The 185,471-nt window shown below is 38.9% G+C and carries 184 protein-coding genes, 1 pseudogene and 1 riboswitch (1 of these 186 cut by a window edge); of the genes and pseudogenes, 62 read left to right on the top strand and 123 right to left on the bottom strand.

Translation table 11 applies throughout. From position 1 onward, the window contains the following. From M028_RS33740 to M028_RS0125940, 7 genes are all read left to right on the top strand, one after another. Nucleotides 1–496, top strand: a 496-nt coding sequence (locus M028_RS33740; RefSeq protein ID WP_231510896.1) for a hypothetical protein, incomplete at its 5' end; no start/stop codon positions are given. Nucleotides 497–556: 60 nt separating this feature from the next. Beyond that, entirely contained in the window at nt 557–760 is a 204-nt protein-coding gene (locus tag M028_RS33735; RefSeq protein WP_026576455.1) for a hypothetical protein, read from the top strand. 12 nt (nt 761–772) lie between these two features. Further along, on the top strand, nt 773–958 hold the full coding sequence (locus tag M028_RS33730; RefSeq protein WP_231510895.1) for a hypothetical protein: 186 nt from the start codon (nt 773–775) through the stop codon (nt 956–958). A gap of 411 nt (nt 959–1,369) precedes the next feature. Further along, nucleotides 1,370–2,728 carry an arsenic transporter gene (locus tag M028_RS0125955; RefSeq protein ID WP_155925801.1) on the top strand — a complete coding sequence of 453 codons (1,359 nt, stop codon included), beginning with the start codon at nt 1,370–1,372 and terminating at the stop codon, nt 2,726–2,728. A gap of 369 nt (nt 2,729–3,097) precedes the next feature. Beyond that, nucleotides 3,098–3,820, top strand: a complete 723-nt coding sequence (locus M028_RS0125950) for an amino acid ABC transporter ATP-binding protein (RefSeq protein ID WP_026576453.1) — start codon at nt 3,098–3,100, stop codon at nt 3,818–3,820. A gap of 21 nt (nt 3,821–3,841) precedes the next feature. Further along, the gene (locus M028_RS0125945) at nt 3,842–4,621 is read left to right on the top strand and encodes an ABC transporter substrate-binding protein (protein ID WP_026576452.1); all 780 of its coding nucleotides are present in this window, start codon (nt 3,842–3,844) and stop codon (nt 4,619–4,621) included. 61 nt (nt 4,622–4,682) lie between these two features. Further along, nucleotides 4,683–5,330: an amino acid ABC transporter permease gene (locus M028_RS0125940; RefSeq protein ID WP_026576451.1), complete on the top strand. Its 648-nt coding sequence runs from the start codon at nt 4,683–4,685 to the stop codon at nt 5,328–5,330. A gap of 50 nt (nt 5,331–5,380) precedes the next feature. Here the strand turns inward: M028_RS0125940 and M028_RS31100 are convergent, their stop codons facing one another. Further along, a complete protein-coding gene (locus tag M028_RS31100; protein ID WP_051591248.1) occupies nt 5,381–7,207 on the bottom strand; it encodes an LTA synthase family protein in 1,827 nt (608 codons plus the stop codon). 187 nt (nt 7,208–7,394) lie between these two features. Here M028_RS31100 and M028_RS0125930 point away from each other — a divergent pair, with 187 nt between their 5' ends. Continuing rightward, entirely contained in the window at nt 7,395–8,780 is a 1,386-nt protein-coding gene (locus tag M028_RS0125930) for a glycosyltransferase family 2 protein (RefSeq protein WP_026576450.1), read from the top strand. A gap of 687 nt (nt 8,781–9,467) precedes the next feature. On the opposite strand, the gene M028_RS0125925 is transcribed toward M028_RS0125930, so the two are convergent. Continuing rightward, on the bottom strand, nt 9,468–10,814 hold the full coding sequence (locus M028_RS0125925; RefSeq protein ID WP_026576449.1) for a D-serine ammonia-lyase: 1,347 nt from the start codon (nt 10,812–10,814) through the stop codon (nt 9,468–9,470). A 106-nt stretch (nt 10,815–10,920) separates the two neighbouring features. Further along, complete coding sequence (gene hemQ / locus M028_RS0125920) at nt 10,921–11,664, bottom strand: hydrogen peroxide-dependent heme synthase (RefSeq protein ID WP_026576448.1); 744 nt, start codon at nt 11,662–11,664, stop codon at nt 10,921–10,923. A gap of 284 nt (nt 11,665–11,948) precedes the next feature. Between hemQ and M028_RS0125915 the strand changes: the two genes are divergently transcribed. From M028_RS0125915 to M028_RS0125895, 5 genes are all read left to right on the top strand, one after another. Further along, entirely contained in the window at nt 11,949–12,668 is a 720-nt protein-coding gene (locus M028_RS0125915; RefSeq protein ID WP_026576447.1) for a YebC/PmpR family DNA-binding transcriptional regulator, read from the top strand. A gap of 159 nt (nt 12,669–12,827) precedes the next feature. After that, the gene (map, locus tag M028_RS0125910) at nt 12,828–13,568 is read left to right on the top strand and encodes a type I methionyl aminopeptidase (protein WP_026576446.1); all 741 of its coding nucleotides are present in this window, start codon (nt 12,828–12,830) and stop codon (nt 13,566–13,568) included. 146 nt (nt 13,569–13,714) lie between these two features. After that, nucleotides 13,715–14,524, top strand: a complete 810-nt coding sequence (locus M028_RS0125905) for an EcsC family protein (RefSeq protein WP_026576445.1) — start codon at nt 13,715–13,717, stop codon at nt 14,522–14,524. Nucleotides 14,525–14,641: 117 nt separating this feature from the next. Next, on the top strand, nt 14,642–15,274 hold the full coding sequence (locus tag M028_RS31705; RefSeq protein ID WP_051591247.1) for a TetR/AcrR family transcriptional regulator: 633 nt from the start codon (nt 14,642–14,644) through the stop codon (nt 15,272–15,274). A 69-nt stretch (nt 15,275–15,343) separates the two neighbouring features. Next, entirely contained in the window at nt 15,344–17,563 is a 2,220-nt protein-coding gene (locus M028_RS0125895; RefSeq protein ID WP_026576444.1) for an MMPL family transporter, read from the top strand. Nucleotides 17,564–17,678: 115 nt separating this feature from the next. On the opposite strand, the gene M028_RS0125890 is transcribed toward M028_RS0125895, so the two are convergent. The 8 genes from M028_RS0125890 to M028_RS0125855 form a co-directional block, all read right to left on the bottom strand. Continuing rightward, the gene (locus M028_RS0125890; RefSeq protein ID WP_026576443.1) at nt 17,679–17,939 is read right to left on the bottom strand and encodes a hypothetical protein; all 261 of its coding nucleotides are present in this window, start codon (nt 17,937–17,939) and stop codon (nt 17,679–17,681) included. Between the two features lie 154 nt (nt 17,940–18,093). Then, on the bottom strand, nt 18,094–18,963 hold the full coding sequence (locus tag M028_RS0125885; protein WP_026576442.1) for a COX15/CtaA family protein: 870 nt from the start codon (nt 18,961–18,963) through the stop codon (nt 18,094–18,096). A 93-nt stretch (nt 18,964–19,056) separates the two neighbouring features. Then, nucleotides 19,057–19,374 (bottom strand): cytochrome o ubiquinol oxidase subunit IV, encoded by a 318-nt coding sequence (gene cyoD, locus M028_RS0125880; RefSeq protein ID WP_026576441.1) that lies wholly within the window; start codon nt 19,372–19,374, stop codon nt 19,057–19,059. A gap of 1 nt (nt 19,375) precedes the next feature. Next, nucleotides 19,376–19,981 carry a cytochrome o ubiquinol oxidase subunit III gene (cyoC, locus tag M028_RS0125875; RefSeq protein ID WP_026576440.1) on the bottom strand — a complete coding sequence of 202 codons (606 nt, stop codon included), beginning with the start codon at nt 19,979–19,981 and terminating at the stop codon, nt 19,376–19,378. 12 nt (nt 19,982–19,993) lie between these two features. Next, entirely contained in the window at nt 19,994–21,979 is a 1,986-nt protein-coding gene (locus M028_RS0125870; protein ID WP_026576439.1) for a cbb3-type cytochrome c oxidase subunit I, read from the bottom strand. A 21-nt stretch (nt 21,980–22,000) separates the two neighbouring features. Next, complete coding sequence (gene qoxA, locus M028_RS31090; protein WP_231510894.1) at nt 22,001–22,927, bottom strand: cytochrome aa3 quinol oxidase subunit II; 927 nt, start codon at nt 22,925–22,927, stop codon at nt 22,001–22,003. 283 nt (nt 22,928–23,210) lie between these two features. After that, on the bottom strand, nt 23,211–23,636 hold the full coding sequence (locus tag M028_RS0125860; protein WP_026576438.1) for a YndM family protein: 426 nt from the start codon (nt 23,634–23,636) through the stop codon (nt 23,211–23,213). A gap of 163 nt (nt 23,637–23,799) precedes the next feature. Continuing rightward, nucleotides 23,800–24,144, bottom strand: a complete 345-nt coding sequence (locus M028_RS0125855) for a hypothetical protein (protein ID WP_026576437.1) — start codon at nt 24,142–24,144, stop codon at nt 23,800–23,802. Nucleotides 24,145–24,365: 221 nt separating this feature from the next. On the opposite strand from M028_RS0125855, the gene M028_RS0125850 reads away from it, so the two are divergent. Further along, nucleotides 24,366–25,310, top strand: coding sequence for an LCP family protein (locus M028_RS0125850; protein WP_081810893.1), 945 nt, complete (start codon nt 24,366–24,368; stop codon nt 25,308–25,310). 157 nt (nt 25,311–25,467) lie between these two features. After that, the gene (locus M028_RS0125845; protein ID WP_026576435.1) at nt 25,468–26,265 is read left to right on the top strand and encodes a hypothetical protein; all 798 of its coding nucleotides are present in this window, start codon (nt 25,468–25,470) and stop codon (nt 26,263–26,265) included. 101 nt (nt 26,266–26,366) lie between these two features. Here M028_RS0125845 and M028_RS0125840 read toward each other — a convergent pair whose 3' ends face one another. Continuing rightward, nucleotides 26,367–27,521, bottom strand: a complete 1,155-nt coding sequence (locus tag M028_RS0125840; RefSeq protein WP_026576434.1) for an MFS transporter — start codon at nt 27,519–27,521, stop codon at nt 26,367–26,369. Between the two features lie 419 nt (nt 27,522–27,940). On the opposite strand from M028_RS0125840, the gene M028_RS0125835 reads away from it, so the two are divergent. Continuing rightward, nucleotides 27,941–28,564 (top strand): LysE family translocator, encoded by a 624-nt coding sequence (locus tag M028_RS0125835; protein WP_197031475.1) that lies wholly within the window; start codon nt 27,941–27,943, stop codon nt 28,562–28,564. Nucleotides 28,565–28,604: 40 nt separating this feature from the next. Here the strand turns inward: M028_RS0125835 and M028_RS31085 are convergent, their stop codons facing one another. Next, entirely contained in the window at nt 28,605–29,090 is a 486-nt protein-coding gene (locus M028_RS31085) for a CotY/CotZ family spore coat protein (RefSeq protein ID WP_051591246.1), read from the bottom strand. A 131-nt stretch (nt 29,091–29,221) separates the two neighbouring features. Next, entirely contained in the window at nt 29,222–29,773 is a 552-nt protein-coding gene (locus M028_RS0125825) for a pyridoxamine 5'-phosphate oxidase family protein (protein WP_026576432.1), read from the bottom strand. Between the two features lie 110 nt (nt 29,774–29,883). On the opposite strand from M028_RS0125825, the gene pdxR reads away from it, so the two are divergent. Both pdxR and M028_RS31080 read left to right on the top strand, forming a co-directional pair. Then, nucleotides 29,884–31,293 (top strand): MocR-like pyridoxine biosynthesis transcription factor PdxR, encoded by a 1,410-nt coding sequence (gene pdxR, locus M028_RS0125820; RefSeq protein ID WP_035424707.1) that lies wholly within the window; start codon nt 29,884–29,886, stop codon nt 31,291–31,293. A gap of 105 nt (nt 31,294–31,398) precedes the next feature. After that, nucleotides 31,399–31,581, top strand: a complete 183-nt coding sequence (locus M028_RS31080) for a hypothetical protein (protein WP_035424705.1) — start codon at nt 31,399–31,401, stop codon at nt 31,579–31,581. 26 nt (nt 31,582–31,607) lie between these two features. Here the strand turns inward: M028_RS31080 and M028_RS0125810 are convergent, their stop codons facing one another. Then, nucleotides 31,608–32,921, bottom strand: coding sequence for a nucleobase:cation symporter-2 family protein (locus M028_RS0125810; RefSeq protein ID WP_026576430.1), 1,314 nt, complete (start codon nt 32,919–32,921; stop codon nt 31,608–31,610). Beyond that, nucleotides 32,921–33,514 carry a xanthine phosphoribosyltransferase gene (locus M028_RS0125805; RefSeq protein WP_026576429.1) on the bottom strand — a complete coding sequence of 198 codons (594 nt, stop codon included), beginning with the start codon at nt 33,512–33,514 and terminating at the stop codon, nt 32,921–32,923. The genes M028_RS0125810 and M028_RS0125805 overlap by 1 nt, the downstream gene beginning before the upstream one ends. 120 nt (nt 33,515–33,634) lie before the next feature. After that, a riboswitch (purine riboswitch) is annotated at nt 33,635–33,736 on the bottom strand. Between the two features lie 203 nt (nt 33,737–33,939). Here M028_RS0125805 and M028_RS0125800 point away from each other — a divergent pair. Next, nucleotides 33,940–34,938 (top strand): NAD(P)H-dependent flavin oxidoreductase, encoded by a 999-nt coding sequence (locus M028_RS0125800; RefSeq protein WP_026576428.1) that lies wholly within the window; start codon nt 33,940–33,942, stop codon nt 34,936–34,938. A gap of 35 nt (nt 34,939–34,973) precedes the next feature. Here the strand turns inward: M028_RS0125800 and M028_RS0125795 are convergent, their stop codons facing one another. Continuing rightward, complete coding sequence (locus tag M028_RS0125795) at nt 34,974–35,252, bottom strand: hypothetical protein (protein WP_026576427.1); 279 nt, start codon at nt 35,250–35,252, stop codon at nt 34,974–34,976. 338 nt (nt 35,253–35,590) lie between these two features. On the opposite strand from M028_RS0125795, the gene M028_RS0125790 reads away from it, so the two are divergent. Then, on the top strand, nt 35,591–36,781 hold the full coding sequence (locus M028_RS0125790; protein ID WP_026576426.1) for a glycine C-acetyltransferase: 1,191 nt from the start codon (nt 35,591–35,593) through the stop codon (nt 36,779–36,781). A 42-nt stretch (nt 36,782–36,823) separates the two neighbouring features. Further along, entirely contained in the window at nt 36,824–37,786 is a 963-nt protein-coding gene (locus tag M028_RS0125785) for an L-threonine 3-dehydrogenase (protein ID WP_026576425.1), read from the top strand. A gap of 28 nt (nt 37,787–37,814) precedes the next feature. On the opposite strand, the gene selD is transcribed toward M028_RS0125785, so the two are convergent. Continuing rightward, a complete protein-coding gene (gene selD, locus M028_RS0125780) occupies nt 37,815–38,867 on the bottom strand; it encodes a selenide, water dikinase SelD (RefSeq protein ID WP_081810891.1) in 1,053 nt (350 codons plus the stop codon). A 133-nt stretch (nt 38,868–39,000) separates the two neighbouring features. On the opposite strand from selD, the gene M028_RS33995 reads away from it, so the two are divergent. Continuing rightward, nucleotides 39,001–39,240, top strand: coding sequence for an Rdx family protein (locus M028_RS33995; protein ID WP_419180536.1), 240 nt, complete (start codon nt 39,001–39,003; stop codon nt 39,238–39,240). A gap of 92 nt (nt 39,241–39,332) precedes the next feature. On the opposite strand, the gene M028_RS0125770 is transcribed toward M028_RS33995, so the two are convergent. Then, entirely contained in the window at nt 39,333–39,722 is a 390-nt protein-coding gene (locus tag M028_RS0125770; protein WP_026576422.1) for an Hsp20/alpha crystallin family protein, read from the bottom strand. A gap of 98 nt (nt 39,723–39,820) precedes the next feature. Here M028_RS0125770 and selA point away from each other — a divergent pair, with 98 nt between their 5' ends. Continuing rightward, nucleotides 39,821–41,236 (top strand): L-seryl-tRNA(Sec) selenium transferase, encoded by a 1,416-nt coding sequence (gene selA, locus M028_RS0125765; protein WP_026576421.1) that lies wholly within the window; start codon nt 39,821–39,823, stop codon nt 41,234–41,236. A gap of 20 nt (nt 41,237–41,256) precedes the next feature. Here selA and M028_RS0125760 read toward each other — a convergent pair whose 3' ends face one another. Beyond that, complete coding sequence (locus tag M028_RS0125760) at nt 41,257–41,397, bottom strand: small acid-soluble spore protein P (protein WP_026576420.1); 141 nt, start codon at nt 41,395–41,397, stop codon at nt 41,257–41,259. 115 nt (nt 41,398–41,512) lie between these two features. Between M028_RS0125760 and M028_RS0125755 the strand changes: the two genes are divergently transcribed. Next, nucleotides 41,513–41,776: a hypothetical protein gene (locus tag M028_RS0125755; protein WP_026576419.1), complete on the top strand. Its 264-nt coding sequence runs from the start codon at nt 41,513–41,515 to the stop codon at nt 41,774–41,776. 39 nt (nt 41,777–41,815) lie between these two features. On the opposite strand, the gene sspO is transcribed toward M028_RS0125755, so the two are convergent. Then, nucleotides 41,816–41,965: a small acid-soluble spore protein O gene (gene sspO / locus M028_RS0125750; RefSeq protein WP_026576418.1), complete on the bottom strand. Its 150-nt coding sequence runs from the start codon at nt 41,963–41,965 to the stop codon at nt 41,816–41,818. A gap of 320 nt (nt 41,966–42,285) precedes the next feature. Between sspO and acnA the strand changes: the two genes are divergently transcribed. From acnA to M028_RS0125695, 11 genes are all read left to right on the top strand, one after another. Continuing rightward, the gene (gene acnA, locus M028_RS0125745; RefSeq protein ID WP_026576417.1) at nt 42,286–44,994 is read left to right on the top strand and encodes an aconitate hydratase AcnA; all 2,709 of its coding nucleotides are present in this window, start codon (nt 42,286–42,288) and stop codon (nt 44,992–44,994) included. A 322-nt stretch (nt 44,995–45,316) separates the two neighbouring features. Then, a complete protein-coding gene (abc-f, locus tag M028_RS0125740; protein WP_035424699.1) occupies nt 45,317–47,029 on the top strand; it encodes a ribosomal protection-like ABC-F family protein in 1,713 nt (570 codons plus the stop codon). Nucleotides 47,030–47,164: 135 nt separating this feature from the next. Further along, on the top strand, nt 47,165–48,211 hold the full coding sequence (gene mtnA, locus M028_RS0125735; protein ID WP_026576415.1) for an S-methyl-5-thioribose-1-phosphate isomerase: 1,047 nt from the start codon (nt 47,165–47,167) through the stop codon (nt 48,209–48,211). A gap of 24 nt (nt 48,212–48,235) precedes the next feature. After that, nucleotides 48,236–49,030, top strand: coding sequence for a class II aldolase/adducin family protein (locus tag M028_RS0125730; protein WP_026576414.1), 795 nt, complete (start codon nt 48,236–48,238; stop codon nt 49,028–49,030). Nucleotides 49,031–49,164: 134 nt separating this feature from the next. Continuing rightward, entirely contained in the window at nt 49,165–49,698 is a 534-nt protein-coding gene (locus M028_RS0125725; protein WP_026576413.1) for a redoxin domain-containing protein, read from the top strand. A gap of 130 nt (nt 49,699–49,828) precedes the next feature. Continuing rightward, nucleotides 49,829–49,960 carry an FbpB family small basic protein gene (locus M028_RS0125720; RefSeq protein WP_026576412.1) on the top strand — a complete coding sequence of 44 codons (132 nt, stop codon included), beginning with the start codon at nt 49,829–49,831 and terminating at the stop codon, nt 49,958–49,960. 66 nt (nt 49,961–50,026) lie between these two features. Further along, nucleotides 50,027–50,170 (top strand): acid-soluble spore protein N, encoded by a 144-nt coding sequence (locus M028_RS0125715; protein WP_026576411.1) that lies wholly within the window; start codon nt 50,027–50,029, stop codon nt 50,168–50,170. A gap of 127 nt (nt 50,171–50,297) precedes the next feature. Further along, the gene (gene tlp, locus M028_RS0125710; protein ID WP_026576410.1) at nt 50,298–50,519 is read left to right on the top strand and encodes a small acid-soluble spore protein Tlp; all 222 of its coding nucleotides are present in this window, start codon (nt 50,298–50,300) and stop codon (nt 50,517–50,519) included. A gap of 118 nt (nt 50,520–50,637) precedes the next feature. Beyond that, on the top strand, nt 50,638–52,923 hold the full coding sequence (locus M028_RS0125705) for an AAA family ATPase (protein ID WP_051591259.1): 2,286 nt from the start codon (nt 50,638–50,640) through the stop codon (nt 52,921–52,923). Nucleotides 52,924–52,938: 15 nt separating this feature from the next. Further along, nucleotides 52,939–53,367 carry an acyl-CoA thioesterase gene (locus M028_RS0125700; protein WP_035424694.1) on the top strand — a complete coding sequence of 143 codons (429 nt, stop codon included), beginning with the start codon at nt 52,939–52,941 and terminating at the stop codon, nt 53,365–53,367. Nucleotides 53,368–53,389: 22 nt separating this feature from the next. Next, nucleotides 53,390–53,683 carry a hypothetical protein gene (locus M028_RS0125695; protein ID WP_026576407.1) on the top strand — a complete coding sequence of 98 codons (294 nt, stop codon included), beginning with the start codon at nt 53,390–53,392 and terminating at the stop codon, nt 53,681–53,683. 20 nt (nt 53,684–53,703) lie between these two features. On the opposite strand, the gene M028_RS0125690 is transcribed toward M028_RS0125695, so the two are convergent. From M028_RS0125690 to plsY, 4 genes are all read right to left on the bottom strand, one after another. After that, nucleotides 53,704–54,012, bottom strand: a complete 309-nt coding sequence (locus M028_RS0125690) for a HesB/YadR/YfhF family protein (RefSeq protein ID WP_026576406.1) — start codon at nt 54,010–54,012, stop codon at nt 53,704–53,706. 94 nt (nt 54,013–54,106) lie between these two features. Further along, complete coding sequence (locus tag M028_RS0125685; protein WP_026576405.1) at nt 54,107–55,252, bottom strand: CapA family protein; 1,146 nt, start codon at nt 55,250–55,252, stop codon at nt 54,107–54,109. 441 nt (nt 55,253–55,693) lie between these two features. Further along, entirely contained in the window at nt 55,694–55,870 is a 177-nt protein-coding gene (locus tag M028_RS33120; protein WP_155925795.1) for a hypothetical protein, read from the bottom strand. A 115-nt stretch (nt 55,871–55,985) separates the two neighbouring features. Further along, entirely contained in the window at nt 55,986–56,588 is a 603-nt protein-coding gene (gene plsY, locus M028_RS0125665) for a glycerol-3-phosphate 1-O-acyltransferase PlsY (RefSeq protein WP_026576404.1), read from the bottom strand. A gap of 189 nt (nt 56,589–56,777) precedes the next feature. Between plsY and M028_RS0125660 the strand changes: the two genes are divergently transcribed. The 8 genes from M028_RS0125660 (at nt 56,778) to M028_RS0125625 (ending at nt 69,168) form a co-directional block, all read left to right on the top strand. Then, nucleotides 56,778–58,517 carry a glycosyl hydrolase family 18 protein gene (locus tag M028_RS0125660; protein ID WP_026576403.1) on the top strand — a complete coding sequence of 580 codons (1,740 nt, stop codon included), beginning with the start codon at nt 56,778–56,780 and terminating at the stop codon, nt 58,515–58,517. Nucleotides 58,518–58,824: 307 nt separating this feature from the next. Beyond that, nucleotides 58,825–59,703, top strand: coding sequence for a sensor histidine kinase (locus M028_RS0125655; protein ID WP_026576402.1), 879 nt, complete (start codon nt 58,825–58,827; stop codon nt 59,701–59,703). A gap of 68 nt (nt 59,704–59,771) precedes the next feature. Continuing rightward, on the top strand, nt 59,772–60,185 hold the full coding sequence (locus tag M028_RS0125650; RefSeq protein WP_026576401.1) for a CoA-binding protein: 414 nt from the start codon (nt 59,772–59,774) through the stop codon (nt 60,183–60,185). Nucleotides 60,186–60,487: 302 nt separating this feature from the next. Continuing rightward, nucleotides 60,488–62,476, top strand: coding sequence for a DNA topoisomerase IV subunit B (gene parE, locus M028_RS0125645; RefSeq protein ID WP_026576400.1), 1,989 nt, complete (start codon nt 60,488–60,490; stop codon nt 62,474–62,476). Next, nucleotides 62,463–64,901 (top strand): DNA topoisomerase IV subunit A, encoded by a 2,439-nt coding sequence (gene parC, locus M028_RS0125640; RefSeq protein WP_026576399.1) that lies wholly within the window; start codon nt 62,463–62,465, stop codon nt 64,899–64,901. Before parE ends, parC begins: the two co-directional genes overlap by 14 nt. A 195-nt stretch (nt 64,902–65,096) precedes the next feature. Further along, nucleotides 65,097–65,549, top strand: coding sequence for a MarR family winged helix-turn-helix transcriptional regulator (locus tag M028_RS0125635; protein WP_026576398.1), 453 nt, complete (start codon nt 65,097–65,099; stop codon nt 65,547–65,549). Nucleotides 65,550–65,569: 20 nt separating this feature from the next. Then, nucleotides 65,570–67,297 carry an ABC transporter ATP-binding protein gene (locus tag M028_RS0125630; protein ID WP_026576397.1) on the top strand — a complete coding sequence of 576 codons (1,728 nt, stop codon included), beginning with the start codon at nt 65,570–65,572 and terminating at the stop codon, nt 67,295–67,297. After that, complete coding sequence (locus M028_RS0125625; RefSeq protein ID WP_026576396.1) at nt 67,294–69,168, top strand: ABC transporter ATP-binding protein; 1,875 nt, start codon at nt 67,294–67,296, stop codon at nt 69,166–69,168. The genes M028_RS0125630 and M028_RS0125625 overlap by 4 nt, the downstream gene beginning before the upstream one ends. A gap of 228 nt (nt 69,169–69,396) precedes the next feature. Here M028_RS0125625 and xerS read toward each other — a convergent pair whose 3' ends face one another. From xerS to M028_RS0125605, 5 genes are all read right to left on the bottom strand, one after another. After that, entirely contained in the window at nt 69,397–70,476 is a 1,080-nt protein-coding gene (xerS, locus tag M028_RS0125620) for a tyrosine recombinase XerS (RefSeq protein ID WP_026576395.1), read from the bottom strand. A gap of 99 nt (nt 70,477–70,575) precedes the next feature. Beyond that, a complete protein-coding gene (locus M028_RS33115) occupies nt 70,576–70,746 on the bottom strand; it encodes a hypothetical protein (RefSeq protein ID WP_155925793.1) in 171 nt (56 codons plus the stop codon). Continuing rightward, nucleotides 70,737–71,663, bottom strand: a complete 927-nt coding sequence (locus M028_RS0125610) for an NAD(P)/FAD-dependent oxidoreductase (protein WP_026576394.1) — start codon at nt 71,661–71,663, stop codon at nt 70,737–70,739. The genes M028_RS33115 and M028_RS0125610 overlap by 10 nt, the downstream gene beginning before the upstream one ends. Nucleotides 71,664–71,930: 267 nt before the next feature. Continuing rightward, entirely contained in the window at nt 71,931–72,077 is a 147-nt protein-coding gene (locus M028_RS34120; RefSeq protein WP_197031474.1) for a hypothetical protein, read from the bottom strand. Between the two features lie 25 nt (nt 72,078–72,102). Continuing rightward, nucleotides 72,103–72,495, bottom strand: a complete 393-nt coding sequence (locus M028_RS0125605; protein WP_231510891.1) for a helix-turn-helix transcriptional regulator — start codon at nt 72,493–72,495, stop codon at nt 72,103–72,105. Between the two features lie 246 nt (nt 72,496–72,741). Between M028_RS0125605 and M028_RS31075 the strand changes: the two are divergent. The 4 genes and pseudogenes from M028_RS31075 to M028_RS0125585 all read left to right on the top strand — a co-directional run bounded on the left by M028_RS31075 (nt 72,742) and on the right by M028_RS0125585 (nt 77,238). Continuing rightward, nucleotides 72,742–73,433: pseudogene (locus tag M028_RS31075) on the top strand (response regulator). Continuing rightward, nucleotides 73,430–74,434, top strand: coding sequence for a sensor histidine kinase (locus M028_RS0125595; protein WP_026576392.1), 1,005 nt, complete (start codon nt 73,430–73,432; stop codon nt 74,432–74,434). The pseudogene M028_RS31075 and the gene M028_RS0125595 overlap by 4 nt, the downstream one beginning before the upstream one ends. A 103-nt stretch (nt 74,435–74,537) precedes the next feature. Then, a complete protein-coding gene (locus M028_RS0125590) occupies nt 74,538–75,302 on the top strand; it encodes an ABC transporter ATP-binding protein (RefSeq protein ID WP_026576391.1) in 765 nt (254 codons plus the stop codon). Beyond that, nucleotides 75,292–77,238, top strand: coding sequence for an FtsX-like permease family protein (locus tag M028_RS0125585; RefSeq protein WP_026576390.1), 1,947 nt, complete (start codon nt 75,292–75,294; stop codon nt 77,236–77,238). The genes M028_RS0125590 and M028_RS0125585 overlap by 11 nt, the downstream gene beginning before the upstream one ends. Before the next feature lie 170 nt (nt 77,239–77,408). On the opposite strand, the gene M028_RS0125580 is transcribed toward M028_RS0125585, so the two are convergent. From M028_RS0125580 to M028_RS0125560, 5 genes are all read right to left on the bottom strand, one after another. Continuing rightward, nucleotides 77,409–78,248 carry a YitT family protein gene (locus M028_RS0125580; protein ID WP_026576389.1) on the bottom strand — a complete coding sequence of 280 codons (840 nt, stop codon included), beginning with the start codon at nt 78,246–78,248 and terminating at the stop codon, nt 77,409–77,411. A gap of 318 nt (nt 78,249–78,566) precedes the next feature. Next, a complete protein-coding gene (locus M028_RS31070; RefSeq protein ID WP_051591245.1) occupies nt 78,567–78,890 on the bottom strand; it encodes a hypothetical protein in 324 nt (107 codons plus the stop codon). A 177-nt stretch (nt 78,891–79,067) separates the two neighbouring features. After that, complete coding sequence (locus tag M028_RS0125570; RefSeq protein WP_026576388.1) at nt 79,068–80,513, bottom strand: spore germination protein; 1,446 nt, start codon at nt 80,511–80,513, stop codon at nt 79,068–79,070. Nucleotides 80,514–80,769: 256 nt separating this feature from the next. Further along, nucleotides 80,770–81,177: a GNAT family N-acetyltransferase gene (locus tag M028_RS31065; protein ID WP_051591244.1), complete on the bottom strand. Its 408-nt coding sequence runs from the start codon at nt 81,175–81,177 to the stop codon at nt 80,770–80,772. A 318-nt stretch (nt 81,178–81,495) separates the two neighbouring features. Next, nucleotides 81,496–81,819, bottom strand: coding sequence for a hypothetical protein (locus M028_RS0125560; RefSeq protein ID WP_026576387.1), 324 nt, complete (start codon nt 81,817–81,819; stop codon nt 81,496–81,498). Nucleotides 81,820–82,160: 341 nt separating this feature from the next. On the opposite strand from M028_RS0125560, the gene M028_RS31060 reads away from it, so the two are divergent. Further along, nucleotides 82,161–83,540 carry a UDP-N-acetylmuramoyl-tripeptide--D-alanyl-D-alanine ligase gene (locus M028_RS31060; RefSeq protein WP_051591243.1) on the top strand — a complete coding sequence of 460 codons (1,380 nt, stop codon included), beginning with the start codon at nt 82,161–82,163 and terminating at the stop codon, nt 83,538–83,540. Nucleotides 83,541–83,722: 182 nt separating this feature from the next. Here the strand turns inward: M028_RS31060 and M028_RS0125550 are convergent, their stop codons facing one another. The 4 genes from M028_RS0125550 to M028_RS0125535 form a co-directional block, all read right to left on the bottom strand. Next, complete coding sequence (locus M028_RS0125550) at nt 83,723–84,775, bottom strand: YheC/YheD family endospore coat-associated protein (RefSeq protein ID WP_026576386.1); 1,053 nt, start codon at nt 84,773–84,775, stop codon at nt 83,723–83,725. A gap of 143 nt (nt 84,776–84,918) precedes the next feature. Further along, nucleotides 84,919–86,160, bottom strand: a complete 1,242-nt coding sequence (locus tag M028_RS0125545; protein ID WP_026576385.1) for an ATP-grasp domain-containing protein — start codon at nt 86,158–86,160, stop codon at nt 84,919–84,921. Nucleotides 86,161–86,522: 362 nt separating this feature from the next. Beyond that, nucleotides 86,523–87,017 carry an aminodeoxychorismate lyase gene (locus tag M028_RS0125540; protein WP_026576384.1) on the bottom strand — a complete coding sequence of 165 codons (495 nt, stop codon included), beginning with the start codon at nt 87,015–87,017 and terminating at the stop codon, nt 86,523–86,525. Then, nucleotides 87,007–87,390, bottom strand: coding sequence for a hypothetical protein (locus M028_RS0125535; protein ID WP_331280339.1), 384 nt, complete (start codon nt 87,388–87,390; stop codon nt 87,007–87,009). The genes M028_RS0125540 and M028_RS0125535 overlap by 11 nt, the downstream gene beginning before the upstream one ends. 188 nt (nt 87,391–87,578) lie before the next feature. On the opposite strand from M028_RS0125535, the gene M028_RS0125530 reads away from it, so the two are divergent. Further along, the gene (locus M028_RS0125530; RefSeq protein WP_035424689.1) at nt 87,579–87,869 is read left to right on the top strand and encodes a ferritin-like domain-containing protein; all 291 of its coding nucleotides are present in this window, start codon (nt 87,579–87,581) and stop codon (nt 87,867–87,869) included. 19 nt (nt 87,870–87,888) lie between these two features. Further along, on the top strand, nt 87,889–88,281 hold the full coding sequence (locus tag M028_RS0125525; RefSeq protein ID WP_051591242.1) for a spore coat protein: 393 nt from the start codon (nt 87,889–87,891) through the stop codon (nt 88,279–88,281). A 29-nt stretch (nt 88,282–88,310) separates the two neighbouring features. On the opposite strand, the gene M028_RS33110 is transcribed toward M028_RS0125525, so the two are convergent. The 9 genes from M028_RS33110 to M028_RS0125480 form a co-directional block, all read right to left on the bottom strand. After that, nucleotides 88,311–88,460 (bottom strand): hypothetical protein, encoded by a 150-nt coding sequence (locus tag M028_RS33110; protein WP_155925791.1) that lies wholly within the window; start codon nt 88,458–88,460, stop codon nt 88,311–88,313. A gap of 73 nt (nt 88,461–88,533) precedes the next feature. Beyond that, on the bottom strand, nt 88,534–90,129 hold the full coding sequence (locus M028_RS0125515) for an amidohydrolase (protein WP_026576380.1): 1,596 nt from the start codon (nt 90,127–90,129) through the stop codon (nt 88,534–88,536). Nucleotides 90,130–90,250: 121 nt separating this feature from the next. Beyond that, nucleotides 90,251–91,615, bottom strand: a complete 1,365-nt coding sequence (locus tag M028_RS0125510; RefSeq protein ID WP_026576379.1) for a sigma-54 interaction domain-containing protein — start codon at nt 91,613–91,615, stop codon at nt 90,251–90,253. A 134-nt stretch (nt 91,616–91,749) separates the two neighbouring features. Then, nucleotides 91,750–92,931, bottom strand: a complete 1,182-nt coding sequence (locus M028_RS0125505; RefSeq protein WP_026576378.1) for a M20 metallopeptidase family protein — start codon at nt 92,929–92,931, stop codon at nt 91,750–91,752. A 71-nt stretch (nt 92,932–93,002) separates the two neighbouring features. Then, complete coding sequence (locus tag M028_RS0125500; protein WP_026576377.1) at nt 93,003–94,637, bottom strand: ABC transporter substrate-binding protein; 1,635 nt, start codon at nt 94,635–94,637, stop codon at nt 93,003–93,005. Between the two features lie 84 nt (nt 94,638–94,721). After that, nucleotides 94,722–95,642 carry an oligopeptide ABC transporter permease gene (opp4C, locus tag M028_RS0125495; protein ID WP_155925807.1) on the bottom strand — a complete coding sequence of 307 codons (921 nt, stop codon included), beginning with the start codon at nt 95,640–95,642 and terminating at the stop codon, nt 94,722–94,724. A gap of 30 nt (nt 95,643–95,672) precedes the next feature. Further along, nucleotides 95,673–96,623, bottom strand: coding sequence for an ABC transporter permease (locus tag M028_RS0125490; protein WP_026576375.1), 951 nt, complete (start codon nt 96,621–96,623; stop codon nt 95,673–95,675). A 23-nt stretch (nt 96,624–96,646) separates the two neighbouring features. Further along, a complete protein-coding gene (locus M028_RS0125485) occupies nt 96,647–97,627 on the bottom strand; it encodes an ABC transporter ATP-binding protein (RefSeq protein WP_026576374.1) in 981 nt (326 codons plus the stop codon). Nucleotides 97,628–97,646: 19 nt separating this feature from the next. After that, complete coding sequence (locus M028_RS0125480; RefSeq protein ID WP_026576373.1) at nt 97,647–98,636, bottom strand: ABC transporter ATP-binding protein; 990 nt, start codon at nt 98,634–98,636, stop codon at nt 97,647–97,649. A gap of 315 nt (nt 98,637–98,951) precedes the next feature. Between M028_RS0125480 and M028_RS0125475 the strand changes: the two genes are divergently transcribed. Genes M028_RS0125475 through M028_RS0125465 form a run of 3 tightly spaced genes read left to right on the top strand, consistent with a single transcriptional unit; the run spans nt 98,952 to nt 102,461 of the window. Further along, nucleotides 98,952–99,716: a response regulator transcription factor gene (locus M028_RS0125475; protein WP_026576372.1), complete on the top strand. Its 765-nt coding sequence runs from the start codon at nt 98,952–98,954 to the stop codon at nt 99,714–99,716. Further along, entirely contained in the window at nt 99,713–101,473 is a 1,761-nt protein-coding gene (locus M028_RS0125470) for a sensor histidine kinase (RefSeq protein WP_026576371.1), read from the top strand. The genes M028_RS0125475 and M028_RS0125470 overlap by 4 nt, the downstream gene beginning before the upstream one ends. Before the next feature lie 46 nt (nt 101,474–101,519). Continuing rightward, the gene (locus tag M028_RS0125465) at nt 101,520–102,461 is read left to right on the top strand and encodes an AEC family transporter (protein ID WP_026576370.1); all 942 of its coding nucleotides are present in this window, start codon (nt 101,520–101,522) and stop codon (nt 102,459–102,461) included. A gap of 56 nt (nt 102,462–102,517) precedes the next feature. On the opposite strand, the gene pruA is transcribed toward M028_RS0125465, so the two are convergent. The 3 genes from pruA to pepF form a co-directional block, all read right to left on the bottom strand. Continuing rightward, on the bottom strand, nt 102,518–104,149 hold the full coding sequence (pruA, locus tag M028_RS0125460; RefSeq protein ID WP_026576369.1) for an L-glutamate gamma-semialdehyde dehydrogenase: 1,632 nt from the start codon (nt 104,147–104,149) through the stop codon (nt 102,518–102,520). Nucleotides 104,150–104,529: 380 nt separating this feature from the next. After that, nucleotides 104,530–105,105, bottom strand: a complete 576-nt coding sequence (locus tag M028_RS0125455) for a GNAT family N-acetyltransferase (protein ID WP_026576368.1) — start codon at nt 105,103–105,105, stop codon at nt 104,530–104,532. Nucleotides 105,106–105,225: 120 nt separating this feature from the next. Then, nucleotides 105,226–107,013 (bottom strand): oligoendopeptidase F, encoded by a 1,788-nt coding sequence (gene pepF / locus M028_RS0125450; RefSeq protein ID WP_026576367.1) that lies wholly within the window; start codon nt 107,011–107,013, stop codon nt 105,226–105,228. A gap of 166 nt (nt 107,014–107,179) precedes the next feature. Between pepF and M028_RS0125445 the strand changes: the two genes are divergently transcribed. After that, a complete protein-coding gene (locus M028_RS0125445) occupies nt 107,180–108,334 on the top strand; it encodes a glycoside hydrolase family 18 protein (protein ID WP_026576366.1) in 1,155 nt (384 codons plus the stop codon). A 42-nt stretch (nt 108,335–108,376) separates the two neighbouring features. Here M028_RS0125445 and M028_RS0125440 read toward each other — a convergent pair whose 3' ends face one another. From M028_RS0125440 to M028_RS0125420, 5 genes are all read right to left on the bottom strand, one after another. Continuing rightward, nucleotides 108,377–109,171 carry an alpha/beta fold hydrolase gene (locus tag M028_RS0125440; RefSeq protein ID WP_331280338.1) on the bottom strand — a complete coding sequence of 265 codons (795 nt, stop codon included), beginning with the start codon at nt 109,169–109,171 and terminating at the stop codon, nt 108,377–108,379. A gap of 24 nt (nt 109,172–109,195) precedes the next feature. After that, nucleotides 109,196–109,618: an OsmC family protein gene (locus M028_RS0125435; protein ID WP_026576364.1), complete on the bottom strand. Its 423-nt coding sequence runs from the start codon at nt 109,616–109,618 to the stop codon at nt 109,196–109,198. A gap of 144 nt (nt 109,619–109,762) precedes the next feature. Further along, nucleotides 109,763–110,542: a DODA-type extradiol aromatic ring-opening family dioxygenase gene (locus tag M028_RS0125430; RefSeq protein ID WP_026576363.1), complete on the bottom strand. Its 780-nt coding sequence runs from the start codon at nt 110,540–110,542 to the stop codon at nt 109,763–109,765. A 51-nt stretch (nt 110,543–110,593) separates the two neighbouring features. Beyond that, nucleotides 110,594–111,016: a DoxX family protein gene (locus tag M028_RS0125425; RefSeq protein WP_026576362.1), complete on the bottom strand. Its 423-nt coding sequence runs from the start codon at nt 111,014–111,016 to the stop codon at nt 110,594–110,596. 44 nt (nt 111,017–111,060) lie between these two features. Further along, nucleotides 111,061–111,705 (bottom strand): alpha/beta hydrolase, encoded by a 645-nt coding sequence (locus M028_RS0125420; protein ID WP_026576361.1) that lies wholly within the window; start codon nt 111,703–111,705, stop codon nt 111,061–111,063. Between the two features lie 241 nt (nt 111,706–111,946). Here M028_RS0125420 and M028_RS0125415 point away from each other — a divergent pair, with 241 nt between their 5' ends. Continuing rightward, on the top strand, nt 111,947–112,486 hold the full coding sequence (locus tag M028_RS0125415; RefSeq protein ID WP_026576360.1) for a helix-turn-helix domain-containing protein: 540 nt from the start codon (nt 111,947–111,949) through the stop codon (nt 112,484–112,486). A gap of 33 nt (nt 112,487–112,519) precedes the next feature. Here M028_RS0125415 and M028_RS0125410 read toward each other — a convergent pair whose 3' ends face one another. From M028_RS0125410 to M028_RS0125400, 3 genes are all read right to left on the bottom strand, one after another. Continuing rightward, nucleotides 112,520–113,101 carry a TetR/AcrR family transcriptional regulator gene (locus tag M028_RS0125410; RefSeq protein WP_026576359.1) on the bottom strand — a complete coding sequence of 194 codons (582 nt, stop codon included), beginning with the start codon at nt 113,099–113,101 and terminating at the stop codon, nt 112,520–112,522. A gap of 128 nt (nt 113,102–113,229) precedes the next feature. Further along, on the bottom strand, nt 113,230–114,171 hold the full coding sequence (gene speB, locus M028_RS0125405; RefSeq protein ID WP_026576358.1) for an agmatinase: 942 nt from the start codon (nt 114,169–114,171) through the stop codon (nt 113,230–113,232). A gap of 117 nt (nt 114,172–114,288) precedes the next feature. Then, nucleotides 114,289–114,480, bottom strand: coding sequence for a hypothetical protein (locus M028_RS0125400; protein WP_026576357.1), 192 nt, complete (start codon nt 114,478–114,480; stop codon nt 114,289–114,291). Nucleotides 114,481–114,562: 82 nt separating this feature from the next. Here M028_RS0125400 and M028_RS0125395 point away from each other — a divergent pair, with 82 nt between their 5' ends. Continuing rightward, complete coding sequence (locus M028_RS0125395; RefSeq protein WP_026576356.1) at nt 114,563–115,933, top strand: aldehyde dehydrogenase; 1,371 nt, start codon at nt 114,563–114,565, stop codon at nt 115,931–115,933. Nucleotides 115,934–115,954: 21 nt separating this feature from the next. Here M028_RS0125395 and M028_RS0125390 read toward each other — a convergent pair whose 3' ends face one another. Beyond that, complete coding sequence (locus M028_RS0125390) at nt 115,955–116,251, bottom strand: 4a-hydroxytetrahydrobiopterin dehydratase (RefSeq protein WP_026576355.1); 297 nt, start codon at nt 116,249–116,251, stop codon at nt 115,955–115,957. Nucleotides 116,252–116,314: 63 nt separating this feature from the next. Beyond that, nucleotides 116,315–116,563, bottom strand: coding sequence for a hypothetical protein (locus M028_RS0125385; RefSeq protein WP_026576354.1), 249 nt, complete (start codon nt 116,561–116,563; stop codon nt 116,315–116,317). Between the two features lie 243 nt (nt 116,564–116,806). Between M028_RS0125385 and M028_RS0125380 the strand changes: the two genes are divergently transcribed. After that, the gene (locus M028_RS0125380; protein WP_026576353.1) at nt 116,807–118,096 is read left to right on the top strand and encodes an NCS2 family permease; all 1,290 of its coding nucleotides are present in this window, start codon (nt 116,807–116,809) and stop codon (nt 118,094–118,096) included. A 35-nt stretch (nt 118,097–118,131) separates the two neighbouring features. On the opposite strand, the gene M028_RS0125375 is transcribed toward M028_RS0125380, so the two are convergent. Continuing rightward, nucleotides 118,132–118,401 (bottom strand): DUF1292 domain-containing protein, encoded by a 270-nt coding sequence (locus tag M028_RS0125375; RefSeq protein ID WP_026576352.1) that lies wholly within the window; start codon nt 118,399–118,401, stop codon nt 118,132–118,134. Between the two features lie 202 nt (nt 118,402–118,603). Here M028_RS0125375 and M028_RS0125370 point away from each other — a divergent pair, with 202 nt between their 5' ends. The 3 genes from M028_RS0125370 to M028_RS0125360 all read left to right on the top strand — a co-directional run bounded on the left by M028_RS0125370 (nt 118,604) and on the right by M028_RS0125360 (nt 121,798). Further along, nucleotides 118,604–119,449, top strand: a complete 846-nt coding sequence (locus tag M028_RS0125370; RefSeq protein ID WP_026576351.1) for a class I SAM-dependent methyltransferase — start codon at nt 118,604–118,606, stop codon at nt 119,447–119,449. Between the two features lie 223 nt (nt 119,450–119,672). After that, a complete protein-coding gene (locus M028_RS0125365) occupies nt 119,673–120,554 on the top strand; it encodes a LysR family transcriptional regulator (RefSeq protein ID WP_026576350.1) in 882 nt (293 codons plus the stop codon). Between the two features lie 17 nt (nt 120,555–120,571). Beyond that, nucleotides 120,572–121,798, top strand: a complete 1,227-nt coding sequence (locus M028_RS0125360; RefSeq protein ID WP_026576349.1) for an MFS transporter — start codon at nt 120,572–120,574, stop codon at nt 121,796–121,798. Between the two features lie 33 nt (nt 121,799–121,831). Here the strand turns inward: M028_RS0125360 and M028_RS0125355 are convergent, their stop codons facing one another. The 28 genes from M028_RS0125355 to M028_RS0125220 form a co-directional block, all read right to left on the bottom strand. Continuing rightward, on the bottom strand, nt 121,832–124,111 hold the full coding sequence (locus M028_RS0125355; RefSeq protein ID WP_026576348.1) for an ATP-dependent DNA helicase: 2,280 nt from the start codon (nt 124,109–124,111) through the stop codon (nt 121,832–121,834). Between the two features lie 239 nt (nt 124,112–124,350). Beyond that, nucleotides 124,351–125,592, bottom strand: coding sequence for a glutamate-5-semialdehyde dehydrogenase (locus M028_RS0125350; protein WP_026576347.1), 1,242 nt, complete (start codon nt 125,590–125,592; stop codon nt 124,351–124,353). After that, nucleotides 125,589–126,713, bottom strand: a complete 1,125-nt coding sequence (proB, locus tag M028_RS0125345; protein ID WP_026576346.1) for a glutamate 5-kinase — start codon at nt 126,711–126,713, stop codon at nt 125,589–125,591. The genes M028_RS0125350 and proB overlap by 4 nt, the downstream gene beginning before the upstream one ends. A 325-nt stretch (nt 126,714–127,038) precedes the next feature. After that, nucleotides 127,039–128,340 carry an FAD-dependent monooxygenase gene (locus M028_RS0125340; RefSeq protein WP_026576345.1) on the bottom strand — a complete coding sequence of 434 codons (1,302 nt, stop codon included), beginning with the start codon at nt 128,338–128,340 and terminating at the stop codon, nt 127,039–127,041. Between the two features lie 149 nt (nt 128,341–128,489). Next, complete coding sequence (locus tag M028_RS0125335; protein WP_026576344.1) at nt 128,490–128,690, bottom strand: helix-turn-helix domain-containing protein; 201 nt, start codon at nt 128,688–128,690, stop codon at nt 128,490–128,492. 97 nt (nt 128,691–128,787) lie between these two features. Further along, entirely contained in the window at nt 128,788–129,435 is a 648-nt protein-coding gene (gene deoC, locus M028_RS0125330; protein ID WP_035424786.1) for a deoxyribose-phosphate aldolase, read from the bottom strand. 174 nt (nt 129,436–129,609) lie between these two features. Continuing rightward, nucleotides 129,610–129,873: a EutN/CcmL family microcompartment protein gene (locus M028_RS0125325; protein ID WP_026576342.1), complete on the bottom strand. Its 264-nt coding sequence runs from the start codon at nt 129,871–129,873 to the stop codon at nt 129,610–129,612. Then, nucleotides 129,873–130,148: a BMC domain-containing protein gene (locus tag M028_RS0125320; RefSeq protein ID WP_026576341.1), complete on the bottom strand. Its 276-nt coding sequence runs from the start codon at nt 130,146–130,148 to the stop codon at nt 129,873–129,875. Before M028_RS0125320 ends, M028_RS0125325 begins: the two co-directional genes overlap by 1 nt. Before the next feature lie 3 nt (nt 130,149–130,151). Further along, entirely contained in the window at nt 130,152–130,436 is a 285-nt protein-coding gene (locus M028_RS0125315; protein ID WP_026576340.1) for a EutN/CcmL family microcompartment protein, read from the bottom strand. 15 nt (nt 130,437–130,451) lie between these two features. Further along, the gene (gene rpiB / locus M028_RS0125310; RefSeq protein ID WP_026576339.1) at nt 130,452–130,907 is read right to left on the bottom strand and encodes a ribose 5-phosphate isomerase B; all 456 of its coding nucleotides are present in this window, start codon (nt 130,905–130,907) and stop codon (nt 130,452–130,454) included. Then, nucleotides 130,904–131,731, bottom strand: coding sequence for a triose-phosphate isomerase (tpiA, locus tag M028_RS0125305; protein WP_081810887.1), 828 nt, complete (start codon nt 131,729–131,731; stop codon nt 130,904–130,906). Before tpiA ends, rpiB begins: the two co-directional genes overlap by 4 nt. An 11-nt stretch (nt 131,732–131,742) precedes the next feature. Further along, nucleotides 131,743–132,021, bottom strand: coding sequence for a BMC domain-containing protein (locus M028_RS0125300; RefSeq protein ID WP_026576337.1), 279 nt, complete (start codon nt 132,019–132,021; stop codon nt 131,743–131,745). 98 nt (nt 132,022–132,119) lie between these two features. Further along, complete coding sequence (locus M028_RS0125295) at nt 132,120–133,538, bottom strand: aldehyde dehydrogenase family protein (RefSeq protein WP_026576336.1); 1,419 nt, start codon at nt 133,536–133,538, stop codon at nt 132,120–132,122. Between the two features lie 2 nt (nt 133,539–133,540). Beyond that, nucleotides 133,541–133,840: a EutN/CcmL family microcompartment protein gene (locus tag M028_RS0125290; protein ID WP_026576335.1), complete on the bottom strand. Its 300-nt coding sequence runs from the start codon at nt 133,838–133,840 to the stop codon at nt 133,541–133,543. Nucleotides 133,841–133,854: 14 nt separating this feature from the next. Next, nucleotides 133,855–134,568 carry a hypothetical protein gene (locus M028_RS0125285; protein ID WP_026576334.1) on the bottom strand — a complete coding sequence of 238 codons (714 nt, stop codon included), beginning with the start codon at nt 134,566–134,568 and terminating at the stop codon, nt 133,855–133,857. After that, nucleotides 134,546–135,223, bottom strand: a complete 678-nt coding sequence (pduL, locus tag M028_RS31055) for a phosphate propanoyltransferase (protein ID WP_081810886.1) — start codon at nt 135,221–135,223, stop codon at nt 134,546–134,548. The genes M028_RS0125285 and pduL (M028_RS31055) overlap by 23 nt, the downstream gene beginning before the upstream one ends. Further along, nucleotides 135,204–136,178: a sugar-binding transcriptional regulator gene (locus M028_RS0125275; protein ID WP_026576333.1), complete on the bottom strand. Its 975-nt coding sequence runs from the start codon at nt 136,176–136,178 to the stop codon at nt 135,204–135,206. The genes pduL (M028_RS31055) and M028_RS0125275 overlap by 20 nt, the downstream gene beginning before the upstream one ends. A 267-nt stretch (nt 136,179–136,445) precedes the next feature. Continuing rightward, nucleotides 136,446–137,801 carry an aspartate aminotransferase family protein gene (locus tag M028_RS0125270; protein WP_026576332.1) on the bottom strand — a complete coding sequence of 452 codons (1,356 nt, stop codon included), beginning with the start codon at nt 137,799–137,801 and terminating at the stop codon, nt 136,446–136,448. 103 nt (nt 137,802–137,904) lie between these two features. Next, a complete protein-coding gene (locus M028_RS0125265; RefSeq protein WP_026576331.1) occupies nt 137,905–139,365 on the bottom strand; it encodes a CoA-acylating methylmalonate-semialdehyde dehydrogenase in 1,461 nt (486 codons plus the stop codon). 167 nt (nt 139,366–139,532) lie between these two features. Beyond that, nucleotides 139,533–141,146, bottom strand: a complete 1,614-nt coding sequence (locus tag M028_RS0125260; protein WP_026576330.1) for a PucR family transcriptional regulator — start codon at nt 141,144–141,146, stop codon at nt 139,533–139,535. 61 nt (nt 141,147–141,207) lie between these two features. Next, nucleotides 141,208–141,420, bottom strand: coding sequence for a hypothetical protein (locus M028_RS0125255; RefSeq protein WP_026576329.1), 213 nt, complete (start codon nt 141,418–141,420; stop codon nt 141,208–141,210). Nucleotides 141,421–141,530: 110 nt separating this feature from the next. Continuing rightward, on the bottom strand, nt 141,531–142,946 hold the full coding sequence (gene hydA / locus M028_RS0125250) for a dihydropyrimidinase (protein WP_026576328.1): 1,416 nt from the start codon (nt 142,944–142,946) through the stop codon (nt 141,531–141,533). A 13-nt stretch (nt 142,947–142,959) separates the two neighbouring features. Then, nucleotides 142,960–144,243: an NAD-dependent dihydropyrimidine dehydrogenase subunit PreA gene (gene preA / locus M028_RS0125245; protein ID WP_026576327.1), complete on the bottom strand. Its 1,284-nt coding sequence runs from the start codon at nt 144,241–144,243 to the stop codon at nt 142,960–142,962. 39 nt (nt 144,244–144,282) lie between these two features. Beyond that, nucleotides 144,283–145,632, bottom strand: coding sequence for an NAD(P)-dependent oxidoreductase (locus tag M028_RS0125240; RefSeq protein ID WP_035424779.1), 1,350 nt, complete (start codon nt 145,630–145,632; stop codon nt 144,283–144,285). A 499-nt stretch (nt 145,633–146,131) separates the two neighbouring features. Further along, on the bottom strand, nt 146,132–148,378 hold the full coding sequence (locus M028_RS0125235) for an AAA domain-containing protein (protein WP_026576325.1): 2,247 nt from the start codon (nt 148,376–148,378) through the stop codon (nt 146,132–146,134). Nucleotides 148,379–148,399: 21 nt separating this feature from the next. Beyond that, nucleotides 148,400–148,939, bottom strand: a complete 540-nt coding sequence (locus M028_RS0125230; RefSeq protein WP_026576324.1) for a chromate transporter — start codon at nt 148,937–148,939, stop codon at nt 148,400–148,402. Nucleotides 148,940–148,950: 11 nt separating this feature from the next. Beyond that, nucleotides 148,951–149,559: a chromate transporter gene (locus M028_RS31050; protein ID WP_035424775.1), complete on the bottom strand. Its 609-nt coding sequence runs from the start codon at nt 149,557–149,559 to the stop codon at nt 148,951–148,953. 144 nt (nt 149,560–149,703) lie between these two features. Further along, a complete protein-coding gene (locus M028_RS0125220) occupies nt 149,704–150,216 on the bottom strand; it encodes a YbaK/EbsC family protein (protein ID WP_026576323.1) in 513 nt (170 codons plus the stop codon). 268 nt (nt 150,217–150,484) lie between these two features. Here M028_RS0125220 and M028_RS0125215 point away from each other — a divergent pair, with 268 nt between their 5' ends. Next, nucleotides 150,485–150,784: a hypothetical protein gene (locus M028_RS0125215; protein ID WP_026576322.1), complete on the top strand. Its 300-nt coding sequence runs from the start codon at nt 150,485–150,487 to the stop codon at nt 150,782–150,784. 41 nt (nt 150,785–150,825) lie between these two features. Here the strand turns inward: M028_RS0125215 and M028_RS0125210 are convergent, their stop codons facing one another. From M028_RS0125210 to M028_RS0125200, 3 genes are all read right to left on the bottom strand, one after another. Beyond that, nucleotides 150,826–151,593 carry a cobalamin-binding protein gene (locus M028_RS0125210; RefSeq protein WP_026576321.1) on the bottom strand — a complete coding sequence of 256 codons (768 nt, stop codon included), beginning with the start codon at nt 151,591–151,593 and terminating at the stop codon, nt 150,826–150,828. 48 nt (nt 151,594–151,641) lie between these two features. Further along, nucleotides 151,642–152,097, bottom strand: coding sequence for a hypothetical protein (locus tag M028_RS0125205; RefSeq protein WP_026576320.1), 456 nt, complete (start codon nt 152,095–152,097; stop codon nt 151,642–151,644). A 124-nt stretch (nt 152,098–152,221) separates the two neighbouring features. After that, complete coding sequence (locus M028_RS0125200) at nt 152,222–153,748, bottom strand: DHA2 family efflux MFS transporter permease subunit (RefSeq protein WP_026576319.1); 1,527 nt, start codon at nt 153,746–153,748, stop codon at nt 152,222–152,224. A 188-nt stretch (nt 153,749–153,936) separates the two neighbouring features. On the opposite strand from M028_RS0125200, the gene M028_RS0125195 reads away from it, so the two are divergent. Further along, the gene (locus tag M028_RS0125195) at nt 153,937–154,827 is read left to right on the top strand and encodes a TetR/AcrR family transcriptional regulator (protein ID WP_026576318.1); all 891 of its coding nucleotides are present in this window, start codon (nt 153,937–153,939) and stop codon (nt 154,825–154,827) included. A 118-nt stretch (nt 154,828–154,945) separates the two neighbouring features. On the opposite strand, the gene M028_RS0125190 is transcribed toward M028_RS0125195, so the two are convergent. From M028_RS0125190 to M028_RS0125040, 30 genes are all read right to left on the bottom strand, one after another. Beyond that, complete coding sequence (locus tag M028_RS0125190) at nt 154,946–155,428, bottom strand: PaaI family thioesterase (protein ID WP_026576317.1); 483 nt, start codon at nt 155,426–155,428, stop codon at nt 154,946–154,948. 132 nt (nt 155,429–155,560) lie between these two features. Beyond that, nucleotides 155,561–157,186: an ATP-binding protein gene (locus M028_RS0125185; protein ID WP_026576316.1), complete on the bottom strand. Its 1,626-nt coding sequence runs from the start codon at nt 157,184–157,186 to the stop codon at nt 155,561–155,563. A 180-nt stretch (nt 157,187–157,366) separates the two neighbouring features. Next, nucleotides 157,367–158,713: a (R)-1-hydroxy-2-aminoethylphosphonate ammonia-lyase gene (gene pbfA, locus M028_RS0125175; protein ID WP_026576315.1), complete on the bottom strand. Its 1,347-nt coding sequence runs from the start codon at nt 158,711–158,713 to the stop codon at nt 157,367–157,369. 61 nt (nt 158,714–158,774) lie between these two features. Then, complete coding sequence (locus M028_RS0125170) at nt 158,775–159,047, bottom strand: EutN/CcmL family microcompartment protein (RefSeq protein WP_026576314.1); 273 nt, start codon at nt 159,045–159,047, stop codon at nt 158,775–158,777. A 6-nt stretch (nt 159,048–159,053) separates the two neighbouring features. After that, nucleotides 159,054–159,881 (bottom strand): hypothetical protein, encoded by an 828-nt coding sequence (locus M028_RS0125165; RefSeq protein WP_331280337.1) that lies wholly within the window; start codon nt 159,879–159,881, stop codon nt 159,054–159,056. Beyond that, entirely contained in the window at nt 159,878–160,660 is a 783-nt protein-coding gene (gene pduL / locus M028_RS0125160; protein WP_026576312.1) for a phosphate propanoyltransferase, read from the bottom strand. Before pduL (M028_RS0125160) ends, M028_RS0125165 begins: the two co-directional genes overlap by 4 nt. A 3-nt stretch (nt 160,661–160,663) precedes the next feature. Further along, on the bottom strand, nt 160,664–160,945 hold the full coding sequence (locus tag M028_RS0125155) for a BMC domain-containing protein (protein ID WP_026576311.1): 282 nt from the start codon (nt 160,943–160,945) through the stop codon (nt 160,664–160,666). A 13-nt stretch (nt 160,946–160,958) separates the two neighbouring features. Then, nucleotides 160,959–162,434, bottom strand: coding sequence for an aldehyde dehydrogenase family protein (locus M028_RS0125150; RefSeq protein ID WP_035424680.1), 1,476 nt, complete (start codon nt 162,432–162,434; stop codon nt 160,959–160,961). After that, nucleotides 162,434–162,943, bottom strand: a complete 510-nt coding sequence (locus M028_RS0125145; protein ID WP_026576309.1) for a BMC domain-containing protein — start codon at nt 162,941–162,943, stop codon at nt 162,434–162,436. The genes M028_RS0125150 and M028_RS0125145 overlap by 1 nt, the downstream gene beginning before the upstream one ends. Before the next feature lie 73 nt (nt 162,944–163,016). After that, complete coding sequence (gene phnX / locus M028_RS0125140) at nt 163,017–163,829, bottom strand: phosphonoacetaldehyde hydrolase (protein ID WP_269320957.1); 813 nt, start codon at nt 163,827–163,829, stop codon at nt 163,017–163,019. Between the two features lie 156 nt (nt 163,830–163,985). Further along, nucleotides 163,986–165,182, bottom strand: coding sequence for a saccharopine dehydrogenase family protein (locus tag M028_RS0125135; protein WP_026576307.1), 1,197 nt, complete (start codon nt 165,180–165,182; stop codon nt 163,986–163,988). 204 nt (nt 165,183–165,386) lie between these two features. Then, complete coding sequence (locus M028_RS0125130) at nt 165,387–165,905, bottom strand: MgtC/SapB family protein (RefSeq protein ID WP_026576306.1); 519 nt, start codon at nt 165,903–165,905, stop codon at nt 165,387–165,389. Nucleotides 165,906–165,963: 58 nt separating this feature from the next. After that, nucleotides 165,964–166,755, bottom strand: coding sequence for a DeoR/GlpR family DNA-binding transcription regulator (locus tag M028_RS0125125; RefSeq protein WP_026576305.1), 792 nt, complete (start codon nt 166,753–166,755; stop codon nt 165,964–165,966). 126 nt (nt 166,756–166,881) lie between these two features. Continuing rightward, on the bottom strand, nt 166,882–168,015 hold the full coding sequence (phnW, locus tag M028_RS0125120; protein ID WP_026576304.1) for a 2-aminoethylphosphonate--pyruvate transaminase: 1,134 nt from the start codon (nt 168,013–168,015) through the stop codon (nt 166,882–166,884). 42 nt (nt 168,016–168,057) lie between these two features. After that, nucleotides 168,058–169,392 (bottom strand): MFS transporter, encoded by a 1,335-nt coding sequence (locus tag M028_RS31045; RefSeq protein ID WP_051591241.1) that lies wholly within the window; start codon nt 169,390–169,392, stop codon nt 168,058–168,060. 192 nt (nt 169,393–169,584) lie between these two features. Next, nucleotides 169,585–171,366, bottom strand: a complete 1,782-nt coding sequence (locus tag M028_RS0125110; RefSeq protein WP_035424765.1) for a putative 2-aminoethylphosphonate ABC transporter permease subunit — start codon at nt 171,364–171,366, stop codon at nt 169,585–169,587. 79 nt (nt 171,367–171,445) lie between these two features. Beyond that, a complete protein-coding gene (locus M028_RS0125105; RefSeq protein ID WP_026576302.1) occupies nt 171,446–172,444 on the bottom strand; it encodes an ATP-binding cassette domain-containing protein in 999 nt (332 codons plus the stop codon). Nucleotides 172,445–172,567: 123 nt separating this feature from the next. Then, entirely contained in the window at nt 172,568–173,617 is a 1,050-nt protein-coding gene (locus M028_RS0125100; protein ID WP_026576301.1) for a putative 2-aminoethylphosphonate ABC transporter substrate-binding protein, read from the bottom strand. 483 nt (nt 173,618–174,100) lie between these two features. Continuing rightward, complete coding sequence (locus M028_RS0125095) at nt 174,101–174,856, bottom strand: SDR family oxidoreductase (protein WP_026576300.1); 756 nt, start codon at nt 174,854–174,856, stop codon at nt 174,101–174,103. A gap of 60 nt (nt 174,857–174,916) precedes the next feature. Next, complete coding sequence (locus M028_RS0125090) at nt 174,917–175,885, bottom strand: sugar phosphate isomerase/epimerase family protein (RefSeq protein ID WP_026576299.1); 969 nt, start codon at nt 175,883–175,885, stop codon at nt 174,917–174,919. A gap of 39 nt (nt 175,886–175,924) precedes the next feature. Next, nucleotides 175,925–176,947 (bottom strand): Gfo/Idh/MocA family protein, encoded by a 1,023-nt coding sequence (locus M028_RS0125085; RefSeq protein ID WP_026576298.1) that lies wholly within the window; start codon nt 176,945–176,947, stop codon nt 175,925–175,927. 10 nt (nt 176,948–176,957) lie between these two features. Further along, nucleotides 176,958–178,004: a Gfo/Idh/MocA family protein gene (locus M028_RS0125080; RefSeq protein WP_026576297.1), complete on the bottom strand. Its 1,047-nt coding sequence runs from the start codon at nt 178,002–178,004 to the stop codon at nt 176,958–176,960. Between the two features lie 19 nt (nt 178,005–178,023). Next, nucleotides 178,024–178,746 (bottom strand): ThuA domain-containing protein, encoded by a 723-nt coding sequence (locus M028_RS0125075; protein WP_026576296.1) that lies wholly within the window; start codon nt 178,744–178,746, stop codon nt 178,024–178,026. A 20-nt stretch (nt 178,747–178,766) separates the two neighbouring features. Continuing rightward, entirely contained in the window at nt 178,767–179,594 is an 828-nt protein-coding gene (locus M028_RS0125070; protein ID WP_026576295.1) for a carbohydrate ABC transporter permease, read from the bottom strand. A 44-nt stretch (nt 179,595–179,638) separates the two neighbouring features. Continuing rightward, nucleotides 179,639–180,913, bottom strand: coding sequence for a carbohydrate ABC transporter permease (locus M028_RS0125065; protein WP_026576294.1), 1,275 nt, complete (start codon nt 180,911–180,913; stop codon nt 179,639–179,641). 149 nt (nt 180,914–181,062) lie between these two features. After that, on the bottom strand, nt 181,063–182,379 hold the full coding sequence (locus M028_RS0125060; RefSeq protein WP_026576293.1) for an ABC transporter substrate-binding protein: 1,317 nt from the start codon (nt 182,377–182,379) through the stop codon (nt 181,063–181,065). Nucleotides 182,380–182,389: 10 nt separating this feature from the next. After that, entirely contained in the window at nt 182,390–183,403 is a 1,014-nt protein-coding gene (locus M028_RS0125055; RefSeq protein ID WP_026576292.1) for a LacI family DNA-binding transcriptional regulator, read from the bottom strand. Between the two features lie 251 nt (nt 183,404–183,654). Continuing rightward, on the bottom strand, nt 183,655–184,653 hold the full coding sequence (locus tag M028_RS0125050; RefSeq protein WP_026576291.1) for a histidinol phosphate phosphatase domain-containing protein: 999 nt from the start codon (nt 184,651–184,653) through the stop codon (nt 183,655–183,657). Next, nucleotides 184,643–185,446 (bottom strand): DeoR/GlpR family DNA-binding transcription regulator, encoded by an 804-nt coding sequence (locus M028_RS0125045; protein WP_026576290.1) that lies wholly within the window; start codon nt 185,444–185,446, stop codon nt 184,643–184,645. Before M028_RS0125045 ends, M028_RS0125050 begins: the two co-directional genes overlap by 11 nt. After that, on the bottom strand, nt 185,443–185,471 hold the end of the coding sequence (locus M028_RS0125040) for an ABC transporter ATP-binding protein (protein WP_026576289.1). It continues 976 nt past the right edge of the window; 29 of the gene's 1,005 nt are visible here — the last part of the coding sequence; the start codon falls outside the window, past its right edge; the stop codon is at nt 185,443–185,445. The genes M028_RS0125045 and M028_RS0125040 overlap by 4 nt, the downstream gene beginning before the upstream one ends.

Raw genomic sequence — 185,471 nt, 5'->3', positions numbered from 1 at the left:
AGCGGTTCCAGTGGTAGTTCGGGAAGCAGCGGTTCCAGTGGTAGTTCCGGAAGCAGCGGTTCCAGTGGTAGTTCGGGAAGCAGCGGTTCCAGTGGAAGTAGCGGAAGCAGCGGTTCCAGTGGAAGTAGCGGAAGCAGCGGTTCCAGTGGTAGTTCCGGAAGCAGCGGTTCCAGCGGTAGTTCCGGAAGCAGCGGTTCCAGTGGTAGTTCGGGAAGCAGCGGTTCCAGCGGTAGTCACGGCAGTAGCGGCTCTAGCGGTAGTAGTGGAAGCAGCGGATCTAGTGGCAGTCATGGAAGTAGTGGATGTAGCTGCGGTAGTTCTGGTTCATGTGGTTCGTGCGGCAGCAGCGGATCCGGTGGCAGTCATGGAAGTATTGGATGTAGCTGCGGTAGTTCTGGTTCAAGCGGTAGTAGCGGCAGTAGCGGATCCAGCGGCAGTTCCGGTAGTAGCGGTAGCAGCGGTTCCAGTGGAAGCAAAGGAAGTCGTGGACCATTAGGAAAACGTCACCGTTCAGGTTCCTCAGGAAGCAGCGGCAGTTCCGGAAGCAGGGGTAGCAGTGGATCACGTGGAAGTTCCGGAAGTTCGGGAAGTAAAGGAAGCCACGGCTCTAGCGGTAGTTCGGGAAGTAGCGGTTCCAGCGGCAGTTCCGGCAGCTGGGGCAGTAGCGGATCAAGTGGACGAAAAAGCTCAAGCGGAAAAAAAGGCAGTTCAAATGGAGACAAAGGTTCTAAAGGTAACCGCCGCAAGCATACCAGTATAAGCAGCGGGTCAAGTGGCAGTAAGGGGAAGCATGAATCTGCCGGAAGTAAAGGCTCAAACACCAACCCAGGAGGCCATACATCTAGCGGAAGTAATGGCAGCACGGGCAACTGTTCCTGTGAAGATAATAATCATGGTTCAAGTGGTAGCACGGGTGACCATGATTCTGAGAAAAAGTCGAAATATCGGGGAAGTATAGGTAACAGCCAAAATAGAAGAGTATTCCGAGGGAGTCTTGGTTCGCTAGAAAAAAAAAGTAAAAAACGATAATTAAATAGGATTATAGAACAAATTGGAACCTTATCGTTTCAATGATCCAGAAAATTTAATTAAAAATTGTACCGGTACATTCAACTGTACCGGTTTTTTTATTTTTACTAAAAGTCTGGGCCGAGGCACGTCAAAACCTTTCCGTGCCTAACGGATAAAAAGTGGGTAAAAATCTAGAAAATATTTGTAGGGTTTTTGCTGAATTATCAATAATTCGAGATATTCGTTTAGTTCAAGCCTCCAAAATTTACGTATGATAAATCAAAGGACAAGGGGTGAACGAAACGCAAAATAGATAGGTTTTATCAGAAGTTTGACATCAAGGGAGTGAAAAATTTACATGTATTCGTTGTCGACGGTAATCATCACCATCTTATCATTTATCCTTACCATGGTTTTGATATTTCTCCGTCCTAAAAACATGAACGAGGCAATCCCTGCATCAATCGGAGCCATTATAGTTTTCCTTAGCGGAAGTGTTTCGCCCGGGGATTTACTGGATATTAGTTCAAAAGTAACAGGAGCAGCCATAACCATCATCGCTACAATTGTCATGGCCATAGTGCTTGAAAGTTTCGGATTTTTCAAGTGGACTGCTGCTCTCATGTTAAAAGTTTCAAAGGGATCGGGAATTCGACTATTTTGGTATACGTTGTTGCTTTGCTTTTTAATGACTCTATTCTTTAATAATGATGGAAGTATTTTAATTACTACACCTATTTTAATTTTAATTTTAAAAAATCTTGGTTTAAAGAGTCGTCAAAAAATTCCATACCTTCTAAGTGGCGCCTTAATTGCAACCGCCTCCAGTGCACCGATCGGTGTTAGTAATATCGTAAACCTGATTGCCCTAAAAATTATCGGTATGGACCTTTATTTACAAACGGAGATGATGTTTGTACCAGGGGTGATCGGTCTACTCTTTTTAGCCTATTTATTGTATTTAGTCTTTAAAAAAGATATACCAAAAGAAATTCGCTTCCATTCCTATTCGATTCCACTCCAGAAAAACCGCCGCTACCATCCACTCCAAAAAAGTAATGACAGTTTATTTCAACAACAAAAGAAACTCATGATTTATATGCTGTTATTTGTGTTTTTGGTTCGAATTAGTTTATTTGTTGCTTCCTTCATGGGAATATCCGTATCATTAGTTGCCGTTTTAGGTTCGTTAGTTTTATTAATTTGGCGATGGATTTATCTTAAGATTAATCCCAAAGATGTAGCCGGCAAGATTCCATGGCATATCTTAATCTTTGCCTTCAGTATGTATGTGATCATATTTGGTCTCCATAATATTGGTCTAACGGATTACTTACTCGCACATTTAAAGCCAATTGTGAATGATAGCCTGTTCCATGCGAGTATTACCATGGGGATTATTACTGCAGTGTTATCGAACATATTTAATAACCATCCTGCGTTAATGGTTGCTACTTTAACCTTAACAGAAATGGGACTAGACCCACTCTTATTAAAAACCGTATACTTATCTAATATTATTGGCAGTGATATTGGTTCCCTCATTCTGCCAATCGGTACTTTAGCTACGTTAATATGGATGCATATTTTAAAGAAAAATCATATCCCAATTGCATGGAAGGATTACATGAAAGTCACCTTAATCGTGATTCCACTTACCATGATTTTTACCCTCATTTCTTTATACCTCTGGCTTTTACTAGTATTTGTAAATTAAATAATTCCAGGATCCTTCATTGATGGATCCTTTTTTTGTTAAGGAATTAAATCATCAAGGATATATTATTGGAGAAATTTTTAATCTTCTTTATACAAAATGTATAAATTTTAAGAAAAAAACTATACTCCTTGTCTAATAGATGCACTTTTTTTCTTTTGATATAATATTTGAAGAGAATGAAAATTCTGAATGTTAATCTAGAATGAATTCACACACAATTTAAAATAATACTATACTAGGAAAAATTGTGTGATTTAAGGTAATAATACTTTTGTAGTTTTATAGGAAGGCCTTAAAGGATTGCTATTCCTTAAATCGCAATTCCAAGTAAACCTTAAAATTTATATACACCAAAAGGAGGTAGACATGATACAAGTTAAAAACCTTGTAAAAGCATTCGGCTCTAATACTGTGTTGGATGGAATTGATTTAACCGTAGAAGAAAGAGAAGTTGTTGTCTTAATTGGTGCCAGTGGTTCAGGTAAAAGTACACTCCTTCGATGCCTTAATTTCCTTGAATTGTATGACCAAGGGGAGATCACCCTGCTTGGAAAAAGGGTTGTTCCAAATGAGACAAATTTGAATAATATCCGGGCAGAAGTAGGGATGGTATTTCAACATTTTAACCTTTTTCCGCATAAGAACGTTCTGGAAAATATTATGGAAGCCCCTTTATTTGTAAAGAAAGTGGACAAGCAGCAAGCAAAAGAAAAAGCTCTTGTTTTGCTCGAAAAAGTAGGTTTAAAGGACAAAGCTCAAGCATATCCAAGGAATTTATCAGGAGGGCAAAAACAAAGAGTAGCTATAGCCCGTGCTTTAGCAATGGAACCTCGTATTATGCTCTTTGATGAGCCGACATCAGCGTTGGATCCCGAACTTGTCGGTGAAGTTCTTCAAGTCATGAAGCAACTCGCTAAAGAAGGGATGACGATGATTGTAGTGACCCATGAAATGGGCTTTGCTCGTGAGGTTGCCGACCGAGTTGTATTTATGGGAAATGGCAAAATTCTAGAAGAAGGTCCACCAAATGAATTCTTTCTTAATCCAAAGCATGAAAAAGCTAAACAGTTTTTAAATAGTATTTTATAAAAAATAATGAGGAGGATTATCATGAAAAAGAAATGGGGAATGGGTCTATTTATCGGAGTTATTATTGCTGCTTTCATGCTCTCAGCCTGCAGTAATAAAACAAGTACTGACTCAACAAAGAAAAAAGAATTCCATTACGCGATGAGTGGATTGTACAAACCTTTTAATTTCAAAGAAAATGGCAAATTACAAGGCTTCGATGTAGAAATCGGACAAGCGCTTGCTAAGAAAATGGGAATGAAACCTGTTCCTGTCACAAATCCTTGGGAAACCCTCATACAGGGACTGCAAGCAAAAAAATATGACGCAATTATTGGCAGTATGACAGTAACAGACGAAAGAAAAAAATCAGTTGATTTTACTGACACGTATTATCGTTCAGGAGCACAAATGTTTGTATCTGAAAATAACAATAGCATTCATTCAGATTCTGATTTAAAAGGAAAGAAGATTGGTGTTGTCAAAGCAAGTACCTATAAGGACCTGGCATTAACCTATACCGATAAAAAGAATGTTGTAGAATATGACAGTGATATTACTGCGCTTATGGATCTACCGACAGGCAGATTAGATGCGGTGATTACCGATCAAATGGTTGGCTTTCCAATTATCAAAGCAGGTTCAATTAAAATAAAAGATATTGGAGAACCGTTAACTCATGATGACCAAGCCATTGCTGTACGCAAAGAAGATAAGGAATTAAAGGAAAAACTTAATAAGGCTTTAAAGGAAATCATAAAAGATGGAACCTATGAAAAAATTAGCGATAAATGGTTTGGACGTAATATCTTAGGAGAATAAGAGCAGTGTAAGGGTGTGGATTGAATCGCACCCTTTTCAATAAGATAGGAAGGTGATTATTATTTTTGATATTTTTTTAAACACCTTTGATGTTTTTCCAAAAGCAGCCTTTCTAACCTTGAGGTTAACCATTACATCGTTATTAATTGGAAGTATCATCGGACTAATTTTTGCATTTTTTAGAATATCTACAAATAAATGGTTAAATAAATTTGCAACTCTATATATCGGATTAATTCGAGGAACTCCTTTAATTGTACAAATTGCTATCCTATATTTCGGAATTGCTTCGGTTGTTACACTTTCGCAATTTTGGGCTGGGGCCTTAGCGTTAGCCATTCATAACGGGGCCTATATTGCTGAAATATTTCGAGGTGCCATTCAATCTGTTGATAGCGGTCAAATGGAAGCAGGACGTTCTCTAGGCATGAGTTATCCCCTTACCATGAGGAGGATTATTTTACCGCAAGCATTTAAATTTTCCATCCCGCCGCTTGGAAATCAATTTATCATTGGGTTAAAAGATTCTTCTTTAGTAGCCTATGTGGGAATGTCGGATTTATGGGGTTCTGGGTTAAGTGAAGCAGCAGCCAATTACCAACAGCTGCAAACATATATAGTTGTTGGATTTTACTATTTGGTCCTAGTTTTAATTTTTACCTTCCTATTAAGAAAAATGGAGAATCGTATGAGTCTAGATATCAAATAGAATGCAAAAAAGGACGGAGGGGGAAGTCTCTGTCCTTTTTTGTTCTCAAGTCATTTCAGTTTTGGCAGTGATTTAACATATTGATCTGAGAGTTTCATGTATTCGATGATCTTTTTTTCTTCCTCTATGGCACGATTCGGTGCCGTCCTTTCTTTTCGTCCGTTCATACTTAAAATTTTCCCCTGATCATTGGTTTTACCAGGAGAAAAACGATAAGACTGGTTCACAAATGTTCCCGTCGGGGCATAAAAGCGAATTCCGATTTGATTCTTACTTGCATTAAGCAAATCATTTCCAAAAACAATTTGTTTACTAATATTGAGGCCCAAAAGATTCGCAACGGTTGGATAAATATCTACCAGACCACCAACAGTAGGAATCTTCTTCGCTTTTTCCACTGATGGAACCTTCACAATTAAAGGAATATTTAAATGGTCTAAAACAGAATCATATTTTCTCCCGAAAATTTGCTGAACTAATTGTTTATCCTGTTCACTTTTCATTTGCAGTCCTTGATGGTCACCATAAATGACGATTACGGAGTCCTTATAAAGACCTTCTCGCTTCAAATCCTCGACAAATTTTCCGAAAGCATAATCCGCATAGCTAACCGATTTAATATAGGAGCCTACGAAGGAATTGTCATATTCCTTTGGTAATTGAACCGTATCGGGCTGTTTCGAATCAGGAAGCTTAAAGGGAAAATGACTGGATAATGCGATAATATTTGCGTAAAATTTTTCTCCATTTCGATTGAATCCCGCTAATTTTTCGATGACTTTTTTGTACATAACTTCATCTGACACACCATAAGAAATGATATCGTCTGTACCAAAATACTTTTTGTCGTAAAATTCATTGAAACCTAATGACTGATAGAGCTGATTTCGATTCCAAAAAGAAACACTATTGGCATGAAAGGTAGCGGTATGGTAGCCATTTCTCTCAAGCATTTTAGGAAGACTTGGCACTGCTTTTCCTTCAATTGCAGTAGACATCGGCACATCTCCTAAAGGATAGATCGATGTATTGGTAATAAATTCGGCATCTGATGTATTACCTTTTCCCACTTGGGAGTAAAAATGCGGAAAATAATAGGAGCTCTTTACTAGCTTATTTAAATTAGGAGTTACCTCCTTGCCATTTATTTTTAAGTTAATAAAAAAGTTTTGTACCGATTCTAATTGAACAATAATTAGATTTTTATCCTTTGCAATCCCATGAAGTCTCCTAGTACCAGTATCCGACCTATGCCAATTATTTTGTAAAGATTCTGCGCTTATGTCTTTATTTGAAAAAATAGAATGGATTTCACTTGCCGCCTCGGAAAATTGATAGCCCATAATTCCTAATTTTTCATATTTACTTAATTCATTTAAGATTTTAGATGAAGAAAATAGGCTTGTACCGGTAAAAAATAATAAAAAGGCAATGGTTAACCCGAAAAGTTTTGGCCCTAGTTGTAATTGACTAAATGGTAAAATACGCTTAAGTTTTGGCCAAAAACAAAGCAAAATAAAATCGAAAAATAACCATATATATTGGAGTTTGAATAGTGCAACAATACTGTCAGAAATTTCTCCAACCTGATCAATCTCTCCTAAAGATTTATACGTAAAAATGGTGTTATAGTAATCAAAATAGAGTAGGGTAGTTAAGCAAAGTACTGAATAGCCAAAGTTCAGGATCAAAAGCAAAATACTTGAAACCCTGTTTCGAATAGAAGACACTGTAATAATAAATAAGGACAAAAAAGCCATTTCTGTTAAAAAACCAACAATATTTAGCTCATCCATAATCGAATACTTTACATAAAGTGATTTTAATAATAACGATAAAAACACAAATAGTCCGAGTTGAGAAGTTCTTTCTTTCATCCTGCACCTGCCAGTATCATTTTTAATTGTTCCTTTTCTATCCTTGCCAAAATCATATACCGGATATAACCCCAGAATCGAAAAACCAGTTTTAGTTTTAAAACCTTCCGTTTTAAAAGCGCTCTTTATGGATACCCTTATTGAAAAGGGGTAACAGACACACACCCCATTAAAGCTGAGGTGTACTATGTTTATCATTTTAGTGGCAATTTGTTTAGTGCTGACGGTTGGATATGGTGTTTTTACACATGGCTGGAGTCAAGCTTCGGAGTTCGGGATTTACCTTTTTTTATTAGCCGTGCAGGCCATATCTCTATTTTTTGTCGGCTATCAAACCTTTATGAGTTATGCAGGACTTCGAAAATTTAAAAAGACGGTCATCAAGGAGCCTAAAAATAGCTTTGCAGTCCTTGTTGCAGCACACAATGAAGAAAATGTAATCAGCCAAATTTGTGAGAATTTAAAGAATTTAAACTATCCGAAAGACTTATATGATGTATATGTTATTTGTGATAATTGCTCAGACGGCACAGCATCTGCGGTCCGTGCTACAGGTGTGAAGGCGATGGAAAGACATGATCTGACTCGCAAGGGAAAAGGCTTTGGGCTTGAGTGGATGTTCGAACGCTTATGGGAGATTGAAGAGGACGGAACCTCCTATGATGCAGTGGTCATGTTTGATGCCGATAACCTGGTCGGAAGGGATTTTTTACAGATTATTAACTCCAAGCTGATGGAAGGACATGATGTCGTTCAAGCCTACTTGGATTCTAAAAATCCTGAAGACACATGGGTAACTAAATCCTATTCATTTGCGTACTGGTCAACGAATCGAATTTATCAATTGGTCAGGGAGAATTTAGGTTTGACTGCCCAATTAGGCGGGACAGGAGTTACGGTTACCACCAAAGTTTTAAAAGAGATTGGCTGGGGGGCCACTTCCTTAACAGAAGATCTTGAATTTACGCAAAGATATATTTTAAAAACAGGAAAAAGAGTCGCTTGGGCTCACGATGCAAAACTATATGATGAAAAGCCGCTTGGCTTTAAGCAATCATTTAGACAGAGAATCCGCTGGATGCAGGGACATTTTGACTGTATGACAAGATATACACTCCCATTACTAATCGAAGGGTTAAAAAAACGAAAGTTCATGCTTATTGATTCTGCAATCTACTTAGTGATGCCTTCCCGCTCTATTTTGGCATTAATCTTGATAATTGCCGGTTTTCTTTCGTATACAGGGGTATATGAGGTTGATGGCTTTTTAGGAGATGTTGTCGATAAGTCGATCATCTTTGATGGGTGGATTTACGGGACCTTTATTGCGGCCTATTTATCCTTGCCAATCCTTGCAATGATTTTAGAGAAAAAAGGGAAAAAACTTCACTGGTTTTTTGTTTCCTATATTTTTGGACTCTCCTGGATTCCTGTTACGATTTTAGGGTTTCTAAAAAAGAATCAGAGAGAATGGAACCATACCGTTCATACTCGTGCTGTAGCCATCGAGGAATTAGAGTTAGAACCGGAAGAAGAAACAGAAACAGCCTATCAAGCATCACCGACAAAATGATAAAAAACATTGGGTATGGATACTCAAGGGTTCCGTTAAGGGGTGCATCCTGATTAAAAGGCACAAGAATTGACGTATGAATTGGCATACGTCTTTTTCTTTATTTATCAAGGTTTCTACGAAATTTCATTAACATTGACATAGCAATAATGGACAATAAGTATTGTACCATTAAAAAATAAGGTCAAAACTTCTGTCATTTGCAGCACCGTTTATAGGTTGGGGGATTAGGTTAAGCACCCATCAGATAAATAGACGGAACAATTTCGCTTAATTAGAAATATTGATAAAAAAAGCTTTAAATAGAGGAAGATTTTTCGTCTATTTACTCGAAAAACTTGAAAATGGGGGATTTTTCTTTGCTTAATCGGAAAATCTTCCCTTATTTACTCCGAAATGAGCTCCATTCTACATTTAACAGAAAAATCTTCGCTTATGTTTTACTTTTGCTAGTTACTAGATTAGGACGAGACATCTTTTTTAAAAAGGAGTGGGTTTTACCCAAAAATTTAAGGGAACCTCAATCGGATACATTCCGATAACGTTTTTGTATTCCTAATAAATAAACTCGCCAACTATGGCGAGTTTAACTATTTAATTTACCAATCGAATGTAGTTTCTGTACGTTTTTTAAGAAAAGCACCTCAAAACGAAACCCTATAGTATGGTAGCCTAATTTTTTAAAAATTAATTTTTAGACGATCGTTCAAGCCCTTTTTGATAGTAAACCTCAAGCATTTCTTGCGGTACCATACTTCCGCCAGTTGCCCATACAATATGGGATGCATTTTTCATCTTATCCTTTAAATTGTGTTTCGTGAGATAAGCAGAACCTTTTTTAAATAATTGGATCGGACCCGCCATACCTGCTAATGCGGAAGGTTCTAAGTAAATTTCTTCTTGGTCCACTAATTCTTTTAAAAGCTGGTAAAGCTGCTCATCACTGATGGTATAACAGCCACTTAAAAAAGGCTCCATGGTTTTCCCAACAAAACCGGAGGGCCTGCCAACAGCCAACCCATCGGCATCTGTACAATTATCAATCCCTATATCCTGAACAGAAATTTTATCGTGAAGTTCGGTTACCAACCCAAGCAACATACAAGGGGAGTGTGTGGGCTCGGCAAAGAAACAATGGACATGATCCCCAAACAATTGTTTTAATCCAAAGGCTACACCGCCAGGGCCGCCACCAACACCGCATGGCAGGTAAACAAATAGCGGATGATTTTCATCTACCCTTACCGCTAAATCCTCTAGTTGTTTTTTTAAACGAGAGGCAGCAACAGCATATCCTAAAAATAAATCATGGGAATTTTCATCATCGATGAAATAACAGTTCGGATCAGATTCTGCCTGAAATCTTCCTTCTTCAACTGCTTTACTATAATCTGCCTCATATTCAATTACGTTAACATTTTTGCTGCGCAGAAGTTCTTTTTTCCATTGTTTCGCATCGGCTGACATATGAACCGTAACATGAAATCCTAGTTTTGCGCTAATAATGCCAATACTAAGACCTAAATTTCCGGTTGAGCCAACTGCGATGGAAAAACCTGAGAAAAAGGTGCGAAACTGATCACTGTCAATGATAGAATAGTCATCCTCTAGTTTTAATAATCCATGCTCAATTGCCAATTTCTCCGCATGCTTTAAAACCTCATAAATTCCACCTCGTGCTTTAATCGATCCGGAAATTGGAAGGTGGCTGTCACATTTTAACCATAATTCTCCTTCAATCGATTCCTGGTTGGCTTGTTCTAGGTATTGTTTCATCGAAGGAATCTTCACTAAAGAAGACTCAATAATACCATCTGTTGCGTTCGTTTCAGGGAAAACCTTTGCAATGTATGGTGCAAATCGTTTTAATCTTTCCTCTGCATCACGAATATCATCCTTGGTTAACAGGGCTTTTTCAATCCCTTTTTTACCGGTTTCAAGATGAGGATTGACCCAAAAAACTTCATCCAATGCTATTAAATTTTGTAGCAGTGGATGTTGAGCGATTAGTGTTTTTTTGTCAAGGTTATTCATAAAATTTACCTCCACTTGTATTTCTGGGATAAATTTAGTTTAACACATCAGAAATAGATAACTGGCTAGAAAAGAGAAAAAAAGAGGGCGGGTAACCGTCTTTTTCCTATATTTGAAAGAATTGATTGATTTGATCTTGTCTTAAAAGATTACCGATATAGAAGGAACCGAAAATCCCGTAAACAGCGCTGACCTCATCAAATCTTGTTTCATAGATTAATTTTTTAAATTGTAGGGCATCATCACAAAATAGGGAAACGCCCCATTCATAGTCATCAAGTCCAACGGAACCTGTTACTATCCGTTTCACTTGCTCCGAATACGGTTTTCCTGTATCAATATGTTCAAACATTAACCGTTTCCGTTCCTCCATAGGAAGCATAAACCAGTTCGTTTTTTCACCGCGAAGTTTACTCATTGGATAAAAGCAAATATATTCTGTTTTTGGGATTGAAGGATAAAGTTTTGCCCTCATATCAGGATCTTCAAATGGATTAGCCGCCATATGCGAGTAACTGCTTTTTTCGATAACGGAAACATAGGAATAAGCAGGTTTGGTGTAATCTGAGAGCAATGTTTTATTAAATTCTGTTTTCACTTCAATTATTTCTTTCATTGTAGGACGGAGAATCATAAACATTAGGTCGGCCTTTTGTCCTGCAACCGTATAAACAGTATGGCTGCCTTGTTTATTTTCCTCGACCAATTCCCATTTACTTAAAAGAACCTTAAATTCACTTAATGCCTGTTCGCGCTGTGCTTCAGTTGCAGCCTTCCATTTTGGCCAATCAATATTCCGGAAATCATGTAAACTATACCAACCCTCAATGGTTTTCATTGCTTGATTCATTATTATCACTCCAAAATAGGTTTCAATCTCTCTAATACAAATGATAATCATTTTCATTGTATTTTGATGTGATTTAAATCACATTTTAAAAAGCTTGTTGTGCAATGCGTTTCATTATGAGAAGAAAATGGTATAACCCTATAAAAATTTATCTATTTTTTAGTCATTTATTGATTTTTGGCGGGAGGATATTCTGTAGACACTTAACAAATTGCCCATTTTACGATAATATTATTTAGTGAATTATTTCAGTTGATTCAATGTTGAAAGAGAGTTGGAAGACGATGGGACGTAAGTGGAATAATATTAAAGAAAAGAAAGCGTCTAAAGATGCAAATACAAGCCGTATTTATGCGAAGTTTGGCCGTGAAATTTATGTAGCTGCAAGACAGGGCGAACCAGATCCTGAATCCAATACAGCATTAAAAGTTGTACTCGAACGCGCGAAAACATACAGTGTACCAAAACATATTATTGACCGTGCGATTGAAAAAGCAAAGGGTGGTTCAGAGGAAAGCTATGACGAGCTTCGGTATGAAGGATTTGGACCAAATGGTTCTATGGTTATTGTTGATGCGTTAACAAATAACGTAAACCGTACTGCTTCTGACGTGCGTGCTGCTTTCGGAAAAAACGGCGGTAATATGGGAGTAAGTGGTTCTGTTGCCTATATGTTTGATGCCACAGCTGTTTTCGGAATTGAAGGGAAGACAGAGGAAGAAGTCCTTGAAATCTTGATGGAAGCCGATGTGGATGTTCGTGACATTATTGAAGAAGAGGAACAGGTCATTGTTTATGCTGAGCCTGACCAATTCCATGCTGTTCAAGAAGCATTCAAAAATGCCGGCATTACGGAATTTACAGTTGCTGAATTAACCATGCTTGCACAAAATGAAATTACCCTTCCTGAAGATGGACAAGCAAAATTCGAAAAGATGATTGATGCACTTGAAGATTTAGAAGATGTAAGACAAGTGTACCACAACGTTGATTTAGGTGAATAATTGGTCATGCAGCCCTTTTTAGCTAAATTGGGCTGCTTTTAATTGCCGCTAATCGAAAGCCCGCCCATTCGCGACTAGGACTTGGATTTTTAAAAGACTACGGGTAAAATTTATTACATAAAAGATTTTATGACAAAATATTAAGAATGGGGATTTACCATGATTGTAAAAACAGAAGAAGATATTAATGGCATAAAAGAAATCGGCCGAATTTGTGCGGCTATTCGAGATGAGTTAGTCCAAAAAACCAAACCAGGTATCACGACAAAAGAGTTAGACGAAATTGCCGGCGGACTTTTTGAAAAAGAAGGTGCCATTTCTGCACCAAAAGGAGAATATGATTTTCCGGGCTATACTTGTATTAGTGTGAATGAAGAAGTAGCCCATGGTATACCGGGAAATCGAGTGATTCAAGAGGGGGACCTCGTCAATATTGATGTTTCAGGTTCCAAAAACGGTTATTTCGCCGATACAGGCATCTCGATTGTGGTAGGAGAAGGTGATCCTGTGCTAAAAAGAATCTGTGAAGTGGCACAAGAAGCTTTTGAAGCTGGGCTTAAAAAAGCAAAGCCGGGTTCGAAAATAAATGGTATGGGGAAAGTAGTCTATCAGACGGCTAGAAAACAAGGATTCACCGTGATCAAAAACCTTACGGGCCATGGAATTGGACGGACCATTCATGAGAAGCCTGAATATATTTTTAATTATTATGAACCGTCAGAGAGTGGCTTGTTACGTGAAGGAATGGTTATTGCGTTTGAACCATTTATCTCTACACATGAAGAGGAAGTGCTCGAAAAGGGTGACGGCTGGACCTATATAACCGAACAAAGCCGCGTTGCCCAATATGAACACACCCTAATTATTACCAAAGACGGTCCGATTATTGTCACAAAATAAATCAGCAAAGGTCTCAGAAAGAGGCCTTTTTTGCTTACCAAAAACCCCATTTGAAACCATTTTCAATTTTTTCCGTATGTAATAGAAATTTCTCATGGGAAAAATAGAGCAAGATGATTTTTAATTAAAAATAGGTGGTTAAAGAAATGGAGTCAAAAGAGGAATTACTAAAAGAACTATCACTAATTGAAAAATGGGAGAAAGACCAGAACGGTTTGTGGTTTTGGGAACGGATTGGACGTCTGCCATTTAAGCTGTTAGATAAGATTACACCTCAATTTATTCACAATAAGATCGGTTTATTGCTTGAGGAAATTGGGGCTTACATCCAAACTGGTGGAAGATATTTAATTAATGAAAAAAGGTTATTCACCATGGTTCAAAACGAAACAAATCAGCCCATTGAAAAGGTTACAGATATTCAAGATTTGCCATTAAAAACAATGGATAAAATTAGCCATGAACTAAGCGGGCGAAGAAAGAATCTGGCCGCACTCCAAGGAGCAAGCACAGGAATTGGGGGAATATTCACCCTGGCCATTGATATACCGGCTATATTGGCGATTTCCTTAAAAACTTTACAAGAAATTGCGATTCTCCACGGCTATGACCCAAACGAAAAAAATGAACGAATTTTTATGATTAAATGTCTGCAATTTTCATCAGCCGATGTTGTAGGGAAACGTGCGATCCTAAATGAACTGGCAAACTTTTATCAAAGAGATAAAAAATCAGATGAGATGATGTCCCAATTACAAGGCTGGAGAGAGGTTGTCTATACATACCGGGACAATTTTGGATGGAAAAAATTATTTCAAATGGTACCGGTAGCCGGAATGATTTTCGGCGCCTTCACTAACCGGTCTATGATTAGCGATCTTTCCGAGGCAGGGATGATGCTTTATCGGAAAAGAAAAATTTTAGAAAGATTAGAAAAAACTCAGGTTCCTTATTAAACCTGAGTTTTTCGTATTTTTCTTTTTCATCTGGAACTTTACTGTACTATTTATTGAATTCAATTTATAATATGATATAACTGATCAGTTGATAAGTAAGAAGGGCTGAAACATTCAATGGCTATTACACCAAATAAGCAATCTGAGATTTCTGCACTAGAAACGAAGCAGAATATAATCAACTTATCCCAAAAATTATTTATGACCTATGGCTATCGTTCCGTCTCCACTAGACAAATTGCCCAATCATGCGGAATTACCCAGCCAGCTTTATATCATCATTTTCGAAATAAGCAAGAAATTTATATCGAAGTGGTTAGAGCAATAATGAACCGCACCAAATTCAAAATGGAGAATATTAAAAAGCACTATACGTCTTTTCGAGAACGAGTGCATCAGATTGCCTTTTACATGCTCATGAATCACCAAGAGGATTTATCACAAATGTTTCATGACATCAAACACGAAATGAATGATGAGACACAACTACTTATTCGTAAGTGGTGGTTAGAAAGTTATTTCAATCCGATTGTTGAGATCATTGTGGAAGCGGAAAATGAAAAACAAACGAAGGACCTTTCAAAACTTGAAAGCAATCCAACAGAAATGTCCTATTTCATTTTAGATATCCTTAAATCCTTATTACAATTTTCCAACCTTAAAAACTTGGATGATGAAGAGAGAATGAAAGAGTCTGAGCGAAAAGCCAAATTAATTGTAAGTATCATTTTAGATGGAATAGGGAGTTAGGCTAGCAGGCCTTCTCTTTTTTTGCTATCTACTTATCAACTGATAAGGTGATGAAGGGAGACGAGAATTATGAAGAAAAATTGGTTAATGCGTTGGGGTGAGCTAGTTAGCGGGAAAAAAGGGCGATGGATTACCATCCTTATTTGGGTATTCGCCATAATTCTATTGAATATCACTTTACCCCAGGCAAATTCACAAAAGAATGAACGAGCGGATCTCTTTTTAGAGAAAGTTGACTCTCAAAAAGCAAAGGAAATCATTGAAAAGAATTTTGGAAATAAGACTGGAACTCCTGCACTGTTGACCTGGTATAAAAAGAATCAGTTATCGGATGAAGATCTAGCATCCATACAAACACTAACCAAAAAGCTTGTTGTTGATAACCCGATTGAAGGGACGGAGGTGCCACCGTTTTATCAAATGGCGCTGCCTGTAATAAAACAACAAGTATCCAAGGATGGAACGACCTTCGTGTTACCGGTAATATTTGATCAAGACCTTGAGACTGCAGAGATACAAAATCGATTGGATAAACTGAAACAAATTTCAGAACCTATTTTCTCATCTAATCCTTTTACGAAAAAAATCAGTGATGAAAACTCTTTACTTGTAAGAGTTACAGGTCCTGCTGGAATATCAGTAGATGCCACTAAACTATTCAGCCAAGGGGATCTCTCTTTACTTTTTGGTACCGTTTTACTTGTCCTGGTTTTTCTTCTGATTATTTATCGTTCCCCGATTTTGGCTCTCATCCCATTAATTAGTGTTGGGATGGCCTATATGGTGATCAGCCCGATTCTTGGTTTGTTAGGGAAGGAAGGAGTGATCGACTTTGATTCTCAAGCTATCTCGATTATGACGGTATTACTATTTGGGGCTGGTACCGATTATTGCTTATTCTTAATTGCCCAATTTCGAAACAGTTTAAAAACAGAGGAAAGCAAATTCCGTTCTATCAAACATGCATTTACTAGATCATCTGGTGCGATTATCATGAGTGGACTGACTGTTGTGATCTCTCTTCTTGTTTTATTAGGGGCAAACTACGGATCCATCCACCGTTTTGCGATTCCGTTCAGTTTGGCGATTCTTATCATGATGTGTGCGAGTTTAACACTTATTCCTGCGTTTCTAAGTATTTTAGGAAGAGCCTCCTTTTATCCATTTATCCCACGTACAGAAGAAATGGATAAAAAATTGGCAGAGAAGAGAGGGAAGGTATATCGGGATCGCAAAAAAGAAAAACGGTTAGGAAATATCATCGGTAGAATGGTTAGTCAAAACCCTTGGAAAGTGTTTATTACAACGTTTACGATTTTGGGGATCTTGGCCATTTATTCTTTAAAAATTGACTATACGTATGACACTCTTTCATCGTTTCCAAAAAATATGCCGTCTCGCGAGGGCTTTGAAATCCTTTCTGAACACTTTAGTGCAGGTGATTTGGCACCTACCCAAGTCATCGTAAAAGGAATTGAAGATGAAAACAGCGTAAAAGAAAAATTGGAAGGATTACCGTACATTGCGAAGGTATCAGATCCAGAGAGAAGTAAAAGGGATCCAAGCTTGGTCAAATATGATGTGGAATTAATAGATAATCCCTATTCCAACAAGGCAATGGAATCCATCCCAAAACTTAAAAAGGAACTAAAGGAAATTTTAAAAAGTGGTGGTGCGAAGAGCAAGATTTATATAAGCGGGCAAACGGCCGAACAATACGATACGAAAGAGACAACGAAAGCCGATTCCTCCTTGATTATTCCGATTGTCCTTGTGATGATTGCCGTTTTACTATTATTCTATCTTCGTTCTATTATCGCCACAATTTATCTAATCGGAACGGTGCTCTTATCCTATTATAGTGCATTAGGTTTAGGATGGATTATCTTGCACTATGGGTTCAACGTGAATGAAATCCAAGGATTCATCCCTTTATATGCTTTTGTATTTATTGTTGCACTTGGAGAGGACTATAATATTTTTATGATTTCAAGCATTTGGAGAAAAAGCAATGAAATGTCCCTAGTAAATGCAGTTCGGGAAGGGGTCGCTGAAACGGGGGGAATCATTACCTCAGCTGGTTTAATTTTAGCAGGCACATTTGCCATCTTAACGACACTTCCGATTCAAATACTTGTCCATTTTGGAACGATTACAGCCATTGGTGTACTTCTGGATACATTTATAATCAGACCATTTTTGGTTCCTGCCATTACATCGATTTTAGGAAAATGGGCGTTTTGGCCGGTAAAGAAGAAAATGGGTGAGGTTGAAAAATTACAGGGATGATAAATTTCAGTCGAAACTAGTGATTCTTCTTAAATGTAGAAAATGTGAACCTCTTCTTTTTTAAACAATATCAGGCGCAATTTTATTCAAAAATTACGCCTGATATTTTTATTTTTTAATGAAATGTTCTTTTTGGAACAAAATATAGTTTAGTTTCTTTATTACGAATCTCCGCTTCTGTTACTTCATCCATTAAGCTTAGACACATACCAAATAATAAGGTAATAATAGAAGCAATGACGACACCAACACCTGTTGCAGTATAAAAGTATCCTCCATTGGCAGCGCTTACAAAAAAACTAGAAATAAAAATGAGTACACCAGTACCGATTCCAAACATGGATGCTTTAAAAATTTTTAAGTATTTATACTCCATGATCATCACTCCCTTACTGAATATTCTATCAATTGTCACAAATTTGTCAAACTTTTTTTAAAAATAATTTTAGTAGTGCAAATTACTTGATTTTTAAAATAGATAAGAAATAGAGCAATAAAAAAATCCTAAACGAATCATTTAGGATTTTTGCCTATCCATTTTGAAAGCAGATGATACTTTGGATTCCAACTAATAGTGATAGAATGGAAACATGTAGAAGGACCGCTCCCAAACTTAAATGGGTATAAATTAAAAGTGCACCACTTAAACCTTGCAAAAGAATGAATAAAAAATTAATTTGACTAAAGCGATAAATATCTGGACGATCTTGACGATATTTTTTTGAAAGGTGAATGATCCCGAAAAAGAGAATGATTAGACCAAGGGCAAATGAACGATGAATGATATCAACCCAAAAAGCATTTCCAACATCCCCGTAGCGTTCGGTCGGAATCGGAAAACCACGGAAGGCTTCACCTGAACCTGTTTTGGCAACATAACCCCCGAAATAAATAGCCGCATAAAGAAAGATAAAAGTAAACCAAGAAAAAACGGAAAATGAAGCGGGCATTTTTTTCAAGGAAGGAATTTTCTTTTCCTCCAAATAAATCACATAGGCAATATTGATTAATGCTGAAAATGATATAAGTGCAATTCCCAAATGCGCTGCCAGCAAAAGAGGGGAAAGTGAGATCATCACTGTTAAAGCACCAAGCGTTGATTCCCCAAGGATACCTAAAATCGCAAAGAGTACCAGCGTTTTCACTTTTCGCGATTTATAGCGAATCCAAGCCATAGCTGAAACAACAAATAATAACAGGCTCGCAAGCCCCACAACGATACGATGGGTGTATTCAATGACGGAGTGATAATCAGAAAAATCGGGATATAACTTACCATTACACAAAGGGTATCCGCTCCCGCATCCCATTGCGGAATTTGTCATCGTGTCGATAAATCCAATAATATTTACTAGAAAAAGTGTTGCCGCTGCAATGATAGAAAGCCAAAAATATTTCATCTTAGAGCACCTCCTATGTAAGAAACCATTTCTTTTCTGTCTATTAAGATATAGTGCCCAGCGGTCTCTAAAATCGCTGGGCACTTAGTAACATTAATGAACTTGAGAGTTGAATGACATAATCCAAACCGATCCCGCAACAATTGTTGCTACAAAAATAATCCCAAGGATTAATGCCATCACATTGTACCTCGGTCCTTCACCATCACGAATATGCATGAAGAAGAATAATTGAAGGACAAACTGTAAAACAGCCGCCAGCAATATGCTGAACATAAGCGCCGATTTTGCAATCATATGATTTAAAACAAGAACAAGAGGGATGATCGTCAATATTATCGAAAGAATGAAACCTGTCACATATGCTTTGATGGAACCAGTGTGTTCGTGTTCGTGTCCATGTGCTGACATGTTACATCACCCCCATTAAATAAACGACAGTAAAGATAAAGATCCAGACAGCATCTAAGAAGTGCCAATAAAGACTGACAATGGAAACTTTTCGTTTTGTAACTTCAGTAATTCCTTTTTTCTTAATTTGAACAATAATTCCAAGGATCCAAAGGATACCGAAAGAAACGTGAACCCCGTGTGTACCAACTAAACAAAAGAAGGAAGTAAGGAAGGCGCTGCTTTGAAGAGTCGCACCTTCATGAACCATATTTACAAATTCGTTGATTTCAAGACCTACGAATACAGCACCGAGAGCAATTGTTACAATTAACCAATTTATAAGGCCTTTTTTATTGCCTTTATGCATGGCGAGTACTGCCAAACCACTTGTAAATGAACTAATTAAAAGAATGAAAGTCTCAATGATAAAACCTGGTACATCAAATTCTTTTGCTGTGAACCCACCGTTTGTATGAGTGTGCAGGACCGCATACGCTGCAAAGAAGGTTGCAAATAATAGACAGTCAGTTACAAGGAATATCCAGAATCCTAAAACCTTTAATCCTTCTTGGTCAACATGACCATGATCATGGTCAGAAACATGAGCTGAAGCGCTATGTTGCATGTTTTTAACCTCCTAGTTTGCAGTTCGCTGAACTGAAATGTTTTTTCTTAATGCTTTCTCAGTTCGTTCGATTTCTTCTACAGGAATATAATAATCCGTGTCATATTGGAATGAACGAGTAAATAATGTTATGGCAACACCAATTAATCCGATGACACCCATCCAAATCCAATCAAACGTAAATCCAAAACCGGCAATAAAGAAGAAGCATGACATAATGAAAGGAATACCTGTATTTTTTGGCATATGAATCGGTTCATATTTTACCGGTTCAGGTTTATATCCTTCTTTTTTCATTTCTTCTTTTTGATACCACCAAGCATCTTTGCCATTTGCTTTTGGTAAAATCGCAAAGTTATAAACTGGAGGAGGGGATGGAATTGACCATTCTAATGTACGGCCATCCCAAGCATCACCAGTTACATCGCGTTCACCGTGTTTAATGCTGTAAAGAATTTGCCAAACTTGGAAGACGAAACCGATACCCATAAAGAATGCACCGACCGTTGAAATTAAGTTAAGCGGTGCCCAACCCATGTCCCAACCTGCTGATTGGTTATACGTATAAATACGGCGAGTCATACCCATGAATCCAAGTGCGTACTGTGGCATAAAGCATACATAGAAACCAATTTGCCACAACCAGAATCCCCATTTTCCTAAACGTTCGTTTAACTTGAAGCCGAATAGTTTTGGCCACCAATAATATAGACCTGCAAGGTAACCGAATACTACACCACCGATTAATACTTGGTGGAAGTGGGCGATCAGGAAGTAACTGTTATGGTATTGATAGTCTGCTGGCGCCGCTGCAAGCATAACACCTGTTGCACCACCAACAAGGAAACATGGTACGAATGCATAGAACCAAAGCATAGGCTGTGATAAGCGTACGCGGCCGCGGTACATCGTAAACAGCCAGTTAAAGATCTTAACACCTGTCGGGATTGCGATAATCATCGTACATATTGCAAAAACAATATTTACGTCCGCACCGGCACCCATTGTAAAGAAATGGTGCACCCAAGTGTAATAAGAAACTATAGAAATGGCAATCATAGAAAATACCATTGAACCATAACCAAAAATACGTTTTTTCGAGAATGTAGCAACAATCTCAGAGAACACACCGAAGGCAGGTAATACAACAATATAAACTTCTGGGTGACCCCACATCCAGATCAAGTTTACCCATAACATAGGGTTACCGCCGGCAGTCATTGTAAAGAAGTGTCCGCCAAGTAAGCGGTCAACCGTCAACATGATTAAAGTAACAGTTAAAATAGGGAATACACCTAAAATGGCAATTGATGACGCTAAAACAGACCATGAAAATAATGGCATATCTTTTAAGCGCATAGATGGTGTCCGCATTTTTAAGATCGTTACAACAAAGTTAATACCTGTTGCCAAACTACCTATACCTGAAATTTGAATTCCCCAAATCCAAAAGTTTTGACCAGGACCCGGGCTAAAATCGTTTTCAGATAAAGGCGGGTAGGATAGCCATCCGGCACTCGCTGAACCACCGATTACAAAGGAGATATTAAAGAGCATCGCTCCGATAAAGAATAACCAGAAGCTTACAGCATTCAACATTGGATACGCAACATCGCGCGCACCAATTTGCAATGGAACAACCATGTTAAATAATCCGAACATAAATGGCATCGCCATAAATAAAATCATAATTGTTCCATGTGTTGTAAAAATTTCATTATAGTGTTCAGATTCTAAGAAATGCATATCAGGAAAAGCAAGTTGAATACGCATTAAAATCGCATCGACCCCACCGCGGAAAAGCATAAGTAAAGCGGAAAGGAGATACATAATACCAATTTTTTTATGGTCAACGGTTGTAATCCATTCTCTCCATATCCATCCCCATTTTTTGAAGTATGTGAGAGAAAATACAATCCCAATCATGGCTAGAACAATCGAAACATCGGCACCATAAATCATAGGATCGCCGGTGACAAAAAAATGCGAGTTATCCATTGATAATTTCCTCCTGTTTGTTTATTTTCCCATATCCATTCCAGGCATTGACTTCATTTCAGCACTATCACTCATGTTCATGTGATTCTTATGATTATAGTAAATACCACCATTTTTGTTCACAATGTCTTGGAATAATCCATTAGGATATGCTGAAAAGCTTAACTCTTTTTCAGTACTTGGCTTGGACAATTTTTCATAACCAGCTTTTGTTAAGACAGGAGAGCTTTTCTTAATACTTTCTGCCCATTTATCAAAATTAGCTTGACTTACTGATTTCACTCTAAATTGCATATGTGCAAATCCCTTACCGGTAAAGTTTGCACCGGAACCAAAGTATTCTCCGACTTTATTCGCCTGTAGCCATAAGCCCATTGACATTCCCGGCATCGTATATTCTTGACCGCCTAATTGAGGAATCCAGAACGAGTTCATCGGTGCATCAGAAGTTAAAACAAATTGTACCGGAACACCAGCAGGAATCTCAGCGTAATTTACGGTGGCAATTTTTTTATCTGGATAAGTAAACATCCACTTCCAATCCAGTGAAGTTACTTGTACAACCAATGGTTTTACATCCTTCACTGGGGGTTTTGTTAAATTAATTGTTGTTTTCGCAGTAAAAACACCAAGAATCGCAACGATGACAACCGGAATTCCCCACCATACGATCTCTAAAATTTTACTGTCTGCCCATTCTGGTTGATATGGTGCTTTGTTGTCCGGACGGTCTCGATACTTAACCGCAATATAAACAAAAATACCTAAAACAGGAATAATAACAACTGCACATAAAATAACCGAAATGATAATTAAATCTAGTTCTTGTTGGGCAACCGGACCTTTTGGGTTTAGAACAATAAATTTACTTTTATCACACCCAGCCAAAAGTACCATACCCAAGAATGCTAAAATAGAATATTTAGCAAATTGGTTCCATTTACTCAATGTAAGTACCCCTTTCATTCGATTTGTTTTTTATTTATTCACGAGGATTATGTTAAAAAGCTATACAAATATACCAAAATTAATTTCATTTGAGTAGAGATTTTTTTATGTTTCACATATTTGTCACAGAAAGTTCATTTTTGGAATCAAGATATTTCCTTTCATGTAAATAGTTATTTCAATCCCCAGTTTATTTCCATCCTTAGAGCAAAAAAAGGCCTCCCCAAATTAATTAGGAAGACCTTCTTTTAATCATTCTGTTTTTAAAAATTTAAGTGAAATTTCACTTTTTCTTTAACGGCTCTTGCTCCTCGGACATTTCCATACCGTATGCTAGCCGGTCAGGTACCGCATTCTTTTTGGGGCTACTTTCCTGCCTAGGACTATGCAACATTCGGTGAACGAAAAACTCCCCAACTGTTATTATGATTGCTGAAATAATACTTCCCCAAGCAATTTGCATATAATTGTCAAGAAGTACACTTCCAAAAATCCAAACCACCATATAGGACAGGATAAAATCTCCAATAAGGGCATTCTTATTTCCGATTCGCGAAAGTAACATCCTATCCCCAAGATAAGAAACAATTGTCATTAACACACTGAACCAAATAATATCCACCCAAGTCGCATTAAAAAAAAGATCTAATGCTACCGCATAAGCAACCAGACAAGTAACAAATTTTACGATTAATGCCATTGTATTCATTTTTCTTCTACCTCCTCAACTACCATTTTAGACAATTTTAAAAAATCCATTCATCCGCTTATAAAATTGATTCAATTGGAATTTTGTTTAATCTGAAAGAACTAGTGAACTAATAAGAAAAGGCTACCGTGTCGGCAGCCTTTTCTATAGAGGGAGTTTACCCTCATTCACCATAATTTTGACTATAATCCCAATATTTTAATGTTTCGGTATGGTCAGTGGGTATCTCTTTTTTGACTTTTCCATTTTCATCCTTGTACACTTCATATTCCTGATAGGTCTCCACGAAATATCCATCTACTTTTTCAACCTTTTCAAGTTTTTCTACTAAATCAGGGCCCTCATCAGAAGGGGCGGCCGTTACAGGCTTTGCTATTTTTTGTTTACTCGCCGTTGCTGTATAGGAGTAATTTTTATTGATAAATGAAAAGGGCGAATCCAGATAGGCGGCAAAAACTAACAAGAATAACAGGGCTAACAATGACGTGGTTTGAGTGAAAGATTTCATGCTCCCGGCTCCTTTACCAATTACATCTTCATAACCCATTTTATGCATGTCCGCACGACATATGATTAAATTAAATTCGGAATTTCGCCCCCGCTTTTTTTGCCAGTATTTAAAACGTAATCATTTATTTACCATTTTGTAATTTAATTATTCCTATGAATCACTTAAAATATTAAGGGTATTGAATTTGTGAACTTGGTATAGACAACCGGAGGTACGAGATGGAAAAAGTACGTAGAAAAAGGAAAGTTAGATGGAAAAGAGTATTTGGGCTTCTTTTTATATTGATGATAATATTTACAACGGCTTATTCAATTTATCAATATAAGCGAGGACTTTCGATTGCAGAGGCAGGAAGTTACTTAGGTAATAAAAAACAAACAACTGATACATTCAAAGGGAAAGAAGTAAAGTTTGGGAAAATCAATGTTCTTCTTTTAGGCAGCGACTCACGTGGTGAAAAGCATTCACGTACAGATTCCATTATGATCGCCCATTATGATCAAAATTCTCATCAAGCGAAATTGATTTCCATTATGAGAGATACATACGTTGATATACCCGGTCACGGAATGCAAAAGATCAATGCGGCTTATGCCTTTGGTGGTCCGGAGCTGTTAAGACAAACCATTGAAGAAAATTTCCATATTGATGTGAACTATTATGCAATGGTGGATTTTAAAGGTTTTTCCAAAGTGGTGGATGTCATTGCACCAGATGGGATTGAAGTAGATGTTCCGCATAAAATGTCTTCCGGAATTGGGATGACGTTAAACCCTGGAAAGCAAACGCTACACGGGGACAAGTTATTAGGTTATGTTCGGTTTAGACATGATAATCTAAGTGATTTTGGCCGTGTCGAGCGGCAACAGGAGGTTCTAACTAAACTGGAGGATCAGGCATTAAGTATGGGGAGTGTTATCAAGATTCCGAAGCTATTAGGTGTAATTAATCCGTATATTGAAACCAATCTGGATTCATCCACGTTATTTTCTTTGGGGAAGGACGTAATTACGAATCGCTCCTCAAATTTAAAAACACTGCGGGTTCCAATTGATGGCTCCTTCACTAACGAACGATTTGATGATGTAGGAGAGGTCCTAAGTATTAATTTGGATCAAAATATAGCAGAAATTGATAAATTCCTTACCTCAACAAGCAGCTAATCGAGTTTTCGATTAGCTTTTTTTGTTCAAAAAAACCTAGTGAAATCGCCGTTTCAGTTGGATGGACAACTCCGTAAACTATATTAATACCACGAATTGAAAGGAAATTCAGCACTATAAAAGGGGAATTTTTTGTATTAAAGGCAGGTGAAAGGAATTGTATTTGGTTGGTTTTTATTCTCCAAAAGCAAAATCAGGTGTTACGGGATTGTCATTATCGATTTATCATTGGCTTAAAACAAACACTAGTCTTTCCGCAGCATTTATTTCTTACGGGACTTTGGAAAAAGAAGAAATTTCATCGGAGTTGATCCATGAATTCTCAAAATTATCTCTGGCAGAAAAAAAACGAAAAATTAAACAGATGAAAAAGGAATTTGATATTATCATATACGATGCATCCAGTCAGCTATCAGAAGGAGTATTAAGCCTATTACCGATTGTTGACCGCTTATTCGTTGTTGGCGAAGAACATCGGGATTTCGCGGTAAAACTTCAGCAAATCATCGAATTTGATAAAATTTTTAATAAGCACGTAAAAAATTTTATAACACATCTAAAAGGAAATAAAACCTTTATCATTCGCGAAAATAAGGAAAACCATGTGATCGGCTTTAATTATTCAAGTAAAGAAACAAATGAAATTGGTCAAATGATCTATACAGATTATGTCACTCATTATCTAAATAAAAACCTGATTGAAAAAAATGAACGGGTATACAGTAAAATTAAACAAATTCCTAAGGATGAATTGGCTATCGGCTTATATCAATTAGGGATTGATTTTGAAAAAGCTTTATTATTCCATGCCTTTATTCATTTACGAGAAGAATTAGGGCAGGATTACAATGATGCTCTAGACACTTTGTTTCCACGATTAATTCATTCCTCGTTTGAAGAACTTCTAGACAAGTTCCGAAGTGAATTATTTTTATTTTCACAATTTAAACTTTAGCCAATCTCCACTAAGTAGATCCTTGGAGAACTTTTTTTCCCGCTTAAAACAGATCATATTGGATTCCGGCGCAATAATCATTGCGCCGGAAGAAAGTGGTCTCAATGCTCTTGTACCATTTTAGCAACAGGGCGATAAATCTGAAAAAGAATCAATGCGAGGACTGATAAGACTGCCCCGGAGATGTAGGGCAAACCAATCGTGATCGAAAATAGCCATCCACCTAGTGGCGGCCCAATGATTCTTCCTAATGAATCAAAAGAAGAAAGTAAACCAGTCGAGCTTCCATGTCCTGCTGTTGAAGTTTTCGTAAGCAAAGCAGAGACACTTGGACGAATGACGCCATTACCAATTCCAAATATCGTTAAATAGATGGCCGCAGTTAGAAAACTATCTACAAGCAGGATGAGACCAAAACCAATTGCTGAAACAAGAATACCACCTTGAATAACCACCCTTTCTCCATATTTCTTCGTTAGCCGGCCAACCAATCCACCTTGGATAATAGCGCTGGCAAACCCCATGATCATAAATACGTAACCAAGTTCTACTGTATCCATACCCGCTTTTTTGGCAGCAAAATAGGCAAAGGTTGCTTCTAAACCAGAAAGAGATAAAGAAATCAATAATTGCATGACGAAAAGAATCGATGTTGGACCGTTAAAAGCCTCTAGCAATGATGGTCTTTTTGCGACCGATTTCTTTTCTGAAGACTCTTTTAATAATAAAAACACAAGGATTAAGGTAATAAAGGAGGAGGCACTTGCCAGCAAAAATGGTAATCCTAAGCTTATTTTTGAAAAAATCCCACCAACGGCTGGACCAAAAACAAAGCCCAAACCTGTAGCCGCTCCAATGATTCCCATTCCTTTCCCGCGATTTTCTTCCGTTGTGATATCAGCTACATAGGCCATAGCGGTTGGCATATTAGCTGATGAAAGTATCCCACCGAGAATTCTTGCAGCAAACAGCATCCATAACTGTGTTGATAAGCCTTGAATTAAAAAAGAAATCCCAAGACCCGCGATTCCAATTATCATTACGGGTTTTCGGCCAATCCGATCAGAAACCCGTCCCCAGATAGGAGCAAATATTAACTGCATAAAAGAATAAACAGCCATTAAAAGGCCCAGCTCTGTTGGCGAGGCTCCGATTTGTTCCGCGTAAAAAGGCAGGACAGGAATGATAATCCCAAAGCCAATCATCACGAGAAACATGACAAAAAATAAAATCGGTAAAGCATTTTTGTTTTGCAAAGAATCAACTCATTTCTATAAAAAATAGCAATTAATTTCTATTAATAGGATAAAGGAATGCACGTTTATAAGCAATTTATTCCATGCACACCATCAAGGTATCATAGATCCCATATATAGAGAAAAATCAGTTTTATGTTTTCCTCATAATTTTATGAAAATTTGTTATGATTACCTTAAAAAATGAATAGGGGGATGATAAGCAATTAGTTAGAACGGAAATTTGATGGCGGCAAATTAGTAAGAAAGGCAAACCAGCCAAAGGGCACAAATTGAAAACCTAGCTAGAGTAAATCTTAGTAATCGCAAGGTTTTAGCAAGTTGCTAGCATGTTCTAGCGATTAAATAGCAATATAAATAGTGCGTGTTTTTAAAGTAAAAAACACGTCGATAAGGAAGCGGAAAAAGAGGAGAGAAACATGATTCATAATTTTTATCTATTTATTATAATGTGCATTGTATTAATTATCTTGCCCGGTCCTGATACAGCCATTACCACAAAAAATACCCTTACTATCGGGAAAGTTGGAGGGCTAAGGACAGTATATGGCACATGCTGTGCTCTAATGATTCATACAACAGCAGCAGTAGTAGGTTTATCTGCAATAATCGTAAAATCAGCTATGGTCTTTTCACTTTTTAAATTTGTGGGTGCGCTCTACTTGTTTTACCTTGGAGTGAAAACGTTGTGGTCTTTAAAATATAAAAAGACAAATGAAATTCTTACGAAAAATACTTATCAAGGCCACTCTTGTTTTAAACAGGGATTTCTAACCAACCTGTTAAATCCTAAAGTAGCTGTATTTTTCTTAACCTTTTTACCACAGTTTGTAGATGGCAGCAGCCAAACATTCCTTCCGTTTCTTTTGATGGGAATCACCTATACCGTTTTAACCGTCATCTGGTTTTTATTTTATATTTCTTTAATTAATCAAATAAGTGCTTTCATTAAAAAGCCTTCCGTCAACAAAGTGATGGAGGGAGTTACAGGACTCGTATTAATTGTTTTCGGTTTAAAATTGGCACTGGAAAAAGCAAACTAAAGAGCAGCGGAGTTTTCCGCTGCTTTTCTTATACACGCTCTTATAAGCAAACAGCTGGTAGGCATTGGATTGCTTGAAAGCCTGAAAGATCCACATTTACACAAACGCCTGTTGCCTTTAAATCATCGATATTTTCACAATTTATTTGGGAACAGGGGGAACAAATAGGCTTACCTTTGGAGTTACACTTTTGATGATTTTTAAATTTTAATAGCTCCAATACGGCACAATCATCTTTGATATCAATAATCCGAAAAACGAAGGTAATAAAACAGACAAATGTTTCGTTTTTTGAATTTTTATCCAGGCAAGTAGACACTCCTTCCACCTTAAAGGGGTCACAGTCACAATAAAGAATAAATGGAATGGTATTTTTGCTATAATGATTGCCTAACTCTCCAAGTGGAGCTAAGCAGGATGTTTGGCATGACTTGCCTTTTTTCTTTTTTGCTTTTCTTTGTGCTTCAAGGATTTTTTCTAGTGTCTTTTTAATACACCTGTTTTCCTCGTAACAACTGTCTTCCATAAATAATCGCTCCTTCTTGTTAAAAAAGTACATGCTATATCATATGGAAGTTCGTCCTATTCGGAATAGGTCAATCACCATTAAATCAGTTTTCAATAAGAAAAACAGACTACCAAGGCAGTCTGTTTTTCTTATTTTGTCGATTCATGATGTTGGGTTTTGCCGTTATAAAATAATTTTTCAAGCTGGATCGGGTTTTCTTTTGCACTTAGCTCCAGAGCTTTTATCTTATATACAGAAGTTTTGCTGCCAAGCGAAGATCTGTATTTTTCTACGTGTGAACTTGAAAGTGCTTGTTCGTAATATCCCGGAACATATTTATCGAGCATTTTCTGCATGGCCTTGACCGCTTCGTCCAGATCTACAACTAATTCTGCTTCTCCAAAAACCATTACACTCATATAGGCAGTATCTGTCTTAGCAGGTACAGGGTGGGTTAGGGTGCCAAGGTTCGCACTCACCGAAAAACAAGCCTTGGCATTTTCCTCCATAATATTTACTTTTCTCCCTTCAGCTGCTCCGTGAAAATAAATCGACCCACCCAGCCAAACAAAATTAAGCGGGATTACATAAGGGGTGTTACCGTCTGCCAAACCTAAAAAACCGGTTTTCTCCTGTTCTAAAAAAAGATCGATTTTTTCTTGATCCTTGCATTCTAAAGCCCTTTGTCTCATTGGAATCATATTCTTTTCTCCTCACTATATTTTAGTGTTATACTCATTTTAAAAATGAATTGCCCTTGTTAAAAGAGACAGTATTACATAAATTTATAGGGACAGATGCGGAGGAAGATGTGGATATCATTCCCTTTATCAAAAAAGAAGACGTCAATCCAATGTATTTACAGCTCTATCAATATTTTCGCGAACAAATTGAAACAGGACAATTACCCGCAGGAACCAAACTGCCATCTATTCGGCAGCTTTCGCATACAACCAATATTAGTAAAAATACAGTCGAAATGGCGTATCAACAGCTTGTTGCGGAGGGGTATGTTGAAGGGAAAGAAAAAAAAGGGTTATTTGTTTTACAATTGGACGATTTTCATTTTAATGATAGACACAGTAAAACTCAGCCACTGCTGGAAAGTGTAAATGCGACCCAAAAAGAAAAAATTCAGATTGATTTCCAATATGGCGATATTGATTTGGAACATTTTCCGCATAAGACATGGAAAAAATGTTTAGTCGATGCATTGGAAAATCCTAGTCAAGAAGTTTTTTCTTATGGTAATAAAAAAGGGCATCTTGGACTGCGAAGTGAAATCGCGCATTATCTCTATCAAGCGCGAGGAGTAAAATGTTCCTCGGATCAGGTCATTCTCACTGCAGGGACGCAAACAGCCATTCAATTGTTATGTCAGCTTCTTTCGTTAAGAAATAACAGGGTAGCCATGGAGAATCCAGGATATGATGGGGTTCGGCGTGTTTTTGAAAGTCAAAATTGTCCTATCACCCCCATCTCGCTTGAAGAGGATGGGATCAAGATGGAAGAGTTGGAGAATAGTGCTGCCCTTTGTGCCTATGTGACCCCATCCCATCAGTTTCCATTGGGAATGGTGCTGCCCATTCAAAAACGAATTAAACTGTTGCAATGGGCAGAGAAAAATTCCAGTTATGTTATAGAAGATGATTATGATGGAGAATTTCGTTACCAAGGCCAGCCAATTCCGTCCTTAAAATCACTGGATACGAACGGGAACGTCATTTATCTTGGAACCTTTTCAAAGGCTTTTCTTCCTGCAGCTCGAATCAGTTATCTTGTGTTGCCAGAAAAATTACTGGAACGATTCCAAACTGACTATTCTTTTTACAATCAATCCGTTTCTCCCTTGATTCAGGAAGCACTTTATCGATTTATGAGAGATGGCTATTTTAGCCGACATATTCGAAAAATGAGGAAAATCTATCACTCGAAGCAAAAAGTGCTGTTAGCGGCTATCGATGAATACTTAGGAGAAAATGTCAAGGTGATTGGCCAAAAGGCGGGCCTGCATTTGCTGCTTGAATTTTACAATCTGGATACTAGGAAACTGGTGCAGCAGTCAGAAAAACTGGGAGTGCGGATTTACTTGACACAACAGTATTGGCATCAGACCGTACCTATCTCCAATCAGCCAATCATGATCGGGTATGGGGGATTATCTGAGGTAGGCATACAAGCTGGTATACAAAAATTGGCTGTTGCATTAAAGAATTGTTAAATCTCATGTCCGTGACAATATTCTACTAATATAGTGAAGAGTTTAACCAAGGCACCTGCTTGTACATATACTATTTTATATGGACAGGGGGGAGGTGCGGTTCAATTGGACATCAATAAAGACGGCATTAATATCGGAACTATTTCAGGTGGAATTGTTAATTTTGGCGGAGCAGTGATCATTTCCCCGATCTCCGTTACAAGGACAACCTCCGGTTCAGAGGAAGGAAGTTCTGCCAACCAACAAACAGCGACTGAGATTCTAAATTTAATAAGGACGATGCTTTAAAATTAGCATCGTCCTTATTTTTTAGTTTAGGAAGCTTTTACTTCGACACTCTGCGTAATAGCTTGTTTCTGCTTTGCTGGTTTAATAATATTGAACACAATATTTAAGAAAATAGCTGTTAAGCTTCCAGCAACAATTCCGCTGTTCGTAAGAATTTTTACACCATCCGGAAGATGTTTAAATAAATCAGGTACCGCCGTTACGCCTAATCCCATCCCGACTGAACAAGCGATAATCAGTAGGTTTTCTTGAGAAGTAAAATCAATTTTACTAAGCATCTTAATCCCAGAAGCAATCACCATACCAAACATGGCAATCATCGCACCGCCAAGAACAGATGTTGGAATAACGGTTGTTAACGCAGCGACTTTTGGTACAAAACCAAGAAATACAAGGATTCCAGCCATTGTGTAGATCACACTTTTGCTTTTTACACCTGAAAATTGAACAAGTCCCACGTTTTGTGAATATGTCGTATAGGGAAAAGAATTAAATAGAGCTCCAAGGATACTTGCGAGACCTTCCGCACGATACCCTTTCACTAAATCTTTTTCCGATAATTTTCTCCCAGTAATATCACTTAAAGCAAAGTATACACCTGATGACTCGATTAAGCTGACAATGGCTACCAAAGTCATGGTAATAATCGGTGCCAATTCAAAAGAAGGAGCTGCAAAGTGTAATGGGCTTACCATATGGAACCATGAAGCCTCACCAACAGATGCGAAGTTTACTTTCCCCATTAGTGCAGCGGCAATGGTACCGGCAATTAATCCCAACAAAATCGAAATCGAACGAATAAATCCTTTAGAGAAACGGTAAAGCAAGATAATAAACAATAAAGTCCCAAATGCAAGAGCAAGATTTGTTTGAGAACCAAAATCAGGACTGCCTTGTCCGCCGGCAACATTATTCATCGCAACCGGAATTAGTGTTAGGCCAATAATTGTAACTACCGACCCAGTTACAATAGGAGGGAAGAAACGAATCAATTTTCCGAAAAAACTGGCAATGAGAATGACAATTAAACCGGAAATCAAAATCGAACCGTAGATGGCAGATAGACCATATTGACTGCCAATCGCAATAATTGGTCCAACAGCGGTAAATGTACAACCAAGCACGATTGGAAGACCAATCCCGAAAAAGCGATTCTGCCACACCTGCAATAACGTTGCAATCCCGCTTGTAAGAATATCAAGCGATACGAGATATGCTAATTGTTTACCTGAAAAATGAAGGGCGCTGCCGATGATCAGAGGAACAATTACAGCTCCGGCATACATTGCCAATACATGTTGAATTCCTAAAGAGGCAACTTTAAAAGGATTTTGTTTCATTAGACTAACTCCTCCACTTTTTCATTTACAAATGTTACTTCTCCGTTTGATAGTTTGGCGATTCTTGCCAATGATTCAACCCTAAAACCAAGTTCCTTTAATTTTTCAGCACCAGGCTGGAAGGACTTTTCGATGACAATACCAATGCCAGCCACCTTGGCATTTGTCATTTCAACTAAATTGACTAATCCAAGTGCAGCCTCACCGTTTGCAATGAAGTCATCGATTATAAGGATTCGGTCTTCCTCGGATATATATTTTTTTGAAATGGAGATATCGTTAGATTCTTGTTTCGTAAAGGAATACACTCTTGTTGTCAGCATGGCTTCGAACAATGTTAAAGATTTGCTTTTTTTAGCAAAGATCACAGGAACATTCATATGCAATCCAGCCATTACAGCAGGAGCAATTCCTGAAGTTTCAATTGTCACAATTTTTGTTATTCCCTCATTGGCAAAAAGAGACGCAAATTCCTTGCCAATTTCGTTCATTAATTGGGGATCAATTTGATGATTCAAAAAGGAATCAACCTTTAAAACATTTTCATTAAGGGCATTCCCATCCGCTTTAATTCTTTCTTCCAATAATTTCATCGGTTAAACCTCCTAATAATAAAAGCCCAAAGGTCCGCTCACATCAAAATTGAGTGAGGCAATGACCTTTGGGCTTGAATTCCAAGAGGAAACAAGAGGTGCGCGATTCAGATAGAAAAGCGCGTTTCATTGCCCACTCATAGTCAGATTGTTTACGGCAATCCGGTAGAAACTTGCAGGCCATATTCCTGCGATTATATGAGTGAAACGGTTATAAATTTATTCACATTATAACCATGCCAAAAAGCTAAAATCAATCTTTTTTTGATAAAAAACGAATAATATTTTATTTTTAAAAAATATCGTTCGTGTTTGAAAACGTTTTTTTTAATTCTTAGGTAATGATTGAATATTCATTCATTTCCAGCTACTATATAAAGTGAGAAGGTTATTCTGAAAATTCCAAATTGAAAAGAGGGGTTAAAATGAACAAATCCATACCAGAAAAATGGTGGACTCAATTGCGCTTACCGATTATCTCTGCACCGATGTTCCTCGTATCTGGCCCTGATTTAGTCAAAAATTGCTGTTTGAATGGGATCATTGGTTCATTTCCAGCACCAAATGCACGGCCGATTGAAGTACTTGACCAATGGATGGGGCAATTAACCGCGGAATTAAAAGCGGCGAAAACGCAGGCTCCTGGCCGAAAAATAGCACCATGGGCGATGAACATGGTTGTACATAGCTCATATGAGAGACTGCTGGAGGAACTTGAATTAATTAAAAAACATCAGCCTCAGTTGGTTATCACCTCACTAGGCAGTCCGAAGATGGTCGTTGATATCGTTCATGAATATGGCGGTCTTGTTTTTTCAGATGTAAGTGATGTGAAATTTGCGAAAAAAGCAGCGGAAGCAGGAGTTGACGGACTGATTTTAGTGGCAAGCGGGGCAGGCGGGCATGCCGGTCAAATCAATGGCTTTGCTTTTGTAGATATAGTGCGCTCCTTTTGGGATGGAATCATCGTACTTGCCGGTGCGATTTCGACCGGAAAGGGAATACTAGCAGCACAGGCGGCGGGAGCAGACCTTGCCTATATGGGTACAAGATTCATTGTAGCAAAAGAAAGTATGGCCCGTGATGAATACCGAGAGATGCTAGTCGAAGCTACGCAAGAAGATATCATTTTGACAGACGCTTTTTCGGGGGTAAAGGCAAATATGTTAATTCCAAGCATTGTAAAAGCGGGACTTGATCCGGCTAAACTTGCGAAAAAAGAAAAAGTTGATTTTAATCATATGCAGCAGGAACCAAATGTCAAAGCATGGCGCGATATCTGGTCCGCAGGACATGGCGTCGGAGCAATTGATAAAATCGAAACGGCTGGAGAAATTATTGAACGGTTAGAAGTAGAATACCAAGATGCTCTTCAAAAGGTGAATAAAGCAGTTGAAAAATTATCCTTTCAAAAAGTGAAATAAATACGGGAAGAACCTATCCGAGCGGGTAGGTTCTTTTATTTTTTCTTTTTGACCATTTTTACGATCTTGTACCCTGGTTTTACTTTGACTTTTTTCGTTTCCGTATTTGTTTTTACCTGATACATGGTAAATTTTTTGGGCTGATTCTCTAAAAGGTCAATCTTTTTTACCGTTTCTTTACGGAAATGCTTATGTATTTTTTTTATTTGCTTATCCCGTTTTTCACCATAAAAAAAATCATACGTAAAAATGAATAAATAGATAAATACCCCACCAACAAGGATGGTATAGAGGATAGAAGAGAGAACTGGCACAAAAAACACCCTTTCTGTTACGTTCATTTGAGTAAGTTTATTATATCGTTTTTTCTATCCAATAAAATTATTTTTATATAATGAAAATTCAAAGGATTCCATTCAAATATTCTTCAAGCAAATATCCTGTTTTTGAAATGGTTACCCTATAGGAGTAAATAAAAAAATTTTTAAAAATTTGTCCTCTAGGTATGAACATTTCTAAAAAAGTATGATACAGTAATTAACAAGAATGCTTTTATACAGGCAATTAAGCTTGATTAATATGTCCGTGTCCAGTGGACAATTGTGCTTAGGATAACGACAAATAACCGTTGAGTTGATGAGGAGGTATAAAAATGTCCAGTCATATTTTGGAACATTTTTTAAATGAAAATCTTGAAGATTTAAAGGGAAAAGGTCTATACAATGTTATTGACCCTTTAGAAAGTCCAAATGGTCCTGTCATTACGATTAATGGGAAAGAGCTTGTGAATCTTTCTTCTAATAATTATTTAGGTTTAGCAACTGATGAGCGTTTGAAACAAGCTGCAAAAGAAGCAATCGAACAGTACGGTGTCGGAGCCGGTGCCGTCCGTACCATTAATGGTACGCTCAAGCTTCATGTAGAACTAGAGGAAAAATTAGCAGAATTTAAACATACAGAAGCAGCGATTGCCTATCAGTCTGGTTTTAACTGTAATATGGCAGCGATTTCAGCGGTTATGGATAAAAATGATGCGATTCTTTCAGACGAATTGAACCACGCCTCCATTATCGACGGCTGTCGGTTATCCAAAGCGAAAATTATCCGCTTTAACCACTCCGATATGGAAGATTTGCGGGCGAGAGCAAAAGAAGCAAAGGAATCAGGCCTTTACAATAAAATAATGGTCATTACAGATGGCGTATTCTCAATGGACGGTGATGTCGCTCTATTACCGGAAATCATAAAAATTGCTGAAGAATTTGATCTCATTACGTATGTCGATGATGCCCATGGATCAGGAGTACTTGGTGAGGGCGCCGGGACTGTAAAGCATTTCGGATTATCAGATAAAATTGATTTCCAAATCGGTACACTTTCAAAAGCAATTGGGGTAGTTGGCGGATATGTTGCTGGAAAGAAAAATTTAATCGACTGGTTAAAGGTTCGCAGCCGTCCATTCCTTTTTTCAACTTCCCTAACCCCTGCAGATGTTGCAGCGAGTAAAAAATCGATTGAAATTTTAATGGAAAGCACCGAGTTGAATCAAAAACTTTGGGAGAATGGAAATTACCTAAAAAAAGGCTTGAAGGCATTAGGGTTTAATATCGGTAACAGTGAAACACCAATCACTCCATGTATTATTGGGGACGAATCTTTAACGCAAGCATTTAGTAAACGTTTAAATGAAGAAGGCGTATATGCAAAAGCGATTGTATTCCCAACTGTACCACAGGGAACAGGCCGTGTTCGTAACATGCCAACTGCTGCCCATACCAAAGAAATGCTTGATAAAGCCATCTCCATTTATGAAAAAGTCGGTAAAGAAATGGGTGTCATTTAATTCTTCAAATTACATCATTGTGAAGAGGACGGGGGATTATCTATGAAAAAAATATTAATCACAGGAGCTTTGGGGCAAATTGGGTCAGAATTAACCACAAGGCTTAGAGAAATTTACGGGGTAGACAATGTAATTGCCACGGATATCAAAAAGAGCGACAACGTTAATTTCGAAAGTGGCCCCTTCGAAATTTTAGATGTAACGGACGGAAAACGGATGGTTGAAATTGCGAAAAAATATAATGTTGATACCATCATGCATTTAGCTGCGCTTTTATCCGCAACAGCGGAAGCAAAGCCATTGTTTGCTTGGAATTTAAATATGGGTGGGCTTATGAATGCGCTTGAAACAGCAAGAGAGGTAAATGCGCAATTTTTCACTCCAAGTTCCATTGGTGCATTCGGACCAACTACGCCTAAAGACCAAACACCCCAGGATACGATTATGCGGCCAACAACCATGTATGGGGTAAACAAAGTTGCTGGGGAGTTATTGGCTGATTACTATCACCAAAAGTTCGGAGTCGATACACGCGGCGTACGTTTCCCGGGATTAATTTCGTATGTAGCACTGCCTGGCGGCGGTACAACGGATTATGCAGTTGAAATCTATTATGAAGCAATTAAAAATGGCAGATATACCTCCTATATTGATAAAGGCACCTACATGGATATGATGTATATGCCGGATGCATTGAATGCCATCATCGATTTAATGGAAGCAGATTCTTCAAACCTGATTCACCGAAATGCCTTTAATGTCACAGCAATGAGTTTTGCACCCGAGGATATCGCGGCAAGTATCATGAAGTATATTCCAAACTTTAAAATGGCCTATAATCCAGACCCTGTCCGCCAAAAAATTGCTGATAGCTGGCCAAATTCAATTGATGCCACCGCTGCAAAACAAGAATGGGGCTTTAAATTTGAATATGATTTGGACAAAATGACCCAAGATATGATTGAAAAATTATCCCAAAAACTGCAAATAAGAAAGATGGCATAAATAAAAAGCGAAGCCTATGCTTCGCTTTTTATTTTTTTACATAAATTAATTTTTCTCTTTTTTCAGTGACACGTCCGATGATCGATGCTTGGGCAAGTCCATTAGTATAAAGATTTTCGATATATGTCCGTGCATCCTTTTCATTCAATGAAACCAGTAAACCACCAGAGGTAATGGCATCACAAAGAACAAGTTGTTCATCTGGATGGATTTCCTCATAAACAACATCATCCTGAAGCCATTTATGATTGGATTTAGATCCGCCTGGTACGACACCATCTTTAGCTAATTCAATGGCTCCTTCAAGGATTGGAACTTGGGAGAACGAAATTTCAAAGCTTACACCACTGCCTCGAGCCATTTCGCTGCCATGACCGAGCAGACCAAACCCAGTGACATCTGTTACAGCGTGTGGATGGAAGTTCGTTAAAACCTCTGCAGCCGTTTTGTTAAGCATCGCCATCGTTTCAGTTACTGCGTGTTCTTGTTCCATCGTAACAACATTTCTTTTAATTCCGGTTGTAAGAATACCCACACCGACTGGTTTGGTTAAAACAAGAACATCACCAGGTTGTGCACCGACATTTTTCCACACCTTATTCGGATGTACAATTCCAGTCACAGAGAGACCGAATTTCGGTTCTTGATCATCAATTGAGTGGCCGCCCACTGTTAGGGCACCTGATTCTTTCACCTTATCCGCAGCCCCCCTTAGAATTTCGGAAAGCATATCGGGCCCGAGCTTCTTAATCGGATAGCCAACAATATTCATAACGGTTTTCGGCTGTCCGCCCATGGCATATACATCACTTAATGCGTTCGCAGCCGCAATCTGCCCGAACATATAAGGGTCGTCCACGATTGGGGTAAAATAATCTAGGGTTTGAATGAGGGCGATCGAGTCTGTTAATTGAAATACTCCGGCATCGTCGGATGTTTCATGTCCAACAAGTAATTCCGGAACAGGATCTTGTTTTGGCAATAGACGCAAGACTTGCGCCAGGTCCTCAGGACCAATTTTGCAGCCTCAGCCAGCTTTTGTTGACAATGAGGTTAGGCGAATTTTCTCTTGTTCACTCATACTGTCCACCTCCATCTACCTAGTATAACTCTTTCAGGTTATTTGCGCACGAATGGTGCAAAATAATTGCTGTAATCTAAGGGATAAGGTAGAATATTTTTACTATCTTGATGTAGCAAAATAGGAGGTCCGTATGAAAAATTATCAAGTAATTGTTGAATTTTGCATGCAATGAAACTTCGCACCAAAAGCTGCGAGTTTCGCGGAAGAGCTATTTACCCACTTTAATCGAAATATTAAAAAGATGGAATTAATACCTGCTTCGGGAGGGGTTTTTGAAGTTACCGTTGATGGAATAAAAATATATTCCAAGGATGAAACAGGTGTCTTTCCTGATACAGACGAAATCATCAAAACAATCGAAAGCATGTAAAAAAAGCTCTCAAATCCATAGAAGATGGATTTGAGAGCTTTTTAATTGCTAGTAATAGTATTATGTAAACTGCAACAAAAAAAGAAAAACGGTTACGGAAGTGTAATAAATCGATTGTTTCCTGCACCTTTATCTATTTTGGAGATAAATATTTCTAAAATTCCATTTTGAAAAAAGGCACAGACTTTCTGATTTTTAATCGGAAAGGGGAAGTCAATGGTTCTTATCTTTTTGATGTTTGTAGAGAGAGTTTGTTTTAGTGCCGTTATAATGAGCTTCATATCCTCCACTTTTACGGAAAGTTCCGCAGCTTCAAAATCATCCAAAACGGCCTCCACAATCCAGTCTTTTTCTGTTTCATAAAGATCAATCCGGAACTGGGTCATGTCACAATAGGTGGTTAATGGGTCTAAAAAGTAATTTTCTAACCATTTTTCCATTTGTTCCAAATCGTAACATTGTTCATCTTTCTTTCTATTCAAAGCGATTCCCCCTTGCTTGGTTTATTTTATTCAAACTGTCGTGAAATGTGAAAAATGCTATAATAGGTAAAAAGTAGGGAAATAAAGGAGTTAACATCGTGAAACAATGGCTACGTTCGATCCCAGCTGTTCATGAATTGCAGAACCACCCGCAATTTTTAACCCTCCTTGAAGAGCGGGGTTTTGATTTTAATCAATTAACGAAGCAGTTAAAAGAGGTATTGGAGCAAATAAGAAATGAATTGTTACATGAAACATGGCAGGGTGCATTGCCTGGTTCAGGCACGTTTATTGATGAGGTATTTTTTTGTCTTAAAGGAAAAATTGAAAAACAATTCACCTATACATTAAAAAAAGTCATTAATGCTACAGGAACGATCTTACATACAAATCTTGGCCGAGCAAGGCTCAGTGAACATGCAATCGAGCATGTAGTGGAAACCGCACGGAACTACTCTAATCTTGAGTTTTTAATAGAAGAAGGAAAACGCGGTTCCCGTCATACTCATGTTGAAGCCCTGTTAAAAGAAATCACAGGTGCTGAAGCAGTGATGGTAGTAAATAATAATGCAGCTGCCGTTTATTTGGTGTTATCTGCGTTTGCAAAAAACAAAGAGGTTATCGTATCACGCGGTCAACTCGTTGAAATAGGCGGTTCCTTTCGCATTTCTTCGATTATGGAGGAAAGCGGTGCTAGGCTTGTAGAAGTAGGAACGACGAATAAAACCCATTTGTTCGACTATGAAAAGGCAATTACTCCTGACACTTCGATTGTTATGAAGGTTCATACGAGTAATTTTAAGGTAATTGGTTTTACAAAATCTGTTGCAACAGAGGAACTAATTCAGTTAACTAAAAATCACGAACAGATTATTTTCTACGAAGACTTAGGCAGCGGTGCTCTTTTTGATTTCCGAAAACACGGGATAGGAGAGGAACCTCTTGTAAAAGAATTGATTGCGATGGGTGCGGATCTTTTAACCTTTAGTGGAGATAAACTGCTTGGCGGGCCGCAAGCGGGAATAATTGCCGGCAAAAAAGAACTAATCGATCAATTAAAAAAACATCAGCTGGCTAGAGTGGTTCGGGTGGATAAGATGACTTTGGCGGCTTTAGAGGGCACATTACTGGATTATGTCCGGGGAGAAATGGGGCTGCAGCATATCCCGACAATCCGTGATTTACTTGTTTCTGTCACTGAATTAGACGAAAGATCCCAGGAATTTGTTTCGCAGCTTTTAGCAAGGACAAGTCAATTTTATGTAAAAATTTTTCCGGGTAGCAGTCAAGTAGGCGGGGGCACTATGCCTGATGTCGAGCTACCGACAATGGTTATTGCATTAAAGCATAAAACATTATCAGCTGAACAACTTGGTAGAAAATTGCGAACCGAATCAGAACCTGCAATTATCGGACGGATTCACAATGATGAGTTTTTAATTGATTTACGAACTGTCACACCTGAAGAAGAAGGTTTCATTTTAATCGCTTTAACGGCAGGAGACCCCTCTTAAGAAAAAGGGGTCTTTTTAAACTACATATCATGGTGCGAGTTATGTTTGGCCCGTGTATGATTGCGATTCTTCACTTTATGAGAACCACTCATCGGCTCAGGCTGGCCGGATTGTTTTGGAGCATTTTTACGCATATCTTTGCCATCGTTTTTGTTTACCATTTTTTCATCCCTCCTACTCATTAGGATGCTGTGAAGACCATTTTTTCATGCCTGAATATTTTTTTTGGTTCTGTGCAATTTAACGGTAAATAAAATGAAGGGGTGAAACATAAATATGCAAAAAAATCCTTACCATAAGGACAAACAACAGGCTTTCCAGGCTGCCCAGCAGGGATATGAAAATGCTCAAGGTCTTTATTATGATATTGTTACCGATAGTGCAAGCTACGGTCATCAGCTGAAGCATTTGAAAGATGAAGTGAATGAAGCTTATCAGCAAATTGAAAATGCATTAGAAGTTGCCTCTGAACACCAAAGAGCCCAGCTGGAACGCTTCCAGCAGGATCTTCAATCAATGGTTTCAGAAGTAAACCAATAAAAATAGAAAAAATAAAAGCAGGGGGGAGACCTCCTGCTTTTACTGATTCTTCTTACGCTTTTTATTGTTCATTCTTTCTTTTACTGTCAATGGCTCATTTGCCATTTCTTCATTAAATCCTGCCCCTTGTCCTTGAGCACTGGCTGCATTTGCACCCGGAATGACATGATTCGCCTTGCGTTTTCCCATACCAACCACCTCCTTATCTGTTAATATTTCCTTTGGATCTAAAAACATGACATCAAAAAGTTTTTTTGACATAATAATAACGAATACAAAGAATTCCCGACAAATGAGAATCATCTTAGCCCTATAACATTTTCAAAATATTTCGAACTCTTTTTATGAAAGAGTATAAGAAAAACTTATCGACTACAATAACTTTCTTGATATTTACTTATGTTAAAGGTTGTATTAAGATAAGAATTGTGAGAAAAGTTGGGGTAAAAGGGAATATTCACACTTTTCGTTTATTTTTGTATTTAGTTAAGAATGAGGGGGTTAAACTCATGGTAAAAAATGATGTTTTTAACGCAAAATCTTCTTTTGAAGCAAACGGTAAACGTTATCACTATTATCGTTTAAATGCATTAGAAGAAGCTGGTATTGGAAAGGTTTCGAAATTACCTTATTCCATAAAAGTACTACTTGAATCAGTACTTCGCCAATATGATGGCCGTGTTATTACAAAAGAGCATGTTGAAAACTTAGCAAAATGGGGAACAAACGAGTTAAAAGAAGTAGATGTTCCATTTAAACCAGCTCGTGTTATTCTTCAAGACTTCACAGGCGTTCCCGCTGTTGTTGACCTTGCTTCCTTAAGAAAAGCAATGGCTGATCTTGGCGGAGACCCAGACAAAATTAATCCAGAAAAAACAGTTGACCTTGTTATCGACCACTCTGTACAAGTAGATGCATATGGTTCAGCGGATTCATTAAGAATTAACATGGATTATGAATTTGAACGTAATGCTGAGCGCTACCAATTCTTAAGCTGGGCACAAAAATCCTTCAACAACTACCGTGCCGTTCCGCCAGCAACTGGTATTGTTCACCAAGTAAACTTAGAGTTCTTAGCAGATGTTGTTCATGTAGCAAATGTAGACGGGGAATTAGAAACTTACCCAGATACTTTAGTAGGTACGGACTCTCATACAACCATGATCAATGGCCTTGGCGTACTTGGCTGGGGTGTCGGCGGTATCGAGGCTGAAGCAGGAATGCTTGGACAGCCTTCATATTTCCCTGTTCCTGAAGTGGTTGGTGTTAAATTAGTAGGTGAGCTTCCAAACGGTGCAACAGCAACTGACCTTGCTCTTAAAGTAACACAAGTACTTCGTAAGCATGGTGTAGTTGGTAAATTCGTAGAATATTTCGGACCTGGTGTATCTACATTACCACTTGCTGACCGCGCTACCATTGCAAACATGGCTCCTGAATATGGTGCAACATGTGGTTTCTTCCCAATCGATGGGGAATCCCTTGAATACTTACGCCTAACTGGCCGTGATGCAGAACAAATTAATGTAGTAGAACAATATTGCAAAGCAAACGGATTATTCTTTGATCCATCTGTTGAGCCTGTTTATACAAGTGTAATCGAAATCGACCTTTCTGAGATTGAAGCGAATCTTTCTGGTCCTAAGCGTCCACAAGATTTAATTCCTCTTTCAAAAATGAAAGAAGAGTTCGTTAAAGCGGTATCTGCTCCTCAAGGAAACCAAGGCTTTGGCTTACAAGCTGACGAACTTGAGAAATCTGCAACCATTAAGTTTAACAATGGCGACGAAGCAGATATTAAAACAGGTGCAGTTGCAATTGCATCAATTACAAGCTGTACAAATACATCTAACCCATACGTTCTAGTTGGCGCAGGACTTGTTGCGAAGAAAGCTGTTGAACTTGGAATGGAAGTTCCTAAGTTTGTAAAAACTTCTTTAGCACCAGGATCTAAAGTTGTAACTGGTTACCTTCGCGATTCCGGTTTACTTCCATACTTAGAGCAAATCGGTTTCAACCTTGTTGGTTACGGCTGTACCACATGTATCGGTAACTCCGGTCCATTAAAAGAAGAAATCGAAAAAACAATCGCTGAAAACGATCTATTAGTTACTTCTGTACTTTCAGGTAACCGTAACTTTGAAGGCCGGATTCATCCGCTTGTAAAAGCAAACTACCTTGCTTCACCACCACTAGTTGTTGCATATGCACTTGCTGGTACAGTGAACATTGACTTTGCTAACGAGCCAATCGGAAAAGATAAAAATGGCAACGATGTATTCTTCAAGGATGTTTGGCCATCTACTGCTGAAGTAAATGATGTTGTTAAACGTACGGTTACACCAGAACTATTCCGTAGAGAATATGAAAATGTCTTTGGTGACAACGAACGTTGGAATGAAATCAAAACAAGTAATGAGCCATTATATACTTGGGATGAAGATTCTACTTACATTGCAAATCCTCCATTCTTTGAGGGATTATCACCAGAGCCTGGCAAAGTAGAACCATTAACAGGTCTTCGTATTGTTGGTAAGTTCGGCGATTCTGTAACAACTGACCATATTTCACCTGCAGGAGCTATTGGTAAAAATACTCCAGCTGGTAAATATTTATTAGAAAAAGGCGTTCAGCCACGTGACTTTAACTCTTACGGTTCTCGCCGTGGTAACCATGAAGTGATGATGCGCGGAACATTTGCGAACATCCGTATTCGTAACCAAATTGCTCCTGGCACAGAAGGCGGCTTCACAACTTACTGGCCAACTGGCGAAGTTACATCGATCTACGATGCTTGCATGAAGTACAAAGAAAACGGAACTGGCCTAATGGTTGTTGCCGGTAAAGATTACGGTATGGGCTCTTCACGTGACTGGGCTGCAAAAGGTACAAACCTTTTAGGCATCAAAACAGTTCTTGCTGAAAGCTTTGAGCGTATCCACCGTTCTAACCTAGTGTTAATGGGCGTACTTCCACTTCAATTTAAAGAAGGCGACAACGCTGAAACTCTTGGTTTAACTGGTAAAGAAACATTCGAAGTACAAGTTGACGAAAACGTAAAACCACGTGATCTTCTAAAAGTTACAGCGACTGATGAAGCTGGTAACAAGAAAGAATTCGAAGTAGTTGTACGTTTCGACTCTGAAGTTGAAATCGACTACTACCGTCACGGCGGTATCCTACAAATGGTATTACGTGAAAAATTACAAGAAGCGTAATCGTATGTTAAAACCACCATGCCCAATCAGGCATGGTGGTTTTTTACAAGAATTTAATTGACAATTTCAAAGAGAATACCATAATATAGTATTAATAAACGAAAAGGAATGATAAAGAGGCATGAAGTTTTAATCTTATGATTCAGCTCATATTTCGAATAACCGAAAAATGATGAACCTGAAGAATAGGATTATTCTGTCCTTTTTACGTCCATAATTTGATTTTACCCTTAAATGCCTTAAAAGTTTTTCTGCGCATTTTTTGGGGACTTCTTATGGTTGTGACAAAACTCTCTTCAGGTTCATTGAAGGGAGTTTTTTTATGTTTAATGAGTCCATGACGGTCTTAAAGGCAACAGGAATAGAAAAAAGTTTTGGTGTAAGGAAAATATTTGACCAAGTTGATTTTGAGATAAAAAAAGGAGAAAGAATCGGTTTAGTCGGCTATAACGGGACAGGAAAGACTTCACTAGCGAATTTAATTTTAGGACGGTTAAAACCGGACAAGGGAACAGTTGAAATCGCGAAGTATTGTAAGATTGGTTTTCTCTCACAATCCATTGATTATGAATTTACGAATTTTGGCAGTTCCCTGATGGAGAAAAATGATTTATACGAACATACAAGTGGGCTTGGCCTTGGAAAGGTCTATGATTGGGAGGAACGCCGGTTAGAGCATTTAAGTGGCGGTGAGAAGTTAAAGCTTGCACTATCTCTGATTTGGTCCGGAAAGCCTGATTTTTTAATCCTAGACGAACCGACCAATCATTTAGATTTAAAAGGGATTAATTGGTTAGTTTCTGAATTGAAAAAATTTCAGGGACCGGTATTAATTATCTCACACGATCGTTATTTTTTAGATAAAACTGTAAATCGAATTTTGGAAATAGAAAATAAGAAACTTAAATTTTACAACGGAAATTATCGTGAATATCGTAAGGAAAAACAAAAACAGACGGAGGACCAGATTCATAAATACACCGTTCAGCAGAAGAAGCAGGAAAAAATTGAATTGCAAATGGACCAATTAAAATCTTGGTCTGATCAGGCTCACCAGAATTCAACAAAGCAGGGAAGGGATTTTGGTTTAAAGGAACATCACCGCGTTAAGGCGAAAAAGCGCGATAGTCAGGTCAAATCGAAGATGAAACGGCTGCAAAATGAATTAAGTAAAAATAAAATTGAGAAACCAGTGGAAGAAGCAGAGATTCGCTTTCAGTTTGAAGCCGAAGGAAATAGGGGGAAACGAATCATTGAGGTAAAGGATTTAGGGAAGAGCTATGAGAATCGGACCCTCTTTCGAGACGCTAATTTCTATATAAACTACGGGGAACGAATCGGATTGTTTGGCGAAAATGGCTGCGGGAAAACCACATTAATTCGAATGGTTTTAGACCAAGAAACGCCTTCTCAAGGGACGGTTTGGAAAAGTGACTCGATTAAAATTGCTTATCTTAGTCAGGATGTTCATGACCTTCCAGAAGAAAAAACAGCGATTGAAGCATTAGGCCTTACGGAGCGGCAAGATCTTTACCGTGCTAGAACCTTATTAGCCAATCTTGGATTAAAAGAGGAACTCATCACCAAGCCGATTGCCACCCTTAGTTTAGGTGAGCGTACAAGAGTGAAATTGGTTGATATGCTAATGAAAGAATATGATGTTCTTATCCTTGATGAACCAACCAATCATCTTGATTTGCCCAGCAGAGAGCAGCTAGAAAAAACATTAAGTGAGTTTACCGGAACCATTTTGACTGTGTCTCATGATCATTATTTTCTCAATAAAATATGCGATAAGCTTTTAGTTTTTGAAAATCAAAAAATTCAGCGCCTTGAAATGAAACCAGAAGAATATCTGAATAAGGAAAAGACCACTGAAAATGTCAGTAAAAAAGAAGCATTAATGGTCATTGAGAATCGGTTAGCAACCGTCCTTGGGGAATTATCACTGCTTGATCAAAGTCATCCCAATTATGTTCAATTGGATTGTGAATTCAAAGAGCTTTTAGCCCAAAAAAAGGAACTTACCAGGTAATTTTCAAGCAATTCAACCAATTAAAAGGATAATGAAAAGTCTTGCATCTATCGAAGATATTGATAAAATTACAAGGGTAGCTATCATTCATGAAAATCGTGTATTTGTTTAGATTAAAGAGGAGATGGGTTAAACATGACAGAAACATTTTTACAATCAGTTTTCTTCGAAAATGGTGTATTGAAAATACTTGACCAAACAAAAATTCCTAATGTAACGGAATTTCTAGAGATTACAAAAATCGAAGATGCCTGGGATGCCATAAAGCAATTAAAGGTTCGCGGAGCACCTGCCATCGGGATTGCTGCTGCGTATGGTTTATTGCTCGGAATAAAGGATGCGCCAGAACATTCCTTTGATGATTTTTATACTGTTTTTAAAAAGCATTCAGATTACCTGGCGACCTCAAGACCAACGGCAGTGAATTTATTCTGGGCGCTTAAAAGGATGAATGAGAGGGTTCAAAAGGAAAAAGCACATCCTGTAGCACAAATAAAGGAAGCACTTGAACAGGAGGCACACTTCATTCGAAACGAAGATGAGGAAGTTTGCCGGACCATTGGTGAGCATGCGCTAACCCTTTTACATGACGGGATGGGCATCCTTACCCACTGTAATGCAGGCGGAATTGCCACAGCACGGTACGGTACAGCACTTGCGCCGCTTTATTTAGCAAAAGAACAAGGCTGGGATATAAAAGTATTCGCCGATGAAACTCGCCCACTTCTGCAAGGAGCACGCTTAACGGCATGGGAACTGATGCAAGCAGGAATTGATGTAACCTTAATAACTGATAATATGGCGGCAATGGTTATGCAAAAAGGCTGGGTACAGGCGGTAATCGTCGGCTGTGACCGTGTAGCCGCAAATGGTGATGTCGCGAATAAAATTGGCACGTATGGAGTTGCCCTGCTTGCAAAGGCCCATAATATACCTTTTTATGTTGCTGCTCCGATTTCAACCATCGACTTAGAAACGAAAACAGGTGCTGATATTCCAATCGAAGAAAGGGATGCATCAGAAATTACTGAGGGCTTTGGGAAAAGAACTGCTCCTGAGGGTGTAAAAGTATTCAACCCGGCATTTGATGTGACACCGCACGAATTCGTTACAGCTATTATTACAGAAAAGGGCATACTATTAGGTAACTACGAAGAAGAGCTTCCAAAACTTTTTCAATGATAAAGAACGGAAGGCAGGGTGCCGATGATTACGGAAATTAAATTTAAGCAGCAAATATGTGAAATCGGAAAAAGGGTTTATCAAAAAGGCTTTGTTGCCGCCAATGACGGAAACATTTCCACTCGTATCAGCGAGAACGAATTCCTCATTACACCTACCGGGATGAGTAAAGGGTATATGACGCCGGAAATGATTGTGAAGGTCGATGGACAGGGAAATGTTCTTGAAGGGGATTTTAAACCCACTTCCGAAATGAAAATGCATCTGCTTGTTTATCGTGAACGTCCAGACGTACATTCTGTTGTTCATGTTCACCCACCTTATGCAACCGCGTTTGCGATTGCCGGAATCCCGCTTGATCAAGCCATTATGCCCGAATCGGTTGTTTACTTAGGGAAGATTCCGATAGCGGAATATGGTACACCATCAACGGAGGAAATCCCAGATGCCGTTAAAAAGCATGTGCATACCCATCAAGGGGTGCTTCTCGAAAATCACGGCGCCCTGACATGGGGAACAAGTTTAGAGCATGCCTATTATTTGATGGAATCACTTGAATTTAGCGCAAAAATAAATTGGATTAGTAAACAAATTAGTGGTGATCGTGAACTATCGAAAAAGCACGTACAGAGACTTGTGGATATGAAAAGGGCAATGGGAATCATGGGCGAAACACCAATAGGTTCTGACGCTCCTCAAGGTTCCCACGCCATTAAAAAATCAAAGGGTGTAGAATACACATTATCTGAACATGATTTAAATTTGATTGTTGAAAAGGTATCGAAAAATGTGATAGAAGCTTTAAAAATACAGAATTAAAGCAAGCCACCTGAGCTTGCTTTTTCTTTTGAACAGGAAATGTTCACAGATTTGGCATATCCAATCTTTGTTTCAACAGAGTTTATAGTGTAAAATCGAAATAGCACAACATTGGGACAAAGGAGGTTTCGGGGATGGTTAAAAAAGTAATTGCCGCAGTCGTATTAATCACTTTGCTTACAGTAGCAATTGTTCAAGCGATGGATAAAAAGGCAGAACCCGAAAGCACAACAACACAAACAACTGCTCAAGATGGACTGAAAGTCGGGGCACAAGCACCTAATTTTGAATTAAAAACCCTTGCAGGTGATAAAATTAAGCTTTCTGATTTAAGAGGAAAGAAAGTCATGCTAAATTTCTGGGCTACCTGGTGCCCTCCTTGTAAAGCAGAAATGCCTGCTATGGAAAAATTCTATAAAGAAAAAGATAAAGACCTTGTTATTCTTGCCGTTAATATTGATCCGCAATTAGATGTCAAAGGTTTTGTTAATAAAAATAAAATTACGTTCCCAATTCTTCTTGATGCGGACGATCATGTAAATGAGACATATCAAATTTTATCAATACCCACAACGTATTTTATTAACAGAAAAGGAATAATTGAAAATAAATTTACCGGTGGAATGGAATTAGCCCAAATGAAACAATTTGCAAACAAGTTACATTAAAACATTGGCCAACTAGCCAATGTTTTTCTTTTAGCTGTTTTAAAAAATAAAATTTTCAAAAAGTTGTAATAATTTCATCGGTTTTCGGGAATAATACCTGATAGAATAGTTAGCAAGGAAGGTGAAAGACATGAGAAAACCTAGAAAACGCTCCTTTGCAGAGCTTGTCTCTGAAAATAAAAATCAATTAATGAAGGACCATGCTGCATTGGAAAAAATCGAAGAACGAATTGAAGCAAAACGCCTCGGAAAAGCTGAGTAAACTTTCAGTCATTACCAATTATGAACTCCCCTAAACAGGTTAAACTGTATATGAGGAGGGATATAAATGACGAATGCAAATGGAAAAGGTGAACATTTTGTTCCTAACCATATTGGTACACAATCACGTGGCTTTGGCGGAAACAAAGGAAAAAAAATGCAAGATACATCTGGCAAACACGCCCAAGTAATCCAAACAAAAGGCGAATAATGAACTCGAGACTCGTCGCTAACTACTTAGCAGCGGGTCTTTTTTTGTTTAAAATTTTGTGATAATTTTTGCGCTTCGTTACAAACTATATCTGTATCACGAACAACTTTAATTGGAGGAATTAAAAATGACTTATAACAACCAGCCAAAACCAGATGATCGCAGCGATAACGCTGAAAAATTACAAAAGATGATTGCTGACACAGAACAAAATATCCATCAAGCAGAAGAATCCCTACAATTTACCGACAGCGAAACACAGCGCCAGCAAATCGAAGCAAAAAATGACCGCCGCCGTGAAAGTATTCAATCATTTAAATCTGAAATTCAGGATGAAATCAATCAATAATCGAAAGACCTGTCTTTTGCGGCAGGTCTTTCTTTTTAATTTCCAGAATCACAAGCGCTTATGGTAATATAGATAAGGAAATTAGGAAAAAGAAGTGATAAAAGTGATTCAACAAGAAATGGTAAACTGGGAAACCGAGCTGAGTGGTAAGGGCTATATTGCAGAGGAAAGCCAACTAATCGAGGCATTACAAAAGGAAAGCAATCCACAGCTTCTTTCAAAACTACTTACCCTTACTGCTCTTTCACGAATTGGCCGCAATAAGCACCAAACCCTTACAGTTCTCATAATGGAGAAAGCTCTTGAATTAGATCCAACCAATTCAAAAGCAAAGGAATTTTTCATCCAATTTGAATGGAAAAAGAAAGAGCATTTATTTACCCCACTTTCCTTTCCCTCCATCAGAGAAACAGATAATCGGACAGCTAAGAAGAAAATTGCAGAAGAATATATACATATTTGCACAGTTTTTTTAGAAGAAACGGATGAGCATCTAAAAGAACTCGAAAACAATAGGGACATTGCTTCAACCATTGATAACATAGATCTTTATGAAAAGTACCAATTACTTTCCGAATATCTTCAAGAAGCCGTTAAAATCGTGGGATACCTCCACAAAGCAGCAATAGAATACGATCAATCGATTACAGGAGTCTTTCATACATCCACCTATTACGAGGAATTAAAAACCCAATTATCTGCATTAGAAGATCTGAAAAAGCGGTGGCATTCAGTTTTCCTCGAGATAGAATCGCAGGAAAGTAAACTAGAAAAAAATGCACTTGACCAATTAAATGAAATGATTGGCATGGAACAAGTGAAAAAACGAGTAAATGATTTTTACCGGTTTTTGAAATATCAAAAACACCGCAAAGAACATGGCTTTCACATAAAGGATGAGTTAATTCTTAATATGGTCCTAACCGGAAATCCCGGAACCGGTAAAACAACCATTGCCCGACTACTTGCTAGGATCTATCACGAGCTCGGAGTTTTACCGAGGGAGGAAGTAATCGAAGTGGATCGTGCACAATTAGTAGGCTCCTATGTTGGACAAACGGAGGAAAATGTCCGGGCTGTTGTGGAACGGGCGATTGGCGGAGTGCTTTTTATTGACGAAGCTTATAGCTTGAAACGGGACGGGCAGGCAGGGAATGACTATGGTCAAACAGCGATTGACACGCTTGTTTCGCTTATGACAGGGCAGGAATACGGAGGAAGATTTGCCGTTGTTTTAGCCGGCTATCCGGAAGAGATGCGCTCGTTTTTGGATGCCAACCCTGGTTTACGCAGCCGCTTTCCACAATCCAATCTTCTCCACTTACCAAACTATTCAAATGAAGAGTTAGTGATGATTGCTGAAAAAATTGCGGATGAGAATGACTATATTCTGACAGATGACGCCAAAATCGAGATTCAGCACCGGCTCGAGAAAGAACGGGTGGATGATACTTTTGGGAACGCCCGGACCGTCCGCAACATTGTTTTAGATGCTATTTTTAAAAAGGGCTCCAAAGAAACTATTCCGGAATTTTTTCATTTCATGATCCTGGGAAAAGAAGACTTCTTAATTGAAAAAACGGAGAATATAGTTTCCCCCTATGAAAAATTAGGCCGTTTAATTGGCCTGGAATCATTAAAAGATGAGATTCAATCCCTGATCTCCTTCGTTAAAATGCAGCAATATCGAAGAAAGCAGCAGCTTCCAACAGTTCCTATTCAGCTACATTCGGTTTTTACCGGAAATCCCGGAACAGGTAAAACCACGGTAGCGCAAATCTATGCTGAACTTTTACGGGATTGCGGCATTTTAAAAAGAGGCCATTTAATCGTTGCCAGCCGGGCAGATTTTGTGGCCGGATACGTGGGACAAACAGCTGGGAAAACGAAAAAGAAAATCAGAGAAGCATTAGGGGGAGTTCTTTTTATTGATGAAGCTTATTCTTTGTTGGGGCATTCTAGCCATGATTTTGGAAAAGAAGTCATCGATACACTAGTGGACGAAATGACGAAGCAAAACGAAAATCTTGTGGTGGTTCTGGCAGGTTACCCGAATGAAATGGACCATCTCCTTGAAAGTAATCCAGGACTAAGGTCAAGATTTAAGAAGTTCTTTCTTTTCCCTGATTATTCACGGGAAGAACTGTTAGCGATCATGGAAGCCTATGCAGAAGGTTTTCAATATCAAATCATAAGTGAAGCTCGTGAATTATTAAAAGAAACTCTCGATGCGAAAAAATTTAACGGTAATGGGCGTTTTGCAACAAACTTGGTAGATGAAATGATTCAAGCGCAGGCACTAAGGCTGATGAAGGAACAGTTAGCTGATGAACTAGCAGACCAGGTCAATTTTATTACGCCTGAAGATGTAACGGTAGCCTTAAAAAAGATAGAAATTAAATAAAAGGAATGGTTGAAAGTGGATCAATATTTTGTTTCAACAAGAGAAATTCAGCTTTACTATGCGGATACAGATGCCATGGGAGTCATCTATCATGCAAATTACTTAAAATTTTTTGAGCTTGGCCGGACAGGCATCATTGAAGACCTTGGCTATAACTATGTTGCAATGGAGGAAGCCGGTTATTTTGCTCCTGTTTATGATGTTCAGTGTACCTATAAAAAGCCGCTCCGCTACGGTGATAAGGGGTTTGTGAAAACATGGGTGGAATTGAACGATGGTATTAAAACCGTATACGGGTATTCGATTGTAAATGGGGAAGAAGAAGTTTGTGCAACAGGCACCACCACCCATATCATTGTTAAAAAAGAGAATTTCCGGCCAACTTCTTTTAAGAAGGCATTTCCGGAATGGTTTTTGAAATACGAGGAAATTAAGAAAAAGTAATCTGTAACTGGGGTGAGCAGGGATGGCGTTTGGGATTAGAAGAGACGAACTGAATGAGTGGAAATGGAAAATTGATCGCGGTGAAATTGCTTTTTTGACCCATTATTGGCTTGATGACCGCTTCCCAGAATACAAAACCGTTACCAAAGTAGGCTGTAATGATTTGGAAAAATTAGCGGAATGGGGTAGTAAATACGGACTTAAAAAGGAATGGATTGATCACCGAAAGGATGGCTATTCCCATTTTGACCTGCTTGGCAAGCGACAAAAGGAAATCCTCCAAGCAGAAGGCCTGCTTAATCATATTTGGGAGTAATAAGAAAAGCACACCTGGTATTACATCTCAGGTGTGCTTTGTTTTTTATACTCAATTACAGGCTCATCAGAATCGGCTGGTAGTTCGATCACTAGGTCATGCTCATCGAAATACCATTCATCTTTTTCTTCAATATAAAAGATAATCCCTTCAGCCTCTTTTTTTACAGCTAAATTTATCGGGTCTTCACTGGAAACTCCTAATGAGAAACCGCTTTGTACGTTGCTGCATCCACCATACCGAGCAAAAAACCGTAGATAATCACCATTTGCTAAGCCGAGTTCCTCTTTATACCAAGCCGCCGCTTCCTTGCTAATTTGAATGTTCATGTGAAACTCCTTTCTAAATCCATACCACACATTATATTGCTATTCTTCACAGAAATCGAGTAAAATACCTTCGTAAAAAATAAAAGACTCCGAATTAACGGAGCCATTGAAACATATGATTTTGGATTTCTTTATATTTTGCTTCGGGATTGGAGAGACCATAAGGGCCGGCTTTTTCCATTGGATAAACTTTATAATGTTTCTTTTTTGATACAAAGGTTGGGTAAAATTGTGGATTCGACAAAGTGATGGAAGATCCTTTTTCCGAAACCTGCTTAGAAATATCAATGGTGGCTAAACCGCCGATGTCTTTGTAATCTTTGGACTGGCCGGAAATAAAATTACCTAATGAGTAAACGACAAATGCCTTCCGCCCGTCCTTTGTTTTAATCCAATCCATTGGCTGCAAGACATGTGGATGGGAACCGAAAATGATGTCTGCACCTTCGTCTGCCAGAAATTGAGCTAAATTCTTTTGCTCGTCAGTAGGAAAGCGTTGATATTCATTTCCCCAATGAATGCTCATGACTACAACATCGGCTACCTTTTTGGCCCTATGGATTTCGTCTTTCATGAGATCGCGATTAATAAGATTCACGAGAAAATCCCTATCATCCGGTACAGGAATCCCGTTGGTCCCGTACGTATAAGCTAGAAAGGCAATTTTGATTCCATCTTTATCAAGAATTCTTAATTTTTTGCGGTCCTCTTCATCAATAAAGCTTCCTACATGCGGCAGACCAATACTGTTTAAATATTTCGCTTCGGAGTCTATTCCTCTTTCACCCTTATCTAAGGAATGATTATTCGCAGTGGAAACAATATCAACACCAGTATGTACTAGCGCATCGGCAACCTCATGTGGACTATTAAATGTTGGGTAGCTTGAGAGTCCGAGTTTTAGCCCGCCCAATGTACTTTCTTGATTAGCTGTTAAAATATCAGGCCTTTTAAGTAAACTTTTCACATCTGAAAATAGCGGGTCAAAATCGTATCGGTGACCATTGTACGCATACTGATAGACTCGATCGTGCATCAGTATATCGCCAATAGCCCCGATGGTTATTTTCTGACTTACACTACGCCCCAATACAGGCTGAGATCGGAGTGAATTAAGGTTTGTTAGATGAACCTTCACCTCAGCATTTTGATTCTCGCGTTGCTGAATCACAAGAACGGCGGCAATGATTATGCAGAACAAAATAATAAAAAGGGATAAAACAGGCGTTTTCTTTTTCATACTTGCTCCTAACTATGCGAAATTAAGCATATTCGTTTTAAAAGTATACTGAATGCGATAATATATATGTATTATTTTACGGGTTTTTGTCGAATTATTAAATAAAAACTTAGGAGTTGTGAAGATGTTTAAAATCACTGGCAGTGCCGGGCAAGTTTTACTGGAGATTGTAGAGTCCGAAAAACAGTCGCCTGATGAGGAGTTATTCGTTCGCTTAACGATGGGAATTGGCTGAGGGGGTCCTAAGCTTAATCTGTCTCTGGAAGAGCGGAAAATACAAGGTGACCAATTGTTTACGTTTGACGACTTAAAAATCCTTATTCATGAAAAAGATTATGTCTACTTTGATCATACAAAGCTTGATTATGTCAAAGATGTACTTGGAAAAAACCATTTTCAACTATTAAAAATTTAAAGTGGAGCATAAACGCTCCACTTTTTTCATTGTTCCAGTTCTTCAAGAAAATCAATTAATTCATCAAAGTTTTTTGTCAGCTTAATTGGCTTTTCATGCTCATTACAAGATTCACAGGAGGAAAATTGAATTAAAAACTCGTTTGGGTCTGTACTTTCAGAAATCGTTGTTGAAAAAATAATTAGTTCTTTCACACTCTGCATAAAAATCCCCTCCATACTATGGTAGCCTCTACACCTATTTTATCGTAGTTTCTATCATTTTTATGGCAGTTAATTTGAAGATTTAATGAAAAAAACAAGAGCTTTGTGCTCTTGTTTAATGATTTCGAGACAGCCATTTCACTTTTGGCTCTGTTTTATTGATAATCCGTTTAATATTTGCCCGATGCCGATAAACCACAAAGGAAGCCATAAAGAAGACGACAATGATTAAAGGGATATCCCTATCCATAAGGAAAATTGCATAAATCACGGCAAACACACCAGCAATCATCGATGAAAGAGAAACATATTTTGTGATAAACAAACTAATAAAAAATACGACCAAGACAGTTAAAAATAGAAAGGGAGCGTAGCACAACAGGACACCACCTGATGTGGCCACCGCTTTTCCGCCGCGAAAACCCGCAAAAATTGGATAGGTATGTCCGATAATCGCAAAAATCCCAAAGATTAATTCGTTTAAATCCAGATGAAAAATATGTGGCAGATAGGCCGCTAGAGTCCCTTTTAATATATCTGCAAGTGTCACAGCGAGTCCAGCTTTTACACCTAGCGTTCGAAAGGTATTCGTTCCACCTAAATTACCGCTGCCGTGCTCACGAATATCTGTCTTATAGAATACTTTTCCGATGATTAACCCAGATGGAATCGAGCCCAGCAAATAAGCAAGGATCATGCACAAAATAATTTGAACCATTTACTTTTATCTCCTTCTACAAATAGATCCAGTGTATTTATTTTATCATGGATTTACAAAAACGCCATCCTTCCTTTATTTTAAGAGCGAAAATCTAGATTTCCGATAAAGTTCTATCAGAAAAAGGAAAAAGTACCTTCTCAATTTCAATTCGATACTTTACGATAGTCATAAGGGGGAAAAAGAAACATGGCACGCGTTGAATACTATAAGAATCAAAAATTATCACCAAAATGGATGATGGGTGGATTGTTTATCGCCATTTTGCTGATTATTTCTTCGATTCTCTTAATCCTTTATCCTTTCGCATCGAAAGAAAAAACAGCCTATTTTCATGGTACCTATCCAATTCTATTTAATAAACAGCAGGAGGGAAATGCCTTACTTGAGGGAACCACTTTTTACATTCCACTTTCCTTATTACAGGAAAATATCGATAAAAGCATTGTCTACGATGAAAAGTCGCATTCGGTTATTATTACAACGGCAGATAAAGTCATACAAATGCCTACAGGCTCCCTAACCTATTTCGTAAATCAGAAACCGGTTAAGCTGCAAATGTCACCGATTAAAACAGATAATGGAGAAATTTTCGTTGCTCTTGATCCTATCTTATCTTTGTATCCGATCCAATATCGAAAACTGCAAGATAGTGGCGCTATCTGGATTCAAAGGGATGATGAGAAACTGGTAAAAGGTCAACTCTCATCCGACGATACCAACGAGGAAAAACTAAGACTTAGAACAAAACCGACACTAAAGGCACCCTATACTGTACAAATGAAAAAGCAGGAACCTGTTTGGATAGAGGGAGAGAGAGAAGGTTATTATCTCGTTCGCAGCCAATCTGGTATTAGTGGCTATATCAAAAAAGACTTTGTCCATAAACAGGAAACGGTAACCATTAGAATTAATCGGGAAAGTAAACAGGTACCTCCTAAGAAAATAAACGGGCCGGTTCAATTAACATGGGAAGCAGTCTATACAAAAAACCCTAACCCTTCGCATATTCCCGATATGGCAGGGGTGAATGTCGTTTCACCCACATGGTTTTCACTTGAAGACAAAGATGGTTCGATTAAAAATCTTGCCTCCCTTGCTTACAGTAAATGGGCAAAATCAAGAGGTTATCAGGTTTGGGGATTGTTTTCTAATGGCTTTGACCCGAAACTAACCCATGATGCACTAAAAAACTATGAAACTCGTCAAAAAATCATCCGCCAACTGCTGCTATTCAGTAAAATGTACAAGCTGCAGGGAATCAATTTTGATATTGAAAATGTTAATAGCGAAGATGGACCATTGGTCACGCAATTGATTCGTGAAGCCGCTCCCTATTTGCATGAAGCAGGGCTGATCGTTTCTATGGATATTACCTTCTCAGCAGGCGTTAATAACAACTGGTCCTCCTTTTATGAACGAAAAAAGCTTTCCAAAATAGCTGATTATTTGATTGTCATGGCCTATGACGAACATTGGGGAGCAGCTTCGGGGGCAGGCAGTGTTGCCAGTTTGCCGTGGGTTGAAAAGAATTTGCAGACATTGTTAACTGAGGTTCCGAATGAACAGTTGATTCTCGGTTTGCCTTTATATGCTAGGCTATGGCTGATTGAAACGCAAAAGGATGGAACTGAGAAGATTTCTGCAAAGACACTAACAATGGACCGTGTAAAGTCATGGCTGAAGGAAAAGAAATTGAAGCCTAAATATGATGAGGAAAGCGGTCAAAACTATGCCGAATACTACGATGCGAAAGAGAAAATAAGGTATAAAATTTGGATTGAAGATGAACTTTCATTAAAAAAACGGGCTGACCTAGCAGCCAAATATGACCTAGCAGGTGTCGCCAGCTGGTCAAGATTCTTTGCAGCCAAAGATGCATGGGTCGCCTTAAACATGAACACAAATAAATCCATCACCAAAAAATAACCGGCACTATCCGCTGGTTATTTTTTTATATTAAGGCTGTGTTAAAGACCAATGACGATTGGAGCGAAGTGCCTGGAGCGGAAATCAACCTCAACTAGGCTAAAAAAGAACAAATAAAGGCAAATTCATTACGAAAATATGGAGATTTTTCAAAAGATTTGATTCTTTATTGCTTGCAACAACATCCCAAAATATAATTTAAGTAACCATTAAAAGGAAAAATCAAAGAGTAGAGCCGGCCAATTCGACTTAAGGAATGGTCGGTTTGTTGCATATAATCAACAACCAATGAAAGCGGTGGTAGTTTATGAAAAACCAAGAGAATCGTGATGATGCCTATCAAGAACGAACCGAAAAGTATGAGGCAATGATTCAAATGTTAGAAAACCGAATTCAGGATGAGCTTACAAAAAACAGACAAAAGGACCAAATGCTGATTCAACAAGCAAAACTTGCAGCGATGGGCGAAATCATTGCAAGCATTGGGCATCAATGGCGCCAGCCCCTTAACCACTTGTCACTTTTAATCCAAGACATAAGAGATGCACAAAGATTTGGGGAAATGAACGACCAATACATGGATCAATTTACAAATGAGAGTATGATCTTAATTGATTTTCTAGCCGGCACGATTCAAGATTTTCGAAATTTTTATCGTCCAAGTAAAGAAAAATGTGCGTTTTCACTAGCAGAATCGATTGAAGCAGCATTGTCCATATTCTCCTTTTTTCTAAAAAAACACGAGATTCGTGTTTACTTTGAGTATCGGGAGCAGCAAAAGGCCTATGGATATTCTAACGAATTTAGCCAAGTGGTCCTCAATCTGTTAACCCATATAAGAGATACATTTGTAAATAAAGAAATAAAAGATCGAAAATTATTTATCACGATCAATGAAACCTCCAACCATCTTGTCACCGAAATCATGGATAATGCCGGTGGACCAGAACCAGAACTCGTATCAAAAATGTTTGATGCAGGTGATTCCAGTTGGTCCGAGGACACGAAACTCGGCTTATACATTACCAAGGTCATTCTTGAAAACATGAATGGTTCGATTACTGCTGACACTTTCGGTGAAGGAACCCGATATCGCCTCTCCATTCCAAAAATCACTTCAGGAATACGTTCAAGTGATTCTCAATATGAAAAACTCACAAAATGCAAGACACACACGAAAAAATAAGCATTGTTTTTTGGATTTTGCTTGGGAAAGAGGTAAAATGGAGGAAAAGGTTGAAGGAAGTGGTATGAATGGCAATTGAAAATCCAAGTCGCGCAGAATTAGGCGCGATATTAAAAAAAGCAAAAAGAATTGCAGTGGTTGGATTAAGTAATAATCCAGATCGCACCTCTTACATGGTATCCGAAGCGATGCAAAAGGCGGGGTATGAGATCATTCCTGTCAATCCAACAATTGATGAAGCGCTTGGTGTAAAAGCGGTAGCTTCCTTAAAGGATATCGAAGGACATGTTGATATTGTCAATGTCTTCCGTCGTTCTGAGCAATTATTAGAGGTTGCGAAGGAATTTGACGAAATTGACAGCGATATCTTTTGGGCACAACAGGGATGCCTAAATGAAGAAGCCTATCAATTTTTAAAGAAAAATGGTTATACCGTCATCATGGACCGCTGTATTAAGGTGGAGCATGCGTTAACAAAATAAAAAAGATAACTTTAAAAACTGCTAAAAAACAGCAGTTTTTTTGTTTTTATTTTCCAAGGAAATTGTCAAATATGAATGATAAAATAATGTTCTTTTAGAGAACGTATTTGCCAAATCGAAATAAATCGCTACAATTAAGCATAGACGCCGCAAGAAATATGATAAAATAAAGTCGGCAAACATTCGTTCTATTTTAAAATTTTTAAAGGATTTTTAATTCTTTTAAACGAATGATTCATTTACTAATTAGATATGCAAACAGAATTATGTTTTCTTTTGTAAGGGATGAAAGGGGTATTTTAGTGGCAAGAACTCAGCAAGCTTTTGATTATAATGATGATGCCATACAAGTGCTAGAAGGTTTGGAGGCTGTCCGGAAACGTCCCGGTATGTATATCGGCAGTACGGATTCCCGAGGTCTGCACCATCTCGTTTATGAAATTGTCGATAACTCCGTCGATGAAGCGCTTGGCGGCTTTGGTGATCAAATCATCGTTAAAATACACAAAGATAATTCCATCAGTGTTGTAGATAAAGGACGCGGGATGCCAACAGGAATGCATAAAATGGGGAAACCAACACCTGAGGTGATCTTAACGGTCCTGCATGCCGGAGGAAAATTCGGTCAAGGCGGTTATAAAACGAGCGGCGGGCTGCACGGAGTAGGCGCTTCCGTCGTAAACGCTTTGTCAGAATGGTTAACCGTAACGATCAAGCGTGACGGTTTTGTTTATGAACAGCGTTTTGAACATGGGGGAAAGCCGGTTACCACGCTTGAGAAAATCGGTAAAACCAATCAGACGGGTACGACCATTCACTTTAAGCCGGATCCAACTATCTTTTCGACTACTACTTATAATTTTGAAATATTATGTGAGAGGTTAAGAGAATCAGCCTTTCTTTTAAAAGGTTTAAAAATAGAAATTCATGATGAACGCCATGATGTCCACGAAATATTTCATTACGAAAATGGAATTGAAGCGTTTGTTGAATATTTAAACGAGGAAAAGGATGTACTGCATCCTGTCGTCAGCTTTGAAGGTGCCCAAAACGGGATTGAAGTTGAATTTGCCTTTCAATTTAACGATGGGTACTCAGAAAACGTCCTTTCGTTTGTCAATAACGTTCGAACAAAAGATGGCGGAACCCATGAAGCAGGGTCAAAGACGGCAATGACCCGGGTGTTCAATGATTATGCCCGAAAGGTTGCACTTTTGAAGGAAAAGGACAAAAATCTTGACGGTGCTGATATTCGTGAGGGTCTTTCTGCGATTATCTCGGTTCGCATTCCAGAGGAACTTTTGCAGTTTGAAGGACAAACAAAAGGAAAATTGGGGACGAGTGAAGCAAGGTCCGCAGTTGATGGTGTTGTTTCAGAACATCTTTCTTATTTTCTCGAAGAAAATCCTGATATTAGCTCATTGCTTATTAAGAAATCAATTAAAGCCTTTCAGGCTCGGGAAGCAGCGAGGAAAGCCCGGGAAGATGCCAGAAGCGGGAAAAAGCGTAAGCGCTCAGATGCCATGCTTTCAGGTAAACTTACTCCTGCACAATCACGGAATCCCCAAAGAAATGAGCTTTATTTGGTCGAGGGTGACTCTGCTGGCGGTTCCGCCAAACAAGGACGTGACCGCCGTTTCCAAGCAGTACTTCCTTTACGCGGTAAAGTCATCAATACCGAAAAGGCAAAACTAGCCGATATTTTTAAAAATGAGGAAATCAATACCATTATCCATGCGGTTGGCGGCGGTGTAGGCGCTGATTTTAACGTAGAGGATATTAACTACGATAAAATCGTCATCATGACAGATGCCGATACGGACGGGGCGCATATTCAGGTACTTTTACTGACCTTCTTTTATCGTTATATGAAGCCGCTTCTAGAGGCGGGTAAAGTGTTTATTGCCCTTCCTCCATTATATAAAGTGAGCAGAGGGACTGGAAAAAAAGAAGTAATCGAATATGCCTGGAATGAGGATGAACTACAAACAGCCATTAAAAAAGTGGGTCGCGGCTATATTATCCAGCGCTATAAAGGTCTTGGTGAAATGAATGCAGACCAGCTTTGGGAAACAACGATGGACCCGGAGACCCGAACATTAATCCGAGTGAAAATTGACGATCTGGCGAGGGCTGAGCGCCGTGTGACCACACTTATGGGTGATAAGGTAGAACCCCGACGAAAATGGATTGAAAGCAATGTCGCGTTTACCTTAGATGAACAAGACACGATACTAGAGAATGAAAACATCATGGTCGCTGAGGGGGAATCTGAAGATGAGCTCAATTGAAAAATTTCGTGACTTACCTTTAGAAGATGTACTTGGTGATCGTTTTGGCAGATATAGTAAGTACATTATTCAAGAGCGTGCCCTGCCGGACGCACGTGATGGTTTAAAACCGGTTCAACGAAGAATTCTTTATGCCATGCATGTAGAAGGAAATACACACGATAAAGGTTTCCGTAAATCGGCGAAAACAGTCGGTAACGTTATCGGTAACTATCACCCACACGGTGATTCTTCTGTTTACGAAGCGATGGTGCGAATGAGTCAGGACTGGAAGGTTCGCAATGTCCTAGTCGAAATGCATGGAAATAACGGAAGCGTCGACGGCGACCCTCCTGCAGCGATGCGTTATACCGAAGCAAGATTGTCAGCCATAGCAGCGGAACTCTTGCGGGATATCGAAAAACACACCGTTGAGTTTATTCCAAACTTTGATGATACCTCAAAAGAACCAACCGTATTACCTGCCATGTTTCCAAACCTTCTCGTAAACGGGTCAACTGGTATTTCTGCAGGGTATGCAACGGAAATACCGCCACACCATCTTGGAGAAGTCATCGATGGTGTTATGATGAAAATGGATCAGCCGGACGTAACGGTTGAGGATTTGATGACCGTCATTAAGGGTCCTGATTTTCCAACTGGTGGGATTATTCAAGGGATTGACGGTATTAAAAAAGCCTATGAAACTGGTAAAGGGAAAATCATTGTCCGAAGTAAAGCTGAGATTGAGGAGATCCGTGGCGGCAAGCAGCAAATTGTTATTACGGAAATTCCGTATGAAGTCAATAAAGCAAATCTCGTGAAAAAAATTGATGAGTTTCGATTGGACCGAAAAGTTGAAGGAATTTCCGAGGTCCGGGATGAAACAGACCGTACCGGACTAAGAATTGTCATTGAATTAAAAAAGGATGCAGACGCGGAGGGCGTATTAAACTACTTATATAAAAATAGTGATTTGCAAGTTACCTATAACTTTAACATGGTTGCGATTTATAATAAGCGGCCGAAACAAATGGGTCTTCGTGAGATGCTTGATGCCTATATTGAACACCAAAAAGAAGTGGTGACAAGACGGACTGAGTTCGAGCTCAATAAGGCGAAGGAGCGTCAGCACATTGTTGAAGGCTTAATGAAGGCTTTATCGATTCTCGATGAAGTGATTGCCACCATCCGTGCATCAAAGGATAAGCGGGATGCGAAGGATAACTTAATCGCAAAATTTGCTTTTACCGAACCGCAATCAGAAGCCATTGTTTCTTTACAGCTCTATCGTTTAACAAACACAGATATTACAGCACTCCAAAGCGAAGCAGAAGAGCTAGCGAAGAAAATTGAGGAGTGGACTGCGATTTTGGCAAGCGAGAAAAAACTCCTTTCTGTCATCAAAAAAGAATTAAAAGACGTGAAAAAACGTTTTGCCGATGACCGCCGATCAAAAATTGAGGCAGAAATTGAAGAGTTGAAAATTAATCTGGAGGTTATAGTTCCTAGCGAAGATGTTATTGTCACCGTTACGAAACAAGGCTATGTGAAACGGACAAGCCAGCGTTCTTATGCTGCATCTAATGGGCAGGACTTGGCCATGAAGGATACCGACCGCTTATTAGCACAGCTCGACATGAACACAAAAGATGTTTTACTTCTCTTCACCAATAAGGGAAATTATTTATTCTGCCCTGTTCATGAACTTCCTGATATCCGCTGGAAGGACCTTGGACAGCATGTCGCCAATATTATCCCAATAGAGCGTGATGAAGAAATAATTAAGGCGATACCAATAAAAGATTTCGAAGCGGATGCGTATTTAGTCTTTATAACCAAAAATGGTATGGTGAAGAAAACTGAACTGAAAGCATACAAAGCACAGCGCTACTCCAAGCCGCTAGTCGGCATCAATCTAAAAGAGGAAGATCAAGTCATTGATGTTCATATAACAGATGGTACGCTCGATGTCTTCCTAATCACCCATCTTGGATATTCTCTTTGGTTTGCTGAAGAAGAAATTAGTATTGTCGGGGCACGCGCAGCGGGTGTAAAAGGGATTAACCTAAAAGACAACGACTTTGTTGTTGGCGGAAAAGTGATAGATCCAAATAGTAATAAGTCTATCACCATCGTGACACAGCGTGGATCTGTTAAGAAGATGAAATTGAAGGAATTTGACAAAGCATCGCGGGCTAAGCGAGGCCTTGTCATCCTTAGGGAGCTAAAATCAAATCCACATCGAGTCATTGGCTTTGTGACAACAAACGAACACGACAAGATTTTTATTCAAACAGAAAAAGGGCACACAGAAAGTATCACCGCAGAAGAGATTCGTTCAAGTGACCGTTATTCAAATGGGTCGTTTATCCTTGATGAAGGCGAAAATGGTAAGGTCAACTCAATTTGGAAAGTAGTTGCTCCTGAAAACACAGGGGAATAATGAATATATTAAAGAGACGGCTGAAAATGGATAGCCGTCTCTTTTATTTTTTCTGGAAAAACAAAAAGCCATAAAACTTCATTGCATTCTAATTAAATTCTAATTTGACGGATAAATGACCAGAGAATATACTTAGGCTTACTAATAGATAAGTAACCTAACTATTTGTATCCTTAATAAAAATGAGGTGAAGAAATGGCAGACATGGAAGGTGCCACAGCTCAAAAGCTATTAAAAGCATTTATGCAATTCAGAAGGACCGGTTGGCACGAACGGAAAATTGCTGGTTACAACCCAAGTGAATTCAAGGTCTTAGCGGCCATTTATCGTGAAGGGAACAACAAAAAGGCAGATATGAAGGTTTCAGAAATCAGTCAGAAATTACACGTTACATCGCCGACCGTCACACAAATCATAAATACACTAGAAAAGGATGGATTGGTTGAACGAAGGATTGATCCAGACGACAGACGAGCCGTTAAAATTAACCTTACATCAAATGGTGAAAGTGCTGTGGTCGAGGCAAGAAAAGCCTTCTTTGAAACTTTTAGTGGGTTAATTGATCATTTGGGGGAGGATGATAGCGAAAAATTGGCGGAATTACTCTCCAAAGTGATGGCTTACTTTAACAATCATTTGAATCGTTGACCGAAATGGAGTGACCAAACTTGATCAAATTAAGGAAATTTTTAAAACCATTTGGACTATCTGTGTTGGCTGTACTTATATTAGTCCTTTTGCAATCATTATCTGAGCTTTATTTGCCAACCTTGATGTCAGATATAGTGGATAAAGGTGTGGTCACCGGGGATACCCATTATATTTGGAAAATAGGCGGATTTATGCTGCTTGTAGCAGCAGGTGGAATGGTATGCTCCGTCACAGCAAGCTTTTTTTCAGCAAAGGTAGCCTCTGGATTTGGAAAGTCACTTCGCAGGAAATTATTTGCACATGTAGGAGATTTTTCACTTCATGAGTTTGATAAAATTGGTACCGCCTCACTGATTACTAGAACTACCAATGATATTACGCAGGTTCAACAAGTTTTCGTCATGATCCTTAGAATGATGGTTATGGCCCCAATGATGTGTATTGGCGGACTAATCATGGCATTATCTAAAGATGCAAAGTTAACCTTAGTCCTAGCAGTTTCATTACCTATTTTAATCATTGCTATTGTGATCATCGCAAAAAGCGGAATTCCGCTTTTTAAGGCTATGCAGGTAAAATTAGATACGCTGAATCGAGTTCTTCGCGAAAATCTAACTGGAATTCGGGTCATTCGTTCTTTTAACAAGGTAGCGCACGAAAAGAAACGCTTTGATACGGCAAACCTTGATTTAACGAATACAGCAATTAAAGTAAATAAAATCATGGCGGCTATGATGCCCATTATGATGATGGTCCTAAACCTTACATCCGTCGCAATCGTATGGTTTGGAGGGATTCGGATCAGCAATGGTCATATGGAAGTCGGGGATATGATGGCTTTTATTCAATATGCTATGCAAATCATGTTTTCATTTATCATGCTGTCGATGATGTTTGTCATGGTTCCGCGAGCATCTGTCTCTGCAGCAAGAATAAATGAGGTCCTTGAAACGATTGCAGATATAAAGGATCCAACGGAAGCTGCGACAACCGATGGTAAAAAAGGACTTGTAGAATTCGAAAATGTTTCCTTTAGTTACCCTGGAGCTGAAATGCCAGCGATTTCCGATATCTCTTTTTCAATGAGACCAGGGGAAGTGACTGCCATAATTGGTGGAACAGGCTCGGGTAAATCAACGCTTATTAACTTGATTCCTCGTTTTTACGATGTTGAAAGTGGAAGAGTCCTTGTTGACGGTGTTGATGTCCGCAAAATGAAACAAGAAGAGTTAAGAGAAAAAATTGGTTTTGTACCGCAAATGGCTGTTCTTTTTACTGGAAGTATTGCCGAAAATATTCGTTTCGGCAATGAACATGCGACAGATGAAGAAGTGCAGCACGCAGCAAAAATTGCCCAAGCGACAGAATTTATTACAAACATGCCAGATGGATACAATTCGGTGATTGCCCAAGGGGGAACAAATGTTTCAGGAGGACAAAAACAGCGTTTATCCATCGCAAGGGCACTTGTTAGAAAACCAGAAATCTATATTTTCGATGATAGCTTCTCCGCTTTGGATTTTAAAACAGATGCGAAGCTTCGTGCTGCATTAAAAGAAGAGACAGTTGAATCAACTGTATTAATTGTTGCACAACGAGTAAGTACCATAATCGATGCAGACCAGATCATTGTTTTAGATAATGGGGAAATTGCCGGAATTGGAAAACACCGCGAACTTTTAGAAACAAATGAGGTTTATCGTGAGATTGTAATGTCGCAGCTATCTGAGGAGGAAATCGCATGAGCAAAGAGACTCATTCCCAAAGGCAAGGTGGACCAGGCGGTGGTGGATTCGGCTTTCGCGGCGGAATGATGCCTGTCCAAAAAGCAAAAAATTTTAAAGGAACCTTAAAAAGACTAGTCAGCTACCTAAAACCACATAAATTCCAACTTTTAGCTGTACTCATTACCGCCATCATCAGTACGATTTTTTCGATCGTCAGTCCAAAGATTATGGGAAAAGCGACCACACGGCTTTTTGAAGGATTGATGATGAAGCTTAGAGGGGTTCCTGGAGCCAAAATTGATTTTGACTATATTGGAAATATCATCTTGCTTTTAATCGGATTATATATTTTAAGTGCGATTTTCGCCTATATCCAGCAATATATCATGGCAGGTGTCGCTCAAAAGACGGTATACCATTTACGTAAAGAGGTGGAGGAAAAACTCAATCGACTTCCATTAAAATACTTTGATGCTAGGACACACGGAGAAATTCTAAGCCGAGCCGTTAATGATGTCGATAACATCAGCACGACCTTACAACAAAGCTTAACACAACTAATCACATCCGTTGTTACCATTATTGGTATCATCGTCATGATGCTTACGATTAGCCCATTAATGACACTCATTGTCGTCGTGACATTACCGCTTAGCTTTGCAGCAACTGCAGGTATAGCAAAAAAATCACAAAAGTTTTTTAAAGGACAGCAAAAAGCACTTGGAGAGCTTAACGGCCATGTGGAAGAAATGTATACTGGTCACAAAGTTGTAAAAGTGTTTGGACGTGAGAAAAAATCAATTGAAAAATTCGATGAAATCAATGAAACTCTTTATCAAACAGGATGGAAGGCTCAATTCGTTTCAGGTATGATTATGCCACTAATGTCCTTTGTTAGTAATATTGGCTATGTTCTTGTTTCTGTTGCAGGCGGTATATTGGTAACGAAAAAGGCGATTGAAATCGGTGATATTCAAGCGTTTATTCAATATGCTAGGCAATTTTCTCAGCCCATTACGCAAACCGCGATGATAGCAAACGTGATTCAATCTACAATTGCAAGTGCGGAACGTGTTTTTGAAATCTTAGATGAACTGGAAGAGGTTCCGGAAGCGGTTGATGCAAAAATAATTGCATCACCAAAAGGGGAAGTAATCTTTGATGATGTTTCCTTCGGATATAACGAAAATGAACCGTTAATTGAGGATATGAATATTGACGTAAAACCAGGTCAAAGAGTTGCGATTGTCGGACCAACTGGTGCGGGTAAAACGACGTTAATTAATCTATTGATGCGTTTCTACGAGATTCAAAACGGTCGGATTTTAATCGATGGTGTAGATATTCGCGACTTAAAGCGGGAGCATTTAAGAAGTATGTTTGGCATGGTTTTGCAGGATACATGGCTATTTAATAGTACCATTCGTGATAATATTGGTTATGGGAAAGAGGGAGGAGGAGAGGATGAAATTATCGCGGCATCGGAAGCTGCTTTTGCTGACCATTTTATCCGTACCTTACCAGAGGGCTATGATACGATATTAAATGAAGAAGCCTCTAATATCTCACAAGGGCAGAAGCAATTATTGACGATTGCTCGTGCGATATTGGCAGATCCGGCCATTCTTATTCTCGACGAAGCTACAAGTTCTGTGGATACGAGAACAGAGGTACAAATTCAAAAAGCAATGGATCGATTGATGAAAGGGAGGACCAGCTTCATTATTGCACATCGACTTTCAACCATTCGTGATGCTGATCTGATTTTAGTTATGAATCATGGTACAGTGATTGAAAAAGGAAATCACGCTGAACTGCTTGAAAAAGGTGGATTTTATGCAGAACTTTATAATAGTCAGTTTGCTGGCGGAAATGCGATGGCAGGGTGATAAATGAATCAAGAGCGCTTAGTTGATCTAGGCGCTTTTTTTGTTATTTTTTCGTGGATAGTTCATAGTAGATTTGAACCGAAAAAAGTAAATTTTTCTTCTCTGTCTCATTTTCTTAAGTATACTTAGATATTGAGACGATGTTTTATTTTTAAAATTAATTAACTATAATTACATTATGTAAACTTATAAAAACCTAAAAATGGCTGTTACCCAATTAGTAACAGCCTAATCTCTTGGCATATCCATTTTATCAACAGCACTTTTTAAATCCTCATTACGAATATGAGTGTAAATCATGGTGGTTTGTATTGATGAATGACCCAATTGTCTGCGTAATTTTGGCACATCATTGATTTCAGTATGATATCTGGTTGCAAATGAATGCCGCAACTTATGTACAGATAATGATGGTTTCCCAAATGCCGCAGCATACTTTTCAACCAGTTTTTCAACCGACCTCGCGGTAAGTCTTCTTGATTTTCCTTTTGGACCCATTGGTGCAGAAATAAACAAAGCCTTATTTGTTTTTTCCACCTGATACTTTTCAGTCCTTATGGTAAGATACTCCTGCAAATCAGCCATCGCAACCTGACTAAAAAATACAAATTGTTCCTTATTACCTTTACGAATCACCCGGGCACAATACTTGCTAAAGTCGATATCATCAAGGTCTAATCCAACCAGCTCAGAAAGACGGAGTCCGGAACCTAGAATTAATGAAATAATCGCTGTATCACGCTGTTGATTCATTTTATAAAAGTTGTAGATTTTCTTATTATCTTTGTTTAATTCGCCAAAACCTTGAGCAACAAACAGCCGAAACTGCTCATATTCATCACCAAGCAAAATTTTACCTTCCATTTTATTTGCCCGCGTTTCCATCGTTTCTTTAATCTCATTAAATTCAATTTTGGCCATTACATTTCGGTTGATATAGGCTTGTAAATCCAGTGTTTCCGCAATATTTTGAAGATAATTGAAAAGCGATTTTAAAGCTGATAATTTACGGTTAACCGTTAATTCTTTGTTATTTAATTGATAATGAAGGAAGTTTAAAAATCCTTCAACTTCCAAAACTGTCAATCTTTCAAGCCGTTCTAACGGGATATCTTTCATGCTGCCGGTCCAAAGCTGTTCACTGATCATCCAATTAAAGAAAATCTTATAATCATGACAGTAATTAAACAAGGATGCGGTCGATAGTTTTCTAAGCTTATGATTGATATATTCATCAACGTACCAAGGGAGTTCATTCAATAAAGCTTGCAATTTTTGAAAATTTTGTTGTTTTGCCGGATTTACCATAAAAAACACCTCACTTCTATATTTTACCTTATATGCATTAGTTCGTCAAATTTATATTTTACGTAATAATATATTCTTGGTGAAAATGAGATAGTTAGCTTATAACCGACTACCCCCACCAATTACGTTTTTAATTAGTAACTCATTATTTATTCTAAAATTGTTAAATACACCCTCTTCAATTAATACTGCCCTGCTTGTTGACCAAGAAAAAATGACCGCAGCAGCGATCACAATATTTATCTCTTCCACCCGATAGGTTAAGTGCAATTCTTCGTATCCTCAAATTTCTCTTTCTCCATTAAACTCTTATGTATCCAAATAGCTGCCGCAGAACCGTCGCCCATAGCAATAGTCACCTGTTCAGAATGAGCAACCACATCACCTGCTGCCCATACATTGGGTATATTCGTCATTTTGGTTCGTGGGTTGACAACTATATGCTGATTTTCAAGAAGCTCTACCCCTAATTGCTTCGCAACGTTCGACTTCACTTCATTCCTCCCGAATGCAATAAAGCCACGTTCACCCATAATTTTTTCTCCATTTCGCAGGATAAATCCTTGTAGATAAGAATTTTCTTCCATGACCTTTTGTATGGTTTCTTCAACATAATGAATCCGATGAGCCTTAAGTTCTTTTAATAGGTGTTCTGATATCTCCGTCTGTTCGTGATTGATATAGATAAGATCTTGTGTCCAATAAGAGAGGGTTAGGGCCATCTTGGCTCCTGCATTTCCCGCGCCAATCACAATCGTACTTTTATTCTTCACTTCATAGCCATCACAATCTGGACATACATAAACGCTTATACCTAGACAGTTTAGAAGCTCAGGAAATGCAGGTATCCTGTCCATTACACCGGTTGCCAATAACAATCGCTTTGATACATATTGGAATCCAGTTTTTACCTTGAGCTGAAATCCCTTTCCAATTTTTTCAGCACTGTCAACTACTTCGGATATAAACTCTACTCCCAGGTTTTCTGCTTGCCTTTTTCCAATCTGACGAAGTTCTTGCCCACTAATACCATTTGGCCAGCCTAATATATTATGATAACTCTTACATAATGTTGATCGACCATAATTTGAATCAATGACCAGAACTTTATGTTTATATCTGCCCAATTGGATAGCTGCTTGAAGACCAGCAATACCGCCACCTACTATAATACAATCATAATTCACAGGTAGATCCCCTTTCTTTGGCCCTTTACAAAAAAAGAATTTTCAACCTTAATTCTCCCTCTTTGCTTATTTCCCCAAAGATTTCACAAAAAAATAAATGCCTTCTACATAGTAAGAATGGATTTAATTTTTTTAGGGTTCCTTTAATTGTAGGAATTCTTCTATTGTAGATTTGAGATTTGAGAAGTCAAATATCACCTACAGCCGTTTGAAATCCATATTCCTCCCTGATACGCTTCCCGATAAGACACAACCTTATTCATCACTTCACGACCATATGACAGTTAAAAAGGGGATCTCCTGGCGCTTAGACTCCTCTTTTATAATCCCGTACCTCGTTATAATTTCATCATCCAGCTGCTCGTGCAATCCTTTGCAAACTTCAGAATGATTGGGCTTATAATTGAATTGCAAAGGAGAATAAACTGATCGAAATCTTCTAGAAATTATCTCTAACTGCCCTATTTAAAAGGCCTATACTGCGATCTAAATCTTCTTTCACTTGCTTCTTATACCGTAGAGCTTCATCCATATTGGCAATTTCATATACCTTAAGTTCCTGGCGCTTTGACCCCTCTTTTATAATCCGGGATCTTGTTATAATTCCATTATCCAGCAGCTCGTGTAATCCTTTGTAAACTTCAGAATGATTGGGCTTATAGTTGAATTGCCTAAACGTTTTATAAAAATCCTCCAACATTTCTTTACCGTATGGTCTCCCCTGCTCAATCCACGATAGCAAATAAAGCTTAACAAATGCCCGCTGCTTAATTAAGAAGTTATCTCTGTTCCGTGGTTTTACCTCTTTTTCTTTTATTATATTATCCTCCAAAATGAACCCTCCTTGCTGACAAATTGGTGGTGATACTTGGATTATAAACGATTCTTTGTCCGGGCGTATATATAAAAAACTATGTGAATTTAGAACATATTGAAATTAAATTTCAATATAAACTATTTATTATTCACTTCCATTACCTAACACTATATCGTCTTTCTTCTTTATGGACTACTGGCACACAGGTAAAATTTGCTATACAATTTGAAGATGGAACTAAAACAAAGTGTGGTGAACATTGTGTTTAAATTATTACTAGTTGAGGATGACGCAACGCTTTATCAAGAAATAAAAGAAAGATTAACAGATTGGTCGTATGAGGTTTTTGGCGTTACCAATTTTAGCAATGTGATGCAGGACTTTACAGTTGTGAAACCTGATTTAGTGATCATTGATATCCAGCTGCCCAAATTTGATGGTTTTCATTGGTGCCGGATGATCCGATCCTATTCGAATGTGCCGATCCTTTTTCTGTCTTCACGGGACCACCCTTCCGACATGGTGATGTCCATGCAGCTCGGTGCAGATGACTTTGTCCAAAAGCCGTTTCATTTTGATGTGTTGATTGCCAAGATCCAAGCGATTTTACGGCGCGTTTATAATTACAATACCGAACAAGTCCTGTTCAAAACTTGGAATGGCGCTGCTGTAGAATATCAAAAAATACAGTGACCACTGAGGCGGGCTCGATTGAACTTACGAAGAATGAGATATTAATATTAAGAGAATTGATTGGGCAGAAAAATAAAATAGTCACCCGTGAAGCGTTAATCAAAAGCTTATGGGACGATGAGCGCTTTGTCAGTGACAACACCTTAACCGTCAACGTCAACCGCCTGCGGAAAAAACTCGATGAACTTAGTCTTGGGCAATACATTGAAACCAAAGTGGGACAAGGTTACATCGCTGTTGAAGAGGCCGAGCGGCTATGATAAAAAAGTATCTCATAGAACGGCGGAGCTGGATTCTCCTGATATTGTCCTTGGAATTTTTAGTTATTTTTGTTGCGTTTCTTGACACGTCGATCCCATTGCTTCCACTTCTTTATATTGTATTTATTTCGTTGATTATTTTTGTGATTTTCTTGTTCATTCGCTATCAGAAGGAAACGATATTCTATAAAGTCTTAGAGGAAAGAGAAAACAACCTGGATCCTAAGAGCGTACCTAGTGCCTATCGTCCTTTTGAAGGAATCATTGAAAACAGCCTTACGAAACAAATTGATTTTTTAACACAGGAAGCGGCTGCTAATTGGACGATATTGGAACAGGAAAAAGACCAACTGTTATCTTGGATACATGAAGTAAAGACACCGTTAACGGCGATGCAGCTGATCATCGACCGGATGGAGGATGAAAAACTGAAAGCGGATTTACGGTTTGAATGGCTGCGCATTCACCTTCTGCTGGATCAGCAACTCCACCAAAAGCGGATCCCCTTTATGGAAAATGATTTGTATATTGAAAACATAAAACTAAAACCATTAATTTTTAACGAAATCAGAACCTTGCAATCATGGTGCATGCAAAAGGGAATTGGTTTTGAACTGGAACTGGAAGAAGAGGAAATCCTGACGGATGCCAAATGGCTGGCGTTCATACTCCGACAGCTGTTAACGAATGCCGTGAAATATAGCGAGGCATCTGACATCCTTTTAAATAGTTATGTCCAAGGTGGACGAACCTGCTTTAAAATCACTGATTTCGGACGCGGAATCGCTCCAAATGACCTGACCCGCATTTTTGATAAAGGCTTTACCTCTACAGCCAACCATCAGGATGGTGGGGCATCTGGTATGGGACTATACCTTGCCCAAAAAGCTGCCCGGCCATTGCTGATCAAGTTTAACGTTCACTCTGAGCTTGGAATAGGAACGACATTTACCTTAACCTTTCCGCAAAAAAATGAGTTTGTTCATATTATCGGCATGTGACAAAAATGTCATATGCTTTTGTTGTTTTGTTCGTCCAATCGAAGGAACGGCAGACCTAAGCTTACTATAATGAAGCTATCGGATAATAAAGGAGTGTGTCGTTATGCAAATACTTGAAGCTACTAATATTCAAAAAAATTACGGTAACAAGTTTAATAAGCAGGAAGTATTGACAGGATTGGACTTAAAAATTGTAAAAGGTGAATTCGTGAGTATCATGGGTGCATCGGGGTCCGGTAAGACAACCCTGCTAAATGTCCTTTCTTCAATTGATAGGGTGAGCAGTGGGATCATTAAGATACAGGGAAAAGAAATCACCCGTATGAAGGAAAAACAGCTTGCCGAGTTCCGCAAGCACCATTTAGGCTTTATTTTTCAGGAATACAACTTGCTAGATACCTTGACGGTTAAAGAAAATATCTTATTGCCTTTGTCCATTTCCAATGCCTCCAAACAAGAGGCAGACCGAAGGTTCAACGAAGTGGCATCACAACTAGGGATTACCGAGATCAGCAATAAATACCCTAATGAAATATCAGGCGGCCAGAAGCAGCGCACCTCGGCAGCACGGGCATTTATTCATAACCCTAGCATTATTTTTGCAGATGAACCAACAGGGGCACTCGATTCCAAGTCAGCCTCCGATTTATTAAATAAACTGAACCAGTTAAACATCAGCAGCGGCGCCACGATTGTAATGGTAACACACGATCCGGTGGCTGCCAGCTATAGCAGCCGAGTCATTTTTATTAAGGATGGTCAAATATACACCCAACTGAACAAAGGTGATCAATCACGCCAGGTATTTTTTAAAGACATCATGAAAACACAAGGTGTATTGGGAGGGGTCACCCAGAATGAGCATTAATCATTTGATTATCCGTAATCTGAAAAAGAATCTAAAAAACTACTATCTATATGTGTTCGCCCTAGTCTTTAGTGTTGCCCTGTATTTTGCCTTTGTCACTTTGCAATATGATCCGGCGATGGACGCGACAAAGGGCTCCATTAAGGGGGGCGCCTCCATTCGGGCAGCATCCATTCTACTTGTCGCCATTGTGGCGATCTTTCTGCTGTACGCGAATACAATCTTCATTAAGAGGCGCAGCAAGGAAATCGGCCTGTTTCAACTCATTGGGATGACCAAAAGCCGAATATTCCACATCCTTAGCACTGAGAACTTTTTTCTATATTTCGGCTCCATGGTGATAGGAATATTCCTTGGCTATTCATTTTCCCGATTTATCATGATGATTCTGTTGCAAGTCACGCAAGTGGATGCGGACGCCGTTTTACGATTTTCAACCAAGGCTTTTGTGCAAACTCTGATTGTGTTCGGCACCATTTATTTGTTGATCATGTTGATGAATTATATATTCATAAAAAAACAGTCCATTTTGGCTTTATTTAGGATTACTTCGTCGACTGAACAAAAAGTGAAGAAATTATCGATTTGGGAAATTTTGATCGGAATCATTGGTATGATTCTGATAGCGGTTGGCTATTACGTTTCTTCAAAATTATTTGGCGGCGATTTTACCACGATAAATGAATTATTCATGGCGATGATTGGAATTCTTGGTTCTGTCAACATCGGAACCTATCTGTTTTACAAAGGCTCCGTCAGTTTTATTTTCCATTTGATCCGGAAAAAGAAAGATGGGTATTTAAACATTAACGAGGTCTTATCACTCACTTCCATTATGTTTCGGATGAAATCAAACGCCTTATTATTAACAATTATCACTACTGTTTCCGCTTTGGCCATTGGACTTTTGTCATTAAGTTATATTTCTTACTACTCTGCTGAAAAAATGGCTAAAAATAATGTGGCTGCCGATTTTGCCTTCACCAAAACGAAGGATGCCGAACAATTTAAAAAGGCATTAGAAGAAAATCATCTGCCATTTAATGCTAAAAGAGCCGAAGTCATTCAGGTAAATGCTGACCTATCGAACATTATGGAAACCGGATTGCAGGAATTAACCATTAACCCAAGCAGAGTACCTCTCCCGGTCGTCAGTGACAAGGCTGTGATAGACATGGATCTATCACCAGAGGAAACGATCTTTACCGGTTATAATGATTTGCTGCAATCATTTATGTCACTAAAGGATTCAGGGCAAATCAAATTGCATGGACAAAACGAGGACATTTCTTTACAGTATAAAGGCTTAGAAAAAGAATTTATTGTTTCGAAATATTTTACTGGCGGCGGCTTCCCTGTGGCGGCTGTCAACGACTCTGTCTTCAAACAGTTAAAAAATAATCTTGACCCTACCATCCAAAAGGAATCCTCTTTATTTATTGGGATTACGTTGAAGGATGAAGAGCATGTTACAAAGGCGAATGATCTGTTCAAAGAAATGTTTGGGAATGAGGACAACTCGATGGATTCTCGGTTGGAATTGAGCAACTTTCAGAAACAAAATATGGGACTGATCATGTTTATCGTCAGCTTTTTGGGATTAACATTCCTGATTACCTCTGGCTGTATTTTGTATTTTAAACAAATGGGCGAAGGTGAAGAGGAAATGCCTAGCTACACAATCTTAAGGAAACTCGGGTTTACCCGGGAGGATTTGGTGAAAGGCATTCGCGGGAAGCAGCTGTTTAGTTTTGGGATTCCTTTAATAATCGGCTTATCACACAGTTACTTTGCCGTCAAATCTGGCTGGTTCCTCTTTGGGACGGAACTGTGGACACCGATGATTGTAGTCATGATTGTATATGCCACTTTGTACTCTATCTTCGGAATGCTGTCAGTTCAATATTACAAGAAGGTTATTAAACAAGCCCTATAACGTAAAAGGCTCTAGCATGGTTGTATATGCTGGAGCCTTTGTTATATTTTTTTAAGTTGTGTACATAGAGCCACTCTTGAAATTAGATCAAGTTGATAAACTTCTTTTGTGCCAGTACCTCTAACATGAGTTGGGTAGGGACCTGCTTAAAACTTATAAAACAACACTAATTAGGCTTTTGAAATATCAATAAATCCTTCTCCGAACACATCACGAACATCGTGTATAGCGATGAAAGCATTCGGATCAGTGGATTGAACAATCCGTTTTAACTTTATTACTTCTTGCTTACTAATAACAATATAAAGAATTTCCTTTGGAGTTTTTGTGTAATAACCATGACCCGAGTATACGGTTACCCCTCTATCCATTGTTGTAGTCACCTGTTTGGCAATGTCATTCGGTTTATCAGAAATAATCGTAATGGCCTTCTTCGGATTAAAGCCTTCGATTATAAATTCCATCACTTTCGTTCCTACATATAGCATAATAATGGTCAACATCAGCTTTTCTGCACCAATAACAAAATAAGATGAAAAAACAACTATTAAATCGAAAAACAATAGACCATAGCTAATACTCCATCCTAAATATTTATGTGTTATCTTTGCTAAGATGGTAGTACCTGCCGTTGTTCCGCCAACACGAAGAATTAAGCCAATCCCGGTCCCAATTACGATTCCTCCAAATATAGCATTCACCATCAATTCATCAGAAGCAATATTCCAACCTTCTGTCAGATGAAGAAAAAGCGAGTTAAAGACTACAGCAATAATCGTATAAATCGTTGTTACCTTATTCAAAAATTTAAAACCAATTATTAATAAGAATGCATTCAGAATTAAATTGACTAAACCCGGTGACCACTTAAATAAATAATAGGTAATAATCGTGATACCAGTTACTCCTCCTTCACCAAGCTTGTTCGGAATAACAAATAAATTAACACCTAACGCAAAAATAAATGCACCAATGATGATAAAAATAATGTCTGTGGTTCTTTTTTTCATACACTACCTCACTGCTTATAAAATATTTACTCATGCACAAACTCTCACCATTATATCGTGGAATATTTAAATCGAACAGTCTGTTTTTTTTTTAATACAGGAGGTTATTCAAACTTTATTACAAAATATCAATCCTTTTTTTAAAACTTTTATTGTTCATAAATTTAGATACCAATTGTATAACAAAAAAGCCACCGTAAAAGGTGGTCAAAATGGTTCTTTTTTTAGCCTTTCAACATTTGGAACCCCTTAAAAAGAACCCCCTGTTTCATGGAAGCTGTATTTTTTTGACTCTTTTATCCGTAAATTATAATAATGTTAATGGTACGGATGATATGGGTATGGGTATGGGTATGGGTGCGGATGATGTGGGTAACCAAAACCAAGTCCTGGATAATAACCAAATCCTGAGCCTGGGCCTCCTAAACCAATTCCAGGGGCGAATCCAACGCCTGAGCCTGGACCACCTAAGCCAATACCTGGGTAAAAACCTGGTCCAAAGCCTGGTCCACCAAAACCTAGTCCTGGTCCAAAACCTAAACCAGAGCCGGGGCCTCCTAAACCAAGACCTGGAGAAAAACCAAATCCTGAGCCTGGGCCTCCTAAGCCGATTCTTTCATATGTTGTATAAATAGGAATCATTTTCATCCTCCTCATTTCCTTTTCCATTAGAGCATATGCATTTTTGGGGATAAATTCCTGGGTATTTGTCCCGAATCATCAAATTATATATGACAAATGCGGATTTAACAGGAAAGACGAATGCCTCGTATTATTACACTGTCCCCTTTGGGGAAAAATGAATACAATACTCACTTTTCATTTTTTTTTATGAGGATAGGAATGTTTACTGTTAATCAGTCCTCGTAAATCACCTCTAAATATTACGTCTTTCATTTCACGAAGACGAAATGGAATCAAAGGAGCTAAATAGGGAACACCTATTGATTTAATCGATGCCATGTAAATACTTAATAAAAGAAACCCGATAAGAACGCCAGTAATTCCAAAAAAATACCCAATCCAGATAAAGACAAGACGCAGTAAAATTAAAGATCCCCATAAACCACCGCTAGCAATATGGATACCTGTCAAAAAGTTCACACCGACCACGATCATTGTTAAAGGGTGAATGATTTTTGCATAAACCGCTGTCTCGCCAATAGTGATTGTTCCAATTAGCGTAACAAGAAGAGTGGTATTTTTCGGAATTCGTAAAGTGGCTTCAAGAAGAGAATGAAAAATAAATAGGATAAACAAAACTTCCCATACAAAAGGGATTAATGTATCAGAATTTGTAAATAACTTTTTTTCAAATGAAGAAGGAAACCAATTTGTATGAAACCGAGTTATAGCTATATAAATAGCAGGTAATAAAAGGGCTAAAAGCCAACTGAACATTCGAAAAATCCGTATTCCAAAACGTCCTGCTTTTGAATTATATTCATCTGGTTGTTGAAAATAATGGATAAATAAACAAGGCACAATCAATACAAAAGGTATACCATTTACAACAATGACTACTCGTCCTTCATATAATGCGGATACAGTTACGTCAGGACGCTCGGATGTAAAAACTAAGGGGAATAACGTTTTTTTCTCCTCCAAAGCGTCTTCAATAACACGAGCTTCCAATAAATACGTTACATCGATTCCGTTAATTTTCTTTTTCACTTCTTCGAGTACCTTTTCATCGACATATCCATCTATAAAGAGTAAAGCTACGTCTGTTTGTGATTCAATTCCAATTTGAAACGATTCAATCTTCAAATTCTGTGTTTGGATCATATTCTGCAAAAGGTTTAAATTCACCTTCAATTGTTCATTAAAACCCACCATGCTGCCCTTAATCGTTCGCTGTGTATCAGGTTCTCTCAAAGATCTTTTTTGCCAATTTGCGACATCTGCAAGAATCCCTTGATTACAGTCATCTATTAGAACCAAACATTTCCCTTTTATTAAACCTTTTGCAATTTCATCGATGGAAGATTCAACAGTTACGTCAATGATTGAAAGATGATCATTTATAACAGACTCAATACTCTCCATGTTCGACATTTTTAATAAAGGGGCTAATATATTCTCTTGAATGTTTTGGATATTTGTAATTCCATCCATATAAATAATGGCAGCTTTTCTTTTTAAATCTTCCCCGACGTTTAATTTTCGTATTTTTAGATTGGATCCCCCATTAAATTGTTGCGATAAAACTATAAGATTGTTATCTAGACTTATTGATAAGGTTAAACTATCTGCTCTGATCATAACTCGATTCCTTTTTATTTTTAGTATGTCCTGTCGTTTATAAATTTTGCTTTATATAATGAATACTACAACTCTTTTTTTACAACGGATTTAGTTTTGGGCAAATGGCTTCAAGGCCAAATTATAATATACACTATTTGATTCGATTAACAACAGTCACTTTCTTTTCCTAATAACATGAGCACCTTGGCCTTTTGGTTACATTCAAGAATTAGCTTGAAATGTTAAAATCCGGGGCCTAAACTGGCCCCGGATTTTATTGATAGACTTTTTTCGCTATGCTATTTCCTTCGGTTGTTTCACAGATCATATATAAAAAATCATTTTCTCTAATATATTTTAGGCATGTTTCAAATAGAGTCTGATTAACTTTCTCCATTCTGCATTCAGGAATTACAAATAAATCATGCAGCACGGCGATTTTCTTGTCCTTAAGACTATCAAAAGTAAAATATAAGGTTGCGAATCCAACAATCTTGTTATCCTTTTCAGCCACAAATTGTAATCCTTTTGTAGAATCGTTGTAGATTTCGTTTAAGAAGTGGATATGCATTTTTTCGTCGGAAAAATCGATCATGTAATTTAGCATGATCGGTAACAGTTTAGAAACATCTTGTTTTTCAGCCTTTCTTATCGTGAAATTCTTCAATCGTTTTACGGTCATGATAAATTCATCCCCCATTTGTTGAAAATAATCTTCAACCTATTTACAAGCAATAATCGTGCCAATGATACATGATGGAAGAATCCTAATAAAAATGATTCATATATAAATAGAGTTTATTACGATTTGAATAAACTATGCATTCTAGATTTAAGTGATGTTTTCCTTCCTGGACCTTAAATTTTTCTTTTAAAGATCAAAGGATGGACACATGACTCCCTGCTTAATTGTTAATGCTTTTATCAGAAAAGACTAGACACTACAATTAATCGTGTCTAGCCCTTTTTGTTCCATACACATGCCTCTTCATTTTAGGTACTATTTAAATTTAGTCCAATCATACATTTTTTGCCTTTGTTTTCTAATTCGCTCCTCCTTCTTACTCTCAACTTGTTTTTCCTGATTAAAATTCATGATAAAACCGCAATCCTCACAAATGTAAGAAAATAAATCCGTTTGCTCGGGAACATTTAATAATGGATTCTTCTCTTCTGAATGCAAGAAGAATTTTATCTTCCCTTCTGCTTTTTCATTATATTTTGTTAAATCATCATACTTTTCATATTCCGGAACAAAATAACCTTTTCGAAAATGAATCCCGTTGCATACAAGACACTCAATTTCACTCGTTTTATGTCTCAATCTCGACACCTCCATTAAATATGTATGAAGGCAGCTGAATTTTCAAAACTTGAAAAAGTTTAGTGGAAAATTGAAGTGGCAGCACTAAAGCCTGACATTACTAAATTAAGAAATAAGCTTATGCAAAATAGCTATTCAAATTCTAAAGGCTCATAGGTTTATGACTAACAATTATTCATTTTCCGCTAATTTCCTGAGTATTTATCACACACCTGCATTGTGGGACATGTCATATGATAAATTAGCTATTGATTTCAAAGTGATTCGATCACTTATTCCTATACAAAACAGCATTATTGGGGAGATGCCTTATTCGAAAAAAGGAACTTAGGAGGAACATTTTGAAGACATTATTATTGGAGAACATTTTAACCGCAATGAACATTCAGCCCAATGAAAAGCAAAAAGGTATAAGAATCAAAACGGTCACTTATGACAGATATGAAATTAGAAGTCATACATTATATTTTCGTTGGAACAATAGAGAGATTCCTGTTGAATCCATTAAAGATTACAAGAATGTTTTTATTGTTACTGATACACCATTTTCTCATATGGATAGATTAAATCCTGAGCAAATCATTATGGTAAAGGACCTCAAGGACTCTTTCTTTAAATTCACTTCGTATTACAGGCACCTGTTTAACCTTCCTGTAGTCGCCATTACGGGTACATGTGGGAAATCTACTACCAAAGAAATGCTAAAACACATTTTAGAAGAAACAAACAATGTCCAGGCCACAATATCCAGCAAAAATGCCAGTTATTACAACCTTCCTTATTTAATGGGAATAGATGAACAAACAGATGTCGCAGTATTTGAAACAGCTGTATCTTCAAAAGGGGATATGATGGAATCCTGCAGGTATTTTTACCCGAATATTGGGATTATGACAATGATCGATGTGGACCATACGGATAAATTTCGATCTTTTGATGATTATCTAGCAGAAAAGGCAAAAATAATGCAAGGTATGAACAATGAGGGGACACTCATCCTAAATACAGACGATCCATATCTCAAGCTCATTGATACTTCTAGGTTTAAGGGAGAGATTATAACTTTCGGTAAAAACAGGGATGCTATTTTTAGGATTAAAAAATGTCAATATAATTCATCCGGCATGAGTTTCAGGATTAAATATAAGGAAAGTGAATTTAAAGGATATATACCAGGTCTTGGTGAGCATAATGTATATAATGCCGCCGCAGCATTAGCCGCCGCTGCAATCTTAGGAGTGGATTTTCACTATGCTTTAAAGAGATTATCTTCTTTTCATCATATGGGATCCCATTTTCAAATAATTGAGGGAAGAAAACAAATTACGTTGGTGGATGATACTTGGAAGTCAAATCCAGCTTCCTTAAGAAAAGGCTTAGAAACATTATGCAGGATAGCTTTGCCATCCCAAAGAAAAATTGCTGTCCTGGGAAGGATGGCAGCATTGGGTCAATATGCAGATGAAGAATACGAAAAGGCAGGAAAATTACTCGCCGATTTGGGGATCGATGTTCTTATCACCAAAGGATTCATTGCAAAAGATTTTGCAAAGCCAGCCATTGAGGCAGGAATAAATCCGCATAATGTTTATCATTTTTCAGATGCAGATGAAATGAAGAGATTTTTTGATTCATATTTAATCCCAAATGACATTGTTTATTTCAAAACAGGCGGTAATGACTCAGACTTCGATGATGTGATCGAATATTTAAGAAGGTAATGGATAGATAATAAAAGACATAAAAAAAGACGATTGAATCGCATCGTCTTTTTTATAATCGCGAAACTTACATTATTGCCTAAATTGGGTCTCTTATTATCCAAGTCATAAAAGTAATAATAATCCTTTTTCCTATAGAAAAAATGCAGCCTTTAGGCTGCATGACAGGTTAAATGCAAATACTATTTTTTTCCTCTTTTTTGTTTATTTTTATCAGCCAAATATTTAGCATATAAGATCGTATTTTTAGCTACATCTAATTCAACACTATATATATTTGGTGGACCTGGCCTCCAATTTACTTCAAACAACCACAATTTTTGGTTTTCATCGATCCCTACATCAATTCCCAGTTCATCCAACGGAACTTCATATAAAGAATCAAAATGGTTAGAAAAGCTTATCGCAAATTGTTCAAGATACCTTTTAATATCATACCAAGAGTCACCAAACTCCATTTTTAAAAAGGTGTCTTGGTAAGTACTATAACCGCCACTACCCATATTTGATGTAATGGTTCCCAAACGTCCAATTCTTGGATAAATAGAAGTAATAACCCACTTACCTTCTCCATTTTTTTGAACATGCAATCGAAAATCAAAAACATGCCTTGATTCTGTTTGACTTGAAATATACTTTTGTATTAAGTGTTCTTGTTCCTGAATTTTCTGGGATATCAAGTTTAACAATTCTTTTTCATTAGGAGATGATATCGATCCTGCCTCATTCATTTTGTAACTCTCTATTCCATATTTTTCAATATATTCAATATAAACAACACCCCCACCTTGATGTCCAGACAACGGTTTAATAATAACCTTTTCATAATGTTTGATCATGTCCAAACCCATTTTAATGTCAGTTAATTTATTAAAAGGAATAAGGTATTGTTCAAATTCCTTTGCATGTTTTATTCTGTTATATACGCTTAATTTGTCTCCGATGGAATGACTTGTAAACGGAATCTTCTCAGATAAATAATCAAAGATTTGTTCAGCTTTATTACTTACAGGAGAACTCGCATTATATATGACATCAGGAAAGGGAAACTCCTTTTCAATCCACTCGCCGTTTTCATAGGATCGCCCTAAAATTTTTTGCTTTTTTATATTTACCTTCCCTGGGGTAAAGTAAAAAAAGTTTACACCTTCTGCTTTTGCTACAGCGGCAAAAGCATACGCCTTCTTTACATCATTTGGATCTGACCGGTGATGAAGCATTCCAATTAGCGTCATAATACTTCTTTACCACCTTTCTTCAAATTCTATCAGAATCATAATTATTTCCTAAATGACAATACTAATATTTTTGTTTAATCATTATAAGTTCACGATTAACTAACTTTGGACTTGTTGCACACTTAATATAGAAAACGTCTTCAGATTGTATTTCTATCCGGAAATCTGTCTATTGGTTCAAGATAGAAAGTAATTTCGCTTGCTGCTTTCCTGGCTATTTTTTTCGCTTCTTCTTTAACATCTGAGGATGCCAAAATGTATCCATAACGATCCCCCATTGATAAAGGAGGACGGACGATTCGTCCTTTTCGGGGTTTAATATACACCTCTTCTACACCGGGATACTGAGAGCTGCGATTTTTCCCCGTTACCTTGATTAATCTTCCTAGGGAATCAACAATTAAATATTGTGCATATACATACTTCTTATGCTTTTTAGTGAGGTTTGGTTTATTTCCTAACATTAATTGAATCGTTTCCTCTACTAAATTAATTCCATATCCGACTTCAATGATTCGATTCATTGCACCACCTGATATTCTTGGGTTGATTTCAACTAATTTCAATTCTCCTTGTACTAAGCGCATTTCTAGATGACAGGCACCATTTTCCATTCGAAAAACCTTTAAAACGGAACTTACTGTATCAAGGATTTTATCGTAAAAAGCCTGTTCGATATCCACAAATAAACTATAACCAGTTACGATAAATCGTTGAATCAAATTGATTGTTTGTTCGATTATTGCGACAATATGCACATTTCCATTGTGTACTAAAGCCTCAACTAAATATTGAGGTCCTGTTAGATACTCCTCGATCAAAACCTGTTCATTTTTCTTTAATAATTGTTTGATCGCAATCTTAAATTCCTTCTCGTCATTTACCAACAGAACATCTTTTGATCCGTTAGATAATGGAGATTTTACTATTAGGGGTAAATATCTCTTGTATTTTTTGATAAAATTCTTCAAGGATTTATCTTGTGTATATATTGCGTAATTAGGAGTTATGCTGTGGTTTTTGAGGAGTTTACGAGTTAAAACTTTATTTTCCATTTTTAAAATTGGATCAACAGAGACAACACTGGAACAAAATTCTTCCGATAAGGCAGCGGCCACATAGACAAAAGGATCTACAAAACTCATAATACCTTTTATTTGTTTACCTTGTTTTTGTAACTTGATGATGTTTTCTTTTAATAAATCGTAATTGGATAATTCCACTAATATCATTTGATGGACATCGGGAAATTCTGTTCTTTGTTCAATGAATTTTGCTTTATTGGTTAATAACACTGTAAAATAGCCAAGTCGTTCTGCTGCTTTAATTGCTTCTCTACTCGACCCAGATTTACTAGTTTCAATAAAAACTATGGTTTTCATTAGCTTTATCATCCTATCCTCAATGTTTTTTGAAGAATTTAACTCATTAAAGAATGATCTGAAAAAAAACACTCTCACGTTGTATTTATATTTTTTTAGTACAAGGATGGAATGGACAAACATCATATTTTTACAAAAAAAGTAAAATGTTTATATACAAGAAAAGACCGTCTGCTAATATATGAGCACCCCTCCTCAAAGGTAATTATATAAATTATAGGTGTGTTCAGACCTTAGCAATAGGCTATACACTCATAATAAAGATGTAAAATGTTCAGATGGTTATATCTCTTAATAAAAAAAATCCCTACATAACTGAGCCTAAGCTAGTCATGTAGGGATTTTCATTTTATAAAAAATAATTATTTAAATATCGTTGAGATAATCTGGTCACGGGTCATGTTACTATCCACTACAAATGTACCTGGTCGTAACTTGTTTTCAATTCCTTTTTTCTCAATATCTTTCGAGAATTTAAAAGCATTATCAATGATTTTTGCTTTTTCAAGTGCCCTGCCGACATCAATACTTGTCATCCCATTTGCTACATTCAGAACAACTCTATAAACTGTTTTTTTCGATTGATTGTCATCTGCCGGTGCTGCCTTTTGCGCAGCTGCTTTCGCATCATTCAGATTTTTATCATAATCAGCTTTTGTTTGAACAACATAACCTGCTGCTGCAAGCTTGTTTTTCATTTCATCCTCTGTTGGCTGAACAGTCACCGTTTTGGTTTGTTCCGTTACCTTGACAGGTTTTGTTGCAGCTTCTGTTTTATTGGTAAAATAAACAGCGCCGCTTATCGTGGTCGAAATAAGAATACCTGCTGCAAAACTGGTCAATAGATTAACCCGCATTTGAAATACTTCTCCTTTCATCCTTAGATTTTAGGTAAGGAGCAAGAAGTTCTTTAATTTCTTCTGCAGAAACCTGTTTTCTCTCAGCAATGCTTTCAATTGAATAATTGCGTTTATATAAGTCTAGTATTTCACGCATAAACACTTTTTCCTTAGGAGAAAGTTGAACTCCCGCTTCATTCATGACAACTTCAATATCAAGCTCAATATTCCGAATTGATTCTTGTAAATCATTGATTTCTTTCATAACTTCAACGTGAACTAAATCAATTCCTTTATTCTGTGCTTTTGTAGCTTGAGCTGTTTTTGACAGCGAAATAATTAAAAGCAATACTGAGACTCCAAACAAGCCCGCTAATGTCCATTCCATCATAATGCATTCCTCCTTTTTTAGGTGGTCACAAGTTGTAATTATACATGGAAATGATGGATTTTTCGACAAATTTCTCTTAAATTAAGCAAAAAGTCGTAGAAAAGGAGTTCTTTTCAAGCACATTTCATAAAACGAAGTGTATTGGTGAAATCTATAGATAGAAACAAAAGTTGAAAGGAGTTTTTATCATGCAAAATAATCAACCACCCATTCCCTTTCCACCAAGGGTAATTACAACTAAGGATCTTCTTTACATTAAAGACGTGCTATCTTGGGAACTTTTGGCTTTTAAGAAATTTCATCATCTCGCCCAACAAGCAACCAATCCACAATTTAAACAGGCACTCGATAAAGCGGGGAGAATGCATCAAAATCATTATAAAAAATTGCTTACTCACCTTCAGGTTAATAACAATATGGCGATGGCAAGTATCCCGATGCCACAGCAAACACAACAAATGCAACAATCACAAATTTAGTAAGGAGGTTATGTTAAAGATGCAGAATCAACAAGCTCAGCAAAATCAACAAAGCCAGCAGTCGCAAAAACCAAATCAAATCGCAAACCCGCAAACGGGTCAATTGCCCAAAGTAAAAGGACCAGAAATGAACGACCGGGACTTTCTGAATGATGGCCTATGCACTTGTAAATATATAACGGACAGTTTAAATATTGCCATTCGGGAAGCAAGTCATCAGCAGCTACATACCGACTTACTTCAAATTCTAAACGAAACCCATCAAAGCTGCCGAGAGTTCTATCATTTAATGTTTCAAAGCGGCTGGTACAAACTCGAAGCCGAAGAACAACAAAAACTGGATCAGGCGTATCAACAGTTTAACAACTATTCCTCACAGTTCCCATACAATGATATAAGCCCGGTAAATTGATACCGGGCTTTTTTAAGAAACGCACAAATTTAATGAACACGAATAACTTCTCGCAAATCCTCATCATGGCGAATTCTTGTATGCTTGGACTCCAAACGATAAAATTCTTCTATATCAATGTCATCGATAGGTTTTCCAGCCCACAAATTTTTAAAATCACCAAAGAAATCCTCGAACATGCTATCAACCTCCCTATTCATGCTCCTTTCTAGTATGGCTAAGATTTTTTAAATTAAATCAAAGTATTTATAGCTAAACCTCTTGAATCTTCCCATCAATAATTGTCATTTCAATTGTAGTATCCAACAATTCATCTGGATGTTGGATTTCAAAAAGATTTTTCGAAAACACCGTCATATCCGCTAGTTTTCCCCTTGAAAGAGTTCCCTTTTTATTCTCTTCGGAGGTTGCATAGGCACCGCCAATTGTAAACACTTGAATCGCTTCAAGCATGGATAACTTTTCTTTTACATTCCAACCTTCATGCTGATCCTGTGGTGCTCTGCGCGTTACCGCCGAGTGTATTCCAAGCAATGGGTCAACAGGTTCTACCGGTGCATCCGAACCTCCGGCACACAAAACTCCACTTGAAAGTAAGGATTTCCAAGCATATAAATACTGCTCACGTTCTATACCAAGCCGCTCTTTAATCCAAGGGTAATCTCCGACCACAAATCGTGGTTGAATATCTGCAATCCGGCTGTGATTCGCTAAACGCTGAATCAAATCTTCGCGAACAAGCGATACGTGGATTATTCGATCACGATGGTTCACCGCGGGGAACTGATCTAGTACATCTAAGACATTTTCCAATGCCTTATCACCAATTGTGTGAACAGCAATTGGCATCGAATATTCACGGGAATCCTTTACCATTTGATAAAGGGTTTCCTGATCATGCATCGCCTCGCCAAATTGTCCAGGAGCATCCTGATATGGCTTCGAAAGTAAAGCGGTTCTTCTTCCGAATGCACCATCAGCAAAAATCTTTATTGCGCCAATCCGCAATTTATCATTGCCATAGCCAGCGGACATCCCTCTTTCTTTTAAATCTTTAAGAAACGGATAATCAATCAGTAAATTGCAGCGTAATCCATAGTGTTCCTGATTAATCAGCTCATCGTACAATCTATAGGTTTGATCAAAACCGCCAAAATAAACCGGATCATTTGTGTGCACACTTGTTAAACCTTTTTTGGCAGCGAATTTCATAGCTTGAGCTAAACCATGTTTTAATTCTTCATATGTTTTTTCTGGTATGTATTTTGTAATCAATTTTGATGCTGATTCCAATACAAGCCCAGTTGGTCTTTTCGTTACAGGGTCCAAGACAATACTGCCGCCCATTGGAACTTCGATTGAAGGGTGATAATTACACATTTCTAGGGCTTTGCTGTTTACTAAAAAAGCATGATGGCAAATTCTTTTTAAATAAATCGGGCAATGCGGTGCTGCATAATCAAGTTCTTCAATCGTTGGGGTTGTCCCATCTTCAAAGAGATTTTCATCCCATCCCATTCCGACTAGCCAGCTTCCCGGTGCTACGGTACTTGCTTTCTCTCTGATTTTTTCAAGCATTGCTTTTTTCGAATTTACGCCTGTCAAATCTAAGTCTAAAAAGTTAAATGCAACCCCTGATAAATGTAAGTGGCTGTCAATTAATCCTGGGGTAACCATTTTTCCTTGTAAATCAATCGTATGTACACTGTGTCTGCCCCATTGCAATTGCATATCCTGATGTGAACCTAAATCTACAATTCTACCGTCCTCAACTACCACTGTATCCACCACTGGATTTTCTGAATCAAGTGTATAAAATACCCCATTTGTGAAAATGGTCTTTGCCATCGAAATTTCCTCCTTGAAAAACCGTATATTATATATTATATAATAAAATACGAAACGAAAGGTATATAATGATTTATTATTCAGAAAAAAACGACTAAGAATTTTATTAGCCGTTTTGTCCTCATAATTTATATTTCTCCATCTTGTATTTCAATAATTGTTTGGAGACACCCAATCGTTTGGCAGCGTCCGTTAGTTTTCCGTTCATATTGGTTAGTTGCCTTTGAATCATTTCTTTTTCAAAATGTTCGACCGCCTCTTTTAAGTGGTCAAGAGTCTCTGTACCAATAGGTACTAGTGTTTCTTTATTTTCACGAATTCTCTTCGGAATATCTTCCATTGTAATAACAGAAGAGGTGGCATTATTAAAGGCAGTTTCGACCGCATTTTTAAGTTCCCTTATATTCCCTGACCATTGATACTTTTTAAAACACTCCAATACCTCAGGTTTAACACCCTCAATGTTTATGTTCATGTTATTATTGTAAAAATCAATATAGTATTTAAGCAGTTTTTCAATATCCTCTTGTCGTTCGGCTAAGGTTGGCAAATCAATTTGGACAACCCCCAAACGGTAATATAGATCTTCTCTTAAGCGCTTTTCAGCAACTAACAAATCAGGGTCTTCATTGGTAGCAGAAATCACCCTAATGTCTACATTAATATTTTTAGTCCCACCAATTCTTCTGATCATCTTTTCCTCAATAGCCTTCAGAAGTTTAACCTGCAGGTAAAAATCAAGTGAATTGATTTCATCCAAAAATAATGTCCCGCTATTTGCTTGTTCAAATACCCCCGGCATGTCCACTGCCCCAGTGAAACTTCCTTTAACGGTTCCAAAGAAGGTACTCTCCATCAGGTTCGGTGGAATCGCACCACAATTAAGAGATATAAAGGGGCCGCTGAACCGGTCGCTTAAATTATGAATAGACTGGGATACCAATTCTTTTCCAGTCCCTGTTTTACCATAAATTAAAACCGTGGAGTTTGTTTTAGCGATTTTCCCGATTTTGTTTTTAATCGCTTCCATATTTGGATTTGCGGTAATCATATTTTCAATCGTATAAATTGTATTGTTTTTTCGAAAGACTTTGTGGCTTGCGAACTTTTCCAAGGATTGAATATTTTCCCTTGAATAATAATGTTTAGAAAACTCGATGGCACCAATGATTTTATCATCATCTTTAATCGGATAAGTAGAACTAACAAGAACAAGGGTATTCCCATTTTTCACAATTAATTCTTGCTTTACATTACAGAGGGCCTCTCCGTTTTTTAAAACGTTAATAATCGTACTGTTTTCAAACGTAAGATTTTGATAGGAACTAAGGATATGCTTACCCATAAACTCTTCTGGTCTTACGCCCATCTCGGTTAAAACTTTTAGATCGGCCATGTCATAGAAAATAATCGTTCCGTTCTCATCCGTTACCAAAATATTGTCATAGTCCTTTAAATGCTTAAAATTATTTACATCAATCTTCATTTTTTCCACCCATTTAGTCTAAAAATACGAAAGAATCCTTTTTACTTTAGTATATAGCAAATTATGTCGAAATAAAATCAATGAAAAAACAGCTCCCCCAACTAAATGGAAGAACTGTTATGTTTTTTGCTTTATTATTGGTTTTCGTTAAGATATTGGTGGACAAGACTTAGAAAGGTTTTACCTGCTACCAGCATCGCCTTCTCATCAAAATCAAAGCGAGGATGATGATGTGGGAATACAGCATTCGCATCAGAAAGGGCGGCACCTGTCCAGAAAAACATCCCTGGGACATGTTCGAGATAGTACGAGAAATCTTCGGAACCCATTAGAATTTCAGGTTCCACCACATTTTCCTCTCCTAAATCATTTGAGGTTACTTTTCTAAAAAACTCAGTCTCTTTATCATGATTGACGACTGATGGGTAGCCGCGGTGATAGGTAATCTCCGCTTGCGCATGGTGTGCCGCACAAACCTGTTCAATGATTCCTTTTATTTCCCTTTCCATCAAATCCCTGACATCTGAATTCAGCGTCCTTACCGTTCCCGTAAAAACAGCTTTATCGGCAATGACATTGGCCGCTTCCCCAGCATGGAAAGACCCCACTGAAAGGACTGCAGGTTTTTGTGGGTCCACCCTTCGACTGACGACTAACTGAAGTTGATTAATTACCTGTGTCGCGACAATGATCGAATCTACGGTTTCATGCGGAGCAGAGCCATGGCCGCCTTTACCGTAAATCGTTACTTCGAAGCCATCCACAGCTGCCGTTAATGTCCCTTTTCTTGTTCCCACAAGGCCTAACGGTGTTTGGGAAGAAAGATGTGTCCCGAAAATCACGTCCACACCTTCTAGGCATCCATCTTCAATCATTAAAATGGCGCCGCCTGTACCCGCTTCTTCTGCATGTTGATGAATTAAAACCACATTGCCTGCCAACTGGTCCCGCACTTCACTAAGAACCTTTGCTACTCCGAGAAGCGTGGCAGTATGACCGTCATGTCCGCAGGCATGCATAACCCCTGGAACTTTTGATTTATAGGGAACATCTTTCTCATCTTGAATCGGAAGAGCATCAAAGTCTGCTCGTAATGCAATCGTTTTGCCGGGTTTTCCTCCACGTATAATCCCGACAACCCCTGTACCGCCTACACCTTTTCGCACTTCAATGTCATAGCTAGTCAAAATTTCAGCGATTTTTTTAGATGTTTCAAATTCCTCAAAAGAAAGCTCCGGATGCTGATGGAAATGTCTTCTCCATTCCACCATTTGAGCGTACATTTCATCTAGTTTTTGATGAAGGATTGATAACAATATGAAAATCCCCTTTCAAAAATAGCTTCCCTGGTTTTTAATGGATCAGAGAACCTATTCCCTATTTATTTTTATTGCTCAATATCCCAATCCTGAATGTTGTAGAACATACCGAGATCTTTTGGTACTGCATTTTTCACCTTTTTCGATACTGCACCCGGTGCGGTAGAAGACATTAAATTTGCGACTGGAAGATCTTGTTGTAATTTTTCTACCAACTGAGCATAAATTTCATGACGTTTCGCAGGGTCCGCTTCCTTTTTCCCTTTATCAAGAAGTGCATCTACTTCAGGATTGCTGTATCCTGCAAAGTTGTACGGTGCTCCCGTTTGGAAGAAAGCGCTTGTATCAGGGTCTAATTGGAATGGAATCCCAATCAATAAAATATCAAATTCATGTTTTGCACCCTTTTGCAAGATCGTTGGTAAATCATATTTGCTGATTTTTACTTTTAACCCAATTGACTGAAGGTTTTGAGCCATAACGGTAGCTTGCATTTCACGGGTTTTCATTCCTGCTGGAACGGCAAAATCAATCGTTTTATTGAAATCCCAACCTGCTTCTTTTAATAATTCTTTTGCTTTTTTAGGATCATAGTCATAGTTTGTCATATTCTTATTGTAATAAGGGTGAACTGTACTATACGGACCGTCATTTACTTCTCCTTGCCCTTTATACAATTTGTCAACGATCGTTTTCCGGTCCATTGCATATGCAATCGCTTGACGAACCTTAACATCCGATAGAGTCTTCACATTGTAATATAAGAATTGGGGATAGATAGGTGTCCCTGGAACAAGATTAACGGTTGACATATTTTTGACTTTATCATAGTCTTCCGCGGCAATTGGTCCAACCGATGGTACAGTCATTTGAATCTCTCCTGTTTGTAATTGGGCAACAAGATTCGCTGAAGGCAATACTTTAAAGAAAAGTTTATCCAACTTTGGTGTCCCGCGGTAATAGTCTTTGTTAGCTGCAAACTCTACATATTGATCTTTCGCAAATTTTACTAGCTTAAAGGCACCATTTGTAACATTTGGATTTTGCATAAATGGATTAGTTTGTAATTCTTCAGGTTTCACATCTTTTAAAACATGTTTTGGCAAAAATCTTATATTTACACCAAGTTGTTCTTTAAGGTAGTTGGGGTCGATTGGATTCTTTGTTTTAATAGTTAAAGTCTTGGCATCCACTACTTTAAGCCCCGTAATTTCCTTCTGTCCGGCAGGTAAAATGCCACTTTTATCTAGCCCTTCAATAATAGAAAGACTTTTAAGTCCAGTACTTGCTACTTTAGGATTTGCCATTAACTGCAACGTAAAGACAATATCGTCAGCTGTAAAAGGCTGTCCATCTGTCCAATTTGCTTTTGGGTTTATCTTAAGTACGTAATTTTGATTATCCTTTGAGTCCAAGCTTTCAGCTAATTTGGGTTGGAACTGTAGTTTGTCATCCAAATCATACAGTGTTTCAAATAGGATGCCTGAAACAATTTGTGAGGATAAATCCACAGCATTAATTGGGTTTAACGTACCTGGCGGGTTTGTTAACCCAACATAAATTGTTTTTTCACCTTTAGCAGTTGTCCCGGCCCCCCCGCTATTTGTGGATGTGGTCTCTTTGGATGAATCCGAGCATGCTGCTAACGTGAGCAAAGATAGTAAACAGAGAGCATAGAAAAGCTTTTTAGTCCATTTCCTCATTACAATTCCCCTATCCTATTATTATTTCAAGAAGTAAACCAATGAAACTAGTTAACTTCAGGTTCCCGAAAAAAATAATACTCTTTATTTCAAACTTTTAGGGTCCATAGCATCCCGTAAACCATCCCCGATAAAGTTAATCGACAATACGGCAATCACAATCATAAGGCCTGGTGGCACCCAGAGCCATGGCTGTTCAGTTAATACGGTTAAAGACTGGGCATCTGTCAGCATATTCCCCCAACTTGCGGTTGGCGGCTGTACTCCTAGACCAAGAAAGCTTAGGGAAGCCTCCATAATAATCGCCCCAGCCATCCCAAAAGTCGCATTTACGAGTATAGGTGCAAGGGCATTTGGCAGAATATGCAGGAAAAGAATCCGCCAAGAGCTTAAACCAAGTGCAGTACCAGCCTTCACATAGTCCATCTGCTTTAAAGATAAGACACTCCCTCGAACAAGCCTGGCAACTGGCGGCCAGCCAAGCAGGCCTAAAATCCAAATAATATTGGTTAAACTGGGACCTAAAACACTGACAATAACCAAAATTACCATTAGTGAAGGAAATGACATAAACACATCTGTAACACGCATAAAGAGCATGTCGATCCATCCGCCATAAAATCCGGATATCGCTCCTAAAAAGGTCCCAATCACGATGTATATTGCAACTGCACCGACCCCAACTAAAAGCGAGACCCTTGATGCATAAATCAAGCGGCTGAACACGTCTCTTCCGACTTGATCTGTACCAAGCCAGTGTTTTGACGAAGGAGAAACAGCAAAATCATTTGATATGGTATAGGGATTTTTCGGTGCAAGCCATTGGGCGAAAATAGCAGCAAGGATGATAATAATCAGCATGATTAATCCAATTACCGCCAGTTTGTGCCGAAAAAAACGTTTACTGACTAACCGAAAATAGCTCTCCTCTGGTTCTAGCTCCTGAAAATCAATTATCGGTTGATTTTCAGGAGCTGATTTACGTTTGAGTTCTAACTCAGACATTGACATGACACTTCCTCCTTTCTTTATTCTTTATTGATATTTAATTCTTGGGTCAGCTACTGAATATAAAATATCCGTCAGAAGATTTGAGACTAACACCATAATCGCTGCGATAAAATTAATCGCCATAAGTGTCGGATAATCGCGGGACATAATGGACTGAATCGTTAGTTGTCCCATTCCCGGCCATTGAAAAATTTGCTCGGTAATAACCGCTCCACCTAGAAGAAAAGGAACTTCAAGACCAATAACCGTAATAATTGGGACTAGCGCATTTTTTAGGGCATGTTTGTTTGTCACCACAAACTCCCGCAGCCCTTTGGCACGTGCAGTACGTAAATAATCACTTCCCAATATTTCTAACATACTAGCTCGGACGTATCGGATCGTTCTTCCGGCAATATAAATACTTAAGACGGCAACTGGAAGGATAAGATGCTCAGTGCGATCAATGAGGCCGCCTTCACCGCCCAATGTCATCATTCCACCTGTAGGCAGAACCTTAAATTGTAAAGCAAAAATATAAATTAAACCTAGTCCAAGGAAAAAGTTAGGAATGGAAATCCCTAAAAAGGAAGCTCCCATTAACGAATAGTCCAACTTACTATATTGCTTTGTTGCAGTCATAACCCCTAATGGAATCGCAATTAGGACTCCTACAATGAGGGCAATGCCCATTAGAGCAAATGTAGGGCCTACTCGTTCAGAAATCATGTGGGAAACAGGTTGAAAGGTATTGAAAGAAAAGCCGAAATTCCCATGAATCAATTCATTTAACCAATGAAAATATTGCTCCCAAAGGGGGGCATTCAAACCAAGCTGTTCTTTCCTGAGCGCAATTTGTGCAGGAGATGAATTCGGATTTAAGAGCATTTCTGCTGGATTACCTGGTGCTAAATTAATGATAATAAAATTAAAAACTGTAACTCCCAGTAAAACAGGTATTGCAATTAGAAGTCTTCTAATAATGTAAGAAAACATCATAACACCTTCTTTCTTTAAGGCTAATCATGGGCAAAACAAGCTACCATATGTTCCCCACCTTTTAATAATGGTTCTTGCTCTCGGCAAATTGCTTTAGCTATAGGGCACCGCGTATGAAAACGGCAACCGTTAGGAGGATTAGCAGGACTAGGCACATCACCTTGAATAACAATTTTCTCTTTCGTTCTCATATGTGGATTCGGTACAGGATAAGCACTTAATAAGGCTTTCGTATAGGGATGCTTTGGGTCCTTAAAGATAGTCTCCGTATTGGCAACCTCAACAATCTTTCCTAAGTACATCACCGCAATTCGGTTACTGATATATTTCACAGCGCCCAACCCATGTGCAATAAATAAATAAGTCAATTGAAATTCTTTTTGTAAATCCTTTAACAAATTTAGTATTTGCGCTTGAATAGATACGTCTAATGCGGAAACGGGTTCATCACAAATAATTAATTTGGGGTTTAAGGATAGCGCACGTGCAATTCCAACCCTTTGGCGCTGCCCGCCGGAAAACTCATGAGGATATCGACTTTTATAATTTTTTGGCAGCCCAACGATGTCCAGTAAATAATCCACTTGTTTGTTGATTTCTCCATATTCAACAATTTTATGGACCTTCAATGCCTCTCCCAAAATATCCCCTACTCTTTTCCTCGGGTTGAGTGAAGAATATGGATCTTGAAAGATAATTTGCAAATCTTTTCGAATCGACTTCATTTCGCTATTAGAGTATTCCGAAATTCTTTGCCCTTGGAAAAAAATTTGACCTTGGGTAGGGCTTTCTAAACCAATTAAAGTTTTTCCAATCGTAGACTTTCCACAACCCGATTCACCTACTAGCCCCAGAGTTTCCCCCGGGCTAATTGTAAAGGTTACACCGTCAACAGCCTTTACATGACCGACAGTTTTTGAAAAAATTCCTTTTTTAATAGGGTAATAGGTTTTTAATTCTTCCACTTGCAGCAAAGGAGATTCATTGGTTAAGTTTTGCATATCCACGGACTTCCTCCCTTCAACCGTTTACAATCTTTTCATCTGACCCAATCAGCCAGCAGCGAGCTTTATGACCTTTTCCTGCTGAAAACAAAGGGGGCTTTTCTTGTTTACAACGGTCAATGGCAAGCGCACATCGGGCATGAAACCTGCATCCTTCCGGCATATGCTGAAGCGATGGCACAATACCAGGGATCGCTTCAAGTCTCTCATTGTCTTCATACTCAAGATGTGGAATGGATGCAATTAATCCTTTTGTATAGGGATGCTTCGGATTATCAAATAAAGTATAAACATCCGCTTCCTCGACCACTTGACCCGCATACATGACAATGACTTTATCCGCCATTTCCGCAATGACACCCAAATCATGTGTGATTAACATAATGGCAGTACCTGATTCATCCCTTAATTTTTTCATTAGCTCCAAGATTTGTGCTTGAATGGTCACATCTAATGCCGTTGTGGGTTCATCAGCAATCAAAAGCTTTGGTTTACAGGAAAGGGCCATCGCAATCATCACCCGTTGTCGCATCCCCCCAGATAAAGCATGGGGATATTCGTCCAAAATCGTATCCGCCCGGGGAATTCCAACCCTTTTCAACATTTCAATTGAATATTCCCTCGCTTCTTTTTTATTCAATTTCAAATGCAGCTTAATTCCTTCCATCATTTGGTTCCCAATCGTAAATACAGGATTAAGAGAAGTCATCGGCTCTTGGAAAATCATTGAAATTTCATTCCCTCTAATGTTCCGCAGTTTCTCCTCTTGTAATTGAACAAGATCAAAATCTTCAAATTTGATTTTCCCATTTTTAATTCGACCGCTTTTTCCTAGTAAACGCATTATGGATAAAGAAGTTACACTCTTTCCACAACCGGATTCTCCAACAATACCAATGGTTTCTCCCGGCTTCAGCGTAAAGCTGACATTGTCTACAGAAATCACTTCCTTTCGGTCAGATTGAAAGGCTGTTTGCAATTCCTCTACTTCTAATAGATTTGTCACTTTTTCACCCCTTGCTTTTTTAGCTAACGTTAAACGTTCTAAAAATACGAAATATTAAGAAAATTAAAGCGCTGACTTTCTTTTAAAGAAAAACTATAATTCTTATTTAACAGCAAACAAATAGGTAATAAAAGGTACAACGTTTCATATTTGGTATCATTAATTGACAAGTTTAGTAGTTAGGAATTAAAAAAGTATCATTTCTTTGTAATGGTGTCATTAAATGTTCAATGTTTGTTTTATAGACATTGAAAAAATTAAGTCATATACTAAATAGAGTGAAAATTAAAATAGTTTTTAAAGGATGTCTATTTTATGTACAAGCTTTTAATAGCAGACGACGAATTAGAAATTCGAAATGGATTAAGCCATTATTTTCCTTGGAATGAAATCGGTTTCGAAGTAGTTTCTCAAGTTTCCAATGGTTTGGAAGTAATACAATATCTATCTGAGCATACCGTTGACGTGATACTTTCCGATATTCGAATGCCCATTATGTCCGGTATTGATATGGCTAAAGAGCTCTATTACCAAAAGTCACCGATTAAAATTATCTTTTTGAGCGGGTATAAAGAATTTGAATATGCTCAGGCAGCACTTAACTTTGGTGTAAAAAACTATATCCTTAAACCAACAAAATATAATGAACTGGTAAATGTATTTACAATGATAAAAGGAGAACTAGATAAAGAAAAACAAACAGTATCCTCTATGCCCATTATCACTGATCGCTCCGTCAACCAAACAGAAGAAACGTATGAGTCAGACAAAATCATTGCGAAGATAAAAAATTATGTATGGGAAAACTTCCATGATGCCACACTTGAAGGGGCATCCCAAATGGTACATATGAACCCAAACTATATAAGTAAATATTTTAAGGATAAAACTGGGGAAAACTTTTCGGATTTTGTTGTAGGTGTCAAAATGAAAAAGGCTGCAGAATTAATAAAAGAAATGAACCATAAGATTTATGAAATTAGCGAAGCAGTAGGCTATAGTAACTCTAAAAACTTTACACGAACCTTTCGGAAGTACTTTGGAAAAAGTCCTCGTGAATTTATGAAGGGATCTATATGAAAAAGATTTATCATGCCTTTTTTATCAAAAATTTAACAACCTTTGTCATTCCAATGCTGATTCCTTTAGTGGTACTTGGATCACTTTCGACAATTCTTATCCAGCAATACGTTACTAATAGAATTAATGAGGATAACTTAAATGTTTTGAAACAAACAAAGGAAAATATGGAGCTTATTTTTAATGAATTAGATTCTTTAAACTTGTATGTTGTAGCAAGTGCTACCCAGTTTATAAATTTTAAAAAAATGCTTAATAAAGATTATTTAGATAGAAACGATAGCAGGAATTTGGCCTCATTAAAAAATTTTATTGACTCACCAAATATAGCAAGACCTTATATTGATTCCATTTATCTATATTTAAATAATGGTAAGGGTCAGTTCCTTACCTCTACCACTGGAGGATTGGTAAGTTTAAACGACTTTTATGATCGAAATTGGTTTAATACTTTCAAGCTCCATCCAAACAAAGGAAACATATGGGCTGAAGCTAGAACCATCACCAAACAATATCCGGGTTTTCCAGAAGAAAATGTGAATTTGATCACGATGTTTCGTAGGATCACAGGGGAAAATGACGGGGTCATTGTCTTAAATATCAATTCAGATTATATCGAGAAACATCTTAACAGTCTTTCCACTACAAACGGGCAAGTCTTTTTAGTGATTGATAAGAACGGCAAGATTATCTTTAAAAACCATGAAAACAAATTAAAGGATATAGATAACGAAAAATTGATTTCACAACAAAAATCCTCTTTTTCTATTAAATTCGGGAAAGATTCTTATATCGTAACCAAAATTTTTTCAGACAAATACGGCTGGACCTATATTTCCATTACACCCAAATCTGATTTATATCAGGTACCAATTAAATTAAGCAAAATAACAATCCTTTTATTAATCATTTCTATCATCAGCGGTACTGTTCTTGCTTATTATTTAACAAGAAAGAATTATCAAGACATGAAAACGATCATTACGATTCTACAGGTCGCAGAAGCCGGGCAGCCATTACCCCCAGTTCCATCAAAGGGGAAAAAAAACGTATATAGCTATATCATTCATACCATCTTGAAAAATTTCATGGAACACAATTATTTAAAAGTACAGCTGTCAGAGAGAAAATATAAAGCCCAAGCAATGGAATTTGCAGCCTTACAATCGCAGCTCAACCCGCACTTTTTATTTAATACATTGGAAACGCTTAATTGGAAAGCCATTCGTTTAACAGGCAGACCGAACGAACTAAATGAGATGGTTGAAAATTTGGCAGATATATTAAGGTACTCTTTAGATGGTGAAAATAAAATGGTCCATTTAAAAGAGGAAATTACGTATACTAATAGTTATATTAAAATACAAAAAATGCGATTTAAAGATAAGTTTGAAGTAATCTGGGATTATCATGAAGAAGACCTAAAATATCACGTCATAAAGTTAATCTTACAGCCTTTACTTGAAAACAGTCTTTCACATGGAATAAGTGAAGATAGGAATTGCTTGATTAAAATAAAGATTAGAGTATCTTCAACATTATTAAAAATATCTGTGATTGATAATGGAGATGGTATTTCTCCTCAAAAACTAGAAGAAATTCGTTCAAGATTAAACTCGAATCAAGAACAGTCAAAACATATCGGGTTGGTCAACACACATAGAAGGCTAAAAGTAACATATGGGGAACCTTATGGAATTATCATCAAAAGTAAAAAGAATTGGGGAACAGTTGTTCATCTAACGATTCCGAAGTAATCAAAATTTTACATGTAAAGATTGTCCTGTGGATTGGAGTGGTCGTATGGAATTTTCAGTCGTCTTTCAATCAATATTAAATATTACCTTTTTGATTTTAATAGGCGTCCTTCTATCTAAAACATTTTCCTTTAATGACGAAACAAGGAAGATGTTTATAAATTTAATCGTTAATATCGCCATGCCTTGCATGATACTTTCCAGCATTTTTAAAGTGGATTTGAATGCAGGAATTTTTAAATCAATGCTCATTGTTTTTTGTTTATCGATATTCATTAATCTACTCGGAATTGCCCTTGGATGGATTCTATCGATTACTTTCCAAGGAGATTCAACAAAAAAACGAGAGATTGCCTTAATGTCCGGACTTGGCAATACCGGATTTATCGGAATTCCGTTATGCGCCACCTTGATTGGCCCAGAAGCAGCTTTGTATGCCGCCATATTTGATGCCGGAGTGGATTTTACGATTTGGACAGTCGGGGTCATCATGCTGCAGAAAAATAGAAAATTTGCTCTACAAACATTAAAATCAATGCTAAATATGCCTACTGCTGCCATTGTAGTTGGTTTAGTTGTTGCTTATTTTAATGTTAAGCCCCCAGCATTTTTTGTTCACCAGTCTGAACAGCTAGCTGGCCTGGCAACACCGCTGGCAATGTTTTATATTGGAATGCTAATCATGACACTTCAGCGTGGAAAGGTACGGGAAAAAGGGCACCATTTGTGGATCCCTTTAATGGTTAAACTAATCCTTTTACCTTTTTCAGTTGCTTTATTTATCCATTTTTTCGAGTTGAATCCAAAGATTATTCAAACGCTTCTGATTCAGTCGATGATGCCTACCTTAACCCTTGCTTCCATTCTATTTGCCAAATATTCTGCAGACGAAGAAATGGGTGCACTGACAACTATCATATCGACGATTATTTCTTTATCTACGATTCCGCTCATGATCTTTTTAATCAACTTAATTGGTGTATATTAACAAAAAAATCCTCCTACCGCTCAAACGGTAAGAGGATTTTTTATCGATCATTTAAATTATTCTGCATCCATAAATGGATAGGCAATTTCTGCTGTTGGAGCAAAATTTTCTTTGATAACACGAGGACTAGTCCAACGAATCATGTTAAAGACAGAACCTGCTTTATCGTTTGTACCAGAACCACGAGAACCACCAAATGGCTGTTGATTAATCATCGCACCAGTTGGTTTATCATTGATATAGAAGTTACCAGCAGCACCAGATAAACGGCGTTCTAAGTGAGCAATTGCTTGGCGGTCCTGTGCGAAAATAGCACCTGTTAAGGCATACATAGACGCTGTATCCGCCGCATCCAATGTTTCTTCTAATTTATCATTTTCATATACATAGATTGTTAATACTGGTCCAAAAATTTCTTCTACCATTGTTTTGAAATTTGGATTCGTTGTCACAATGATTGTCGGTTGAACGAAATATCCAACAGAATCATCATAAGTACCACCAGCAATAATTTCTGCTTCTTCAGAAGCTGCTGCATAGTCGATATAACCTGTAATGGATTCAAAAGCAGGTTTATCAATTACTGCACCCATGAAGTTTGTAAAGTCACGAACATCGCCTACTTTAAGCTTCGCAGTTTCTTCCAATAAACCAGCTTTTACTTCTTCCCACATGCTAGCTGGAATGTAAGCGCGAGAAGCAGCAGAACATTTTTGGCCTTGGTATTCAAACGCACCACGAACAAGATTTGCTACTACTTTATCTGCTTGTGCTGTTTCGTGAGCAAATACAAAGTCTTTACCACCAGTTTCCCCAACTAAACGAGGATAAGATTTATAGTTTGTAATATTTTCTCCCACTGTTTTCCAAATAGTTTGGAACGTGCTTGTTGATCCAGTAAAGTGGAATCCAGCCATACGAGGGTCTGTTAATACTACTTCTGATACTTGTGAACCACGAGAAGGTACAAAGTTAATGACGCCTTTTGGTAATCCTGCTTCTTCTAAGATACGAATAAAGTAGTAGTTTGCTAGAATAGAAGTTGTTGCTGGTTTCCAAACGACTACGTTCCCCATCATTGCAGGAGCTGATGGTAAGTTCCCGCCAATTGCTGTGAAGTTAAATGGAGAAATAGCCAATACAAAACCATCTAATGCACGGTAATCTAAACGATTCCAAACATTCTTCATACTTTCAGGTTGAATTTGATAAATTTGATTTGCATAATCAACGCCAAAACGTAAGAAATCTACTAATTCTTGTGCAGAATCAATTTCAGCTTGAATAGCAGTTTTGGACTGTCCTAACATCGTAGCAGCATTCATTACGTCACGGTATGGACCAGAAATTAAATCAGCAGCTTTTAAGAAAATGGCTGCACGGTGTTCCCATGGCGTATTTTCCCATGATTCTTTTGCAGCCATTGCCGCTTCTACAGCAGCACGAAGCTCTTCTTCCCCAGCTTGGGAATAGTTTGCTAAAACATGTTGATGATCATGTGGCATAACTACTTGTTTCACTGTATCTGTTTTAATATTTTCACCATTTATAATCACAGGGATATCGACCACTGTTTCAGATTGTCGTTTTAATTCTGCTTTTAATGTTTCTCGCTCTTTTGTACCTGGAGCATAAGTGTTACCAGGCTCATTTTTAGGTGTTGGGATTTTGAAAATTCCGTTAGTCATTCTTGCACGTTCCTTTCTGTTTTAAAAATTTATTACTTTAATATAGAAATTTCTTCTACCGACAAATTATAACATACTTCTTCTATTCTTTTGCTACTTACGAATAGGAAACCTTGTATTTTGAATAATACCTGGAATACAGTATGTTATGTCATTTGGAAACCTCCATGTTGGTTGTTCCGTAAAGATATAGTGCAAGTTCTGTGCCAACTTTATTTTTTGCATGATTAATGGATTTTCTATCATTCTAGCGCAAAATTCCTTTGCACAAATCATATTATATCATTTCTTTTGCGCAAAATAAATTTGCATTTTATGGATTTGAGCAAAAAAAATGGTTAACAGTCTATTTGAAAAGAAACTGTTAACCTCACCCATCATTATAGTTGGTCAAAAATATTTTCGCTTTCTGTATTTTCGTTGAATGTCAGTACTTCATCGACCGGTTCATAGGATTCACCATAAAAATGTTTATCCTTATAGGTATGTATTAAATCATATGTTTTTTTCATCGCCTCAAATATCATTTCCTCAGACTCTTGATTAGGGGCCCAATAGAGGATTTCCATCTGATTTATCTCATCTGTCGCTAAGGACTTTCTTCGATAACCAATTGAAGTGGCATGTTCAAAACCTTCACGCTTATAAAAATGCAGCCTTTTTTCAGTATCACTGTCTTCATAATTGACTGGCTCAACCTCAAGAATAATTGGCTTTTCTTTCTGTTTCAATTTTTCTAAAAGTTTATGGCCAAGCCCTTGGCCCCGTGCATCTTTAGAAACAAAGAGGTAATCGATAAAGAGAAAATTCTCTAATTCTGCATACATCAATACATGAAGCGGACCTTCATCTTTATGGTAAATATTAGATTGTTCCTTAAGTAAGGTTTCCATATGTTCTCGTGATTTCATCTCTTCAATGGGAAAATATTGATTTAATTTTTCATACCAATGCATAACAGTACTCCTTATAATCGTTTTCAATGCTCTAATAATGGAAGTATGTGTTGATTTAAAATTTTCATACAAAAAACCCCACAACGTTTCCAACTAAATAAAAACGTTGTGGGGTTTCGTCTATAGCTTTGAAAACTCCTCCACTAATTCGCCAAACCGTTTTAAGGAATTTTCGATTGGGTATGGAGTGGTCAAATCCACTCCGGTTTTTTTCAATAATTCCAGTGGATAATCGGAGCTGCCGCTCTTTAAAAACTCGATATAGGTATCCAATGTTTCTTGGTCGCCTTCTAAAATCTTCGTTGCTAAATGAATAGCAGAGGCAAATCCCGTTGCATATTTGTAAACATAAAACGGACGATAAAAATGTGGAATCCGTGACCAGCCATACTTTACTTCTTCATCAAACACAATCTCATCCCCATTATATTCGCGGAACAATCCTTCATAAAGCTGATTAAACACCTCCACATTTAATGGCTGCCCTTTTTCCGCCATTTCATGCGTCCTCATTTCAAACTCGGCAAACATCACCTGGGTAAAGTAGGTACCCTTAAATTGGTCAATAAAATGATTAAGCAAATGTTTTCGTAGATCGGGATTCTTTTCATTGTTTAATAAGTAATTAATTAACAATACTTCATTAACAGTGGAGGCTACTTCCGCTACAAAAATACTATATCTAGCCGTGATTTGCGGCTGATGTTCTGAACTCAACCGGCTGTGAACACCGTGACCGCATTCATGGGCTAAGGTAAACAAACTGTCCAAATCATCCTGATGGTTCAGCAGGATAAACGGATGGACACCGTACACGCCAAGATTATAAGCCCCAGAGCGCTTTCCCGGTGTTTCACGAACATCAATATATCTGCCATCTTTAAAATCGTTAAGGATGCTGACATAACTTTCACCCAATGGGGCTAATGCTTTACACATAATATCAAATGCTTCCTCATAAGAAATCACTTGCTTTACACCGCTGACGAGCGGGACACTTAAATCATATTGGCGGAGTTCATCAAGTATTAATTTCTCCTTACGGATTTGTGTATAGTGATGCATCGGAGCAATATTATTTTTCGTCGTTTGAATCAGATTTTCGTATACCTCTTTAGGCACTTTATCACCAAATAGCGCTTTCTCAAGAGCGGATGGATATTGACGGATTTTTGCCAGCTTCACATTATTTTTTATGGCAGCGGAAAGCGTCGAGGCAATCGAATTTTTCAACTGAACATAAGGTTGATAATATGCCTTGTAGGCCTCCCTCCGCTTTTCACGGTCCTCATCCTCAATTAATTTTGAATACATCCCTCTCGTTAATTCCACTTTTTCCCCAGTATCATTCGTTACCTCACCAAACTTAATATCTGCATTATTGATCATCCCAAAGGTATGACTCGGAACCGAAAGTGCCTCTCCCAATTGAGAAAGAAGTTCCTCCTGCTCCTTACTTAAAACATGTTGCTTATATCGGAATGATTCTAACAAATCCTCTTTAAAGTATTGAAGCCCCTCTTCTGAAGCAATGTAATGGTTTAAAGTTTCCTCATCTAAGCTTAATAAAAAAGGCATGAAAAAGGATGTCGATGAACTTACCTTTACACTTAACTGCTTTGCTCTGTCCTGGAAGACTTGAGACGCGCTCTCTCTTGTATCCTCATCCACCTTCAGCATCGCAAACGCGTATAATTTATTAAAAACAAAAGATAACTCTTCACTCAATTTTAGGTATTGGTACAGTGATTGCCCATCTATAATGTTTCCATCAAATTGCTTAAGCTTCTCAGCCATTTCTTCGATTCGATTATAATCTTTTTCCCAGATGCTTTGATTTTCATATAAATCAGCTAAATTCCATGTTTCATTTACTGGAATTTCTTTTCTATTTGTATAGGTTGTCATATTTAGGACTCCTTTACCACAATTTTCTTATTTACTATTATCACATTTTTATTAAAATACTTAAAATATTTTACTTCCGATTTGAACTAGATATTACCAGCCCTTTCTCAGCTTTTTTTCTGTTACAATTTTATAGGTGAAGTTATAAGGGGGGGAATTGAACTCCATGAAAAAACACTTGATCCTCCTAACCGTGATACTTTTAATCATTTTTATTGGAGGATTTATCTCGGGAACTTTATATTCTAATAAAAAAGAAGAACAAGCAAAAGTGCTTAAAATAGAACAAGTACCAAAATCATCGGTAAGGCCGGAACAAAAGGCATTGCCTAAATGGGAAGAACCAAAACAGCAATCAAAAGTGCTGATCAGCTATATACAGGATTTTCGTGATCCAAATGTGGTTGATTACACCAAAATCACACACGTTATTTTTTCATTTGCTCATCCCATGAAGGACGGTAACATTGAACTCAATGGCAAAACAGCCCTAACCAATCTACGAACAATGGTTGCAAAGGCACATAGCCATCATGTCAAAGCGATGGTTGCAGTAGGTGGCTGGTATCATATGAACGGCGGGGAAACCTATGATTATTTTAAAACAGCGATTTCCAATCCTGCTTCCCGGACAAAACTAGTGGGCGAACTTACTAGTTTAGCAGACCGTGAAAAACTCGATGGAATTGATATTGACTTTGAATTTCCTCGTTCGACAGCTGATGCTGATAACTTAGCAAAATTCACAAAAGAATTAAGCAACAAATTACATGCAGAAAACAAAGAACTATCCATGGCGGTTAATTCTAAGATTCATGCTGTAACCGGTACGGTTGCGGGTTTTATTGTCTATAATCCTGTGATGTTCCAATACACGGATCATGTCAATATTATGGCTTATGATGGACAATGGGATGGCGGCTATCATGCGTCCAACTTGTCTCCCTACCCGTTAACGGAGAAAATCGTTAACTATTGGACAAACCTGTTTAAAGCAAACCATCTTTCAACCGAAAAACTCGTTTTGGGTGTCCCGGCTTACGCACAGCCAGTTAATCCTAAAATTAAGCAGGTTTCTTATGCCGCAATTGTCCATAAAGATCCGGCAAATGCAACGAAAAATGTTGTCCAAATGAATGGTACCACTTATTACTATAACGGTGAAACCACGATGAAATTGAAAACCAAACTGGCTCTTGACCATGGCTTCGGCGGCATGATGATGTGGGAAGCAGGTCATGATACAAAAGGTCAAGATAGTTTGACAAGTTCGATTTATGATACTTTAATGGAATCAAAACAATATACGTATAATCAGTAAAAGTGAAGCAGTTATCTTTTCGGAAGATAACTGCTTTATTGTTTAAACTTCTATTAGGAATTTGTCTATTTCAGAAATGAGTTCATTTGGATTCTCATACATACTCATATGACCTGAATCTTTGATTACTCTCTGCTTAATATTGGATTTGGTAACAGAAAAGGTATTTTCTTTCGGTATAATCTGGTCCTTTTCACCAGCAATTAATAAGACAGGAAGTGTCGTCTCTTCTAAGACATAATTACGATCTGGTCTGTTTTTCATGGCAATAAGGGTACTCATTGCACCATGAGGCGATGTTGAATACCCGATTTGTCTCGCCGTCTCAACGTATTCAGCATTTTTCTCGACGTTTTCAGGTGAAAATAGCTTAGGGACTAATCCATCTATAAGAGCCGAAATTCCGAGCTCTTGGACTTTTGTAACATTTGCCTCCCTACCCTTTTTCGCGTCATCAGAATCCGCAAAAGACGTGGAATGAACGAGTGAAAATCCACTTAACCGTACACTATACTTTTCCGCAAAAGCTAGCGTTATGTAACCTCCAAGTGAATGACCAAACATAGTAACCTTATCAACATTTAACTCGGCTAAAAACTCCTTGATGACATCAGCGGTAACTTCAATCGTATCATTCTCTTTAAAAATAGTTGAGTCCCCATGCCCTGGGAGGTCTGGAGCAATAACCCGATATTTTTCCGCTAAACTTGGAATGACTTTCTCCCAATAACGGCTGCTGCCACAAAATCCATGGAGAAGAATAATAGGCATTCCTTTCCCTTCATCAATATAGTCCATTGTTCCATTTTTCAATTGAATAGATTTTGCTTCCATCATCCGTCACATTCCTTTCAAATCCATTTAAATACTTTTTGTTTCCCCGCCGTTTATTGAATAACTTGCATTGATGGTCGCACTTAATGAATGGGATACGGAGCAATATTTATCCATGGAAAGCTGGATGGCGCGAAGTACCTTATCTTCAGGAAGTTCTCCTTCTAATGCATAATGAATATGAATTTCAGTAAATTTTTTCGGATGGTCATCGGCCCGCTGACCTTCGACATCCATGTGAAATTTAGTTGGATTTAAACGCATTTTCGTCAAAATCGAGATAATATCAATCCCTGTACAGCCCGCAACCGCATTTAACAGTAATTCTGTCGGTCTTGCCCCGCTATTTGTTCCTCCTACCTCTTCTGCTGCATCCATTTTGATTTCATGACCTGATGGAGTCGTACTGGAAAACGCCATTTTCTCGGTCCACTCGATTTTTGTCTTCATAGGTTAGAACCCCCTGTTATATAAATTAGTAATCATTTACCATATTAGTACAATTATTTAATAATGTCCCAATTGGACCTGCATTTTAATCTTTTTGTTCAAAAAAAGAAAAAACAGACCGATAAAGTCTGTTTTCAATAAATATTATCCAAATTGCCAAACACTGTGACTGAGGTTTCCGTAGCGAAAACTTCTATGGAGCAAGCTAGCTTTTTTCGCATCATCCGCTGCACCCATCGCATAAAAAAGTGGAACAAAGTGTTCATTTCCATAAGGAGGAACTGCATATTGTGCATTTGGAGCCTGCTTTTCATAATTGAAAAGAGAGTCTAAATCCCATTTTTTCAAATGTAAGCTTAACCACTCATCAAATTCCAGTGCCCACGAATCAACTTCGCCATTGTCTGCCCACTTCACTGCTCTTAGATTATGAACGGTCCCCCCGCTGCCAATAACTAAAATATCCTTTTCCCTTAAAACGGCTAAAGATTTACCAATTTTATATTGCTCTTCTGGTGTAAGATTCGGATTAACGGACATCGCAATAACAGGAATATCAGCATTTGGATAAAGCAGCCTAAGCACTACCCAAGCGCCATGATCCAAACCGCGAGTCGTTTCAATTTGAAAAGGGACTCCATTTTGGGTGAATAAATCTTCAATTTCTTTAGCAATTTCCAATTGGCCTTTTGCGGGATATTGAATCGTATATAAAGACGGATCAAATCCACCAAAATCATAAATAGTGGAATAGGACTCCACTTCACTCACTTTTTGAGCTCTCGATTCCCAATGAGCTGAAAACAGGACAATCGCCTTTGGCTTCTGGATTGTTTGTCCCAACTGGCTTAAAAATTGGGTATACTCATTATTTTCAATTGCAATTAACGGTGCACCGTGTGCAATAAACAGTGATGGTATCATGTTATTTCCTCCTCACTTTTTAATTTCCAAATAAAATTCTGATTTTAACTTTTAAAGTGATGTTGTATTCGTTTTTTGTCCTTTGACAATTAGGGAGTCAAGCGAAAACAGTTTGCTTCCATTGATTGCGATAAAGATTGCCATTGCAAGGAATGCAAGATCTAATTCATAACCAGCCATTTGACCATTTCCTAAAAAACCCACTGCTAATTTTACTTTTAACGTTGCTCCAGCCATTAACAAAACAAATAACCCCGCAACCACTCTGCTTCCTAAACCAATAACAAGGAGAATACCTCCAAGGATTTCAAAAGAAGCTACAACATATGCCATAAATCCCGGTAACCCCATACTGCTAAACCAGCCGACAATGTTTTCAATTCCGCCCTGGAACTTAGCTAACCCATGTATAAAAAATGTTATCCCCAATATTACACGTAAAATAATCGTACCAACCTCATATTTCTTTATCATTTTTTCTTCCTCCTCTATTTTTCCACTCTATTTCTTTTTCTTAATTAATTCTTTAAACTGTTTATGATCCATTCCATAAAATCCTGCTGGTTCCTTAATGAAACGGTATGTCCTTCATGATAGGTTTTGAACGTAACATCCGCACCTAACTCCTTGAAATATTCATCATTGGCCACTCCCCATTCATATGGAAGAACCTGATCCATATCACCATGAGAAATAAACAAGGACAAGTTATTGACTGGTTTGATATCATACTCCTCTTTAACGAAACCAGGAATATATCCACTGAGTGCAATAATTCCTTTGATCCGATTGCCTAATGTTAAACCAAGCGTCATCGAAACAATTGCACCTTGACTAAAACCAAGCAAATACAATTGATTTGGATCAATTGGGTATTGTTCGCTAGCATAATCAATAAAGCTGGTTAGCTTACGAATTCCTTCATCAAACACCGCTCGATGCGGTTTTCCATAGCCTTCAATCGTAAAGAAAGCATAGCCAGGCGGCTGTGTTAAATGTCCCCGAACACTAAAAATGTAAAACTTCTCTTCTAGTCCCTCTACTAAAGACAACATATTTTGTTCATTGCTGCCGATTCCATGCATCACAAACAAAGCGGGATAGATTTTATTTGGGTCTGTCTGTTTTGGTCGTCTTAGTTCATAAATCATCGGTGAATTCATGAGTGATCATCCTTTCATTTATTTCTTTTACTAATAGGTTGGCTATTTATCAATATAAAATCCAAAACATTAGTATTCACATAATAATATAAGATTCATATTACAAAACTAAGGAGAAAAAATGTTTTCCAATATGAATATTATTTATTTATAAGATAACAATATTGCATATAGAATGTCAATTATTTTTTTGCTAATATATATTTATGTTTCATATTAGAAAACTTATGAGGTGGTTATTCTGGATATTGGTTCAAAAATTCGCGCAATACGTAAGAGAAAAAAAATTACCATTGCCCAAATGTGTGAAGGTACTGGTCTTTCAAAAGGTTTTATCAGTAATGTGGAAAATAATAATACTTCCCCATCCATTAATACCTTGCAAACCATTGCTGAATTTCTGGAAGTACCATTGCCATATTTATTGTTAAAAAAAGAACAACATATGCGGGTCGTGAGGAAAAATGAGCGCTCGCAAACAACTTTTCATACGTTAAAGATCGAACATATCTCATCAAAAGGCGGATTACGTATGATGAGTGTGGAATTTCCCCCCGGGGCGTCAATGGGGGAAGCGAATGCGCATGAAGGGGAAGAATGTCATTTAGTATTAGAAGGCAAAGTCCTGGCGGAACAGGGCGAGGATTCCATTATTTTAGAAGAAGGCGATTCCTTTAGCTGGAATGCAAGTGTCCCGCATTTTGTTAAAAATATCGGTGACACAAAAGCTGTCGTATTAATTTCGATTTATTCAGATACAGAGCTGAGGGATTTGTTTTGAAATGAAAAAACAGCTGCGAATACTCCGCAGCTGTTAATCATATTTAAGCCCATACCAAAAGTTTGTCCAGATATTTGCAATCCTCGGTTTCATCTTTTCTGCCCCATAAAAAGATAATTCAATGAAAATCCCGTCAATTAAACAATAGAAGGACATGATGAAATCCTCTATATTCCCCTTACGTATTTCTCCTTTTTCCATCCCTTCTTTTATAATCGAACGAAGAATATCCGACATTTCTTCCTCCGAACGGAAAAACTGATGGTGTAATTGTTCCTTTAAAGGCTCTGGAGGAAAAACCATTGCTCTATTTAGAAAAGTGGATTGATCCTCAAACTCAATATAATATTCAAAAGTTACCTTTAGAATTTGAAGTAGCTGCTCTTCAGCGGCTAAACCTTTAATACGCTCCATGATATTTTTAATTTTTTGAACATGAAACATCAAAATATTCTCGTAAATGGTTAGAAAAATCTCTTCTTTACTTTTGAAATGGTTATAAATAGAAGGCTTTTGAATCCCCACTGCCTTTGCAATTTCAGATAAGCTCGTTCCTTCATATCCATTTTTTGCAAAAAGCGATAATGCTGCTGCAATAATTTTATCTCTTGTCATAACTGTCCCCCGAAAAAATTACATCTTTCGTTAATTATAAACCGTAATAACACGAAAAGTCTAAAGGAGACAGTTTTCCTTCATTAAAAAAAGTTCTGTTTTGCCCAAAACAGAACTTTCTCAAAAATTTATACTGTTTCTTTTTTAATCTTCAAGGTTGCTAAACTAGCAAATTCATGAACAAGCGTTGCTGCTAATAATGAGGTGATTCCTGTTGGGTCATAAGATGGCAATACCTCTACCAAGTCATAACCGATAAAATTGAAATCAGTTAAGGAGCGAACCATTTTCAAAGTTTCAAGGCTGCTAAATCCGCCTACTTCTAATGTTCCTGTTCCAGGTGCACAGGAGGGATCAACGAAATCAATGTCAAATGTTAAGAAACATGGTGTGTCACCAATTACTTCTTTCATCTCACGTAAAACATCCGCGAAACCACGTTCACTAAGTTCTGGAGTAGTAACGACTTTGTAACCTAACTCATAGCTTGCATCTAAGTCACCCGGATCGTTCAATGTTCCTCTAATTCCAATCTGGAATACTTTTTCTGGGATCAATAATCCTTCTTCATAAGCACGAATAAATGGTGAACCGTGCCAGTATTTTTCATCATAATAAGTGTCCCAAGTATCTGTATGGGAATCAAAATGAATCATTGCCACTGGTCCATACTTTTTAGCTGCAGCACGGAGGTTGGCTAGAGTTACGGAGTGGTCTCCTCCTAAACCGATAGGAATAATATTTTTGTCTATTAAGTCAGACACCGCTGCTTCAATTAGTTGATAGCTGCGATGGATATTATGTGGAACAACTGAAATGTCACCAACATCGATGGCATTCGTGTCTTCAAAAGGAAATACCTTATGAACTGGATGATAAGGAAATAATGTCATTGAAGACTGACGAATAGCCTGCGGTGCAAAACGTGCTCCGACCTTAAAGGAAGCTGCTGTATCAAAAGGCATCCCTATGATTGCTAACTTCGCATTTTCTCGTTCAACTGGTAACCGCATAAACGTTCCGCTTGTACAAAATTCTGGTTTCACATCAGGACTTAATGGGTATTTCATGATAATTTGTCTCCTTAAAATTAAGTATTAACTACCGGTAGTTAGTTTAATTAAATTATAAGGTGAGGGAATTGAATAGTCAAACAATTCTTTAAAAATATTTTTAAGATTATAAGGCTACTTATCACGTTCTATTTCAGATAAGCGGACCGCTTTGATTTTATGAAGGACAGATCCTTTGCTTTCTTGATAAGTTTTGGCCTTCATCGACCTTATGAAGGACGTTTCTTTGCTTCCTTGATGAATTTTGGCCTTCATCGACCTTATGAAAGACGTTTCTTTGCTTCCCTGATGAGTTTTGGCTTTCATCGACCTTTTGCTCTTTTCCACCTTTTTCTATACACAAAAACAATATGATAAAATAAGATTACAAGGTTAGGTGGTGGAGATAATGGAAAATTATCATGATTTATTAACAAAACAGCGAACTTTCTTTCAGAGTGGGAAAACAAAAGAAATTCACTATCGAATTCAAGCCCTACAAGCACTGGGACAATTGATCCGCACAAATGAAACGGAAATCATGGCCGCCTTAAAAAAAGATCTAAATAAAAGCGAATTTGACTCCTATATAACCGAAATTGGGATTGTTCTTGAGGAGATTCGCTTCTCCCTTAAGCATGTTAAAAAATGGGCCAAACCTAGAAAAGTTAAAGCAGCACTTGCTCAAATTGGTTCCAAAAGCTATATTTATCCCGAACCATATGGTATAACTTTAATTATTTCTCCATGGAATTATCCATTCCAACTTGCGATTGCCCCATTAATTGGAGCAATTGCAGCAGGAAATTGCGCCGTTTTAAAGCCATCCGAGCTGACGCCGCAAACCTCAAAGCTATTGGCAACATTAATCGGACAAACCTTTCCTGAAGAATATATCACCGTCGTCGAAGGCGCCGTTGAAACTAGCCAGGCCCTTTTAAATGAAAACTTTGATTATATTTTCTTCACGGGTAGTGTATCTGTCGGTAAAGTCATCATGGAAGCAGCTGCTAAAAAATTAACTCCCGTAACACTTGAATTGGGTGGGAAAAGTCCTTGTATTATACATAAGGATGCCAATTTAAAATTGGCAGCAAAACGGATTGCCTGGGGGAAATATTTAAATGCAGGACAAACCTGTGTGGCCCCTGATTATTTATATGTCCATCGTGACATTAAGGAAGAATTCTTGACCGCATTGGTTAACGCCATTGAAGAATTGTATAGTAGCAATGTATTTAACAGTGGAGCATATACAAAAATCGTCAGTGAGAGGCATTTTAACCGCTTAGTTGGTTTTCTTTCCAATGGAGAAGTTTACTACGGTGGAAGGCAAGAATTGAAATCACTTACCATTGAACCAACCATTCTTGATCACATTTCTTGGAATGATTCCGTCATGCAGGATGAAATTTTCGGTCCCATCCTTCCTGTCCTAGAATATGATACTGCCGAAAAAATGGTTGAAAAAATAAATGCCCGGCCTAAGCCGCTAGCCCTCTACCTTTTTTCAGAAAGCAATGAATTTCAGTCATTCATTTTAAATCAGATTTCATTCGGCGGCGGCTGCATTAATGATACAGTTTATCATCTCAGCTCCCCCTACCTTCCCTTTGGAGGCGTTGGCGAAAGCGGGATTGGTGCCTACCATGGGAAAGGCAGTTTTGACGTCTTTTCTCATGAAAAGAGTGTCCTAAAACAAACAACCTCTTTTGATCTTCCCTTCCGCTATCCGAACCGCAAAAACGCTTTAAAACAAATTAAAATGTTTATAAAATAAACCCAGCAAAAATGGCTGGGTTTACCTTTTTATTTGTAAAAATAATTCATCATATTTATTGGCTAAGTCAAAATCTAAAGCCGTTAACCCTTTCGCATGCCAAGAAGTAATCCTTAACGTAACCATTTTATAATCAATGGAAATAAAAGGATGATGATTGACCTTCTCTGACAGGTTCGCCACCTGCTGAACAAATTCTATACCATTTAAATATTCAATGAAACGATATTTTCGTTCAATCCATTTTGTGTCCGTCAGCTTCCAACTTGGAACAGTCGTTAATTTCTCTTGAATTTCCTGATCTTTTAACTTTTCCATTTTCCTCTCCCCCTTAAACATAAAAGACACTACTTTATAAAAAGAAAGCAGTGTCTTATTTCCTTAGCTGATTTGTTCTTCATTATTTTCTAAATTTATTAATAACCGTTTATTTGGAATTTGCGTGAGGTTTGCCTTTTTCAATAAATAGGATAAATGTTCGACCGGCATGGAACCTCGACCTTTGTTTTCACCGAGACTAAATTGGACTGTGATTCCATTATTACTAGTGATTGTCATCGTTTCGGCAGAATTGAAATTACCTTGGATTCCTTGAGAAATTTGATATTTTGTTCCTTCTTCTATTAGCATTTGAGAACTCCTTTTACTCATTTACTAATAGTATGCCTCAGCCAAATTTATACATACATAATTTTACCATATTCGGACACAACCTTCTCCCTATATTAAATTACCTTTTTCAGATTATTATGTTAAATATTTTCAATTCCCAGCTTTTCCTTTTGCATTTCTGTGTTATAATGTTTTTCGGCATAAGTATAGAATTATACTAAATGCGGGTGGGAGAGGGAGAATACGAAAGTGTGATAAATAATGAAGGGAGTTTTCAAGCTTAAAGAACACAAAACAAATTTGAAAAAGGAGGTTATGGCAGGGTTTACATCATTTTTTTCCATCGTCTATATTATTGCAGTAAATGGACATATTTTGCATGACTCAGGAATGCCGCTCGAAGCAGGAATCATTGCAACCATATTTGCCTCGCTTGTGGGATGCTTGCTCGCAGCCTTTGTTCCAAATGCACCATTAATGATTGTTCCCGGAATGGGCATTAATGCCTTATTTACGTATACCTTTGTTGGATCGATGGGATTAAGTTATCAGGAAGCCTTAGGAGCGGTTGTCGTTTCCGGAGTGTTATTTGCGATTATCGCTTTTTCCAGATTAGCTTCGATTATTTCAAAATCGATTCCATCATCATTAAAGGAAGCTATCACTGTAGGAATTGGCTTGTTTATCGCCTTTATCGGCCTGCAAAAAAGCGGCCTTATAGTAGAAAACCCGAATAATTTCGTGGCTTTAGGTGACTTATCGTCTCCGATCGTGCTAGCTTCTATTATTAACCTAGTGATTACTTTGTTTTTATTTTTAAAAAAGGTTCCGGGGAATTTTTTATTAAGTATCATTTTAGGTACTTTAACATCCTATTTTTTAGGTGTGATTGATTTTTCCCATATGGACAAAGGATTCATTTCGTTAAACGACTATCGAAATGTATTTTTGAGCTTTGACTTTGGAAAAATTGCCACGATCCCATTTTGGACTGCAACCTTCTCACTTACATTAGTATTAGTATTTGAGAACATAGGAATTCTGCATTCCCAAGTGGATGGGATGCTTAAGGCACCTGAGAAAAATGGTAAAGCATTGCGTGCAGTCTCCATTTCTGCGATTTTGTGCGGACTTTTAGGTACCAGCCCTCCGGTTTCAACGGTTGAATCGGCTGCTGGAATTACTGCTGGTGGAAGAACAGGTTTAACCTCTGTTGTAACAGGTTTCCTTATTTTAATGTCCCTTTTCTTCCTGCCTTTGATCAAATTGGTACCAAATTCAGCGATTGCACCAATCTTGATTATTTTGGGCGGATTAATGTTAACAAATATTGTCAACATTGACTTTACGGATTTTACAGAAGCATTTCCTGCTTTTTTAATCATCCTGATGATTCCGTTAACCTATAGTATCGTGGACGGAATTGCCTTCGGATTTATTGCTTATCCGTTAGTCAAGCTGTTTACAAATAAACACAAACAGCTTTCGATACCAATCTTTATTATTTCTTTCTTATTTTTGACAAATTTTCTGCTTCACTCCATAGGATAGTGTGTTATGAAAGAGAGGGACAGCCCCCTCTCTTTTTATTCTTCCACATCTAATTTTTCCTCAAACGCATATGACACTTTAGTAAATTCTTCATCACTTTCAATCGCTGATAAATCTCCGTCTTCATCCACTTTTAAGAAGAAAATATCGATATCTTCATCGGTTTCCTGCCTTACGTCTTCAACAAAACCGACGGCTACATAGTCCGTTCCTTCAATGGTTAAAACGCCCAATACCTCAACTTCTTGCTCCTCATCATCTGCATCACCAATCGTAAAAACTTCGCCTACTTCAACCTTTTCCATTTTATTATTCTCCTCTCATTTATCCAATTTGGTCCTAAAAACAGTATCCCAAAATAGGACAAATTCCATGCTAAAATTGTCCTATTTTGTATTTTATTTCACTGAAATTGTCATTTCCTGCGCTTTCCCAGGAAAATACTTGGGAAATTTTTTAAAGGAAAGGAAAATAACTCTGTCGAATAGTTGAACATGGAGGTGTTTTATGAATAATGAATTAATAGAGAAAATTGTCGGATGCATGGCATCAAATAATGAAATGCTAGATATTCAGAGAATCCAGACGAAACATCGTATTCAATTAGCTAAGTATTGGAAGATTGAAGAAGGTAAAAAGATACTTGAAGTAGGCTGTGGGCAAGGAGACACAACAGCTGTATTAGCCCATTTTGTCGGAGAAAAGGGATTGGTGCATGGAATTGATATCGGTTCACCCAGTTACGGAAGCCCTATTTCCGTAGGTGATTCCGCTGAGTTTTTGAATAAATCAAAACTAGGAAAACAAATTAAAATTGATTTTGGTATAGATTTATTGTCTCCTCATGTAGATTTTCCTGAGAATTCCTTTGATTACATAGTATTTTCACATTGTTCTTGGTACTTAAAATCTCATGAAGAATTAACTGAAATTCTAAAAAAAGTAAAAAGATGGGGAAAACGTCTTTTGTTTGCAGAATGGGATACGCGCATCACCGAGATGGAACAGTACCCTCACCTCCTTTCTATACTCATCCAGGTGCAATATGAAGCTTATAAAATGAAAAGTGATTCGAATGTTCGAACACTCTTTACTTCGAATGATTTTAGGGAGATTGTCAAAATCGCGGGTTGGAAAATTTTAAAAGAGACCACGATCCATTCGCCAGATTTGCAAGATGGGACATGGGAGGTAAATAAAGTATTGACCGATCTAAATGATGAACTTCATGAGCTCCATCATATGCCGATAAAAATAAGAAAGCTTATTCAATCTGAAGTAAAGATGTTGGAAGAAACCATTAAGTCAAAAACAATTAAGCCTTTGTCCGTCTATGCCTTCATAGCGGAATAAATGACTCATAATAGCTCTCTTTACATTGGCTTGGTTTCCAAGCCAATTTTGTTTTCCAGCACATCCCCCTCGTTGTTCCTCTCATCAAACCATTACCCAGATAATCCAAAACATAATCTATCATAACTTATATGCATAAGTATTATGCATATTAACAATTAGAAGTTATCTAAAAATAGGAGTATGATAAAGGAGTAAATAAAAAGACGGATGTGGATTTCAAATGGAATGGGATCAAATCAATTATTTTCAAACCGTAGCAAAGGTCCAGCATTTTACAAAGGCGGCAAAACTACTATCCATATCCCAGCCGGCACTTAGTCGATCCATTGCTAATCTTGAAGACGAATTAGGTGTTCAGCTTTTTGATCGGAAAGGAAGGAATATATATTTAAATCGATATGGAGAGATGTTCTTAAATCGTGTGGAGCAATCCATTAAGCAAATTGAAATAGGCAAACAAGAAATTTGGGATGAAATTCACCCTGATCACGGATCGATTGCATTGTCCTTCTTACCTTCACTTGGCACGAGTGTGGTACCGAAAATTTTAAGCTCTTATCAAAGTGAATTTGCTCATGTTAAATTTCAATTACATCAAGCATCCAATCAGCAAATTATTAATCAAGTAAAATCGAGAAAAGTGGACCTAGCGCTCATTATGCATTTACACGATGATAAAGAACTCATTTACGAGCCGCTTTTAACCGAGGATTTGTTCCTGATTGTTTCAAATGATCATTGGTTGGCTGACTATAAGGAAGTTGATTTAAAAATAATTGAAAACGAACCGATCATCTCCTTTAAAGATGGCTATGAATTACAAGCAATAATTCATCATTTATGCCATAAAGCAGGGTTTACACCCAATGTCGTGTTTGAAGGAGAAGATGTGGGTACGGTTTCCGGCTTAGTTGGTGCAAAATTAGGTGTTTCTCTAGTTCCTGATTTACAGGTATTGGATAAAAGCAAAATCAGACTTATCCCCGTAAATAACCCTATATGCAAGAGGGAAATAGGAATTGCATATTTAAAGGATTGTTACAAATCCGCTGCAGTCGAACGTTTTATTCAGTTTGTACAGCGTTTATTTAAAAACAAATAAAGGAGTATCCATTAAAAATGAGCTATATTCAGCGTGGGACACGAACATTTAAAATGGTTAATTTAGCTTTATTTGCCGGTGGTTTTAGCACGTTTGCTATCCTTTGGGGTACACAGCCTCTGCTGCCGGATATCTCAAAGGAATTCCATGTTTCACCAGCCATGTCCAGTTTAAGTCTTTCATCTACAACCATTGCGTTATCGATTAGTCTTTTAATTGCCGGTTCGTTATCGGAAGTTTTTGGGCGCAAATCGGTTATGACGATCTCTTTAGTTCTATCATCGATTCTTGCGCTTTTAACGGCCTTTACGCCAAATTTCCATCTATTACTCTTAGGCAGAATCTTTCAAGGAATTTCACTTGCTGGATTACCGGCTGTGGCGATGGCTTATTTAGGCGAGGAAATCGAACCGAAAAGCTTAGGCATGGCGATGGGGTTATACATCAGTGGGAACTCGATTGGCGGCATGTCTGGCCGGATCATTAGCGGGATTTTAACTGATTATTTTAACTGGCATGTGGCGTTAATTGGGATTGGAATCATTAGTTTATTCGCAAGTGTTGTTTTTATATTTACCTTACCGCAATCAACCCATTTTCAGCCGCAAAGGTTTGCCATGAAACCACTTGTCCGCTCCTTGTTTAGCCAATTTAAGGAACCTGGACTAATTTACTTATTTCTGATTGGCTTTTTATTAATGGGAAGTTTTGTTTCATTATACAACTATATCGGATTTCAGTTAATCAAACCGCCCTATTCTTTAAGTCAAACCTTAGTTGGATTTATTTTTATCGTGTATATTGTCGGAACCTTTAGTTCAACGTGGATGGGAATGCTCGCGGACCAGCATGGAAAAAGGAAAATTTTACAGTTATCCTTGTTGATTATATTAGTTGGGGTTCTCATTACATTAAACTCCAATTTATGGGTAAAAATTTTAGGTATCGCCATTTTTACTTACGGCTTTTTTGCTGCTCATTCAATAGCAAGCGGTTGGGTCGGCAAAACAGCAACTCACGATAAAGCACAGGCTGCATCCTTATATTTATTTTTCTACTATGCTGGATCAAGTATTGGTGGAACCGTAAGTGGAATCTTCTACAGTGATTTCGGCTGGATGGGGGTTGTCTTGATGATTGGCAGTCTTGCGATAATTTCTATTCTCATATCGATTTGTTTAGGGAATATTACAAAAAGGAAATTACGGGTTTCGACTCATAAACAATTGATAAAAAGCAATTAACGGGCAAAACCAATTTGGTTTGCCCGCTTTTTTTTAAATAACCGTAAATTGCCGCCATTCCTTAGGTAAAAGCTTTTGATACTGATGTTTTAAAAAGCGGTCATCGACAAGAACAATCGTTCCATGATCTTCTTCTGAGCGAATCAACCTGCCTCCAGCCTGCAGGACCTTATTCATACCTGGAAATACATATGCATATTCATAACCGTTTTTCTCATTCTTAGCAAAGTGATCCTTCATCAGGTTACGCTCGAAACAAAGCTGCGGCAGCCCTACACCAACAACGACCACACCATTTAAACGGTCCCCTTTTAGATCAACGCCTTCGGAAAAAATTCCTCCGAGAACTGCAAAGCCAATTAAGGGTTCAGGTTGATTTGGTTGGAATGCCTTTAAAAAAGCTTCTCTTTCCACTTCTGACATCCCTGTTTCTTGTAGCAGATTTTTTGTCTCCACATTGATTTCTTTAAACCGTTCATAAACAGCAAGCATATATTGATAGGATGGGAAAAAAATTAGATAGTTCCCAGGGCGTTTTTTGATTAAGGATTGTAGTATCGAAACAATCGCCTCATTCGTTCGATCACGGTCACGAAACCTTGTCGACAACGGTTTAATGAAGACATCGACCTGTTCCACTGAAAATGGAGATGGAAGTAATAGACAATAATCCCCCACCAAGCCGCCAAGAATATCTTGGTAATAGGCCATCGGTGAAAGTGTTGCAGAAAAGAATATTTTGGAGCGGAAGCCTTTTCCCATTTGGTTTAGAAGCTTAGATGGATCGATACAAAATAATTTTACGGTCAGATCATTTCTATTTTTTTCGCCATAAATCACATAATGTTCATCGATGAGGTCTACGATTTTTAAGAAGTTTAGAACCTTAAAATAAGCTTCCAAAAGAGTTTGGCTGGCTACGGAACGTAAAAGAGCCTGCTCAGCAGCTTTTTCAAAAATAGAAAGCTGTTCAAAAAGATGTGGATCCAGTTCCTTCAAAACAAACTCGTTTTGATCTGTATGTTCTTTTTTTATCGAAATAAATGCGGAATTTATTTTTGAAGCTGCTTCATAGATGAATTGATCGATTCCTTTGAATTCTTTTTTGAGCAGTAGAAAAGCCTCTTTATTGATCGAGGCAGAGAACATTTCTCGACCGCGGTCCACTAGATTATGTGCCTCATCAATTAAAAGTACTGTTGATTTTTTTTGATCTTCAAACAGCCGTTTGAGTGAGACTCTGGGATCAAAAATATAATTATAGTCGCAGATCACCACATCGACGGCATAGGCAAGGTCAATTGAAAATTCGAAAGGACAAACGGTATGCTTTCGAGCATAGGATTCGATGACTTCCCGGGTCAGACTCTTTTCATTTGTAAGGATATCGAGGACAGCATCATTGATCCGATCATAATAACCATTAGCGAATTCGCAATACTCCTTCTGACAATTGGTTTCATCCTTAAAACACACTTTGTCTTTTGCGGTGATGGTGACCGAATTAAGACAGGCTCCGCAGGAATGCATGCGCTCAAGCGCTTCTTCTGCCGTTGTTTTAGTTGTTGTTTTAGCAGTAAGATAAATGACTTTTGATAGATGATCTTCGCCTATTGCCTTTACGGCTGGGAAAAGAGTGGATATGGTTTTGCCAATCCCTGTGGGTGCATTTACGAATAGCGTTTTTCTCTCTGAGATTGTTTTATAAACAGCTCCGGCCAATTTTCTCTGTCCTTCCCGATAGGTCTCAAATGGGAAAGGAAGCTCTTTGCTATTTTGATTCCGTTTGTTTCGATGTTCATGATGGAATTTTGCATAGGGAGCATACCCTTTAACGACTTCACGAACAAACGTTTCGAGGTCAGAGAAGGTATACTTCTTTTGAAAATATCTTTTCTCTTCTGTTTCAACATGAACATAGGTTAATTGGACGGAAATTTCCTGTAGGTCGTGATCTTTTGCATATATATAGGCATACATTTTTGCCTGCGCCCAGTGGACAGGGTAGCCGTCTCCTTCGATTTGTTCTAAGGACTGTTTGGAAGACTTGATTTCATCAATAATGACTTCATCATCACGGAACAAAAGCCCGTCGCATCTTCCATCAATTGTAAAAACAAGATGATCAAAAGGAATTTCCGCACTTAGGTAAACTTCCTTTTGATCTCCTACTTGATAAGTTTTCTGGATTTTTTGATGGGCCCGTGTCCCATCCATGAGCGTAGCTTGGGAACGGAAACGGTTATCGATGCTTCCGCTGCTAAAAACGTATTCGACTAAGGATCGCACTGAAATTTGAACTTCATACGACAAAAAATCACCAGCTTACTGATTAGAGAATGTATGTTTGTATTGATAATAGCAAATTTTGATAGTTTCAACTAGTTTCAGATTTGCTGGGCATTGTATTTTGGGTAAAATTACACTCTGTTATCGAATTGGAGAGGTTTATTTGCGATTCAAACTACTTTATTTGCGAACTGGGCCAATTTATTTGCGAATCACTCAATTTTATTTGCGAATGGCACAAGTTTATTTGCGAATCGAAAAATTCACACCCGAATCTGTCCCGTTCCAAGCACCAACGCTTTAGTTGTCGTAATCGCCTTCAGTCCCATCGGTCCGCGTGCATGCAGTTTTTGTGTGCTAATCCCAATTTCCGCGCCATAACCAAACTGTTCCCCGTCTGTAAAACGAGTCGAAGCATTATGGTACAAAACAGCTGCATCCACTTGCTTGAAAAATAATCCAACATTTTCAGTGTTTTCACTGATGATCGCTTCCGAGTGCTTCGTTCCATATTGATCAATATGGTCAATAGCTTCCTGCACATCTTTGACCAATTTTACAGATAATACAGGTGCTAAAAATTCGGTGCTCCAGTCCTCTTCGGAAGCACCCATAACAAACGGATATTCCCCAGATAACCGCCCCTCGCCTCTTAACTCAACACCCTTTTCATGTAGTACTTTCAAAAGTTCAGAAATATAAGGCCATTTTTCGTGAATTACCAACGATTCCGCCGCATTACAAACAGAGGGGCGGTGCAGTTTCGCATTTACTGCAATCTCAATCGCCATGTTTTTCCGGGCTGTTTCATCCACAAACACATGACAGTTGCCTACTCCCGTTTCAAGTACTGGCACAGTAGCATTTTGAATGACCGTTTGAATTAATCCGGCACCTCCGCGAGGTATAAGAACATCCAAGTATTGATTTAACTTAAACATTTGCGCAGCCGTTTCCCGGCTAGTGTCTTCTAATAATTGAACCGCATCGGCCGGTATTTTAGAGCCGGCAAGTGCTTTTTGCATGACAGAAACCAAGGCTTTATTGGAATGAAGCGCAGAAGAACTTCCTCTTAATAAAACGGCATTTCCAGCCTTTAAACAAAGGCTGCCTGCATCAACCGTAACATTCGGTCTTGCCTCATATACCATTCCCACAACACCGAGAGGAACGCGGACTGTTTGAATCTGTAAACCGTTCGGACGCTCCCATGATTCAAGCGTTTCTCCAATCGGATCCTCTAAGTCTAGCAACTGATGAATTCCTCCAACAATTCCATCGATTCGGTCTTCAGTTAAAAGCAAACGATCTAATAAGGATTCAGTCAATCCATTTTTTCGACCGTTCTCTATATCCTTCGAGTTTTCTGCTAAAATGAACTCTTTTTCGTTTGTTAAAAAGTCAGCGATTCTTGCCAAGGCATCGTTTTTATCTTCAGTAGACAATCCACCTAAGGTTTTCGCAGCGTTTTTAAGTTTGATTGCTTTTTCGATTAGTTCATTCATCGTTCTATTTCCTCCTTTATAATCGCCACCCAATTATCGCGATGGATGACTTCTGCCCGCTTATTGATGGAAAAACTTTTGGAATAATCTCCTGATAAACCTTTTACTTTTTGTAAAACTTCAGAAGAATAATAGATTTGTCCTTTGCCAACGATTTGACCTTTAGGGTTTCGAACAATGACAACGTCAAAGGGGTTAAACTCCCCGACGACCTTTGTTACTCCTACCGGTAGAAGGCTTTTTCCCTGGAGTAGAATTGCTTTTTCCGCTCCTTCATCGATTTCAATTGTACCTTTGACTTGAGAATGATAGGCAATCCATTGTTTCCGCATTTGCATTTGCGTTTGGAACCGGCCGCCAATATACGTTCCATCGCCCTTGCCTGCTAAAATATCTACAAGCTTTTCTTTTCCTTTGCCAGTGCCGACAAAGACACTGACACCAAGCGAGAGAGCTTTCTTCGCGGCCAGCAATTTGGATTTCATTCCTCCAGTACCAACCGATGATCCGGCGTCACCTGCTACCCCAAGCAATTCGTCGGAGACTTCGGCAATGAAATGGTATTTTTTTGCATCTTTAGATTGTTTCGGATTCCCGTCATAAAGCCCATCCACATCGGTTAAGATCATTAAGGCATTTGCATGTAAAAATCCACTGACAAGGGCTGACAACATGTCATTGTCTCCAAAGGTTAATTCCTCAATGGAAACTGAATCGTTCTCATTGATAATTGGGACTGCACCTCTTTGCAGTAATTCATGTATGGTTGAAAAAAGATTGTGGAATCGTTCTTGGCTGTAAAAATCTTCTCGAGTGATAAGAATTTGTGCGGGTGTTATCTGAAACTCTTGAAATAGTAAATGATAATGCTGCATTAATAATCCTTGACCGACAGCGGCAGAAGCCTGTTTTCCAGCCGTATTTTTCGGACGGACCGGATATCCGAGCGATGAAAATCCTGCTGCAACTGCACCTGATGAAATCAGAATCACGTCATGGCCTTGTTTTTTTAAAAAGGCCAGTGCCTGGACATGATCGGACATTTTTTCTTTAGAAATGGCTCCGGACGCATCTGTAAGCGAACTGCTCCCAATTTTCACAACAACGAGTTGTTTTTTCATATCTGTTCGACCTTTCTTTTTTAAATAAAAAAAACGATTCTTCTGCCCTTAGAAAAGGACGGAAGAATCGTTTCCGCGGTACCACCTTTATTGGTGCCAAGCACCCAACTTTAACCCCGTAACGAGGGTAACGGCTTATGTTTGCATAAGCAGCCTACTAGGGCAGGTTCGATCCTCTTTCCGTGAGAAACCTTTCAGCCAGCGGGTTTCACTCTCTAACACGTTCGAAAGATTTACTAGTCCCATACTTTTCCGATTTCAAGATTTACTAGATATTATCCAAATGAAACCGGGTTTTGTCAAGGTATTTTTTGAAAATTTCAATTTATCCTTTTCTTTTTAAAACTTCTTTGAGGATGTATGGCTTAAAAAGGATGGTTGGTGGACTAACTAAGTTCATTACCTTAATAAATTCATCGTAAATTTTTCTGTTTTTTGCGGAAAGGAGAAAGATTTCTTTTACATACCACTGCTGAAACTTCAGTCCAAAAGGTCTTTTTCCTTTAACGGCCTCATAACGGAAGTCTTCACACAGAACCATCGACCAGACCGGGGCAACGATTTTAGCTAATTTCTTTTGCAATTTATTTAAGTTCATGTGTTTTGGCGTTACTTCGAAGAATTCCTTGATCGCTAGTGCTTCCAATGCAGCAACACTCATTCCCTGTCCGAATACCGGGTCAACCCGGCAAAAGGAATCACCGGCAACTAGCAGTCCTTCTGGAAGTTGTATTTGATCAAAGCGTCTCCAGACAATATGAGGAATTTGATATATTTTCGTTTCGGTTAAGGATTTCCCACCTTCTAATTCTTGTGCAAAATCTTGTAAAGGTAATTTTTTTGCATATTGCGAAAAGCCTTCTTCAGTTCTTATTGCTGCGGGATCAATAGAATTCAAGTATCCGATTAATGTAACAGTATATTTTTGATTCTCAATCATTGACATGGTGCCACCCAGTTTTTGCTGTGGCGCCTCGGGATAAATAAGCTTGAGTTTAAAATCTCTCTCTCGTTCAGTTAATTCAAATTGTCTCGTTGCATAGCATAAGCCGATTTCAACCTTTTCCTCTGGTACTGCTTGACCAATGGATGATTTCGACATTGCACTGGCACCGCTTGTATCAATGACGAGGTCGGCTCGAAATGTTTCTTGTTTCGTTATTACTCCGCAAACCCGTCCGTTTTCTATCAGGTAGTTTTCAACTTTAACACCGTATGTATAGGTAACATTTTCGAATTGATTGATTTTTTCTTCTACATATGATTCCAGTAGTCGCCTTGTTTGAAGTAATGTTGTTAATTCAGAACGGTATCGTTGCTTCCAACTTCCATAATGAAACCAGGCCATATCCTTAACGGAATCAATTTGAATTGAGCCCCGAGATACCATATCTCTCTTAAATCCCGGGAATAATGTTTCTAGGGCGTGATCTCCGGCTTGGAGTAGGACGTGAATTTGATTCGCTTGTGAGACACCAGGACGAATCTCTTTTTCCTGAAGTGGTTTATTATCCTTTTCAAATATTTGTACCTTGCTAAAATAGGGGGAAATGGCTGCGGCAATGAGTTTTCCCGCCATTCCTCCTCCGATAAGGATTGCTGTGTTTGCATGGTTGTTTTTGTTCATTTTTGACCTCCGATGAAGGTATTATACTTGATTATTTTAAACTAGGGGTCTATGAAAGTTATAAAAATTTAATTTTTTTCCACTTTAACCTATTTATTTGCCAAAATAAAAAAAGCCCTTGGTCTAAACCAAGAGCCCACATCAACCGATTAAATCGACACATCCCCGATCGCAAATGTACAATTTAACGCATCCGATAGCTTATATAAAGCTGAAACTTGAACATCCATTTCCCCTTCTTCAATCGCAGCAATTGTTTCAACGCTAATTCCTGCTAGTAAAGCAAGCTTTTCCCTTTCCATCTCACGATTTACTCTTATATTCCTTAGCTGCTGGCCAATAGGGTTCATTCACTTCAGCTCCTTAAGATATGTAAGCGATTACAATTCTACAAAAATAGGATTAAAGTTCCTCCTAAAACCCAGTTTAGGAGAAACCCATTCAAAATTAATACCCAGTACCTTTACCACCCGTAATAATTGCAATACTCGAGCTAGCACCAATTCTCGTTGCGCCAGCCTGGATCAGCTTTCTCGCCGTATCTAAATCCCTTACACATGCGGAAGCCTTCACACCCATTTCAGGGCCCACTGTTTCGCGCATCAGCTTAATATCTTCAGCTGTTGCACAACCAGGCCCGAAGCCTGTGGAAGTTTTAACAAAGTCTGCCCCCGCCATTTTTGCAAGAAGACAAGCTTTTTTCTTCTCTTCTGTCTCAAGAAGGCCAGTTTCAATAATTACTTTTACAGGAACATGGCCTCTCACAGCTTGAACAACGCCCTCAATATCCTTTTTCACCGCATCAAAATCTCCTGATTTAAGTGCGCCAATATTGATGACCATGTCAATTTCCGTTGCCCCATTTGCTATTGCATCGCGGGTTTCGGCAATTTTTACAAATGTACTTGTCGCGCCGAGTGGGAAACCGACAACCGTTGTGACTCCCACTCCAGATCCATTCAATTCATTGGCAGCAGTTGAAACCCAATAGGGATTGACACATACCGTTGCAAAATGATGCTCTTTTGCTTCTTCACAGAGCTTAATAATCTGCTCCTTTGTGCTTTCAGGCTTTAATAAAGTATGGTCGATCATACGGGCAACAGCTGGACCTGTGATAATATTTGAAGAAGGGCCTTCCTTATAACTTACATTTCCAGAAAGAGTCGGCTTCGCCTCATTTAATTCTTGTTTATTGGTTAATTGTTGTAAAATTTGATTGGTAATTTGTTCAACTAATGCTTCAATTTGCATCGTGTTCACCCCACATTAATGTAATCGATCAACGATTCCGGCAATCACGGCATCAAATGCCCCCTTTGGGTCACCTAAAATCTCCCGTGCCGAACCGCCTTCTTCAATAACAAGAACATAATCGCCAACCCCGGCATGAAAATGATCTATGGCAATCATTGCATCACCGCACTCTTTTCCAGTTGCATCCACAGGAATGACAACCATGAGCTTCTTGTTTTGATGACTAGGCGTTTTAACCGTTGATACGACATTTCCAACGACTTTGGCCAGCTTCATTATTTCGCTGCTGGAAGGATTTTTTCAATATCAGAATGTGGTCGTGGGATCACGTGCACGGATAAAAACTCGCCTACGCGCTGTGCTGCTTCTGCACCCGCTTCGGTTGCTGCTTTAACCGCACCAACATCGCCGCGGACCATAACCGTTACCAAACCGCCGCCAACTTGCACTTTTCCTAATAAAGAAACGTTTGCCGCTTTCATCATCGCGTCTGCAGCTTCAATTGCACCTACTAAACCTTTTGTTTCAATCATTCCTAAAGCATTGCTCATCTATTATTCCTCCGTTCTCTTTTCCACATTGTAATACTCAATAATTCCCATAATTCCTGCATCAGAAGGGACTAAATCTTTGCCAAGCGGAATGGATGACTCTTTACTTTTAGCTAGGTAAACAAGGTCCCCGACACCGGACTGTCCAATCGTATCAATCGCCACAAGTGGTTTTCCTTTCTCCTCTAATTGGTCGTCAACTGGTTGAACTACCATCAGCTTTAAACCTCTTAAATTATCATTTTTATGTGTGCAGATCATATTCCCAATCACTTTGGCTACAAACATTTTAAAACCCGCTTTCTAGCGATATAAGAAACGACTCTCAATCTCCATAATTTTCGTTACACGGCGATCGTGGCGGCCGCCGGCAAAATCTGTTTCCAGCCATGCCTTCACCAATTGCTTAGCCAAGCCCTCACCGATAAACTGCCCCCCAATGGAAACGACATTTGCATTATTATGCTCGCGGCTGTTTATCACAGAGGATAGGTCCCAGCAAACTCCTGCGCGGATACCTGGAATTTTGTTTAACACCATGCCGCTGCCAATCCCGACACCATCAATCATGATACCGACATAATCAGTGTTTGTGGCAACGGTTTCTCCGACTAAAAAGGCAATATCCGGATAATCAACTGATTCCTTTGCATGGCAGCCAAAATCGAGATATTCATAACCCAATTCGGTTAAATATTTTTTTAAGGATTCCTTAAGTTCGTATCCACCATGATCACAGCCAATTGCAACTTTTTTCATTTGTTAGGTTCTCCTTTGGCAAATACATCAATGATTTCATCAAAAGATGATGCATTCAAGCTGGCACCGCCAACAAGTACGCCATCAATATTGGGCATGCTCCTGAAGTCAGCTGCATTTTCACCATTTACAGACCCTCCATACAGAATCGAAATAGTTTCGGCACGATGCCCGACCAACTGCTTTAACACGGAACGGATGTAGGCGTGTGTTTGCTCAGCCAGGTCCGCTGTTGCCGATTGTCCTGTACCAATCGCCCAAACTGGCTCGTATGCAATAATTAACTGACTCATATCAATACCCTTTAATGCGCCGAAAAGCTGTCTGGACAACACCTGTTCCGTTTGGAGGAGATTTTTTTCCTCCAATGTTTCACCCACACAAAGAATGGGTATGATACCAGTCTTTATGGCTTTTTTCACTTTGCGGTTAATTGCTGCATCATCTTCTAAAAAGTACTGTCTTCTTTCAGAATGACCGATGATAGCATATTCGCAGCCAACATCCTTCAACATTCCTGTAGAAATCTCACCCGTAAAAGCACCTTTTTCTTCCCAATGGACATTTTGTCCACCTAAACCAATCGGCTTCTTAATCTGCTTGATCATTAGCTGTACGGGATATAACAGCGGTGCCGGTGGACAAACGACAATCTTTACATCCTGCCTGCCTTTCATTTTTTGAAAAAATACAGTTGCTTCTGCGATCGTTTTGTTCATTTTCCAATTGGCAACCACATAGGTTTGCCGTTCGTTTCGAAACTGCAGATGTAAAATCGCATCTCTGACAAGATTTTTAATATAGTTTTCAATGGACGGTTCCATTTGAATTCACCTTATTCTGCTTTCGGTAAAATTCCGTCAACCTCGCTGTTTGGACGTGGAATCACGTGTACAGAAAGTAGTGTTCCAACACGCTGCGCAGCTTCAGCACCAGCCTCAGTTGCCGCCTTTACAGCACCCACATCCCCGCGAACCATAACCGTCACAAGACCAGCACCGACAAACTCTCTGCCAACTAACGTAACGTTTGCGGCCTTCACCATCGCATCTGCTGCTTCAATTGCACCGATTAATCCTTTTGTTTCAATCATTCCCAATGCTTCTTGACTCATGTTTATTCCTCCTCTTTGGACCTTTAATAGTGTATTTTTCATTTTATTTGTTTCCTTCTGACCTACTTCTTGTAATTCTGGCAATCTACTTCACCACTTTATATAATTCTTAATCCATCTACTAAAACGCAGCGGCGCTGACGGGTAAAAGTTCGAGCAGAGGTTAATCCCTCACCGGTTGGTCCGGCAATAGTTAAGGTTGTAAAGCCTTCACTTTCAAAACCTAACCCTGCTACAGATGGACCGTTTTTCACGAAAATTGTCGCCTGGATTTCCTGAGCCATTTTTGTAAGATTTGTAATGTTTTGTGAATGCATAATCGCCGTGTGGCGATTTCCCTTTTCCGCTATAACAGCAAGCTCAATCGCTTGATCAACATCAGGAACCCGTACAATCGGCAGAATCGGCATCAGCATCTCAGTCATTACAAGCGGGTGGTCCTTTGTGGTTTCAGCAATAATTAATCTTACATTTGGATTTGCTTGGATACCTGCAGCTTGTAAGATGACAGTGGCATCCTTTCCAATATAATCTCTGTTTGGATAGAACTTATCATTTTTCTTAACCAAGACTTTTTCCAAAACTTTTTCAAGCTGATAACCCTTAATTTCAACTGCACCATGCTTCACCATTTCCGCTTTGAGGGTATTGGCGGCCTTATCCACAACAAATACCTCTTTTTCTGCGGTACATAAAATATTGTTATCAAAGCTTGCACCCTTCACAATGTCGGCAGCAGCCTTTGATATTGCTGCAGTTTCATCAACGACAACAGGAGGATTTCCGGGACCGGCGGCAATGACTTTTTTCCCGACGGCCATCGCCGCTTTGACAACAGGACCGCCGCCTGTCACCACTAGTGCATTCACAATCGGATGGTTCATTACTTGTGCTGACGTTTCAAGATTAGGGTTTGCTACAGACGTCAAGGTATTTTCCGGTCCACCAGCAGCCACAATCGCCTGATTTAGCAGCTGTAAGGTTTTAATCGAAACACGTTTGGCACTAGGGTGTGGATTGTAGATTACTGTATTACCTGCTGCGATGAGCGAAATGGAATTGTTGATCACCGTTGCAGCCGGATTGGTTGACGGTGTAATCGAGCCAAAGACACCAATTGGTGCATATTCCACAACCGTCAGACCATTATCTCCGGAAAAAGATGTACTGACTAAATCCTCAAGCCCGGGTGTTTTATTTGTGGCCAGCAGGATTTTAGCAATTTTATCTTCTACTCTTCCTAAGCCGGTTTCTTCAACCGCGAGTTTTGCTAAGTCTTCCGCATGCTCACGGCTGACCTCGCGCATTTTTTCAATCAGCCTTCTTCTTGTAGCAATAGGGAGCTTCCTTAGCTTTTCCCATGCCGTTTTGGCAGCAGCTGCCGCTTCATCAACGGTTGTGAACACACCATGTCCAAGACTGACTTCATCTACGGGTTCTGGTGGAACCGTTTTCGTTTCTAACTGCTGCAGCACCTGCTCTACCATTTTTTTTATATCAGATTCTGTAATCTGCAAACCTATGAACCTCCTTTAAGGAAAGTTAACGCCCCTTTGATTTCAATTTGATCGACAATCCCAATAATTGCCGCATCAACAGGGACTCCATTGGTGATTTCTGTCTGCCTGGCGGAGCTGCCGCTGACAACCAACACAACCTCACCTTCTCCAGAACCGACTGTATCAATAGCAACAAGCGGTTTACCGTCTTCTTTCATCGTTTTCATAACCAGCGGTGTAACAATCAGAAGCTTTTTCCCAACTAATTTCTCTGCTTTTGTGGTGGATACAATCGATCCAACCACTTTTCCAATGATCACAAGCTTCACCCCCCTCAAGGATTAATTTTAATGTTGAATTCTTTTGCGAGGTCCTTGGCAACAGGTGTTACCTTACTTTTAAAAGGTGTGGTAATTTCCTTTAACCCTTCTTGATATGCCTTTTCAATATGTTTACCTAAAATAAGAGGCTGCTTATCCTCGTTATCTATCATTTGCTGTTCAACGGTCTGGACTAATTTGCGTAATGGCACCCATTTCACTTGATCACTCTGGATTTGACGAATATAGCCTTGTAAACGCTGCAGGACGGATGGTGCTGCAAGTATTTGTTGATAAACATTGGGTTCAACCTGATCACTGGCAATCACAATCGGCTTTCCAAGCAATTGGGTTTGAATCGTGAACCAGACAGCAGCTTCATCATCAATGGATAATGCAAGCTTTGTTAAAAGCTGATAGGACGCAGCCGGAATAACCAAAATAGATGTTTGGTTAATGATCTCCCTCAATGCCTCTTGAGTTAAATCTTCCATAAGAATGTGCTTGGTGGCGTTCAGTTCAGACAGCACCCAATCCTTTGTTAAAAGGACTTTAACATCATAGGACTGTCGCAATGTAGAAACCGCTTCCAAAACTTCTGTTTGATTAATAGTTTGATAACCTAATAGAATGGTAATCGGCTTCCTGCTTTGATGTTGTGGTAGCTGCTTTACGTAATCTTCGACTACTTTCTGAACAATTTGTTTAACCGTTTCGTTCAAATCCATTTAATTGACCACCACCTTTCCTTTCAATGGAAACAATTTCTCCCAATTGTCCATTTTTAAGGTTGGCAGCGTTGGCCTCATCTAAATCAAGGTGCATCTCAAGCCTGTACTTGGAAGAAACTCGAATAAGAACATTGGAAAAAATAATTCCCCGCTCTCCCATTGTTTTCACATGAACATAATCGCCATCTGAAACGCCAAAGTTTTCAGCATCACTTGGATGCATATGAACATGTCGTGCCGCACAAATCAGCCCTTCTTGAATCTGGATTTGCCCCCTCGGTCCTTGAATCGTAATCCCTTCCGAGCCCTTAAGATCACCTGATTGACGGATGGGGGGATTTACCCCAAGTGAATAGCCATCGAATAAGGATATCTCCACTTGAGTCTTTCCCCTGGAAGGACCCAGGACGCGAACATTTTTGATTTTTCCTTTAGGACCAATCAGTGTCACGGTTTCTTTTGCAGCAAACTGGTTCGGCTGTGATAAATCCTTCAGTTTTTTTAATTGGATGCCTCTGCCGAACAATCTTTCCACATGCTCAGGTGAGAGGTGAATATGCCGGTTAGAAGCGGCAATGGGCACCTGTTTTGATTTTATCAGCGATGCTTTTACCGCTTCCTCAACAATCGCTCTAATTTTCTCCTTTTCCATTCTTATCATCACTCTCCATTTCGAGTAATGCCCTAGCTGTATACTGATCAGTAATAAGGATATTGGCATACTTGCCCGTTAGAGCACCGTATATCCCATCAATTTTAGATGCACCCCCTGCCAGCAAAATTCCATATTCTTTCTCAGCTAAGTCTGATAGTTGAATACCAATGGTACGATCATTTAAGGTTGCATTGCATATTTGCCCTTCCTGATCTATAAACCGCGAACAAATATCCCCAACTGTCTTGTTTTTCCTTAAAATTTCAATATCCTTATCGAAAAAATAGCCTGCTTGCATCAGAGTCGATTGCACATCCGGTTCCCCTACTGTATAAATGGCAATATTGGCTATTTTCCCAAGCTCTAGTGTTTTTTTCACATGCCGGTCAGCCACAATCGCCTCTTTGACAACATTCGAATCCACAATAGCTGGTACTGGTAAAAAATGAGGAGTTGTATTAAAAGCGTTTGCCAATCCATTAACAATCTCTGCTGCATATGTGTTGGACTCCGAATAACTTACCCCACCGTTCAACTGGACAATGGTAACGTCCTTTACATTCTTTGGCTGCATTTTTTTCACGAGTTGATATATTGTGGTTCCCCATGTAATCCCGATTGTATCGCCGCTTTCTACAATCTTATACAGATAATCGGCCGCCGCCCCACCCAGTTTTTCCTTTATCAGTGGATCTTCAAAGCTTGCTACAGGGGTAACAACACAGTGTTTAAGCTGAAACTTTTCCTTCACTTGCCGTGCAATTTGCTCAACATCTTCGGTTGGATTAAAAATTCTAATTTGAACAATACCCTCTTGTTTTGCCTGGACAAGGAGCCTGGATACGGTTGGACGGGAAATACCTAGTCTCTTTGCAATTTCCTGCTGACCGTAATCTAGTTGGTAGTACATTTTAGCTGCTTCCACCAAGCGCAATAGTTTTTCATCCGCCATCGTAAATTCTCCTAAGATTATGTTTTTGATAAGAAAACGTTTTCATTAACCTATAAAATTTTAAAGGGTTGAAATTATGTAAAATTTTTTTTGAAATTTTGTTAATTTTATTATAACTTACCATTTTTTACTGTCAATTGTCTCTCTCGAAAAATTCCGACATTTTTTTAAAATATATTAGACAAAATTCATTCTATTTATATAATGAACCATAGACATTAACATAAAAAATACCCGCACTCCTAGGATTGCGGGTGTTTCTTTATTTTATACCAATTGATTTAATGCTTCCGTTAACGTTTTTACAATAAACTCTAAATCTTCCACTTCGATATTTAATGGTGGTGAAAGGGTTAAAACATTATTATATCCGGCAACTGTTGCCCCGTTTTTACCAATTAATAAACCTTTTTCCTTACAGCTTGCAATGACCTGGTTGACAAGAGCAACATCTAGTGGTTCCTTAGTCGCCTTATCTTTTACTAATTCAAGTCCGATTAAAAGACCTTTACCGCGGACATCCCCAACATATGGATGGTTTTGCAGCAAGTTCTTTAAGTCATTCAATACCCTTGCCCCTAAATTACGGGATCGGTCAAATAATTTCTCATTTTCCATGATTTCAAGATTTTTCAGTGCCAAGGCACAAGCTGCCGGGTTTCCGCCAAAGGTGTTGACGTGGCGGAAATAATCATATTCTTCCGTACCTTTAAACGCTTCATAAATTTCCTTACGAACAGCTGTTGCGGATAATGGAAGATAAGCACTGGTAATACCTTTTGCCATCGTAATGATATCAGGCTTCACACCGTAGTTCATAAATCCGAATGGTTTCCCGGTGCGGCCAAATCCGCAAATGACTTCATCCGCAATTAAAAGGGCGCCATGCTTCTCACAGATTTCTTTTGCTGCCTTCATATATCCTTCCGGTGGAACAAGAATTCCTCCACCAGTGATAATTGGTTCCATAATCATCGCGGCAATTGTTTCGCTAAGCTCCCACGTCATAACACGGTCAATATCCTTAACAGATTGCAATTGATGCGGATCGGATACATTTGTATCATCACGATACGAATCCGGAGGAGCGATATGAACAAAACCAGCAGAAAGCGGCTCGTATTTGTATTTTCTTTGTGCCTGGCCAGTTGCTGCTAAAGCGGCACCTGAGTTCCCATGGTACGCTCGGTAGCGCGAAACAATTTTATAGCGATTGTGGTCGCCTTTTTGCTGATGGTACTGGCGTACAATTTTGAACGCAGTTTCATTTGCTTCGGAACCACTATTGGAGAAAAAGATGACATATTCATCCCCAAGCATTTCATTTAGCTTTTCTGCCAGTTTAATAGCTGGCACATGGCTTTGGGAAAGCGGGAAATAGGCCATTTCTTTTAATTGCTCATAGGCAGCTTCTGCGAGTTCCTGTCTTCCATAACCAACATTGACGCACCAAAGACCAGCCATAGCATCTAAATAACGTTTTCCGTCAGTATCGGTAACCCATGACCCCTCAGCCTTCTTGGCCACGATCGTTGCTTTCGGATTATAAGGCTTCATCGCATGCCAAAGATAACGATCATCCTGTTCAAGTAATGTTTCCTGTGATCCACTTGTTTGAACCATTCTCTCCACACTCCATTCATGCTCTTTTCATAGTATATTCTTCACTATTCCTGATGCGCTGAGGGGGCTTTGGTGAAAAGCCCCCAATCAGCAAGCAGGCTTATTAAAAACGTGAGGTAATCATTTTTTTACGAGTATAGAAGTTTAAGCCATCTTTTCCGTTAACATGGAGATCACCGTAGAAGGAATCCTTCCAGCCGGAGAATGGGAAGAAAGCCATTGTTGCAGGGACACCTACATTAATTCCGAGCATGCCGGCTTCTGCTTCTTCACGGAATTGACGGACTGCTTTTGCATCATTTGTATAAATGGTTGCACCGTTACCAAATCTTGATTTACGGATATATTCCAAACCTTCATCTAAGTCTTTTGCACGCAGAAGACTTAAAACAGGACCGAAAATTTCTTCTTTCGCAATCGTCATATCCGGTGTTACATGGTCAAAGATAGTAGGTCCTAAGAAATTTCCCTCCGGAAGATCGTTCATTTCTCTGCGGCCATCCCGGATTAAATCCGCACCCTCTTGAAGCGCTTTTTCAATATATCCAAGAGCTCGTTCTCGCTGTTCTTTCCGAATAACGGGAGTCAATAAAACCTCGTCATCCATACCGTTTCCAATGATTAATTCATCTGCTTCCTTTTTTAATGCCTCGATAAATGGAGCATTATCCCCAACAACGACCACGGCACTACATGCCATACAACGCTGGCCGGCACTTCCAAATGTAGAACTGATAATATTTTGAACAGCCTTGTCTAAATCAGCATCCGGCATTACGATATGATGGTTTTTCGCACCGGACAATGCCTGGACTCTTTTGCCTTCAGCTGCTGCACGCTCATATACATATTTGGCAACCGGCTGAGATCCTACAAAGGAGATAGCAGCAACATCTTTATGATCAAGTAATCCATTTACAACATCGTGTGCACCGTGCACAACATTTAAAATTCCTTTTGGAGCCCCGGCATCTGTAAATAGTTCAGCTAAACGATTAGCTAAAAGCGGTGTGCGCTCAGATGGTTTTAAAACAAAGGCATTTCCGCAAGCAACGGCCATCGGGAACATCCAAAGTGCAACCATCATTGGGAAGTTAAATGGCGTAATTCCTCCCACAACTCCAAGCGGATAACGGAACATTTCAGAATCAATATTTTCCGCAATCCCCGAAAGCGTTTCACCCATCATTAAGGTTGGTGCACCTGCAGCAAATTCAACACATTCAATCCCGCGCTGCACCTCTCCGTGGGCTTCCTTGTAAGCCTTACCATTTTCCTGGACAATCAGTCTAGCAAGTTCTTCATGATTATCGGATAAGAGAGTATGGAATTTAAATAGAATGCGCGCTCTTTTAGGCACCGGTACGTTTTTCCATTCTTTGAAGGCAGCCTTTGCCGCTGCGACAGCTTTTTCGACATCTTCCTTTGTTGAGACTGGAACCTTTGCTATGACCTCATTCGTTGCGGGATTCAGCACATCTAATGTTTGCTCGCTGTTGGAATTAACCCACTCACCGTTAATATAGTTTTTTAAAACTAAAGTATCATTTTTAATTACGCTCATATTTTGACCTCCTATTTTTAACCATAATTTTATGAATATTGAAAATCCCTATGTGTTAATTATCGCTCATATTTAAAGGGCTTTCATTAGACAAAGTGTAAAATGGCTAGCACTATTTTTTCGACATTATGAACACTGTTATAAAATATAGTTCGAATCATAGCAGACTAACGAGCCTTGTATTCCTTTTTTGGGCCCGAAGGAGCTAAATAATCATTTACAAGAATCATAAATTCAATAGCTACCCGTTTTTCATGCTCCATAAAGTCCGGACCCAACAGATTTTCGAGCTTTTGCAAACGATGATAAAGGGTCTGTCTCACGATAAAAAGCCGATTTGAAGTCTCTTGTTTCGACCCATTACATTCCAAATACGCCTTTAAGGTTTCAAGCAGCTTACCATTATATTTTTGGTCATATTGTATAACGGGCTGTAAGTATTCCAACACTAGCTCCTGTAAATCTATATGTTTATTAATTTGCGAAATGAGTCGATAGAGATGTAAATCTTCATAAAAGGTGTAAAGTTCTTTTTTTGTCATTTCCTGATGAATTCTTACTGTTTCCTTTGCTGTAAAATAGCTTTTATGGAGTTTACAAAGAGATTCGACAAACTTGCCGGTTCCAATAAACATTTTGGCTGTGTTTTGTTTTTTCATGAACTCAGATTCATGAATGGATTCAATTGCCTTTTTGATACGGTCCTTTAAATTCTTTTTCGTTCGATTGTTCAACAAAATAAACACCAAGGAATTGCGTTTTTCGACCGAAAATACAGCAAAGCCATTTTGTTCAAAAACAGAGCGGAATAATAGTTTTAAGTAGGTTACATCTTGACTGGATTTTTCCTTTACCGCAGAAACCCTTGCAATTAAAACAACGGCATCACTTGTTTTCGGCTTGAACCCTTGTTCAAGTAAATACTCGTTTATCCCTTCCTCTGAATGTTCGCCGTCCAACCACCCTTGAAGCCATTCAAATTCTTCAACCCGTTTTTTCTCCTCCACATACAAATCCCTTAATAAATGCTGTGCCAAGGCTGTTGCGGTGCGATCTAAAATCAGTAAATCAAACTCACTGATTGGAAGCTCAGGTGAGTACAGATATAATTCAGCGTATTCCTGGCCAAACAAATAAATGGGTGCATAGGCAAATTGACGATTGCTTCCGGCTTTTGCACCTTCCAGTTCTTTAATTAAAGCTTTTTGATCATCGCCATTGATTTCAGGAACAAACTCGTATTCCTGATTTCTTAGACGGAAAATAATTTGAACATCTAAGGACGAAAAAATAAATTGGAGGATATCCTCATACGTTTCAATCGATAACAGCCGTTTATTCAGACTTTGTGAATAGTTCTCTAAATCAGAAATCATTTGATATTGTTGATTGATCATCAAGGAATGAATATCCTGTGTAATTTCAACGAAGGGAACTTCTTGTTGAAAAGCGATGATAGGAAAATGATGCTGGTTGGCAATTTCAATCACTTCAGATGGAATTTTAGTTAAATAGGTTCCAAGTTCAATGCATAAGCCTGCCGCCTGATTTTCAATAAATTGTTCAACCATTGTAAAAAATAGATGGTCCTCTTGCCAGGCAACACCTGTTGATAAAATAAGCTCCTGACCACTTAGTAAATTTCGGATATTTTTTACTTCAACGACATGAACCCATTTGACAATGTGATGCAGCCCCTCAGCACCAGCAACCACCATCGCATTTTCAAAGTGCTTGCGCTGTAAAATATCGGAGACCTTAAGCTGGAAATTTTCTTTCATGTATCTGGCCCCTTTTTATGTATTAAAGGATTGGTGCGGGCACCAATCCTCTTTCAATTTATCAGCTTTGACTCTGTTGAATAAGCAAACTAGAAAAATATTTTCTAGCATTTGCAGTTCCAATCAGAAGTGTTTCTGTCTTTTTTTCTTCAGGATGTACAAAATCTACAGATGCACCATTTAAATGTTCATTGACCTGCTGAATACGAAAACCATTTTGAATAAGAAAATCGATTTTATCCCGTTCAGCTAGAAACTGCTGATGCTCTGACATGGTATCCCTCCAATTCAATTCTATACTTTCTACAAAAAAGCCACTGTTTCCTTCCTAAATGATCGAATCTACAATCTCTTGATAAACCATTTCAGATTCGTAGAGATATTTTAGTTAATTGGTAATGATTCACTTTGAATGACTGGAGTATTGTATTTTGCTCGCTTTAAAAATTGACCAGTTCCTGGTTTTGCAACTAATTGCTTATCCCGGACAACAAATTCACCGCGAACCATAACAGAAACCGGTTCACCCGTTACCTTCATACCCTCAAAAGCATTATAATCAACAGCCAAATGATGCGTTTCGGCTGAAATCACACGGTCAATATTTGGATCAAAGATCACGATATCAGCATCTGCCCCTACTGCGATGGTTCCTTTTTTCGGGAATAAACCAAATAGTTTAGCAGCCCTTGTTGAAGTAAGTTCAACAAATTGATTCAGACTGATTCTGCCTTTCTTTACTCCTTCAGAGAACAGGATGGAAAGACGATCTTCAACAATTGGCCCGCCGTTTGGAATTTTTGAGAAATCACCGCGGCCTAATTCCTTTTGTCCTTTGAAGTCAAAAGAACATTGATCAGAGCCAAGTGTCTGCAGCTCGCCATTTTTTAAAGCGTTCCAAAGCACATCCTGATTCCACTTTTCTCTAAGCGGCGGTGACCATACATATTTTGCTCCCTCAAAATTAGGTTTTTCCAAATAGCTTTGGTCGAGAACCAAATATTGCGGACATGTCTCTCCCCAAACGTTAAAACCTTTTTTGCGGGCTTCAGCGATCTGCTCTACTGCATCCGCACAGGTGACATGGACCACATATAATTGCGAATTTGCCAGTCCGGTAAGCTTTGCTGCCCGGCCAGTTGCTTCTCCTTCTAATTCCTGTGGTCTCGTTAACGCATGGTAAATCGGATCGGTATTTCCATCGGCAAGCGCCTTTTTCGTTAAATAATCGATTACATCACCGTTCTCGGCATGGACCATAACGAGCGCGCCGTGTTCTTTTGCGAAAGCAAGCGTCCGGTATAAGGTTTCATCATCTGCCTGCAGGACATTTTTATAAGCCATGAAAACCTTAAAGGATGTAATCCCTTCCTCATTAATGACTTGCGGAAGCTGGGCAAGCACATCGTCATTAATTTCACCAATCATTAGGTGGAATCCATAATCGATGACTGCCTTTTCTCCTGACTTTTCGTGCCAGGTTTGAATGGCATTTTTTAATGGTACCCCTTTGTCTGTTAAGCAAAAATCAATGACGGTTGTCGTGCCGCCAAAAGCTGCACCTATCGTACCTGTTTCAAAATCGTCCTTTGTAACGGTACCGCCAAAAGGCATATCGAAATGGGTATGTGGATCTACACCGCCTGGGAATACATAGCAGCCCTTTGCATCAATGACCTCTGCACCAAGTGCTTCGAGGTTCGTCCCAATTTGAGCTACCTTTCCATCTTCGATTAAAATTTCCGCTTGATAGATATCAGAAGCTGTAACAACTGTTCCATTTTTTATTATTTTCTTCATGGGAATATCCCTCCTATTTTATATCTACTTTACATTCCGTTGCCGCATTGAGTGCTGTTTGGCGTTCATTCCATGTCATCGGAGGCAGCTCGCTTGGAACCTCAATCATGTCAATCGCTCCGTCGACTGGGCAGACAATCGAACATAAATTACAGCCGACACAGTCCTCTTCACGTACTTTGAGATAGCCCTTTCCGTTAGCATCAGTCAGCATATCGATACATTGGTGAGAGGTATCCTCACATGCAATATGGCATTTATTACAATTGATACAGACATCGGTATTAATTTTTGCCACAATATTGTAATTAAGGTCCAAATTACCCCAATCCGAATATTTAGGAACAGATTTCCCGACAATTTCAGAAACGGCAGAAATTCCTTTTTGGTCAAGATAATTGCTTAACCCTTCAATCATGTCTTCCACAATTCGGAATCCGTGATGCATGGCCGCTGTACACACTTGAACGCCAGTTGCGCCCATAAGTAAAAATTCAACAGCATCCTGCCAATTTGAAATTCCGCCAATTCCCGAGATTGGCACATTGATTCGTGGATGGCGGGCACATTCAGCTACCATGTTGAGGGCAATTGGTTTAACAGCCGGACCGCAATAGCCGCCGTGGGCACCCTTGCCAGCAACATGCGGAATCGTATTCCACGTGTCTAGATCAACGCCAGCTAAACTGTTGATGGTATTGATCATACTGATGGCATCTGCACCACCTTGCACAGCAGCTTCAGCCGTTGCCGTAATATCGGTAATATTCGGCGTTAATTTTACAATGACTGGTGTTTTCGCTACCTCTTTGACCCAAAATGTTTGACGTTCAACTAGGGCCGGTACCTGCCCAGAAGCAGCTCCCATCCCGCGCTCGGCCATACCATGTGGACAGCCGAAGTTTAACTCGAGACCGTCCACCCCGACATCCTCGACACGCTTGACGATTTCATGCCATTTTTCCTGTTTTGGCTCCACCATCAATGACGCAATAATCGCATGGTTTGGGAAGCGTTTTTTCGTTTCATAGATTTCTTTTAAATTGACCTCCAATGGCCGATCTGTAATCAATTCAATATTATTAAATCCCGCTACCCTCTGCCCATTAAAGCTGACAGCCGCAAACCGTGAGGAAACGTTCAAAATCGGGTCACCTAAAGTTTTCCAAACAGCTCCTCCCCATCCGGCTTCAAATGCGCGCTGTACCTGGTAGCCTGAATTCGTAGGAGGTGCCGAAGCAAGCCAGAACGGATTTGGAGACTTGATCCCTGCAAGATTAATTCGTAAATCTGCCATCCTTTTTACTCCCTTCTATTTCCAAATGTTATCAGCGTATTAAACTGTTCCTACTACAGTAAATTGTTTATGAATGGCGTACGCAACCTGTTTTCCTTGCTTAGCCGCAGTAACGACCATCGCATCCCCTTTTCCTTTACCGAACACAATATCACCACAGGCAAAAATATTCGGTTCTGAGGTTTGGCAGGTTTCCTGATTAACTTGAACGACTCCACCTTTATGTTCCAGTCCGAGTGCTTCGATTAAGGATAAATGCCTTGTTTGTCCGATTGCTTTTACCACTTCATCGACCGGCAGAATAAATTCAGAGCCTTCAATTGGAACAGGGCTGCGTCGGCCGTCTTTTTCCGGTTCACCCAGCTTCATTTTTATGCACTCAATACCGGTTACCTTGCCGTTTTCCCCAAGGATTCTCTTTGGTGCCGTTAACCAGCGGAACTCAACACCATCTTGTTTGGCAAATTCATATTCAAAGTCATAAGCGGTCATTTCCTCTTCCGTTCTCCGGTAAAGAATTTTGACATTTTCAGCACCTAAGCGAACGGAACAAGTAGCACCGTCAATTGCGGTATTCCCCGCTCCTATGACAACTACACGCTTTCCGACAAGGTCATTAACAAGACGTCCGCCCTTCGTTGCCTTTACAAATTCGATTGCATCATGTACACCTTCGAGTTCCTCTCCTTCAATACCAAGGTTCGGAACATGTGCCATCCCTGCTGCTAAAACAATCAGATCAAAGTTTTCCTTTAAATATTCTGGTGATACATCCCTACCTACCATCGTATTCGTCTTGATTTTCACATTTAATTTTTCAACTTGGTGGACTTCCCAGAAGGAAATGGATTGTGGCAAGCGGAAGGAGACAATCCCAAAGGTATTTAATCCTCCTGCTTTTTCTGCAGCTTCGAAAATCGTCACATCGTACCCAAACCGGGCAAGTTCCCTCGCAGCTGATAATCCCGCAGGACCACCGCCGATAATGGCAACTGACTTCCCATTAGACTCACCAGGCTGAAAGAGAGTTTGTTCATTTTGAATCGCCCAATCCGTTGCATATCTTTGCAGGTTTCCAATCATAATCGGCTTTGTAGAATGATTTAAGACACACGCACCCTCACAAAGCTCCTCTGTAGGACATACTCTTGCACAGCTGGCGCCCACAGGGTTGGATGTCATAATCGTTTTCGCTGATCCAAGCAAATTTCCAGAGGCAATTTTTTTAATAAAGGTTGGAATATCAATCCCGGTTGGACAGGCCTTAATACATGGGGCATCATAACAATAGAGACATCGATTTGCCTCTTCAATCGCCTCACGGTTTGTTAGAGCTGGTTCGACCTCTTGAAAGTTTTTTTCAAGATTGGTTAAGGAAATACGCTGCATGTTTTCACTTGCCAATGAGAAACCCTCCTTATATATGAATAGGATTCTAGTAAAAATGTAAGCGCTTTATAAAATAATGATAGGTATACTAGATTTTAAAAGCTCAGCCTCCTTTTCAAAAAATATAACAGAAAATTCTGCATCTCATTCTATTTTACAGACACTAGATAGGCATTTCATTACACAATCTGTAAAATAATGTAAGCGTTTTATTAACCAATATGTAAAATGAATTTTCTGACTCGATTAAATGAAAAAAATAGTAAATGATGTAAAATGTGTAGGTTTAGAAAAGAAAAACAGAATTTGTGAGGATATCATGCTTGTACTTTTATGGATACTTTACCAATTTATCATAATCAAATTAAAAAATTTGTAAAAATACCTCGAACCCTTTAATAAATCTCTACTATTAAGCAATAAATATTTCGACACTATCTAAGAAATACAAAAAGCGCTCTTTTCATCAAAGAGCACTTTTTGTAAAACTTTTTGATTGCTACAAATGAATTTGAAATTGATCTAGTAAATAATTTGCTAATTTTTCGGAATCTACTCTTGCAGCAACAAAAGGCGGTCGAACCTCAATGGCTCCTTCAAATGGTACTCCAAGCCATAAAATACGTTCGTCCAAAATCACAAAAGGAAAGGTTGGACGGTTCGAAATCCATTCATTTGGTTGAAGGTTTGTCCATTGCCTGGAAGAAAGAATCTTCAATTGCACATGTTTATTACGGTTCATTAATTTTTTCTGCCAATGTTCAGGAAGAACGGTATGATCCGGCAGCGATAATACAATCGAGCTCTTTGTTCTATCAAGATCCCGGAAAATCTTCTCCAGTTTTAATGCATGTACCCACTGCAATCGGGAAAGCTGATGTTGAATCCAATTCCCAATTTCTTTTTGCGTTACCGTTTGATTTTGTTCCCTCTGATAGTCGACAAGCTGCCTTAAGGTTTTTCCCTGATAAACATGTTGGCGGATAAATGTCTGATTACTGACATGGATGAATTTCCCTTTTGTCCTTGTAATCGCAACATTGATGAGGCGTTCACTATCCTTGCCAGTTAACAGCATTCCAGCCCGTTCTAGAGGCCAGCCATCAACGGTATCAAACACCATTACGTCACGCTCGCTCCCTTGAAACCGATGGACGGTAGCAGCGATTATATCAGCCCCCATCCGTTCATTTTGAAACAAATCATTCAGTAAAAGTTCCATTAAATTTGCCTGAGCACGATAAGGCGTCACATAACCAATTGATTTTGCTCCGGCAAGATAGGATTCGTGAATCAATTGGAAAGAGAGCAAAAGCTGCCATACATTCATTCGCGAATTAGAGGTCCGTTCCGTCATACAGTAAGCTCCCGTATAACTAGTGTCTAACAGGATAGATGCTTTTTGCGGGAACGGTGCTTTTTCAACGATTTGGTCGCGGCTGTCCAGTACGCTCAGATGATCCCCGACCAGCGACTGATAAATAAAGCGATTTGTGAACGCAGAAATATCGGGATGCATTCTTCTTTGTTCTTTTAATAAGAATAAATGGGGGTGGAGTTCCCCTTTATTCACCCATTCCACAACACCGGCACGGTGAAACACATCCTCCCTCAGCCATTTCGCCACTAACGCATCGCGGCTTGAAGCAATCGGCGGCAATTGTTTAAAATCACCGCAAATTATGACTCGTTTACCGAGGGTTGCAGCAAAAGCAGCTTGTGGAACATATGCCATACTTGCCTCGTCCAAAATGACCACATCAAAATCTTTTTCAAAAATTGAAGCATCACTAGCGGCTTTCGCAAGTGTTGTGCCGACAATCAGTGCATCCTTGACAAACTGCAATTCTTTTTGGCGAATCTTCTCTAACACCTTGGCAATCTTGGTCTCAAGCTCTAAAAGCTGATTAGAGTCCCTTTTGCTAAAGGATCGAGCTAAATCTTGTTTCAACATCCTTCGTTCTTCCAATAAGGTGTTTTTATTTTCGGCAAGTCCCGGATCCTGCTTTTCAATTAACTGGCTGGTTGTCAGTGCTTCACCACTAGGCAGACCTTCACCGGAATGAAATCCGTAGCGAAGGACCTCTCCCTCCTGAAAACGCTGCTTTTTGTTAATAAAATGAGAAATTTCACTAATTAATACATTTACAGCTTGATTGCTATGAGAAAGGATCAGGACTCTTTTTTTCTGAAAATATTTATTTGCTGCCACCCTAGCAAGCGTGTAGGTTTTCCCTGTTCCAGGCGGTCCCCAGACAAATGTGACAGGATTGTATTTCGACCGTAATACCAATTCGTGGACATTGCTTTTAATTTTATCGAGAGGATGCTTAGCAGGCATGGAAGGGGCCATTAACCTCCTTACTCTAAGTCGTTTTTGCTTGCTTTTTTTTATCTCATCCAAGCGTTGAATAAGATGTTCCAATAGTTCCCACGGATCATGAAATAAAAAAGCCTCCGGAATCAAATCTCCCCATGATTGCTCTAAGGCGATGATGATTCCTCTGCCCTCTGAAGATAAAATCCGTCCGTTTTGTTTTAGACCGCCCCACTCTAGTCTGATTGTAGACCCGACCGGAATTTTTAAAGGTACTGCGGTATCAAAATAATAGGTAAACGAATGGTCATTTGTTAAAAAACGCCCATTTGAAACAATATGCTTATTACTGCCAAATTTTTTTAAATAATTGATTTCATTCTGCAGTGCTTGCTGCCATTCTTTTATTAATGTAATGATTGAATTCATTAAATCCTTCCTTATAAATTATTATCTAAATATGAACACTCCAAGGATACCTGACATAATAATCACGACCGTCGGATGGAGTTTTAAAAATAGGAGAGAACATAAGGATACCGCAAAAATGATGAACATGCCCACCGTCTTTGTTGAAAAATCAAAGGCAATAACCCCATTTGACAGCGCAAAATTGATGGCTGCATAAATAATTAAACTGGTAACAATCGGACGAAGCCCATAAAAGGCTGAAGTAATGAGTGGATGATCTTTCACTTTTTCATAATTTTTTGCTATCACGAGAATGAAAATTAACGAAGGAAGGGTAATCGCCAGAGAAGAAATCAGCGCACCATAAATCCCTCCTATATGATACCCTACGGTAGTCGCACTATTTGAGGCAATGGAACCGGGAGCCATACCAGATAAACCAACAAAATCGGTAAATTCAGAGGTGGTCAGCCAGCCGCGCTGTGTCACTTCCCGTTCGATAACGGGGATCATCGCATATCCGCCACCAAAAGAAACGGCACCGATCAAAAAAAATAATAAAAATAATTGCAGTAACACACCTTTCCCTCCTACCCTGCTCTTTTACCTTTTTGAGGTTCCTGTATTTTGTCTAATCGAACAACGATTCCTAACCATTTTTTCACTTTCACGATCATAATTCCGAAAAATACTCCTAAAAAAATCGCGATAATCGGGTGTAAATGAAAAACAAGCATCATCACAACCATGCCTGCACAGAGGATAAAGGTTGATTTATCTAATAAGGCTGTTTTTGATATTTCGATAGCCGCATAAAGGATTAAAGCTACTACAGCAGCACGGATCCCAAGGAAAGCTGCTTCAAAATATGAATTATCCTTAAATAGAATAAAAAATATGCTGAGAAAACATACAATTATAACGGTTGGAAATAGAACACCCGCCAAAGCTGCAATAGCGCCCCAAACACCTCCAAACCGATAACCGATAAAGGTGGCACAATTCACAGCAATCGCCCCCGGCGCTGTCCCGGATAAGGCGAAAATATCGGAAACATCTTTCATGCTCAGCCATTGTTTTTTCTGAACGAATTGCCGTTCAATTAATGGGATCATCGCATAACCACCGCCAAACGTCACAGGGGCAATTTTAAAAAAGATCCAAAATAATTCAATTAATAATTTTAAATTTGATTTCATCACAAGCCAACTTTCTCGAATAAGCATTGAGATTACTTTTCTATTATAGTACAAAAATAATAGATTCCTTTTGTTATCAGAAGATTTACAAAATCCGCATAAAAATAAACAGTCGTTGAAAAAACGACTGTTTATTTTAACATCTTATTTATAATTTTGAATTACTTTTTCTTCGAGCTCTGCTTCCTGCCATCCTTTACAAATATCTACCCAGTCCTTTGCAAAGGAATATTGGAATAATTCTTCGAGGTTCAATTCAATGGCCGAGTTAGAACTGCCGCAAGCTGGAAACAAGGTATCAAACCGTTTCATTGAAACATCCAAGTACACATCCAATTCCTTTGCTAATCCAAAAGGGCATACCCCGCCAATCGCATGCCCCGTTTGTTCAAGCACTTCATCGGGATTTAGCATCCGTGCTTTGAAGCCAAATGCTTGGCGAAATTTTTTATTATCAATTTTTGCGTCTCCTGCTGCGACGATTAAAATTGCTTTTTCCTCTTCGCCCCTAAAGGATAATGTCTTCGCAATTCGAGCGGGAATTACACCAATTGCTTCTGCGGCCAACTCTACTGTTGCGCTAGAGGTTTCGAATTCCATAATATCTTGCTCACGATTCCATTGTTTAAAATGAGCCTTCACACTTTCAAATGACAATTTATTTCATCCTTTCCCTATCACTTTTATGTAGAATAATATCACAATTAATAAAATAAACATAAAAAGAGGCACATAGGTTATTTTAACCCATGTGTTTTTTTCGTTATGAATCAATGTCATTACTTTTTACTTACAATTTTGAATCGCCATCCAATTTCCTTTTGAATATAAATAATAAAGGCCCGTGATTTTTTCAATTTTCCTTGGACATACTTATGAAGTATCTTTGTGAAAAAATACGAAATTTATGACAAGGAGGTCTAAAATGACTTACGAAAATCAATTCAGCGATTTTATAAATGAGCTTTCTTTACAAACGAAAATGGAAAATGTTTGGCTTAATACATGCGGTTCATGGCAAAACTGCACCGAAACGAATATTCAATCGTTTTTAGCCCAATGCTTAGAATACAATATCGATCCACAGTTCTGCATGAGCTGGGTCGAACAGCATAGTAATGAAATCCCAAATTGGGAAGCTGTTTCCGAGATGTCTCTTGGCTGGGTAAACCAACATACCTCATCAGGGTCCCCATTTTCCATAAATGATGAAGGCCTAAGTTAAGAAAAAAGTCTTTGCGATTTTTTTTGCGCAAAGACTTTTTATTATGGATGAATGATTTTATAAAGTTTTTCAAGGCCCTCCACTAGTCGAGGTGATGGTCGGCAATACAATTCTTCTTCCAGAATCAGAATTTGGCTCTCATTCTTATAATCTAGCTTTTCATAGCCTGGACGTTTCGTCACCACACTTTTCTGCACCTTCGCCTTTCGAACGCCGACCCAGGCTAGGCAAATAAAATCAGGCTTTCGAGATAAAACATCCTCCCAATCAGTCTGAACGCTAGCAAGTTCAACATCTGAAAAAATGTTTCTTGCTCCGGCTATTTCTGAAATCTCGGTCAGCCAATTGATTTTTCCCGGGGTAAAAATCGGTTTTGGCCACCATTCCCAATAAAGCGCTGGCCGATCTTGAATCGTCTTCCCTCTTTCTTTTACCTTTTCTATTCTGAACCGAAATTCCTTAGCTGCATCAATCCCGCGTTCCCGCTGCTCAAGAACCTCAGCAGTTTTTATCAAATCTTCTTCAATATCGGATAAGGACTGCGGATTTAACACGATATGGGGAATTCCTCTTTCAACAAGTGCCTCCACATTTTTTTCCATCCCAGGAACACTTAAAGAAGCTAAAACCATATCCGGTTTCAACTCTTCGACCAAATCCATGTTAATCGATAAATCCGGACCTAATCTCGGAAGATTTGCAACCTGAGCCGGCCAATCAGAAAAATCATCAACTCCCACTAGAAGATGTGTTAATCCTAGAAATTCCATCAATTCTGTGTTACTGGGGCATATGGATATAACTCGCACGGTTTCACCTCTCAATATTTCTATAAATTAAAGATCAAAATCAGACACTTACTTGATTTTTTCAACCAATTTTACTAAAAATTGATGTATAAGCTCAAAAGCTTCTCCAATGGATAAATCTTCTCTAAATCCCTCTACATAATTCAAAGCAAAATTTAAATCCCATAGCCCGTCCTCATTACTGAACAATAAATCAAATTTAGCCTCACTGCCTTTTAAATTTTGATTTAACTCCTCTTTTAACACATTACCAAATTTCTTTTGAAACCTAAGGCCTAACATTACATCATATGTACCAAAAACATCATCTACCTCTAAAGAAACAGCATCGACATGAATAGCTTCAAATTGTTGAGACTCTAAGAATAAAAATTCCTTCTTATGTTTTTTTAAATAATCAAGGGGCTGGCTTAGAAACGAATAGGTTTCTTTAGCAATCAGTTCTTCTGTTTCCTTATCACAGCGTTCAATATAAGCATCTTCTAAAAATTGTTGATTTGCCATCGTATTCCTCCTAATTCTATTAACTGTACTATATTATCCCAATAATCATCGTTTGATAGCAACTTTTAATATAACAAAACAGGGAACAACGATTCAATCTCGCTGTCCCCTGTTTTCCTTCTCATTAATTTCCAGCTAATTTCGTAACAGCTTTTTTATCTGTTGTTCCCTCATGTGGGTTACCTGCTGGTTTAACTCTTTTAATAAAGAATGCAAGTATTAGTGCGATACTAGCAATTCCAACCGATACTAAGAAAGAATCATTAATACCTTCAAGCATGGCTTTCATGGCAATTTGCTGTTTCATTTCAGCTAGCGCCTCAGGAGTTGGTTTTCCAGTCAAATGCTTCATCGCAGAAGCTGCTAAGTCTGTCGCATGCGTTTTAGTACGATTAGACATGATGGTAACTAATAATGCCGAGCCAATTGCACCAGAAACTTGCTGAAGAGTACTGTTCATTGCTGTTCCATGTGGATATTGATGGGCAGGCAATTGGTTTAATCCATTTGTCATAACCGGCATCATAACCATCGACATTCCGAACATCCGCGCTGAGTATATTAGGATTAACTCAGTGTAAGTAGTATGAAGTGTTAAGGTGCTTAAGAAGTAACTTGTGATAATCGTAATCGATAAACCAGTAATGGCTAATAAACGACCGCCATATTTATCAAATAATTTACCGGTAATTGGTGACATGATCCCCATTAAAATAGATCCAGGCAGCATGAGTAGTCCAGACTTGATTGGCGAAATTCCGCGAATCGATTGAACATAGATTGGTAAAAGCAACATCGCAGAAAACATGGCCATCGTAATAACAATTGAAATCGCCGAAGATAGAGTAAACATTGGATACTTGTAAATTCGGAAATTAAGCATTGGTACCTCAAGCTTTAATTGACGCCAAATGAATAATACAATAGAGACAGCACCAACGATAATTGTAATATAAACCTGCGGACTGTCCCAGCCTTTATTCCCTGCAGAACTAAATCCGTACAATAAACCGCCAAAACCAATACTTGATAATAAGAAGGAAAGGAAATCAAGACGGATTTCCACATCTTTCTTTTTATCTTTTAGTAGAAAGATTGCAATCACAAGGACAATTGCTGCAATCGGTGTAACAAAATGGAAGAGCATTCTCCAGTCAAAGTGTTCAATTAACCAGCCTGATAAGGTAGGGCCAACTGCAGGTGCGAAAATGAAGACTAAGCCGAATAGCCCCATCGCAGCCCCTCTTTTTTCAGGAGGAAAGCTTGTTAGCATGACATTCATTAATAAAGGCATCATGATCGCAGATCCAGAGGCTTGAATCATCCTTGCCACGAGTAAAACAGGAAAGGAAGTTGCAAAACCAGCAAGAATGGTACCAATTAAAAATAAACTCATGGCTGTTAAAAATAAACGTCTTGCTGTATACTTTTGGATTAAAAAAGCTGTCGCAGGAATCATGACTCCATTTACGAGCATATATCCGGTTGAAAGCCATTGAACAGTTGATGCAGAAACATCAAGGTCTTTCATTATGGATGGTAAAGCTACATTTAATAATGTTTCGTTTAGCATGGAAATAAAAGCGCCAATCATCAGGATTGCCAGAATCCCCCATGGCGGTCGATCTATCGGTTTAACAGAATTCTCCATTGTAATACCCCCTATAAACTAACGGTTCATTTTTTTGTACTGCTATTTCACATAGACAATATCATATACCAGCAGTTCAATTTTTGCAACAAGAAAATTTCATGTTTTTTATTTGGTTTGTTTTAAAAACGAAAGTAATGTACTATAGAATTATACCAGGGGTATAAATATAACTTAAGGTGATATAGATGAAAGATCGAAAGCAGCACGTAATTGAAAAAGCACACCAATTATTTATTGAGAAGGGATTCCAAGCAACATCAATTCAGGATATTTTGGATTTTAGCGGAATTTCGAAAGGAACCTTCTATAATTATTTTTCTTCGAAGAACGAATTATTAATCGCCATTTTTAAATCCATCTTTAAAAACATGGACAGGGAGCGGAATGAGTTACTAATCGGACAAGACCCAGCTGATATTGAAATTTTTATTAAACAAATGGAAATACAAATGCGGTCAAATAAAAAAAATCGGCTTTTCACCCTTTTTGAGGAGGTATTATTCTCGAATGATGCGGAAATGAAGGAATTTCTCAAAAGAGGACAATTTTTCATGCTCCGCTGGCTCTATAACCGATTTATTGACTTATTTGGTGAGGATAAAAAAGCTTATCTAATGGATTGTGCCATCATGTTTATGGGGATTATGCAGCAAAACATCCACTTCGACCACCTTGCTAATGGCGTGAATACCAATATCAGCCGGGTTGTCCGATATAGTGTTGAGCGGATGGTAGGGATAGTCGGTGAGGTCGTGGAATCTGGCGATTATTTAATTAGTCCGGAACTTTTGGCAAAATGGATTCCGGAATGTAAAAAGGATGGACAGGAGCTAAAAGACCAACTGCTTCAATTAAGTTCTGCTTTAAAGAAAATGATTACGAAACACTGCCCAAATGAAGGGGATCAAGAAAAACATCTTGAATTATTGGACTTTATTCAAGATGAACTTATGCAAATAAGAGCACCACGCAAACATTTAATTAAAAGTACCCTTTCAACCCTAAAAACAGAAATATCACCCTTTGCCGAAAAAGAACTTCAGCAACTCGAGAACCTTATTGCCCATTTTGGGTGAAAGTGACAGGCACCGCCCGTGGACTTTTCGCTTCTTTTGTCCATATGGGGTGGACACTTCAGCCGATAAGAAAGCAGTGAATTTCAGCTTAATTGAAGTTCACTGCTTTTCAATGAGACTATTTGGTTATAAACGTTTTTGGCATAACAACTGCGACAACTTCACCGCGGGCACAAAGTTCATCATTTGCAAAGACCTCTGCATCCACCTTCCACTTTTTCGGATGAATTTCAGTAACTGTTCCGACTGCTTTTAAAGGGACGCCATGCGGAGTTGGCTTTACGAAATCCACTTTTAAGGAAGCGGTTACAAATCGAGGGGGATCTACCCCGTCACCAGCCTCATGACCATTTTTTCGATGTAGTGCTAGTGCCGCCGAACCTGTCCCATGGCAATCAATCAAAGAGGCAGTAATCCCTCCATAAACAAATCCTGGCAGAGCCAAATGGGCTGCTTCAGGTGTATAAATCGTTACCGTCTGGTCTCCCTGCCAGCCGGTGCGAAAATGGTGTCCTTCCTCATTTAAACGGCCACACCCATAACACCAGGCAAAATCATCCGGATAATCATCTTGAATCGCTTTGATCACCTTTTCTTCCACACTCTCTCCTCCCTTTTCAGAAAATTATACCATATTTTGGACAAAAATAGAGCCAGGAGGATTCCTGGCTCTTATATAAACTATTTTGGTTGTACCTCCAATTTATGAGATTTACTTCCAAGTATTGTTTCATTAGCTAGCTAAAGGAAGCGTGATTTCGACCAGTGTACCTTCTCCGATTTTACTTTGATAATGTATTCTTCCATGGTGCTGCTTAATGAGCTTGTGACAGATCATTAAACCAAGCCCAGTCCCTTTTTCCTTTAATGTGTAAAAAGGCTCACCTAAGCGCGGCAGCAGTTCTTCAGGAATCCCGAAGCCCTCGTCGCGGACGGAAATAATTACCGTTCCATCAGTGCCATTTCTTAAGTGAACATGGATTTCTCCGCCATTCGGCATCGCTTCAAAGGCATTTTTTAAGAGATTCAAAAATACCTGTTTTAATTGATTTCTCTCACAAATAATAAGAAAATCTGGATCTTCGAACGTTAATTTTAATTGAATATTATTCATTAACGCCTGCGGTGCCAAAAGCTCAAGAATACTTTCAATCAAGTTCCTTAATTCTGTTTTCTTAAGCTGGATGGCCTGCGGTTTCCCCAATGAAAGCAGTTCGCTTGTTATTGTTTCAATCCGCTCTAATTCACTAAGAATCAGTTCATTAAACTGAATTGGACCATTTTCCGTTTTATATAGCTGTATAAAGCCTTTAATTGTTGTTAAGGGATTTCGGATTTCGTGTGCCACTCCGGCCGCTAACTCCCCCACAATGGAAAGTTTTTCAGATTGAAGAAGAATTTCTTCGGCTTTTTTACGTTCAGATATATCCCGGCTGATAATCACAATATGTTCAACAGAATTGTTTTCACATTCAACCGGCATACATCGAGATTCAAACTCAATCCAATAACTGTCTTTATGATGAAAGCGGAATTCCATCGAAACGGACTCTTTATTTTCAAACATCCACTCAATCGTATCTTTAAACATTCCAACATCATCAGGGTGAATGAACTTACATAATTCAAATTTTTCTAACTTGATTCCTTTATATCCCAAAACAAGTTCATGGGAAGGTGAAAAATATTGAACAGAATGGTCGCGTTTCATTACCATAATGAGGTCAGAAGTATTTTCTGCAATTAATCGATAATTAGATTCACTCTCTGCTAAAGTTTTCTCCATTTGCTTTTTTTCGATAATAATCCGGTGGAGCCGCTCATATGACTCAATCAATAATGCCCCAAGAATGACCCCCAATAAGACAAAAAGCAGGTATTGGAAGTGAAAAAGAGGTTTATGTCTTAAAATATTAAAGATAATCGGCACAGTGACAATATAAATGGCAACGTAGGTAACATATAGATAAAGGCATTTTTTCACAGGCATGTGACGCTTTGACAAAAAGTGAATGATGATGAAGCTTATCATGATTAAGATCCAGCCAATAATGGCCGGTGTCCAGTGACCACTAGAAAACAATCTTGCAATCAGGGCGAAGCCGCCGGTGATGGTGCCAGCTACTGGACCAAGATAGGCAAAAACCAAAATAACCGGGGCATACCGAATATCATAGGAATACCCTTGCTGATGGATAGATAATGCTACTAATAGAATGGAAACGACCCCTGCATAGACCCCCACCCAAATTCTTAACTGTTTTAGGGACCGATGACTACTAAATGAACGAATGACCAAAGGTGTACTGACCATGAGTGAAAAAATAGAGAGATTTACAATGTAGTCTAATAGAATCAAATGTATCCACCCAAACTTAATATATTCTTCCTTAATCATAAACTAGAGCCATTACCATTTCCATACTAAATAAATACTTTTATGCTTGGCCTCCCCCATTTTTAAATAAAAAAGTTGCTGCCCGCAAGATTGGGAATACAGCAACTTTTTTTCGATAAAATCGGGCGCTATTATGCACCATTATAAAGATGTCTCTAGGATATCCATCGCTTCTTCTAGCTCTTTTTCAGTAATGGTTAATGGCGGGGCAAGTGTTAGTACATTCCCCTGCGATACCTTAAAGCTTAATCCCTTTTCCATACATTTATACATGATTCGTTCGGCTTCGGAAATGGCCTTCGCTTTTGTCTTTCGGTCAAGCACCAGCTCCACCCCATATAGCAAACCGATTCCGCGGACATCCCCAATCAGTTCAAATCGGTTTTGCATGGTTAGCAAACGAGTTTTCATATTTTCACCTAAGGAGTTTGCTTGCTCTAGCAAACGGAAATCCTCGATATATTGGAGGGTGGCGAGTGCGGCCGCACAGCCAAGAGAACTTTTTTCATGTGTAAAGTGTCCTAAAGCAATATCACCGGCAACATCTAAGTCCTCGCGGGCGATCATCGCTGCCATCGGAAATACACCGCCCCCAAGCCCTTTTCCAAGCAGGACAATATCCGGAACGATATCATAATTTTCAAAGGCAAACATTTTCCCCGTTCGACCCAGTGCCGTTGGTATTTCGTCATAAATCAATAATACTCCGTGGGTATCACAAATTTGTCTTAATCGTTGATGATATTCCTTTGGTGGTATTTGTACATCTGTGCACCTAATTGGTTCAAGGATTATCGCCCCAACATCCCCCTCCCGCTCTAATACATACTCAAGATAATCTAGACCCTTCTCATGGCTGTCATTGCGATCCCCGAAAAAACACCTGTAGGAATTATAGGGCATCACCTGGAGGGTTCCTGGCATAAGCGGACCCATTCCATTGCGAAAAATAGCTTCGCCGCCGACAGATATTGCATCCAAACTAGCTCCATGAAAGGAATCCCACATTGAAATGGTTTTAAACTTTCCGGTTGCCTTTCGGACAAGCTTCAAGGCCATACTTACGGCAGAAGTCCCTCCAGGTGCTAAAAGTACTTTATTTAAATGTCCCGGAGCAAGTTCCACCAATTTCTTTGCCAATTGAATCGCAGTTTTATTTGTATAACGGCGCGGGGAAAAAGGCAAAACATCCAACTGATCCTTTATCGCCTTAATTACGTACTCATTTCCATAGCCAACCTGGTGAACGCTGTTCCCATGGAAATCCATATATTTTCTTCCTTCACAATCTTCAAGGTAAATCCCATAGCTTTTTTCAATCACATTCAAGCAAGGGGTTGAAAGCGACTGGTGCAGATAATATTCAGAATCTTCTTCTAAAAGTTGAAAGGTGTCTTTACTTAGATGGCGCTCCTGCCATTCTTTACGGTTTTGAGATAAATTAATATCTCCTTCCGTTCTTAATAGCTCAGAATCAAGGTTTCTCATATTTGCCACCCCCTTTTTTAAAAGACTCTCATTTAAAAAAAATTGAGTTTCAACGAACTGATTAGATCACAGGCACTTCTAAGGAATCGACAATTCCCACAATCGCTGCATCAATGGGGGCGCATTTTTCGCCCGTCAATTTTTGTGCGGGCGTCCCCTGCGTAATAATGACAAATTCACCAATTCCGGCACCAATTCGGTCCATCGCAATGATGACATTTCCCTCGGGTTGTTTTTCCACATTAATGGGCTGAACAATGAGAAGTTTGATGTTTTCCATTCCCTTTTCCTTTTGAATCGCCCAGATACTTCCTTCAACCCTCGCTAGCCGCACTCTACATCATCCTTTACCGATATACTTGATGGTCAATTTTTTCTCCTTTAACAAATCCTTTGCTAAAGGGGAAATAATAACACCTTTTGGAAGGGTAAGGGTATGATTCGGGAATTCTTGCTGGGCCTTAATCCATTCGGGGGTGAGAAGTTTTTTCTTGAAGGTCAGACCTCCATCATCTGCATGATTTATTTCTTCCGTTTTAGCAGCTGGCGACTTTGCCAGCCGATCACACAGTTTTTCAATAACCGCATCTGCTAACTCCATTTGCGGCAAAAACTCAATACCTAGCTCCTTCATCCCTTCCACATAGGATTCAAACCGTTTCCGGTAAGGTCCTGGTAAAGAAAGTGCTTTTAAACAGCGGCGGTCGGCTCTCTTTATGCCAGGGGTGTCATCCCCGACAATAAGAAACTTTTCCAAGATAATCGCCGAAAAAATCAATTCAGCCTTAATTGTACCTTTTAAGCCGGTTACGATTCTCGCTGCATTATCCAAATCAATTTCCGGAATAACGATTCCATCGTATTCCTTCGGCAGTTCGATCGCAGCAGGAGAATATTCATCGGCCGCGATAATTCGATCAGAACCGCTTGATTCAATTCGCTGCATCCCCAGCCAGGAAGAGGTTTCACCATCTAAAAATAACAAATCATACCCGATTTTATGGTTCTTTAATTTAATAAACTGATCAGCAAACAGCTCATGTGCCGAACTATCACAAAAAACGAATAACACTTTCCCAATCTGCTCTTTTTCCTTTTCAACTTTCATCGATTGGACAACTTCCTTCACAACCGACTCAATCATCGCTCGAATATCGATGCTCCTCACCTCCCTTGCCAATAAAACTGATCATTTTTTCCAATGATTTTAACAAGGTCACCCGTTTTTAATCTCGCCGCATTCCCCTCGTCGAGATCGACATGGAAATCCATGCGATAAGTAGGATTGATACGAACAACAACATCTGAAAAAATAATCCGCCGGTCCCCGACGGTTTCAAGCAATAGCCGGTCACCCTGCTCCACCTTGAGTTTTTTTGCCTCATCAAGCGAAAGATGAACATGGCGTTTCGCAACTATTACCCCTTTTTCCAGAACCACACATCCCTTTGGGCCTACAAGAGTTAATCCGGGCGTGTCTTCAATGGATCCAGATAAGCGGATAGGGGGATGGACGCCTAATTGAAATCCATCCGTTATGGAAATTTCCACCTGTGTTTCTCCCCTAGCAGGTCCGAGAATTCTTACATTTTGGATAATCCCCTTTGGACCCAATAAGGTCACCTGCTCTTTGGCAGCAAATTGCCCCGGCTGTGATAACTCCCGAAACGGTGTTAACAAATAACCATTTCCAAATAAGGCCTCCACATCTGCCAATGATAAATGGACATGCCGGTTAGATACACCTACAGGAATTAAAGGGCTTTCAGTCATTTCATCCACAGACGCTGCCTTTTTAATCCTGTGCTGTTGCTTTACAACAATCCGTCTTTCGCGAAGAAAATCCCTTGCGGAAGGGGTAAGTTTTTCCCCCTCGCCAAGGGTGAAAGGATTAGGAATCCCATTTTTCAGCATGGCTCTAAGTTTGGATTCCGTAATAATCGTCATCTTCTATCCTTCCAATTTCGGAAGAATCAACTCAATATCCGAATGCGGGCGTGGAATTACATGGACTGAAACCAACTCGCCGACACTTTCAGCTGCAGCAGCTCCGGCATCTACGGAAGCTTTAACCGCTCCGACATCTCCGCGAACCATTACGGTCACAAGCCCGCCGCCGGCATGAACCTTTCCAATTAATCTAACATTTGCTGCCTTTGCCATCGCATCAGCTGCCTCAACAGCCCCAACCAAACCCTTTGTTTCAATCATTCCTAATGCTTCTCCACTCATTGTTTATGCCTCCTCATTTAAAATTTAATTCTTTTAAAATACTCTTTACAATTTCCATAACCTCAGCTTTAGAAATAAGCGTTTCATTGTTTGAGACTGTTTGCTGTGAACCTGAAGTCACTGCTGGTGCTTCATTTTTCATCTCCTTGATGCCAAAAGCGATCCGTTTTGTATTCAATAAATGCTCCGGACCAATATTGTCAGACGAAATATTGCTTCCGTAAGTGCCACAGCCGAGAGTCATTGATGGTGAGATACCGGTTGTCGCACCGATTCCACCAAATGTCGTTCCTGAATTTACGACAACCCGCGAGACCCTTTGTGAAAGACTAAAGCTTTCAACAACTTGTTTATCTTCACAATGAATCCCCATGGTATGCCCCAATCCACCGAGTTCTAACAATTCATTACACACTTCACTAGCCTCGGAACAGCCTTCAACCGTATAAAATGCTAGAATTGGAGAAAGCTTTTCAAGAGAAAACGGGTATGCTTTACCAACCTTGGTCTCTTCAGCCACTAGCAATCTCGTATCCTCTGAGACGAGTATTCCCGCCAATTGTGCCAAGATTTTCGGAGATTTTCCGACCATTTCCGGATTCAAACTCCCATTCTTCAAAATAATCTCTTCGATTTTTTTCTTTTCATAATCATCAAGGAAATACGCTCCTTCTTGTTCTAGAGCAGCTTTTACCTTTCGTTTAACAGAGTGGTCCACCACTAGTGCCTGTTCAGAGGCGCAGATTGTTCCATAATCAAAGATTTTACTCTGAACGATTTGACTGACCGCTTTCCCAATATTTGCACTTGAGTGGATATACACTGGTACATTCCCGGGTCCAACTCCATAGGCAGGTTTTCCTGAGCTATAGGCTGCCTTTACCATTCCCGGACCGCCCGTGGCTAAAATTAAATCAGTCAGTGTGTGATTCATGACTTCCTGGGCCGAGGCAAGCGTTGGATTTGAAATACAGGAAATGGATCCATCTGGTGCACCCGCTGCCACTGCTGCTTCCTTCATCACCTTAACCGCTGCATTCGTGCATTTTGCCGCAGAAGGATGCGGGCTAAAAACAATGGCATTTCTAGATTTCATTGCAATCAGAGCTTTAAAAATCACCGTTGATGTTGGGTTTGTTGATGGAATAATTGCCGCAATCGTGCCCACTGGTTCAGCCACTTCCCAAACCTTCTGCTCCTCGTTACGAGAAATGATTCCCACAGTTTTCTTATCTTTTATCGATTCATACACATCATTCGCTGCAAAAAGATTTTTGGCCCGCTTATCTTCGACATTCCCATACCCTGTTTCTTCCACCGCTAATGCCGCAAGCCTGCCTGATTCCCTTATGGCCGCTTGGGCCATATTGTGGACAATTTGATCCACTTGATGCTGCGTCAAACTCCCAAGCGTTTTTTGTGCTTGTCTCGCTTGCTCGAGATTTCGTCTCCCCTCCTGCATCGATTCCAGATCATGATCCAAGTACATCAATTATCGCCACCTTTCTCAGCTAGGAACCTGCTAATCTGTTTTACTAAATCCTCTTTTTTAGCCGAAGAAATTTCTTGGGGCGATAAAGGAAAACCTTCGTACGAATTAGCAAGTTCTCTTAGCTCTTGAAGACTAGTTTTAGTCCATTCCCTTGGTTTTTCTTGGTCTTTATTTTTTACTTCTTTAAGCTCTGACGGTTCCGATTTTTCCTCGGCTTTCTTTAACAGCGCCGGAAAGAGCATTTGAATGATATGGTCATCAGGTCTGGCAATGACATGAGAATGACGAAGTTGCCCAACCCTTTTGGCGGCTTCTGTCCCAACCTCGACAGCTGATTTTACGCTTGCTACATCGCCGATAATGTAAATGGTCACAATACCTGAGTCTGCTCCTTGATAGGAGACAACCCTCACATCTGCTGCTTTTGAAGCGGCATCCGCCGCAGCAATCAATGCCGGAAAGCCAATCGTTTCGATCATTCCCAGTGCATAGGCATGTTTCTGCAATCAATTCACCTCTTCACCACTTGGCTTGTTTAAAAATCTTTTCCACCAAAGGCATCTAGTTTAAAAACTTCACTTAATCATCACCAATTGCCAGGCGCAGATTAATTTTCGGAATGAGTTTATCTAATTCTCCAATACTATCAATCACGTAATGAGCACCTGCGTCTTTAAAACGCTTCGCCACAACTTCCATCATATCTGCCAATAAATCCGGGTCCATTGAATTGACTTCTTCTTCCTTCAAACCCAGTTCACTTCCGCCTTTAATCACACCAACGCTCCAAGCTCCGGCATTGACTCCTTCTTTAATGTCGCTAACCGTATCTCCAACCTTGATAATATGCTTCATTGGAAATACCCCTAAATTCATAGCATTTAAGTAACACATCCAAGGATACGGGCGCCCTGCTGGTGCATCATTAGGTGTAAACAGATAATCTGGTGCATAACCTTGTTTCTTTGCTTCCGGGGCAACAACCGCCATCATTTCCGCTGTATAACCAGTTGTCGAACCAATTTTAATTCCCTTCTGCCTTAGTTTTCCCACTAAATCCAGTGCCCCCGGGATTGGTGTGCAATAATTGCGGAGGCTTGCGAACAACATTGGTTCAAAATCGGCATATAAATCATCGACATCCTTATCCGTTGGTATTCTGCCGAATTTCGCTTTCCACAATTGGGCAATCCGGTCCATATCACACATGGCGCGAATATGATCCCATTTTAAAAGTCCCATCGGTGCCCGCGCTTCCTCGTCCGTCACTTCGATTCCTCTTTTTCTAAAAATCTCTAAAAATACATTTAATGGCGCAAAGCAGCCATAGTCCACCATTGTACCTGCCCAATCAAAAATAACTGCTTCAATCTGGGAAGATTGATTATTCAAAAGACGAACCTCCTTTGTCAACAACCAATACTACCGTTTTCGTCACTCAATTGTGCAAAAGGATATATATATTATTGGCTGGTAATTTTTTTAGTAAAAGGCAGGCATTTGAAAAAACTTTATATGTAATACCTGCCTTGTCATGGTTATAGATCGTTATGCTTGGATTGTTGTTTCTTCTTCAACACTTTCGGACACCACTTCAATTTCTTCGTGTATATGAATGCCGCGTTTTTTCAGTTCTTCAAAAATGACAGTTGGCTCAAATGCATCTTCTGGAATTAACACACCTGTTTTTTTAACCAAGCCTTTGGCAATTAACTCAGTTGCAATTGCCATTGGAATCCCGACATTTCGAGTATACGCACGTAGGTTTTCCCACCCTTTGACTGATCCATCACTTGCAGGATGCGTATGGTATAAAATATGGCGTTTCCGTATTCCAGCCTTTTTCCCAACGACTTCTATATGAAGCGAGTATCCGTACAACTCTGTTTCCTGGCCTTCTTTTGATTGAAGCAGGTACTCACCAATTACATCCATTACACCAACTTCTTGACCATTGATTTCAACCTTTGGATTGCGCATAATTCCGTAATCATAGAGGGCACGAACTAATTGCATATTCTGTTTTGGCCAGGTTCCCCGCACTTCAATCAGCTGTACCCCTTTATTCGCAAGCGCTTTTGCCAGGGTACGAGTTTCTGAATGCGGAATAATATATTGAATGGTTTCGCCATAAGGCTCTGGAAGTTGAATCTTTCTTGGTCTTGCAAAAGGAGGGACTTGAACGAATTCGCCCTTTTCAAAAACGATTCGTCCAGGAAGGTCTGGGTCGTATTCGTAGGTGGTGGTTTCGGTAATCGATTTTGAAAATGCAATGGGCCGGAAAGAGCCGTGGCTTACTCGCACTGTGTCTACCTCATCTAATTGGTTGGCAGCGTGCATCGCCATCATTTGTGTAACACCAGGGGTCATTCCAAAACCGGGAACTGCGGTTCGATTATGTTTCTTGAAGATTTCGGTAAATTCATCCTCTGCGCCAAATCCGTTTAAATTGATCCCATGGCAACCGGCTTCTGCAATACAGGCGGTAGAAAGGCCGTTTAGGGTGATCGTCGTTCCATCCATGACAATATCGTAGCCTTTCAATTGTTTGACTGTTTCCTCATGGTTAAATACATTTACCTTTACAAAATTTAAACGGGGATCATTCAATTCCTTGACTAATTCAAGGCCAAGTTCCTCATTAAAATCACCTATGGTAATGACATCAAAATCAGAATGCTCGACAAGATCTAAAACGGCTTCTCGGCAAATTCTCCCTGCTCCACCTAAACAAAACACCTTCATTTTTTCGCCTCCTTAAGATTAAAAATATTCACTCAATTCTTGAGTTGGTTTGATTGTATCACAAATACTTTGGATTGTCTTGGTTTTAATTGTTATTTTTAAAATTTTTTTGATGTATTTTACTTGGTTTTGATTTGTAGTTTCATTTGGGTTTTTTAAATAGAAAAACGGCAGTTTCTAGTAACCTAGAACCTGCCGTTTCTTTTAACCTGAACTTCGATGGTAGCCTTGTTTTTCCTCTTCTTTTTCAATCGTCATTAGATGACGGTGTTCAATTATCTGGCTTATTTTTGCCAGGATAAATGTAATTAAGACCGAAGCTAAAACCAAACCATAAAAACCAGCTCCTATGCCTATCCCAACACCGCCTGCAAAAAAGATCATTGCCGCAGATGTTAAACCCTTTACCTGTAAACCATCCTTTAATATCAAGCCAGCCCCCAAAAAGCCAAGCCCGGAAACAATCTGCGCTGTCAGTCTCATTGGATCCATACGATTATTGGGGTTAGAACTGCCAAAAACCTCCGCACTATAAATGGAAACGAGTGTAATGAGCGTGCACGAAACAGAAACATACGTAAAGGTTTTTAAACCAGCTGGCTTATTTTTGGCACTACGGTCCCAACCAATAAACATCCCAAGGAGCGCGCTAATCACTAAACGAAGATAAATCTCAATATTTTTAAAAAGATGCTCTTCGTAAAAGACTCCCAAATGCTCCATTATAATCCTCCTTTTCAGGGAGCTCGTTTGCCAATGGTTTAAAGAGTCTATTGATCATTTATTTCTTGTCGGCAACTAGCCATTTTACATGATTTTCTTTTAATAGATATTCCCATTCCTGCGGGTGTTCTTTATCTGAAATGATAATATCAATATCCTGCAAATCAGCCATCTTATAATGAGTTCGTTTCCCGACTTTGGAATGGTCAATCAGGACAATTGATTTGCTGGAATGATCAATTAACTTTCTCGTTACCATGCCTTTAGAAGAATCGAAGCTGGTAATTCCGGTTTCTTTTGTTAAACCGTCGGCTGAGATAAAATATTTATCTACATATAGATTTTCCAGCATTTCGATCGTAAAGCTCCCCGTTACACGATGATGGGTGGTGTTTATCTCTCCGCCAAGCATGATTATCTTCCCTGTGAAAATATTTTGCTGGTGCAAGTCGATTAACACCGATAGAGCTGAAATCGAGGTAGTAAAAATCGTTAAATTTCGCTTTTTACGCAAGTTTTTAACAAGCTGCAGCGGCGTGCTTCCGTCATCAATCGCAATGACGTCATTATCATTAATTAGGTTAGCTGCGTACTCTCCGATTCGTTGTTTGGCTTCAGAGTGGGTCACCTCTCTTTCTACAGTTGGAGGCTCCTCATTAAAAAAGGATATATTGATTGCCCCGCCATAAACCTTTTTTAATTTTTCTTCCTGCTGCAACTCATCTAAATATTTACGAATGGTTTCAGTTGAAACCTCTAATATTTCTGCCAGTTCATTAACTTTAACTTTCCCACTGATTTCAAGGAGTTCAAGTATTTTCCTTTTTCTTTCTTCCCCAGCTAATGACAACTCATTCACCCCACGATATAAATATCCACTATAATTTTACTATAACATTGGAAAAAGATTGAATGATTTTGATTATTTATTTGCTAAAACAAAATTATAGTGAAAAAACAGATCGATTTTGGGTGATTAATTCTTAGAAACAGCGTCGAGCCAAAAGCTGCTTTGTTCGATTGCTTGTAATAAACCCTCAATATCCTTCTGATGAACGTTTCCGATATTCCCAATCCGGAAGGTATCTAAGGCTGAAACCTTTCCAGGATAAATCACGAATCCTTTTTCTTTTAACCTTTGATAGAACACTTTAAAGTTGAACTTTTCAGACTCCGGATAATAAAAGGACGTAATGATTGGAGATTGCAATTCCCCAGGAAGGATTGGCTCAAATTGTAGCTTTTTCATTCCTTCGGAGAGAACCATTTGATTGTTCTTATATCTGCTTGCTCTTTTCTGGATTCCACCCTCAACCTCTAACTCTTTTAAGGCTTGGGCAAAGGCACGAACAACATGTGTCGGCGAAGTGAAGCGCCACTTTCCATTTTGTTCCTCCATTGTTTTCCACTGATCATATAAATCCAAAGAAACAGACCTTGCATTATGTTTACACTTTTCAAATTCGGCCTTTTTTACAATCGCAAACCCAAATCCAGGGACACCTTCAATACATTTATTAGCACTGCTGATGAGGTAATCAATATTTAACAAGGCGATATCCATTTCAACACCGCCAAAGCTGCTCATCGCATCGACAATAAACACTCGGTTGTATCGTTTAACAATTTCACTTACTTTTTCAATTGGATTCAGCATGCCTGTTGTGGTTTCGCAATGAACGATCGCTACATGTGAAATCTTCGAATCATTTTCCAGCACATTTGTTAAACGATTTAAATCAAGAGCCTCCACCTCACCGCTTTCCAAAACAACAGTATTGATCCCAAGCGTTTTAGCGATTTTAACGATTCGGCTTCCATAGACTCCGTTTGCAATCACCAATAATTTTCCGTCCCGCGGTAAAACCGTACCAATGACGGATTCTACACTAAAGGTCCCACTTCCCTGCATTAATACTGCTGAATACTGATCAATTGATTCGGTTGCAAGCCCAGCAAGCCTTTTTCGGATGTCTTGGACAATATTATTGTAGTCGTCATCCCATGTACACCAGTCTTTCATCATTGCAAGCTTTACAGTATCCGTAGTCGTTAAAGGACCCGGTGTCAGCAATAAGTATGGGTTGTTTGTGAAATCTTTTTTATTCATTTGTTAATTCTCCTTTATAAATAATATTTTGGGTAAGGGATCTTATTTACTTGCTGCTTTGGGGAGTGATGGCTTCGTTTGTTTTCTCGGCTTATCTTTTTCTTTATCACTCATGGTTTTCATAAGACTCACACAAATAAGGGACATGACACCTAGCAACATCAAATAGATTGCAGCCGGAATCCAGGAACCATGGAAAGCGGTGACCAATGATGTTGCGATCAATGGGGCGGTACCGCCAAAGATGGCTGCGCCAAGCTGATAGCCCATGGAAATACCGGTATAGCGAACTTCTGCACGAAACATTTCAGAAAACATGGTGCCTAAAACAGAGGTGATAATCGACCAGATGGCATATCCGATCATAACGGCAATGGTTAATAAGAGGATTGATTTTTTTGAAAGCAAAAAGAAGTAAGGCATGGAAAATAAAATGACACTGATTGTCCCGATCACGAATATCTTTTTCCGGCCAAATCGGTCAGACAAATGGCCCATGGTGGGAATCATGACCAAGGAAATCAGTGTGCCAATGGTTACTGCATTTAAAACAGGGCCTTCAGGCATCTTCAGTGTATTGGTCGCGTAGGAAATTCCAAAGGTTGCAAAGATATAGAAGGGTGCGGTCTCGATTGCCTTTGCGCCAGTTGTTAAAATCACTTCTTTCCAGTGATTTTTAAAGGTATCCGCAATCGGTAATTTGGAGACGTTTCCTTCATCTTTTGCTTTTTGGAAATCCGGTGTCTCTTCTAGACCATTCCTAATCCACAAACCAAGAATAACAAGTAATAGGCTCGCGACAAACGGAACTCTCCAGCCCCATGCCAGGAACTGTGCATCCGGCAGCAATCTCATTAAAGAGATGGTAGCCGTGGCTAAAATCATCCCGACGGCTGCTCCCATCATCGGAACACTGCCAGCAAACCCACGCTTCTTTTTCTCGGAATATTCCACTGCTAAAAGGACAGCGCCTCCCCATTCACCACCAACTGCAATCCCTTGGATGAGCCTCAGAGCTACAAGCAATATCGGAGCCCATGGACCTATATTTTCATAGACTGGCAATACTCCAATTAGTGCAGTGCTTATTCCCATGATCGCAAGGGTTAAAACCAAAGATTTCTTTCTTCCAAGCCGATCACCGATATGACTGAAGATTACTCCTCCAAGCGGACGGAAGAAATAAGGAATTCCAAATGATGCGAGAGCAATCAGAAGCCCTACCGCTGGATCGAAGTTTGGAAAGAAAAGTTTGTTAAACACAAGTGCAGCAACTGTTCCATAGAGAAGGTAATCGTAATATTCGATTGAACTCCCTATCAAACTAGCAACTAATGCTTTTACCCTCACCTTCTTTGAATGAACTTTTGTCGACATATACAACCTCCTGTTTTTCTGGGACTAAGCTACGTCTGCAAGCGCTTTCGTTACGTATCTTGTAAATAAGAATACCACGTTTTCAGATAATTGTGAATAGTTTTTTCGTTATTTAATTGGTTTTTATTTGTTTTACTTGGTATTTTTGCAAAAAAATAGATGTAGAGGTTCTCTACATCCACAAGATTTTTATTAACGCTGCTGCCAGGCTTGCGTTCGTTTTCTAATTTTCTTGGTAGCAAATTCATAAGCGACCCGAACGAATATATTCGTGAGAACAATGATGAAAGACATGGCAGCGGCTGGAGCGGTGTCCCCCGCATCTGTCATATTTACAATCGAGATCGATGCAAGCTTCGTATCCGCTGTGTAAAGAAAAATGACCGCAGAGATTGTAGTCATTGAGTTAACAAACAGATAAATTCCAATCTCCAAAATGGCTGGAAGCGACATGGGAACCGTTACATTGAAAAAAGTTTTATAAAACGGAATATTCATGGATTCAGAAACCGGCTCAAATTCCTTGTCTAATTTTTTCAAAGCCGTTGTTGCCGTAATGAGATTGACCGAATAAAAATGGATAATATTCGCTAGGATGATGATCATAAACGTTCCATATAGGGATTGAAACGGATTAACAATCGTCAACCCCCAAAAATTAAATTCTGGTTTATTAAAGAAAAAGATATACGCTAACCCAATAACAAGTCCAGGCAATGCTAGCGGTAAAATCGATAAAAAGTAACTTACCTGCCTCGTTACCTTCATAAACCGTGTTTTTTCAATGAGATAGGCCCCAAAGAAAATGACCATCGTACCAATAATAGCGGTAATAAGCGATACATAAAGACTGTTAAAATAAGGCTCAAGCCCATTCCCGGCGACATTTTTAAAAGTTAAATGCTCGAGCGTTAATGAAAAATTATATGGCCAGACCTTCACAAGGGAAGCAGCAATGATAGCACCGATTAAGGATAAAACACCCAAGGAAATCAAAAGGCAATATACAAAGTAAGCCCTGTCACGCCATGGATTTTTTTTAATTTTATAGGAAACGGATTTTGAAGAAAACGAAGCACTTTGTTTCCTTTGCATCATTCGGTCAGCAAGAAACGCAATCAATGCCGGTATGATTAATATAATCCCAACAGTTGACCCCATACTCAAATTCTGCTGTCCGACCACCTGCTTATAAATATCCGTTGCAAGGACGTTATATTGTGCCCCAACCACCTTTGGCGCCCCAAAATCGGTAAAGCTTAAAATAAAGGCAACAAAAAAGGCGCTGACTAAACCGTATTTGATACTAGGAATCGTGACCGTAAAAAATTTTTTCATTTTCCCAGACCCAAGCGTCTCGGCTGCCTCGTATAGTCTGTAATCTGTAACAGAAATCGCCACCATCAAAATTAAAAACGCTTGCGGGAATGTATAAATGACTTCAGAGATGACAATTCCAACAGGGCCATATAAATGGATATCAATTCCTAGAGCCGTTCCAAATATTTTTTCAAAAAATCCAAAAAAACCGGTAGTGAATACCCCTTTATTCCCAAATAAATAAATCAGCGCAATCCCGTGCATCATCGTAGGGGCAAACAAAGGAAGAAAAGCAATATATTTAAAAAATCCTTTCCAGCGGATTTGCGTCCGGGTTAATGCATAAGCATAAAAAAACGCCAGCACTACCGAGATTACTCCGGTTATAATCGAAATATATAAGGTATTGTACATAGACTGAACGAGAGATGGGGTTTGAAAATAATGGACAAAATTGACAAACCCGGCATAGGCACCGTTTTTATCCTTTAGCGCTTCAAATAATAACTGAATTAACGGCAGGACAATTCCAATAATTAGTCCTAAAAGCATCAAGACAATTAAGGATTTATGAAACCATTCCGTCTTACCGGTCTTTTGGCGGATTTTCTTTCGATGTACATTAGATTGTACCGGAACCTCTGTTGGATTTATTACCTGTTCCTCACTAATCAACTAGATCACCTCTACATTCTTTTCCACCTCTACCCGATTGCCAGATTAACGGTACCGCTTAGGCGTATGTAACGAGATGGTTTTGCGGCAGCTCGGCATTCAAAACACTTTCTTTATCAATATTTAGCTTTTTAATTACTGAGGCGGGAACATCGACGGCTAGTAAACCGTCGGCAACCTGATAGTTTGGATCGGTAATGTCCAAGAACAACCGATAAAAAGCCCCGCGAAATTCCATTGCTTTTACAATCGTTTGGATACTACTAGTTGAGACAGTTTCTGAAATTTGAATATGTTCTGGCCGAATGGCAGCGGTTGTTCCCTCATGGGCCAGCATATTGACTGTCCCGATAAAATCCGCTACAAATGGGGTTTTTGGATTTTCATAGATTTCCTGCGGTGTTCCGATTTGCTCCAATCTTGCATTGTTCATCACGACAATTTTATCCGCCATTGTCAATGCTTCGTCTTGATCATGCGTTACCATAATGGTGGTGATTCCCAGCTTTTCTTGTAATTTACGAATCTCAATTCGCAATTTTAGTCGAACCTTTGCATCAAGAGCAGATAATGGCTCATCTAAGAGCAGGAAGGTAGGTGATAACGCAAGCGCTCTTGCTAAGGCAATCCGCTGCTGCTGCCCCCCGGATAATTGCGCCGGATAACGGTCCTTAATATGCTCTAAATGAACAAGAGAAAGTGCTTCACGAACTTTTTCGTCGATTACTTTTTTCGATAACTTCTTGTTTTTTAGTCCATAGGCAATATTTTGATAGGCCGTCAAATTGGGAAATAAGGCATAGGATTGAAAAACAATCCCGAAATTTCTTTTTGACGGGGGGGATGAAGTAATATCCTTTCCTTCTAGTAAAATTTTCGAACCGAAATTTGGTTCCTCGAGGCCGGCAATGATCCGAAGCAGCGTCGTTTTCCCACAGCCGCTCGGCCCTAATAAACAGACAAATTCTTTTTTGCGAACAGAAAAATTAACATGGTCAAGCGCCACAAATTTTCCGAAGGTTTTCGTTACATTTTGAATATCCAGCAGCTGTTCCATCGAAAGTCCCCTTTCCCTATTACGTTACGTTCATATCCGAAAAGAAAACTTCGCAAAGTGTATAAATAATCCAACTTTGCAAAGTTTTCTTTGCTTTTTAAGATGGTTAAAGTTTGTTAAACGTTACTCTTCTTTTGGTTCACTTTTCGAATCATAACGTTTCGTCCATTCTGCTAAAATAGCCTCCCGCTGTTTCCCTGCCCATTGGAAGTCGTTTTTAATTAATTGTTTATCTAGTAGATCCTGAGGGTATCCTTTTGGAAGCGGGTTACCCAGGTCTTCTGAGACAACGGCAAAGTTTTTATTCACCAGCTGCAAGAAATCCTTCGTTGTTACCCAATCCATAAAGGTTTTAGCTGCCTTTTTGATTTTTGGTTTCTTGATAAGTGCCGTTGCTTCCATTTCCCAACCTGAACCTTCTTTAGGGAATACCACTTCGACTGGTGCACCTGACTCTTTTTCTTTAAAGCTTGGGTAGTCAAATGAAATTCCTATTGGAAATTCTCCCTCTCCCGCTTGTTTCGCCGGCTTGGAACCGGAATGAGTATAAATACCGATATTCTCATGGAGCTTATTCATATAATCCCAAGCTTGGTCTTCACCCATTAACTGTAATAATGCTGAGACCGTTAAGAATCCAGTACCACTTGAGGCCGGATTTGGCATGGAAATAAGCCCCTTATATTTTGGATCTAATAAATCTTGGTAGGATTGTGGAATTGGCAGGCCTTTTTTCTTTAATTCAACGGTATTAACTGCAAAAGTGGCCATATATCCATCCATTCCGACCCAGTGTACAGGATTTGCTGTATCCTTAAAGGTCGGCATAATTTGGTCGATATTTTTCGGGTTATATGCTTCTAGCAAACCAGCCTCATCGAGTGGAATTAAGCTGGTGATTCCTTGGCCCCAGACAACATCGGCAACAGGATTATCTTTTTCTGCTAACAGCTTTGCAGCAATAATACCGGTTGAGTCCCTCACCATCTTTACCTCAATATTTGGATGGACCTTGTTGAATAACTCGATATAGGCAGGAATCTGGTTATCTTCAATTGCCGTGTAAACTGTGATTTCCTCCTTTTTCCCTCCTGACGAACTTTTCGAACTGCATCCGGCAGCAAAAATGGAGATAATCAGAATTGCAGTCATAAGTAAAGCCAATTTTTTCATTGAAACAACCCCTTTTTAATTTTTATAGTTTAAAAGAGAAGTGCACCCATTATTGGGAAAATGAAGGATCTGGAAGAAATGAGTTTTTTAGATGAATAGTTTCGTGATTGGGATTCATGCAGTGGTTGGAATTACTTGATTTCTTCTGATAGACAGAGGGTGTGAGCGCTTACAAATTCCTACTAAAATCTTAACCTGGTGCGTCAAATTGCCTAACTTTTGTTAGTTGGCTAAACACGTTCATCCCTCTTTCTATTAATATATATTTAAATATTCTTAATATTTAAACTAAATATAAAACGAAAAACAAGTAAATGCAACACATTTTATTTGTTTTTCCTTTTTTCTTTTTGTTCTGTCATACTTTTTCTGCTCTACTAATAATTTAGTAGGTATTGTCCAGATACTAAGTGAAATAATGAGCAAAGTGCCAGGCACCATGTGAATTTTTCACATAGCGCCTGGCACTTTCTACTCTATTAATTAAATTCTTAAAAATCCGCCTTCAGAATGGATGACCTGGCCGGTAATCCATTCTGCTTCTTTGGATGCCAGGAAGGCGACTATTTGGGCCGCATCCTCGGGATGGCCAATCCGGCCCATTAAAAATTTTCCTGCTAATAACGCTTTTATATCTTCTGTCATCCAACCCGTATCGGTTGGACCAGGGTTTACGGCATTCACAGTAATCCCCAATGGTGCTAACTCTGCAGACAGGGTGATTGTAAAGGCAGCGATCGCACCTTTCGTCGCAGCATAAGCCAGCTCACCGGGCATCGGTCCTAATCCTTGACCGGATGTAATGTTAATTATCCGGCCCAAAGATTTTCCATTCAGTTCGAAATGTCGGGCAAATTCGCAGCAAAGCAGGAAGGTACTCCTCTTGTTCACTGCATAGTGCTCATCAAGACATTTTGCATTTAAGCTCTTATACCCATCCCTCTCAGAATGCGCCGCATTATTAACGAGAATAGTCGGGCATCCTATTTCATCAATGACACTTTCCATCATTTCAGAAGCAGCCTTTGATTTTGCTAAATCAATCTCCTTATGTTTACAGGTGACTCCCAACCCACACATTTCCTCCTGAAACCTATTTGGCCAATCCCGGGCTGCTCTCCAATGAGTAAAAAATAGTTCGGCACCGCTAGCGGCAAGCTTACGGCAAATCGCAGCACCAATGCCCAATTCGTGACTTACTCCCGTAACAATAGCAATTTGGCCTTTTAATTTTGACATAACAAACCTCCTCTTTAAAAAATAACAGGCCCGCTTTAACTATAGCGAGCCAAAACAATCTTATACCCACCACATAGAAGATGGCTTTTCTTCAATCAAGACAGCTTTTAAGTTGCGAACAGCCCGCCTGAATCCCTCTTCAATGGACATTAATGGATCTTCATGTTCAATACTGACAACATAATCATAACCAAATGTTCTTAGTGCACTCATCATGTCGGACCAATCCTGCAGACTGTGGCCGCAGCCAACCGAGCGGAAGGACCAGGCCCTTGTCTGCACACTTCCATACGGTTGCATATCAGTAAGACCGTACATATTGACATTTTCCTGATCAATATACGTATCTTTTGCATGAAAATGATGAATGGACTTTTCTTTGCCAAGGATTTTAATCGCGGCAACCGGATCAATCCCCTGCCACCACAAATGACTTGGATCCAAATTCGCACCAATCGCTTCACAGGTTTGTTCCCTTAGCTTTAACAGCGTATAGGGGGTATGGACGAGAAAACCGCCATGGAGCTCAAGGCCAATTTTCACCTTCCGATCCTCAGCATATTTCCCCCATTCCTTCCAGTAAGGGATAAGCTTTTCTTCCCATTGCCATTTTAATACTTCACCATATTCATTTGGCCACGGGGCAACAGGCCAATTTGGATATTTTGCCCCTTCATGGTCACCTGCAGTGCCGGAAAAACAATTCACAACCGGAACCCCCATTAATTCTGCCAGTTGTACGGTCTTTACATAGGTTTCATGAGATGTTTTTGCAAATTCCCTATCAGGCGAGAGCGGATTACCGTGACAGCTAAAGGCACTAATCGTTAAGCCTCGTTTATCGATCTGTTTCAGATAGTCTTCACGCTTCTCCTTGCTTTCAAGCAGCCCATCAAGATCGCAATGTGCGTTACCGGGATAGTTCCCGGTCCCAATTTCTACTGCATTTAGACCGGAATCTTTTACATAATCAAGCATTACTTCAAATTTCTTTTCGGCAAACAAGACCGTAAATACACCAAGCTGCATACTGTACTCACTACCTTTCGATTAAAAATGAGTCCTGCCTTAATTCAGACTGCTCCTATAAATCTCTTCTATGACTTGGGATACTCTCACTGCTTGCTCAGGCTTTACCACCAGCCCAGCGTGCCCAAGGCAGGCCGCAACAAAATTCTCTGCTTGAGGGAGATCTGGCTTATCTTCTCCAGGAATCCAAACAGCTTGACTATTAAACAACATTCCATGTTTGGCATAGTTCAAACGAAGAGGAAAAACTTCTAAGCCGCCCTTGTCACCTGATATGCTGATATTTTCAACGACATCTTCTTTAATATTATTCGACCATGATGTTTCAAAAAGCATTGAAGCTCCGTTTGCAAATTTGATATAGGCAGAAACATGATCATCGACATTGAAGGTTTGATGATCAAAAGAACCCCACTCGTTTACCTGTCCAGCGGTTTTACTTAAAGCATTATATGCAGTCCCAGAAACCTCAATCGGTTCTACATCTCCCATTAACCAAAGTGCCAAATCTAGGAGATGACAGCCATAATCGATTAAGCTGCCGCCCCCTTGTAATTCTTTATTGGTAAAAACCCCCCAGCCCGGCACTTTACGGCGGCGTAATGCCTGAACGCGTACCACCAGAGGGGTACCAATCTCACCTGCTTCGATGATTTTTTTAGCAGCTTGAGCCTCTTTCATAAAACGGTAATGATAGGCGACAGCTAAAACCTTTCCTGATTTTTTTGCAGCTGATTCCATTTGTTGGCATTCTGCAACGGTAAGTGCCATTGGTTTTTCACATAGGACATGCTTTCCGGCCTCAAGGGCTGCAATGGCAATTTCAGCATGGAACTTATTTGGTGTACAAATTACAATGGCATCGACATCGCCAAACATTTCTTGATAGGATGGATACACTTTAAAACTATTAAACTGTGATACAACCTGTTCGGCCCGTGCGTAATCAACATCATAGACTCCCTTGATCATGGTCGTTTCACTTAATTGTAGAAAGGTTGGGATATGGCGGGTGACCGCAATTCCACCGGTACCGACAATCCCAATTCGTAGTTTACTCATCTAAAACACCTCATTTAGCTATGGACTTTGTGCCAAGCTTCACAATTTGTTTCGTTTCATTGGATTCAAGAGCGGCTAAAATGACCTGTAAGGATCTCATCCCTTCCTCGCCCGATATCGGAGGCACTGTATCATTTACTATACTGTTAACAAACTTTTCGGTTACATGTGAGCTACCCTGGCCCCCCTCCTCATTCGATTGGATTTTCCCCAGTTCATATTTAACGGTTTCCCCATTCTTATACTGAACAATCAATGAGAAATTAGGATCCTCTTCCAACCTAAGAATCGCATTTTCACCATAAATAATAGTTGAATTATCTTCCCTTGACACATAGGACCAGCTAGCCGCGAGTGTGCCGATGATTCCCGATTCTGTTTTCAAAATACAAACCGCATTATCATCAACATCACTATTCGTTTTTGCACTTGTTTCGACAAATGCGGCGACCTCAATGATTTCCTCGCCAAGTAAATAGCGGATTAAATCCGTTTTATGGACACCGAGGTCACCCATCGCACCAATAAATGCCTGTTCTTTTTTGAAAAACCAGCTGCGTGCTCCATCTGCACTCCATTTTTCCGGACCTGGATGGCCAAATGCCGTTCTAAAGCTGTAGATTTTTCCAACTTCCCCAGTCTCTATTAGTTTTCTGGCCTTTTCATGTGAAGGAACAAAACGTTGATTATGGGCAATCATTAGTTTTTTTCCGTTAGACTTCGCTGCTTCAATCATTGCTAACGCTTCTGCTTGTGAGGTAGCCATTGGCTTTTCACAAAGAACATGTTTGCCTGCATTTAATGCAGCGATGGAAATCGGAGCATGTAAGTAATTAGGGGTGCAAACGGATACAGCATCAATCTCCGCTTCTAAAAGCAATTCCTCAAAATTACTAAAAGCTTTCGCTCCAAATTGACCACCTATTTCTTCTGCCCTTTCCTTGACAATGTCACACACTGCAACAATCTGAACCTTTGAATTGGCAGCATATTCCGGTAAATGACGGTGCCTGGCAATACTTCCGCAACCAATAACGGCAATTCTTAATTTACTCATTTGCTTTCCTCCTCTTTCGTTATTTTACTGAAATCGTTTCTAATGGCTTGGCATTCCCATAAACAGGTCGATTTCGTTTCACCGGCTCTGCCCATTTCACCGCATTGGTGATCACTTTTTGAATATCAGGATGATGGTAGGTTGGATAGGTTTCATGACCAGGTCGAAAATAAAAAATCCTGCCGTTCCCACGATGATAGGTGCAGCCGCTGCGGAATACCTCCCCGCCTTCGAACCAGCTGACGAAAACTAATTGATCTGGCGCGGGGATATCAAAATGCTCCCCATACATTTCTTCTTTTTCAAGTTCGATTGTTTCGCCTAGACCATTTACGATGGGATGGCTTGGGTCGACCACCCAGATTCGTTCCTTATCATCCGCTTCCCGCCACTTTAAATCGCAGGAGGTACCCATTAATTTTTTGAAAATCTTTGAGAAATGCCCGGAATGTAGGATTATTAAGCCCATTCCGTCCAAAACCCGTTGATGCACCTTTTCAACAATTTCATCGGATACTTCATGATGGGCAAGATGCCCCCACCAAACAAGGACATCTGTGCTCCCTAGAACCTCATCCGTTAAACCATTTTCTGGTTCATCTAATGTTGCGGTTTTTACATCAAAACCAGCATCAGCTAAGAATCCGGCAATTGCCCCATGAATCCCTTGTGGATAAATATTCTTCACAACCGGATTTTTTTGTTCATGGCGATTTTCATTCCAGACTGTCACCTTTACCATTTTGTTCATCTCCTAATCTTCTATTCTTTCACAGAGCCACTCGTTAGCCCGGAAACAATTCTCCTTTGGAAAACAAGAACCATGATGACGAGTGGAATGGTTACAATCACTGTTGCGGCGGCAATCTCACCCCAGGGAATCGTAAACTGGCCTTGGAACATCGCAATTCCAATCGGCACAGTTTTATATTTTTCATCCGTATTGATGGTTAGCGCAAATAAAAACTCATTCCAGGCTGCGATAAAGACAAGGATGGCGGTTGTGAAGATTCCTGGTACCGCGAGCGGCATGATCACTTTCCAAAAGGTTTGCATTAACGAAGCACCGTCAATTTTAGCTGCCTCCTCCAGATCCAGCGGTATCTTTCTAAAAAAAGTCACCAGAATCCAAATGGAAAGTGGAAGTGTAAACGTTGTATACGGAATAATCAACCCTAAATAAGAGTTTGTTAGACCAACGTTTTTTAAAAAAATATAGATTGGTGAAATGGTTGCGATTTGCGGAAACATGGATACGGACAAAACAATTCCAAGGATTACGGTTTTTCCTTTAAACTGTAGCCTGGCAATCGCATAGGCAGCAAATGAAGCCACAATAATGGTATAAACAGTTGTAACGGTTGCAACAACGGTACTGTTCCATAAATAATGTAAAAATGGGTGCTTGGCAAAAACAGATATGTAATTCTCCAATGTCGGATGTGTCGTGTAGGGAGTAAATGCCTTGTCGCCAAATAACTCTGAAGGCGGTTTTACAGAGCTGATCAGCATCCATAAAAACGGAAACATGACAACAAATACAAACCCAATTAGAAACACATAAAAGAATGGACTCGCTTTTTTCTCCATGTTAAACTTCCTCCCTTAAATTTTGCTGTTCAAGTAAATCTCCCTTACCTGTCATTTAATAAATCCCTGCCTAAAAACTTGATATAAATCATTGAAATAATCGCTACGCAGATAAATACAATGACAGAGAGGGCTGAACCGTGACCAAAATTCGTTTGAGAGAACATAACTTTATAAGCGAGAATCGAAATCGTTTCTGTAGAGTTAGCAGGCCCACCGCCGGTAAGAACATAGACTAAGTCAAAAACACGGAACGCATCCAGCGTTCTAAACAAAAGAGCAACAAGAATACTAGACTTTAAAAGAGGTAAGGTAATTTTGAAAAACTGCTTCCATCTTCCAGCACCATCAATCGAAGCTGCTTCGTAGAGGGATGATGGAATCGTCTGCAAGCCTGCCAATAGCAGCAAGGCCATATAAGGAGTGGTCTTCCATACATCTGAAAAAATCACGGAAAACATCGCTCCTGTATCGGTAACAAGCAGCTTTTCCATTTTATCTACCAACCCGAAGGTTTCAAAAAGTTTCGCAACGATACCATTTTGACCATCATATAAAAACTTCCACATGAGAGCAGATACGGCAGTTGGAATCGCCCATGGGATCAATATACTAGCGCGAATGATCCCTCTTCCGATAAACGCTTTATTAATCAAAAGGGCAATGGCAAGTCCTAAGACTAATTCCACAAAAACAGAAATGACGGTAAAGGTAGTTGTATTTCCCATTGCCTTCCACATGCGTGGACTTGTTAGATCATCCTTATAATGTTTTAAGCCGATAAAATTCGGTTCAATGATTGCATCCCCATACCCTGAGGCTAAACCAAGGAGTTTTTTCTCTTGCGTGAAATTTACAGTTTTAGAGATTTTGAGTAACTCACTGCTGACGGATTTAGCTGTGTTATTTAACTCTTCGGCCGTGTTCTGGTCAATCTTGGCTAAACTAAGTTCGCTAGGAACTTGTTCAAAATTCATGAGTTTATCATTTACAGTTTTATATTGCTTTTTGAGGTTGGAATCACTTTGGAGTTTTTGGTCTAGTTTTTGCAGGTTTTCTTTAATGGCTGTAAGTTTATCGGAAGCATTTCCTTTCGTAATTTCAGTATTAAGTGCCCCAATAAAAAATGGAAAGTTATTTAGGTATCGTTCAAGATCCACCTGATAACTTAAATGTACTTCTGATTTAGCAGGATTGTTTAATTTTAAATCAAACAAGCTGAAATAAAAGGATTGGATTACTGGCCAGATGGCGATTATAAAAATTAAAATCATTGCAGGTGCAACGAGATAATAGCCCGCTGTTTTTTCTGTAAACATGCCTTTACGTTTCTTTGATGATGCAACTGATTTTATCACTGGTTTATTTTGGGATTCAGGATTCATTCTCAGTGCTTATCCCTCCTTTGGCTTTTTGAGGAAAGGGATTAGCCTTCGCTTCTGAAGGCTAATCCTACTTCTAAAAAAACTTATTGTCCCATCTTTTCCTTCATCTCTTTTTCCATATTCTTCGCTGCTTGTTCAACCGTTTGCTCGCCGGCAATGGCTTTTGAAACATTGACCTGAATAATCTCAGAGATTTCAGGATAGTTTGGTGCAACCGGACGGGAAATCGCAGCACTTAAGCCATCAACAAACCCTTTATCTGCAAAAGTCGGGTTCGCTTTCAGAACTTCCGGATCTTGATAAAGCTTGGTGATTGTTGGTGCATGCCCTCCGTATATTGCGTCGATTTTTTGTCCTTCCGCACCTGCCATAAACTTCAAGAATTCCCATGCTTCTTTCGGATGCTTCGAATACTTGTTAATCCCAGCCATCCAGCCGCCTAATGCTGCTGCAGAGCCTTTGTCACCTGCCGGAAGCGGCGCTACGCCAACTTTACCCGCAATTTTAGATTTTGTTTTATCATTTGCACTTGCATATTCATATGGCCAGTTGCGTAAAAATACGGTTTGACCTTCGATAAAGGCTTGGTCAGACTCAATTTCAGTAAAAGTCGTTACGTTTCCAGGTACAGCATCTGATTTAGCAATCTCAACTAGTTTTTTCAATCCTTTAATGGCTTGAGGGCTATTTACGGCAACCTTACCGTCTTTATCAATGAAGGCACCCCCGTATGCTCCAACAAATTCTACAGCATTACAAACAAGTCCCTCGTATTGCTTGGATTGAAACACGTAACCAAATTTCGTGTTCCCTTGACCTTTTTTGGCCTTTGCTTGTTTCAATAAATCATCCCATGTTTTTGGGACTTCATTTGGTTTTACAAGATCTTTTCGATAGAATAATAGTCCGGCATCAACAAATTTTGGCAATGCCCATTGCTTCCCATTAAACTGGGCTGCACCTAAAGCACCTTGATTGTATTCACTTAAATCAATTCCATCCTGCTGGATAAATCGGTCGAGCGGAAGTACATATCCTGCCTGGGCGAATTCGGCAGGCCAAATAACGTCCATATCAATGACATCAATTTCAGAAGATTTTGCGTTAAAAGCCGTAATATAGGCATCATGCTGCTGACCAGTATCGGAAGGCATTTCCCGGAACTCTACATCAATATTAGGATGGGATGCTTCAAAGGCTTCCACCATTTTGGCTGTTCCCTGTGTAACATCCTTTCCACGAGCATAGATCAGTTTCACTTTTTGCTCAGAAGCCGGTTTAGTTTTGTCATTAGCTGGCTTTTCCTTTGTGGTTGATGCGGAGTCTGAACTACAGGCAGCCAATGCCAGTGATAATGTGGCAAATACAGCTAACAGTTTCGCTTTTTTCGACTTTTTCATGTTTTTCCCCCTATTTTGAAATCGATTTCAATTTTGACATGGTTGAATCTCTGATTACCAAATCAAAAGGTAATAGAATCTCTAGGTGGTTATCTTGATTTTTATGGGCAATGGCATCTATCATCACATCCATTGCTGTTTTTCCCATCTCTTCAATGGGCTGTCGGATGGTTGTCAAAGCGGGTTCGACAACATGGGCAATAGGTTGATCATCAAAACCGATTATTGCGATATCGTCCGGAACCTTTTTTCCAAGCGCCTTCGCTGCCATGATCATTCCCGCTGCTACCTGATCACTGCCAGTAAATACGGCTGTTGGCCTGTCCTTCATATTCATGATGGTTCTCAAGGTCCTTTTTCCATCCTCAATATCGTAAACATTGGAAAATACCCATTCTTGGTGGATTGGAAGACCATATTCCTCCAACGCTCTCCGATAACCCGCTTGGCGATCCTTTCCAAGATTACTTTTATCACCGTTTGTACAAGCAATTCGCTCATGGCCTTGCTCAATCAAATGCCGTGTCCCTATGTAGCTTGCCTCCACTTGATCCATTCGGACAACCGGCACCTTTGTTTGTCTTTCATATTCATTACATAACACCATGGGACCAAGTTCCGCATATGGCTCAATTTTTTTCCAATCATTTTCGTATGAGGTTAAGATTAATCCATCCACCTGTTTTGTTCGTAATAACTCGAGAAAATCTAGTTCCTTCTGTTTGCTGTATCTCGTTTGGCAAATCAGTAACTGAAGATGATTCTGAGTTGCGACCATATCCATCGCTTCCAGCAAGTACGCAAAAAACGGATTTGTCAGAACTGGAACTAAAATGGCAATGGTATCTGTTTTTTGATTTCGCAGCCGCTGAGCAGTTGTGTTTGGGACATAATTTAATGCCTCCATTGCCTCACGAACCAATCTCTTTTTATCCTCCGTTACATTTGGATGATTATTGAGCACCCTTGAAACGGTTGCTCGTGAAAGCCCTGCTCTCTTTGCTACATCAGCAATTGTTGCCAAACAAATCCCCCCTTCTCCCCCCTTTATACAAGTTGGTTTGAGCGTTGAAATCGATTTCAATCAATCGATACAACTCCACTTTAATCCATTTTGAAATCGATTTCAATATATTTTTCAGAAAAATTTATAAATTCATAATTGTTTAGTAATCCAAAATAATTCATTGATCTCGGAAATTTACTTCGTGAAAAGTTGAACACAGTGCTTGGCACCAATGTGAATTTTTCACATGGTGCCAAGCACTGTGTTCATCAGCCTAGTGGTTTCATAATTCTTTTCCCTTTTTCAAAGGTAGCAATTTCTTTTATCCCTTTCTCCAAAAGTGTTTTTGTGTTCAAATCGATATAGGCACCGATATCATCTGGAAAATGGGAATCAGATGAGGTGGTAAAGCGAACACCTTTTTGAATTAATACATCTAAAAAGGTTCGACTAGGACACATTTCCTTAACAGGATAGCGGTAATATAAGCCGGCATTGATTTCTGTCGCTGTATCCGTTTCTACCAGAGCTTTAGCGATTTTCTCGTAATGCCCCATTAGAAGGCTTTCCTCTGGACGATAATTGAACACCTTTAAATTATCCAAATGAGCGACAAAGGAAAAAAGCTTACTGCGGATCGCTTTTTCAACAACATTGAAGAAATCTTCATATAAGGATTCCAAATGAAACCCTGAAAACCGCTGCTGCGTTTCCGGATTATCAAAGCCCCAGCCATACAGATAATGAACGGAACCAATCACATAATCCCATTCGTAAGACACAAGCAGTTCCTGCAGCCATTTTTCTCCTCCGGAAAAATAATCCGCCTCAATTCCTAAACGAAGAGTAATCCCTTCTGCCTCCCAGCGTTTTTTTGCTTCCTTGATGGCCCGAACAAAATCTCCCATTGATTCAGTCATCACTTGGTCCAGCCATTTTTGCTGCATCTTTCCTAGGTCGGTTTCCCCTAAATCCAAAAACTTTTCAAAATACGCCCTTGTTTCTTTAAAACGATATAAATGATCGACAATCCCTACTTCCCGCAATCCTTTTCTTTTTGCTTCTTTTAAATATAAATCAATCCAAGAGGAGTCGTACGCTCCCTTTTGGACACGCTCAGTTAAACGTGCCATACTTTGATGCATCCACTCCATTGTGTGAGCCTTCTCATTAATGGGGGAGAAATGGTCCATGGCCCTATTTGTCCGTTCTAGCCAGCGAAATGAATATGGCCCCTCTTCTAAATGCAAATGATAATCAACCTTCATCCTCTTCCCCACCTTCTACACGGACCCATTTTAGCATCTGCTCGAATTTGATTTGTTTCCATGCTGCGGGCATATCTTCATCACAAATAATACAATCGACCGATGATAATGAACAAATTTTATAAAAAGATTCATGACCAACTTTTGAGGAATCTAATAGAAGAAATACTTGATTGGCACGCTCAATCATCGTCGATGAAACCAAACATTCTTCAAAATCAAAATCACTCACATCTTCCATCGTAATGCCGCCACACGATAAAAATAATTTGTCAAATCGGAACCCTTTCAACATTTTACAGGTCATAGCTCCGACAATTGATTTTTGGGTTGGATTGGTAATACCGCCAAGAACAATAATTTTCCCATCAAATTCTTGGTTCTCTAAACGGGTATTTAACTCTTCTGCCGCCGCCAAAGAATTCGTCACAATTGTGACGTCTTTCACCCCAGAAATTGCCTTGGCAACATGAATCGTGGTTGTACCGACATCGATCATAATCGTGTCCCCGTCTTCAATGAACGCTGCGGCTTTTTTTCCAATCGCCTCTTTCGCCTTTGTTTTTACATTCATTTTTTTCACAAAATGCGGCTCATGATTCGCTTGATGAAATTTTACTGCACCGCCGTGCACTCGTTTTAATTTTTTCTCTTTCTCTAAGGTATCTAAATCACGTCGAATGGTCTCAGGAGCAACTCCCAATTTCTCTGCAAGTGAGGCTACAAGAACCTTTTTTTCACGGTCCAGCTGCTCCAAAATGTATTGCTGCCGTTCATTTAACACTACGCTCATGATAATGGAATCACATCCTTCCGAT

Origin of the sequence: Bacillus sp. UNC438CL73TsuS30 (assembly GCF_000482325.1) — a bacterium.
Lineage (GTDB): Bacteria > Bacillota > Bacilli > Bacillales > Cytobacillaceae > Neobacillus.
The sequence above is the reverse complement of the archived record's forward strand: the minus strand, read 5'-3'. Positions and strand labels throughout refer to the sequence as shown.

Bases quoted from the DNA above. Each gene is read 5' to 3' on its own strand.
- M028_RS0125360 (WP_026576349.1), top strand. From the start codon at position 120,572: ATGAGCTATATTCAGCGTGGGACACGAACATTTAAAATGGTTAATTTA.
- M028_RS0125825 (WP_026576432.1), bottom strand. From the start codon at position 29,773: ATGATTCCAATGAGACAAAGGGCTTTAGAATGCAAGGATCAAGAAAAA.
- M028_RS0125340 (WP_026576345.1), bottom strand. From the start codon at position 128,340: ATGAACAAAAACAACCATGCAAACACAGCAATCCTTATCGGAGGAGGA.
- deoC (WP_035424786.1), bottom strand. From the start codon at position 129,435: ATGATCGACCATACTTTATTAAAGCCTGAAAGCACAAAGGAGCAGATT.
- M028_RS0125270 (WP_026576332.1), bottom strand. From the start codon at position 137,801: ATGGTTCAAACAAGTGGATCACAGGAAACATTACTTGAACAGGATGAT.
- xerS (WP_026576395.1), bottom strand. From the start codon at position 70,476: ATGGTAAATCCGGCAAAACAACAAAATTTTCAAAAATTGCAAGCTTTA.
- M028_RS0125285 (WP_026576334.1), bottom strand. From the start codon at position 134,568: ATGGATTTGAACGAAACGGTTAAACAAATTGTTCAGAAAGTAGTCGAA.
- M028_RS0125655 (WP_026576402.1), top strand. From the start codon at position 58,825: ATGAAAAACCAAGAGAATCGTGATGATGCCTATCAAGAACGAACCGAA.
- M028_RS0125265 (WP_026576331.1), bottom strand. From the start codon at position 139,365: ATGAGCGTAATTAAAAATGATACTTTAGTTTTAAAAAACTATATTAAC.
- M028_RS0125715 (WP_026576411.1), top strand. From the start codon at position 50,027: ATGACGAATGCAAATGGAAAAGGTGAACATTTTGTTCCTAACCATATT.
- M028_RS31065 (WP_051591244.1), bottom strand. From the start codon at position 81,177: ATGACCGTAAAACGATTGAAGAATTTCACGATAAGAAAGGCTGAAAAA.
- M028_RS0125470 (WP_026576371.1), top strand. From the start codon at position 99,713: ATGAAAAAGATTTATCATGCCTTTTTTATCAAAAATTTAACAACCTTT.
- M028_RS0125060 (WP_026576293.1), bottom strand. From the start codon at position 182,379: ATGAAAAAGTCGAAAAAAGCGAAACTGTTAGCTGTATTTGCCACATTA.
- parC (WP_026576399.1), top strand. From the start codon at position 62,463: ATGAGCTCAATTGAAAAATTTCGTGACTTACCTTTAGAAGATGTACTT.
- speB (WP_026576358.1), bottom strand. From the start codon at position 114,171: ATGAAATACCCATTAAGTCCTGATGTGAAACCAGAATTTTGTACAAGC.
- M028_RS0125855 (WP_026576437.1), bottom strand. From the start codon at position 24,144: ATGAAATCTTTCACTCAAACCACGTCATTGTTAGCCCTGTTATTCTTG.
- M028_RS0125395 (WP_026576356.1), top strand. From the start codon at position 114,563: ATGGAAAATTATCATGATTTATTAACAAAACAGCGAACTTTCTTTCAG.
- M028_RS0125760 (WP_026576420.1), bottom strand. From the start codon at position 41,397: ATGGTAAACAAAAACGATGGCAAAGATATGCGTAAAAATGCTCCAAAA.
- M028_RS0125155 (WP_026576311.1), bottom strand. From the start codon at position 160,945: ATGAGTGGAGAAGCATTAGGAATGATTGAAACAAAGGGTTTGGTTGGG.
- M028_RS0125380 (WP_026576353.1), top strand. From the start codon at position 116,807: ATGAAGGGAGTTTTCAAGCTTAAAGAACACAAAACAAATTTGAAAAAG.
- M028_RS0125300 (WP_026576337.1), bottom strand. From the start codon at position 132,021: ATGAGTCAAGAAGCATTGGGAATGATTGAAACAAAAGGATTAATCGGT.
- M028_RS0125385 (WP_026576354.1), bottom strand. From the start codon at position 116,563: ATGCTAATAGAAGAAGGAACAAAATATCAAATTTCTCAAGGAATCCAA.
- M028_RS0125195 (WP_026576318.1), top strand. From the start codon at position 153,937: ATGAAAGATCGAAAGCAGCACGTAATTGAAAAAGCACACCAATTATTT.
- M028_RS33120 (WP_155925795.1), bottom strand. From the start codon at position 55,870: ATGCAGAGTGTGAAAGAACTAATTATTTTTTCAACAACGATTTCTGAA.
- M028_RS0125075 (WP_026576296.1), bottom strand. From the start codon at position 178,746: ATGGTAAAGGTGACAGTCTGGAATGAAAATCGCCATGAACAAAAAAAT.
- M028_RS0125690 (WP_026576406.1), bottom strand. From the start codon at position 54,012: ATGAACATTCAAATTAGCAAGGAAGCGGCGGCTTGGTATAAAGAGGAA.
- M028_RS0125240 (WP_035424779.1), bottom strand. From the start codon at position 145,632: ATGCAGCGTATTTCCTTAACCAATCTTGAAAAAAACTTTCAAGAGGTC.
- M028_RS0125725 (WP_026576413.1), top strand. From the start codon at position 49,165: ATGGTTAAAAAAGTAATTGCCGCAGTCGTATTAATCACTTTGCTTACA.
- M028_RS0125070 (WP_026576295.1), bottom strand. From the start codon at position 179,594: ATGGAGAAAAAAGCGAGTCCATTCTTTTATGTGTTTCTAATTGGGTTT.
- M028_RS0125570 (WP_026576388.1), bottom strand. From the start codon at position 80,513: ATGATCAGAGCAGATAGTTTAACCTTATCAATAAGTCTAGATAACAAT.
- M028_RS0125445 (WP_026576366.1), top strand. From the start codon at position 107,180: ATGAAAAAACACTTGATCCTCCTAACCGTGATACTTTTAATCATTTTT.
- M028_RS0125500 (WP_026576377.1), bottom strand. From the start codon at position 94,637: ATGAGGAAATGGACTAAAAAGCTTTTCTATGCTCTCTGTTTACTATCT.
- M028_RS0125465 (WP_026576370.1), top strand. From the start codon at position 101,520: ATGGAATTTTCAGTCGTCTTTCAATCAATATTAAATATTACCTTTTTG.
- M028_RS0125835 (WP_197031475.1), top strand. From the start codon at position 27,941: ATGATTCATAATTTTTATCTATTTATTATAATGTGCATTGTATTAATT.
- M028_RS0125530 (WP_035424689.1), top strand. From the start codon at position 87,579: ATGCAAAATAATCAACCACCCATTCCCTTTCCACCAAGGGTAATTACA.
- M028_RS0125850 (WP_081810893.1), top strand. From the start codon at position 24,366: ATGGAAAAAGTACGTAGAAAAAGGAAAGTTAGATGGAAAAGAGTATTT.
- proB (WP_026576346.1), bottom strand. From the start codon at position 126,713: ATGAAAAAACAACTCGTTGTTGTGAAAATTGGGAGCAGTTCGCTTACA.
- M028_RS0125325 (WP_026576342.1), bottom strand. From the start codon at position 129,873: ATGAAGCTGGCCAAAGTCGTTGGAAATGTCGTATCAACGGTTAAAACG.
- M028_RS0125955 (WP_155925801.1), top strand. From the start codon at position 1,370: ATGTATTCGTTGTCGACGGTAATCATCACCATCTTATCATTTATCCTT.
- opp4C (WP_155925807.1), bottom strand. From the start codon at position 95,642: ATGTCTGAGTTAGAACTCAAACGTAAATCAGCTCCTGAAAATCAACCG.
- M028_RS31050 (WP_035424775.1), bottom strand. From the start codon at position 149,559: ATGAAATCAAATTTAAAATTATTAATTGAATTATTTTGGATCTTTTTT.
- M028_RS31705 (WP_051591247.1), top strand. From the start codon at position 14,642: ATGGCTATTACACCAAATAAGCAATCTGAGATTTCTGCACTAGAAACG.
- M028_RS0125905 (WP_026576445.1), top strand. From the start codon at position 13,715: ATGGAGTCAAAAGAGGAATTACTAAAAGAACTATCACTAATTGAAAAA.
- M028_RS0125065 (WP_026576294.1), bottom strand. From the start codon at position 180,913: ATGTTTACAGAAAAAACAGCGGGCTATTATCTCGTTGCACCTGCAATG.
- M028_RS31070 (WP_051591245.1), bottom strand. From the start codon at position 78,890: ATGATTCCTATTTATACAACATATGAAAGAATCGGCTTAGGAGGCCCA.
- tlp (WP_026576410.1), top strand. From the start codon at position 50,298: ATGACTTATAACAACCAGCCAAAACCAGATGATCGCAGCGATAACGCT.
- M028_RS0125870 (WP_026576439.1), bottom strand. From the start codon at position 21,979: ATGGATAACTCGCATTTTTTTGTCACCGGCGATCCTATGATTTATGGT.
- M028_RS0125130 (WP_026576306.1), bottom strand. From the start codon at position 165,905: ATGGAGCATTTGGGAGTCTTTTACGAAGAGCATCTTTTTAAAAATATT.
- hydA (WP_026576328.1), bottom strand. From the start codon at position 142,946: ATGAAGAAAATAATAAAAAATGGAACAGTTGTTACAGCTTCTGATATC.
- phnW (WP_026576304.1), bottom strand. From the start codon at position 168,015: ATGAATAAAAAAGATTTCACAAACAACCCATACTTATTGCTGACACCG.
- M028_RS0125375 (WP_026576352.1), bottom strand. From the start codon at position 118,401: ATGGAAAAGGTTGAAGTAGGCGAAGTTTTTACGATTGGTGATGCAGAT.
- M028_RS0125370 (WP_026576351.1), top strand. From the start codon at position 118,604: ATGAATAATGAATTAATAGAGAAAATTGTCGGATGCATGGCATCAAAT.
- M028_RS0125650 (WP_026576401.1), top strand. From the start codon at position 59,772: ATGGCAATTGAAAATCCAAGTCGCGCAGAATTAGGCGCGATATTAAAA.
- M028_RS0125625 (WP_026576396.1), top strand. From the start codon at position 67,294: ATGAGCAAAGAGACTCATTCCCAAAGGCAAGGTGGACCAGGCGGTGGT.
- M028_RS0125050 (WP_026576291.1), bottom strand. From the start codon at position 184,653: ATGAAGGTTGATTATCATTTGCATTTAGAAGAGGGGCCATATTCATTT.
- pepF (WP_026576367.1), bottom strand. From the start codon at position 107,013: ATGACAACCTATACAAATAGAAAAGAAATTCCAGTAAATGAAACATGG.
- cyoC (WP_026576440.1), bottom strand. From the start codon at position 19,981: ATGCAACATAGCGCTTCAGCTCATGTTTCTGACCATGATCATGGTCAT.
- M028_RS0125510 (WP_026576379.1), bottom strand. From the start codon at position 91,615: ATGAAGATTGATGTAAATAATTTTAAGCATTTAAAGGACTATGACAAT.
- M028_RS0125320 (WP_026576341.1), bottom strand. From the start codon at position 130,148: ATGAGCAATGCTTTAGGAATGATTGAAACAAAAGGTTTAGTAGGTGCA.
- M028_RS0125260 (WP_026576330.1), bottom strand. From the start codon at position 141,146: ATGAAAGAAAATTTCCAGCTTAAGGTCTCCGATATTTTACAGCGCAAG.
- M028_RS0125255 (WP_026576329.1), bottom strand. From the start codon at position 141,420: ATGTCAGAGCATCAGCAGTTTCTAGCTGAACGGGATAAAATCGATTTT.
- M028_RS0125540 (WP_026576384.1), bottom strand. From the start codon at position 87,017: ATGCGGGTTAATCTATTGACCAGTTTTGCAGCAGGTATTCTTATTTCG.
- M028_RS0125860 (WP_026576438.1), bottom strand. From the start codon at position 23,636: ATGAATACAATGGCATTAATCGTAAAATTTGTTACTTGTCTGGTTGCT.
- M028_RS0125390 (WP_026576355.1), bottom strand. From the start codon at position 116,251: ATGGAAAAGTTAAAAGATCAGGAAATTCAAGAGAAATTAACGACTGTT.
- plsY (WP_026576404.1), bottom strand. From the start codon at position 56,588: ATGGTTCAAATTATTTTGTGCATGATCCTTGCTTATTTGCTGGGCTCG.
- M028_RS0125490 (WP_026576375.1), bottom strand. From the start codon at position 96,623: ATGTTTTCTTACATTATTAGAAGACTTCTAATTGCAATACCTGTTTTA.
- M028_RS31085 (WP_051591246.1), bottom strand. From the start codon at position 29,090: ATGGAAGACAGTTGTTACGAGGAAAACAGGTGTATTAAAAAGACACTA.
- pduL (WP_081810886.1), bottom strand. From the start codon at position 135,223: ATGGAAAAGGAGAAAATTAGAGCGATTGTTGAGGAAGCGGTAAAAGCA.
- M028_RS0125235 (WP_026576325.1), bottom strand. From the start codon at position 148,378: ATGAATTCAATCATTACATTAATAAAAGAATGGCAGCAAGCACTGCAG.
- M028_RS0125525 (WP_051591242.1), top strand. From the start codon at position 87,889: ATGCAGAATCAACAAGCTCAGCAAAATCAACAAAGCCAGCAGTCGCAA.
- M028_RS0125150 (WP_035424680.1), bottom strand. From the start codon at position 162,434: ATGTACTTGGATCATGATCTGGAATCGATGCAGGAGGGGAGACGAAAT.
- pduL (WP_026576312.1), bottom strand. From the start codon at position 160,660: ATGACGATTATTACGGAATCCAAACTTAGAGCCATGCTGAAAAATGGG.
- M028_RS0125440 (WP_331280338.1), bottom strand. From the start codon at position 109,171: ATGATGGAAGCAAAATCTATTCAATTGAAAAATGGAACAATGGACTAT.
- M028_RS0125885 (WP_026576442.1), bottom strand. From the start codon at position 18,963: ATGAAATATTTTTGGCTTTCTATCATTGCAGCGGCAACACTTTTTCTA.
- M028_RS31045 (WP_051591241.1), bottom strand. From the start codon at position 169,392: ATGTCGACAAAAGTTCATTCAAAGAAGGTGAGGGTAAAAGCATTAGTT.
- M028_RS0125100 (WP_026576301.1), bottom strand. From the start codon at position 173,617: ATGAAAAAATTGGCTTTACTTATGACTGCAATTCTGATTATCTCCATT.
- M028_RS0125550 (WP_026576386.1), bottom strand. From the start codon at position 84,775: ATGACGCTAATTGGAATGCTTCATCACCGGTCAGATCCAAATGATGTA.
- M028_RS0125275 (WP_026576333.1), bottom strand. From the start codon at position 136,178: ATGGCGGATGAAAAACTATTGCGCTTGGTGGAAGCAGCTAAAATGTAC.
- M028_RS0125205 (WP_026576320.1), bottom strand. From the start codon at position 152,097: ATGGCAAATCAACAATTTTTAGAAGATGCTTATATTGAACGCTGTGAT.
- M028_RS0125810 (WP_026576430.1), bottom strand. From the start codon at position 32,921: ATGAAACAAAATCCTTTTAAAGTTGCCTCTTTAGGAATTCAACATGTA.
- M028_RS0125785 (WP_026576425.1), top strand. From the start codon at position 36,824: ATGAAAAAAATATTAATCACAGGAGCTTTGGGGCAAATTGGGTCAGAA.
- M028_RS0125695 (WP_026576407.1), top strand. From the start codon at position 53,390: ATGGCGTTTGGGATTAGAAGAGACGAACTGAATGAGTGGAAATGGAAA.
- M028_RS0125215 (WP_026576322.1), top strand. From the start codon at position 150,485: ATGACTTACGAAAATCAATTCAGCGATTTTATAAATGAGCTTTCTTTA.
- M028_RS0125685 (WP_026576405.1), bottom strand. From the start codon at position 55,252: ATGAAAAAGAAAACGCCTGTTTTATCCCTTTTTATTATTTTGTTCTGC.
- M028_RS0125090 (WP_026576299.1), bottom strand. From the start codon at position 175,885: ATGCAGCTTGGTGTATTTACGGTCTTGTTTGCCGAAAAGAAATTTGAA.
- M028_RS0125755 (WP_026576419.1), top strand. From the start codon at position 41,513: ATGCAAAAAAATCCTTACCATAAGGACAAACAACAGGCTTTCCAGGCT.
- M028_RS0125515 (WP_026576380.1), bottom strand. From the start codon at position 90,129: ATGGCAAAGACCATTTTCACAAATGGGGTATTTTATACACTTGATTCA.
- M028_RS0125485 (WP_026576374.1), bottom strand. From the start codon at position 97,627: ATGCAAAACTTAACCAATGAATCTCCTTTGCTGCAAGTGGAAGAATTA.
- M028_RS0125475 (WP_026576372.1), top strand. From the start codon at position 98,952: ATGTACAAGCTTTTAATAGCAGACGACGAATTAGAAATTCGAAATGGA.
- M028_RS0125435 (WP_026576364.1), bottom strand. From the start codon at position 109,618: ATGAAGACAAAAATCGAGTGGACCGAGAAAATGGCGTTTTCCAGTACG.
- M028_RS0125895 (WP_026576444.1), top strand. From the start codon at position 15,344: ATGAAGAAAAATTGGTTAATGCGTTGGGGTGAGCTAGTTAGCGGGAAA.
- M028_RS0125930 (WP_026576450.1), top strand. From the start codon at position 7,395: ATGTTTATCATTTTAGTGGCAATTTGTTTAGTGCTGACGGTTGGATAT.
- M028_RS0125455 (WP_026576368.1), bottom strand. From the start codon at position 105,105: ATGCATTGGTATGAAAAATTAAATCAATATTTTCCCATTGAAGAGATG.
- M028_RS0125890 (WP_026576443.1), bottom strand. From the start codon at position 17,939: ATGGAGTATAAATACTTAAAAATTTTTAAAGCATCCATGTTTGGAATC.
- M028_RS0125595 (WP_026576392.1), top strand. From the start codon at position 73,430: ATGATAAAAAAGTATCTCATAGAACGGCGGAGCTGGATTCTCCTGATA.
- M028_RS0125545 (WP_026576385.1), bottom strand. From the start codon at position 86,160: ATGAAAACCATAGTTTTTATTGAAACTAGTAAATCTGGGTCGAGTAGA.
- M028_RS0125720 (WP_026576412.1), top strand. From the start codon at position 49,829: ATGAGAAAACCTAGAAAACGCTCCTTTGCAGAGCTTGTCTCTGAAAAT.
- M028_RS0125660 (WP_026576403.1), top strand. From the start codon at position 56,778: ATGGCACGCGTTGAATACTATAAGAATCAAAAATTATCACCAAAATGG.
- M028_RS0125045 (WP_026576290.1), bottom strand. From the start codon at position 185,446: ATGAGCGTAGTGTTAAATGAACGGCAGCAATACATTTTGGAGCAGCTG.
- M028_RS31100 (WP_051591248.1), bottom strand. From the start codon at position 7,207: ATGAAAGAAAGAACTTCTCAACTCGGACTATTTGTGTTTTTATCGTTA.
- sspO (WP_026576418.1), bottom strand. From the start codon at position 41,965: ATGGGAAAACGCAAGGCGAATCATGTCATTCCGGGTGCAAATGCAGCC.
- M028_RS0125580 (WP_026576389.1), bottom strand. From the start codon at position 78,248: ATGAAAAAAAGAACCACAGACATTATTTTTATCATCATTGGTGCATTT.
- M028_RS0125730 (WP_026576414.1), top strand. From the start codon at position 48,236: ATGATTACGGAAATTAAATTTAAGCAGCAAATATGTGAAATCGGAAAA.
- cyoD (WP_026576441.1), bottom strand. From the start codon at position 19,374: ATGTCAGCACATGGACACGAACACGAACACACTGGTTCCATCAAAGCA.
- M028_RS0125925 (WP_026576449.1), bottom strand. From the start codon at position 10,814: ATGAATAACCTTGACAAAAAAACACTAATCGCTCAACATCCACTGCTA.
- M028_RS0125105 (WP_026576302.1), bottom strand. From the start codon at position 172,444: ATGGAACAGCTGCTGGATATTCAAAATGTAACGAAAACCTTCGGAAAA.
- M028_RS0125805 (WP_026576429.1), bottom strand. From the start codon at position 33,514: ATGAAATTATTGGAAGAAAGAATTAAAGCGGATGGGAATGCCCTTAAT.
- tpiA (WP_081810887.1), bottom strand. From the start codon at position 131,731: ATGGAACCGTCCATTGAAAACTATATTAAAAATCTTGTCAGAGATGCG.
- M028_RS0125400 (WP_026576357.1), bottom strand. From the start codon at position 114,480: ATGAAAGCCAAAACTCATCAGGGAAGCAAAGAAACGTCTTTCATAAGG.
- rpiB (WP_026576339.1), bottom strand. From the start codon at position 130,907: ATGAAAAAAGTTGCAATTGGCTGTGATCATGGTGGATACGAACTTAAG.
- M028_RS33110 (WP_155925791.1), bottom strand. From the start codon at position 88,460: ATGTTCGAGGATTTCTTTGGTGATTTTAAAAATTTGTGGGCTGGAAAA.
- M028_RS0125315 (WP_026576340.1), bottom strand. From the start codon at position 130,436: ATGTTTGTAGCCAAAGTGATTGGGAATATGATCTGCACACATAAAAAT.
- M028_RS0125590 (WP_026576391.1), top strand. From the start codon at position 74,538: ATGCAAATACTTGAAGCTACTAATATTCAAAAAAATTACGGTAACAAG.
- M028_RS0125420 (WP_026576361.1), bottom strand. From the start codon at position 111,705: ATGAATTCACCGATGATTTATGAACTAAGACGACCAAAACAGACAGAC.
- preA (WP_026576327.1), bottom strand. From the start codon at position 144,243: ATGGCAGATTTACGAATTAATCTTGCAGGGATCAAGTCTCCAAATCCG.
- M028_RS0125365 (WP_026576350.1), top strand. From the start codon at position 119,673: ATGGAATGGGATCAAATCAATTATTTTCAAACCGTAGCAAAGGTCCAG.
- M028_RS0125915 (WP_026576447.1), top strand. From the start codon at position 11,949: ATGGGACGTAAGTGGAATAATATTAAAGAAAAGAAAGCGTCTAAAGAT.
- pruA (WP_026576369.1), bottom strand. From the start codon at position 104,149: ATGACTAACGGAATTTTCAAAATCCCAACACCTAAAAATGAGCCTGGT.
- M028_RS0125790 (WP_026576426.1), top strand. From the start codon at position 35,591: ATGTCCAGTCATATTTTGGAACATTTTTTAAATGAAAATCTTGAAGAT.
- M028_RS0125635 (WP_026576398.1), top strand. From the start codon at position 65,097: ATGGCAGACATGGAAGGTGCCACAGCTCAAAAGCTATTAAAAGCATTT.
- M028_RS0125945 (WP_026576452.1), top strand. From the start codon at position 3,842: ATGAAAAAGAAATGGGGAATGGGTCTATTTATCGGAGTTATTATTGCT.
- M028_RS0125350 (WP_026576347.1), bottom strand. From the start codon at position 125,592: ATGAATGAACTAATCGAAAAAGCAATCAAACTTAAAAACGCTGCGAAA.
- M028_RS0125430 (WP_026576363.1), bottom strand. From the start codon at position 110,542: ATGATACCATCACTGTTTATTGCACACGGTGCACCGTTAATTGCAATT.
- hemQ (WP_026576448.1), bottom strand. From the start codon at position 11,664: ATGAATCAAGCAATGAAAACCATTGAGGGTTGGTATAGTTTACATGAT.
- M028_RS0125950 (WP_026576453.1), top strand. From the start codon at position 3,098: ATGATACAAGTTAAAAACCTTGTAAAAGCATTCGGCTCTAATACTGTG.
- acnA (WP_026576417.1), top strand. From the start codon at position 42,286: ATGGTAAAAAATGATGTTTTTAACGCAAAATCTTCTTTTGAAGCAAAC.
- mtnA (WP_026576415.1), top strand. From the start codon at position 47,165: ATGACAGAAACATTTTTACAATCAGTTTTCTTCGAAAATGGTGTATTG.
- M028_RS0125335 (WP_026576344.1), bottom strand. From the start codon at position 128,690: ATGAACCCTATTGGCCAGCAGCTAAGGAATATAAGAGTAAATCGTGAG.
- M028_RS0125800 (WP_026576428.1), top strand. From the start codon at position 33,940: ATGAACAAATCCATACCAGAAAAATGGTGGACTCAATTGCGCTTACCG.
- M028_RS0125410 (WP_026576359.1), bottom strand. From the start codon at position 113,101: ATGACAAGAGATAAAATTATTGCAGCAGCATTATCGCTTTTTGCAAAA.
- M028_RS0125200 (WP_026576319.1), bottom strand. From the start codon at position 153,748: ATGGAGAATTCTGTTAAACCGATAGATCGACCGCCATGGGGGATTCTG.
- M028_RS0125705 (WP_051591259.1), top strand. From the start codon at position 50,638: ATGGTAAACTGGGAAACCGAGCTGAGTGGTAAGGGCTATATTGCAGAG.
- M028_RS0125080 (WP_026576297.1), bottom strand. From the start codon at position 178,004: ATGAGTAAATTAAGAATTGCCGTTATTGGTTGCGGAAGTATTGCCAGG.
- M028_RS0125425 (WP_026576362.1), bottom strand. From the start codon at position 111,016: ATGATAAAGAAATATGAGGTTGGTACGATTATTTTACGTGTAATATTG.
- M028_RS0125135 (WP_026576307.1), bottom strand. From the start codon at position 165,182: ATGAAGGTGTTTTGTTTAGGTGGAGCAGGGAGAATTTGCCGAGAAGCC.
- map (WP_026576446.1), top strand. From the start codon at position 12,828: ATGATTGTAAAAACAGAAGAAGATATTAATGGCATAAAAGAAATCGGC.
- M028_RS0125535 (WP_331280339.1), bottom strand. From the start codon at position 87,390: ATGATGGAATGGACATTAGCGGGCTTGTTTGGAGTCTCAGTATTGCTT.
- M028_RS0125585 (WP_026576390.1), top strand. From the start codon at position 75,292: ATGAGCATTAATCATTTGATTATCCGTAATCTGAAAAAGAATCTAAAA.
- M028_RS0125085 (WP_026576298.1), bottom strand. From the start codon at position 176,947: ATGAGTAAACTACGAATTGGGATTGTCGGTACCGGTGGAATTGCGGTC.
- pbfA (WP_026576315.1), bottom strand. From the start codon at position 158,713: ATGAGAAACCTTGATTCTGAGCTATTAAGAACGGAAGGAGATATTAAT.
- M028_RS0125095 (WP_026576300.1), bottom strand. From the start codon at position 174,856: ATGTCAAAATTAAAAGGCCAAATTGCTATTGTTACGGGAGTAAGTCAC.
- abc-f (WP_035424699.1), top strand. From the start codon at position 45,317: ATGTTTAATGAGTCCATGACGGTCTTAAAGGCAACAGGAATAGAAAAA.